The sequence below is a fragment of the Yersinia sp. Marseille-Q5920 genome, assembly GCF_946902935.1.
GTDB lineage: Bacteria > Pseudomonadota > Gammaproteobacteria > Enterobacterales > Enterobacteriaceae > Yersinia > Yersinia rochesterensis.
The window spans coordinates 1-174030 of sequence record NZ_CAMPQA010000010.1 but is presented as its reverse complement, the minus strand read 5'-3'; the positions used below and the strand labels follow the sequence as shown (position 1 = coordinate 174030).

Here is a 174030-nt window from a genome sequence, read left to right as displayed (position 1 = left end):
AAATAAAGGGTTACATCTGAGGTATCAGGCTAACAGCCTTAAGTCACGACGGGTTATATCTTATCTGACATTAGCGGAGAATATCTTGCGACACTCTCCGCTAATTTTAACGCGAACAGCACTGGATGCAGTTCTTAATCACCTCGCCAAAACCTACCGAAGTATGGTGTTGGTTTATTAGCGCTGAATTAGTGGGGATCCCTCAGCGCTTGGCGGGGTTTTTGCGATTGAGAACTGATCGGCCTAAACTTATTTCAGGCCAGCAGCATCACGCAACAACGCGGCTTTGTCAGTTTTTTCCCAAGGGAATTCTTCACGGCCAAAGTGACCATAAGCGGCAGTTTTGCGATAGATCGGGTGCAGTAGATCCAGCATTTGGATCAGGCCATAAGGGCGCAGTTCAAAGAACTCACGTACCAAAGTGACCAATTTATCTTCAGAGATCTTCCCGGTACCAAATGTTTCCACCATGATGGAAGTCGGCTCTGCCACACCGATAGCGTAAGAAACCTGAATCTCGCAACGGTCAGCCAAGCCAGCCGCGACGATATTTTTTGCCACATAACGAGCAGCATAAGCGGCAGAACGGTCAACTTTGGATGGGTCTTTACCCGAAAATGCACCGCCACCATGACGTGCCATACCGCCGTAGGTATCAACGATAATTTTACGGCCAGTCAGACCACAGTCACCCATTGGACCACCGATAACAAAACGGCCTGTTGGGTTAATATGATATTTAGTGGCAGCATTGAGCCACTCGGCCGGCAGAATCGGCTTGATGATTTCTTCCATCACCGCTTCTTGTAAATCCGTCAGGCTAATATCTTCTGAATGCTGAGTTGACAGAACAACCGCATCAATACCGATAATTTTTCCATCGTCATATTGGAAGGTAATCTGGCTTTTCGCATCCGGGCGCAACCATGGCAAAGTACCATCTTTACGCACTGCAGCCTGGCGCTCGACCAAACGGTGAGCATAAGTAATGGGTGCTGGCATCAAGACGCTGGTTTCGTTGGTGGCGTAGCCAAACATCAAACCTTGGTCACCCGCACCTTGCTCCAGTGGATCAGCACGGTCAACTCCCTGATTAATATCAGGAGATTGTTTACCGATTGCACTCAAGACAGCACAAGAATTAGCATCAAAACCCATCTCAGAATTGACATAACCGATTTCGCGCACAGTACGGCGGGTAATTTCTTCGATATCTACCCACGCGTTAGTGGTCACTTCCCCGCCAACTAATACCATACCCGTTTTGACATAGGTCTCGCAGGCAACACGTGCTTTTGGGTCTTGCTCCAGAATTGCGTCAAGTACAGCGTCTGAAATCTGGTCGGCAACTTTGTCAGGATGTCCTTCGGAAACTGATTCCGACGTAAATAGGTGTTTAGCCATTGTTTTTCTTTACCTTGAATACAAGTGAAATGTCACTGCATAGCATTGAAGTCAAGCAACTAGAGCCGCGGTTTGTATGGGCTTTTCGCTGTATTGCACTTTACAACGCCTCTTTAGGCAAAGCCTTTAGCAGTCTATCCCTTTAGAAGTCCGTCATAATTATAATGACACAGACATTCTAGCAATTAAAATGGATGGATGTATTAACATCTGGACGTCTATTTTAGGTCAGCTTTTGCTATTAACGCCAGCCCTTTTTGCATCAAGATATTTCTCACTTTGGTTGTTACTTGATTTATTTACCGCTTGATACAATTATGCCCGTCATACTTCAAGCTGCATGTGCGTTGGCTACACTCAATAACCCGAATCACTTACTACAGTAAGCTCGTCGGGATTATCTCGCTTGCCGCCTTCCTGCAACTCGAATTATTTAGGGCATGCAAGCCATTTTCATTTTGCATTTTTCTTCCGTTATAGGTATAAACTGCGCGCGCAGCTTATTCGATACGCAATGATGAAGATGGCAGAAGATGACATTAGCTCATTGTTAGATTCTTAGTGTTTCGCACTTAGTGAGAGGCGCTCAATCTTATGAGCGCATCATCGTGATGAGCACTAAAATGGCAGCGTCATTTTACTGTTACTTAATTTGTTTATTAATAAAGTCTTGTCCGTTCATTATGAGCGGCATGCGTGGAGGTGGTTGGATTAATGATCCATTGTCTACTGGTTGCTGCACATCAACAGCTGCGTCGTTCTGACGTTCAATCCCCCCTTGCAACCTCCCTTTCTTGTACACCATCAACCCGATGTTATACCCACATGGGTGCAACTCAGGATTCGCGGGCGGGTTAATTACCCCCTGAAGCACTGAATCCGGCTAGCTTGGCGACTTTGCGGCTAATCCGATTCACAAAATCTCAATACGTTATTTACAGTCAAACGTATTTTACATTTAAACGTGATTTACCCTGTTTGGGGTAATGAATAGCCGAGATAAACTGCTAGTGGATTGCGCTTTATAGCGCAATATTCTGCCAATTTGGCATTCACGCGGGTTGTCCTTGCTGGTTGTAGCTGCGATAGTAGCTGACTTTATCGTCAGTATCGCAATAGAGGCGAATTATGTCTGATGATAACTTGATTGGCCGTCCGTCAGCAGCGGGCGCACATGTTTCTTTACGCTCCATGCAGGAGGTTGCCATGAATGATCGTAATGCTAGCAAGATGCTGAGCACGTATAACGTCGCCTACTGGGGTGGCAACTATTTTGACGTCAATGAACTAGGCCATATCAGTGTTTGCCCTGATCCGGATGTTCGCGAGGCGCGTGTCGATTTGGCGGAATTGGTCAAAAAAATGCAGCTTGAGCAAGGGCAACGCCTGCCTGCGTTATTCTGTTTCCCCCAGATTTTACAGCATCGCCTGCGCTCAATTAATAGTGCGTTTAAACGCGCGCGTGAGTCGTTTGGCTATGAAGGCGATTACTTCCTGGTTTATCCGATTAAAGTTAACCAGCATCGTCGGGTCATTGAATCACTGGTTAATTCCGGTGAGCCGTTAGGGCTGGAAGCGGGTTCTAAAGCTGAAATGATGGCGGTTTTGGCGCATGCGGGTATGACTCGCTCGGTCATCGTTTGTAATGGCTATAAAGACCGTGAATATATCCGTCTGGCATTGATTGGCGAAAAACTGGGCCATAAAGTGTATCTGGTCATCGAAAAGATGTCAGAAATCAAAATGGTACTGGAAGAAGCCGAGCGTCTGAATGTCGTCCCGCGCTTAGGTGTCCGCGCGCGTTTGGCATCACAAGGCTCTGGCAAATGGCAGGCTAGTGGTGGCGAGAAATCCAAATTTGGCTTGTCTGCGACTCAGGTATTGCAGTTGGTTGATATGCTGCGTGAAGCCAATAGCTTGGAAAGCCTGCAATTATTGCATTTCCATTTAGGTTCTCAGTTATCCAACATCCGTGATATCGCCACCGGTGTACGTGAATCTGCCCGCTTCTATGTGGAGCTACACAAACTGGGTGTCAATATCCAGTGTTTCGATGTGGGCGGTGGTCTGGGTGTGGATTACGAAGGGACGCGCTCCCAATCTGATTGCTCAGTAAACTATGGCCTGAATGAATATGCCAACAACGTTATCTGGGGTATCGGTGATGCTTGTAATGAGCACGGCTTGCCGCACCCCACGGTGATTACGGAATCGGGCCGCGCAGTTACCGCGCACCATACCGTGCTGGTTTCCAATGTTATCGGCGTGGAACGTAATGAGTTCAATGAGCCACAACCACCGGAAGAAGATGCACCTCGTGCGCTGATCAGCCTGTGGGATACTTGGTTGGAAATGCAAGAGCCAGAAAACCGCCGTTCCCTGCGCGAATGGCTGCATGATAGCCAGATGGACTTGCACGATGTCCATTCCCAGTATGCCCATGGGATATTGGATCTGACCCAACGTGCATGGGCTGAAGAACTGTATTTGAGCATTTGTAATGAGATCCAAAAGCAGTTGGATCCGAGCAACCGTGCGCATCGGCCAATCATTGATGAGCTGCAAGAGCGTATGGCCGACAAGCTGTATGTGAATTTCTCGCTGTTCCAGTCAATGCCGGATGCATGGGGTATTGATCAGCTCTTCCCTGTTTTGCCATTGGAAGGGTTAGATAAGCCACCAGAGCGCCGTGCGGTGTTGCTGGATATCACTTGTGATTCTGATGGCACCATCGACCACTATATTGATGGCGACGGAGTGGCAGCCACCATGCCAATGCCGCCTTATGATGTTGAGAATCCGCCGTTGCTGGGCTTCTTTATGGTCGGTGCCTATCAGGAAATTCTGGGCAATATGCACAATCTGTTCGGCGATACCGCCGCCGTAGATGTGTTTGTCTTCCCTGATGGTACGGTTGAGTTTGAACAGACCGATGAAGGCGATACTGTCGCGGATATGCTGGAATATGTTCAATTGAACCCAGAAAAATTGCTAAAACAGTTCTCTGATCAAGTGAAAGAAACGGATCTGGATACCGAGCTACAAGCTCAGTTTATGGAAGAGTTTGAAGCTGGTCTGTACGGTTATACATATCTTGAAGATGAGTAATCATTAGTAACTGATTAATATCACTTAAGGGCAAACTCAGGTTTGCCCTTTTTGTTTGCGCGACGACTGGTGATTGTCTGATTATCAACCACACTAATATTGTGATTTCTGACGATAATCTGCGAGGTGCTTTCATGGGATGGGTCAGTGTTTGTAAGATAAACTACGTCAAACCGGACTTTCCTTTCTCAGCTCAGGTGAATGATAAAAGGATTGGCGTCTATGTCATTGATGGTGAGTATTTCGCAATGGAAGATGTTTGCCCTCACGCCAATGCATTGTTAAGCCAAGGTTTTATGGATGGCGAGACGGTCGAGTGCCCATTGCATGGCGCGCTGTTTGATATCCGAACCGGGCAATGCTTACGTGAACCAGGGGATCGGGATTTGAACACTTACCCGGTGCGGATCAATGGTGATCATCTTGAGGTTAATCTGGCGGTGGAATAAGTCATAACGCCCCTATTGTGGGGGGCGTTTGCATTGACAAGAGAGTGGCGGTAACTGTTATTTCTCGGCGGCGATGCGCTGGCGGATATGATCGGCGCGAGCCTGTGAGGACGGGTGATCATCAAACATGCTGCTACTGCGGCCGGCTTCCATGGTAGCCAGTTTTTCGAAGCTGGTGACCAAACCCTTGGGATCGATACCGCGCTTTTTCAGCAGGTCGAATGAGTAATCATCGGCCTCGCTTTCTTGTTTTTGTGAGAACTGGGCATTCACCAATTTCTGGCCAATATCGGCTAACTGAGACTGCGACAGTTGCCCGGCAATGCCACCGGCAGAGGCGGCGGCAGTGCGCAGGGCGGTGGTGCCATAGGCAACTTGCATCGCTTTACGCGTATGCCCCAACGCCACATGGCCCATCTCATGGCCGACGACCGCTTCCACTTCATTGTCGTTCATCATGTCCATCAAGCCGCTGTAAACACGAATACAGCCATTGGCCATCGCCCAAGCATTGACATCTTTTGTGACGTAAACCTTATAGTTAGCTGGTGTGCCATTGATATTATCACCCAATGCTGCTGAGATTTTTGCCAGGCGTTTGCCATAGGCGCTATCAGCAGAAGCTATCTGGGCTTTTTGATCCATTTCCACACAAGATTTTTCACTGAGGTTTTTGACATCAGCATCACTCAGGGTTGCAGCCTGGAAAGCCTGGGCACCGGATTGCATCAAACTATCGGTATTTATATTCTGGCAGCCGCTAAGTAATGCCGTCAGGCTCAGGGCAATCATTGAGGTACGCATTTTCATAACACTTTCTTCCTGTGGTTATGGGGCTTTTATTGTTACATTACATCAATTGCATTAATAGCTATTGTATCAGCGCAGCTTCTACTACTCTGGGCAGCACTGGTGAGATACCCAAGGTATGGCCTGATTGACAATGGATAGCGGAGATTAATGCGCTATTGGCGTCAGAGCTATAGCTTTATTCTGAAAATCAGCAGACTCAATTTGTCATTAGTATGGAAGTTATAGCCAATAGATTTCAAGATGCAGGAAGGCGGCAAACCAGAGACAAATTGGTTGTAAACCATTTTGAACAGCGCTTACGCTGGCCCGCAGGGTGAGCCTCTTGAGACTCATAATCCCGATGAGCTTACATAGGTAAGTGATTCGGGTGACCGAAAGCAGCCAACACATCTGCAACTTGAAAGATGAGGGTATTGCTCATTTGTTTTTAGTGATTGCCGTTTCAATGCTTAATCTGAGAAAATGGCAAACTTGAACGCTTTTTTTAATCCGACCTGGAGTAAAACATGTCCTCTCGTAAAGAGCTTGCCAACGCGATCCGCGCACTAAGCATGGACGCAGTGCAAAAAGCGAATTCCGGCCACCCCGGTGCCCCTATGGGTATGGCAGATATTGCCGAAGTTCTGTGGCGTGATTACCTGAACCATAATCCAACTAATCCACACTGGGCTGATCGCGACCGTTTCGTCTTGTCGAATGGTCACGGCTCCATGTTGATCTATAGCTTGTTGCACCTCACAGGCTATGATCTGCCGCTGGAAGAACTGAAAAACTTCCGCCAGTTGCACTCTAAAACGCCAGGTCACCCAGAATATGGCTACACCGCTGGCGTAGAAACTACTACTGGCCCATTGGGTCAGGGCATTGCCAACGCAGTTGGTTTTGCGATTGCAGAACGCACCCTGGGCGCGCAGTTTAACCGCCCGAACCATGAGATTGTTGATCACCACACCTACGCCTTTATGGGTGACGGTTGCATGATGGAAGGCATTTCTCACGAAGTTTGCTCTCTGGCGGGTACCATGAAGCTGGGCAAATTGACGGCTTTCTATGATGACAACGGCATCTCCATCGACGGTCATGTTGAAGGCTGGTTTACTGATGATACCGCCGCGCGTTTCGAAGCTTATGGTTGGCATGTCGTTCGTGGTGTTGATGGTCATAACGCTGATTCCATCAAAGCGGCCATCGAAGAAGCCCACAAAGTGACCGACAAACCATCATTGCTGATGTGCAAAACCATTATCGGTTTTGGTTCACCGAAGAAAGCCGGCACCCATGACTCACACGGCGCACCATTAGGTGTTGATGAAGTTGCCGCGACCCGTGAAGCATTGGGCTGGAAATACGCAGCATTCGAAATTCCACAGGATATCTATGCCGCGTGGGATGCTAAAAAAGCCGGTCAGGCCAAGGAAGCTGCTTGGAATGAGAAGTTTGCTGCATACGCTAAAGCGTATCCGGAACTGGCTGCTGAATTCAAACGCCGCATCAGTGGTGAGCTGCCAGCTAACTGGGCGACTGAATCCAAGAAATTCATCGAACAGCTGCAAGCTAACCCGGCAAATATTGCCAGCCGTAAAGCCTCACAAAACTCGCTGGAAGCTTTCGGTAAAGTGTTACCTGAATTCCTGGGCGGCTCTGCTGACCTGGCACCAAGTAACCTGACTATCTGGTCTGGCTCCAAATCTCTGAACGAAGATCTCGCGGGTAACTATATTCACTACGGTGTACGTGAGTTTGGTATGTCTGCCATCATGAACGGCATTGCTTTGCACGGCGGTTTCATCCCTTACGGCGCGACTTTCCTGATGTTTGTGGAATATGCCCGTAATGCAGTGCGCATGGCCGCGCTGATGAAAATTCGCAGCATCTTTGTTTACACCCATGACTCTATCGGCTTAGGTGAAGATGGCCCAACCCATCAGCCCGTTGAGCAGATGGCCAGCTTGCGTGTGACACCAAATATGAGCACTTGGCGCCCATGTGACCAGGTTGAATCTGCGGTGGCATGGCAGTATGCATTGGAACGTAAAGACGGCCCAAGCGCACTGATCTTCTCACGCCAAAACCTGGCACAACAGCCGCGTACTGCTGAGCAGTTAGCCAATATCTCTAAAGGCGCTTATGTGCTGAAAGATTGTGCTGGCTTTCCTGAACTGATCTTTATCGCGACCGGTTCTGAAGTTGAATTGGCGGTTGCTGCTGCTGATCAACTGACTGCCGCTGGCCGCAAAGTGCGTGTTGTGTCTATGCCATCGACTGATGCATTCGACAAACAAGATGCAGCTTACCGTGAATCTGTATTGCCATCTGCTGTTAGCGCGCGCGTTGCGGTTGAAGCCGGTATTGCTGATTACTGGTACAAATACGTCGGTCTGAATGGCGCAGTAGTGGGTATGCACACCTTTGGTGAGTCTGCTCCGGCTGAATTGCTGTTCAAAGAGTTCGGTTTCACCGTAGAAAACGTGGTGGCGAAAGCTCAGGCGTTGTTGAAGTAATTTTTTTTAAAACAGCATCACGTTATCAATGCTATAAATCACTGTAAAGGGTGATGAGAAGCTCGGTAATGCAGCTGTTAAAAGACCGCTTCGGCGGTCTTTTTTTTCGCCAATTGATGGATGAATTGTGCCCTTTATCAGGCAGATATTCCTTTTATGATTAGTTTGGTTTATTCTGGCTGAAGCGTTTCAGTCATAATTCACTTTCCATTTCAGCCAATTTCGCTGAGGAAAAAGCCGGAAGTATTCTGGCTGAATTGTGATAAGGCGATTAACATCTTAGGGTGCGCTGCAGTACGCTATGGGGTTGCATGATAATAACCAGAAACAGGGAGTAACATGACAATCCGTATAGCGATAAATGGCTTTGGCCGTATTGGCCGTAGCGTTTTACGCGCATTATATGAATCTGGTCGCCGGGCAGAGATTTCAGTCGTTGCAATTAATGAGCTGGCTAATGCAGAGGGGATGGCCCATCTGTTGAAGTATGACTCCAGCCATGGCCGGTTTGCCTGGGATGTTCGTCAGGAATGTGACAAATTATACGTCGGGGACGATACTATCCGGTTGATACATCAGCCAGAGATTGGGCAGTTACCCTGGGGTGAGTTAGGAATTGATGTAGTTCTGGATTGTAGCGGCGTTTATGGTAGCCGTGCAGATGGCGAGGCGCATTTAACCTCCGGTGCCAAAAAGGTGCTGTTTGCCCATCCCGGTGGACATGATTTGGATGCTACGGTGGTTTATGGTGTTAACCATCAAGATTTACGGGCAGATCACCGAATTGTTTCTAACGCGTCCTGTACCACGAACTGTATTATTCCTATTATTCAGTTGTTGGATATTGCTTATGGCATCGAATCCGGCACTGTCACCACCATTCATTCATCAATGAATGATCAGCCCGTTATTGATGCTTATCATCAAGATTTACGCCGTACCCGGGCAGCAAGTCAGTCAATTATCCCGGTAGATACCAAACTGGCAGCAGGGATTACCCGCATTTTTCCGAAGTTTTGTGACAGGTTTGAAGCTATCTCGGTGCGGGTGCCAACTATCAACGTAACGGCTATCGATTTAAGCGTCAGCGTAACAAGCCCGGTTGGTGTGACTGAGGTTAACCAGCTTTTGCAAAAGGCAGCAAGAGGCTCATTTCGTGGTATAGTTGACTATACGGAATTACCATTGGTGTCGACCGATTTTAACCATGATCCGCACAGTGCAATTGTCGATTGCACTCAAACGCGAGTCAGTGGGCAACACCTGATTAAGACGTTGGTATGGTGTGATAACGAATGGGGTTTCGCCAATAGAATGTTGGATACGACATTGGCGATGGCCAAAAGCGGTTTCTAGTATGGCATGTTAACGTGTTGTTTTTCCGTGATTTAATGCGGATATATCAACGGTAATGTGCAGCTTATGCAACTTTAAAGAGAATCAACAAGAGGATTCACCATGTCTGTAATTAAGATGACCGATCTGGATCTAGCTGGCAAACGCGTGCTGATCCGTGCGGACCTCAATGTTCCGGTAAAAGATGGCAAAGTGACTTCTGATGCGCGTATCCGTGCATCTCTGCCGACAATTGAAGCGGCACTGAAGCAAGGCGCTAAAGTAATGGTTACCTCTCACCTGGGTCGTCCGACCGAAGGCGAGTACAATGAAGAGTTCTCCTTGCTGCCAGTCGTTAACTACCTGAAAGACAAGTTGTCTGCTCCGGTACGTTTGGCGAAAGATTATCTGGACGGCGTTGAAATTGCAGCTGGCGAGTTGGTTGTTCTGGAAAACGTTCGCTTTAACAAAGGCGAGAAAAAAGACGACGAAACTCTGTCCAAAAAATATGCCGCACTGTGTGATGTGTATGTGATGGATGCTTTTGGTACCGCTCACCGTGCACAAGCTTCTACTCACGGTGTAGGTAAATTTGCACCTATCGCGTGTGCTGGCCCGCTGTTGTCAGCAGAGTTGGAAGCCTTGGGTAAAGCACTGGGTAACCCAGCGCGTCCAATGGTTGCTATCGTCGGCGGTTCAAAAGTTTCAACCAAACTGACCGTGCTGGGTGCGCTGTCTAAAATTGCCGACCAATTGATTGTTGGCGGCGGTATCGCGAATACCTTCGTGGCAGCTCAAGGTCACAATGTCGGTAAATCTCTGTACGAAGCAGATCTGATTCCAGAAGCTAAACGCCTGCTGGAAACCTGCGATATCCCAGTCCCTACTGATGTTCGTGTTGCCACTGAATTCTCTGAAACTGCGGCTGCAACACTGAAGCCAGCTGATCAGATCAAAGATGATGAGCAAATTCTGGATCTGGGCGACGTATCAGCAGAGCGTCTGGCGGAGATCTTGAAAAACGCCAAAACCATTCTGTGGAATGGCCCGGTTGGTGTGTTCGAATTCCCTAACTTCCGTAAAGGGACCGAAATCGTGGCTCGCGCCATCGCAGAGAGCGAAGCATTCTCAATCGCGGGCGGCGGTGACACTCTGGCAGCCATCGATCTGTTCGGTATTGCTGACCAAATCTCTTATATCTCCACTGGCGGCGGTGCTTTCCTTGAGTTCGTAGAAGGGAAAAAACTGCCAGCGGTTGTGATGTTGGAAGAGCGCGCTAAGCAGTAATTTAGATAACGGGGGGCGAGAGCCGCCCGTTTCGCTTTTAGCTAATGAAGCTTGCGGGCTTTGGGCTGGCGAAAACCGATTTACATTTAGGGCCTATCCTCCCGGATAGCTGCTATCTTCAGTCGACGAAACAGGACAACGTACATGTCTAAAATTTTTGATTTCGTAAAACCAGGTGTCATCACAGGTGATGACGTTCAGAAAGTGTTCGCAATAGCAAAAGAAAACAACTTTGCTCTGCCAGCAGTAAACTGTGTCGGCACCGACTCTATCAACGCAGTGCTGGAAACAGCAGCCAAAGTGCGTGCGCCGGTTATCGTTCAGTTCTCTAACGGTGGTGCAGCATTTATCGCAGGTAAAGGCGTGAAGACTGACGTGCCACAAGGTGCTGCAATCTTGGGCGCTATCTCTGGTGCGCACCATGTGCATCAGATGGCTGAACACTACGGTGTTCCGGTTATTCTGCATACCGACCATTGTGCTAAGAAGTTGTTGCCATGGTTAGACGGTTTGTTGGATGCAGGCGAGAAACACTTCGCGGCAACGGGCAAACCACTGTTCTCTTCTCACATGATTGACCTGTCTGAAGAGTCCCTGGAAGAAAACATCGAAATCTGTAGCAAGTACCTGACTCGTATGTCAAAACTGGGTATGACGCTGGAAATCGAACTGGGTTGCACCGGTGGTGAAGAAGATGGCGTGGACAACAGCCATATGGATGCATCTTCTCTGTACACTCAGCCAGAAGACGTTGATTACGCTTACGAAAAACTGAACGCAATCAGCCCACGTTTCACCATCGCAGCTTCTTTTGGTAACGTGCACGGTGTTTACAAACCAGGTAACGTGAAACTGACCCCAACTATTCTGCGTGATTCTCAGAATTATGTTTCTAAAAAACACAATCTGCCGCACAACAGCCTGGACTTCGTGTTCCACGGCGGTTCAGGTTCTACTGCAGCTGAAATTAAAGAAGCAGTAAGCTACGGCGTAGTGAAAATGAATATCGACACCGATACCCAATGGGCAACATGGGAAGGTATTCTGGATTACTACAAAAAGAATGAAGGCTATCTGCAAGGCCAACTGGGTAACCCAGAAGGTGCTGATAAACCTAACAAAAAATACTACGATCCGCGCGTATGGCTGCGCTCAGCGCAGGTTTCAATGATTGCCCGTCTGGAACTGGCATTCAAAGAACTGAACGCAATCGACGTATTATAATTCAGTCTCATTCTGACTGTTTTAAAAGGCCCTTAGGGCTGATACTGACCGTTTAAGGAGCGTTTGAACGATCCTCTGGCGGATATAAGAAGGACTCATAATTTTTTATGAGTCCTTTTTTACGGCACTTTCTCATGTAATTTAGAGCCAATGAATGTGCATTATCAAGATTTGGCGCGCATAAAGAACCAAGATATCAATTAAGACTCTTGGTTCTTTATATTAAATACAGATAATTAGTCGTTATTTATTGAGTTAGCAAACTTGCATAATCGCATTCTTATATAAAAAACAACCATTTTCGAGTATTTCATAATCATCATTACTATTTGTTAATGAATTAATGACTGAAGAATTATCCAACAATTGACCGGATACTCCCCCTTCGTAATTATTTGCAGCCATGCTGGTAGCAGAAGTAAACATTATTACACTGAATAAGAATAATTTTTTCATTATTTATACCTTGTTTTATTGTGTGCCATTTGGCGGTAAGTACATTATTATGAAATGAAAATTATTAAAATTTAAATAAATTTAACACATGCAATTAAATTGTTATTTAATGTTTATGCATTACTCTGTTAATATTATTTAGATTGTTCTTATAAAAATAGACTATGAAATACTGGTTTGAACTAGCCGCTTGAATGACGGAGTGTATAGCGAGTCATTGGACGAAATTGATAGATATTTTATTATTATTCCTTTTAGGAACTTTCAATTTCATCTCATAGCAGCCAATATCAATGTTATTTACTGATTCTAATATGAAGTTTGTCTTAACTGCTTCATCGTTGATGATTAGAGGAAGATGGGTATAATTTTTTATCTTTGGTTTTTCTTATCAATTCCTACTATTTCATTACCTAAATATTATATTTCATCTTTAAAAATGGCTTGATATTTATGAACGTTTTTTTGAATGTACCAATCTCAGTTAAAGGGTGAGTTTTTTATTTTTAGAGTAAGAGGGTGGGCAAAATATCTGCCAATTCTAACTGTGTTTTTCCCTTGCGATTGTTTAATCAATATTTGTAATGGTCTCAATATAAATCTCGCCATTAAATTCGTACTATTATAAGTAAACAGTTATTTCTATTATTTTAAACCTAGCGATTAGGTACTCGCTCGCTGCTTTTCACTCCATTACTATCAAAATTGGCAACATTCTCCATTGTTGGTTACCCTAAACAAGCTGTCTGCTATGTCAGCTAGCATTTTGAGGTGATTTTTTTGCGTAATCTCTCCCGCAGGGAGCTTTTTGTAGGATGGTTTAAATGGAAGAGTTAAACGTAGTTGATGGTATCAATGAAGCGAGCACTTGGTTGGTGAATAATCAGGAGCTACTGATTCAATACGCGGTCAATATTGTCGCGGCGTTACTGACCCTAATTATCGGTTCGATTATTGCCAAAGTGGTTTCCGGCATGCTCAGCCGGGTCATGAAGTTACGGGGTATTGATCTCACCGTAGCAGATTTTCTGGCGGCAATGGCGCGCTACAGTATTCTGGCTTTTACTATCGTCGCGGTGTTGGGCCGCCTTGGAGTACAAACAGCATCGGTGATTGCGGTTATTGGTGCTGCCGGTTTAGCGATCGGTTTGGCGCTGCAAGGCTCACTGTCCAACTTTGCCGCTGGCGTGTTACTGGTGGCCTTCCGACCATTTAAAGCGGGTGAATATGTCGATCTGGGTGGCATAGCCGGTACCGTGGTGCAGGTGCAGATTTTCTCAACCACATTGCGCACCGTCGACGACAAAATTATTGTTGTGCCAAATGGTAAAATTATCGCCAACAACATCATCAACACCAGCCGTGAACCCAATCGCCGTACTGATATGGTTATTGGCGTGGCCTATGATGCTGATATTGATGTGGTGAAGAAAGTGCTGGGTGACATCATTGCAGCCGACCCCCGCATTATGCATGACAAAGGGGTTACCGTGCGTTTGAATGAGATGGCGGCTTCGTCATTAAACTTTACCGTGCGCGTCTGGACCACCAACGGCGATGCCATGGAGGTTTATTGGGATCTGATGGAGAACTTCAAACGCGCGCTGGATGCCCACAAAATTGGCATTCCTTACCCGCAGATGGATGTGCATTTGCATCAGGTGGATAAAGCAGAATCTGCTCCAACAGCATAAAACCTGATAGCAATAAACTCAGTCAAAACGGGCTATTATTAGTCCGTTTTTCTTGCGTTTTTCTCACTCGCGAGTTTCTGCTTATACCCTAAATAATTCAAATTGCAGGAAAGCAGCTAACACACATGCAGCTTTAAGTATGACAGATATATTCATTATTAGTTTTACTTATAGTAGATAAGAAATATCAATTTCCTCTGATGATTCTCTCCCCGTAATATGCTGCTAATTCTTCAACAATTCTCTCAGTTTGTTTTGAGTATTATTTAAAGGTAACAGTATGTTAGCTGTCTATTTGCAAGGCTTTGCCCTGAGTGCGGCCATGATCCTTCCCCTTGGGCCACAAAATGCCTTTGTGATGAATCAGGGCATTAAGCGGCAGCACCATTTGATGAGTGCCGCGTTGTGCGCCCTCAGTGACATCATATTGATTTGTGCAGGTATTTTTGGTGGCAGTGCTCTGCTGAATAGTTCTCCATTGTTACTGGCTCTGGTGACTTGGGGTGGCGTGGCATTTCTGTTGTGGTATGGCTGGGGGGCATTAACGGCTGCATGGCGTGGCGATAGCTCGTCATCAACTGTTGCTGCAGGTGCGCAAGGGCGCTGGCGCATTCTGGTTACGCTATTGGCGGTAACCTGGCTTAACCCGCATGTTTATCTGGATACTTTTGTGGTGCTGGGAAGCTTAGGGGGCCAGTTATTACCGGATGTTCGGCCGTGGTTTGCTTTTGGTGCCGTAAGCGCCTCTGTAGCTTGGTTTTTTTCTCTGGCGTTGCTGGCTGCGTGGTTATCACCGTGGCTCAACCGTCCAACTTCACAGCGAGTCATCAATCTGCTGGTGGGGAGCGTGATGTGGTTTATTGCTTTTCAGTTAGCGCGGCAGGGATTAAGCCTGTGAATTTTTATCATTAATCCGAATCCCTAATTGAGTTAGATATGCTACGGTTGTCTTAGTTTTATTATGATTATCTTAGGAGGCTCCGTGAAGTTGAAGACATTGGCTTTGGCCGCAATGATGGGTTTAGGGACGTTACCTTTGGCGCTGCAAGTTCAGGCGGCCGAGCTACCAGAAGGGCCGCATGTTGTCACATCGGGCACCGCCAGTGTTGATGCGGCTCCGGATATTGCCACCATTACCATCGAAGTGAGTGTCTCTGCCAAAGATGCCGCCGATGCTAAGAAACAGGCAGATACCCGAGTCGCACAATATTTTGATTTCCTGCGTAAGAGTGGCATTGAGAAAAAAGATATCAATGCGGCTAATATCCGGACTCAAGCTGAATATGATTATCAGAAGACCGGTGAAGCGGTATTGAAAGGCTACCGTGCGGTACGCCAGGTTCAAGTGACACTGCGCCAGTTGGATAAGTTGAATGAGTTACTGGATGGCGCACTCAAGTCGGGTCTTAATGAAATTCACTCCGTCGAGCTGGGTGTTGCCAACCCGGACACTTATCGTGAACAGGTTCGTCAAAAAGCCATCGAGAATGCCATTAGTCAAGCTGGCGCTTTGGCTGACGGATTTAAGGTTAAATTAGGGCCGGTATACAGCATTCGTTACCGTGCTGCTAACTACCAGCCTATGCCGGTAGCGCGTATGTTCAAGAGTGCTGACGCCGCACCAGCCAATGGTGCAGCCCAAACTTATGAGCAACAAACCATCCATTTTGATGATCAAGTTGATGTCGTGTTTGAGCTGAAAACCAGCACCAACACGCCCGCAGCTGCCGCCAAATAAGCTAATCTTGCCGTAATACCTGATGCCCGTGAGATAACAGGGCATCAGTTACCTTTCTCATTGTCCGGCTTTCTGGTGCAAATCGATGCCAGTACAGCATCCGTCGTTGCAATAACCCCGGGGTTAGATCAATTAATTCACCGGATGCCAACTCTTTTTCGATTTGTAAATGCGGGATCATACAGCAGGTAGTACCTTGCCTTGCTAACTGTACAAAGGCTTCCGACGAGTTAACGATATGGCACGGCACACTGCCGGGTGACAAATCGAAATTCTGCTGTAAAAATGCCTGATGCATATCATCCAAATGGTCAAAGGCCACGGCGGGGGCTTTCAGCAATGCCGAGCGGGTCACGCCATTGGGAAAGTAGCGGTCGGCAAAGGGTTTTGACGCCACAAACAGATAATCCAGTGCGCCGAGCTGATCAACCAGACAGCTTGGCAGCGGTTGAGGCTGGATACTGACCGCGCCCACCACCTCGCCACGGCGTAACCGCTCTTGAGTGCGGGTTTCATCTTCGACTTGTAAATTCAGCCGGATAGGAGAGTCCGCCAACACCGGTTTTAGCGCCGGTAGCAGCCAGGTTGCCAGACTGTCGGCATTAACCGCCAATGACAGCAATAGCGGGGTATCGCCGCCGTTATCATTGCCGAGCCACTCTTCTTCCAGCAGTTCAACCTGATGCAGTAAGGCAAGCAATTTCTGCCCTTGTTCAGTTGGACGCGGGGGCACGGTGCGCACCAATAGCGGCTGACCGAACAGGTTTTCCAACTGCTTAATGCGTTGAGATACCGCCGATTGGGTGATGCAGAGTTTTTGTGCCGCGCGTTCAAAACCGCGTTCACGGATCACCGCGTCCAGCGCTTGTAGCGTACGGTAGTCTGGGCGTTTCATCGGAGTCATCTCTCCAAATATTTAAGTTAATACCGCACTATGCCACATTTTGTTCATTTTTCTATGTTGGAATACCGGATGGCTCGCCATAAATAAACCGACGTAACTGTGATCTAGCTAGAATTACCGCCTATATGAGCCGGCTTTATTGCGATGTTTTATCATATATATGCTCTATAATGACGTCAGGTTTTCTTTCACATCAAGGCGTGAACTTACCATGACTCAGGATGAACTTAAAAAAGCAGTGGGCTGGGCAGCATTAGATTATGTCAAACTCGGCACTATCGTTGGGGTCGGCACCGGCTCTACGGCGGCACATTTTATTGATGCCCTTGCCTCCATCAAAGGCCAGATTGAAGGAGCGGTTTCCAGCTCTGATGCCTCTACCGCCAAGCTGAAAAGCTATGGCATTCAGGTGTTTGATTGCAATGAAGTCGATGTGCTGGATATTTATGTTGATGGCGCTGATGAAATTAACAGCCAAATGCAGATGATTAAAGGCGGTGGCGCAGCACTGACCCGCGAGAAAATCATTGCGGCCATTTCCCGTAAATTCATCTGTATTGCAGATGCTTCCAAGCAGGTTGATGTTTTGGGTAAGTTTCCACTGCCGGTCGAAGTTATCCCGATGGCGCGTTCTTATGTCGCCCGCGAGCTGGTGAAATTGGGCGGGTTACCTGAATATCGCCAAAATGTTCTGACGGATAATGGCAATGTTATTTTGGATGTGCACAACCTGACTATATTGGATGCCATTGCGCTCGAAAATAAAATTAATGGCATTGCCGGTGTTGTCACCGTGGGGTTATTTGCCAACCGAGGTGCTGATGTGGCGCTGATTGGTACTGCCGATGGTGTTAAGACGGTCGTGCTCAAGTAGTTGAATGAATATTATTTAGGGTGAGGTTTTTGGCTTCACCCTGATAAATTGTGCCTTTAAATATCTTTTCTTAAAATCATTAAATTTGGTGATATATATCACATTTAATCATTTCATTTTCTTAACCTGCCATTAACTCACTCCCTGCCAGTTTTTTATTCCATAAATTAACATTTGCACTGCTTGTTATGCTGACGGGTGGGCAATCGTTTGTATTGCCGCCCGCGAAATATTTGTTATGTTGACGGGGTGCTGACCGGATTCATTCGATATCGTCAGCCACATCTGAAGTCTGAAAATAGGGTCGGGGACATGGCAAAAGTATCACTGGAGAAAGACAGAATTAAGTTTCTGTTAGTGGAAGGGGTGCACCAGAGCACGGTTGATAATCTGCGTGCAGCCGGTTATAGCAATATTGAATATCATAAAGGTGCCTTAGACACCGAATCACTGAAAGAATCTATTCGTGATGCTCACTTCGTTGGGATTCGATCGCGTACACATCTGTCCGAAGAAGTCTTTGCTGCAGCAGAAAAGTTGGTTGCAGTAGGTTGTTTCTGTATCGGTACTAATCAGGTTGATTTAAAAGCGGCGACTAAACGTGGTGTGCCGGTATTCAATGCGCCTTTCTCCAATACCCGTTCGGTCGCTGAAATGGTACTGGGCGAGTTACTGCTAATGTTCCGCGGTATTCCATCTGCTAACGCTAAAGCACACCGTGGCGAGTGGAATAAGCTGGCTGTCGGTTCCTATGAAGCCCGTGGCAAAAAACTGGGGATTATCGGCTATGGTCATATCGGGACTCAGCTCGGTATTCTGGCTGAAAGTGTCGGGATGAAAGTGTTCTTCTACGATATTGAAAATAAACTGTCGTTGGGAAATGCGCAGCAGGTTCGCCATCTGTCTGATTTGCTGAATATGAGTGATGTGATTAGTTTGCATGTGCCAGAAAATCACTCCACCAAAAATATGATTGGCCCTGAGCAGTTGGCTCTGATGAAACCGGGCGCGATGCTGATTAATGCTTCTCGTGGGACGGTAGTTGATATCCCGGCACTCTGTGATGCGCTGGCGAGCAATCATCTGGCAGGGGCGGCAATCGACGTTTTCCCTGAAGAGCCAGCAACCAATAAAGACCCGTTCAATTCACCATTGTGCGAGTTTGATAATGTGTTATTGACTCCGCATATTGGTGGTTCCACTCAGGAAGCACAGGAAAATATTGGTGATGAAGTGGCCGGTAAACTGGCGAAGTATTCCGATAACGGCTCAACGCTGTCTGCGGTTAACTTCCCAGAGGTTTCTCTGCCAGCCCATGGTGATAACACTCGCCGTCTGCTGCATATTCATGAGAACCGCCCTGGTATTCTGACCAGCATTAACAAAATTTTTGCTGAGCAGAATGTCAACATTGCGGCGCAGTATTTGCAAACCAGCGCTGATATCGGTTATGTCGTTATTGATGTTGAAACTGATGATGCAGAGAATGCAGAGAATGCATTGCAGGCTATGAAGGCGATTCCAGGGACTATCCGTTCGCGTTTGCTTTACTAGTCAATGTGGTACTGATATGACTAAACACCCGCTATGTATAATATCGGGTGTTTTTTTATGTTGAACGCCCTGGCTCACCAGCGCCATATTTTTGTCGGTGTCACAATCTCTGGCAACGGCACATCCCAATGTTCATTCGGCAAATGCTCGACTCGCTGGCAATCATGAGCCAGACCAATAGGATAGGGGCCACCCTGCTGCCAGTTTTGCAGTGTTCGGTCATAGAAGCCACCACCCATACCTAAACGCTGCCCGTGGCTATCAAATGCCACCAGCGGGGTTATCACCACGTCTAATTGGTTTAAGGGCAGCACATCGCGTACATCTAATTGGGGTTCCAAGATTTTCAAACGATTACGAATGAGCTGGCTATCAGGGTGATAGTGGAGAAACAGTAAATGACCGGGGCTGAAAGGATGAAGAACTGGGAGATAAACTTGTTTTTTCTGCTGCCACAATAGTTCGATAACTGGGGCGGTATCTAACTCGCCATCAAAAGACAGAAATAGGGCAATAGTATGGGCTTGTTGGATTTTGTCGTGGGAAGCGATTTGTTGAGCTGCGAGATTGGCGGATTGCTGCTGTTGTTCGGGAGTCAAAAGACGCCGACGTTCACGAATTTCACTGCGGATTTTTTTTCGCTCAATGGCATGCAGTTGATTTGAAAGCATATTATTGACTTAAAAAACATACGATTGAGGTAAATGAATAGAAAGTTGTCTGTATCAAAACGAGCGTGATAACCGAAATGCGTGTTACACGATAAGAAAGGGATCTCCGAGATGCCGCCGCAGGCTGTAACCCTTGAACCCATGGTTCAAGGTGAACGCAGCGTCGCAACCTTAAGGCTTCTCGGCGAACCGAGCATGCGCACCAGTTACGGAGTCGCTACATTCTGTTGGTATTAATTATCGGCTCAGGGGACGGGCCCGCTGGCAAACATCTCAGAGAAATTCTTTACTCACTGCTGAATCTATCATTCAACAGAGATTTATTCAAACTGTGCATCCTGACGTTCAGAGATGCGACCCTGTTCAAGCAATGCTTGTTCAATGGTCTGTTGTAACATCCGAATACGTTGCTCCATATTGGATGCATAGTCACGGGTTTTCAACCTTTCCTGAGCTAATTCGTGACATACGTTCAACGCCGCGATGAAAACTAACTGCTCAGTATTGGTGACTCTAGTGCGAACTTTCAGATCTTGCAACCGTTGGTTAAGATCTTCTGCTGCCATGTTCAACGCATCTTGTTGTTCTGGCGGGCAGTTCACTCTTAACGATCGACCAAAAATTTGAATATCTACCGGTTGTGCAGACATGCGACCTTCCTGACTAATTTCGCGCCAGCCCTGAAAACCAGAGGCAAAATGCTCGTAGCGGCAAAGCGGGCGTCACTATATATACCTCGATACCAAGATTCAACCCCTTTTGGGTGTTGCGTTTTCTGGTATAGCGACCTTTCTTGGTGGTAGCATAACACGAACTTATCCTGCCAACGATGACCAATACGCATGTCTATAGAGAATACATTACCGACTTACCAATCACTTGCCCTAGCATTGAACCAGCAAGCAGTGGCATTAACCCCTGCTGAAATGCATGGTCTGATCAGTGGCATGCTGTGCGGAGGCAGTAAAGACGATGGTTGGCGTGCACTGGTGCATGACTTGACCAACGAGGGCGTCGCCTTTTCGCAAGCCCTTGGTTTGCCGTTACAACAGTTACATCAAGCAACACAAGAAGCGCTGGAAAACGAAGGTTTTATGTTCCAGTTGTTGATTCCTGAAGGGGAAGAGATCACTGTTTTTGATCGTGCTGATGCATTATCCGGCTGGGTAAATCATTTTCTGCTAGGTCTTGGGATGCTGCAACCAAAGTTGGCGCAAGTGAAAGATGAAGTGGGTGAAGCCATTGATGATTTGCGTAATATTGCTCAGTTAGGATATGACGACGATGAAGATCAGGAAGAACTGGCCCAATCATTGGAAGAAGTCATCGAGTATGTCCGTGTCGCGGCTATCTTGTGTCATATTGAATTTACTCAAGAAAAACCGACGGCCCCGGAAGTACGCAAACCGACATTACACTAAGCTGGCCTGTGTCGTGTGTTGAATGATGGAAATCGGATATTTCAGGAGGGTGTAATGACTCAGCAAGAATACCAGAATCGCCGTCAGGCACTGTTGGCGAAGATGGCCCCGGGCAGTGCTGCCATTATTTTTGCCGCACCAGAGGCTACGCGCAGTGCAGATTCTGAATATCCTTATCGGCAGAATAGCGATTTTAGTTATCTGACCGGCTTTAATGAGCCGGAAGCGGTGCTGATTCTGGTGAAAAGCGATGAGACTCACAACCACAGCGTGCTGTTTAACCGAGTGCGCGATTTAACCGCTGAAATCTGGTTTGGCCGCCGTTTAGGGCAAGAGGCCGCGCCTGAGAAGTTGGGTATCGATCGCGCATTACCTTTTGATGAAATCGACGAGCAGCTCTATTTGCTGCTTAATCGCCTTGATGTGATTTATCACGCGCAGGGGCAATATGATTATGCGGATAAGATTGTGTTTGCCGCGCTGGAAAAATTGCGTAACGGTTTTCGTAAAAATTTGCGTGCACCCGCGACCTTAACTGACTGGCGGCCATGGTTGCATGAAATGCGCCTGTTTAAGTCAGAAGAAGAACTTGCTGTGATGCGCCGCGCCGGTGAAATTAGCGCATTGGCCCATACCCGCGCGATGGAAAGATGCCGTGCAGGGATGTTTGAGTACCAATTGGAAGGGGAGATTCTGCATGAATTTACTCGCCATGGTGCGCGTTATCCGGCGTATAACACAATTGTTGGTGGCGGTGAAAATGGCTGCATTTTGCATTACACCGAAAATGAGTGCGAACTGCGAGATGGCGATTTAGTGCTGATTGACGCCGGTTGTGAATATCAGGGCTATGCCGGTGATATCACCCGAACTTTCCCGGTAAACGGTAAATTTACCCCAGCCCAGCGGGAGATTTATGACATCGTGCTGGCCTCCATCAACAAATCTTTGGAATTGTACCGGCCAGGAACCAGTATCCGTGAGGTCACGGGGAAGGTGGTGCGGATTATGATTACCGGTTTGGTGAGTTTGGGCATCCTCAAAGGGGATGTCGAGCAACTGATTATTGAACAAGCGCACCGTCCCTTCTTTATGCACGGCTTGAGCCACTGGCTGGGGTTGGATGTGCATGATGTCGGCGATTACAGCAACAGTGACCGCGAGCGCCCTCTTGAGCCGGGTATGGTGCTGACCATCGAGCCGGGCTTGTATATCGCGCCAGATGCCGATGTTCCGCCACAATATCGCGGTATTGGTATTCGGATTGAAGATGACATTGTGATTACTGCGGATGGTAATGAAAATCTGACCGCCAGTGTGGTAAAAGATCCCGATGACATTGAAGCCCTGATGGCGGCAGCGAGATAACTGATGAGTGTGATAATTGTTGGTGGCGGTATGGCTGGCGCGACACTGGCGCTGGCTATTTCATCCCTCACTAAAGGGGCGGCACCGGTGGCGCTGATTGAAGCGCATCTTCCTGACAGCCGCCAACATCCAGGTTTTGATGCCAGAGCCATTGCATTGGCGCAGGGAACCTGTCAGCAATTGGATAGCATTGGCCTCTGGTCAGCATTGGCAGACTGTGCCACCGCCATTGAACATGTTCACGTCAGTGATAGTGGACATTCCGGCTTTGTGAATCTTCGGGCGCAAGATTATCGTGTTCCGGCTCTGGGTCAGGTCATTGAGCTGTTTGATGCCGGTAATCGGCTATTCGCCTTGTTACAGAAAGCGCCGGGTGTGACCTTACATTGCCCGGCAAAAGTGGTTGATGTGGTGCGCACGACAGAATCTGCCACGGTGACATTGGATAATGGCCAACAACTTAGCGCTAAATTATTGGTGGCGGCGGATGGCTCCCATTCCGCACTGGCTCAAGCTTGTAACATTCAGTGGCAGCAGCAGGATTACCAACAAATCGCGGTGATCGCCAATGTCACGACCTCCGAACTGCCCAATGGGCGTGCTTTTGAGCGCTTTACCCGCAATGGGCCATTGGCGCTACTGCCAATGTCTCAAGGGCGCAGTTCATTAGTTTGGTGCCATGCCAAACAAGATAGACAGCAGGTGGATAGCTGGGATGACATCCGTTTTCTGGCCGAGCTACAGCAGGCTTTCGGCTGGCGGCTAGGGAAAATGCTGCATGCCGGCAAGCGCCACAGTTACCCCCTGCAATTGCTCACCGCCTCGCGCCATGTCAGTCATCGGCTGGCATTAGTCGGCAATGCAGCTCAAACCTTGCATCCGATTGCCGGTCAGGGCTTTAATTTAGGGCTGCGCGATGTGATGTCACTGGCAGAAACTGTTGCACAAGCCGCCCTTGCAGGAAGAGATCCCGGCGATTATGCGGTACTCAGTCAATACCAACAGCGGCGGCAACATGATCAACAGGCAACCATCGGCGTCACCGATGGATTAATCCGCCTGTTTGCCAACCGCTATGGGCCGTTGGTGGTGGGGCGTAATCTGGCTTTGATGTCGATGGAACAGATACCTGCAATCCGTGATACTTTCGCCCGGCGGACATTGGGATGGGTTGAGCGCTAAAAATCCATAGGGTAAATAAAGTTCATATTTTCATAGGATATATCTCGGTATGCAATCATATGACGTAGTAATCGCCGGTGGTGGAATGGTCGGCTTGGCACTGGCCTGTGGTTTACAAGGCAGTGGCCTGCGCATTGCCGTTCTGGAACACCAACCCGCGCCTGAGCCGCTACCTGCGCCGGTGACCGGTGAGTTGGCGCTTCGGGTTTCGGCGATCAATGCGGCCAGTGAGCGATTACTGCAAAAAATTGGTGTGTGGGAAGACATCTTAGCGCTGCGCGCCAGCCCTTATAGCGGCATGGAAGTGTGGGACCAGGACAGTTTTGGGAAAATTGCTTTCCACGCCGATGAATATGGTTTTAGCCATCTCGGGCATATCATTGAAAACCAAGTGATTCAGCAGGCGCTATGGCAGCGAGCCAGCCAATTGGTTGATGTGACTTTGCTGGCGCCCGCCAGTATCAAACAGGTGGCTTGGGGCGAAAGTGAAGCATTTATCACTCTGACGGATGACCGGATGCTCAGCGCCCGGTTGGTGATTGGGGCTGATGGTGCGAACTCTTGGTTACGCCAACATGCTGATATCCCACTGACATTTTGGGATTATGCCCATCACGCGCTGGTGGCCACTATCCGCACTGAAGAAGCGCATCTGGCCACGGCACGGCAGGTATTTCACGGCGACGGCATTCTGGCATTCCTGCCATTTAGTGACCCGCACCTTAGCTCGATTGTCTGGTCATTACCCCCGGAACGCGCTGCCGAGTTAGCCACTCTGCCCGCGGAGCAGTTTAATCGCGAGCTGGGAATGGCATTTGATATGCGGCTGGGGCAATGTCAGCTTGAAAGTGAGCGCCAAACTTTCCCACTAATGGGGCGTTATGCACGCAGTTTCGCGGCACACCGGCTGGCTCTGGTTGGCGACGCCGCCCATACCGTGCATCCGTTGGCCGGGCAGGGCGTGAATCTGGGCTTTATGGATGCCGCCGAACTGGTGTCTGAACTCCGGCGCTTGCAGCGTCAGGGTAAAGATATCGGCCAGCATCTTTATCTGCGCCGCTATGAACGCCGCCGTAAGCACAGCGCCGCAATGATGCTTGCCAGCATGCAGGGTTTCCGCTCACTGTTTGCGGGTGATAACCCGGCTAAAAAACTGTTACGCGATATTGGTTTGACATTGGCGGATAATTTGCCGGGGGTAAAACCGCAGCTAGTGCGCCAGGCGATGGGGTTAAATGATTTGCCCGATTGGCTGGATGAATAAATAATCCTCTATCCCGCTAAATCCGCCTCAGTTGAAATAATCTAATTCCAACCTGCTTTTCGCATTAGTTTTTCTCACACGCAACCAAAACCTGATAAGTTGATTCTGACAGGGTTTTGGTTGTTTCGTTATATAACATCGCAATTTTTACGTTTTAATTGTTAATTATGTGCCTCCGTGCGCAGTTTTACAGTGGAAAACTCTGCACAATACCCCTGCCTTTTGTTGTTTTAATCTGTGCTATTGCCTATTTTACCTTATGGTTACCTGATGAATTCGGTGATAACGTTGGGCAAAAGGTATCGTTTGCGTAGACCCGTCATACTTCACGTTGCAGGTGTGTTGGCTGCTTTCGTTCACCCCAGTCACTTACTTGAGTAAGCTCCTGGGGATTCGCTTAATTGCCGCCTTCCTGCAACCCGAACTATCTAGGGTATAGGCCTGTTTATGGTGAGTTAGAGTCTCTAACACTCATTGCATGAAACTGTTTGAGGGAGAGTAGATGTCTAAGCAGACCCCGCTGTATGACCAACACGTGGCGTGCGGTGCGCGCATGGTAGATTTTCATGGTTGGATGATGCCATTGCATTATGGCTCTCAAATTGATGAGCATCATATCGTGCGCCAAGATGCCGGTATGTTTGATGTCTCGCACATGACAATTGTCGATCTGCACGGTGCCCAAACCCGTGAATTCTTGCGTTATCTGTTAGCCAATGATGTTGCCAAACTGACCCAACCGGGCAAAGCCCTGTACACCGCGATGCTGAATGCTTCCGGCGGTGTTATCGATGATTTAATTGTCTACTTCCTGCGCGAAGACTATTTCCGTTTAGTGGTGAACTCCTCCACCCGAGAGAAAGATCTGGAATGGATCATTCAGCACGCTGAGCCTTATCAGGTGGGCGTGACGGTGCGTGACGATTTAGCGCTGGTGGCGGTGCAAGGCCCGACAGCGCAACAGAAAGTGGCGACCTTACTGACTCCTGAGCAGCAACAAGCGATTACAGGAATGAAACCATTCTTTGGTATTCAAGCTGGTGATTTGTTTATCGCCACCACCGGTTATACCGGCGAAGCAGGCTATGAAATCGCGCTACCGAAAGAACAGGTGGTTGAATTTTGGCAACAATTGCTAGCCGCTGGCGTGAAGCCCGCCGGCCTTGGTGCGCGTGATACTTTGCGCCTGGAAGCGGGGATGAATCTCTATGGCCAGGAAATGGACGAAAGCATTTCGCCACTCGCCGCCAATATGGGGTGGACAGTGGCCTGGTTGCCAGAAGACCGCCAGTTTATTGGTCGCGAAGCCCTGGAAAAGCAGCGTGCGAACGGCACTGAGCAACTGGTCGGCTTGATCATGACTGAAAAAGGCGTATTGCGTAATGAGTTACCGGTGCATTTTTCTGATGCTTTAGGTAACCAGCATGTTGGTGTGATAACCAGCGGATCATTCTCGCCGACACTGGGCTTCAGTATTGCTCTGGCTCGTGTCCCTGCGGGGATAGGTGAAAGTGCGGTGGTGCAAATTCGTAACCGTGAAATGCCGGTGCGCGTCACAAAACCGGGTTTTGTGCGGGCGGGTAAGCCGGTCGTGCTGTAATTATTTAGAGTATTCCGCATTCTACGAGCCACACTTTTTGGCTCTACCTTTTTAAGGAGCAGCAATGAGCAATGTACCAGCAGATTTAAAATATGCGTCATCCCATGAGTGGGTTCGTGCCGATGGCGATGGTGTGTATAGCGTCGGGATCACTGAGCATGCGCAAGAGTTACTGGGCGACATGGTGTTTGTTGATTTGCCGGAAGTGGGCAGTGAAGTTTCTGCGGGCAGCGACTGCGCTGTTGCCGAGTCAGTTAAAGCCGCTTCTGACATTTATGCCCCAATCAGTGGTGAAATTATCGCCGTGAATACTGAGCTGGAAAGCTCCCCAGAATTGGTGAATAGCGCGCCTTATACTGATGGCTGGCTGTTCAGCATCAAAGCTTCTGATGAGGGTGAGTTGGCGAATTTGTTAGATGCCGAGGCTTATCTGGCGACCATTGAAGAATAAATGAAAAAAGCCTGAGGTGAGTGAAGTGCAATGAGCTAAGGGTTGACCACGTCTACGGGTGCTCCGGTGGCTTACGCCACTACGACCCGAACGACGTGCTTCCCCTTAGTTCGGCTTTGTGAGTATTTCTAAAACCTCTCCAAGGCGCGGTTAATTTCAAATATCTCCCGTCCCATGCCCTATTCAGGAATGTGTAGCAAATGACTCAGAATCTCAGCCAGCTTGAACATAACGATGCTTTTATTCAGCGCCATATCGGCTCCTCAGCTGAACAACAACAGCAAATGTTGGCCGCTGTTGGTGCCAGCTCGTTAAGCAGTTTGATCCAGCAGATTGTTCCGGCAGATATCCAATTGCCAAGCCCACCACCAGTGGGCGATGCCGCGACCGAACATCAGGCGCTGGCGGAACTTAAAGGGATTGCCAGCCAGAATCAGCGTTATAAATCCTATATTGGCATGGGCTACAGCCCGGTTCTGACCCCGCCAGTTATCTTGCGTAATATGCTGGAAAACCCCGGCTGGTACACCGCCTATACTCCTTATCAGCCAGAGGTTTCACAGGGCCGTCTTGAAGCATTGCTGAATTTCCAGCAATTGACTCAGGACTTGACCGGTCTGGATCTGGCTTCTGCTTCTTTGCTGGATGAAGCCACCGCAGCCGCAGAATCTATGGCGTTGGCAAAACGTGCCAGTAAGCTCAAAGACGCCAATCGTTTCTTCGTCGCCGATGATGTCCATCCACAAACCCTCGATGTAGTGCGAACTCGTGCTGAAACCTTTGGTTTCGAAGTGATTGTTGATCGCGCAGAAAAAGTGCTGGAGCTAGAGGGAGTATTCGGGGTGCTGCTGCAACAAGTCGGTACCACTGGCGAGCTGCATGACTACTCAGCACTGCTATCTGAGCTGAAAAAACGCAAAATCATTACCAGTGTGGCCGCTGATATTATGGCGTTAGTGCTGCTGACAGCACCGGGTAAACAGGGCGCTGACGTGGTATTTGGCTCTGCTCAGCGTTTTGGGGTGCCGATGGGTTACGGTGGCCCACATGCTGCTTTCTTTGCTTGTCGCGATGAATTTAAACGCTCAATGCCGGGCCGGATTATTGGGGTATCGCGTGATGCTGCCGGTAATACCGCGCTGCGTATGGCGATGCAAACTCGCGAGCAACATATCCGCCGCGAGAAAGCCAATTCCAATATCTGTACTTCTCAGGTTTTACTGGCCAATATCGCCAGTTTGTATGCGGTTTATCATGGTCCACAGGGCTTGCAGCGCATCGCTGGCCGTATTCACCGTATGACCGATATTCTGGCCGCGGGCTTGCAACAAGCGGGTCTGACCCTGCGTTTCCAGCATTGGTTTGATACATTAACGGTCGAAGTGAAAGACAAAGCCGCGATATTGGCCCGTGCATTGAGCTTCGGTATTAATCTGCGCACTGATATTCATGGTGCTGTGGGTATCACGTTGGATGAAACCACCTCTCGCGAAGATCTTCAAACCTTGTTCACTCTGTTAGTCGGTGATAATCATGGTTTGGATATTGATCAACTTGATGCCCAAGTCAGTCATAATAGCCAGTCAATTCAATCGACTATGTTGCGCCAAGACCCGATTCTGACGCATCCGGTGTTTAACCGCTACCATAGCGAAACTGAAATGATGCGTTATATGCATCGTTTAGAGCGCAAAGATTTGGCGCTGAATCAGGCGATGATCCCGCTGGGTTCTTGCACTATGAAGCTCAATGCCGCTGCGGAGATGATCCCGATCACTTGGCCGGAGTTTGCTGAATTGCACCCATTCTGTCCGCCGGAACAAGCTGCAGGTTATCAGCAAATGATTGGCCAGCTGTCACAATGGCTGGTGCAACTGACTGGTTATGATGCTGTTTGTATGCAGCCAAACTCGGGTGCGCAAGGTGAATATGCGGGGCTGCTGGCCATTCGCCGCTACCACGAAAGCCGCAATCAGGCGAGCCGCCATATCTGTTTAATCCCAAGCTCTGCCCACGGTACGAACCCAGCATCGGCACAAATGGCCGGGATGTCGGTGGTGGTGGTGGCCTGTGATAAGCAAGGTAATATCGATTTGCACGATTTGCGCCAAAAGGCGGGCGAAGCGGGCGATGAACTCTCTTGTATTATGGTGACTTACCCGTCGACTCACGGCGTGTATGAAGAAACCATCCGCGAAGTTTGCCAAATTGTGCATCAGTTTGGGGGCCAAGTTTATCTCGATGGCGCAAATATGAATGCGCAGGTGGGGATCACCACACCGGGCTATATTGGCGCGGATGTATCCCACTTAAACTTGCATAAAACTTTCTGTATTCCACACGGCGGTGGCGGCCCAGGTATGGGGCCAATTGGTGTTAAAGCACACTTAGCGCCGTTTGTTCCCGGCCATAGTGTGGTGCAAATTGACGGCATGACCACCCAACAAGGTGCGGTTTCGGCGGCACCCTTTGGCAGTGCATCAATTTTACCTATCAGTTGGATGTACATCCGCATGATGGGGGCCGATGGGCTGAAGCAAGCCAGTCAGGTGGCGATTCTGAATGCCAACTACATTGCAACTCGTCTGAAAGAAGCTTATCCGGTGCTGTATACCGGTCACGATGGCCGGGTGGCGCATGAATGTATTCTGGATATTCGCCCGCTGAAAGAAGCGACGGGAATCAGCGAGATGGATATCGCCAAGCGCTTGATTGACTTCGGTTTCCATGCGCCCACCATGTCCTTCCCGGTGGCGGGCACACTGATGGTGGAGCCGACAGAATCTGAAAGTAAAGTCGAGTTAGACCGCTTTATTGATGCCATGCTGGCTATCCGCGCGGAAATCGAGAAAGTTGCCCGCGGTGAATGGCCACTGGAAGACAACCCGTTAGTGAATGCGCCGCATACTCAGGGCGAGCTGGTAGGTGACTGGCAGCATCCTTACAGCCGAGAGCTGGCGGTGTTCCCGGTCGCGGGTGTGATGGAGAATAAATACTGGCCGACCGTAAAACGTCTGGATGATGTGTACGGCGACCGTAATTTGTTCTGCTCGTGTGTGCCGATTTCCGACTATGAATAATACGTGTTGTAAATGAAAAAGGGTCGCGCAAGCGGCCCTTTTGTTTTATTGGTATTTACCTGGCTAATGGCTACGCTTACTCTTCAAATTAAGAGAAATACATACGGCTGAATAAGGGGCAGGGAGATGCATAAAAAAGTCGCGTTAGTGACAGGGGGCAGCCGGGGGATTGGCCGTGCTACGGCATTGTTGCTGGCAAAGCATGGTTATCGGGTCGCAGTAAATTATATCAATGATGAACAAGCCGCTCGGCAAGTGGTTGCCGAAATTGCCGCCTCGGGTGGGCTGGCGGTGGCAATACAGGCAGATATTGCCGATGAATATCAAGTGGTTGCGCTATTTGAAAAGCTTGAAGCCCAGCTAGGGCCGATCACCGCGCTGGTCAATAATGCCGGTATTTTATTCCCGCAAACCACCATCGAGGGGTTAACTGCCGAGCGCATTAATCGAGTGTTGAGCACCAATGTGACGGGCTATTTTTTATGTAGCCGCGAAGCCGTCAAGCGCATGGCATTGCGCCATGGTGGCAATGGCGGCGCGATTGTTAATGTCTCTTCTGCCGCAGCCCGCTTGGGCGCACCGGGGGAGTATTTGGATTATGCCGCCTCCAAAGGGGCTATTGATACGCTGACGACCGGTTTATCATTGGAAGTGGCCGCAGAGGGCATCCGAGTTAATGGGGTTCGGCCGGGTTTAATCTATACCGATATACATGCTAGCGGCGGTGAGCCGGGCCGAGTTGACCGGGTGAAAAATTCACTGCCAATGAAACGCGGCGGACATCCACAAGAAGTGGCAGAAGCCATCGTCTGGCTGCTCTCAGAAAATGCCTCTTATGTCACTGGCAGTGTGTTGGATTTAGCTGGTGGGAAATAAGCGGGTATTTGGTTACTTCAACCAGCCTTTTTGCTGTGCTACCTGCAACTGTGGCAGCAAATACTGCCAAATTTCAGGATAGTATTCGGCAACTAATTGGTTGCGATCCAGCACTTGCTGCAACCGAATGCCATTTTCTATCCAACTTTGACCCTCAGTATGCAGATTAATCAGCATGGGTAAAATGCGATCCAGCACCGTCGCAAAGCGCGCCTCGGCAGTTTCTTCCGCTTCATACTCATCCCACAGCGCCATAAATTGTGCCCCTAATGCGGGGGGCAGTATGCCAAATAAGCGCTTGGCGGCAGCCACTTCTTGCTCATGAATAGCCGCTCTGGCCGCCAGATCATAAACGATGACATCACCGGCATCTATTTCGACAATATCGTGCAGCAGCGCCATTTTAATCACGCGATTAATATCAATATCTGAGCCAGCGTAAGGAGCCAAACTCATAGCCGCCACCGCGAAATGCCAACTGTGCTCGGCTGAGTTTTCCTGACGCAAACTGGCAATCACTTTGGTTCGGCGCTGGATATCTTTCAGCTTATCGATTTCCATCAGAAACTGAATGGTTTCGGTTAGTGGGCCGAAATCTAGTGTTGCTAATGACATAAATTACCCTTCGTTTTTGGCTGTTTTTGGCGCTGAGTAATAATTGCTGTTCCCAATAGATTTGTCACCTGAATACTTTGAACCACAGACATGACGGGTTACATGTATTGACAGAATATTTAAGCGTACACGTGTACACTGGAATTATTCTCAGTTAATCTGTTGGCAGTTTTTCTGTACCGATTTCGTACGGATTTCATACAGTCATTGTGATCAGCAGATGAGATAACGATTCATTTTCAGGATAATCAGTATTGAAGAATAAATCAGTTATACCCACGGCCCCAGCCGCTCCAGGGGTAGCAACAACACCGTCTTACCCATGGGCGGAAGAAATAGCCAATAGCATCAGCCATGGTATTGGCGTGGTGTTCGGGATTATCGGTTTGGTTTTGCTGTTAGTGCAGGCGCTAGATAATGGGGCCGATACCAAGGCGCTGACCAGCTATAGCCTGTATGGCGGCAGTATTATTTTGCTGTTTTTGGCCTCAACTTTGTATCACGCCATCCCACATCGCAGGGCAAAGCTCTGGCTACAAAAATTTGACCATTGCGCCATTTACATATTAATCGCCGGGACATATACACCGTTTCTATTGGTGGGGCTGGATTCTCCCCTGGCTCGCGGTTTGATGGCCGTGATATGGGGGCTGGCACTGGTGGGCGTCATTTTCAAATTGGCCTTTGCGCATCGGTTTGAAGTGTTGTCATTAGTGACTTACCTGACGATGGGTTGGCTGTCATTGATTGTGATTTATCAACTGGCGGTAAAGCTTGAGATTGGCGGGTTAGCATTATTGGCGATTGGCGGCTTGTTATACACATTGGGGGTGATTTTCTACGCCTCTAAGCGCATTCGCTTCGGCCATGCTATTTGGCACGGTTTTGTGCTGGGCGGCAGTGTTTGCCACTTTATGGCGATTTATTTGTACGTTTAATCGTTGATTTTTAGGAGGCTGGAGAAGCCAGCCTCCCAGTATTAAATATTATTTATCTTCAGCCAATGAATAGGGTAACTGCTGAATACTAAGCACGCTTTCTACATCATCACGTACACGCAGCACACTGTCGGCGGCCAAATCATTATTCAGCACCGCTTGAACCCACACCGTGCCATCATTGAGCGCTATGGCGGCCAATACGCTACCGGTACGCCGCCAGTTATCACCTAATTGCCATTCTAAATCTTCACCGGCTGTTGGCACGCGACTGGCGCTGCCCGCTAACCAGTAAAGTGCGCGTTTGTTGGCACCCCGGTATTTTGCTCTGGCGACCATTTCCTGCCCGGTATAACAGCCTTTACTGAAGCTAATGCCATTCAACGCCTGAATGTTTGTTGCTTGCGGAATAAATTGCGCACTGTTATCGGTATCAATGATAGGAAAGCCCGCTTCTATATCCAATGCCAGCCATTGTTTACTGTCATTAAGCTGTGCTTGGTCAGACAGCTTTTCGACTAACTGCTGCGCTTGCTCGGCATCCGTCACCAGCAAGAAACGCTCGGCGGGCAGTGAAAAATGCAACAGCGTGCTATTACCTTGCTGTACCACTGGGTGTTCAGCATCAGGCAATTCGGCGAAAATACTCGCCAGCGCGGTTTTTGCCTGTGCGCCCGCCACTCCTAATAAAGCGGCATCAGGTTGCGCGGCAATCACCACTTTGGAGAACACCGCATATTTCTTCAATTCTCTTAACTGGTTATCAAGCACACTGCGACGTTCGATAAAGGCCAGCCCTTCACCACGATAAAATAACCGCAGGTTGCTCCACATTTTCCCTTTAGCATCACAATGGGCGCACAGAACATGTTGGTCAGTGGGCAAAGCATCAATATCCGCCGTGACTTGCCCTTGCAGATACTTTACGCGGTCCGCACCAGTTAATGTCACCAGCGCCCAGTCATCAAGTGAAATCAATGTTAGTGGCAGTTCGGAAGAGGCGACCGGTGGTCGTGCAGTAAATGGAGTGTTATAAGCCATGGTTTACCTGAAAAGAAAGAGTACCTGCGGATAAATAACCTCTGCCCGCAAAATACAGTGAACCGATACCCCAATGGTAAAATAGCCGGGTTGCTTTGCAAGCAGTAATTCCACGGATTGAGGATTATTATTCAATATCTAAATTCGACGATATCTGAGGTACAATAACCACAGATTTTATGGCGGAGTGCTGAATATGATTAAAAAAACAGCAAAAAACCGCCATTTTCCTATCAGCATCCTTCATTGAGGAGTCAATCAGGACATGGAAATCGATAATAAAGCCCGCATTCACTGGGCATGCCGTCGGGGTATGCGTGAACTGGATATCTCTATCATGCCATTTTTCGAACATGAATATGATGGCTTGAGTGACAACGAAAAGCAGGTTTTTATTCGTTTACTTGAATGTGATGACCCAGACTTATTTAACTGGCTGATGAATCACGGGGAGCCGCAGGATAGCGAGCTGCGCCAAATGGTCAAACTGATTCAAATACGAAATAAAGCCCGTGGCCCAGTGGCGATGTGACCTGCGGGTATCCTGGCACACTCAACTCTTCTCCTTATTAGCGCATGGCGTTTTGGTGATACTTACATTGGTTGCGCCTTGGCCTCAGGGCTATACCGCACTGTGGTTAGTATTACTGACGCTGGTGGTGTTTGAGTGTATCCGCAGCCAGAAAAACATTAAGTCTTGTCAGGGCGAGATCAGGCTGAAACCCGGTAATGTGGTGCTCTGGAAAAGGCATGAATGGGTGGTCGTTAAACAGCCTTGGATCACTCGCTATGGCGTGTTATTGAGTTTACAACAGACAAGCAACCGCTCAACCCGTAAGCGTTTATGGTTGGCTGCTGACAGTATGCCAGAAGAGGAATGGCGGCAATTATGTCTGCTGTTGCGTCATTCGTTTGGCTCGGATGAGGGCATTAATTAGTGAAGCCCTTAATCTGGCTGGTGGAAGATGAGCCGAGTATCGCCGACACCTTAATTTATACCTTGGAAAGCGAAGGTTTTACCCTCCGGTGGTTTGACCGGGGGCAACCCGCTCTTGACGCCCTTGCTGATGGCCCGCCTGCGTTGGCGATAGTTGACGTGGGCTTACCTGATATCAATGGTTTTGATCTGTGCCGCCGCATATTGGCTCTGGTGCCGGAGCTACCTGTGGTGTTTTTAACCGCTCGTAGCGAAGAATTAGATCGGATTGTCGGTCTGGAAATCGGCGCTGATGACTATATTGCCAAACCTTTTTCACCGCGTGAGGTGAGCGCCAGAGTTCGCACCGTGTTGCGGCGGCTGCAAAAATCACAAACACGAACTGTCTCTGCCACACTGCATCAATTCGGCCCTTTCACTCTGGACGAAGCAGGGGTGCGAGTTACTTATCATCAGCAGGTTTTATGGCTCACCCGCTATGAATATCTGTTGCTGAAAACATTATTACTGGCCCCTGAGCGCGTATTTTCACGCCAGCAATTGATGGATATTGTCTGGGCGCAGGCGGAAGAGAGCCAAGACCGCACCGTTGATACTCACATTAAAACCCTGCGCTCAAAGCTGCGTATGACCTGTGATGAAGAATCACCGATCCGCACCCACCGTGGGCTGGGTTACAGCTTGATGTATCGAATATGAGCCATCACCCATGAAAATAGGGGTGCGTTTGTTGCTGGGCTATTTTCTGATAGTCGCCATTGCCGGTTACTTTGTCATTCGTATTTTCGTGCAGGAAGTAAAACCTGGCGTGCGGCGCGCCACCGAAGGGACATTGGTTGATACTGCCACTTTGCTGGCACAATTCGCCCGCCAAGATATGTTGCAAGATAAAGTCGCCGGTGGTCAGTTGGCGCAAGCTTTTGCTTCATTAAATCTGCGTCCAATCGGCGCGAATATTGAAGGTATCCGCAAGGATCGCAACGAATATCGGGTTTATTTAACCGATGCTGATGGGCGGGTGATTTTTGATTCATCCGGTAAAGCTGTCGGGCAAGACTATTCACGCTGGAATGATGTTTGGTTGACTCTGCGTGGCGACTATGGCGCACGCAGCACCCGCATCGACCCCACAGACGAACAAAGTTCGGTGATGTATGTGGCAGCACCAGTTATTGTTGATAATAAAATTATTGGCGTGCTCAGTGTAGGCAAACCCAATATCTCTATGGCCCCGGTTATCAAGCGCAGTGAGCGCAAAATCTTGCTGGCGGGCGGGGTGTTGCTGGGGATTGCGTTGCTGATTGGTTTGGGATTTGTCTGGTGGATTAACCGGGCGATTGGCAAGTTGGTGGATTATGCCGAACGGGTTTCTGAGGGGCAGCGCGTTGCACTACCCGCGATGGGCAGCAGTGAACTGAATGATTTGGCGCGAGCATTGGAAAGTATGCGGCTCAAATTGGATGGCAAAGCCTATATTGAGCAATATGTCCATACGCTGACTCATGAGTTGAAAAGCCCGTTGGCGGCGATTACTGGCGCGGCTGAATTATTACGGGAATCCCCACCGCCGGCCACGGCTCAGCGTTTTTTACTCAATATTGAACAACAAAGTGCGCGTATTCAGCAATTAGTGGACAAAATGCTGGTACAGGCTCGGCTGGAAAGTCGGGTTGATTTGCAACTCTCCCCAGTAGAAATAAGCCATATTATCAAACAAGCCATTAGCGCCAAAGAAGCTCAGGCAGCCAGCCGGGGAATTGCCTTGCGGCTCATCCGTGCCGATAGTGCAATGTTAACCGGCGATAGCTTGTTACTCAGTCAGGCGCTGACTAATCTTATTGATAATGCACTGGATTTTACTCCAGCGGGGGGCGAGGTGACAGTCAGTGGTGACCGGCAAAATGATAAATATCTGATGACAATTGAAGATACCGGCAGCGGTATCCCAGATTATGCGCAGGAGAAGATTTTTGACCGTTTTTATTCATTACCGCGGGCCAATAGCCCAAAAAGTACCGGACTGGGGCTGAATTTTGTGCGTGAAGTGGCAGCCATTCACCAGGGCAATATCTCCCTTGAAAACCGCCAGCCGCACGGGGTTTGTGCTCGTTTGACCCTGCCGCTAGATATCACTTAAACCGCTAACTTCACTTTCACTTCACATAGCCTCATTTTCCTTTCACTTCACTCACTTAAGCTGCTCTCCTGACCTTAAAAGGAGCGCAAGTCATGTTCAAATCTGTACTGTTTTGGAAAATAGCCGCGTTATTGGGACTCATTCTTTTGATGATGATTCCGAAAGAAATGCTTTTGAATGTTATTAATGAGCGCAGTGGCTATCGCCAAAGTGTGGTCGAAAAAGTCAGTGACAGCACCAGCCGCGCACAAAAGATCCTTGGCCCGCTGATTGTGGTGCCTTACAGCGAATGGATTGAAACTGAAGTTGACGGCAAGAAGCAGGGGCAGCGGGTGAGCCGTCATCGCTACTTATTGCCAGAGGTGATGACAGTCACCGGCGCACCGGATGTAGAAGTCCGCCAATTGGGTATTTACCAAGCTCAGGTCTATCAGGGGAAGCTCAATTTCCATGGGCAATTTGAATCATCCTCGCTAGATGATTTAGACCGTGAAGATATCACCATCGGCACACCGTCACTGGTGTTGGCGCTGAGTGATTCGCGGGGTATTCAGCAGATTTCGCCGTTAAGTCTGGGCGATACAAAAATTAATTTCGAACCGGGGTCTTTCTTGGGGCGCAAAGCGCAGGGGGTACATGCGCCGCTGACTATCGAGCAGGTTCGCCAGAGTAAATTTGATATTAACTTTACACTCACTCTCGCGGGCACGAATAGTCTGGCGGTGGTGCCTGTCGGGCGCAGCAGCGAACTGACTTTACAAAGCAATTGGCCGCATCCTAATTTTGTCGGTGAGTTTTTGCCCTTACAACGCAAGGTGGATGAAAAAGGTTTCCGCGCGCATTGGAGCAGTAACTGGCTGGCTAACAACATGAATATCAATTTTGCCGGTGACAATGTGCGCTTTGATTTTGACGAATTACCGGCTTTTACCACCAGCTTGATTGAGCCGGTCGATCACTATCAACTCACCGCGCGGGCCATTAAATATGCCATTCTGTTTATTGGCTTAACATTCTTTAGCTTCTTCCTGTTCGAGAGCCTGACGTCACTGCGAGTCCACCCGATCCAATATCTGCTGGTGGGTGCGGCATTGGTTTTGTTCTACTTAATGTTGCTGGCGTTCTCGGAACACTTTGGTTTTACGTGGGCTTATATTATCGCCAGTATGAGTTGTAGCTTATTGATTGCTATATATTTAAGTGCCGTATTAGGTGGGTGGCTACGCGGCGCATTATTTGCTGGAGGGTTATTGTTGCTGTACGGCGTATTGTTTGGTTTGCTGCAATCAGAAGACAATGCCCTGTTATTAGGCGCGGGTTTACTGTTTATTATTCTGGCCGCAGTAATGTTACTGACACGGCGGCTGGATTGGTACCAAGTGGCTTCCCCGCAACGTTTTGCTGGGCAGAAAGATTCTGCATCAACAGGCAGCGAACTGAACACCGAAGCGATATCGAGCTGCGCTACTACGGCTGGAGGCGGCTCTCAAGATTCCTTCCGATTATGGAAGTAACATAGCAGAAGTCAGCGCAGGGATAGCAAGCGGGCACAATAAGTGCCCGTTTGTCACATCCGTGCCACTACCATCAAAGCAAGGCGTCCATTTCGAGCAGGATTTGCTCACACCAATGTTCGATGCGCTCTTCACTTAAATCGTATTGATTGACCTCATCTAGCGCCAGGCCGACAAAGTGTTTGCCGTCAGTACTGAGCGGTTTCGGGCTGGTAAACTCAAAGCCTTCTGTTGGCCAAAAACCAATAAATTTCACCCCCAGCGGGGCAATATGGTCGTGCAGCATCCCAAGAGCATCGAGGAACCATTCGCTATAACCGAATTGATCGCCCATGCCATACATGGCGACAATCTTTCCCTTCAGATTCAGTTGGGTTAATTGTGGCCAGACGGCTTCCCAATCTTCCTGTAATTCGCCGAAATCCCAAGTAGGAATACCCAGAATGAGAATGGAGTATTCTTCCATCAGGCGCGGGCTGACATCTTTTAGGTTATGTAAATCAACCAAATCTTCGCCGAGGATGTCGCGGATTTTTTCTGCCACCATTTCGGTATAGCAGGTGCTGGAGCCGTAAAAGAGACCAATCTTCATGATGTATAGCCATAGCATTACTAATAAGGAATAGTATCGAGTGTATCAGATTTGTCCCGTCATCAGGCATAATGGCAGCCCATCCCATCAAAGAGAGGAACAGTCATGCAACAGCAAAATAACCCGCTGATTGAACAGTTTCTTGATGCCTTGTGGCTGGAGCGGAATTTGGCGGAGAATACATTGGCCTCATACCGTTTGGATTTACATGCATTGAGCGGATGGTTAGAGCATCACGGTAGTGATTTATTGCGCGCCGGTTCGCAGGACTTGCAGTCATTCCTTGCCGAGCGTATTGAGGGCGGTTATAAAGCCACCAGCTCAGCCCGCTTGCTCAGTGCGATGCGCCGGCTATTCCAATATTTATACCGCGAAAAATTGCGCGAAGATGACCCGACCGCATTGCTGTCATCACCCAAATTACCGCAGCGCTTACCTAAAGATTTGAGTGAGGCGCAGGTTGACGCGTTGCTCAACTCTCCCAATGTCGATATTCCGCTAGAGTTGCGTGATAAGGCTATGCTGGAGGTGCTCTATGCCACCGGTTTGCGGGTGTCGGAACTTGTTGGACTGACCATCAGCGATGTGAGTTTGCGCCAAGGGGTGGTGCGAGTTATTGGTAAAGGGAATAAAGAGCGGCTGGTGCCTTTGGGCGAAGAAGCAGTGTACTGGATTGAGAATTACATGGAGCACGGCCGCCCGTGGCTTATCAATGGTCAATCGTTGGATGTGCTATTCCCCAGTAACCGCAGCCAGCAAATGACGAGGCAGACTTTCTGGCATCGAATCAAACACTATGCGATCCTTGCCGGTATTGATAGTGAACGGCTTTCGCCCCACGTATTGCGGCATGCTTTTGCCACGCACCTGTTGAATCACGGTGCGGACTTGCGTGTGGTACAAATGTTACTGGGCCACAGTGATCTGTCGACGACCCAGATTTATACCCATGTAGCGACTGAGCGTTTGAAGTTGCTACATCAACAGCATCATCCGCGCGCATAGTTGTTTTTTATGAAAACCACAGCGTGTGGAATAAGGATAGGATTTATAAATGAAAAGAAGTTTATTGCTGCTGCCGATTGTTATCGCCGCCCTCACTGGTTTGGCTCATGCTGATGATGCCGCTATTCAACAAACACTGAAAAAATTGGATATCCAGAAAGCTGACATCCAACCATCGCTTATTCCAGGGTTGAGTTCAGTGATGACTGACAGCGGTGTGCTTTATATTTCCGCCGACGGCAAACATCTGCTGCAAGGGCCACTGTATGACGTGAGTGGTAACCAACCGGTGAATGTGACTAACCAGATGCTGCTGAAAAAATTGGAAGCATTGAGCAGCGAAATGATTGTGTATAAAGCGCCACAAGAGAAACACGTTGTCACGGTATTTACCGATATCACCTGCGGCTATTGTCATAAATTACACGAGCAGATGAGTGACTATAACGCGCTGGGGATTACCGTACGGTATTTGGCCTTCCCGCGTCAGGGTTTAAGCTCTCAGGCAGAAAAAGACATGCGTTCTATCTGGTGCATGGCTGATCGCAATAAAGCTTTTGATGATGCAATGAAAGGCACCGCGATATCACCAGCTACCTGTAAAACTGATATTTCCGAACACTATAAGCTCGGTGTTCAGTTTGGTATTCAGGGTACACCGGCCATTGTGCTACAAAATGGCACTATCGTTCCGGGATATCTGGAGCCGAAAGAAATGCTACAGATGCTGAATAAGCATCAGGCTTCCTCAAAAGTGGCGGGTTAATCACTCGTGACATTGAAAACTCAGCTTCGCCGTCGTGAGGCGGCTGATGATAGCCACTTGCCCACACAGTTACATCCGCTGTTGCGCCGTCTCTATGTCAGCCGTGGGGTAAAAAGTGCCGAGGAACTTGAACGTGGTGTAAAAGGCTTACTTGCATGGCAGCAACTCGACGGGATTGATGCCGGTGTTACTCTATTGCAGCAAGCATTGGCGGATCGACGGCGCATCGTGATTGTCGGTGATTTTGATGCTGATGGCGCGACCAGCACGGCGCTGGCAGTGCTGGCGTTGCGTAGCATGGGCGGCAGCAATATTGATTATCTGGTGCCCAATCGTTTTGAAGATGGCTACGGGCTTAGCCCTGAAGTCGTCGAGCAAGTTGCTGCCCGTGGTGCAGAACTGATTGTTACTGTTGATAACGGTATTTCCTCCCATGCTGGAGTGGACTTGGCTCATGCCATGGGTATCCAAGTGTTGGTGACCGACCACCATCTGCCGGGTGAAACCTTGCCAGCAGCTGAAGCTATCATTAACCCGAATTTGACCGGATGTGATTTTCTCTCCAAATCACTGGCCGGGGTGGGTGTGACTTTTTATCTGATGCTGGCGTTACGTGCTCGTCTCAGAGACAGTGGTTGGTTTGAGCAACGGGCTTTAGCGGTACCTAATTTAGCTGAGTTGCTGGATTTGGTGGCATTGGGGACTGTGGCTGATGTGGTGCCATTGGATGCCAATAACCGAATTTTGGTACATCAAGGGCTAAGCCGTATTCGCGCTGGAAAATGCCGCCCAGGGATTCGTGCATTATTGGAGGTTGCCAACCGTGATGCTCGCCAATTGGCGGCAAACGATCTGGGCTTCTCCCTTGGCCCACGGCTCAATGCTGCCGGGCGTTTGGATGATATGTCCATCGGAGTGGCGCTGTTACTTAGTGATGATATTGCTCAGGCCAGAGCACTGGCAATTGATCTTGATGCGCTAAACCAAACGCGCCGCGAGATAGAGCAAGGTATGCAAGTTGAAGCTTTGCAACTGTGTGACCAATTAGAGCGCACCAGCACAGAATTACCTTACGGTATCGCGATGTACCATCCAGAGTGGCATCAAGGGGTCGTCGGGATTCTAGCTTCACGTATTAAGGAGCGTTTCCACCGGCCAGTGATTGCTTTTGCTCCAGCAGGTGACGGTTTACTTAAAGGTTCGGGGCGCAGTGTGGCTGGCCTACATATGCGGGATGCTCTGGAACGACTGGACACCTTGAACCCAGGATTGATGTTGAAATTTGGCGGCCATGCCATGGCGGCGGGATTATCGTTGGAGCAGGATAAGTTCGATGAATTTCGTCAGCGCTTTGCAGATTTAGTCGGTGAATGGATGGATGCCTCACAGTTAGAGGGCGTTATCTGGTCAGACGGCGAACTGAAAGGCAACGAATTGTCGCTGGAAACCGCAGAGTTGCTGCGTGATGGTGGCCCATGGGGGCAATCCTTCCCGGAACCCACATTTGACGGGAAATTCCGCATCTTGCAACAACGGCTGGTGGGCGAACGTCATCTGAAGCTTATGATTGAACCCTTGAATGGTGGGCCTTTGCTGGATGCTATCGCCTTTAATATTGATACCACTTTATGGCCTGACAGCAGTGTGCGTGAAGTTAAGCTGGCTTATAAACTCGATATTAATGAGTATCGCGGCAATCGCAGTGTGCAATTACTGGTTCAGCACTTATGGCCTTATTAATTAGCTACGATATTGTTATATACCCAAAGTAGTTGGTGTTGCAGCAAGGCAGCAAGCGAATGACCCCCGATGAGCTGACATTAGTCAGTGATTCGGGTGAGAGAGAGCCGCTAACACAGCTGCAGCAGCAAATAGGAAAGGGATAGCTATAAATACAGTCAACTTGCTATAAACCGCCGTACAGATCCGTTAGAATTACTGGTTCTAATGACATTCCGTCATCTACGACCTAACGTAAGACTTTAAATTATGTTTGAAATAAACCCGGTAAAAAACCGAATTCAGGACTTGTCTGATCGGACGGCCGTTCTTAGGGGGTATCTTTGACTATGATGCCAAGAAAGAACGGCTGGAAGAAGTAAACGCCGAGCTGGAACAGCCCGACGTCTGGAATGAACCTGAGCGCGCTCAAGCGCTGGGTAAAGAGCGTTCAACGCTAGAAGAGATTGTCACCACCATTGATCAACTGGATCAGGGGATGGAAGACGTGTCTGGCTTGCTGGAGTTGGCTATCGAAGCTGACGACGAAGAGACATTTAATGAAGCGGTTGCCGAGTTAGATATCCTTGATGGAAAACTGGGCCAACTTGAATTCCGCCGCATGTTCTCCGGTGAATATGATAGCGCCAACTGTTATCTGGACCTGCAAGCTGGCTCCGGTGGTACAGAAGCTCAGGATTGGGCCAGCATGTTGCTGCGCATGTACCTGCGTTGGGCTGAAGCTAAAGGTTTCAAAACCGAAATTATTGAAGAATCTGATGGTGATGTTGCGGGCCTGAAATCTGCCACTATTAAGATCATTGGCGAATATGCGTTTGGTTGGTTGCGCACCGAAACTGGCGTACATCGCTTGGTTCGTAAAAGCCCATTTGACTCCGGCGGCCGTCGTCATACTTCCTTCAGTTCTGCTTTTGTCTATCCAGAAGTTGATGACGATATTGATATCGAAATCAACCCGGCGGATTTGCGTATTGACGTTTACCGCGCATCTGGTGCGGGTGGTCAGCACGTCAACAAAACAGAATCTGCGGTGCGTATTACCCATATTCCGACCAATATTGTGACTCAGTGCCAGAATGACCGTTCTCAGCATAAGAACAAAGATCAAGCCATGAAACAGCTGAAAGCGAAGCTGTATGAGTTTGAGATGCAAAAGAAAAATGCTGATAAACAGATGCTGGAAGATAATAAGTCCGATATTGGCTGGGGTAGTCAGATCCGTTCTTATGTACTGGATGATTCCCGAATCAAAGATTTGCGTACCGGCGTGGAAACACGCAACACGCAAGCGGTACTGGATGGTGATCTGGACAAATTCATTGAAGCAAGTTTGAAAGCTGGGCTATAACGCTGGGCTATAAGGAACTGAGATGTCAGAGCAAAAACCACAAGTCGCTGAGCAAGCGCAAGAACTCAATAGTGAGTTACAAGCTCGTCGGGAAAAACTGGCTGCACTGCGGGAGAAGGGAATTGCTTTCCCTAATGATTTCCGCCGTGAGCATCTCTCTGACCAGCTACATGCTGAGTACGGCAGCAAAGAGAATGAAGAATTAGAAGCGCTGAATATAGAAGTCACTGTTGCTGGCCGTATGATGACTCGCCGTATTATGGGGAAAGCATCATTTGTGACGCTGCAAGATGTCGGTGGCCGTATTCAACTGTACGTTTCCCGTGATGACCTGCCGGAAGGCGTGTATAACGAAGAATTCAAAAAGTGGGATCTGGGCGATATCCTGGGTGCGCGCGGTAAGTTGTTCAAAACTAAAACCGGTGAGTTGTCTATCCACTGTAGTGAATTGCGTTTGCTGACCAAAGCACTGCGCCCATTGCCGGATAAATTCCACGGCCTGGCTGATCAGGAAACGCGCTATCGCCAGCGCTATCTGGATCTGATCGCTAACGATGAGTCCCGCAATACATTCAAAGTTCGTTCGCAAGTGATGGCCGGTATTCGTAGCTTCATGGTGGAAAAAGGCTTCATGGAAGTCGAAACACCTATGATGCAAGTGATCCCTGGCGGTGCTTCAGCACGTCCGTTTGTGACTCATCACAATGCGCTGGATATCGATATGTATTTGCGTATCGCGCCAGAATTGTATCTGAAACGCCTGGTTGTCGGTGGTTTTGAACGTGTGTTCGAAATCAACCGTAACTTCCGTAATGAAGGTGTTTCACCGCGCCATAATCCAGAGTTCACTATGATGGAACTCTATATGGCTTACGCGGACTACAAAGACTTGATCGTGCTGACTGAAGAGTTATTCCGCACTCTGACTGAAAATGTGCTGGGCAGCAGTGTGGTGCAGTATGGCGAACAGACATTTGATTTTGGTAAGCCTTTCGCCAAATTGACCATGAAAGAAGCTATTTGCAAATACCGTCCTGAAACCAATGTGGCAGATTTGGACGATATGGACAAAGCTGTGGCAATTGCCGAGTCATTGGGTATTAAAGTTGAGAAAAGTTGGGGCCTGGGCCGTGTTCAATGCGAGATCTTTGAAGAGACCGCCGAGAGCCATCTGATTCAGCCAACTTTCATTACTGAATACCCAGCCGAGGTTTCTCCATTGGCTCGTCGCAATGACGATAATCCGTTTATCACTGACCGTTTCGAATTCTTCATCGGTGGCCGTGAGATTGGTAACGGCTTCTCTGAGCTGAATGATGCTGAAGATCAGGCTCAGCGTTTTGCTGATCAAGTCAGTGCTAAAGAAGCTGGTGATGACGAAGCGATGTTCTACGATGAAGACTATGTTACCGCGCTGGAACATGGTTTGCCGCCAACTGCGGGTCTGGGCATCGGTATCGACCGTATGGTCATGTTGTTTACCAACAGCCATACTATCCGTGATGTTATCTTATTCCCGGCGATGCGCCCGGTAAAATAAGTTTATCCGGTTAACAGTAAATCTTATTAGGGCGCTATGGCGCCCTTTTTACTGAGCAAAACATCCGTGGTTATACTTTGTTTAATCTAATCGCTTAAAATACCGACGCTTAGACTATATCTTCACTTGCCCATGCCAAATAACCGGTTATAATGCAAACCGCACACCGAAGCGGGTGTAGTTCAATGGTAGAACGAGAGCTTCCCAAGCTCTATACGAGGGTTCGATTCCCTTCACCCGCTCCAACTTAACGTCTCGCAGTATCTCCCGAAGTCCATAAAACCCAGTAAATCTGCACTTCTCAGGCTAATCTAGTTATTCCTATATACATGTTCGTCTATTGAAATCTACTTATAGCGGGGGGTATATATGGGGGTATCAAATTGTACCCACCTAAAAGGTACCCCCAGATGAAGCTAAACGCCCGGCAGGTTGAAACAGCCAAACCCAAAGACAAAGCCTATAAGCTCGCGGATGGGGGCGGTTTGTACTTATTAGTCAATACCAATGGCTCGCGTTATTGGCGTTTAAAGTACCGCTTTGCGGGGAAAGAGAAGTTGTTGGCCGTGGGGGTGTATCCAGACGTGTCGTTAGCGGTTGCCAGAGTAAAACGTGACGAGGCTAAGAAGATTGTCGCTGGTGGCGGTGATCCCAGCCAGAACAAACAACAGGAAAAACTAGCCCGACAAGGTGAAGCGACGAATACCTTTGAAGCTATCACCCGAGAGTGGTATCAGCGGCGTTATGATAGATGGTCTGAATCCTATCGTTTAGAAATGATGAGCACGTTTGAAAGAGACGTTTTTCCATATATCGGTTACCGGCCAATCAAAGAAATTAAACCACTTGAGCTAATGGCCGTGCTGTCCAAGTTAGAAAAACGGGGTGCCACTGAGAAAATGCGTAAGGTTCGGCAGCGATGTGGTGAGGTTTGGAAATACGCCATCATCACAGGCCGAGCCGAATATAATCCCGCCCCTGACCTTGCCAGTGCTTTTGCTCCCCATAAACGCGAACACTATCCACATCTTACGATTAATGAAATCCCTGAATTTCTTTCTAGCCTTGCCAGTTATAGCGGCAGCATGTTGGTTAAATTAGCTATGCGGTTGCTGATCCTCACAGGTACCCGCCCGGGTGAATTGCGGCAGGCCGAATGGGCAGAGTTTGATTTTGATAATGCCTTATGGGAGATCCCCGCGGTGCGAATGAAGATGCGTCGGCCACATATGGTGCCGCTTCCGGATCAAGCCATTACGATTCTAAAGCAGATTCAACCTATCAGCGGGCGCTATCAGTTTGTGTTCCCCGGCAGAATACAGCACAGCAAGCCTATCAGTGAGATGACACTCAATGTACTAATCCGACGTATCGGTTATGGCGGCAGGGCCACCGGCCACGGTTTTCGCCACACAATGAGCACTATTTTGCATGAGCAGGGTTTCAATACTGCCTGGATAGAAACACAACTGGCTCACGTCGATAAAAACAGTATTCGCGGCACCTATAATCACGCCCAATATTTGGATGGTCGCAGAGAAATGCTGCAATGGTATGCCGACTATATGGATAGTTTGGAAAATGGCGAGAATGTGATTCACGGCAGATTTGGGAAGCGGGCATAGGGGAGGGATATTGATTATCTGGCTGAAATAGTTATCCAAACTTTTGAAAGGTATCTCAGGCATCTCACGATGCCTTTTTGCATTTTGAGATTATTCAGCCTCGAGAGGCTCGCTGGTGGTTTGATGATAAGTTTGATGTAGCAGGTCTATTTGCTACCATAGGACGAGATTGAGTATTTCTTTTGCAGCGGGTTGATCAAGCACGACAACGGCGTAAATGAGCGCACGGCAATGATCAATGAGATCTTCCACTTCGCGGGGCGAGTTATCGTACATGGCGCACCTCCGGCCGGAGAGTGGTGGCCAGTGATGCTGGCAGGTGAAGAAAAGCGGTACGGCAAGGGGCTTTAGTCGTCGAATCCATGATGACAACCTCTCAGTTGATGGCTTTATCCCACCACCAAGAGCTCCTAATCCCTTTGGGTGGTGGACTGAACGGGGTTAGCAGACCGGTCAACAGAGAACCCGGCGCATCTTTCGATGCCCCCGTCCAGCCCACCATTGTTTTTCACAGGTGTACTGTACCCGCACATAGTAACCGCCTGCGCGGTTGTGCGCTCTGTTTTGTCTCAGGCTGCTAAACCCAGCAACGGATTTTGCCGCTGCGAGGGCACTATATCCGGCCATTCTCTACTGTTCAATTAACCAGTGGTAAATTAGGACAAACATTTTTGTAGATGCGAGAGGGGCCGCATTTGTGGGGGGAATTGATCATTGAGTTTTTGTTTCAGTAAAACAGCCACTTTATATTATGTACATTTGACTCATATTTTTCGACATACTCTCATCATATGTCGATTGTATCGACATGTATTCACAACATGTACATTTACTCAATGATTTTAGACACGTAATCACTATGTGTCGATTGCATCGACATGTTTTCATATCATGTACATTTATTTCATATTTTTCGACATGTGACTTTGAAATTCGCAGATTTAGGTTTATAGTATTTTAATGTCGATAAAAGGATGAGGAATGAACATGATATGGAACCCTACACAACCGTATAATGACCTGCCACGATTGCCGCCAAAACAAGAAATTGAGACTAAGCGTGTACTAAAAGCATGCGTTGAAGCGAGAACTGCACTTGAAGGATTAAAACGGGCGGGCGAGTTATTACCGAATCAGAACCTTCTCATTAATCTAATTCCTATTTTAGAAGCTAAAGATAGTTCTGAGATAGAAAATATTGTGACAACTACTGATAAGTTATTCCAGTATTCCAGTGAGGACAGTAATGCTGATCCTATGACAAAGGAAGCATTAAGATATAGGACTGCACTTTATGAAGGTTATCAAGAATTAAAAGATAGACCGCTATGTGTAAATACGGCATTAAAGGTTTGTAATACGATCAAAAACTCAAAAATGGAGATCAGGAAAATTCCAGGGACAGCATTAAAAAACCAAGCTACTGGTGAGACCATTTATACACCTCCAGTTGGAGATAGAAATATTATAGAATTACTTTCAGATTGGGAGAAATTTATCCATCAAGAGGATGATCTTGATCCTTTAGTTAAATTAGCAGTTACACATTATCAATTTGAAGCTATCCATCCGTTTTCTGATGGAAATGGTCGCACAGGGAGAGTCATTAATTTATTGTTTTTAATAGATAAAAATCTAATCACCTTACCTATTCTTTATTTGAGTCGATACATTATTAAAAATAAAAATAGTTATTACTCCTTATTATTGAAAGTAACAAAAGATGGTGATTGGGAATCATGGATTTTATTTATACTGTCTGCGATTGAGAATACATCAAAATGGACGTTAGAAAAAATAAATGCAATTCGTGAACTAATGGAACATACGTCATTACATATGAAAAATGAAATTAACGATATTTATAGCTATGAATTATTGCAGTGTATTTTCGAGCAACCCTACTGTAGAATACAAAATTTAGTGAGTAATGGGATCGCAAAAAGGCAGACAGCATCAAACTATTTAAAGAAGTTGTGTGAAATAAATATATTGCATGAAATTCACTCAGGAAAAGAAAAGCTCTTTGTTAATTATAATTTAATTAATTTAATGAGCGATGATGAGAATAAATTCTCTCGCTATTTTTGATTTTATGGATGCTATCCATGAATACCAATAGGATGGCATTAATATATCATTTATTCTAAATAACTTACTATAAATTGAGTAGTAGCTTATTGAGGCTGATTCTATATTTCATCTATATGCAAAAATTACATAAATTCAATACATTTATATAACGCAACATCCCCACTCCCCAACTCCAACCCCACACTATTCACCCCCTTCACCAATCTACAAGATCACCCCCACAACCCTTGCCCGCTCTGGCCTCAGCCTCTCTGAACACTCCCCCTTAGACTCTTCAGCAACTGTTCAGGTGTTCAGTTTTTAATACCTACCTTCCATGAGCTAATGAACACCTCTGAATACTGACTGAACAGTTATTAGTAAACTATTCAGTCGGTTTTTATCTTTGTATTTCAATTGATTAAATCTATTTCTGAACACTCTGAATAAGCCAGAGGTGAGAAATAATTAGTAGGGTGGCTCTTCCGGTTGCGGATGGTGGGGCAGTGCCAGGGCGGGGAGCCAGTCATTGGCGGTGTCGGATAAATCCATGTTGTAGCGGAAGCCTTTGTCTGTTCTGGCTTTTTTGTATTCTGCGCCAAATTCTTTCATTACTTTGGGAAAGTCTTTGCCGAATTTGGTTAACGATAATGAACGCTGATGGCCGTAAGCCTCCATATAAGCCAGATAAGCGTGATACAGATAAATGCGTGGGGCGCGAGGGAAAATTGCCAGCGTTCTCATATACATACCGACCGCCTCGCCCAGCTCGACAATATGGGCGCAGAAACCATAAAGCGGATCGGCATCCCGCTTAACCCCCATCGCCTCCCGTGAATCTCGCTGCTCAAGTAGCAACTTTCGCGCCTTGTCCTGATCGACGCATTCGGCCAGCAGGCAGCGATCACAGGAGTCGGTATTACAAGATAATCTTTTGTATTTACTACATTTTAAAATCCCGTGCCTGAGATGTGCCCCCAATTATGCCCCCAAATACTTTTGCTTGATGGCTGGGGTGCTGAATTGAAATGGGCTGTGCTGGTGGCTCATAAAAGGATAGTTACCCGCAATGCTTTAAGGGACATTTTTGGATGGGTCGTCTCTTGCCATGAAGGCTCATAGCCGGTGGCTAAAGCAAAGATCTAGCCACAACAAGTATTACCGATAAGTTGTAATGCATCGTGTTGCGATTTATTTGCCGAGTCTCTTACTGGCGAACTTGTAAGAAAGGCTTACAGGTTACATTTTGCTCAAGCTCGCCGGTAGGTATCTGAGGTAAGTTTTCTCTATCTCCCTCGGCGTTTATTCGCCCTTATTCAGGTACTAAATTCCTGAAAGTTCGTTAATTAGGGAGGGGTGCCGATCAATCATTATCAATAGCTTAAGTGAACTACCTGATGGAATTCTTCTATGTTGCTCCCATGCTTCAACCAATGAAGGACTCACTCCCACAAGGTTTGCAAAATCTTTTTGCTTATACCCTGTTTTCTTTCTAATTTCTTTCACATCGGGGATGGGAATTTCTGTAACTCTGCCCGCTTTTAATTCATCATGACTAATAGCTACAGCCTGCTTCGCGGATGTCATTAAATCATTGAAAAAATCACTCATGCCATACTCCCTTTGATTTGTATTATCACATCTTTGAATTGCTGTTTCTCACGACTCGTCAGCGTATCTTTTTGATTTTTTGGGTAGACAGTAAAAAGCCATATCCTGCCTTGCGGTTCCTGATAGTAATAAATAACGCGGACTCCACCACTTTTCCCTTTCTGGCCAATAGCAAATCTTACCTTTCGTACGCCGCCAGTCCCCACAATTAATGCACCCGAAGATGGGTTTAATAACAAAACTTGCTGAAATTCTCTGAACTCATCTTCGGTCAGTAAGATATCCCGTTGTTTGGAAAAAAACGGCGTTTCAATAAACTGCAAAAAATCCATTATGTTGTCATCCTTGACGTCGCCTGATCTTAGGCTGTGTTAATTTTAGTCTTACATGGTAAGGATTTCAATCTATTTATTACGTCATTGCAGAAAAGGCATCTCACGATGCCTTTTGGCATTTAGGGGTTATTCGGTCTCGAGAGGCTCGCTGGTGCCTTGATGATAAGTTTGATGTAGCAGGTCTATTTGCTGTTGTAGGACAAAGTTGAGTATTTCTTTCACTTCCTGCGATTCGAGTGTGATAACAGCGTGGATCAGTGCACGACAGTGATCGATAACTTCTTCTAATTCCGGAGGCGTATTATCGTACATGGCGCACCTCCGGCCGGAGAGTGGTGGCCAGTGATGTTGGCAGGTGAAGAAAAGCGGTACGGCAAGGGGCTTTAGTCGTCGAATCCATGATGACAACCTCTCAGTTGATGGCTTTAAAATCACCACCAAGAGACGCTAACCTCAAGAGGGTGGTGAGCTGAACGAGGTTAGCGTAACCGGTCAACAGAGAACCCGGCGCATCTTTCGATGCCCCCGTCCAGCCCACCATTGCTTTTTCACAGGTGTAACTGTACCCGCACATAGTAACCGCCTGTGCGGTCGTGCGCTCTATTGAATTCCGGGACGCTAATCCCGGCAGCGGAATTTGCCGCTGCGGGGCACTATATCCGGCCATTCCCTACTGTTCAATTAACCAGTGGTAAATTAGGACAAACATTTTTGTAGATGCGAGGGGGGCCGCATTTGTGGGTGTAATATGTATGTAATTCATCAATATTAATTATTATTTAGACTCAAATATTAGTTTTTAATAAGATTAAAATTAGCTAATAATCAGCTTGTTGTGTTGACCATACTTACATATAGCTCTACTATTTGACCATAACAGCGGATGTGATCACTTATAAAAGTGAGGAAACGATGGTCAAGGTTGACTGGTCGAGGAAAGCGGTTAAGCAATTACTTTCAATAGATGTCAGATATCGAAAATCCATCAGTGAAAAAGTGAATAAACTGGTAAATTTCCCTGCTGTTGATTTGGATATCAAAAAGTTACAGATGGGTACTGGCCAGTATCGGATGCGAGTGGGGAATTACAGGATTATTTTTCAGATTATAGAGGGAACCCCTGTGATATGTACGATCCAGGAAGTGAAACGCAGAACCACAACAACCTATTAGGCTAGCTCAGTAGATTTCCCCTCAAAGGCATGGCGTTATTTTCTCAACTAAGGTGAATAAGATGGCAAAACTACAATACATTCATGATGAAGCAGGAAAGCCTCAGTTTGTGGTCTTACCCATTGCCGAATACCAACAGCTTATCTCTAATGCAAAGTATGAGGATATTCCCTATATTGCTGATAACGATGATGATCAGACCATCCCGAATGAGGTTGTTCAAATCATGGTAAACGATGGTGTCAGTTTGCTGGCAGCATGGCGTATCTACCGTGGTTTTTCGCAATATGAAATAGCAGAACTGCTTGGCACCACGCAATCCGCTGTATCCCAATGGGAAGCTGTAGATTCTCGCCCGCAGAAGAAAACCAGAGAGAAATTAGCAGCAATTTATAAATGCCGGGCGGCACAGATGATTTTGTGAGACAGAAAGTAAAAACGCCTCTATATAATATTATTAATACCGGAAGTTAGCGGTTGGTATGTCTACTGGGTAAGTATCGATTTTCTGTTAGAAGAAATAGACAACAAAATAGAGTCAAATATTTAAAGTCGGTCGTCAAAACTGTTACCACTGTCATTGGCTAATTTTAGTTTTTTACATATCATTTAGGAAATGCTTCTTTGCAATCAGGGATATGATGAAAAACCGGATACTGATCATCACCAGCAGCTTTGATCGCACATGTGACTACATCATGGCACGATACAAAGACATTGCTTTCTTCCGTTTAAATACAGATAACTGTTCAAACTATAGAATTAGTTACGATTTATCAGGGTTTAGAATCAAAGATAGTTCTGGTGATGAACTAAATTCAGCTAACTGTAAATCAATTTACTACCGTAAACCTGCATCTGAAGATCTTACTGGTGTGATTGACGCCCAGTATCAAGCCTTTTCTCACAAAGAAAGCCATTCGCTTATTGAAGGCATCGTTGAGAGTTTTTCTGGCCGATGTTTATCTAAGCCATCGGTCATGCGCAGAGCTGACAATAAAATTCTTCAGGCTTATTTAGCACAACGTGTTGGTTTTATTATTCCTGATTTAGTCATTACTAATGATAATTTAGCAATTTCTGCTTTAGAAGAACACAAGGCAATTGTTAAACCTTTATCAATAGGATCAGTCTCTTATGATAATAAAAAGGAATATGTTCAGACTAACGAGTATAATCTTAATATCAATAACGATAGTTTGAAATACTCTCCAGCATATTTTCAAAAATATATTAGTAAAGATTATGAAGTTCGGGCGACATTTGTATGTGAACAGGTATTTTCAGTAAAAATTGAATCAGAAAACAAAATAGACTGGCGCAAGAAAAACAATAATGTGAGTTATGAAATTTTTGAACTTCCAGAGGATATATATAATAAATGCCTGAAATTCATGTCCGAAAATAATATTAATTTTGGTTGTTTTGACTTCATTATTAATCAAGGTACTTGGTATTTCCTTGAAATGAATGCAAACGGTCAATGGGCATGGCTTGAGTTTGAGACGGGTATGATTATTTCTAAAGCTATAGTGGACTACTTGAATGATGAGTAAATTTTTATTGATATTCAATTATCTACCATTTTTTCATATTTCCAACGATCAAAATTTTGGGACCTATAACGACCTTGATACTGCTCGTTATTCTCTGTTCTCGCTACCTTGGGGAAAATCTATTTTTTATCTTTTTACTCTGTATAAAAAGGATGATTCATATCATGTGGATTGCTACAAAAAACTTTCTTTTGATCAGGTCCAAAGCCGGGTAAAACCAAGTGAGATTGAGGAAAAAGTTGCTGTTTATAAGGAACATATAACCGGTATCTCTGACCAAGAAAGGGAGCGGCAAGAAGAATTTTTAAAAATCCGTATTACGGAGCTTACGGGGGCACTCTACTCACTACATAACAAAGTATCTTTCTACTCCACTATCGGTTTAGCACTACTTGGTTTTCTTGGGTATCTGTTAGGTGAAATTATCAATTCTAATGCTCCGATGGTAATGACATGGATTCTCTATACTTTATGGGGGGTTTCATCACTTTATGCATTAAATTTAGCATTATTTATTATTTCCTCTATTGCCATTAGTTCATTTTATCAATCTAGCTTTGGTGATCTAAAAAAAGATCCCAATAAAGCAGCATTGGCAATTTCTTTTTATAGGGATTGGTATGATATAAAAGATGCCGTCAGATATATCGCTAGTTTGGTAAAAAATATTGAAAAGTATCTTTATCGACTAATTTCCATATGTATTGTTACTTGGGTTTGTGTGTTTTTTATATCCAACTTCGGTTGGCATGAGTCTGAAAAATATTTCCATGCAGAAATTTATTATGATTTTGTCAATACAACAAAACTTAATTTTCAGCCGTTAGTATGACTAACATAATAGGGGTTAGATAGTATGAAGCCATACATTATGAATTATAGTGAAACGATCACTATGAAACAGTCTGTTGCGATCCAAAATACAAATATTTTGGATGTTACCACAAGAACATTCACTATTGAGACTGATGACCACGATGAAATTTTAGGGCTTGCAACAATAATTACTGAGCGGATTGAAAACTCAGATCGTGACGAAATAAGTGCATATTCTACTTTTCAAACAAATATAGTTGAAAATAGTGACAAAGATGAAATTTCCTGTGCTGGCACGATGGTCACTGCGGTAATTGAGAATTCTGATACTGATGAGTATTTGTTATTTTCAACAATGGAAACGAGAGAGTTAGAAGCGGCTGATTCGGACGAGATTTCTTATTTTATGTCTGATTCAACTATCATGACTAAAGTATTTGAAGCTACGGATAATGATGAATAATTCTGTTGTTATTCATTAGTGTATAGGCCCTTCCTAAGATAATTGTGGTCGGGCTAAATTGACTCCCCCACTCCCCAACTCCAACCCCCTACTATTCACCCCCTTCACCAACCTACAAAATCACCCCCATAACCCTTGCCCACTCTGGCCTCGCCCTCTCTGAATACTTCCCCATCAGACTCTTCAGCAACTGTTCAGGTGTTCAGTTTTTAATACCTGCCATCCACGAATTAATGAACACATATGAATACTGACTGAACAGTTATTAGTAAACTATTAAGTCAGTTTTTATCTTTGTATTTCAATTAATTAAATCTATTCCTGAACACTCTGAATAAGCCAGAGGTGAGAAATAATTAGTGGGGTGGCTCTTCCGGTTGCGGGTGGTGGGGCAGTGCCAGGGCGGGGAGCCAGTCATTGGCGGTGTCGGATAAATCCATGTTGTAGCGGAATCCTTTGTCTGTTCTGGCTTTTTTGTATTCTGCGCCGAACTCTTTCATCACTTTGGGAAAATCTTTGCCGAATTTGGTCAATGATAATGAACGCTGATGGCCGTAAGCCTCCATATAAGCCAGATAAGCGTGATACAGATAAATGCGTGGGGCGCGAGGGGAAATTGCCAGCGTTCCCATATACATACCGACCGCTTCGGCCAGCTCGACAATGTGGGCGCAGAAACCATAAAGCGGATCGGCATCCCGCTTAACCCCCATCGCCTCCCGTGAATCTCGCTGCTCAAGTAGCAACTTTCGCGCCTTGTCCTGATCGGCGAATTCGGCCAGCAGGCAGCGGATCACCACCGGCAGTTCTGCCGCGATTTTCTCGCCGATCAGCGGATCTTTATCCACCTCTTTTACTGGATGGTTGAACGCGAAAATCACCCGCCGTCGGGCAATACCGCCTTGCCGCTCAGTGAAACTCATCGGCTCGTTATTGGTCGCCAACACCACGGCGGTTATCAAAGTGCTGAATTGTTTCTCATATTTGCCGTCGATTTCCACTAAATCCCCGCCGGTGATGGCTTTTATACCCGCCCCCTCGCCGACATATTTCACCTGATCGGGCAGCGTAATCAGGCTTTTGCCGACAAACTGCGCGCGCCCTCTGGCCTGATCAAGCGCCGCCATATTGCCGGAGGCGGTGTTCTGACGGCCTGCCAGCAAGGTGGCGATGTGGGTATCCGCGATGAATGGGGTAAACAAGCAATGTATGCATTTGAAGGACAGCCCACATCACAGAAGAAAGGCTGCCCAAAAAGTGCTTTCCTTGCTTTATGTGAGGCTGGATTCATTAAAGGTATTAGTAAAGGGAATTATGGCGCCCCCAAAGAGAGTAAGAATGGTTATTATGCAATAGCGGCAGCGAAGGCACTGTTGGTAGATTCCTCACTTAGTAAGAAAGCTTTATGGAATATTGCGCGTGAAGGTATCGTAAAACCAGCAATTAATGAAAATAATCAAATTGAGGTTATTATAGCGCTATATAAACATGAGCCATGCTTGTTAACAAGTCCCTAAAAGATAGGGCTGAGAGATGAACGTTATATATTGCCATGTACATAAATTATATCGTTCGACATGTCTGTCGAGTATTTGAGATATGGGTGAGGTGAGTTTGAATCAGTTACTCTATCGATGGGTGAAAATTGATCAGCGACGGCAGTAATTAGAGCAGAAGTTAGGGGCTGTGATATTCCCCCGGATAATATTACTCAGGCAGTCAGGGAGCCGATGGAAGGAAAGGTTACATATTATGATCCTTACCGTGATTATAAAAAGTTTACTGTTCCACATATGGCCAAGCATTTTGGTTATTCTTACCAGAAAGAATTTCGGATCGCATTTAGGTCACGTTACCCCGTTTCTGCAAACTTGGAACCAGTTTATCTTTCAATTGATTACATGAAAGATTACGCCGATCTTATTCACCTCTAATATAAAACTTACATTCAAAGTAGCTTTCAAAAAACACAATTAATATATTGTATAGATTGTTCAACCCTGCTTAAGGGGGGCCCTTCTTATAAGGGTAAATAATTGGATTTAATCTAAGTAAAAAATGCCCAGAAAAATACCTTCGTTTTATCTTCCGATAAAGTGAATTCCCCCAAACCCAAGTGAACGCTTCTGGGGGTATAATTGGGGGTATTAAAAATATAGTGAAATTAATAATTGTTTAAATACAATTTGATAGGTTTGTTGTTATGTTCCCTTCACCGCTCCAACTTAACGTCTCGCAGTATCTCCCGAAGTCCATAAAACCCAGTCATAGCAAGGTCTAGGCCACTGTTGTTGTCTCTTGACGGCTATTGTTGCTCACGGGAATCCACATACAAACGTGTATAGTTATCTGTATAGAAATTCTCTACACTCCAAATTCTATACAGTGCTGGCCGCATAGAAAACTAGACCAACAGATAAGCAGATAAATAAAAATTAAGCAGATAACAGGTATCGGCAGATGCCTTTCAATGTGACTTATTCCAGCGGTAAACTCACCAGTGGTTTGACTTCGCGCAGGACGAATGTCGTTTGCATCTCTTTAATCCCCGAAAGTCGGCGGATGACCGACATCGCGAAAGTGGAAAAACTGTCGAGATCCTCGGCCACCACTTGCAGCAGAAAGTCCGCATCCCCTGCAACGGCATAGCAAGCAATCACCGGTTTTAGCGCCCCAACCTGCATTTCAAACAACTTCGCTTCTTCTTCATTGTGACTGTCAATTTTCACCCGAATAAAAGCCAAAATCCCCAACCCTATTTTCCGTCGATCAATATTGGCTTGATAACCGGTAATAATGCCGCTTTCTTCCAACTGCTTCACCCGCCGCCAACATGGGGAGGTCGCCATCCCCACTTTATCGGCCAACTCTTGGTTAGTCATCCGGCCCGTGTGCTGTAATTGTTTTAAAATTTTTATATCTGCCGGCGTTATTAATGATGTTGGCATTTTCTACCTGATTATTGTTTTGTATGGGTATGATTTACCCATATTAGCGGAATGAAGCTGATAAAAGAAAGCACTTACCTACGCCGGAGAGATAAGATCTTGGGTACAAATCATCAGGAAAAGGGTATGGCTGTGGCAGAACAAATGCGGATTGCAATTATTGTTAATCCTGAGCTTCCGGTTGGCTTGATTGCTAATACCACTAGTGCGGTGGGGATTGGTCTGGCGGCAAAATTTCCACAATTGGCGGGAGCAGTATTATCCGATTTGGGGGGGAAAGAAATTGATGTTAGCTCAAAATTGCCGGTACCTATTTTGCAAGCGAATGCTGTACAGATAAGAGAAGTTTTGCTGAAAGCTTTGGCGGCGACTCATGAGCGGGCGATTGTGCCTTTTCCTGCATTTGCGCGCTCGATGCACAGTTACCAGGATTATGAAAAGGCGTTTCCATTACATTCTTTGGCTGATGAACAGTTGGATGGTTTGGGATTAGTGGGGCCGGAAAAGTGGGTGCGCTCATTGACTAGCGCGTTAAAACTGTTGCGTTAAGCTTTTGTTTATTAATATGAAAAATAAGCGGGTTCAAGAATCGAACCCGCGGCTAATGACTGGCAGTATGTTTCTTCGTCGATTAACCAAGCTGACTTAACTGCAATGTATGACTGGCAACCCCGTTGATATACAACTCGCGGCGCTCGTGCTCCGGGAGAGTTATTGTCAGTTCATGCCAGGCGGGTTGATAACTTCCCGTGCGGCTGAAAGTCATATCAATGCGGTGATTATCCGTTGTCACCTGCCAGCTCAGCCATAATGCATGACCTTGCTGCCAGCGGTGGCTTTCACCATCATCTTCAAACAGCATCCCACTAGATTGGCCGCCCCCTTTCGTCGGGTACAGCACTAACTCGCGTTGGGTATCTTGCGCAGCATTCACAAAAGCAATACGTCGTGACAGCGGCAGCGCGGCACCGGCCCGCACTAACAGAGGTAGGCGCTCCAGTGGCGCTTCTAAAACAATAGTTTGCCCGCCGCTATACCACTGTCCAGTATAGAAACAATACCAACCGACATTATTATCTGGCAAATAGACCTGACGTTGGCGCTGGCCCGATTCCACCACACTGGCAACCAGTAAATCACGGCCCAACATAAAGTCGTCATTTTCCTTAAACGTGCTGCTATCATGCTCATGATCGAGGAAAGTTGGGCGCAACATCGGCTCATCATCATGAGTGGCTTGCCATTGTAATGTGTAAAAGTAAGGTAATAGCCGATAGCGCAGCGCCATTGCATCGCGAATCATTGGCGTGGCAGCGGGATACATCCACGGCTCATTGACAGTATTATCGTCATTCCATGAGTGTATGGTAAATCGCGGATGCATCACGCCGTTTTGTACCCAGCGAATAAATAATTCAGCTTCCGGTTTATCGCCCGAAAAACCGCCGACATCATGGCCGAGGTTATACAACCCAGATAGGCTCATGCCCAGCCCCATGCGGATGTTATAGCGCAGAGTTTGCCAACTGGTGCGGTTATCACCACTCCAGGTTTGGGCGTAGCGCTGCATCCCGGCACAGCCGGAGCGTGATATCAAATATGGGCGCATTTCTGGCGCGAATGCCTGTTGAGCTTCCATTGAGGCCCGCATCATCAGCAGAGGCATCACCGGCCTGATGTGTTTGATGGCGATGGATTCACCGAATCCATTACATTGCGCTTCGCCATCCCACACTTCGTATTCATTATTATCATTCCAGGTGGAGCCAATCCCCAGCTCTAGCAGTTGCTTAGTGACGTTTTCCTGCCACCAATCCACGGTTTTGGGGTTGGTAAAATCAAGGTGAGAACCTTCATCATCCCAAAATGAAGAGCGCTCCGGCAGCCCGGTTTCACCATCACGAATAAACAAACCGCGCTCTGCAACTTCCTGATATTTATGATGATCCTGCAATAAACACGGTTTGATATTGGCCGCCAGTTTGATACCAGCTTGCAGGAACGCCTGGCTCATCACCTTGGGCTGCGGCACTTTGTCGTTATTCCAGTTAAAGACATAGCGCTTATTATTGATGGAGGTGTAGCCGGATGAGAGCTGGAATGAGTCACAGGGAATATCATGCTGCTGACACAAAGTAATGAACTTTTGTAACTGCACCTGTGCATCGGGGGCATCGGTGTAGTGCATGGTGGAGCCGCTGTAGCCGAGGCTCCATTTCGGGCCAAATTGGGTTTTACCCGTCAGACGAACAAAGGCTTTAGTGACATCCAGCACTTTCGGGCCGAGGAACATATAGTAATCAAGGTCACCCGCTTCGGCCTGATAACGGCGATAAGCCAGATGATAATTATCAATCTCGTTACCTAAATCCAACCAACAACTGCTTAAATTGTCATAAAACAGGCCGAAACTCACATCATCGCGGCGAGTAATGGTGAACGGAATATGCTTGTAAAGTGGGTCAGTGCTGGCGGCGTTGTACCCCATGGCATCTAAATTACGCATTTCAAAACGGCGACCGGCCCGGTTAAGGTCACCGGCTTTCTCACCCAGCCCATAATATTGCTCATTAGGATAGCGACGCTGATAGTGAGCAATCGCCTCTCCTTGTGGGCTAAGTAAATAAGCGCTGGTTGGTCTATCTGCTGCTAGAGGTTGCCATTCGCCGTGTTGATTTTTATATTCCCACTCCAAATACAGCGGTTGATGAATAGTGACTCGCAAGCAGTCGGTGGTCACTATCAATTGTTGTTCATGGCGCTGCAACTGATAACCCGGCACGGAGAAACCCGCCAGACTCAGGCGATCACGCCCAGACCACGGAACATCTCCTTCTGGCGCGATGCTCCAGGTGCGGTTCAGTGCCAGCTCGCCATTGCGTTTAATCAACACGCGGCAGAGGTTTGGCTCTAATACATACAGACAAAATATATGACGGTCATCGACCAGTAGTTCCAGGTGGTCAGGATATTCATTGATTAATGACCAGTTTTTTAATGTTTTCATCTTAGTTTATCTCTTAAAGGTATCGCATCAGGCGGCCGGTTGGGTTTTATTACGGCGCTCAGCAAACAGGGAGACCAGGAACACGGCACCAATCAAATCGAAGAAGCCCATGGCGATAAATAGTGGGTTAAAGCCGATGGTGTCGGACACGGCACCGATTAATAAAGTAAACAGGAAGCTGGCTATCCAGGCCGAAGAACCCCGTAGCCCGTTGACAGTAGCAACCTGATTTTTATCAAAAGATTCAACTACTAATGCGCTGAGCATGCAGGAGATAACCTGATGACCAAAGCCGCCAATCGAGATTAATGCAATCGCCAGATAGGGGCTTTGGGTAATGGCAACAAAGGCCAGTGAGACCATCATGAAGGCGCCGGTGACTGAACTGGCCACCACCGAGTTAACGCGGCTGCAACCAAACCATTTTTGATAGAGTTTAGTTAAGTAGCCACTGGCAACACTCCCGATATCTGCCGCGAGGAAGGGCAGCCAGGCGAACATGGCGATTTGCTTCAAATCCATGCCGCGCTCGGTCGCCAAATACAGCGGAACCCAGAAACTAAACACGGCCCATGCCGGTTCTGCCAAGAATGCGGGGATAGCAATGCCGTAGAATTTTTTGTTTTTGCTGAGGATAGCTAAGGATTTCAGGAACGGCAGCCGTGGTAATACTGGCTCATTATCCTGATGAATCAGTTCAAACTCTTCTTTACTCAGATTGGGGTGGGTATCTGGTGAATGATAAAAACGCCACCATAACAGCACCCACACCATGGCTAAGGCACCGGAGAAGAGAAATGCACCTTGCCAGCCGAGGGCAACATGGGCCAATACAATAATCGGTGGCGCTAACATTGCGCCGATAGAGAAGCCGACGCCAGCCCAGCCCGCTGCAATCGGGCGCTCTTTTTTCGGGAACCAATCCGAAATAGCTTTGGCGTTTGCCGGTGTGGCGGCGGCTTCAGCACTGCCCATAAAGAAACGCAGTACGGCCAGTTGGAACCAAGTGCCCGCTCCGGCGTGCATCATACACACCACCGCCCAAACACTGGCGCAGATCAGGAACCCCATCTTCAAACCGATGACATCAATTAACCAGCCACAGAGCGGCTGAAATACGGTGTAAGCCAACTGGAATGATGCCACTATCCACGAATATTGTTCAGTGGTCATATTCAGACTGGTTTTTAACTCAGGGGCGAGGATACCCAGCGAGTTACGGGTAATATAGTTAACAGTGACCCCAAGTAGAAATAGCGCCAGCATCCACCAGCGTAATGATTTTATTTTCCGTCGCCCAACAACTTTTGCGGATTGATTAATCTCAACACTCATCCCTGCCTCCTGGTGCCAGTTGGTAGTAAAGTATTAGTCGGTAGCAAATTAACCGGACCAACTTATTATTTTGGTAAGATCCATTTTTGGTTATTAAGATTAAGCTGAGTTTTAATGTGATTCCTCTCACACTAAAATAGGCCAATAAAGTTTAAAGATTTGATATTAGTAGTGTTTTTATTTTTAATCAAAAATAACCGGACTGATAAGTTTTTAAAATTGGTTTACCAAATCTTGATTATTTTGGTTAAAACAAGGTAACTAGCTTAAATTGGCTTTAATACGCATTTTTTTGAAAGTATTTTCATAAGCTGAATAATATTTCAGCATTTGTATTGGGTAACGCCCTGAATAAGGGATTTACTGGTCATGAAAATTTTTTCATTTGCTAATTTGAGAGAGATCACAAAATGAATGGAAAGCTAAAAATACAAGAAATAGCTAATCAGACTGGCCTTTCAATTAGCACAGTATCCAGAGTGTTAGCCGGCAAAGCGAATACCAGTGCGAAAGCAAAACAGCGGGTTATGGCCTATGCGCAGTCGCAGGGAATTTTACAGAATTTATCTAGCGGGCGGTTAATGCTCAATAACATTATGGTATTTGCGCCACACCGGGCTTTTGATGTGCGCACTGATATCTTTTACTACAAAGTCATTCAGGGAATAACTGAAGCGGTCAGTCAACATGAGGTAATGATTCGCTACTGCGGGTTATCTGAAACTCACTGCGATATTTCCCTATTCCTGGAAAAAATGACCCATCCGCAGACGGAAGCGGCAATTATTATTGGCATCGATGACCCACGGGTTCATACCTTAGCGGCTGGTGTGCATAAGCCGTCGATATTAATAAATTGCCGCGACAAAGAAATGTCACTGGACAGTGTGTCTCCTGATCACCAATTGATCGGCGAATTTTCTGCCAACTATCTGATACAACAGGGGCATCGGCGTATTTTAACCTTGCAGTGTTTGCGGCGTAACACCATGGAGTTGCGGCTGGTGGGAATTAAAGAGGCATTCGCCAGCAATAATATGCATTTTGATGATAACCAGCATCTGGTGACCACTCATGGTTTTGGCGCAGAAGAAGCCGAGCAAGCAATCACCGCCTTTATGGCCAGCTGTGAGGATAAGAGCCAGCTGCCGACGGCTATCTTGGCGGGGGGCGATTATATGGCGGTTGGTGCTGTTAATGCGCTGAATAAATTGAATATAAACGTGCCAGAGAGTGTGTCGGTCATGAGTATGGATGGTTTTAATTTGGCTGAAATCCATGATGTTCCACTCACGGCGGTGCATGTCCCGCGCGATGAGCTGGGGGCGGAAGCTATCCAGCTATTACAACGGCGTATATTGCGGCCAGATGCTCCGTTCAGTAATACCCTGTTGCCTGGCAAATTAGTTGTTCGTTCCTCGGTGAAGCAGGTTAACCAGAAAAGAACCCTGCCAGTGGCCAGTAAATCTACGGATCGGTTATATGATTGGTGACGTACAAACAATATCAGAATAATTTTACGCAAATAGAGGCCGATCACCCACAAGTAAGCAGTTACCGCTATAGTTTACTGTTAGGTTTACCCACTTGATGGGGTTGAAAAAATTTAAAATAGACATAAATAGGTTTTATCTAAGTCTGCTGGGGATATACCTAATTGAACATTGAATGTAAGGATATAACCGCATGGAATTCAAAGACTATTATGCTGTTATGGGCCTCGAGCCCACGGCTTCCTTAAAAGAAATTAAAACAGCCTATCGCAGGCTGGCCCGTAAGTATCACCCGGATGTCAGTTCTGAAGCTGATGCTGAGAGTAAGTTTAAAGAAGTTGCCGAGGCTTACGAAGTATTAAAGGATACCGAGCGGCGAGCTGAGTATGACGAATTAAGATTGCACCGTAATGACCCTAGGTTTGGCCAACATCAGTTTGATCAACGACAGGCCGCGGGTGGTCAACAATGGCACAGTCGTGCCGGTGCCGGCGCTCACGATTACTCTGACTTTTTCGAATCCTTCTTTGGTCACCGCGCTTCTTCAGCTCAACACTCATCTCATCGGGCATCTCATGGAGTGCGTGGGCAGGATCTTGAGATGGAATTACCCCTCTTTTTAGAAGAAACGTTAGCTGAACAAACTCGCTCGATCTCTTACAAAATACCGACCATTGATGAATCGGGCTTCCCAGGTGCTGAAACCGCGAAGACATTGAAAGTAAAAATTCCTGCCGGTGTGGGTGATGGTGAGCGCATTCGCCTTAAAGGGCAGGGGGCACCGGGTATTGCAGGCGGGGCCAATGGTGATTTATTCCTAATTATTCGTATTGCACCACATCCGTTGTTTGATATTGATGGGCAGAATTTACAAATAGTCGTACCGCTAGCCCCATGGGAAGCGGCATTGGGGGCCAGTGTTGAGGTGCCGACCCTGACGGGGAAAATTGCCTTAACCATCCCGGCGGGTAGCCAAAGTGGTCAGCGGTTGCGCATTAAAGGCAAAGGTCTGGTCAGCAAAAAAGGAACTGGCGATCTGTACGCAATCCTCAAAGTGGTCATGCCACCGAAACCAGACGAGAAAACGCGGGCGCTTTGGCAACAACTGTCAGAGCAGGCGGCATTTAATCCTCGGACTGGGTGGGAGTAACAGATTATGGCTGAAATAGAAATTACCTACACCCTAACTGAATTATGCCAGTCAACGGGGATAATGCAGGATGAATTGGTCGAGGTCGTCGGGCTGGGTGTGATTGTGCCGTTAGAGCCGACAGACAGAGTTTGGATTTTTGATGCGGATGCATTGAACTGTCTTAAACGCGCCCGGCGCTTGCAAAATGAGTTGGATCTGGACTGGTCAGGTGTCGCCATGACCTTGACTCTGCTGGAGAAAATTGAACAGCTCAAGAAAGAAAACGACCAATTGCGCAGGCAACTTGACCGTTTTGTTCAAACATCTTAATACGGCTAACGCGGGTTGGTGCTCATAGCCCAACCCGATGCCGATTGTTTTATATCCGCGGCCACAATATTCAGCCCTGTTTCGCCGGGTTGGGGAGGGCAGAAAATGCCCCTTTTATCCTATTAAATAGGGCCTCTCCCAATAATTATGATTGCAGCCTTCACGATATTTTCTAACTTTAATGTTTTATTTCAAAAATAGGCCTCAATCCCCACCTAATTCTTGTCAGTCATAACCCTCTAAAGACTGCTGACGCCGCCATCGACCCGAAACTCCGTTCCGACCACGAAACTGGATTCATCCGAAGCCAGAAATACTGCTGCGTGCGCAATTTCAGCCGGTGTTCCCATTCGTTTAATCGGCACTAACTGGCGAATTTGATCTGTCAGTTTTTCTTCTTCACTCCCTGATAACCCTAGCTTTTGCAGGGCCGGAGTTTGTGTCGGCCCTGGGCTTAACCCATTAACCCGAATTCCTCTTGCAGCCCACTCGCCGGATAAGGTGCGCGCAAGAGAAAGCAACCCCGCCTTGCTGGCGGCATACACACTGCTTTGGGGCAAACCAATATGGACACTTGCTGAACCGCAAAGAATGACAGAAGCGGGGTTAGCCAGCAGTGGAAGCAATGATTGCAACAGGAAAAAAGGGCCTTTTAGATTGGTTGATATCACTCGTTCAAAGCTAGCTTCATCCCACTCTTCTATTAGATTGTGAGTCACATCACCAGCATTGATATAAACAACATCCAAACGTGGCCAGCTTTCAGCAAGTTTAGCCGCCAGTTTTGATTGGTCGGCGATATTGCGGGCATCACTTTTTAATAGCCAAACATGCTCTCCGAGTTCGGCATGTACCGCTTGCAATGCGGCTTCATTTCGGCCGGTAATCGCGACAGTTGCCCCCTCGGCCAAGAACTGGCGCGCCGTTTCTAACCCGATACCGCTAGTACCACCGGTAATCAATGCATACTTATCTTTCAAACGATTCATGATGAGCCTTCCTATTGGGAGCAATGGAAGACTATTTTTAATACAAAAGTATCTAAAGTATAGTAGGTACCAATTTGATACTAAGGATGAAACAGGAACGTAATGACAGCTTATCAGCCCCTCGCAGCTAAAAATAAATCGCTATCCGATGGAGTTCGCGCGGAAGAAAAGTGCCCAATGGTGCAATTCGTTGAGCTTATTGCCGGGAAGTGGGCAATTCCTATTCTCTATCGTTTGATCGTGACTGCTGGCCCGATTCGATTTGGCGAGCTACAGCGGGCGATTGCCCCTATTACCCAAAAAGAGCTGACCCGACAACTGCGGGCTTTCGAGCAACGTGGGTTGGTCCGCCGCACAATTTATGCCGAAGTGCCGCCACGTGTTGAATATGAGATTACCTCTTTAGGACAAACATTAAAGCCAACACTGGACTCTCTGGCGCAATGGATGAGGGATAACCATCGAGAACTTAATAACAACATGTAATTCGGAGGGTTAGAAATCAAGAATAGGCTTATTTTTTGGTAATCTATCTATTATCTATCGTGTAAAACAAGTTGGATGTACTACATTTAATAGGCTGCTCACTAATTGTGCAGCATCGAAAATAACAACAATAGTTTCAAGGAGAGAGTATGAGTAAGATAACAGGTTGTTGTTCAGAAGATAGCCATCCAAATAGCCGAAGAACCGTGCTAAAAGCTGCTTTGGGCATCACCGCTGCGGGTGTTATTGGCGGGATTGGGCTAGGGTTACCTCAGATATCATATGCAGCTTCCCTGACACGAGAAGAACGGGATAAATTAACACCCGACCAGATAGTGGAAGGATTGAAGCAAGGTAATAAAAGATTTGTTTCTGGGAAAATGCAGCAACACGATTATCTCGCACAAAAACGCAGTAGTGCAGAGGGGCAATTTCCTTCGGCCGTTATATTGAGCTGCATTGATTCTCGAGCGCCAGCTGAAATTGTTCTGGACACAGGAATTGGTGAAACATTCAATGCCAGGATTGCCGGTAACATTTCTAATGATGATTTATTAGGTAGCATGGAGTTTGCTTGTGCCGCCGCGGGGGCAAAGGTTATTTTGGTCATGGGGCATACTGCATGCGGTGCTGTCAAAGGTGCTATTGATAACGTAGAACTCGGCAACCTGACTGGCCTCCTCGATAAAATTAAGCCCGCGATTGCAACGACTCAATTTGATGGTGAGAAGAGTGGCAAAAACGAAAAATATGTAGATGCTGTTGCGAAGAATAATGTAAAACACACTATTGATGAGATTCGTAAAAATAGCGAAATAATTAATAAATTAGAGAAAGAAGGGAAAGTGAAAATAGTAGGCAGTATGTATAACTTAAATGGCGGTGAAGTCGAGTTCTTCATGTAATAAGTTGAGTTTCTCAATTCCCCTTGAGCGCATTCAAGGGGAATATCAAATATTTTTCAATTTAATATTTATATATCCTTTAATTTTTTTTGTTGACGTAACACCCTTGGTCATAATTAAAATTTGTGATTATATGTTTAAAGCAAGTCTTGCACGATAAAACAGAAGTTTCCATATGGTGATGGGCGTTTTTTAGTTAAACTCCGAGCTATATGAATTATATAAATCAATAAATAGACCTTACAGATAGAAGTAAAAATGACATATAATGTTATTATTATGTTTCAATAATGAATAGCTTTATTTGACATTATTAAACAACATTTATTCCTTGAGTTTTTTAATTATTATTGTATGTTAACTCAGTGGTTGCGTGTATTTTTCTAAATGAATAAAGTAATATATAGATATTTTAAATGGAAGCGTTCCCTTCATAGGGCTGAGTTATTTCATTGTTGGTGATATAGGTTTCAATTGTATTGTTATACAATCTTACTGTTTATTTCTTGCCTATGATTGGAATGTTTTTTGTGTGGGAAAACCATTTAAAACATCAAATATAATTAAAAAATATAATTTAATTGGATTTATTCATTAAGTAAGCACGATACTAATCACTAGTTCTCTTATCACATCTGTAGTGTGATTTATTATTATTAACTGAGTGAATATATTTGTAGGGGTCATATATGTACGTTGATACAGTCTCTGTTGTTTCTGGCAGTAAATTCATTGATATTAATGGTAAAGGGGTGATTGATTATGAAAAAGAGATATCACTGGATTGCTGTATGAATAAAATACATTTCCACTCTAAAAAATTAACCATTGATATTAATGAAAAACAAAAGAGATTGGTGATGTGTCTGTTTAATGATGTTAATAGAAAACAAGATATCATTAAAGTTGTTTGGTATGAGAATCATAAGAGCATTTCAGATAATAATTACCATCAATTAATACATAAATTCAGAGTGCATTTGAAGAATGCTGGCATACCTGATGGGATCGTAAAAACCATAAATAGATACGGACTCAGATTAGACTCTGGGATATTGAGCGCGATGGTATCAAATAATACAACTGATAGGTTTGTTGGTTATTGATAATAGTTGTCTATTTTAATATTAAACTAAAATTCGTATGAGAGGCTAGGGTGTTATCATTTTTTAACCTGATACTTATAACACCCTATAAAGTATTGCTTAATAGAAAAAATATCATATTAGAAATTATTCTCATATCGTACTTTTTTTATCAAGTTAGCGTTGGTTTTAATATGGTAATGGAGAGAAATAAAAGAAAAGTCCCATCATTATATGAGGGGGAATGGAGCAATAACTTTATAAGTAAAACTAAAATGGTAGAGGATATTAAAAACTCTATTATTTTTAAAAGAAAAGACAATGATAAAGAAATAACTCCAGAGATAGTGAATATTTTAAACTCACCAATTTATACTGGTACTCTAAAATTAGTGGGTGTATTGGAGCATACGGATGAGGCAAGCTCTATTGTAATTTTAGAATTTGATGGGAAACAAAATTTATACTTAGAGGGTGATAAAGTAGAGGCTGTTACTATTGTTAAAATATTAAAAGACCGGATTATAATCAATGAAAATGGAGAGCACTACACACTCGTGATTTTATAGATAAATCACCCTGATTTGTTGAGAAAGGTGTTTTCATGTACTACTACAATAAAATATTTATAGTCTATACTAATGTGGTTGGTTTTTTTTTAAGATTCAGTTCGTTTTATATTAATTTATTTAGATTGGTAATTTTAGCTTCTTATTTACCTGCGGTAGTATATTGTGCTAACTTTTCCGCATCATTCAGAGATGCTGATATAAAAGAGTTTATTAATACGGTGAGTAAGAACATTAATAAAACTATAATTATAGATCCCAAGGTTCAAGGGGTAGTCAGCGTTCGTAGCTTTGAGCAATTGGATAAAGATAAGTATTATCAATTCTTTTTAAATGTACTTGATGTTTATGGGTACACAGTTGTTGAAATGCCTAATAATATATTAAAGGTCATCCCTGCAAAACGTGCAAAAAACTCCGTTGTTCCGCTGCAAAAGAATGCAGAAGAAACCCAAGGTGATGAGCTTATTAACCGAGTATTTAAACTTAAATACATTTTAGCTAAGAACTTGGCTCCATTACTTCGCCAGTTAAATGATAATACTGAGTCAGGAAGTATCATTCACTATGACCCATCAAACGTAGTGCTTATTACAGGGCGTGCAGCAGTAGTAAATCGTTTATATAGTATTATTAGTACATTAGATCAACCTGGAGATGCAGAGATTGAACTCTATCAATTGAATCATGCTATCGCCGCCGATATTATTAAATTAGTCAATCAAGTTATAAATCCAGTAAATACAACTAAAAAAGATTTATTTAATGCTGGGAAAGTCATTGCAGATGAGAGAACTAACTCAGTCTTAATCAGTGGTGATAGTCATACCAGAAAAAGAGCCATTAAAATGATAAAGAGGCTTGACCATCAACAAGATAGTTATGGCACGACTAAAGTTATTTATATGAAGTATGCACAAGCATCGAAGTTATTGGATGTATTAAATGGTGTCAGCAGTGGCGTTCAAAGTGACAATGCCAAAAAAATAGCGGGGAAGAGCAACGCTAGAAATGTGTCTATAAAGGCATATGATCAAACAAATGCTTTAGTGATTACTGCTCATCCAAAAATAATGAAAGAATTAGATCAGGTTATTGAAAAGCTAGATGTCAGACGTGCTCAGGTATTGGTCGAAGCGATTATAGTTGAAACTCAAAATGGAGAAGGACTGAATCTGGGTATTCAATGGGCTAATAAGTTTCATGGAGGGGTCAATTTTATCCAAAATCCAGATAGTATAAGAGCAAATAGCAGTAGTGAAAATCCCCTTCCTATGGTGATATCAGGATTAACAGCTGGTTTTTACAAAGGAAATTGGGATGGTCTGTTCACTGCTCTAGCAACTAATTCAAATAATAATATTCTCGCAACCCCAAGTATTGTCACTCTGGATAATATGGAGGCAGAGTTCAATGTCGGTCAAGAAGTTCCGGTGCTTACCTCTACACAAACAACGGCCACAGATAAAGTATATAACTCGATTTCGAGACAATCTGTTGGTGTTATGTTGAAAGTCAAACCACAGATAAACCAAGGCGATTCAGTTTTGCTAGAAATTCGGCAAGAAGTATCAAGTGTTGCTGACAGATCTGATGCTAATGCCAATAATTTAGGTTCGGTTTTTAATAAGAGAGTGGTTAATAATGCAGTATTGGTTAAAAGCGGTGAAACAGTTGTCGTTGGGGGACTATTAGATAAAAAATTGAATAAAGTCATAAATAAAGTTCCTTTTTTAGGTGATATTCCTTTAATAGGCCGACTATTTCAGCAGAGGAAAGAAAAGATTGAGAAAAGTAATCTGATTCTCTTTATCAGGCCGACAATACTCAGAGAGACAAGTGACTATAGCAAAGCAACAGCAGATAAATATACTGAACATAATAATTTATATTCTATAGATATAAAAGAACCGCTGGAGGTATTATCAGAAAAAATAAAAAATGATGAATTTAATTCTCTTAAAAACGATATAGTAGAGTTTTATGAAATGATAGGGGTAAAAAAATGACCCTCATAAAATCTGAATTATTGCCATTAGCGTTTAGCTGGGCCAAGGATAATGGTGTTATTTTAGTACCGGTTAAACAAGGTTACCAAATTATTTGTCGTGACTCCGCTTCTCTTGAGTCAATACTTGAAGGTAACAGAGTTGGCAATCGCCCTATTGGGCTCCAAATTGTAACTGATGATGAGTTTGACACTCAACTTGCTGCTGTATATCAGAATAGTTCAGTACAATCACATAAAATAATGAACGCTATAAGTGATGAAATTGCTATTTATTCATTTAGTAGTGAACTTCCAATTAGTGAGGATTTACTCGATAGTAATAATGAAGCTCCAGTAATAAAACTAATAAATACAATATTGGTAGAAGCTATAAAAGAATTGGCATCAGATATACACATAGAATCTTTTAGTGAGAAAGTAATTATAAGATTTCGTGTTGATGGTGTGTTAAAAAATATATTAGAGCTACAACGTAGGGTTGCGTTACTATTGGTTTCGAGAATTAAGATTATGGCAAAGTTAGATATTGCAGAGAAACGTATCCCACAAGATGGCCGTATAGCACTCAGTTTAGCAGGGCGATCATTGGATGTTCGCGTTTCGGTATTACCAGTAAATCATGGTGAGCGAGTTGTCATGCGTCTATTAGATAAGAATAGCCTTAAACTAGATCTAGAATGTTTGGGAATGTCGAAAAAAAACAGCCATATCATGAAAAAATTGGTTGTTAAACCCCATGGTATTATATTAATTGTTGGGCCTACCGGCGCAGGTAAAAGCACTACGCTCTATGCTGCGTTAATGGGAATAGACGCATGCGAAAGAAATATCATGACAGTGGAGGACCCTATTGAATTTGACATAGATAGAATTTCTCAGACACAAGTTAATTCAAAGATTGATATGACTTTTTCACGTAGCTTAAGAGCCATTCTGCGCCAAGACCCTGATGTTATTTTGATCGGTGAAATACGAGATGTAGAAACCGCACAAATAGCAGTTCAAGCTTCTTTAACTGGGCATTTAGTTTTATCAACATTGCATGCTAACAGTGCGATTGGTGCTGTCACTAGACTCAAAGATATGGGGATTGAACCATTTATGTTATCTAGTTCTTTGTTGGCTATTTTATCTCAACGCTTAGTTCGACGATTATGTGCTGAATGCCGAGAACAGTGCCCCTACCTACAGGATACTCTGCAAATGTTGAATATTCATGATCAAATTCCTATAGAGGGATATGGATTTCGTGCGGCTGGCTGTAATAATTGTAATAAAACAGGTTATCGTGGCCGAATCGCTTTACACGAATTACTGATTATCGATAACAATTTACGTGAGGGTATTTATAAAGGGGGGAGCGAACTTGAATTAAGTAAAATAGCTAAGGGATATATACGCAGTATAGAGCAAGATGGTATTGAAAAGATAGTTGGAGGCCTCACAACAATAGAGGAAGTGATGAGGGTAAGTTTAGAAGATAAGTATGCCAAAGTTTAATTATTTAGCTATTAATAATAAAGGGGTGAAAATAAAAGGCAATATTGATGCTGAGAATATATTAGCGGCCAGACATGTTATTTATCAAAAAAAAATGGTTTTATTAAAAATTAAAATTAAGCATGAAAGTTTGTTTTTACGCTGGGCTAAGTGTTTTAAAAAAATAAATAACATGGATCTTATTTTAATTACCAGGCAGATGTCTATTTTAGTCAATGCTTCAATCCCATTAGATGAAGCACTAGAGATAATTGAAAAGCAAAGTACGAAAAACAATGTTAATAGTGTGATTAATGAGATACGGAAGAAAATCCTTGAAGGCCATTCGTTCTCCGATTCACTATCACAATTTCCAGTTATTTTTAATTCACTATACAGATCTATGATTGCTGCAGGTGAACTATCAGGTCATTTAGGTTTAGTACTATCTAAGCTTGCCGATCATATAGAACAGGCATATAAAGTGAAAAATAAAATAGCTCAAGCGCTAGTCTATCCTGCTATTTTAATTTTAATATCTATCGGCGTTATAATAACACTGTTATCTGTAGTAGTCCCTAATATAATTGAACAGTTTGTTTCTTATGATAAAGTATTACCATTGTCTACTAGAGTCCTAATAATGACGACTCATTGGCTTGAAGATAATATATTATTAATTACTATGCTTTTCATTATTGTTTTTTGGGGATGGTGTGGATTATCAAAAATAAAAATGATAAACATGTTCTTTGCATCTTTTTATTTGAAAACCCCGTTTTTAGGTAAGGCAATATTTATTTTAAATATATCTAGGTATTTAAGACTGATGACAATTTTGAGTTCTAATGGTGTTAATTTGATCAAGTCGATGGAAATTAGCAGTTCTGTGGTAACTAACTTATATATAAAGCAGGGGTTAGAAAATGCTGCAAAATTAGTTAGCGAAGGTGGGAGTTTGTCATCGTCTCTAGCTAATAGTAATGGATTCTCCCCTATGATTTTACATATGATTATATCTGGTGAGCGTAGCGGGACGTTAGATGTTATTTTGGAAAAAATAACAGATATTCAAGAGCAGGAATTAATTGATAATATAAATATATTTGTAATATTACTTGAGCCAGTAATAATGATTTTAATGGCCGGATTTATATTTTTTATTGTTTTGGCAATTTTTCAACCAATACTGGAAATGAATAGTTTGATTTTATAATTACTGTCTAAGGAGAACTATGAATAATATTAAATATAATGGCTTTACATTATTAGAAATGATGGTGATCGTTATTATTTTAGGCTTGCTTGCTAGTTTGACAGTACCCAGCCTAATGGAAAATAAAAATAGAGCTGACCAGCAAAAAGCATTAAGTGATATTGCGGCGATAGAGAATGCACTAGATATGTATAAGTTGGATAATGGTCATTATCCAACTGAGTCACAAGGGGTTATTTCATTAGTTATCAAACCAACAGACCTACCGATTCCACGTACTTACCCTAATAGTGGATATATTAGACGATTACCAAAAGATCCATGGGGTAACTCATATCAGATGAATAATCCCGGCCGATATGAAGATATTGATATATTCTCATCTGGACCAGATAGAGAAGTAGGGACTGAAGATGATATAGGAAATTGGTTAACATCATTAGTAAAAAATGACACGAACAACGATTTATGAATTATGGAATTTTTAGGGTTTAATAGGTGATGACTTGCGATATTATTCGGGTTTCACATTGCTAGAATCCATGCTCTCAATGGCGATTTTTTCTGTTGTTGGTATCGGAATCATGGCCATTATTAGTGAGCAATTACTATGGGTCAAAACACTTGAAAATAGGGTCTCGGCTTCTTGGGTTGCGGAGAATGCTTTAGCTGAAATTAAATTGAAAAGAATAGAGCAAACTGAAAGTTGGATAAAAGGAAGCGATTTTATTGTTAACAAATTATGGTATTGGCAATCAAGAGAAATAATAAATGAAACTATAGGTATTGTGACGGTTGAAGTCCGTAGCCAAGAAAATAGTAAAGTTCCTATATTTATCCTGGAAGGATATCGTGTTATTAATGAATAAACGTCCCACTCAAGGTTTTACATTATTAGAGGTTTTATTGGCTGTAATCATTTTCACTTTGATAAGTTTAACTGTTTACCAAGCTATGACTGTTGTTAGCAAAGGAAGTAGTGCAGTTAATAAAAAGTCAAAACAAGTTAATAAATTGCAGAGGGTAGTAAATACACTAGATCATCAACTTTCACATACAATGATATATGCTTATTCACACCATAATAAAAAACTTAATAATGGTATTAGGGTTGGTAAATTTTTATTGGGTAGTGATGACTTTGGCATTTACTTTTCGTGTGACATTGGCGTTAATACTGGCTTCACCTATCACATGGAATCACAAATTTTAGGGTATAGGTTAAGGAGTCATATTTTGGAAAAACTATCGTATCACTTAAATGAAGATCAACCGACAGTATCAAAAATTCTAGATGGTGTGACAGAATTTCGCATTAGAGTCTTTCATGAAAATAAATGGATAAATGAGTGGGACGAAATAGCCATTTTACCTGAAGGAATTGAGTTGATTATTGAGCTGGAAAATATAGGCACTATAAGAAAAGTTATTGTTTTATTAAATAATAATATATAACTAAGGATAATAGAGTGAAACAACGTGGTGTTGCTTTATTACTCGTTTTATCTGTCACTCTACTGATGAGTACAATGGTTTTTACTGCCTATTTTTATCTAAATGATACATTTTATTTTGTGACTAATAGTGAACGTAATAAATCTGAAAAAAAATTACTGCTGGGTTCTGAAGGTTTTTTTCTAAAAAATATAATTGAAAAAATGCCAACTAAATTACATTTTGAAGCTATCTCATCGCTATTATTAACATCGAAATCAGTTATAAAAATAAATAATAGAGATGTGCATTATAAACTAATTGATAGAACAAACTGTTTTAATGTAAACACTCTTCGCTACAATAATAGTTATATTAATAAGGATGACTATATCTATCATTGGTTAGTGTTAAAGTATCTTTTTCAACTAAATAATATTACTTCAACAGTGCTCAATGAGTTAATAATGGATTTCAACCATGCTAGTCAAGACAATTCAAAACAGAACAATATAAATAATGAACATAGCTATTCCATATTAGCTATAAGGAATGCTCTCTTAGTGGGTGACTCAATAGGCGATCTACTTAATATTAATGATGAGGATTTTTTGAAGATAATTCCATTTCTTTGCTATAGAAATGACACTAAATTATTAATCAATGTAAACATGCTTGACGTTAATCATATCCAGTTATTACAAGCAATATTTATGAATGAAATTAGTGAAAGCGATATTACCAAAGCGATATCATTTAAATATAATAATGAATTTGAAAATGTTGAGTCTTTCTTTGATTTGCTTGTAAATAATGCAACTATTAATATAGATAAGATTAATGAAATAAGAAATATTGACGGATTGAGTTTTTTGCATAATGAATATTATTTTTCATCTATCTTTAGGTTAGAAAGCAAAGGGGGGGGGAATCAGTTAATGAGTCTTTTTCATGTAAATGAGAAAGATATTATCGTATTACAACGGAGACTTAGTTTTAGTGAAGAATATCAAGAGAGTAGATTCCCCTCGAACAACACTAGTTATTAGATTAGGAAGTCATGCAAGTGATCCCATTTACTGGTATGCCAAGATAGAAGGGGCGGAAAATGGAAAATATGGAAAACTAGATCATCATACTGAATTGAAAAGTATTTCTCTATGGTTTAATAGTGATGTGAGAATATTAATACCCGCTAGTTTTGTGATTTTTAGGCGAGTTAGAATAAAAAATAAAGAAATATTAAATAATAAAAAATCCCTTGCATTCTCTATTGAACGTTCAATTATTAGTAATATAGATGATTTCCATATAGTGACACTAAAAGTGGATAGTGCTTTTTGTTACATAGCAGCTATTGAGCATGAGTTAATGAATGTTTGGCTAGGCTGGTTAAAGGATGCGGGCATATCTGCAACGGCTATGATACCGGATGTACTAACATTACCATTTAGTGATGAAGAGTGGTTTTCAATAAAGCTGGGTAATGAATGGTTAATAAGAAACGGTGATATGTCTGGTTTTTCAATCAAGGAAGATATATTTGAAGTTTTATACCGGTCAAAGTCATTATCTCTCCCTGAAAATTTACTTAGTCACCTTGATGTTCAAACTCTTAGCTCTCATTCAACACATTATTGCGAAGTGTTACGCATTATGGCTAATAATCTTGAACATAATAATGTTAATTTATTGAGTGGAAGATACTATCGGCATAGAAAAAAAATTGCTCATAATACACCTGTGTTAAGAACTGGTTACTTGTGCTTTTTATTATCTATCGTAATGTGTTTAAATTCTTGGCTTCATAATATTGATATATTACGGGATATTCATATGTTAAATGTAGTCTTGCAGGATTTTTATACTCAATACCCAGTAATAAAAAAATATGAAAACACAGAAAACATTAATGTTCATAAGGGAATATATAATATTCATATGATAGATCATGACTTTATTGGTTTTTTGCATATGTCGAGTGAAGTCTTTGGCAAGACTGATATCGCTATAAATAGCCTTGTTTTTGATAAAGAGAAAAATAAAATTAGCTTTAATGTAACTGCACCTAAGGGGCGAGAGATAAATTTGGCATTAAACGAAGTAGATGATGAAAATAAAAGGTTTAGTATATCTAAAGTTATTAATGATAATGGAACTAACGATATAACATTTGAATGTTGTTTATGAATTTTAAAAAAAATATTTTATATTTATTGTTGTTCAAACCGAGTTTTGTTTTTTTTATGGCATTTATTCTATTTTGTTTTGCTATGAAATCAATGTTGGAAAATGAAATTTATTTACAACAATATGATATATTAAATGATAATGTTATTAATCTATCATCTCTTGCTGAAAGGCTAAAGATGAAAAGAAATTCAAATACTGTATTTAGTAGCCATTCTAGTGGAGGTTTTAAGGATGGGTTAATAACATTGCTTAATGAAAACTCTATCGCATTCAAAATTACTGACTTACAAAAAGAGTCTATTTTAGTGAACATTGAAAGTGCTGATTCTTATCAATTTCTGAATGTATTTCTTATATTATCACAAGATGAAAGAATTGAAGTAAGTAACGTGAATATAACTATTGATAAAGATGGTGGTTATATTTCTGGCGATATTGTTTTGTTAAATAAACTATAGAAAGGTATAGAATACAATTATGACTGATATGCATTTTTTGCCCCGGCTTTCACTTTATATTTTTCTTGGATTATGTGTGGGAAGTTTTTTAAATGTTATTATTTATCGTCTTCCTATTATGCTTCTGAGTTGTGTTCCTGAAAATACTATAGACAAAAAAGATTCTGATATCTTTAAATGTGGATTTAATCTGTGTCTCCCTCGATCCTTTTGTTCACATTGTTATAGCCCTTTGCCGCTTAGATATAATATCCCCATATTAGGTTGGTTATTTTTGCAAGGAGTGACGAAATGTTGTAACCGAAGAATAAATCCTCGATACATTATCGTCGAACTGTTGACTACATTCCTAACACCTATTATTGGTTTTATTTTTCAAGATACTTATTTAGTCTTTTGTAGTTTGTTATTAGTTTGGGCTCTTATTGTTCTGACCTTTATTGATCTTAGTTACTATATTCTTCCTGACTGTATTACAATGCCATTACTCTGGTGTGGGCTTATTTTAAATATAAATGATACCTTTTCACCATTGTCATTTTCTGTTTTGGGTGCAGTAATAGGATATCTATTTTTATGGTCGCCTTATTGGATATTTAAGCTATTAAAAGATATTGATAGTATGGGACATGGTGATTTTAAGTTAATGGCAGCCTTGGGGGCTTGGTTTGGTATAACTGCTATACCCTTTCTAGTTTTAATTTCTTCTAGCCTGGGGATCATTGCCTATATATTTATTGATGTTTTTTCAAATGAGAAAAGAAAGTTTATTGCATTTGGACCTTATATTTCGTTATCTGGCATTGGGTATATTTTTTGGGGTGAGTATATTACGAGTTTACTATTTTAATAAATCGTTTAAGAATGCTTTCAAGTTCATGGCATTTTTTTTTGTCATCTGTTTTATGTGATTTTATTTCTTCATATCTGATCTTAGTTAGAGTTGCTATTTTAGTCCTAAACTCACGATTGTTTACCGCTTTATCTTTTTTTAGTGCCTTAATTGCTATATTGACTATTTCATTTTCATTGGGTAGGTTTTTTCTATCACATATTTCTTTTAGGAAGTGGATACCCGATGTCAGGGCCGTTACTTTTTCTATTACATCCCTATCAAATGAGTTTTTTTTATTATGTGATTCACATCCAAAAATAGTTGGTATGATTAATAAAATGACTTTGTATTTTTTTGTTTTCATATATGCCTTCTATAGAGTAAGTTTATTTTTATTACTACTTTATAAATTGTATCTTAAAGTCTATGCCTAAATAATTCACATTTTTTATTAATAATGGTTTTTTTTTGATAGATTGATAAAATCAAGTAACCGCTGTTTTTTTATGACTATTTGATTTTTATTGAAATTATTGTATTTGATTTTTTTATTTTCTTCAGTTAAGGACTAATGTTGTCATTTCTGTTACTTTCTTAAGTTATATTTAAAAGTGTGAGAAATGAAATGGATGAAATAATTCTTGGTGATATTGTTTTTACTCCGAGAAAGAGAATTATTAATAATAGAGGGTGTATTACCAAAATAAGAAACAAAGAGTCTGAAGTTTTGTCTTTGTTGTGTTCTCACTATCCGGAGGCTATTTCTCGTGAGGATATCGAGAAGAAAATATGGCTAGGAAGTTATGTTACTGACAATACATTAACTCAAACTATTAGTAACTTACGGAATGCTTTGGATGATAAAAAACATGAATTGGTTACTACAATTCCTAAAAAAGGATATAGTATTGGTATTAAACCTGATTTTACGGCCAATAATCTTGCGCCAAACTTATTAATTACTGAGGTTGATTCTGTCGATCACCTTAAAGATAAAAGTATCTATTCACCCTCGGAGTCTATTGGTTTTACTTGCAAAATTATTATTTTTATTACTTTTTGTTTTTTTTTATTGGTTTCATTCAATATGACATCTAACTATTATCAAGTGAAACTTATTGATGTGAAAAAACTGCCTATATTAGTGAATTTAGATGAAGTTCGCGATAAAGATTTTTTGTTTTCCTATAATAAAGAACCCTATGTATTTTTAAAAAAACAAAAAAATGGTGATTACACTATCTGCAAATGTCAGAGTATGGGGCTAGTATGCGAAAAAAAATAACGAAAATATTATATCTTGGAATTTTATTTAGTATTGGATTAGGATATGTATTTGGACGTTTTTACTCCTGCTTTCATCCCATGAAAGATATAGAAGGCTACTGGGCAGTCAATCATGATTTTAATAATCTAACAGAGAACTATCATGTTTGTTCAAGGGTTAGTATTATTGGAAGAGAGGTTAAATCATCTGCGGATGTATATGGTAGTGATGGTTATGTAAAAGCAAGAAGAAATATTGCTTTTAATGTGGTAGATGTTAAGGCTAATATTTTTATCGGTAAAATATTATCTCTAACAATTATAGAGGGTGAGAATCGTTATCTGGATGACCTTCTGAATACGCCCTATGCGGTAAGTCACCCTATCTTCTATCGACTGAACGAAGATATGATGTTGATAGAACAGTCCGAAGGGCATCCTGTTAATAATTTACGTTTACTGACTCGTAATGATATATAAATATATCTTTCTGTTTATTGAGATATATCTGTCCTACTTGATGGGAAATATTGTTATGCCAATCATCGTTAACTGTAATAAAAATATTCTCTCGCATTATATCGCCAGCCAAGGTGGAGCATGATGTCGAGCGTGGTGAGTTCGATGGCTGATATTTCTGCGGGTTCGCAGGCGATAGCTGAGGTTATCACCTTGATTGAATCAGTTGCTTTCCAAACCAATATTCTGGCTTTAAATGCTGCAATTGCAGCTGCTCATGCAGGTGAACACGGGCGGCGATTCTCCATTATTGCATGGGAAGTGGGGATGTTAGCGCACTGGTCATTCAGCACTGAATATTAAGCGCCTTATTGGGAACTCTTCAACTTACATTCCAGCAGGGGCCGGTTTGGTGGGTCGCTCTGGTGACAACTTACGCGCTTTTATTGACGTGGTTATAAAAGTGATGGATTTGATGATAGAAATATCTGCTGTATCACATGCACAAAGTAAAGGTATTGAGGATATAACTGCGCGGGTAGGGGCGATTAATGAAGTTACAAAACTAAATGCTGAATTAGTCGGCCAATCTACTCGCGCCTCTGAGGTTTTACAGCAACAAACTTTTCAACTCAATTAATCTGTGGCTCGCTTTTGTTTGCCAGCCACAGTACAACCTCCTCACCATATTAATAAGGCGGTCGCAGTTAGTTTTTAATGTGCCGTAATACTTTTTAACAACTCACCCCAGCCAGACGGATTTCCATAATATTCATTTGCAGGCAGGGGCGTTATTTTCCCTTGTTCGTCTTCCAGTACAAAAGTAGGGAAGCCGTGTCCATGTACTTTAGCCAGTAATGCTCGGCTTTCAGCAATATGCTGGCTGGATGTTGTTAAAGCGCTATTGTAGGCGTTTATAAATGAATCCTTATCTAGCCCAAGTTCCACAGCAAGTTCCGTTAACACAGGAGTATCTGCAATGCGGCGGCCTTCAACATAATGAGCGTGTTGGATGCGGTGCAGTAGTTCTGCACCCCGGCCTGCAAATGCCTCCGATGCCAGAATAGCGGCGATCGGCGGTGTGGAATCCATAATAACTGAAGTATCTTTCAGTAAATTATTAAAGTAATCATCACCAAAAATTTGCCCGGTTAGCTGTGAAATGCGTTGGTCATGGGGCATAACATAGCTACGCCATTGGCTATCTATTTGGCGACGATTAGCTCCTGACATCATTCCACCACCGTGCAATACCAGAGTGAGATTAGGAATATTTTGTGCAGCTTGTACCAGCGGCGCGGCACCATAACACCAGCCACATAATGGATCAAAAATGTAATGTAACTTTGTACCGACCATTGTGTTTTCCTAAAATTATATTTTCTGATGAGCTTATTCAGTGACAATTAATGTTAATGGCTTTTATTGCGGCCATTTCATTTCGTTTTTAAGCACCTTGGCGCTTAATTCCAAACTAGATTCATCTTTCAGTTCAGGGTAATGTTTTTTCATCGCTGCAATGAGTTCAGCTGAGTCTTTTGCTTTAGGAATTTCTGCATTTAACGTCGTTAAATAACGTTGAGTAAAGGTCACTGATTCTAATGTTTGTGGTGCGTTATCAAGATAATGCCCTGGAACTACGGTGACTGGTTTCAATGCTTTGATTTTATCTAGTGTTGTCAGCCAGTTTTGGCGTGACTCAGTTGTTTGAGTATCAGCGACCCATAAATGAATATTACCCGAGACGGCAACACCACCAACGACCGCTTTTAATGATGGGATCCAGACAAATGTTTTTTCTGGCGATGGCCCATCTAAGCCTTCAATATTAATTTCCTGTCCATCAACCGTAAAACTTTTGCCTTGCAGCTCTTGCGGGACAATGACACGGGTAGGGGCCTTTTCTTTCAAAATCGGGCCCCAATAGGCCATTTTCCCGTCTTTGGTGGCTTTAATTTCTTCAATGGTTTGCGGGGTTGCGATCACTTTAGCTTGTGGAAAAGCCTTGGTAATCACATCCAGGCCGAAATAGAAGTCAGGATCTGCCTGGCTGATATAAATAGTGGTCAGTTTCTTACCACTTTGCTGAATTTTCTTCACCAGAGCTTCGGCATCATTGCGCTGAAATTGAGTATCAATCAGCACCACTTCAGTTTTTCCGCTGATAATTTCAGACGATACCGGGAAGATGCTTTTTTCACCGGGGTTATAAACTTCCATTTTGAGCTGTTCAGCTGCATTAGCGGTTGATACAGCAGCGAAAGTTGTCAGGCCAGCAAAGGCCATTTGTAATAGAGTTTTATTTAACATGTTCATTTTCCTGAGAGTGACTGGGGTATGGGCTAGATAATAGATTGCTTATATCGATAGAAAAACCCGATAATAGGTAATTGTTTGTTGCTTAAATCGAGCTAATAATGGATAGGATTACCGCAGCAGAGGTGTTTGTCGCTATTGTTGAGCGGGGCAGTATGATTGCCGCTGCCGAGACTTTGGATATGTCGCGGGCCATGGTGACACGCTATTTGGCGCAGATGGAGCAATGGGCCGGAGCACGTTTATTGCACCGCACAACTCGAAAATTGAGTCTGACTCATGCTGGGGAGTCCACACTCCCGCGTTGCCGACATATGCTTGAATTTGCTAAAGATATGGATTTAGTTGAGGGGCAAGAAAATGATGAACTGCGCGGTTTGTTGCGTATCAGTTGCTCTCAATCGCTAGGACAAAGTGCAGTGGCGATCGCCGTTACTGAGTATTTACGCCGTCATCCTCAGGTCGCAGTGGATTTACAAATGAATAACCGAACTGTCAATTTGGTGGAGGAACGTATTGATTTGGCACTGCGTATTACCAATGATTTAGATCCCAATTTAATCGCTCGTCCGCTCTCCATTTGCCATTCAGTGGTTTGCGCTTCGCCGAGTTATTTATCTGCTAAAGGAACGCCGAAAATCCCATCTGACTTGGCAGTTCACAACTGCCTGACCTATTCCTATTTTGGTAAAAGTTTATGGCATTTTGATCAACAAGGAATTAAATCATCTGTTGCGGTCGGGGGGAATCTCAGTGCCAATGAATCGGTTTTTTTGCTCAGCGCAGCATTAGAAGGTGCCGGTATCACTTTGCAACCCTGCTACTCCGCCGCGCCTTATATTGCCCGTGGTGAGCTAATAAGATTATTGCCAGATTATCAACCACAGGCGATGGGAATTTATGGAATCTATACCTCACGTCGGCAAATGCCAGCGACATTAAGGTCGATGTTGGACTTTTTGGTGGAGTGGTTTGCCACTCACCCCCTGCCTAACTGAAACTACAGCGGTGTTAGCTGCGCGGTTACATTCTCAAACATATTTTTATTGTTGGCGATGTGTCTAAATCATTATTTATTTCATTTGGTTATCGCTAAAAATGATAAATTATTACTTATCAGGCTAGTTATAACTCTGTTCATTACTGGTCATCATTCCTCAACTCATGTTATTTCTATCTATGCCCGTCATGTTGAAGTTGATTGGGTATGGCAAGTTGAGAAATTAAACAATTATAAATAATAGGGTTATTGCTGCATTATTCGGCAATTGGCCGCTTTCTTTTGCCTTTTTTCTACTTACTGCTACATGTCGGTTAATTATTACTGGCAACAATTTGATCTGCCTGTTACCTACGACGGGGATATATTATCTGACTGGGAGCTTTGATTATGCCTGTTGCGCTCTTGGCATTAGCACTGAGTGCTTTTGCTATTGGTACCACTGAATTTGTCATTATGGGATTGTTGCCGCAGGTGGCGGGTGATTTGCACATCTCGATTCCAACTGCAGGTTGGTTAATCAGTGGCTATGCGCTAGGGGTGGCTATCGGGGCACCTATCATGGCGGTTTTGACGGCTAAGTTACCGCGTAAAAAGACATTATTGTTATTAATGGTTATCTTTATCATTGGTAACCTGATGTGTGCACTGGCATACAGTTATGATTTCCTGATGTTAGCCAGGGTCATTACCGCGCTGAGCCACGGGGCCTTTTTTGGTATTGGTGCTGTGGTGGCTTCTAATCTGGTGGCCCCCAATAGACGGGCGTCTGCGGTGGCGCTGATGTTTACCGGCCTGACACTGGCGAATGTGTTGGGCGTCCCCTTGGGAACCGCTTTGGGGCAAGCTTTCGGCTGGCGTTCGACATTTTGGGTCGTCTCGGTCATCGGCTTATTCTCACTGGCAACACTTTATAGCAAGCTGCCTTCTTCTCAGGAGGAAGCGCCGACCGAGTTACGCAAAGAGATTGCGGCGCTGCGCGGTGGCGGTATCTGGTTATCTTTGCTGATGACGGTCTTTTTTGCTGCGGCGATGTTCGCCCTCTTTACTTATATTGCGCCAATTCTAACTGAAGTGACTCAGGTTTCTGAGCACGGTATCAGTTGGACATTGTTGTTGATGGGGGTGGGTCTGACATTGGGCAATATTGTTGGTGGGCGGTTAGCTGATTGGCGATTATCGGTAAGCCTGACCATGACGTTCTTGCTCATCGCGATTTTTTCAGCCCTCTTTAGCTGGACAAGTAACTCATTCTTGGCGGCGGAAGTGACCTTATTCTTGTGGTCAGCTGCGGCATTCTCAGCCGTGCCAGCTTTGCAAATTAACGTCGTCACTTACGGCAAAAAAGCCCCTAATTTGGTATCAACCCTCAATATTGCGGCCTTTAATGTTGGTAATGCTTTAGGGGCGTGGGTTGGGGGTGTGGTGATCGCCAAAGGGCTGGGATTGACGGCCGTTCCGCTGGCCGCCGCCGGACTCGCAGTGATTGGTTTGCTGCTGTGTCTGTTTACTTTCTCTCGGGCGCGCGCCAGTAAGGTCACCGCCGCTTAATTAACCGCTTAATACTGTTGGGCAATCACCGCGGCCAGACGTTGTTGGAAGGTGATTGCCTGTTGTTTCAGATGCTCGATAAAGGTCTCCACCAGAGTTGATGATGGGCGATGCATTGGCTGTATCAAGCTGATAGTAAAGGGAATTTCAACACTGAATGGCCGTATGCAAACGCCGTCAGCGGCCCCTTTGCCGATATAATCCAGCGCGGTTAATGGGTTAACAATGGAGACCCCCACCCCCTCCCGCACCATGGCGCAAACTGATGCCGCGCTGTGAGTTTCCAAAACTAATCTTCGATTAATACCTTGTTCCATAAAGAGATTGTCCAACAATTGGCGATAACTGTCGGTGACTGACAGGCTGATAAAATTCTCGCCCTGGAAATCTTGCGGTGTGAGAACCCTTTTTTCCCGCAACGGGTGATCATTGGGTAATACACAAACTTCATTCACCGTCATCAGCGCATGACGCACCGTGCCTGCTGGGGTCTGCGTATTTTCTGTCAGGCCGAGGTCGTGCCGCTGGGCTGAAAGCCATTCTTCCAATAAAGGTGATTCTTGCGGAATAACACTGAGGCTAACTTCCGGATAGCGGTCAATAAAGGGTTTGCACACTGCCGGTAGCAGTGATTGAGAAAATACCGGCAGGCAAGCAATAGAAAGCTGTGCATGTTGGAATTGGCGGATTCCCTCGGCGGCTTGTTTAATACGATCAAGCCCATAATAAGAGCGCTGAACCTCTTCAAATAAGCGCAAACCTTGCACTGTGGGATACAACCGCCCGCGCACTCGATCAAACAGCTTTAACTGGACTAATTGCTCAAAACGAGCCAATTCACGGCTGACGGTCGGTTGTGATGTCTGGAGCAATAATGCGGCTTCAGTCAGATTACCGGTGGTCATAACAGCATGAAAAATTTCTATTTGTCGTAGAGAAATAGCGGGCATCACAGCGCTCCGGCGGTGGTGTAAAAATCATCTAATCCATATCATAAATGAATAGACTAAGGGTAAATAGATATTTTCCTCACCGCCACTCTGTCGTTAATAATAAGTCATCCGCGAAATCCTTATTTTCGCCCCCTATATTGACCATCCATTATTAGGACATACCTATGCCGCGCGCACTTAACGATATTTCTACGGCACTGACTGCCCAAAATCTGATTGCTTTACCAGAGCGTTTTGGTTGCCCGGTTTGGGCCTATGATGGTGAAATCATTACTCAAAAAATCAATCAATTGCGTCATTTTGATGTCATTCGTTTTGCTCAGAAAGCCTGTTCAAATATTCATATTTTGCGGTTGATGCGTGAGCAAGGGGTCAAAGTTGACTCGGTATCACTGGGCGAGATAGAACGCGCATTACAGGCTGGTTTCCAGCCGGGACAGGAACCTGCTGAGATTGTCTTTACTGCCGATTTGCTGGATCAGGCCACATTATTGCGAGTGACGGAATTAAACATCCCGGTGAATGCTGGCTCCATCGATATGCTTGATCAACTGGGGCAGCATGCGCCCGGCCACCCTGTCTGGCTGCGGGTCAATCCGGGGTTCGGCCATGGACACAGTCAGAAAACCAATACCGGCGGTGAAAACAGTAAACACGGTATTTGGCATGAAGATTTGCCGCAAGCCATTGAGAAAATTCAGCAATATGGTTTAACGCTGGTGGGCATCCATATGCATATTGGCTCCGGTGTTGATTATCAGCATTTGGAACAAGTTTGTGATGCTATGGTGCAGCAGGTTATCGCGCTTGGGCAAGATATCAGCGCTATTTCGGCTGGTGGCGGGTTATCTATTCCGTACCAATTTGGTGATGATGAGATTGATACCGAACATTATTATGGTTTATGGAATCGCGCTCGCGAGAAAATTGCCGCCCATTTGGGCCATGCTGTCAGTCTTGAAATTGAACCCGGCCGCTTCCTGGTGGCCGAGTCCGGTGTGCTAATCGCGCAAGTTCGGGCGGTGAAAAATATGGGCCGCCGACACTATGTTTTGGTGGATGCGGGCTTTAATGATTTGATGCGGCCGGCCATGTATGGCAGTTACCATCATATTTCGTTGCTACCTGCCGATGGGCGCTCACTAGCGGGCGAGCCACTGCTTGATACTGTGGTCGCTGGCCCGCTTTGCGAGTCTGGGGATGTGTTTACTCAAGAAGCCGGTGGTGGGTTAGAAACCCGTGCATTACCTACCGCCAAAATTGGCGACTATTTGGTATTCCATGATACCGGGGCTTATGGCGCATCAATGTCTTCTAACTACAATAGCCGCCCATTATTACCAGAAGTTTTGTTCGAGCAGGGGCAGCCGCGTTTAATTCGCCGCCGCCAAACCATCGAAGAACTTATTGCATTAGAGCTGATTTAATCATAGTGACCCAATGCCTCACTCATCTGCCAGTGGGGAGTTAATATTAGTTTGTGGGCTAGCGACTGAATGGCGGCGCACCAGTGTTGGGCTGAACATATTAGTGATTTCGGGCAGTGGCGTGTTATTGGCGAGCGCCAATGCTAATTCTGCCGCCTGAGTTGCCATCGCTACCACCGGATAGCGAATGGTGGTCAGGCGAGGGCGCAAATAACGCGAGATCAACACATCGTCAAAACCGATCAGTGAGATCTCTTGCGGCACCTCGATACTGTTATCACTGAGCACGGATAATGCTCCAGCCGCCATCGAATCATTGTAACAGGTGACCGCGGTGAAGTGTTTGCCGCGGCCAAGTAGCTCGGTCATGGCTTGCTCACCGCCGATTTCATCTGGCGTACTGTAGGAAATTAAGCGGTCGTCAACCGGCAGACCAAACTCTTCCAGTGCATCCAGATAACCTTGCAGCCGATCAATAGCATCTGAAATCTGATGATTGGAGCAAATAATCGCAATCCGTTTATGACCTTGTTGAATCAGATGGCGGGTTGCCAGCCAGGCACCGTAACGATCATCTAATGCGACACAGCGAGCTTCAAAACCGGGTAAAGTGCGGTTAATCAACACCATACCGGGAATTTGCTGCATTAATGATGTCAATTCCTCATCGGATAATTTTTTGGCATGGACGACCAGCGCGGCACAGCGATGGCGGATCAGTTGTTCGATAGCCTGGCGCTCTTTTTCCTCTTCATGGTAACCGTTTCCAATCAATAGAAAATTACCGGTGGCATAAGCCACTTGCTCGACGGCTTTGACCATTGAGCCAAAGAAGGGGTCGGATACATCAGAGACAATCATACCGACGGTTTCTGTTGATTGTTGCGCCAGCGCCCGAGCATTGGCATTCGGGTGATATTGCAACTGCTCCATAGCGTCACATACCGCTTTTCTTGATGTTTCACTGGCCTTGGGCGAATTATTGATAACACGAGATACCGTCGCGACGGAAACACCCGCCAGCTTGGCAACATCCTTAATAGTGGCCATTTTTCTTCCAGAAATTTTCAGGGTAATCGCTTACATCGCCCAGTTTTGCGGAAAACAGGGCGCTCCGCAAGGGGGGATGATCGCAACTTAGTGAGAAAAAAGCGCAGCATCGAAAATTAGGAACATTACCCCCGGATGGGCGACAAAAAAAGTCACATCGCCAGACAGCGAACAAAAAAAACATCAGTACCTGCTTAGTCCAAAACATTTAGGTTTAGTCAAAATTGTGCTTTGGGTTTACTGCTGGGTAAATGTTACTTTTATGATCTATTTAATTGTTTGAGATAGCTATGTCCATCACCCGTTACCCCCAGCTTGCCCACTGGGGCGCATACACCGCCGTCGTTGAGGATGGCAAATTAATTCGCTGCGAACCTTTTGCCGATGACTCCAATCCGTCACCCTTGCTGGATTCCATTGTCCCAATGGTCTATTCCGACAGACGTATCCGCAAACCCGCAGTACGTCGCTCGTGGTTACAGCACCGGGAAAAAAGTGACCGCACTTTGCGTGGACGGGAAGATTTTGTTGAGGTGGATTGGGATGTTGCACTGGATTTAGTCGCAGCAGAGAATCGCCGTGTGAGGGACAAATATGGCCCATCAGGGCTATTTACCGGTTCCTATGGCTGGTCTTCTGCTGGGCGTTTACATCACGCTCGCTCATTAGTTCGGCGTTTCTATTTCGGTGGCGGTGGGGGGGTTGATCAACTTGGTAACTACAGTTGGGGTTCGGCGCAGTTTTTCTTACCCTATGTGATAGGGACTTTTAGCCCACTGACCGGCAGAGTGACGTCTTGGCCGAGTGTGGTCGAGCACTGCGAGCTGTTTATCGCCTTTGGTGGATTAGCCTTGAAAAATGCTCAGGTATCCTCTGGCGGTTCAGCGGAGCACTCATTAAAACCCTGGCTGGAGAAATTGGCAAAAAAAGGGACGCCGGTGATTAACATCAGCCCGATGCGCGATGACTGCCCAGACTTTGTTAATGCGGAATGGATACCCATTCGCCCGAATACCGATGTGGCATTGATGCTGGCGCTGGCATATGAAATTCAGCGGGTTGGGGGAGAAGACCGTGCTTTTCTGGCTAGCCACTGTGTGGGCTATGAGCAATTAGCCGATTACATTCGTGGAGTGAGTGATGGAGTCGCGAAAACGCCAGACTGGGCCAGTGAAATCACCGGCATTCCGGCGGCAAGAATAAGTCAGTTAGCACAGCAACTTATTGGTGTGCGTAGCTTTATGACTTGCTCCTATTCAGTTCAGCGCGCACACCGTGGTGAACAACCTTACTGGATGGTAATCGCGTTATCCGCCATGTTAGGGCAAGTGGGCTTGCCTGGTGGCGGTTTCTCATTTGGTCACGGCTCAATGAATGGCGTGGGTAACCCCAGAATTGATACCCCAGGGCCAACTATGTCGGTGGGGAAAAATCCATCTGGGCTGGCGATCCCCGTGGCGCGGATTTGTGACATGTTGCTGCAACCGGGGCAACCTTATCAATTTCAGGGCGAAACTCATACCTACCCCGACATTCATCTGGTGCACTGGGCGGGTGGCAACCCTTTCCATCATCATCAGCAATTAAACCGGCTGGTGGAGGGCTGGCAAAAGCCGGATACCGTGATTGTGCAGGATATCTGGTGGACACCCGCGGCTAAAATGGCCGATATCGTGTTGCCGGTGACCAGTTCGCTGGAGCGCAATGATATTGGTGGCTCGTCTCTAGACCGCTATGTCTTGGCGATGCATCAGGCCATTGCCCCGCAGCATCAAGCCCGACACGATTTCGATATTTTTGCTGATTTGGCTGAGCGGCTCGGTTATCGCGACACCTTTACTGAGGGGCGCGATGAAATGACGTGGATCAAGCATATCTATCAAGAATGTGGTGCCGCGCAACAGCCTCATGGGGTGGAATGGCCTGATTTCGATACTTTCTGGCAACGGGGGCATGTGGATTTACCGGCTCCACAGAAAGAGTTTGTTTTCTTTGATGCTTTCCGATCTGATCCGCAGGTTAATCCACTGCAGACGCCGAGTGGTAAAATTGAGCTATTCAGTGAAAAAATCGCCAGTTATCAATATGATGATTTTGCTCCGCATGCACAATGGAAGCCCCCTATTGAATGGCTGGGCGCACCGCAGGCGGAACAATGGCCGCTGCATTTGATCTCTATCCAGCCGAGTGACCGCTTGCACAGCCAGCTTGATCCGGCCCCTTTGGCGCAGGGGAATAAAACTGCAGGGCGCGAAACTCTTTATATGCATCCGCAGGATGCGGCCAGCCGTGCAATAACTGAGGGCAGCCAGGTGAAAGTGAGTAACTTACGCGGTAATTGTCTGGCGGGGGTGCGCATTACTGATGGTGTGACTCGTGGCGTAGTGCTGATGGCTACAGGGGCATGGTTTGACCCCGGCTTTGGTAGTCAGCAACCTATTGGTAGCCAAAAACCTATTGATAGTCAACAACATCAGGTTGAGCAATCCGGTAACCCGAATGTCCTGACATTGGATATTGGGACTTCTCGTTTGACGCAAGGCCCGAATGCGATGAGTTGCCTGGTTGAGGTGGCGCTGTACTAATGCGCAGAATGTACCCTAATGAATTACAAAACTTTTCGGCTTACTCACAATGTTCACTCCTGGTTACACTTTGCACGTAAATGTTGTGATTGCTTGCTGGCTGAGGGTTCGCAGAAACAGATACAGTAGTGATCCCAGAGGTATTAATTGGTGAATAATCAACATACGCTGTGTGTTAAAGCCAGTTTTTTATTTGCACCGACCTACGCAGATGCGTAGGTTTTTTTTTATTTGTTCTTTCATCGCGTATTTCCAGCCTCCTCTTACAGATAAATCAGCCACTATTATAGTATTCTCTTCTTATCATATTCATCGAGTTATAGAGAAACAGATATGGCTTATCGCTTGTTACGTGCTCTTTTTCGTGGGTTGTTTCGCGTCACCATCGAGGGTATTACTGACCAGTTTTCACACCAAAAGCTGATTATTACCCCTAATCATGTCTCTTTCCTTGATGGTGCTTTGTTAGCGCTGTTTCTCCCAATAAAACCAGTATTTGCGGTCTATTCCAACATCACTGAAAGCTGGTATATGCGCTGGTTGCGGCCCTATGTGGATTTTGTCGCGCTTGATCCGACCAAGCCGATGGCCATCAAACACTTGGTCAGAATGGTCGAGCAGGGCAGACCGGTGGTGGTATTCCCTGAGGGCCGAATTACCGTGACCGGCTCATTGATGAAAATTTATGATGGCGCTGCATTTGTGGCCGCGAAATCAGGCGCTATGGTGGTTCCTATCCGTTTAGAAGGCCCGGAATTTACTCATTTTGGCCGATTGGGCGACGTGCTAAAAGTCCGTTGGTTCCCAAAAATCAGTATTCATGTGCTGCCCGCAACCCCCTTACCCATGCCGCAAGCTCTGCGTGCTCGTGACCGCCGAGTGTTGGCGGGTGAGCGTTTACACACCATTATGATGGCGGCGCGTATGGCTATTGTGCCGCGCGAAACGCTATTCGAAGCGCTGCTATCCGCACAAACGCGCTATGGGCGCTTTAAACCCTGCATCGAAGACATTTCCTTTAAAGAAGATAGCTATCAAACACTGCTAAAGAAAATCTTAGGTGTCAGCCGTATTCTGCAACGTTTTACCGCGCAGGGAGAGCATGTTGGGATGCTTTTGCCCAATGCCACAATCACGGCTGCGGCAATTTTCGGCGCGACTTTGCGGGGCCGTATCCCGGCGCTGCTCAACTACACTTCCGGCGCTAAAGGCCTAAAAAGCGCCATTACCGCAGCTTCATTGAAGACTATCGTCACTTCGCGCCAGTTTTTGGAAAAGGGCAAACTGACACATTTGCCCGAGCAGGTAACAGAGGCTAATTGGGTCTATCTGGAAGATTTAAAAGACACTGTGACTCTGGCTGATAAGCTATGGATTTTATTCCATTTATGTTGCCCTCGTCGGGCGATGGTGCCACAGCAGGCTGACGATAGCGCCTTGATTTTATTCACCTCCGGCTCAGAGGGTAATCCTAAAGGTGTGGTGCATTCGCATGCCAGTTTATTGGCAAACGTCGAGCAGATCCGCACCATCGCAGACTTCACACCGCGTGATCGTTTTATGTCGTCACTGCCGCTGTTCCATGCTTTTGGCCTGACGGTTGGTTTATTCACCCCGTTAATGACCGGCAGCCGTGTATTCCTCTACCCCAGCCCGCTGCATTATCGGGTAGTACCTGAACTGGTGTATGACCGCAACTGTACCGTGCTGTTTGGCACGTCCACATTCTTGGGCAATTATGCCCGCTTTGCCCATCCGTATGATTTTGCCCGCTTGCGTTATGTGGTGGCTGGCGCTGAAAAGTTAGCCGATAGCACCAAACAGATTTGGCAGGATAAATTTGGTATTCGTATTTTGGAAGGTTATGGCGTCACGGAATGTGCGCCAGTGGTGGCCATTAATGTGCCGATGGCGGCCAAAGTGAATACTGTGGGCCGTATTCTGCCCGCGATGGAATCCCGCGTGATTCCGGTCTCCGGTATTGAGCAGGGCGGGCGGTTACAATTGCGTGGCCCGAATATTATGCGCGGCTATCTGCGGGTAGAAAACCCAGGGGTGCTGGAGCAACCCACAGCCGAAAATGCTCAGGGTGAGCAGGAAGCCGGTTGGTATGACACCGGGGATATTGTGGCAATTGATGAACAAGGATTTTGTGCCATTCGTGGCCGGATGAAGCGCTTTGCTAAATTAGCCGGAGAAATGGTCTCACTGGAGAGTGTCGAGCAGCTTGCACTGCGAATTTCACCGGCTGAGCAACATGCGGTAGCCACGAAAACAGACAGCGCCAAAGGGGAAGCCTTGGTGCTGTTTACCACCGACAGTGAAATAACTCGCGAGAAACTACTCAAAGCAGCACGGGAAAACGGAGTTCCTGAACTGGCCGTCCCGCGTGATATTCGGCTGGTGAATGCCTTGCCCTTGCTGGGGAGCGGCAAACCTGACTTTGTGACGTTAACTAAAATGGCGGAAGATCCGGAGATGAGCGCATGAGTCAGCAAGCATTAGCAGATAAGCCACTGTTATCAAAAGGGATGGTCGCGGTTCTCTGCGCACAGTTTTTCTCGGCTTTTGGCGATAACGCACTGCTTTTCGCCACCTTGGCATTAATTAAGCAGCAGCTATACCCCGACTGGAGCCAGCCAATTTTACAAATGGCATTCGTCGCGACCTATATCATTCTAGCGCCGTTTGTCGGGCAATTTGCCGATAGCTTTGCCAAAGGGCGGGTGATGATGGTGGCGAACGGCTTGAAACTGGCCGGTGCGTTGGTTATCTGCTTTGGCTTTAATCCGTTTTTGGGATATAGCCTGGTGGGCGTGGGGGCTGCGGCTTATTCACCCGCTAAATATGGGATTTTGGGAGAAATTACCTCCGGAGAACAGTTGGTTAAAGCCAACGGCATGATGGAAGCTTCCACCATCGCCGCCATTTTACTCGGCTCGGTTGCCGGGGGCGTGCTGGCTGATTGGCATCTGGGGGCGGCATTGGGGGTGTGTGCGCTGGTTTATGCTATTGCGGTGGTCGCGAATATGTTTATCCCAAGGTTAGCTGCCGCTCGCTCCGGTAGCTCATGGCGGCCACGGGCAATGACCGGCAGTTTCTTTGCAGCTTGCCGGATTTTATGGCGCGATGGCGAAACACGCTTCTCACTGGCGGGAACCAGCTTGTTTTGGGGCGCGGGGGTCACATTGCGTTTTCTACTGGTGCTGTGGGTGCCTATTGCGCTAGGAATTACGGATAACACGACTCCGACACTGCTCAATGCCATGGTGGCGATTGGCATTGTTGTCGGGGCAGGGGCTGCGGCTCGTTTTATCACCTTAAAAACGGTGAAACGCTGCTTACCGGCCGGGGTATTGATTGGTGTGGCAGTGGCGATTTTTGCTCTACAACACAGTATGCCAATGGCTTATTTACTGTTGATTATCATCGGGATTTTAGGCGGATTCTTTGTGGTTCCGCTCAATGCTTTATTGCAGGAGCGCGGTAAAAATAGTGTCGGTGCGGGCAATGCTATTGCGGTACAAAATTTGGGTGAAAACACCGCGATGCTACTGATGCTGGGTTTGTTCTCGGTGGTGGTGAAACTAGGAGTGCCAGTGGTGGCAGTAGGCGTTGGCTTCGGCGTGATATTTGCACTGGCGATAGTGCTGCTCTGGGGCTGGCAGTGGCGGCAACAGCGGCGCAAAGCGGTGTAATAACTTAAACCTACTTATAACCCTGTAATAGAAGGATTTACCGCACCTAGGGGCACTTCGGTGGCTTACGCCACTACGACCCCAACGGCACGATTCTCCTTCATTTTACTTTGTCAGCAATCTGAAGGCCGCCTAAGCGGCCTTTTGGCGATTGAATCGAGCAGAAATTATGGTGCTGGAAAGGTAAAACGGGTGTGAATCTCTTCCAATGCATCCAATACTTCCTGACTCAACACCACATCTTGGCTATCAATATTACTTTTCAGTTGTTCCAGTGTGGTTGCGCCCAACAATGTGCTGGCAACAAAAGGTTGCTGGCGCACGAAAGCCAGTGCCATTTGCGCGGGATCCAGCCCATGATGTTTGGCTAGCGCCACATATTCAGCTATTGCTAACTGAGCTTGTGGCCCGGTATAGCGGGTGAATCGGCTGAATAAAGTATTACGCGCTCCAGCGGGTTGTGCGCCATTAAGATATTTACCACTGAGGGTACCAAACGCCAGGCTAGAATAAGCCAGCAGCTCCACCCCTTCGTGTTGGCTTATCTCGGCTAAACCCACTTCAAAGCTACGGTTAAGCAAACTGTAGGGATTTTGAATCGACACAATACGCGGTAAGTCATGCTTTTCTGCCAAATGCAGATAACGCATCACGCCCCAAGGTGTTTCATTCGAGACGCCAATGTAACGGATTTTACCGGCGCGCACCTGTTCGTTCAGGGCTTCCAGCGTCTCAAGCAAGGTGATGACAGCGGTTTGTTCACTGTAACGATAATTCAACTTACCAAAACAGTTGGTTTCACGTTGTGGCCAATGCAGTTGATATAAATCGATATAGTCGGTATTCAGGCGCTTAAGACTGGCATCTAGTGCCTCACGGATGTTTTTCCGATCCAGTGCCATATTAGGACGAATGGGTTTATCGCTCCCACGTGATGGCCCGGAGACTTTGCTGGCTAAAATGATTTTGTCTCGGCTACCGCGAGCTTTTATCCAGCTACCAATGTATTGCTCAGTTAACCCTTGGGTTTCTGGCTTTGGGGGGACCGGGTACATTTCTGCGGTATCAATCAAGTTAATACCGGCTGCAACGGCGTAATCCAGTTGAGCATGGGCATCGGCTTCACTGTTTTGTTCACCAAAAGTCATGGTGCCCAGACCCAGCAGGCTTACTTCTAATGAACTGTGGGGAATACGATGATATTGCATTGCCGACCTTCCTTTGTGTCTGAAGTTATCAGGCTAAGTCAAACCCGCCTTATCCGACTATAACTAAGCACTGCGGCAGGGGGAAGAGGACAAGGAGAAAGTGCAGAAAATAGTGGGAAACGGGGGCGACGAATCGCACCCCCGATATTTTTATTTCGTTGGCTTATTTTTCTTCCCGCGCATGAGATTAAGTGTTTCAACACCCATCGAGAAGAACATGGCGAAATAGATATAACCTTTCGGAATGTGAATCTGAAAACTTTCCAACATCAGGGTAAACCCGACCAGAATCAGGAAAGACAAGGCCAGCATTTTGACGGATGGGTGACGGTTAACAAACTCACCAATCGGCCGGGCGGCAAACATCATCACGCCCACGGCGATAACAACAGCAGCCATCATAATAAATAAATGGTCTGACAGCCCCACCGCGGTTATCACTGAGTCCAGGCTAAAGATGATATCCAACAGCATGATTTGCACGATAGCCGCAAAGAAAGAGCTGACATTGCTGCTGTGCTCTGTATCACTGCCCTCAATGGTTTCATGAATTTCTTTGCTAGCTTTCCAAATCAGGAATAAGCCCCCCAGCAGCAAAATGAGATCTCGCATGGAAATGCTATGGCCGGCCACTGTAAACAACGGCTCCGTCAGGCGGATCACCCAAGCAATAGAAGCAAGTAATGCCAAACGCATTAACATTGCTCCGGCCAAACCAATTCGGCGAGCTTTGTTTTGCTGCGCTTTAGGTAATTTTGCGACCACTAAAGAAAGGAAAATAATATTGTCTATACCGAGAACGATCTCGAGGATAGTCAGTGTGCCTAGCGCCAACCAAGCATTTGGATCGGCAATCCATTCAAACATTGTGCCTACACCTTACGGAAATTACGGAAACACAAAGATACAATTATATACCTTTCTTACATGAAGTTGCAGGGGGTTAGCTATGTTTACTCACCCGAATCACTGACTTGTCGTTGACCTTATATAAGTAAGCTCATCGGGATTAATGAGCCTCATCCTTGAGGCTCACCCTACGGCTAGCATAAATGCTGTTCAAATCGGTTCCCGACCGATTTGTTATTCACTTGCTGCCTACCTGCAACACCATGTTCTTTGGCTATTCTCGTTTATTCATTAAGCGGAATAATCAGATTCGTCTGTTAAAGCAAAAAGTGTCGGGCGAGCATCGGGCCGGTAAAGGTTTTTTTCAGGTAAAAACCACGAGGTAATGTCATGATAGGCTGCCCATGTTCGCCGATGGCTTCAGTCAATGCACGGCTGTTGGCCGCTTTCGGACGCAACTGCAATACTTCGCCATGACGAGCGGTGATGGTTTCCACTTTGCCCAAAACGATGAGATCCATTAACTCTTCCCAATCGCACCGCAGTAATTCTTCCTCTTCCTCATTAGGGCTCCACAATAAAGGCGCGCCCACACGGCGTTGCGCTAACGGAATTTGCCGCTCCCCTTCGACAGGCACCCACAACACGCGGGCGAGCTTGTGCCGCACGTGGCTGCTTTCCCAGGTGATACCGCTATTACCGGTCAGTGGGGCGACGCAGACGAAAGTGGTCTCCAGCGGCTTGCCTTGGGCATTGATAGGAATGGTTTTCAGCTCGATACCAATATCGGCAAAATCCTGTTCAGGTTTACTGCCCGCACTGGCCCCCAGATAGAATTCTAACAACATACCCACCCAGCCTTTGACGCGTTTTAAATCAGCTGGAATGTTCCAACCCGCTCTGATAGCCAATTCGCCGAGGGTAAAACCTGATAATGCCTCAGCACGTTGAAAAAGTTGATGTTCATCAGTGGGTGGTGCCGGGGGCAGTGAATAAACAGACATAGAGTGGAAACCTGCTAAAGTCGGTTAAAAAACAAGCTGAAATAAAAGTGACCGTAGATGTATTGTTATCCAGTCCAGCAGAAATGAATAATAGCATGATTTAACGGAAGTTTTCTTTCCATCCTTCCTGAAAATACTTTTATTTTGGCTATCTTGTACACCTGCTAACAGGAATAATGAACAGGATCTTACACCTATTTATCCACAGATTTATTGGATAACCCCAATAAATCATGATCACTGGTTCAATTTACAGCCTTGACGACAGGTTTATTTGCGAGTTTTGCTCTTTTTTGCACAACTTTGCCTCATTATCTGTGGATAAAAACTGCATTGATGGATCTTTAGCCAGCCTCAGATCTAAAGCGGATAAAGATCACATTTCTGGGGTATGTATACCTGTGGGAAACCTGTTATTTCATTGAAATTAATCACTTATTTTTTTGAATATTTTTAGCGTATAATTGCGTTAAAATGAGTTGTACCTGCTTTTCCCTAGAGTTCTGCACACCTATATCCACAGAAAAAGTGAATAAAATAGCGAGTGTAGACCCTGGGGTGTTTATAACTTTGCCAATATCTGTGAGTTATCCCAGAGTTATCAGGTTTCGCTGGCGGATAAGCAGTGGTTTACCGCCTGTTGCTAGTGTGAAACAATCAGAGCATCTTTGAGTTTTAAGCTTATCGAGGTAGTCCGGTGATCGATGATGATGGCTACCGCCCGAACGTGGGTATCGTAATTTGTAATCGGCAGGGAGAAGTGTTGTGGGCCAGACGTTACGGTCAGCACTCTTGGCAGTTTCCTCAAGGCGGGATAAATCCCGGTGAAACACCAGAGCAGGCAATGTATCGTGAACTTTTTGAAGAGGTAGGACTTAACAAAAAGGATGTCCGAATTCTGGCTTCAACCCGTAACTGGTTACGTTACAAATTACCAAAACGTTTGGTGCGTTGGGATACAAAGCCGGTGTGCATCGGCCAAAAACAGCGATGGTTTCTACTACAGTTAATGTGTAATGAAGCCGATATCAACATGCAGCGCAGCAGCACCCCGGAGTTTGATGGCTGGCGATGGGTCAGTTATTGGTATCCGGTGCGTCAGGTGGTGTCTTTTAAACGGGATGTTTATCGCCGCGTGATGAAAGAGTTTGCACCTACTGTAATGCCTGTGCAGGAGATTGCTCCGCCACGGGTACCGCCCGCTTATCGCCGTAAAAGAGGTTAAGTTAAGCCGATCATGCTCACGCGTTTGCGAGAAATAGTTGAGAAAGTGGCGATGGCAACCAGCCTAACGGATGCGTTAGAGCTGTTGGTCAATGAAACCTGTCTGGCGATGGACACGGAAGTTTGCTCGATTTATCTGGCAGACAATGACCGCCGTTGTTATTACCTAATGGCGACACGAGGTTTGAAAAAACCTCGTGGCCGCACTATTACGCTGGCCTTTGACGAGGGCATCGTCGGGCTAGTCGGGCGTCTGGCAGAACCCATTAACCTGGCTGATGCCCAGAGCCACCCTAGTTTTAAATATGTTCCCCAAGTCAAAGAGGATCGCTTCCGGGCATTCCTCGGGGTTCCTATTATTTATCGCCGTCAGTTGCTTGGCGTGCTGGTGGTTCAGCAACGTGAACATCGCCAATTTGATGAGAGCGAAGAGTCGTTCATGGTCACGCTGGCAACGCAACTGGCAGGGATCCTTTCTCAATCGCAGCTTAATGCCATTTTTGGTCAATATCGCCAAACGCGGATCCGCGCATTGGCTGCGGCTCCCGGTGTCGCGGTCGCTGAGGGGTGGCAGGATACTTCGCAGCCTTCCCTTGATTTGGTTTACGAAGCTTCGACACTTGATACCGCCCAAGAACGTGAACGCCTAACACAAGCACTGGAAGAGGCTGCGGCCGAATTCCGCCGTTTCAGTAAGCGCTTTGCTGCCAGCTCACAAAAAGAGAGCGCGGCGATTTTCGATCTCTATTCCCACTTGCTCAATGACGCCCGTCTAAAGCGCGAACTTTTTGCTCAAATTGACGCCGGATCGGTGGCGGAATGGGCTGTTAAGCAAGTGGTCGAGCAATTTGCTGCGCAGTTTGCCAGCTTGCAAGACACTTATATGCGCGAGCGTGCCAGTGATCTGCGGGCATTAGGTCAGCGCTTGCTATTCCATCTCGATGACAGCACCTCAGGGGCCAGCCAATGGCCTGAGCGTTTCATTCTGGTGGCTGATGAACTCACCGCGACACTCTTGGCCGAAGTTCCACAGGATCGCCTCGCCGGTGTCGTGGTGCGTGATGGTGCGGCTAACTCCCATGCTGCCATTTTGGTGCGCGCCATGGGGATCCCGACGGTAATGGGCGCGGATATTCAACCCGCGTTACTGAATCAGCGGTTACTCATTGTTGATGGTTATCGTGGCGAAGTGCTGGTTGATCCGGAGCCGGTGCTAGTCAAAGAGTATCAGCGGCTGGTCACAGAAGAGATTGAACTTAGTAAACTGGCTGAAGATGATGTTGAACAGCCTGCTGCTCTGAAAAGTGGTGAGCGGATTCAAGTGATGCTGAACGCAGGTCTTAGCCCGGAACATGAGCAACTACTGGGGGGACGAGTGGATGGCGTGGGCTTATATCGCACCGAAATTCCGTTTATGTTGCAAAGCGGCTTCCCCTCTGAGGAAGAGCAGGTAACGCAGTATCAGGGCATGTTGCAGCTTTACCCGAACAAGCCGGTAACACTCAGAACATTGGACATTGGTGCCGATAAACAGCTGCCTTATATGCCTATCAGTGAAGAGAATCCCTGTCTGGGCTGGCGCGGCATCCGTGTGACTCTCGATCAACCAGAGATTTTCCTGATCCAAGTCCGAGCAATGCTTAGAGCCAATGCTGGAACCGGCAATTTGGGTATTTTATTGCCGATGATCACCAGTTTGGAAGAAGTCGACGAAGCAAAACGCCTGATTGATCGTGCGGGTCGTGAAGTTCAAGAACTTCTGGGCCATGAATTACCTCAGCCAAAACTGGGCGTGATGGTTGAAGTGCCAGCCATGATATTTATGCTGCCGTATCTGAAATCGCGGGTCGATTTTATCTCGGTCGGCACCAACGACTTGACCCAATATTTGCTGGCGGTAGACCGCAATAATACCCGCGTGGCTTCACTGTATGACAGTTTACATCCCGCGATGCTACAGGTGCTTAGCCACATCTTGGCGCAGGCGACCCAATCTGGCCTGCAAGTGAGTTTGTGTGGTGAAATGGCCGGTGATCCGATGGGCGCTTTATTGCTGGTCGGGTTGGGTTATCGCAATCTCAGCATGAATGGCCGCAGTGTGGCGCGCATTAAATACCTGCTACGGAATATCGATTTAGTGGATGCGCAAGCTCTGGCCGAGCGAGTACTAAGTGCGCAAATGACCACCGATGTACGTCATTTAACCGCGGCATTCATGGAGCGCAAAGGGTTAGGGGGCCTGATTCGCGGTGGTAAATAACTTTGTGATGGTCAATAAGTTTGCGATGGTCAATAGAGTTGACCGGGTTTACAGAACTTTTCTGTTTGGTGCAGTCCAGACAACCGCTGCCCTATGCTATTATGCGCTACCTGTCGCCCTAACCGGGCAAGAACATTAATTTTCTCAAAACAAGAGATATTTCGTGGTGATAGATGAGCAATAGCTATCTGGCGTTTCCTAAATTTGATCCGGTCATTTTCTCCATTGGTCCGGTTTCCCTGCATTGGTATGGCCTGATGTATTTGGTGGGCTTTGTCTTCGCGATGTGGTTGGCGGTTCGTCGGGCTAACAAACCGGGTAGTGGCTGGACCAAAGAAGAAGTCGAAAATCTGCTTTACGCCGGTTTCCTCGGGGTGTTTGTTGGTGGCCGTGTCGGTTATGTTCTGTTCTATAACTTGCCGATGTTCCTCGATAATCCACTGTATCTGTTTAAGGTATGGGATGGCGGCATGTCATTCCACGGCGGTTTGATTGGTGTTATCTGTGTGATGCTGTGGTTTGCTCGCCGCACCAAGCGTCATTTCTTCCAGGTCGCTGATTTTATGGCTCCACTAATTCCATTTGGCTTAGGTGCTGGTCGTTTGGGTAATTTTATCAATGGCGAGCTGTGGGGCCGTGTCACGACAGATACCCCGTGGGCGATGCTGTTCCCCACTTCTCGGGGCGAAGATATTGCGATTGTTGCCGCGGATCCGGCTAAATGGCAGGCGATTTTCAATCAATACGGTGTATTGCCGCGCCACCCTTCGCAACTGTATGAAATGATATTGGAAGGGGTGGTGCTGTTTATTATCCTGAACCTATTTATCCGTAAGCCGCGCCCGATGGGCAGTGTTTCAGGCCTGTTCCTGATTGGTTATGGCGCGTTCCGTATTATTGTTGAATGTTTCCGCCAGCCAGATGCCCAGCTCGGCTTGTTCGACGGCGTGATCAGCATGGGGCAGATTCTCTCTGTGCCTATGATTCTGGCCGGTATCATTATGATGATTTGGGCGTATCGCCGTCCTGCGCAACAACTTTCGTGAGGTAACATGAAACAGTATCTGGATTTGATGAAAAAAGTGCTGGAAGAAGGCACTGCTAAAGCTGACCGCACCGGTACTGGGACGCTGTCGATTTTTGGGCATCAGATGCGTTTCAATTTACAAGATGGTTTCCCGTTGGTAACCACCAAGCGCTGCCATTTGCGTTCCATCATTCATGAGTTGTTATGGTTCCTCAACGGCGATACCAATATTGGTTATCTGAAGGAAAATAACGTCTCAATCTGGGATGAGTGGGCTGATGAAAACGGTGATCTTGGCCCGGTTTATGGTAAGCAATGGCGCGCTTGGGGCGCTGCTGATGGCCGCCAGATTGACCAACTGAGTAAGGTAGTGCAACAGCTTAAGCAAGACCCAAACTCCCGTCGTATTATCGTTTCTGCATGGAATGTGGGTGAGTTGGATCAAATGGCTTTGGCACCGTGCCATGCTTTCTTCCAGTTTTATGTGGCTGATGGCAAGCTGTCTTGCCAGCTATATCAACGCTCTTGCGATGTGTTCCTCGGCTTACCATTTAACATTGCCAGCTATGCATTATTGGTACATATGATGGCGCAGCAATGTGATTTGGAAGTCGGTGATTTTGTCTGGACGGGGGGCGATACGCACTTATACAGCAACCATATTGAGCAAACTAACCTGCAATTAAGCCGTGAACCGCGGGCGCTGCCAAAACTGATTATCAAACGTAAACCTGCTTCATTGTTTGACTATCGTTTTGAAGATTTTGAAATTGAAGGGTATGACCCTCACCCTGGTATCAAAGCCCCGATTGCTATCTAATCTTTTACCGGAGCCATTTGGCTCCGGTTTCGGTTTATACCCGTCATTTCAGCCCGCAATTATCCTCCTAATAGCCCTTCTCTTCACTTTATCTACTAAGCCTATCGGCAATCAAATTGCGAGCCATGCCGCACACTTTTCTGCATTTATGTCGCCGTGAATAAAATTTTGCGCAGCTCTTCCAGCCTTGATAAGCAGCTACTGGATCTCAAATTTTCACAACGTAAACTTACGCCATGAAAACCAATCTACGGCTCAATATACTTCATGCATAAAAATAATATTCTTAAAAAACAAAATGGTATCAGTCTTATTGAACTGCTGTTGGTCATTGCCTTAGCCGGTGTTATGGCTGTATGGGGGGCACAAAATTGGCACCATTATCGGCAACGGGAGAGGCTCGCGGACAGTGCTCGCCAGTTACTTGCCTTTCTAACTCATTTGCAGGCCAAAACGAATCGCAGTAACAACACGGCATTGTTATGGATACAGCAAGAAGATCAGGGGTGTTTAGGCAGTGGTGATAAGCCCGTGATGCCCTGTTCACCATTAGATAATTCAGTGTTTATTCCACCTTATCCCGATGTTTCTATTGCGATTCCTTTGAAGAAAAAAATGGGTTTCTTTGGTGTAAGAAATACAGCACAAGCAGGAAATATAATGCTCAATAATCCGGCTGGGCGTATTCGGCTAATTATCTCCAGCCGCGGGCGAATGAGGCTATGCAGCGATGAGCAATCAATAGCGGGTATTCATTTATGTTAGTAACGATAAAAAAACCAGAGGCCGCCGTATCAGGTTACTTTTTACATAAATGTATTACGGGGTTTACCCTGCCAGAAATGATGCTGGCGCTGAGTGTTGGTAGTTTGATTATTATGGCTGCTACCCAGACCTTCCCCCGTTTACACAAGCAAATAGCAACATTACAGCAGCACTATCACCTGGAGTTAGCACTGAGCCAGACTATGGCTGCACTGGAAAAAGACCTGAGGCGGGCTGGATTTTGTCACGGTGAGTGTCAGGGCAACGCGATTGCTACACAACATTATCCAGGGGAAGTGGCAAACTCTTGCTTGATTGTTGCTTATGACCTCAACCGCAATGGTCGGTGGGAAGGGGAGAAACATCAGGAATCTGAATACTTTGGTTACCGGCTACGCAATAAAGCATTAGAAGGTCAGCGCGGCGAGCTGAATTGTTCTGGCAGTGGTTGGGAAAAACTGTTTGATCCACACAACATCACCATAACGCATTTTTCTGTTACGCCATTACCGCAGCAAGCTCCGGGTCAGGTTTATAGCGTGCAACTGGCGGGGCAAAGTACCGGTAACCCAGCCATACATCGTCAACTGAGTTATACCATCCGTGGGAATAATTTATGAGCTGTGATCATCAACGGGGGACAAGTACCCTGGCTGCTGTTGCTACTCTTTTTTCTCTCGGTTTATTTTTGTTATCAGCTTTACACCGAAAATTGGATAATATTCAGCATATTACCGCCGAGGAACAACACCATTTACGGGCCTTTAATCAGGCAACATCATCATTGAATTGGGGGGCGGGGCAGAAGTGGTCATTCAGTATGCCGTGGCAAGCCGGTTCAACATGGCATTGCAATGAGCACCTGCAATATGGCTTAAAAGCCTGTCTTAAACCAGCCTCGCTGGCCGGTTTTTTTATCCTCAGAGGTGAGGGTCAATCTTCAGGAATACAGCCGCCGTTGATGCTTTATCAACGCGTCCAACTGCATTCTACTCATGGAGTTAGAGGAGAACATCGGTTGATTAAGGTTGCTCATGGTTGGTCAGATTTTTGCCCGGATAAGGATGCAAAATTTTGTCTTTAGTCAGATATCGTGGCAAGCCACAGTATACCAAAGAGGGAGGGAATTCTCATTTTCAACAGGGGTTTAGCCTACCAGAGGTCTTAATCGCGGCACTTTTTTTCTCTGTCTCGCTGCTGGGATTACTGCAATACCATCAGGCACTTTTGCAGGGTTTTTCCTCTTTATGGCAGCAACGTCAGGCGTGGTCTTTGCTTAATCAACATATTGAAAGCAGCAGTGGCGAATCAGCGAAAGCATTTCCTGCAGGAATGAAACCTAACTGGCGATATAACCAGTTTATAAATCGAATTGATGGTGAGTGTACGGAGTTTACATTCATCCTAAAAATGCACTCTACGCAGCAGGCAGAATTAAGTCGGTGGTTTTGCATTGTGAGTGAGGGCGGCTAACCGCGCAGCTATAAATATGATAATGAAGATAACCTATTGCACTCACTCATTATCAAGTTAGAGTATTAAACTTCAGGATTTATCCGCAAGTGGTGGTCAGTTGGTTTAATCATTTATGGATATTCTTCATAGAGTTTTAAGGGAGCCACCATGTTCACGGTTTATCATTCTAATCAATTGGATTTACTCAAAGCGCTAACGACTGCGCTGATAGAACGAGAACCGTTGGATAATCCTTTCCAGCAAGAAGTTGTGCTTGTTCAAAGCCCAGGTATGGCTCAATGGCTGCAAATGCAATTGGCTCAACAATTTAGTATTGCAGCCAATATTGAGTTTCCACTGCCCGCTACCTTTATCTGGGACATGTTTACCCGTGTGTTACCCGGCATCCCGAAAGAAAGCGCATTTAGCAAAGATGCAATGACATGGAAACTCATGTGGTTATTACCAGAATTACTGGAAAACCCGGTATTTTCTGCGATGAAACGCTATTTAAGTGACGATAGCGATAAACGTAAGATTCACCAACTGGCGGCACGAGTCGCCGACCTTTTTGACCAATATTTGGTGTATCGCCCAGAATGGCTGGAGAGTTGGGAACGAGGCCAACTGGTTGATAATTTGGACGATGCTCAGCAGTGGCAAGCTTTACTGTGGGTCGAATTAACTCGCTATACTCGCCAGTTAGAACAACCTGAATGGCATCGCGCCAATCTCTATCAGCGTTTTATCCGCACACTTATTGAATCAGACGTTTGCCCGGCAGGATTGCCCAAACGAGTATTTATTTGCGGCATATCTGCATTACCCCCAATCTATTTACAAGCTTTGCAAGCTCTGGGTAAACACATTGATATTCACTTGATGTTTACTAATCCATGCCGCTATTTTTGGGGAGATATTCAGGATTATACATTTTTAGCTAAATTACAAAGCCGCAAACGCAGGCATTACCGTGAATCGGCTGAAAGTGCGTCGATGGAAGTAAAACTCTTTCGCCACCCTGAACAGGCTGAGCAGCTATTTAATGATGATGGTGAGCAAAATCTTAGTAATCCGCTGTTAGCCTCATGGGGCCGGCTTGGTCGTGACCACATGTATTTATTATCTCAGGTTGATGAGATCCAAGAGGTTCATGCTTTTGTTGATATTGAGCCGGATAATCTCTTACATGGTATTCAGCATGACATGCTGGAGCTGGAAGACCACGCTATTATTGGCATCACTCCAGAAACCTTAGCTCATAGTCACCAAAAGCGTGTTTTGGAACTCACGGACCGCTCCCTTAGCTTGCATGTGTGCCACAGCCCGCAACGCGAAGTGGAAGTTTTACAAGATAACTTGCTGAAATTACTGGAGGACTCTCCAGAGCTGACTCCGCGCGACATTATTGTGATGGTCGCGGATATTGACAGCTACACTCCTTATATTCAGGCGACATTTGGTAATGCTACCGGGGAGCGTTATTTACCTTTCGCCATTTCAGACCGTAAGGCTAGCCAGGCTCATCCCGCACTTCAGGCTTTTATTACTCTGCTTGATTTACCCCAGAGTCGTTTTACTTCTGAGCAGGTATTAGCACTGCTGGAAGTGCCCGCTTTAGCCAATAAATTTGGTATTAGCGAAGATGGATTGCGCCGTTTGCGGCAATGGGTTGGCGAGTCTGGTATCCGTTGGGGATTAGATGATGACAATGTGCGCGAATTATCTCTGCCCGCCACCGGCCAACATACCTGGCATTTTGGCATAACCCGCATGCTACTTGGCTATGCTATGGATAGCGCCGCCGGTGATTGGCAAGGGGTTCTGCCCTATGATGAGTCCAGTGGTCTGGCTGCTGAACTTGCCGGACAATTAGCTGAAATGTTGATGCAATTGAGCCAGTGGCGGCAGCAATTAAGAGAGTCCCGTTCACTCAGTGAATGGCTGCCATTGTGTCGCCAATTATTAGATACTTTCTTTGAACCCGATAACGATACGGAAGCAGTGCTGGTACTGATTGAACAGCAATGGCAGAAGGTCATCAGCTATGGCATTGCTGCCCAATATCCGGATATCGTGCCACTGAGTCTGCTACGGGATGAACTGGCTTCGCGCCTGGATAATGAGCGCATTAGTCAGCGTTTTCTCGCAGGGCCTATCAATTTCTGTACGCTAATGCCTATGCGCTCCATCCCGTTTAAAGTGGTGTGTTTATTGGGAATGAATGATGGTGTTTATCCACGAACCTTACCGCCGTTGGGCTTTGACTTAATGGCTAAACAGGTTCGCCGTGGTGACCGCAGCCGCCGTGATGATGACCGCTACCTATTCCTGGAGGCATTACTCTCTGCCCAGCAACAGCTTTATATCAGTTATATCGGGCGCTCGATTCAAGACAACAGTAAACGCTATCCTTCGGTGCTGGTTAGTGAGTTGATTGAATACATTTCGCAAAGTTATCACTTACCTGGTGATGAAGAACTCAGTGCTGATGACAGTGCCAAACGGGTTATTGAACATTTGCTATGTTGGCATCCACGCATGCCGTTCTCAGCAGAAAACTTTATTAAAAACAGTGAGCTACAGAGTTACGCCGCTGAATGGCTGCCTTCTGCGGAATCCAAGGGACTGGCACACCCAGAATTTAATCAACCTTTACCACCCGAACCTTTGCCTGAAATCACTCTTGATGAATTAATCCGTTTCTATCGCCATCCTGTGAGGGCATTTTTCCAACGTCGGCTGGGGGTAAATTTCGTTATTGAAGAAACGGAGTTACCGGATGAAGAACCTTTTACCTTAGATAACCTCAACCGCTATCAGTTTAATACTCAACTACTGAATGCGCTGATAGAAGAAAGTGATATTAATACAGTATTCAGTCGTGCCCGTGCGGCGGGTAACCTTCCTTATGGTTCTTTCGGCGAGCTTTACTGGGAAAGTCAGCAAGAGGAAATGGTGCCATTAGCTGAACAAATTCGTGCTGAACGTAAAGAGAGCCACAGTATTGAGCTGAATATTGAGTTTGGAGATACCACGCTAACAGGATGGATTCATCAGATTCAGGAGGACGGCTTAATTCGTTGGCGGCCAGCGGCATTAACTGCGGTCGATGGGCTTTTGTTGTGGGTTGAGCATTTGGTGTATTGCGTCGCCGGCGGTGAGGGTGAAAGCCGAATGTATGGACGTAAAGGAACGGCATGGCGTTATGCCCCATTGGATTGTGACGAAGCACGGCAATATTTACAGCAGCTAATTAGTGGCTATCAGCAAGGTATGTGCGAACCTTTATTGTTGTTGAGTAAAAGTGGCTGGGCTTGGTTGAGTCAGTGTTTTGATAGCGAATCTGGTCAAATTTTGTGGGATGAAGAAACACAAACCAAAGCTCGAATGAAACTTTTACAGGTTTGGCAAGGTGACCAACGGATTGCCGGGGAAGGTGAGGATAACTATATACAAAGAGTATTCCGCCTGATGGATAATCAACATCTCGATATGATATTACACGAAACTGAACGTTATTTATTACCAATAGCCCGCCATAATAAGGCGTGATAGCTGCACATGACTAAACAAGATTTTCATACATATTGTATACAAGAAGCCGGATACACGTTTTAGCGGCAACTTTAAGGGGTTAGGGGAGAAACGGAATGCATAAACAGTTTGCCCGCATTATTGGCATATTTTTCTTATTAGGTTTGCTGGCCCCACTGAGTTGGGCTGACACTCCTGCATGGCAACCACTGGCAGAAGCTATTCATAAAAGTGAACACGACCTGCGCAAATATCAGGCAATAAAATTGCCTAATGGTATGACCGTGTTGTTGGTTTCTGATGAGCAAGCACCCAAATCCTTAGCTGCCTTGGCATTGCCTGTTGGATCTTTGGAAGACCCTAATAATCAATTGGGATTAGCTCATTATTTAGAACATATGTTATTGATGGGCTCTAAACGTTTCCCTGAACCCGGCAGTTTCTCTGAATTCTTGAAAAAGCATGGTGGTAGCCATAACGCTAGCACGGCTTCTTATCGAACCGCTTATTATCTTGAAATTGAAAATGATGCATTGGCCCCGGCGGTTGACCGTTTGGCTGATGCAATTGCTGAGCCGCTGTTAGACCCCATTAATGCCGACCGTGAACGTAATGCGGTAAATGCTGAATTGACGATGGCCCGCTCCCGCGATGGTATGCGTATGGCGCAAGTGAATGCGGAAACCTTAAACCCGGCTCACCCCAGTGCGCGTTTTTCCGGCGGAAATCTGGACACACTGAAAGATAAACCTGACGGGAAATTACATGATGAGCTACTGAGTTTCTATCACCATTATTACTCAGCTAACCTGATGGTGGGCGTGCTGTATAGCAATCAGTCCTTAGAAAAGTTGGCACAATTAGCCGCTGATACCTTTGGTCGAATCCCTAATCGGGACGCAAAAGTACCCGCGATTACAGTACCTGCGGTCACTCCGGATCAAACCGGCATTATTATTCATTATGTTCCAGCCCAACCTCGCAAGCAGCTAAAAGTAGAATTCCGCATTGAGAATAATAGTGCAGAATTCCGCAGTAAAACAGATACCTACATTAGTTATTTGATAGGAAATCGTAGCAAAGATACTTTGTCTGACTGGTTGCAAAAACAAGGATTGGCTGATGCCATCAATGCCGGGGCTGACCCGATGGTGGATAGAAATGGTGGTGTATTCTCTATTTCTGTATCACTTACCGATAAAGGTCTGGCAAACCGTGATGTCGTGGTGGCCGCTATTTTTGATTACATCAACATGCTACACAAAGACGGCATTAAAAAGAGCTATTTCGATGAAATTGCTCATGTATTGAATTTGGATTTCCGCTACCCCTCAATCACTCGGGATATGGATTACATCGAGTGGCTGGTAGATATGATGTTGCGGGTACCTGTTGCACATGTACTGGATGCACCTTATCTGGCTGATCACTATGATCCGAAAGCCATTACTGCGCGACTGGCTGAGATGACACCGGAAAATGCGCGTATTTGGTTTGTCAGCCCAGAAGAACCCCACAATAAAGTCGCCTATTTTGTTGATGCCCCTTATCAGGTCAATAAAATCAGCCCACAAGAGATGCAAGAATGGCAAAAGTTGGGGAAAGACATCACGCTGAGTTTACCAGCACTTAACCCCTATATTCCGGATGATTTCTCTTTAATCAAAGCTGATAAAAATATCACCCGACCACAGCAAGTGGCAGAACAACCGGGACTGCGGGTGTTCTATATGCCAAGTCAGTATTTTGCTGACGAACCGAAAGCCGATATCTCTGTTGCTTTCCGTAACCCACATGCTCTGGATACTGCTCGTCATCAGGTTCTTTTTGCTTTGACTGATTACCTGGCAGGACTATCACTTGATGAGCTGAGTTATCAGGCCTCAATCGGTGGGATTAGCTTCTCTACTACGCCGAATAATGGTTTGTATGTCAGTGCGAATGGCTTCACACAGCGGATGCCGCAGTTGCTGACTTCTTTGGTGGAGGGTTACTCCAGTTTCACTCCGACAAAAGATCAATTGGCACAGGCTAAGTCTTGGTATCGTGAACAACTGGAAGTTGCCGAGAAAGGCAAAGCTTATGAGTTGGCAATTCAGCCAGCCAAGTTACTGTCTAATGTTCCTTATTCAGAACGTAGCGAGCGGCGTAAGTTACTAGACACCATCAGTGTGCAAGATGTCATAACCTATCGCGATGATTTGCTCAAACAGTCTGCGGTAGAAGTATTGGCGGTGGGTAATATGACAGCCCAGCAGGTAACTTCCTTGGCCGAGTCATTGAAAAAACAACTCAATTTGACTGGGACAATCTGGTGGACTGGTGAGGATGTTATTGTTGATAAAGCTCAGCTTGCCAACATGGAACGGATTGGCAGTAGCTCAGATGCGGCGCTGGCTGCCGTCTATGTGCCGACCGGCTATACAGAAATTGAGGGCATGGCGCGCAGTGCTTTGCTGGGGCAGATTGTTCAACCGTGGTTCTATGACCAGCTTCGTACAGCAGAGCAACTCGGCTACGCGGTATTTGCCTTCCCAATGTCAGTTGGGCGTCAATGGGGCTTAGGTTTCTTACTGCAAAGTAATAGCAAACAACCTGATTATCTTTATCAGCGCTACCTTGCGTTCTATCCACAAGCTGAGAAGCGGTTGCGTGAAATGAAACCGGCTGATTTTGAACAATATAAACAGGCACTCATTAACCAATTACTGCAACGTCCACAAACGTTGGATGAAGAAGCCAGCCGTTACAATAATGATTTCAATCGCAATAATTTTGCGTTTGATAGCCGCGAGAAAATGATTACTCAGGTGAAGCTGCTGACGAACACTGCATTGGCAGATTTCTTCCAGCAAGCTGTTATTAAACCACAAGGTTTGGCGCTACTTTCTCAGGTTAAAGGCCAAGGGCAAACTGAGGGTGGGTATGCGGTGCTTAAAGGATGGACGACTTACCCAACAATTTCAGCCTTGCAAGCAACCTTGCCGCAGAAGGTATTGGCTCCATGACATCAATGACTCCCCAGCGGCTGGAGCCGCTAACGCTGCCCTTGTATGGCGAGAGGCTAATTGAAGCCTCCGCCGGTACCGGTAAGACTTTTACCATCGGGGTTCTTTATCTTAGATTGCTGCTTGGCTTAGGCGGGGAGGCGGCGTTTCGTCGCCCTCTCATGGTTGAGGAAATCCTGGTGGTGACCTTTACTGAGGCGGCAACTGAGGAACTGAGAGGGCGAATTCGTGACAATATTCATGAGTTGCGTATTGCCTGCGTACGGGGAGTCAGCGATGACCCGATGCATAAGGATTTACTGGCGGAAATCACTGATCTGAATAAAGCAGCCGCAGACCTTTTGGCGGCTGAGCGGCAGATGGATGAAGCGGCAATTTATACTATTCACGGTTTTTGTCAGCGTATGTTGGCTAACAATGCTTTTGAATCTGGCATCTTATTTGAGCAAACTTTGGTGCAGGATGAACTGCCATTACGCCGGCAAGCTTGCGCCGATTTCTGGCGGCGTCATTGTTATCCGCTGCCTCTGGCTATCGCCAGGGCGGTTAGTCAAGAGTGGAGCGGGCCAGAGGCCTTACTCAAGGATCTTTCTGCTTATTTACAGGGAGAAACGCCAAAATTTCGGCAAGCCCCTGGTGATGATGAAACGATACTCAGTCGACATCAGCAGATAGTGGAACAAATTGATGCAGTCAAAGCACAATGGCGCGCAGTGGCCCCGGAGTTAGAGGCGCTGATTAGCGGATCTGGTGTCGATAAACGCAGTTACAGTGCCCGATATTTACCTAACTGGTTGGAAAAGGTTGGTATCTGGGCGGAACAAGAAACCGGCGATTACCAGTTACCTAAAGAGTTAGAGAAATTTCGGCAGTCAGTATTATTTGAAAAAACCAAAAAAGGGGAAGCTCCTCAGCACGATATATTCAATGCTATAGACCGTATATTCGAGCAACCTCTGACACTCAGAGATCTGATTTTAGCCAGAGCGATCAGTGAAATACGAGCCTCTGTACAGCAAGAGAAACGGCAGCGGGCAGAATTAGGTTTTGATGACCTGCTCAGTAAATTGGATGCAGCATTGCAGCAACCGGGCGGAGAATTGTTGGCTCAATCTATTCGCATTCGTTATCCCGTCGCAATGATTGATGAGTTTCAAGATACTGACCCACAGCAATACCGTATTTTCCACACACTTTATGGTGGGCAAGGAGAGTGCGGCCTATTGTTGATTGGGGATCCTAAACAAGCTATTTATGCTTTCCGTGGTGCTGATATTTTCACTTATATTCGGGCTCGCTCGGAAGTAAGTGCACACTACACACTAGAGACTAACTGGCGCTCATCTTTCCCGATGGTGCAATCAGTCAATCGGCTTTTTAGTTTGGTCGACATTCCTTTTTTGTTTAAGCAAATTCCCTTTGTAAATGTGGCTCCCGCGCAAAAAAATAAACAGTTATCATTTGAAATAAAAGGGAAAAAACAGCCAGCGATGTCTTTCTGGTTGCAGCCGGGCGAGGGCGTTGGGGTTAGTGAGTACCAACAACTAATGGCGCGACAGTGTGCTGCCCAAATCCGTGACTGGCTCACCTCGGGCCAGCAGGGATTAGCTCAATTAGTGACGGCCACAAACTCAAGACCGGTTCAGGCGTCAGATATCACGATATTAGTGCGTAGCCGGGCAGAGGCGGCATTAGTGCGCGATGCTTTGAGTGCATTGGCTATCCCATCTGTTTATTTATCTAATCGTGACAGCGTATTTGATACTGCAGAGGCCAAAGATCTACTGTGGCTATTGCAGGCCGTTCTGGCTCCTGAACAGGAACGGGCATTACGCAGTGCCATGGCGACCGGTATGCTGGGGCTAGATGCACAAATGCTGGATGGATTGAACCACGATGAGCGGGCTTGGGATGCTTTGGTTGATGAATTCGATGGCTACCGCCAACATTGGCAGCGCCGTGGCGTGCTCCCGATGCTACGGGAGATTATGGCTCATCGCCATTTAGCTGAAAACTTGTTAGCAACTCAGGGCGGTGAACGGCGGCTGACAGATTTGCTGCATTTGGGAGAGTTATTACAAGAAGCCGCATCGCAGCTTGATAGTGAGCACGCACTAATCCGTTGGTTGGCACAACAAATAGCCCAGCCGAATCATCAGTCTGATAACCAACAATTACGTTTGGAAAGTGATCGTCATTTGGTGCGGGTGATAACTATCCATAAATCGAAAGGGCTGGAATACCCGCTGGTATGGTTACCTTTTGTGGGTAATTTCCGCCAACAGCAAGACGTTCTTTACCATGATCGTCACAGTTTTGAGGCCTTACTTGACCTGAACGCCGATGAAGAGAGTCAGGCTTTGGCAGAGGAAGAGCGGCTGGCAGAAGACTTACGGTTATTATATGTCGCACTCACCCGTGCGGTTTATCATTGCAGCATAGGTATTGCTCCGCTGATTAAAGGCGGGCGAAAAAAACAGGGTGAAAGTGACATGCATCTCAGCGCACTAGGCTATTTGGTGCAACAAGGCCATGCGGGAGATGCGCAGTATCTTGCTGACAAACTCGCCGAGTTAGCAACCCTAGCCGGTGGGGATATTTCTGTTTTGCAAGCTGGGCAACTGGACGAAACGCCTTGGCATCCACTGCGGAAAGAGTTACCAGCCCTTGCTGCCCGTCAGTTTAGCCGTCAAATACACGATTTTTGGCGAGTCACCAGCTATTCCGGTCTACAGCAGCATGGTTCGAGTAAAAGTGGGGTATCACCAGCACTGAATGTGCCATTACAGGAGTTATTACCACGGCTGGATACTGACGCCGTTGGTGAGCAAGCATCAACTAGCGAGAGCCAGTTAACCCCTCATACTTTCCCTCGCGGCGCGGCCCCTGGGACTTTCCTGCATGATTTACTCGAACCCTTGGATTTTAGCCAGCCTATTGAGCAAGACGGGTTGACGGAGCAACTTCAGCAACAAGGTTTTGGCGAGCAGTGGTCACCTATGCTGTATCAGTGGCTAAATGACATTGTACAAACTCCTCTGAATGAAACCGGCGTGACATTGGCGGGATTGACCCCACAGAGTAAGCAGGCCGAGTTGCAATTTTATTTGCCGATAGATGCGCTGTTGCAAGCCCGAGAGTTAGATATCTTAATCAAGCAGTATGATCCACTTTCCCGTCAATGCCCTGCGTTGGGTTTTCAGCAAGTCCGAGGGATGCTCAAAGGATTTATTGACCTGGTTTTCTGTTGGCAGGGGAAATATTACTTGTTGGATTATAAGTCTAACTGGTTGGGGGAAGACAGCAGCGCTTATACCAATGAGGCGATGGCCCAAGCAATGGCAGAGCATCGCTATGACTTGCAATATCAGCTTTATACCTTGGCATTACATCGCTATTTACGTCATCGGCTGGGTAATTATGACTATCAGCGCGACTTTGGTGGTGTCATTTATCTCTTCCTGCGCGGCATTGATAGCCAACATCCTGGAAATGGTATTTTTAGTTGCCGCCCTGAATGGGCGCTGATCGAAAAAATGGACTGTTTATTCAGTGGTCGTGAGGTAGAGCCGTACATTAGCGATAAAAGTGGAATTGTTATAACCGGTGAGGGCACATCAATATGATGACGTTACTGGAGCAGGCGGTTCGTGACCACTTACTACGTCCGCTGGATGTTCAGTTCTCACGAATGATAGCCGGTGATAATGACCCCATGATGCAATTGGCAGCGGCTGTTCTCAGTGCTGAAGCTGGTGCTGGGCATGTATGTATTCCACTCAATTATTTGCAGCCAGAAAAGCTATTTGGCGGGCGACAGCCAGCGCTAGCGCTAGCGCTGTGGCAGGTAATTGGTGCACCGGATCAATTACAGTGGATGCAAACACTCAATAACTCTCCAGCAGTAAGTGATGGCACACAGCCCACACCGTTAGTTTTGCAAAATGACCGTTTGTATCTACAACGGATGTGGCAATACGAAGGGGATGTGGTGCGTTTTATGGCCAGCGACAATACGGCGTCGCTTATCAAGGAAGACAGTGACGGCAATGAAGCCAGAGACGTCAATGAAACATTACTAAGAGAGACGCTCGATCGCCTATTTGGGCCGGCAGGCACTGAGGTCGACTGGCAAAAGTTGGCTGCTGCTGTTGCAGCTACCCGCCGTATCTCCGTCATTTCCGGTGGCCCAGGGACAGGTAAAACGACCACCGTTGCCAAATTATTGACTGCGCTGATACAACTTAGCCAAGGGCAACGACTGCGTATTCAACTTGCCGCACCCACCGGTAAAGCGGCTGCGCGCTTGACGGAATCACTGGGCAAAGCCATTCGCCAACTCTCACTGACTGACGATGAATGCAAGTTATTCCCCGACCAGGCATCCACATTGCACCGTTTGTTGGGCGCGCAACCTAATAGTCAGCGCCTACGTTATCACCGTGGTAACCCCCTAAACCTTGATGTGTTGGTGGTCGATGAAGCATCAATGGTGGATTTGCCTATGATGGCGCGGCTAATTGCAGCATTGCCAACCAAAGCCCAGGTGATTTTTCTCGGTGACCGTGATCAATTGGCTTCGGTAGAAGCAGGGGCCGTGCTGGGTGATATATGTCGCTTTGCTGAGTTGGGTTACAGTGGATCACGAGCAGAGCAGCTAACTCGCTTAACAGGATACATATTGGTGGGAAACATCCCGATTGGTGATGTGCAGACAGATACAGTCAATGTCCGTGATAGCTTGTGTTTGCTGCGTAAAAGCTACCGCTTCGATGAGAAATCGGGGATTGGACAGCTTGCTTTAGCAGTTAATGCCGGAAAGTATCGGGATGCATTATCTGTTCTAAATGGCACATATTCCGATATTGAAAATTTCTCTCTGGCAGATTCAGATGATTATCAGGTATTGCTGGAAGACTGTGTTGCGGGCTATCAGCACTATCTTGAACTGGCCGCCGCAGGTGCTCATGCGGTTGAGGTGCTGGCTGCATTTGGGCGCTATCAACTACTGTGTGCATTACGGTCTGGGCCATTTGGTGTCAGTGGCTTAAATGAGCGCATTGAGCAGCTACTGCACCGCAAGCGGTTAATTGAGCGAGCACCAGGGCCGTCGGGGCGTTGGTATGTTGGCAGGCCGGTGATGATAGGGCTGAATGACAGTGCACTGGGTTTATTCAACGGCGATATTGGCATTGCTTTGTATGATAGTGAGGGGGAGCTACGGGTACATTTCCAGTTGCCAGACGGCAATATAAAATCTGTGCAGCCGAGCCGTCTTCCCAGCCACGAAACCGCTTATGCTATGACGGTACATAAATCTCAAGGTTCGGAATTTGAACATACGGCATTGGTTTTACCCAATACGTTCATGCCAGTGTTAACTCGCGAATTGGTCTATACCGCCATTACCCGCGCCCGTCAGCGTTTGACATTGTATTGCAGTGATACGGTATTGAGCCATGCGATCCGGACACCTACGCTTCGTGTTAGCGGATTGGTAGAACGTCTGAATCAATTGACCTGAAAATATTGAAGGGGCGAACGCCCCTTCAGATTACAAATCTGCCAGCAGAATCTTTGAGCGACGTTGATAGTTATACAATTCTTGCTTCTGAATCGGTAACACATCAACTTCGGCGGGAGTAAAACCGCGCTCTTGGAACCAGTGAATACTGCGGGTAGTCAATACAAACAGCTTTTTAAGGCCCATTTGCCGCGCTTGATTAGCCACCCGTTTTAACAGCATTTCCCCTCGGGATGAACTGCGATAATCCGGATGTACCGCGACACAGGCCATTTCACCGATTTGTTCTTCGGGGAAAGGATAAAGCGCGGCGCAAGCAATGGTCAAATTATCCCGCTCGATAATGGTGAACTTGTCTATCTCCATTTCAAGCTGCTCACGTGAACGGCGCACCAAAATACCTTGTTGCTCCAGCGGGCGAATCAGCTCCAATATGCCGCCAATATCATTAATGGTTGCGCGACGAACTTGTTCCGCACTCTCCATCACAATCTGGGTACCGATACCATCACGGGAGAACAGTTCTTGCACCAGCGCCCCATCTTCCTGATAACTCAGTAAATGGCTGCGGCGTACCCCACTGCGGCAAGCTTTCACAGCCCCACGCAGAAAACGGACCGTCCCCGAGTTGTAATCACCCTCTTGCTCCAGATCTTCAATCCGTTTTTGCGCATCATTCGGGAACAGTTCTGAAATAATATTGCCTTCGTTATCTGTCACCCCTTGGGATGAGCAAAAACCAATCATTTTTTCAGCTTTCAGTTTGATAGCTAGCTGAGTCGCCACTTCTTCTGAGGTCAGATTAAAGCTCTCGCCGGTGACTGACACCGCAACTGGCCCCAGCAACACAATCGCGCCATTGTCTAATTGGCGATGAATTGCTTCTTCATCAATCCGGCGGATACGGCCACTGTGGCAATAATCTACACCATCATCTACACCCAAGGGCTGAGCAATAATAAAGTTGCCGCTGACCACATTGATATGCGCGCCTTGGAGCGGAGTATTATTCAAACTCATTGATAATCTTGCGGTGATATCTAATTGCAATAAACCCGCCGCCTGCTTGACCATTTCCAACGTCCGGGCATCAGTGACTCGGGTATGCTTGTGATAAATAGGTTCGTAGTGATGCTGTGCCAGATTGCTGTCGATTTGTGGACGAGCGCCATATACCACAACCAGCCTGATCCCAAGGCTATGCAATAAGCCTATATCGTTAACGATACTAGAAAAGTTTTCATGCTCAATCGCCTCGCCACCCAGCATGACAACAAATGTCTTGCCGCGGTGCGCATTGATATAGGGAACTGAGTGACGAAATCCCTGGACCAGTTCTGTACTACGTTCCTTCACGGCAGATCCTCTTTGAATTTTTATTCGGTATTTTTGTATTTTTATTCTTTTTTGACCAAGATGGCAAGCAAGAAATTGCTATTAAATGCATATGTATGGCGTATTTGTATTAATGAGTTGAATCACATAAAAATGTTTTTCTAATGACAGCATGGGATCGATTCGTTAAAGTTTTTCCTCGTGATTTTTTTTGTTCTATTTTTATTCATATTTTGGTCGTTACTTTGGAGTTACATGGCAGATTCAAATCATAATTCTGGGCGTCGCCGTCTACTACACGGGGCTGCTGCAGCATGGCTACTGAGTGTCAGCCGGGTTGGATTTGCTGCTTCTTCACATATTATTGCCGTCAGGATTTGGCCCTCTTCAACCTATACCCGGGTAACGCTGGAATCCAATACACCACTTAAGTATCGTCAATTTGCGTTGACGAATCCGGACCGGATTGTGGTTGATATTGAAGGCGTGCATCTCAATAGCGTACTAAAAGAGATTACCAAGCAAGTTCAGTCTGGTGACCCTTACCTCAAGCAGGCGCGGGTAGGGCAGTTTGATAAAAATACTGTTCGGCTGGTTTTGGAGTTGAAGCAAAGTATTAGCCCACAACTTTTTACTCTTAAACCTTTTGCTGAGTTTAGGAATCGTTTGGTGGTGGATCTTTATCCGCAAGAGGGGAAAACCTCGGCTGAAGATGATCCGTTGCTGGCACTATTAGAAGATTACAATAAAGGCAATGTGGAGCGCACTTTACCTGTAGAAGCACCCAAAGCAGGTAAAGCAGGGCGAGATAGGCCGATTGTTATCATGTTAGACCCAGGGCACGGCGGGGAAGATCCTGGGGCTATTGGCTATAATAAAACCCGTGAGAAAGATATTGTGTTGCAAATTGCCCGCAGATTGCAGGCTTTAATAAAGAAAGAATCGAATATGCGGGTATTTATGACTCGCAATGAAGATGTCTTTATTCCCTTGAAAGTGCGGGTGGCTAAAGCCCGTAAGCTCCGTGCGGATTTATTCATTTCAATCCATGCCGATGCTTTTACCAACCGGGCCGCTAAAGGTTCGTCGGTTTTTGCGTTATCGACCAAAGGGGCAACCAGTACCGCTGCGCGTTTTCTGGCGCAAACGCAGAATGAGTCAGACCAGATTGGTGGGGTTAGCAAGAGTGGTGATCGCTATCTTGACCATACCATGATTGATTTGCTGCAAACCGCAACTATCAATGACAGTCTGAAATTTGGTAAAGAAGTGCTGAATCGTATGGGGAAAATTAATAAACTCCACAAAAACCGTGTTGATCAAGCGGGTTTTGCCGTCTTGAAAGCGCCTGATATCCCATCAATTTTGGTGGAAACGGCGTTTATCAGCAATTTGGAAGAAGAGAGAAAGTTACGAACCAGCCATTTTCAGCAGCAAGTGGCTGAGTCCATCTTTGCCGGTATCAAAGCTTATTTTGCTAATGGTGGGGCGATGGCCCGACTTTAATGAATGGATGTTGCTATTAATTGAAATATACCCTAAATAATTCGAGTTGCAGGAAGTCGGCAACTGAGATACAAATCGGTCGGGAACCGATTTGAACAGCATTTATGCTGCCCGCAGGGTGTGCCTCAGGGTGTGCCTCAGGGGTGAGGCACATTCATCCCGATGAGTTGACGCGAGTCAATGATTCGGGTTAACGAAAGCAGTCAACGCACATGCGGCTTGAAGTATGACGGGTATAACGCCAGAAACAAAAAAACACCCTTGAGGGTGTCTTATAGTGATATGAAATGATTAAGAATTGGTTGCGGGGGCCGGATTTGAACCGACGACCTTCGGGTTATGAGCCCGACGAGCTACCAGGCTGCTCCACCCCGCGTCCGTCTTAATACTTTTCTATCTGACTTAATCATGTAATTGGTTGCGGGGGCCGGATTTGAACCGACGACCTTCGGGTTATGAGCCCGACGAGCTACCAGGCTGCTCCACCCCGCGTCCGTCATTACATTTTTACTGCTTTACTACTTAACAAGCATTCTACCTAATTCATCTTAACTTTCAAGACTATCGGACAATATTTGATACTGCTGGTAGCCAGTATCGGTTGGTTGCGGGGGCCGGATTTGAACCGACGACCTTCGGGTTATGAGCCCGACGAGCTACCAGGCTGCTCCACCCCGCGTCCGATTGAGCGCACTATACTCTGGATGAGATCTGTTGCAAGTAGTTTTGCCACTTAATTAGGGTAAATAGGTTTTTTCGATTAATTTATCAACTATCTGTTTCCTTTTTCCCCACAATGGTGTCAGGGGATTTTTTTCTGCATGCTGATTCCTTTATCTATAGGCGTTTGTTATCGTTCGCCGGTAGATAAAATCCGGTAGATAAAAGTAAGTAAGAGAAGAGAAGGCGTGAAATGACAAGTCGTTGGGGCAAATACCTACTGAGTGGAATAATGATTGCTGTTTTGGCTGGTTGCCAATCCCGGCCAACCGATCGTGGGCAGCAATATAAAGATGGGCGTCTGGAGCATCCACTAGAGTTGGTGAATGAACCACACGCAACAGGTAAGCCAGTCAACGCCAAAGATTTTTCTGATCAGGTGAAAGTGATTAACCAATCTTCACCGGGTCTGTATAACCGCAACAGCAGCACCTTTAATGCGGTTGAAAACTGGATGTTAGCTGGGGCAGATACCAGTAAGTTAAGTTTGTTCGGTCTGAATGCCTATCAGATGGAAGGGGTGGATAATTTCGGTAATGTACAATTTACCGGTTACTACACGCCGGTACTGCAAGCCCGCTATACACGACAAGGCGAATTCCGCCATCCACTTTATCGTATGCCTGCTAAAGGAAAGCGCCGTCTACCCGATCGCGCGGCGATATATTCAGGTGCATTGGATAACAACAATTTAATTATCGCGTACACCAATTCGTTGGTAGATAATTTTATGATGGAAGTGCAGGGGAGCGGTTATATTGACTATGGTGATGGGCGGCCACTGACTTTCTTCGGGTATGCGGGTAAAAATGGGCATGCTTACCGCAGTATCGGCAAAGTGCTGATTGACCGCGGTGAAGTCGCTAGAGCGGATATGTCGATGCAAGCTATCCGCCATTGGGCTGAAACTCACAGCGAAGCTGAGGTCAGAGAGTTATTAGAGCAGAATCCGTCCTTTGTCTTCTTCAAACCGGAAATGTATGCGCCGGTGAAAGGGGCCAGTGCGGTTCCATTGATTGCCAAAGCTTCGGTTGCCTCTGATCGTTCACTGATTCCACCGGGTACCACACTGTTAGCGGAAGTCCCCTTATTGGATAATCAAGGTAAATTCACTGGCCACTATCAGATGCGTTTGATGGTGGCGCTGGATGTGGGTGGCGCAATTAAAGGCCAGCATTTTGATATATATCAAGGGATTGGGCATGAAGCTGGTCAAGCCGCTGGTTTCTACAACCATTATGGACGTGTTTGGGTGTTAAAAAATGCGCAAAGTAATGGGCCGCTATTTACCGCTTATCAAGGGGAGAAAACGGCCTCTCTATCCGGTAATGGCTCTTCGCTGTTAGTGAAGAATCAGGGCCAATAAGCTAGCGGTGATGTAACCTATTCAACCCTTTCTCTGGCGGCCAATTGGCCGCTTTTGTATTCGTATTATTTTTCCAGGCTATAAAGGTAATAAGTTATGAAGGTAACAAGTCGATGAGCACCGCCTATTCAGAAGCTTACCAACAGCGATTTGGTGGTATTGCTCGCCTTTATGGGCAGCAGGTACTCACACTTTTTTCGCAGGCGCATATTTGTGTCATCGGTATTGGCGGCGTGGGTTCATGGGCGGCCGAAGCACTGGCGCGTACTGGGATTGGTGCGATTACATTAATTGATATGGATGATGTTTGCGTCACGAATACCAATCGCCAAATTCATGCTTTACGGAGCAATGTCGGACAGGCTAAAACAGAAGTCATGGCTGAACGTATTCTGGCTATCAATCCTGAATGCAAAGTGACGTGTGTTGATGATTTTATTACTGCGGATAATGTTGCGGAGCTTTTAGATAAAAACTTTAGCTATGTTATTGATGCCATTGATAGTGTGCGCCCCAAAGCCGCGCTGCTGTCTTATTGTCGTCGGTATAAAATCCCGGTGGTGACGACGGGTGGCGCTGGTGGACAGATAGACCCAACTCGCATTGAGGTAGTGGATTTGGCGAAAACAATTCAAGACCCTTTAGCCGCGAAGTTACGTGAAAGACTGAAAAGTGATTTTAACGTGGTGAAAAACAGCAAAGGTAAGCTGGGGATTGACTGTGTTTTCTCCAGCGAACCCTTAGTTTACCCGCAGAGTGATGGTTCGGTGTGTGCATCGCGCAGCACTGCCGAGGGGCCAAAAAAGATGGATTGCACATCAGGTTTCGGCTCGGCCACCATGGTCACCGCGACTTTTGGTTTTGTTGCGGTGTCCCATGCATTGAAGAAAATGATGGCGAAAGCTGCCCGTCAGGGGCAGTCACTATCATGACACGTATTTAGCTGCAATCGCCTGCACACCTTGCGCCAGTGCTTGTAAACCGCTGGCGCGAGAGGTACTTAATTGTTGCCGTAACCCCAATTGGTCAAACAGGGCCAGGGGATTTTCTGCCAATATTTGTAGCGGCGTTTTACCTTCCACAGCTGTCAGAATAACAGCCAGCAACCCACGAACAATGCGCCCCTCACTGTCACCGTAGAAATGTAAGCGCCCATCCGGCAAACACTCATGCCCCAGCCACACCCGGTTTTCACATCCAGTCAATTCCAACTCATTTTGCTTTAATGATTCTGGTAATGGCGGGAGCTGCTTCGCCAGCAAGATTAACTGGCGGTAGCGATCTTCCCACTGTTGATGAGCACTGAATGTCTCAAGCAGAGTAGAGGCCGTAATATCATGACCAAAGGGGTGTGGAGCAATCATTATTTTTTTCTCTTATTAGCGAAATTATCATCTACCAGTCGTTAATCTTGTAATAATTCCAGCGCCTTGGCGATAGCTGAACACAGCGTTTCAACATCGTTTTCGGTATTATAAGGCGCAAATGAAGCACGCAAACTACCACTTACTGCCAGCGCCGCCATTAACGGTTGTGCGCAATGTTGGCCAGCCCGCAGCGCGATCCCTTGTTCGGCCAATAACGTCACTAAATCACTGTGGTGAACACCATCAAAAGTGAATGCTAGCAAGCTTGATTGCTGACAACGAAAGCTACGGAAACCCGGTAATTGAGCCAGTTTATTCTCCGCTAAAGTCGCCAGTTTTTGGCTATAAATTTCGGCCTCGTCCAGATCAATCTGTTCCAGCCAACTCAATACCGCCGATAAACCAATCACCCCCGCAATATTAGGTGTACCGGCTTCAAAGCGGTAAGGCACTTCATGGGGTATAAAACCGCCGAATGAGGCATGAGTTAGCATTTTACCGCCACCTTGCCAGGCGGGCATTTCTTTCAGCAGTTCAGATTTGCCATACAACACGCCAATACCGGTGGGTCCATATAGCTTGTGAGCAGAAAAAGCATAAAAATCAATATCAAGCGCTTGAACATCTGCCGGGCTATGAACAATTCCTTGTGCACCATCGACCATCACGATGCAGTCATGTTGATGGGCGAATTCAATGGCTTCTGCTAATTGCGGGCTACCGCCTGTCACATTAGACATCTGGCCTAGCGCCAATATGCGGGTTTTATTGCTGAATAACTGAGGTAATAGTTGTAAGTCGGGCAGATGGTCGAGGCCGATGGGTAATTTAATGATTCTGGCACCCGTTTGTTCAGCAACCATAAGCCAGGGTATTAAATTGGCATGATGTTCTGCTTCGCTGACAATAATTTCATCCCCAGTCTGTAGGCGAGGGCGAGCATAACTTTGCGCTACCAGATTAATGGCTTCGGTTGTGCCGCGTGTCCAAACAATATTTTCTGCGTCCGGCGCATTAATAAAGTCAGCTACCTGCTGGCGGGTTTCTTCAAAACGAGCGGTCAATGACAATGCAGATTGATGTTGACTGCGGTGCACTGTCGCGGAATCTTGCTGATAAAACAACTGGGTAGCGTCAATCATGGCGCGCGGTTTCAGGGCCGTCGCTGCACTGTCCAGATAGATTATTTCATCGTTAATTGCCGGGAATTCCTGGCGAAAATCCGTTGGATTAAAAGACTTCATTCTGTTGTTTGTATCCTTTGGGTCACTTCGGAACTGTCTCATTTTAGCCACAACTAGCCGACTAATGGCCCTGATGGCTGGCAATATGACTCAAGAGGGTTATGCTAAATAGTAACGGACATAACCATTTGTCTGGTAATGGAAACGATTTTTTTAGCATTTTAATCTGCAAGGAGTCACCCATGAAAAAGACAGCTGCCGTAATTTCTGCACTTATGCTCACTTTTACCTTAGCAGCCTGTTCAAGCAACTATGTGATGCACACTAATGATGGTCGCACTATCGTTGCTGATGGTAAACCTAAAGTAGATGATGACACTGGGATGATAAGCTACACCGATGCCAATGGCACCGAACAGCAAATTAATCGCTCAGAAGTCAAAGAAATGGCTGAGGGCAAGTAGTTAAGCCGCCAAGTTATTTTCGACAGAAATCTGATATGTCCTGGAGTCCTCTGCAACAACTTAAATTTAAGCTTAACTCTACGCAATACAAAGTGGCGCTTACATTTAGGTTATTAACTTACATTTAGGTTCTTAAAAAGAAGTCAGTGCTGGGAATGGAGCAAAAAAAAAGCACCGCAAAAATTGCGGTGCTGCATAAAATCACTATGGACAGACAGGGTAAATGTACAGGAAGTGAAAAAAAACAGTAGCTTAGCTACTATGTCTGGTACACCAGACCATTTGCAAACACAACATCACAACCACAAAGCCAAAAGCAATTCAGTACCTGGATACTAAACCTACTTTTCGTTCCGGCTTGGGAAGTGCCGCCACTATAGGTATTTGCTGGCGCATCATCAACGGACAATTTATAATGTCTCGGATTACAAAAACTAATAAGTAAACAAAGGGTTTCATCTGAAGATGAGCCGTTATAAAAAAGTATCCAATTCATGTCAAAACGATTACCACCACTGAATGCCTTGCGGGTCTTTGATGCGGCCGCGCGTCACCTGAGTTTTACTAAAGCTGCTGATGAATTATTTGTCACGCAAGCGGCGGTTAGTCACCAGATAAAGTCACTGGAGGATTTCCTCGGGCTAAAACTGTTTCGTCGGCGTAACCGTTCTCTATTGCTGACCGAAGAAGGCCAGAGTTATTACCTCGACATCAAAGAGATTTTCACCTCCATCAATGAAGCCACTCGCAAATTGCAGGCACGCAGCGCCAAAGGTGCTCTGACTGTCAGTCTTCCCCCTAGTTTTGCTATTCAATGGTTGGTTCCCCGCCTTTCTGGATTCAATGCTGCTTATCCGGGTATTGATGTCAGGATCCAGGCAGTGGATCGGGAAGAGGATAAACTGGCTGATGATGTAGATGTGGCGATATTTTATGGTCGGGGAAATTGGACCGGTTTGCGCACTGAACGTCTGTATGCCGAATTCTTGCTTCCTGTTTGTGCGCCTAGCCTATTAATGGGCGATAATGGATTAAAAGTACCAGCAGATCTGGCTAATCATACCTTGTTGCATGATACTTCCCGCCGAGATTGGATGGCGTATACCCGTCAATTGGGTGTACCGCAGATTAATGTGCAGCAAGGCCCAATATTTAGTCACAGTGTAATGGTGGTTCAGGCCGCTGTTCATGGTCAAGGTATTGCGCTGGTGAATAATGTTATGGCGCAATCTGAGATTGAAGCCGGGCGGTTGGTGTGCCCGTTTAATGAAGTGCTGGTAAGTAAAAATGCTTTTTATCTGGTTTGTCATGACAGTCAGGCAGAACTGGGTAAAATAGCCGCCTTTCGTCAGTGGATACTGGCAAGAGCAGCTAGCGAACAGGAAAAGCTCCGTTTTCGCTACGACAACTAATTTTAATTATTACCAGGCGATATTAATTTAAGGTTAATGACGATGAATGGTCGTTTAATGCTGATATTTGCCGCTCTGAGCGGTTTTTTCTATGTTGCTTTCGGTGCCTTTGGGGCTCATGTATTGAGTGCCTCGTTGGGAGCGAATGAAATGGCTTGGATTCATACCGGGCTGGAGTATCAGGGGTTCCATACATTGGCTATCCTGGCACTCGCGGTTGCAATGCAACGGCAGATTAGTATTTGGTTTTACTGGAGTGGAGCCTTGTTAGCGCTCGGAACGCTACTCTTTAGTGGCAGTTTATACTGCCTGGCTCTATCACACCTGAAACTGTGGGTATATATCACGCCAGTGGGCGGAGTATGTTTTCTGGCGGGATGGATTTTGATGTTGATTGGCGCGCTGCGTCTAAGAAAAAGGGCAGAACGCCATGAATAATAAAATTGCTTTATATTGCCGCTCAGGTTTTGAGAAAGAGTGTGCGGCGGAAATTACCGCCAAAGCAGCACAGCTTGAAATCTTTGGTTTCGCGCGAGTAAAAGACAATAGCGGTTATGTGCTATTTGAATGCTATCAGTTAGAAGATGCAGATCGTCTGATTCGTGAAGTACCATTCCGCGAATTGATTTTCGCCCGTCAAATGATGGTCGTGGGCGAGTTATTGAAAGATTTACCGCCGGAAGATCGGGTATCGCCTATTGTTGGCATGTTGGTCGGTGTTGTCGAAAAAGCCGGTGAACTGCGAGTTGAAGTTGCTGACACTAATGAAAGCAAAGAGTTACTTAAGTTTTGCCGTAAGTTGACAGTGCCGCTGCGTAGCGCAATGCGTGAACAAAAAATTCTGTCTGTCCGTGAGAATGCACACCGGCCAGTGGTACATGTGTTCTTTATTGCATCGGGCTGTTGTTATGTCGGTTATTCTTACAGTAACAATAACTCCCCGTTCTATATGGGGATTCCGCGCCTTAAGTTCCCATCAGACGCACCAAGTCGCTCAACTTTAAAGCTGGAAGAAGCTTTCCATGTATTTATTCCACAAGATGAATGGGAAGAGCGATTGGCCAGTGGTATGCATGCTGTTGATTTAGGTGCTTGCCCCGGAGGTTGGACTTATCAGCTAGTGCAACGCAGCATGATGGTTCAGGCCATTGATAATGGCTTGATGGCACAAAGTTTGATGGATACCGGGCAGGTTACGCATCATCGTGTTGATGGTTTTAAATATGAACCAACGCGCAGCAATATTTACTGGTTAGTGTGCGATATGGTGGAGAAACCGGCTAAAGTCACCCAACTTATTATCAAATGGTTGGTGAATGGTTGGTGCCGTGAGGCGATTTTTAACCTGAAATTACCGATGAAAAAACGCTTTGAAGTTGTTTCGGAGAATCTGGAAATGATTGATGAGCAGCTAAAAGAAAATGGCATCAATGCCCATATTCAGGCCAAACAACTCTATCATGACCGTGAAGAAGTGACGGTACATGTGCGCCGTATCTGGTCTGGCGCGCCGGGCCGCCGTGATGAGCGTTTTTAAATTTTAGTGATAGACCTGTCTGTCTTACGCACAAGGGGCCAATTGGCCCCTTTGTTTTTATGCTGATATCATCGATTCAAACGTAATTGCTGCAAATTGCCGCTTAATGGCAAATCAGTTTTTAGTGTCGCAATTTGCTTACAAATAAAAGCCATCTCTTGGTGCTGTTGCAACTTTTTGTGCCATTTCTCCGGCACTGAATCTAGCTCTTGATAGAGTTCTTCCAGATTACTAATTTGCTGCAATAACAGCGCGGCAGTTTTTGCTCCAATGCCGGCGACACCCGGAATTTTACTACTGCTGATCCCAGCAAGTCCCCAGTAATCAGGCAATTGGTGCGGTAATACACCAAATTCTTGTTTTACGAACGGCATATCCAGCCAGCGTTTTTGAAAGTAATCACGAATTTGTACATTCGGTGCTAACAACTGGCAATAGCCTTTGTCGGTTGAAACAATAGTCACTTGATGCCCAGCCCCACCGATTTTTGTCGCCAATGTCGCAGCAAGATCATCAGCTTCATTGCCCGGAGAGCACCAGCAATCAACACCCAATGAATGGAATGCTTCACGGATTAGCGGCATTTCTTGTTGCAGATTGTCTGGCATCGGTGAGCGGCCCGCTTTGTAATCGGGCAAGAGTTGATGCCGCCAACTATCCGAGCGGTCATCTTCATCAAAAACGGCGACGGCGTGAGTTGGTTGGCTATGTGAAATCAGCTGTTGCAGTGCATGCTGACAAGCATTCACACAAGGTGAACCTTGCACCGCGTGAATGCGGCGAATCAGGTTAAGGGCGTCGACGATAAGAAGATGAATTTGCATGGACTGTCTTAAAACCTATCCCGTGAGGGCTATTTTATTGGCCATTCTTTACTATAAAGAGCGAACCTGCAGGGATTCAAATAACTTTCAGGTAGCGCCAGCCGGGGGATCCTGCTCGCACTACCGGTGAAAGTTACTGATTTTTTAACTACAGATTTCATAGCAAGGTGTGTAGTCACTGCCCGGTAGCTTCATCCGTTGCTGGATAATAAAGCCTTGCAGCAATTGATCCATTTGCTTCATCAGTAGCGGGTCACCGTGCAATTTGAATGGCCCATGAGCTTCAATTGCATGAATCCCGACCTCTTTGACGTTACCCGCCACAATACCGGAGAAAGCACGGCGTAATGCTGCCGCTAGCTTCTCTGGGGCTTGATTATGGGATAAGTCCAGATTCGCCATATTTTCATGGTTTGGCTCGAAAGGATGCTGTAAATCTGGCTCGATACGAATAGACCAGTTAAAGCTATAAGCATCCCCGGTATTACGGCGATTCTCTTTCACCAATGGCATTGCTTTCTTCATTTGACGCGCGACTTCATCGGGGTCATCAATAATTATTTGGTAGTATTTACGTGCTTCATCACCCAGCGTGTTCATGATGAACTCGTCCACGACCCTGAAATAATCCGCACTCTCTTTAGGCCCCGTCAGGATCAGGGGTAAAACCTGCTCCTTATTATGCGGGTTCATCAGAATACCTAATAAATAAAGCAATTCTTCTGCTGTCCCCACACCGCCAGGGAAAATAATAATGCCATGGGCGATACGGACGAAAGCTTCTAGCCGTTTTTCAATGTCTGGCATGATAATCAGCTCATTGACTAATGGGTTTGGCGGCTCAGCAGCAATGATTGACGGCTCGGTCATCCCGATAAAGCGGCCTTGTCTGTAGCGTTGTTGGGCATGGCCAACAGCGGCGCCTTTCATCGGTGCTTCCATCGCCCCTGGCCCACAGCCGGTGCAGATATTCAATTCACGCAAACCCAATTGGCTGCCAACTTTACGGGCATACAAGTATTCGGTTTCATTGATTGAATGGCCGCCCCAGCACACAATCATATTTGGATCTTCATCAAGATGTAGGGCACGGGCATTACGCAAAATTGAAAAGACCAGGTTGGTCAAATGGCTGGAGCTTTCCATATTGAGATGTTGGAAACGCCCAGCATTGACGATTTGACCATTCACAAACAAAATGTCACGCAACACCGCAAACAGGTTTGCTTGCAAAGAGCGGATAATTTTACCATCAACAAAAGCATGCTCTGGTGGGTTAACCAGTTCGAGTTTTACACCACGTTCGCGGCGAAGCACATTGATATCAAAGGTTTCATAGCGAGATAAAAGCTCTTTGCTGTTATCGGTCAGGCTGCCTGAATTGAGAACAGCTAATGAGCAATTGCGAAATAAACGGTACAGATCACTGCTGGCTGTACGCTTGAGCATATCCACTTCGAGCTGTGATAACAGATCCATTGAACCGAGTGGACTGACATGTGTAATCAAAGTTACTCCTTTACACCCTTGAGGGTGGTAGTGCCTGTGTATCAGAGTGTTGCTTTCTGTTTTCCGTGGAATATCAGAGGCCACTAAGTATTCATTACTGATTCTTATACTAAAAATAGCATGAGGAACCTATAAATAACCTTAACGTTGTCGCTCATTTTTTGCCAATACTAACGTACAACCAGTGATAAAGTTGCGCATCTGTACGCATTTATTGCCGTGCCAGGCGGCCAGTTGATGGCACAAAATCAGTATTGGAACGCCAGGGATTAATATCCAGCCCGCCGCGACGGGTATAGCGCGCATAAACTGATAATGTTTCTGGCTGACAAAAATGCATAATGTCATTGAAAATACGCTCGACGCACTGTTCGTGAAACTCATTATGATGGCGGAAAGAGACCAGATAGCGCAGTAGGGCTTCCCGGTTAATCTGTGGGCCGCTGTAGCTGATTTGGACTGAACCCCAATCTGGTTGGTGGGTTATCAAGCAGTTGGACTTAAGCAAGTGGCTGACCAGGTTTTCTTCCACGTGGTTTTTACCCGCTGCACCTTGCAGATAATCGGCACTGAACTCATAGCTATCAATGCGAATATCTTGCTCGTCCAGACATTCCCCCGTGAAATTGGCAATCGGTTGATGTGTTATTTCATCTAGCCGGTATAGCCTGACATTCACATCTCCTTGAGCACAGGCGGATAAATCCTGTTGCAAAGTTGTTCGTACATTTTCCCAGTCAGTAAACGTGGTTTGGTTAAAACTGTTGAGATAAAGTTTGAAACTCTTTGATTCAATGAGATTAACGCTATCAGCATTTAGGCTAATTTCACCCACAGCAACTTGTGGTAAGCCCTTACTGTTTAGCCACGACAGCTCATACAATGTCCAGATATCCGCGCCATGAAAGGGCAGATTATCAGGATATAAACCGAGGGGTTCGCGGTTCATACTGCGTGGTACGGCCTGCAATAAGGTTACGTCATAGTGGTCGCGATATGCAGTAGGTTTGCCTAACGTCAGTTCCGCCAGAGCTTCGTGGTCTTGATATGAAGACATGCTGTTCCCATGATGAGAGAAAGGTACAATAGCTGTAGTTTATCAATTAATGCCGCGTTTAACTGCATTTCTGAGTGAGAGCTATGCCCTCCAGGGTGCAGAGCAAGCCGCCGCGATACAGAGAATAATAATGGACCAGAACGTTTCAACGGCACTCAAGGGTTTTACCCAGCGCTATATTGATTTATGGCAGCAGCAAACTGGGCGGCCACCTGCCAGTGAGGAACTTTATGGGGTTCCTTCTCCGTGTAATATAGAAACTGAGGATAATCAGGTATTTTGGTTACCACAGCCTTTTGTCACGGGTGCTAATCTCGCTAATATTGAACGGGCACTGGAGATTCAACTTCATCCCGATATTCATGAGTTTTATACCCAGCAATATGCCGGAGATATGAAAGCAGATTTAGGTGACCACCGCTTTACCTTGCTGCAAGTTTGGAGTGAAGATGACTTTATCCGTTTACAGGAGAATCTCATTGGTCATTTGGTGACACAAAAAAGGCTAAAACTCTCACCGACACTGTTTTTGGCGACAACAGAATCGGAAATGACCATGGCCTCATTGTGTAATGTTACTGGCAATGTGGTGTTAGAGGAGTTTGGTAGCGGAAAACGGACATTGTTGGCATCGACTCTCACTCATTTTCTGGATGCATTACGACCAGTATTTCCTGAATAAATAAATGGTCATTGTTTTTTCCAATACAGCTCGTGTGAGAGATCTCGCACACGGGCTGTGAGACATCACTTCTATTCATTTTATGTGAAATTATTGTGTCGGGTTTATCTTCAATAAAATCATTTCGTTATAAACATTCATTTTTTTATATATAAAAGCATTTCCTCATTATTCTGACGATACCTTGTCTCTCTTTGTTGATTAAGCGATCCTTTACTCGCTGGATAGGATCTGGTCGAGAAGGACGGTATCGGGATGATGCCACTTCAGGATGAAGAACACAGGGACTGCTTAGGATGAGTGAAGGGATGTTTCAGGACGAAACAAAGGACACCTCCAGGATGGAGATTGAGAGCCAGTTCAGGATGATTGGTGGGTTAGGATAACTTCAGGATTAGCGCCGGGATGGTGTAGGACAACGCGACGGATTGCTGGTTAGGATAACCGCACGGAAAAGTTTTCAAGGATTGAGCAGGGAGCATCACTTTTAGCTGGATTGCTATGAAACGAATAGAGGGGTACTGGTAAAACAGTACCCCTTTTTTTATCTGTATTTTATTCAACCTATGCCTATCGTTTAGAGGGGATTTTGGCATCTTCTTCTTCAATGGTATGCTTGGCCGCCGTTGAACCAGCCCGGTGAATGGTTATTTTTTGGTTGAGAGCATAATCATGAATACAGAAAATCAGGTGCGCCAGAGCCTACAAAATATCGAGCTTGCCATGCGGGCAATTGACCTTTGGCAATCTGTTCCACCGTCAGTCGAGGCTTTTGAAAGTAATGAGCCTTTCAGCATTGATACCATGGATGCTGAGCAGTGGTTGCAATGGGTACTTATTCCTCGGATGTATGCATTGCTGGAATCGAAAGGGCCACTCCCTACTCGTTTTGCCATTACACCCTACTTTGAAGAGGCGCTGAGTGGTGAGGGCCGTCCAGATTGCACCTTACTGCTGGTTGAATTACAGCGCCTCGATGACCTGCTGAATAAAGAAAGTCACTAATGTTGGAAATACTTTATCAAGATGAACATATAGTTGCGGTCAATAAACCGGCTGGCTGGCTTGTCCACCGCAGTTGGTTGGATAGCAACGAAACTGTATTTGTAATGCAAACAGTACGCGACCAGATTGGCCAGCATGTTTATACCGTCCATCGACTGGATCGCCCGACATCAGGTGTGTTGCTGATGGCGCTGTCCAGTGATGTGGCCCGTGCCCTTTCATTACAATTTGAGCAGCATCAAATTCAGAAAACATATCATGCGGTTGTACGTGGATATGTACTGGAAGATGGCACGATTGATTACGAGATGACCGAAGAGTTAGACAAAATTGCGGATAAATTTGCCCGGCCAGATAAAGCCCCGCAGCCTTCGGTTACCCATTATCACGCACTGGCTCAAGTGGAAGTTCCCATTGCCATTGGGCGCTATGACACTGCGCGCTTTAGTTTAATGGAATTAAAGCCAGAAACAGGGCGTAAACACCAGCTACGGCGGCATATGGCGCACATTCGCCACCCTATCATCGGTGACAGCACCCATGGCGATTTACGCCAAAATCGTGGAATTGCTGAGCATTTTGATTGTTCACGGCTCATGCTTCATGCCAGCCATTTGCATCTGAATCACCCTGTCACCGGAGAGCCACTCAATTTGACCGCGCGTTGGGATGATTCCTGGCAACAGCTGATGTCACATTTTGGCTGGCGGGGTATTACCCCTCATCTTGAAAGGGTTGAGTTTCCAGCAACTGCAGGTCAGGATAGTGCGTAATTTTTCTCGTTAAAAGGAAATATTTTTTATGGCTCAGGTCGGGATTTTTGTCGGCACGGTCTACGGTAACGCGCTATTAGTTGCGGAAGAAGCTGAAAATATACTGAAAGAACAGGGGCATGAGGTCAAAGTGTTCGATGAGGGCACTTTAGAGGCCTGGCAGTATTATCGTCAACATTATGCGCTGGTGGTGACCTCGACAACCGGGCAGGGGGATTTCCCTGACAGTATTGCTTCGCTCTTTGCCGCTGTGCGCGATCAAGTTGGCTTCCAGCCAGAGTTGCGCTATGGCGTGATTGCGTTGGGTGACAGCAGCTATGATAGCTTCTGTGGTGCCGGGCGTGCATTTGATGAATTGCTGCAAGAGCAGGGTGCTACGAGAATTGGCGAAAGGCTGGAGATTGATGCCACCGAACACCCAGAGCCAGAGGTGGTTTCAGCTTCGTGGGTAGAGCAGTGGGGCCGCCTACTTCAATAACTATTTATTTCAATAACTATACCCGCCATACTTCAAGCTGCATGTGCGTTGGCCGCTTTTCCGCAACTCGAATTATTTAGGGTATATATCTCTATCCATGAAATTGCAGGTGAGGGCGATGTTTATTCACCTGCAACTCCAGTGACTTTAGCAATATTAAAAACCAGATTTAGCGGCCGTTGGTCAGTTTTTCCAGGTCAGCTTCAATTTCAGCAATCTTATTGGTCACTACACTCTCTAAATGACGCAAGTCATCTAGAATTTTACGTTTCAAATCAACTTCAACTTGATCGCGCTTGCACAGTTGATCAAGCTCATCAATGACATAGCGTAGATTTGGGTTGATTTCATTGATTTCTTTATAGCCATGACCAGCATTATCAGCAACCACAGTTTTGCGCTGGCGTGGGTATTTGAACTTCACACTCTTAGCAAAAAATTCACCTTTATCTTTGCGGAAGTAAATTTTCAGAATGTCGTTATTGGCCTCCTGACGCAGGCTATAGCGATCGACATCTTCTGGTTGTGTGATTCCTAAGCTTTTCAGATTGTCATACATAGCGCCACCTTTTTAGTTTTATCCCTTTCATATTTGGAATTGCTGGGGATTAGCTTGCGGTCTCCCTGTAAATGCCAATTACTTTAGGTCTATATTCCACAGATTATGATTATGACGGTAATTTTCGCCAAAAAATGTGATTAACTCACAAGGCAAAAAAATAGCGGGTAATTAGCCCGCTATCTTCAATCTTAGTCGATGGTGCGTAATAACTCATTAATGCCGACTTTTCCACGGGTTTTCGCATCGACTTTCTTCACGATGACCGCGCAGTACAGGCTGTAGCTACCGTCTTTTGATGGGAGATTACCTGAAACGACGACAGAGCCAGCGGGAACACGACCATAATGGATTTCGCCAGTTTCGCGGTCATAAATACGGGTGCTTTGACCAATGAAAACGCCCATGGAAATAACCGAGCCTTCTTCAACAATAACCCCTTCGACCACTTCTGAACGCGCGCCGACAAAGCAGTTGTCCTCGATAATGGTTGGGTTAGCTTGCAGTGGCTCCAATACGCCGCCAATGCCAACGCCGCCAGACAGATGAACATTCTTACCGATTTGTGCGCAAGAACCTACTGTTGCCCATGTGTCGACCATGGTGCCCTCATCAACAAAAGCACCGATATTAACGTAGGAAGGCATCAGTACAGTATTACGCGCAATGTATGCGCCTTTACGCACGGTTGCCGGAGGTACAACACGGAAACCTTCACGTTGGAAACGGGCTTCGTCATAGCCAGCAAACTTCATCGGGACTTTATCGTAGTAACGCGTTTCTGCGCCTTCCATGACCTGGTTGTCATTGATGCGGAAAGACAGCAGCACGGCTTTTTTTAGCCATTGGTGAGTAATCCACTGGCCATCAATCTTTTCTGCCACCCGCAGCGCGCCGGTATCCAGCAGATCAATCACGTGGTTAATCGCTTCGCGCGTTACGGTGTCAACATTTGCCGGGGTGATATCTGCACGGCGCTCGAAAGCGGTTTCAATAACGTTCTGTAGTTGCTGCATCCTGTTTTTTCCCATCGTAAGAAAAATTAATGACTAAAAAGATATTTGTATCACAGTTTATCGTTCGGATTGAGGGTATCTGTCAACCGCTGTGCTAATTCACGACGAGTTTCAATGCTTAAAGCACGGCGGTCTTTATCTGCTAACACAAATAAATCCTCTACCCGTTCGCCGATTGTGGTGATGCGCGCACTATGCAGTGATAATCCTAAATCAGCAAAAATGTCACCGACACGCGCTAATAACCCAGGTTGGTCGAGCGCAATGAGTTCCAGATATGTCCGGCGTTCATTGTGCGTTGGCAAGAAGTTGGTTTCAGTCGGTACGCTGAAATGCCGTAATTTGGGTGATAACCGCCTGACACGTGGATGTTGGTAGTTTTGTCGCGTCATTGCTTGCTGCAAAGCATGGATGATAATAGGGTGTCGGTCTTGTGCCAATGGACTGCCATCCGGCTCCAACACAATAAAAGTATCCATCGCCATGCCATCTCGATTAGTAAAAATCTGTGCGTCATGGACACTTAGGTTTCGGCGATCCAACTCACCGACAACAGCGGCAAACAATGACGGGCGATCAGGGCACCAAATAAAGATTTCAGTCCCACCCCGTGTGGCCTGACGGCTGACCAGCACCAGTGGTTTGGTTGAGTCATGCTCCAGTAAATGGCGGGCATGCCAGGCTAATTGATTGGGAGAATGGCGCAGGAAGTAATCTGCTCTACAGCGGCTCCAGATACGGTGCAGCGCTTCTTCATCAATATTATCCATGCGCAGCAATGCCAGCGCTTGTAGCCGATGATGGCGGACGCGCTCGCGTAAATCTGGGCTGTTTTGCATGCCGCGGCGCAGTTGCTTCTCTGTGGCGAAATAAAGTTCGCGCAACAAACTTTGTTTCCAGCTATTCCACAGGTTTTCATTGGTGGCACAAATATCGGCCACAGTCAGGCTGACTAAATAACGCAGGCGGGTTTCACTTTGCACTTCTGCTGAGAATTGCTGAATAACCGCCGGGTCTTGAATATCTCGGCGTTGAGCTGTAACTGACATTAATAGATGGCAACGGACTAGCCAGGCAACTAATTGGGCCTCGCGTGAGTTCAGCCCATGTTGCTCGGCAAATTCCAGCACATCGTGAGCGCCTAATATTGAATGGTCACCCCCTCGTCCTTTGGCGATATCGTGGAACAGTGCTGCAAGCAGCAGTAATTCAGGCTGAGGAAGGCGCGGATAAAGTTCGACACAAAGAGGGTGACGCGGGCGGGTTGTTTCATCGGCGAAGCTTTCGAGTTTAAGTAACACTCGGATAGTGTGCTCGTCGACGGTATAAGCATGAAACAGGTCAAACTGCATCTGCCCGACAATACTGCCCCATTGCGGCATATAGGCCCATAGTACGCTGTGGCGATGCATAGGTAACAATGCCCGAGAAACCGCCCCAGGGTGGCGTAAAATGGCCATAAACAGCCTGCGGGCTTCAGGGATATTGCATAATGGCTGTTTCAGGTGCCGGCGGGCGTGGCGTAAACGGCGCACGGTAGTGGAGTAAATGCCCTTGATGTCCTGATTGCGCACCATGAGATAGAACATGCGCATTATAGCTTCAGGTTTATCAACAAAGAGATTTTCATCACGCAGATCGATTAAATCGCCACGCAACTGAAACTCATCATCCAGTGGCCGTGGTTTCTCATTGGCATCCAGCGCTAAAATGGCTTCATCAAATAACTGCAACAGCATGTTATTCAGTTCGCTAACCCGGCGTGTCATGCGATAAAAATCTTTCATCATACGTTCGACCGGCTCATTACCTTCGCCCTGATATTGCAAAAGTTGAGCAACACTCAGTTGGCGATCAAATAACAGGCGGTTGTCGTAGCGGTTCAGTACCAAATGTAAAGCAAAGCGGATGCGCCATAAAAAACTTTGGCTTTCAATCAGTTCGTTGCGCTCGGCTTTGGTGAGAAAACCAAAATCAACCATTTCACTTAAAGATGTTGCGCCAAAATGGCGGCGGGCAACCCACTGTAAGGTATGAATATCCCTTAAGCCGCCGGGGCTACTTTTGATATCTGGCTCGAGATTATAACTGGTGCCGTGATAGCGTTTATGCCGCTCTTGTTGCTCAACCTGCTTGGCATGGAAAAATTGGGGGGAGGGCCAGAAATTTTCGCTGAAAATATGTTTTTGCATCTGTAGGAACAGCGCGACATCGCCACAAATTAGACGCGATTCAATCATATTGGTGGCAACAGTGAGGTCGGCTAAACCTTCCAGCAAACACTCTTCCAGAGTGCGCACACTATGACCGACTTCCAGCTTCAAATCCCATAACAACGTAATTAATTGGCCGACTCGCGGAGCTTGTTCGTCGTTCAGGCGTTGTTTGGTCAGAATCAGGACATCGATATCAGATAGTGGGTGCAATTCACCACGACCATAACCGCCGACGGCAACCAGCGCGGTTTCTGGCACATCATCAAAGCCATAGAATGTCCACAGTCGCCGCAACAAGCGGTCGATGTAATCACTGCGCGCAGCAATTAATGTCTCTGCACTGATTCCGCCATTGAATGCATCAGCCAACCAAGACTGGAAAGTCTCTAGCCGTTGCTTGAGTATCGGGCAATTCAGCTCGCTATCAAGATAGGTGGTCGGTGATGCGGGTTGCTCAGGAATAACCGGTGTGGGGATCAGCGATAGAGTATGCTCGGAGTGATTGTCAGACATATATTCCCCGTTGATAAAAAGACGCAACCCATAAAAAAGCCGGCGGATGCCGGCTTGTCATATTACTCGTGCGTTATGATGTTGGGGATGGTGTCATCCTTGCGCAACGTCATTATTTCGCAGCCGTTATCAGTTACCACAATAGTATGCTCATACTGCGCCGACAAGCTGCGATCTTTAGTTTTTACTGTCCAACCGTCTTTCATGGTGCGGATGCGGTAATCACCCGCATTCACCATAGGTTCAATAGTGAAAGCCATACCCGCTTGCAGGACAACGCCACCGTCATCAGCGTCGTAGTGCAGAACTTGTGGCTCTTCATGGAAACCTTCACCAATGCCGTGGCCACAATATTCACGGACGACAGAGAAGTTTTCTGCTTCTACAAACTTCTGAATTTCTTTACCCAAGGTGCGCAGACGGATACCCGGTTTGACCATTTTGATAGCCAGATACAGGCTTTCTTGGGTCACTCGGCACAAACGCTCACCAAGGATGGTTGGTTTGCCGACAATAAACATTTTTGACGTGTCGCCATGGAAGCCGTCTTTAATCACGGTCACGTCGATGTTCACGATATCGCCATCTTTCAGGACTTTGTCGTCACTTGGAATGCCGTGGCAGATAACTTCATTGACCGAAATACACACTGACTTCGGAAAACCGTGATAACCAAGACAAGCTGAAATCGCTTGCTGGTTGTTGGTAATATGGTCGTGACAAATACGATCAAGCTCGCCGGTGGTGACGCCTGGTTTTACGTGAGGCTCAATGATTTCCAGCACTTCAGCAGCCAAGCGGCCAGCAACGCGCATTTTTTGAATATCTTCAGGTGTTTTGATTGAGATTGCCATGCAAAAGTGTCCGTAGGGGCTGTAAGTATCAACCAGCCGCCGTGATATGAATAAGCAGGTAAGTATCATATACCCTAAAAAAGCTGTTGCTAATGGTACCAGCCCTGTAATTTGCTGCCAAACTTTCCTTTGTAGTGACGGCATTAAATACAACAAAAGTTGGTGTGTTGTGGCTGTTTATGGTATAAAGCGCGCCGGCGAATCGTACTATTTTCTTTGTTAAGAAATTATTCTTGGGTCTCTCTAGGGAGCCTGTGCATGTTCTGATAAGAAAGTACTGTTTAGTCGAGCAATACCAATCGCACTCATATGTGTAAATAACACACACGTGTCGACACATACGCCGGGGTGCCCTAAAGTTTTTGATTATTATCAATTTCTTATGGGGTCGGCGTTATGGGACACGTGGAGGCATAACCCCAACTGATACTATAGAGGTTTTAATCATGGCAACTGTTTCCATGCGCGACATGCTCCAGGCCGGTGTTCACTTCGGTCACCAGACCCGTTACTGGAACCCGAAAATGAAGCCTTTCATCTTCGGCGCACGTAACAAAGTTCACATCATCAACCTGGAAAAGACCGTACCATTGTTCAATGAAGCTCTGGCTGAATTGAAAAAGATCTCTTCCCGTAAAGGTAAGATCTTGTTCGTTGGTACTAAACGCGCAGCAAGCGAAGCGGTAAAAGAAGCTGCCAACAACTGCGACCAGTTCTTCGTGAACCATCGCTGGTTGGGCGGGATGCTGACTAACTGGAAAACTGTTCGTCAGTCCATCAAACGTTTGAAAGATTTGGAAATCCAGTCTCAAGACGGCACCTTTGACAAGCTGACCAAAAAAGAAGCGCTGATGCGTACTCGTGAACTGAACAAGCTGGAAAACAGCCTGGGCGGTATCAAAGACATGGGCGGTTTACCAGACGCACTGTTCGTTGTTGATGCTGATCACGAACACATCGCTATCAAAGAAGCTAACAACCTGGGTATCCCGGTATTCTCTATCGTTGATACTAACTCCGATCCAGATGGCGTTGACTTCATCATCCCAGGTAACGATGACGCAATCCGTGCAGTTAAACTGTACCTGAGCGCTGTTGCTACTGCCGTCACTGAAGGTCGTTCTCAAGATCTGGCCGTTCAAGCGGAAGAAAGCTTCGTAGAAGCTGAATAATAAGTCAGGCTCGTCGTGAGCCCTTATTAACCAGGTATTGAAATATGTTGGTTAGGGGGCCTTTTATAGGCCCCCTTTGCGTATCTAATGTGAGATCTTGTTTTCACAAGAGAACCGAGGAAATTGAAATGGTTGCTATTACCGCTGCTTTGGTAAAAGAACTGCGTGAGCGTACTGCTGCAGGCATGATGGAATGTAAAAAGGCGTTGGTTGAAGCTAACGGCGACATCGAGCTTGCCATCGACAATATGCGTAAATCTGGTCAGGCTAAAGCTGCCAAGAAAGCAGGCCGTATCGCTGCTGAAGGTATTATCCTGGCTAAAATTTCAGCCGACGGCAAATTCGGTGTGATTCTGGAACTGAACTGCGAAACTGACTTCGTTGCTAAAGATGCTGGCTTCAAAGCATTCGGCGAAGAAGTTATCAACGCAGCTTTGGCTGACAAAATCGCTGATATCGACGTTCTGAAAGCTAAGTACGAAGAGCAACGCGCTAACCTAGTGGCTAAAATCGGTGAGAACATCAACATTCGTCGTGTTGCTGTTCTGGAAGGCGATGTTCTGGGTACTTATCTGCACGGTGCACGTATCGGTGTTCTGGTTGCGGCAACTGGCGCTGATGAAGAGCTGGTTAAGCACATTGCTATGCACATCGCTGCAAGCAAGCCTGAATACGTTAAGCCAGAAGATGTTCCTGCTGAAGTTGTTGCTCGCGAGCACCAAATCCAGTTGGACATCGCTATCGAATCCGGTAAACCGCGTGAAATTGCTGAGAAGATGGTTGAAGGCCGTATGCGTAAGTTCACCGGCGAAGTTTCTCTGACTGGTCAGAACTTCGTTATGGACCCAAGCAAAACTGTTGGCGATCTGTTGAAAGAGCACAAAGCTGACGTTGTAAACTTCATCCGCTTCGAAGTGGGCGAAGGCATTGAGAAAGTTGAGACTGACTTTGCTGCTGAAGTTGCAGCAATGAGCAAACAGTCTTAATGCTAAAAATGGGGCCGCCACCAGGCGGTTCCATTTTATCCACTCGATACCCGTCATACTTCAAGCTACAGGTGCGTTGACTGCTTTTGTTCACCTCAGTCACTGACTTATGTCGGCTCCTGAGGATTCACTCAGTTGTCGTCTTCCTGTCACTCGAATTATTGAGGGTATAAGCTTAGGCTAGTCAGTTTTCAACGCCCAATATTGCCTTGAAATCCTGACGGTCAAGTCCCCAATATTATTACTGCTGCTTAGGACAGAACACCATGGCAACCAATGCAAAACCCGTATATCAGCGTATCCTGCTTAAGCTTAGTGGCGAAGCCCTGCAAGGCGCAGAAGGTTTTGGTATCGACGCAAGCGTTTTGGATCGCATGGCTCAAGAAGTTAAAGAGCTGGTCGAATTGGGCATTCAAGTCGGTGTGGTGATTGGCGGCGGTAACTTGTTCCGCGGTGCCGGTTTGGCACAAGCTGGGATGAACCGCGTAGTGGGCGACCACATGGGAATGCTGGCTACCGTAATGAACGGCCTGGCAATGCGAGATGCACTGCACCGTGCCTATGTGAACGCCCGCCTGATGTCTGCTATTCCACTTAATGGTGTGTGTGATAATTACAGCTGGGCCGAAGCAATCAGCCTGCTGCGCCACAACCGCGTAGTCATTTTTGCTGCGGGTACCGGCAACCCATTTTTCACTACAGACTCCGCAGCTTGTCTGCGTGGCATCGAGATTGAAGCTGATGTTGTGTTAAAAGCAACAAAAGTCGATGGGGTGTACTCCGCAGATCCGGTGAAAAATCCTGATGCAACACTGTACGAACAGTTAACCTATCAGGACGTTTTAGAGCGAGAGCTGAAAGTTATGGATCTGGCGGCCTTCACTTTGGCCCGTGACCACAACCTGCCAATTCGTGTCTTCAACATGAATAAGCCTGGCGCTCTGCGCCGTGTGGTGATGGGTGAGAACGAAGGGACATTGATCACTAAAGAAGTGATACCGACAGTTAAATAAGCGACTGCCCGTGTTATCGAGGGGCTGCTCCTACGCCAGCAACTGTTGGTTTGTATATTCACTGGCTATACTCAAGGTATGGCCTGCCAAGTAACCAGTTTTCAAGGGTTCACAACGTGATTAACGAAATTAGAAAAGATACCGAAGTGCGTATGGAAAAATGCTTAGAAGCATTCCAGAATCACATCAGTAAGATCCGCACCGGCCGCGCTTCTCCAAGTATTCTTGATGGCATCCAGGTTGAGTATTATGGCACTGCAACGCCATTGCGCCAGTTGGCTAACATCGTCGTTGAAGACTCCCGGACTTTGGCTTTGACTGTTTTTGACCGCAGCCTCAGTGCCGCAGTTGAAAAAGCGATCATGACCTCTGATTTAGGCCTAAACCCTTCTTCTGCGGGCACCGTTATCCGTGTTCCACTGCCAGCATTGACAGAAGAACGCCGTAAAGACTTAATCAAAGTTGTTCGTGCAGAAGCCGAGCAGGGCCGCGTTTCTATTCGTAACGTGCGCCGTGATGCTAATGATAAAGTAAAAGCTTTGTTGAAAGATAAAGAGATCAGCGAAGATGAAGATCGCCGCTCTCAGGAAGACATTCAAAAACTGACCGATGCCTTTATCAAGAAAGTTGATGCTGCGTTGGCTGCTAAAGAAACCGAGTTGATGGATTTCTAATCCTCACTCGCAATGACAAAGCGCCGCTTAGTTGGCGCTTTGTTTTAGCGGGTTCAATATTTTGTTAGATTGATGCCGCGCCTATCATAATACCCTAAATAATTTGAGTTGCAGGAAGGCGGCTATTGAGCTAATCCCCAAGAACTTACACCGGTAAGTGGCTGGGGTGAACAAAGCAGCCAACGTACATACAGCTTGAAGTATGACGGGTATAAACACAGTTATTCAGAGCACTCTCATGAAGCAACTGACTATTCTTGGTTCTACAGGTTCCATCGGCAACAGCACTCTGGGTGTTGTGCGCGCTAATCCCGAATTATTCAAAATCACCGCATTGGTTGCTGGTCGCAATGTTGATCAGATGGCCCAACAATGTCTCGAATTCGCTCCCCGTTATGCCGCTATGTCCGATGAAACTTCGGCTAAAGCATTGCGCCGGTTGTTGGCAGAAAACGGTTCAAGAACAGAAGTTTACTCCGGCGAAAAAGCCGCGTGTGAGGTGGCGGCTATAGGCGATGTTGATCAGGTGATGGCGGCGATTGTCGGCGTCGCAGGTTTACCGTCAACACTGGCGGCTATCCGCGCAGGCAAACAAGTATTACTGGCCAACAAAGAGTCACTAATTACTTGTGGCAAGCTCTTTATGGATGAAGTGAAGCACAGTCGTGCACAACTGCTACCCATCGACAGCGAACATAATGCTATTTTTCAGAGTTTACCTGAAAAAATTCAGTCTCAATTAGGCTATTCTTCACTGAGTGAGAATGGTGTTTCCCGCATCATCTTAACGGGCTCTGGTGGCCCACTGCGTGAAACGCCATTAGCACAGTTTGCAGATGTCACCCCGGACCAAGCTTGTGCCCATCCAAACTGGTCTATGGGGCGCAAGATTTCGGTCGACTCAGCGACAATGATGAACAAAGGGCTGGAGTATATCGAAGCGCGGTGGTTATTTAATGCTAGCGCAGAACAGGTGGAAGTTATTTTACATCCTCAATCTGTCATTCATTCAATGGTGCGCTACCATGATGGTAGCGTATTGGCACAGATGGGGACGCCAGATATGCGAACACCGATTGCACATGCGATGGCTTATCCAATGCGGGTGAGTTCAGGTGTGGCACCACTGGATTTCTGCAAGATACGCGAGCTGACTTTTGCGGAGCCAGATTATCAGCGTTATCCGTGCTTGAAATTGGCTATCGATGCATCAAATACAGGGCAAGCCGCCACTACCGCCCTGAATGCAGCCAACGAAGTTTCTGTCATGGCGTTCTTGGATTCGCAAATTCGTTTCACTGATATTGCAGTGATTAATCGTACTGTTGTGGAGCAGTTATCATTACCAGAGCCAGCCAGTGTGGATGAGGTGTTGGTGATTGACCGTAAAGCCCGCGATATGGCTGTTCAAGTAATAGCGAAATTGAATAATTAAAAGCCTCCTTGGCTAATGTGGGAATTTGTTAGGATAAGGCTGAGATGATATAGTCTGCACCGTCAATGGGTAGATAGACTGTTGATTAATGGCCCAATAGGTATTTAAACCGTCTATTTTGGCTGTCACTGAAGAAGCCGTGACTTGGTACACGGCTTTTTTTGTGCGCTTGCTGCCTAATGTTCGGGATGAACAATTGATTTATTGAGGAAATGAGTTCGCATTATGTCGTCTGTAAATGAAGATAGGGCTAACTTGTCCCCCCTAACCCCTCGCCATGTTGCTATCATTATGGATGGCAATGGGCGTTGGGCAAAAAAACAGGGTAAATTAAGGGTTTTCGGTCACAAAGCGGGAGTGAAATCAGTTCGCAGAGCGGTCAGTTTTGCTGCTACTCATCAGTTGGATGCGCTCACGCTTTATGCTTTTAGCAGTGAAAACTGGAACCGCCCTGCTCAAGAAGTCACCGCATTAATGGAACTTTTTGTTCATGCGCTGGACAGCGAAGTAAAAAGTCTGCATAAACATAAGGTTCGGTTATCGGTCATTGGTGATATCAGTCGCTTTAGTGAACGTTTGCAGAAACGGATCCGTCGCTCAGAAGAGTTAACGGCAAATAATGACGGTCTGAGACTTAACATTGCTGCCAACTATGGTGGCCGTTGGGATATTATTCAGGGAGTGCGTCACTTAGCTGAGCAGGTACAGCGAGGGGAATTGCAACCCACAGATATTTGTGAAGAATCGCTAAATTCGCATATCTGCCTGCATGAGCAATCTGAGGTAGATTTAGTGATCAGAACCGGTGGTGAACATCGCATCAGTAATTTCTTGTTGTGGCAAATCGCCTATGCTGAACTTTACTTTACTGATGTACTCTGGCCTGATTTTGATGAACATGTCTTTGAAGGTGCGCTGAATGCATTTGCACAACGCGAGCGTCGCTTCGGGGGAACTACACCTATCGATGCAACTGCATCCTAGGGGGAACTTTTGCTGAAGTATCGTCTCATAACTGCTTTAATCTTGATTCCGGTTGTCATTAGTGCACTGTTCCTGCTTCCGCCGGTTGGTTTTGCTATTGTCACTCTTGTTGTCAGCATGCTTGCCGCTTGGGAATGGGGGCAATTAGCCGGGTTTGCCAGTCGTTCTCAGCGTATTTGGCTAGCCATACTGTGTGGTTTTTTACTGGTCTCAATGTTGCTTAGCCTCCCGGCCTACCAACATTCAGCTCATCTTCCACAAGTGAGCGTGCCTCTCTGGCTTTCTATGGGCTGGTGGATCGCTGCATTGCTGTTGGTGCTTACTTACCCACGCTCTGCGGTATTTTGGCGCGATTCACGTCTGTTGCGTATAGTTTTCGGCATCCTGACCATTGTCCCATTCTTCTGGGGAATGGTCGCACTACGCCAGTATGGCTACGAGCTGGACCATAATATTGGTGCTTGGTGGCTGCTTTATGTGATGCTGCTGGTGTGGGGAGCTGATTCTGGCGCCTACATGTTCGGTAAATTGTTCGGTAAACATAAATTAGCGCCTAAAGTCTCACCGGGTAAAACGTGGGAAGGATTAATTGGCGGTTTACTGACATCAGCTCTGATATCATGGTTGTTTGGTCGATATGCTCCATTGGATATCATCCCCGAAAAACTGTTAATCTGTTCCGTGGTCGCTGCATTGGCCTCGGTACTCGGCGATTTGACCGAAAGTATGTTTAAACGTGAAGCGGGAATCAAAGACAGTGGTCATTTGATTCCTGGTCATGGTGGGATACTGGATCGTATCGATAGCCTGACCGCAGCTGTGCCGGTATTTGCCTGCTTAATGCTGTTAGTGTTTTAATCCGTCACTGACGGGGAGTTTAGGGAATATGATGAGCATACTCTGGAGCCTGGCCGCGTTTATTATCGCACTGGGGATCTTAATTACAGTGCATGAGTTTGGCCACTTTTGGGTGGCACGGCGCTGTGGTGTCCGTGTCGAACGCTTTTCGATTGGTTTTGGTAAAGCGTTATGGCGTAGAACTGATCGTCAGGGAACCGAGTATGTTATCGCCCTCATCCCATTGGGTGGCTACGTTAAAATGTTGGATGAGCGCGTAGAGGCTGTTGCTCCGGAGCTCCGCCATCAATCTTTTAACAATAAAACCATTTTACAACGTGCGGCAATCGTCAGCGCGGGCCCTATTGCTAACTTCCTTTTTGCTATCATTGCTTACTGGCTGGTGTTTATCATTGGCGTGCCAAGTGTGCGTCCGGTTGTGGGTGATATTTCGCCACAATCCATTGCTGCGCAAGCCAATATTTCTCCAGGAATGGAACTTAAGTCTGTAGATGGCATCGAAACGCCTGATTGGGATTCTGTTCGTTTGGCTTTAATCAGTAAAATTGGCGATAAGCAAGCACAAGTCGGTGTTGCTCCATTTGGCTCTGCTAACGTGGTGCAAAAGACCTTGGATTTGCGTCAGTGGCAATTTGAGCCAGATAAACAAGATCCCGTGGTTGCGTTAGGCATTATTCCGCGTGGCCCGCAGATTGAATCCGTCTTGGCAGAAGTCCAACCAGGGTCAGCGGCACAAAAGGCGGGTTTACAAGCAGGGGATAGGATAGTTAAAGTTAACGGCCAGTTGCTGGATCGTTGGCAATCATTTGTTTTACAAGTTCGAGATAACCCCGGTAAAGCGCTGGTGTTAGATATTGAAAGGGGTGGTACCCCCTTGTCTTTAACCTTGATACCAGATACAAAATCGGTTGGAGAAAACCGCAGTGAAGGTTTTGCGGGTGTAGTGCCGAAAGTTATACCGCTTCCGGATGAATATAAAACGATTCGCCAATATGGCCCGTTCACCGCACTCTACCAAGCTGGGGATAAAACCTGGCAGTTGATGCATTTGACGGTAAGCATGTTGGGTAAACTGATTACTGGTGATGTTAAGCTGAATAACTTGAGTGGCCCGATATCTATTGCACAAGGTGCTGGGGTTTCAGCTGAGTACGGGTTGGTGTATTACCTGATGTTTTTGGCACTTATCAGTGTCAACTTGGGCATTATCAATTTGTTCCCGTTACCGGTGTTAGATGGTGGACATCTGCTCTTCCTGGCGATAGAAAAGCTGAAGGGTGGGCCGGTTTCTGAGCGAGTACAGGACTTCAGTTATCGCATCGGCTCGATTTTGCTGGTGTTATTAATGGGGCTTGCACTTTTCAATGATTTCTCCCGTCTTTAACGGCAGGGGATAGGTTAGGAAGAACGCATAACAACGATGGCGATGAAAAAGTTGCTCATAGCGTCGCTGCTGTTTGGCAGCGCCACCGTATACGGTGCAGACGGGTTCGTAGTGAAAGATATTCATTTCGAAGGCCTGCAACGGGTCGCCGTCGGTGCGGCGTTACTTAATATGCCGGTTCGCGTAGGCGATACCGTCAGTGATGATGACATCGGTCAAACTATCCGTGCGTTGTTTGCTACAGGCAACTTCGAGGACGTTCGCGTCCTGCGCGATGGTGATACGCTGATTGTTCAAGTCAAAGAACGCCCAACGATTGCCAGCATCACTTTCTCCGGTAATAAAGCGGTGAAAGATGACATGCTTAAGCAGAATCTGGAGGCCTCTGGCGTCCGGGTTGGCGAAGCCCTGGACCGTACCACTATATCCAACATTGAAAAAGGACTCGAAGACTTCTACTACAGTGTGGGTAAATACAGTGCTTCAGTGAAGGCTGTTGTTACTCCATTGCCGCGTAATCGTGTTGATCTAAAATTGGTCTTTACCGAGGGTGTATCTGCAAAAATTCAGCAGATCAACATCGTAGGTAACCACAGTTTCACAACTGATGAACTTATCTCGCGCTTCCAATTGCGCGATGAAGTGCCATGGTGGAACGTGGTCGGTGATCGTAAATATCAGAAGCAGAAACTGGCTGGTGACCTTGAAATCTTACGCAGTTTCTATCTGGATCGTGGTTATGCCCGGTTTAACATTGATTCAACCCAAGTGAGTTTGACGCCAGATAAAAAAGGCATCTATATCACAATCAATATTACTGAAGGCGACCAATACAAGCTTAACAGCGTGGTGGTGAGCGGTAATCTTGCGGGCCATCAATCTGAAGCGGATAAGCTGACCAAGATTGAACCGGGTGAACTGTTTAACGGCAGTAAAGTGACGCGCATGGAAGAAGACATCAAGAAGATGTTGGGCCGCTATGGCTATGCTTATCCGCGTGTCGTGTCTCAGCCTGAAATTAACGATGCTGATAAAACAGTTAAATTGCATATCAATGTTGATGCGGGTAACCGTTTCTATGTCCGTAATGTCCGTTTCGAAGGCAATGACACCAGTAAAGACTCAGTGTTGCGCCGTGAAATGCGTCAAATGGAAGGTGCATGGCTGGGTAATGATCAGGTCGAAGCCGGTAAAGAACGTCTGAACCGTTTAGGCTATTTCGAGACTGTTGATGTTGAAACTCAACGCGTCCCAGGAACGGCTGATCAGGTCGATGTGACTTACAAAGTTAAGGAACGAAACACGGGCAGCCTGAACTTTGGTATCGGGTACGGTACTGAAAGTGGTGTGAGCTTCCAGGTTGGCGTGCAGCAAGATAACTGGTTGGGTACGGGTAACACTGTCGGTATTAACGGCACGAAAAACGACTACCAGACCTATGCTGAGTTTACCTTAACTGACCCATACTTCACCGTTGATGGTGTCAGTCTGGGTGGGCGTATCTTCTATAATGACTTTAAAGCAGATAACGCAGACCTGTCCGGTTATACCAACAGCAGTTACGGTGTTGACGGTACTTTAGGCTTCCCAATTAATGAGAATAACTCATTGCGTGTTGGCTTAGGTTACGTCCACAACGACCTGTCTGATATGGAACCGCAAGTTGCGATGTGGCGTTATCTAGAGTCAGTAGGCCAACGTCCTGACTATACTGGTCGTGCGGGCTTTACTACTGATGACTTTACGCTGAATCTGGGTTGGACATACAACAATCTTGACCGTGGCTTCTTCCCAACTTCGGGTGTGAAATCCTCGGTGAATACGAAAGTGACTGTACCTGGCTCAGATAATGAGTTCTACAAAGTGACTTTCGATACATCAGCATACCAGCCATTAGATGACGATCGCTCATGGGTGCTGTTGGGCCGTGGTCGCTTGGGTTACGGTGGCGGCATCGGTTCGAAAGAAATGCCATTCTACGAGAACTTCTATGCCGGTGGTGCCAGCTCTGTTCGTGGTTTCCGCTCTAATAACATTGGTCCAAAAGCGGCGTATTATGCCAATAATGGAACTACAGTTAATAACTCTACCGATGCGGTAGGGGGGAACGCCATGGCGGTGGCCAGTTTAGAACTGATTACACCGACACCGTTCATTAGTGAGAAATACTCGAACTCTGTACGCACTTCAGTCTTCATTGACTCAGGTACCGTATGGGATACCAATTGGGAAAATACCGCTCAAACACGAGCAGCAGGTATTCCTGATTACAGTAAAGCCAGTAATATTCGTGTCTCGGCCGGTGTGGCACTACAATGGATGTCACCATTGGGGCCTTTAGTGTTCTCATATGCTAAACCAGTTAAAGATTACGAAGGCGATAAGTCAGAGCAATTCCAGTTTAACATCGGTAAAACTTGGTAATTGCTTGGCGAAGTAATTGATTAGCTAAGTAGCACTGAATTTTAAAGACAGCACTGGTAGTTGAAATAACCTAAAGTAGCGTTGGCTCAGGTTGGCGCTATCTTAGGTATTATTCAGTATTAAGTGCACTTCAAGGTGTCTCTGACACAAACGGGTAATGGTAAGGAGTTTATAGTGAAAAAGTGGTTGTGTGCCGCAGGTCTTGGTTTAGCATTGGCAGCTTCTGCCAGCGTTCAAGCCGCAGACAAGATTGCTATTGTTAACGTTTCCAGCATTTTCCAACAATTACCTGCGCGTGAAACCGTAGCTAAACAGCTGGAGAATGAATTCAAAGGCCGTGCAACCGAACTGCAAGGAATGGAGCGCGATCTGCAGACTAAAATGCAGAAACTGCAGCGCGACGGTTCTACCATGAAAGCTAGTGATCGTACTAAGCTGGAAAACGACGTAATGAAACAGCGTGAAACTTTCTCTACTAAAGCCCAGGCTTTTGAGCAAGATAATCGCCGTCGTCAGATGGAAGAGCGTAACAAAATTCTGAGCCGTATTCAGGATGCTGTTAAATCTGTTGCTAGCAAAGGCGGTTATGACGTAGTGATTGATGCAAATGCTGTTGCATATGCAGATCCTTCTAAAGATATCACTGCTGACGTGCTGAAACAGGTTAAATAAAACATGCCTTCAATTCGACTGGCTGATTTAGCCCAGCAGTTGGATGCACAGGTGCACGGTGATGGCTCTCTGGTCATCACCGGCATCGCTTCTATGCATTCTGCCGAGCCTTCGCAAATCACATTCTTGTCAAACAGCCGTTATCAAGAACAACTCGCAACTTGCAATGCAGGTGCGGTGGTGTTGACTGAGGCTGACTTACCTTTCTGTAAATCTGCTGCCCTGGTGGTTAAAAATCCATATTTAACCTATGCACGCATGGCACAGATAATGGATACCACACCTCAACCTGCGCAAGATATTGCCCCAAGTGCGGTGATTTCTCCGCAGGCAACGTTGGGCGAGAACTTATCTATCGGTGCAAATGCAGTGATAGAGTCTGGTGTTGTGCTGGGCGATAACGTAGTTATCGGTGCTGGCTGTTTTATTGGTAAGAATACTCACATTGGTGCAGGTAGCCGTTTGTGGGCCAATGTCTCCGTTTATCATGAAGTTGTAATTGGGCAAAACTGTCTGATTCAATCCGGTACGGTCATTGGTGCAGATGGTTTTGGCTATGCAAATGATCGTGGCAACTGGATAAAAATACCGCAGCTTGGTTCTGTACATATTGGCGACCGTGTTGAGATTGGCGCTTGTACAACAATTGACCGTGGTGCGCTGGATAATACGATTATTGGTAATGGCGTCATCATTGATAACCAATGTCAGATTGCACATAACGTTGTGATTGGCGACAATACTGCGGTTGCGGGTGGTGTTATCATGGCAGGTAGTCTGAAAGTTGGACGCTATTGTATGATAGGCGGCGCAAGTGTGATCAATGGTCATATGGAGATTTGTGACAAAGTCACAATCACCGGAATGGGAATGGTGATGCGTCCAATCACTGAACCTGGGTTATACTCCTCCGGTATTCCGCTACAACCCAATAAAGTGTGGCGCAAAACAGCTGCTTTAGTGATGAATATTGATGGAATTAATAAACGCTTAAAAGCGATTGAGCGCAAAATCGATAAAGAATAATCACTTAAGCCCGAAACTCTGAGCAAATAATCAAACTTATTGGCAATTGATGCCAAAAGTAAGTGTAAAGAGTTCCTAATTTGCGGCCTGCCTAATGCCTCCCTTTTGGGGCAGTGCAGGCCGTGTTGTTGATAGCATCAGTTTTTAGACAGGAAGAGTATTTTGACTACTGACACTCATACTCTGCACATTGAAGAGATTCTGGATCTACTCCCGCACCGTTTTCCGTTTTTGCTGGTAGATCGCGTCCTTGATTTTGAGGAAGGGAAATTTCTGCGTGCAGTGAAGAACGTCTCTTTCAACGAGCCATTTTTCCAAGGCCATTTCCCAGGTAAGCCCATCTTCCCTGGTGTGCTGATATTAGAAGCTATGGCTCAGGCTACCGGGATTTTGGCGTTTAAGAGCCGCGGTAAACTTGAACCAGGTGAGCTTTATTATTTTGCTGGTATTGATGATGCTCGCTTTAAACGTCCAGTAGTGCCTGGCGATCAAATGATCATGGAAGTTGAGTTTGTTAAAGAGCGCCGTGGTCTGACTCGTTTTACTGGTGTTGCGAAAGTTGATGGTGAAATCGTTTGTACGGCAACAATGATGTGTGCTCGCAGCAAACCAGCAACAGCTGTAGTTGCAAAGTCTGAAGTTGCAAAGTCTGACGTTAAGGAGTCCTGATACGTGATTGACAAAACCGCCGTTATCCATCCAAGTTCTATCGTCGAAGAAGGTGCAGTTATTGGCGCCGGCGTTCGTATTGGCCCTTTTTGCTTTGTCGGATCCCAGGTGGAAATCGGCGCTGGCACGGAACTGAAATCCCATGTCGTCGTTAATGGAATAACAAAAATCGGCAGTGATAATCAGATTTATCAGTTTGCTTCGATTGGTGAAGCAAATCAGGATCTGAAATATGCTGGCGAGCCTACTCGCGTAGAAATCGGTGACCGTAATCGTATCCGTGAAAGTGTTTCTATCCACCGAGGCACCGTGCAAGGTGGTGGATTAACGAAAGTAGGCAGCGATAATTTACTGATGATTAATGCCCATATTGCCCATGACTGTATCATTGGCAATCGTTGTATTCTTGCGAATAATGCAACATTGGGTGGTCATGTAGAAATCGACGATTTTGCCATTATTGGCGGAATGACTGCCATTCATCAATTCTGCGTGATTGGTGCGCATGTGATGGTGGGCGGTTGTTCTGGTGTAGCTCAGGATGTGCCTCCTTTTGTCATTGCTCAAGGTAACCATGCGACACCATTCGGTATCAATATCGAAGGGTTAAAACGCCGTGGTTTCGACAAAGAATCACTCCATGCTATCCGCAATGCATACAAATTATTGTATCGCAGTGGCCGGACATTGGATGAAGTGAAACCTGAAATTGCTGAATTGGCGGAACAACATCCATCAGTTCAAGCATTCATTGATTTCTTTGCGCGTTCGACTCGCGGCATTATTCGCTGACTTATGCAAAATAGCCCATTATCTGTTGATCGACCGTCAAGTGGCGGGCGTCCTTTAACTATAGGTTTAGTCGCCGGTGAAACCTCCGGCGACATCTTAGGTGCAGGATTGATTCGTGCACTGAAAGCTCAGGTTCCTGATGCCCGCTTTGTTGGTGTGGCTGGGCCTCTGATGCAAGCTGAAGGATGCGAAGCCTGGTTTGAGATGGAAGAATTGGCAGTGATGGGCGTTGTTGAAGTGTTAGAGCGCCTGCCACGTCTACTGAAAATCCGAAAGGAGCTGACTCAACGCTTTAGCGAGCTATCGCCGGATGTTTTTGTCGGTATCGATGCTCCTGATTTCAATATTACCCTCGAGGGGCGCTTGAAGCAGCGTGGCATACGAACCGTTCATTATGTCAGCCCATCGGTGTGGGCCTGGCGGCAAAAACGTGTTTTCAAAATTGGCAAAGCGACCGATATGGTGCTCGCCTTCCTTCCTTTTGAAAAAGCGTTTTACGATCGTTTTAATGTTCCCTGCCGTTTTATCGGCCATACCATGGCGGACACTATGCCATTGGCTCCCGATAAACACGCGGCAAAAGCTGAGCTTGGCATTGCACCCAATACACCTTGTCTGGCTTTATTGCCGGGTAGTCGCCATTCTGAAGTAGAAATGCTCAGTGGTGATTTTCTGCGCACAGCAGCTATTCTGAAGCAACAATTGCCCAATCTGGAAGTGCTGGTTCCGCTGGTAAATAGCAAACGTCGTGAGCAATTCGAGCGAATTAAGGCCGAAGTTACACCGGATTTGTCAGTACATTTACTTGATGGCAATGCCCGTCTGGCGATGATTGCTGCTGATGCGACGTTATTGGCTTCCGGGACTGCTGCATTAGAATGCATGTTGGCCAAGTGCCCAATGGTCGTTGGTTATCGTATGAAACCTTTCACATTCTGGTTAGCCGAGCGGTTGGTTAAAACTCCTTATGTCTCATTGCCCAATTTGTTGGCTGGTGAAGAGCTAGTGACAGAGTTGCTGCAACAAGAGTGTCAACCGCAGAAACTAGCTGATGCGCTGCTGCCTTTATTGCAAGGTGGAGAGGCGGTTGAGGCCTTAAAAGAACGCTTCCTGATCTTACATCAGAGCATCCGCTGTGGTGCGGATGAGCAGGCGGCACAGGCTGTATTGGAGTTAGCAGGACGATGACTGATATCTTTATTTATCCACAAGCAAACCTGATTGCGGGTGTGGATGAAGTGGGCCGTGGCCCGTTAGTGGGTGCCGTTGTTACTGCTGCAGTTATTCTCGATCCGAAACGGCCCATTGTGGGTTTAGCCGACTCGAAAAAACTGAGTGAAAAGCGCCGTTTATCACTTTATGACGAAATTACAGACAAGGCCTTATCATGGAGCCTTGGTCGTGCTGAGCCAGAAGAAATTGATCATCTCAATATATTGCACGCGACTATGCTGGCAATGCAAAGGGCGGTAGCAGGGCTGCACATAGCCCCCGATTATGTCTTGATTGACGGTAATCGGTGTCCGAAGCTGGCTATGCCGTCATTGGCTGTAGTGAAAGGTGACAGTCGGGTCGCTGAGATAAGCGCCGCTTCAATTCTGGCCAAAGTAACCCGTGATCGCGAAATGACTGAGCTGGACCTTCAATTTCCCGGATATGGTTTCGCGCAACATAAAGGTTATCCAACCGCTGTCCATTTGGAAAAATTGGCAGCTTTGGGTGCAACTGAACATCATCGGCGCAGTTTTGGCCCGGTTAAGCGTGTGCTGGGTTTAGTGTAAACCGCGACTTGCATCTATAAAATAAAGCAACATCCATAATGTATGGGTATGATTCCTTGGCAATGAATTGCTTGGGATATGATTCAATCCACTAATTTCTGGTATCTGGATATGGCCGAACCTCGTTTTGTCCACCTGCGTGTTCACAGCGATTACTCCATGATCGATGGATTAGCCAAGATTGGACCCTTGGTGAAGAGAGCTGCTGCCCTAGGCATGCCCGCTCTGGCCATTACCGACTTTACCAACCTATGTGGCTTGGTAAAATTCTACGGTAGCGCTCATGGTGCTGGGGTTAAACCCATCATCGGCGCAGACTTCTACGTGCAAAGTGAAATTCTAGGTGATGAATTAGCTCACCTCACTGTTCTGGCACGTAATAATGAAGGTTATCAAAACCTTACCTTGCTTATCTCTGAAGCTTATCAACGCGGATATGGTGCCGCTGGCCCTATCATTGACCGTGATTGGCTGATTAAGCACAAAGAAGGCCTGATTCTGCTGTCTGGTGGCCGGATGGGGGATGTTGGCAAGTTCATTCTGCGGGGTAATCAGGCTCAGGTTGATTTGTGCCTTGAATTTTATCAAGAGCATTTCCCTGACAGCTACTATCTGGAGTTAATTCGGACTGGCCGCCCGGATGAAGAAAACTATCTGCATGCCGCTGTAGCATTAGCAACCGAGCGTGGCTTGCCGGTAGTCGCGACTAATGATGTGCGTTTTATCAATGAATCTGACTTTGACGCCCATGAGATCCGCGTGGCTATCCATGACGGCTTTACATTGGTTGACCCTAAGCGGCCTAAGAATTATAGCCCTCAGCAATTTATGCGCGATGAAGAGCAAATGTGTGAGCTTTTCGCGGATATTCCTGAGGCGCTGATTAACAGTGTTGAAATAGCCAAACGTTGTAATGTGACTATCCGGCTTGGTGAGTATTTCCTACCGCAATTCCCCACCGGCGATATGAGCACAGAAGACTTTCTGGTTGAAAAGTCTAAACAGGGTTTAGAGGAGCGGCTGGAATTCCTATTCCCAGATCCTGAAGTTAGGGTACAAAAACGCCCTGAATATGATGAACGTCTGGAAATTGAACTAAAAGTCATTAACCAGATGGGTTTTCCTGGTTACTTCTTGATTGTAATGGAGTTTATCCAGTGGTCAAAAGATAACGGCGTGCCGGTAGGGCCGGGGCGTGGTTCTGGTGCGGGTTCTTTGGTGGCTTATGCGCTGAAGATTACTGACCTTGATCCGCTGGAATTTGACCTGCTGTTCGAACGTTTTCTAAACCCCGAACGTGTATCAATGCCCGACTTCGACGTTGACTTCTGCATGGAAAAACGCGATCTGGTCATTGAGCATGTGGCTGAAATGTATGGCCGTGATGCTGTTTCTCAGATAATTACCTTTGGTACCATGGCAGCCAAAGCGGTCATTCGCGATGTGGGCCGAGTCTTGGGCCATCCTTATGGCTTCGTTGACCGAATCTCAAAGTTAGTCCCGCCTGATCCGGGCATGACGCTAGAGAAAGCATTCGCTGCGGAACCGCAACTGCCTGAAATCTATGAGGCAGATGAAGAGGTTAGAGCGCTAATTGATATGGCGCGCAAGTTGGAAGGGGTAACGCGTAACGCCGGTAAACATGCCGGTGGGGTAGTTATTGCACCAACAAAAATTACCGATTTTGCCCCGCTATACTGCGATGCAGAAGGCAATAACCCGGTTACGCAATTCGATAAGAATGATGTGGAATATGCCGGGTTGGTAAAGTTCGACTTCCTAGGTTTGCGAACACTTACTATCATTAACTGGGCATTGGAGATGATCAATGCCCGGCGTGCGAAAACCGGGTTAGAGCCGATTGATATTGCCTCTATTCCACTGGATGATAAAAAAAGCTTCGATATGCTGCAACGTTCTGAAACGACGGCGGTATTCCAGCTTGAATCCAGAGGCATGAAAGATCTTATCAAGCGCCTAAAACCTGACTGCTTCGAAGATATGATCGCGTTGGTGGCATTATTCCGCCCCGGCCCATTGCAATCAGGGATGGTTGATAACTTCATTGACCGTAAACACGGCCGTGAAGCAATATCCTATCCTGATATTGAATGGCAGCATGAATCACTAAAACCAGTTCTTGAGCCAACCTATGGCATCATTTTATATCAAGAACAGGTTATGCAGATTGCTCAGGTTCTGTCTGGTTATTCACTCGGCGGCGCGGATATGTTGCGGCGTGCGATGGGTAAGAAGAACCCAGAGGAGATGGCGAAACAGCGCTCTATATTTGAAGATGGTGCGAAAAGCCAGGGGGTCGAGGGTGAACTGGCGATTAAGATTTTTGACCTGGTAGAGAAATTTGCTGGTTACGGTTTTAACAAGTCACACTCCGCCGCCTATGCTTTGGTTTCTTACCAAACTTTGTGGTTGAAAGCCCATTATCCTGCGGAGTTTATGGCGGCGGTAATGACCGCCGATATGGACAACACCGATAAGGTGGTGGGCCTGGTCGATGAGTGCTGGCGCATGGGGCTGAAAATTCTGCCACCTGATATCAATAGCGGCCTGTATCATTTCCATGTCAATGATGAAAATGAAATTGTTTATGGTATCGGCGCAATTAAAGGTGTCGGCGAGGGGCCGATTGAGGCGATGCTGGAGGCCCGCAAAGAAGGCGGCTACTTCAAAGAGCTGTTTGATTTATGTGCCAGAGTTGATACTAAAAAACTTAATCGCCGGATTTTAGAAAAACTTATTATGTCCGGTGCCTTTGACCGTTTGGGGCCGCACCGCGCTGCATTAATGAGTTCGCTGGGTGAAGCATTAAAAGCCGCAGACCAACATGCTAAGGCAGAAGCCATTGGTCAGGTTGATATGTTTGGTGTATTAGCAGATGCTCCTGAGCAGGTTGAGCAATCTTATGCTAATGTGCCGCCGTGGCAGGAACAGATTGTTTTAGACGGTGAGCGGGAAACGTTGGGGCTGTACCTGACCGGCCACCCAATCACCCAATATCTTAAGGAAATAGAGCGTTATGCCGGCGGGCTGCGTTTGAAAGATATGCACCCGACGGATCGGGGCAAAATGACTATGGCTGCGGGGTTGGTTATCGCTTCTAGGGTTATGGTGACAAAACGCGGAAATCGTATTGGCATTTGTACATTGGACGACCGTTCTGGGCGTCTTGAAGTCATGCTATTCACCGATGCGTTGGAAAAATATCAGCATTTGTTGGAAAAAGACCGTATCCTGATAGCCACCGGACAGGTCAGCTTTGATGACTTTAGTGGTGGACTTAAAATGACCGCCCGTGAGTTAATGGACATCAGTGAAGCTCGTGAAAAATATGCCCGTGGGCTTGCTATATCGCTGACCGACAGGCAAATTGATGACCAGCTTTTGAACCGTCTCCGTCAGTCGTTGGAACCCCATCGAGCGGGGACGATCCCAGTGCATCTTTATTACCAACGGGAAGATGCTCGCGCCCGGCTGCGGTTTGGAGCCACATGGCGCGTGACGCCCACCGATCGCTTATTGATAGATTTGCGAACGTTGGTAGGTAATGAGCAGGTGGAACTGGAATTTGACTAAAATAGGAATGCTATGAGTCTGAATTTTCTTGATTTTGAACAGCCGATTGCAGAGCTGGAAGCGAAAATTGACTCGCTGACCGCAGTCAGCCGTCAAGACGAAAAATTAGATATTAATCTGGACGAAGAGGTTCAGCGTCTACGTGAGAAAAGTGTCGAGCTGACGCGGAAGATATTCTCGGATCTCGGTGCATGGCAAATTGCCCAATTGGCACGCCATCCTCGTCGTCCTTATACCCTGGATTATATCGCTAATATCTTTACCGATTTCGAAGAGCTGGCCGGTGATCGCGCCTATGCTGACGATAAAGCTATCGTTGGTGGGATTGCACGTCTGGACGGTCGCCCGGTGATGATCATTGGTCACCAAAAAGGCCGTGAAACCAAAGAGAAGATTCGTCGTAACTTTGGGATGCCAGCACCAGAAGGTTATCGTAAAGCATTGCGTCTGATGGAAATGGCTGAGCGTTTTAAACTGCCAATCATTACTTTCATTGATACACCAGGGGCATACCCTGGTGTCGGCGCAGAAGAACGCGGTCAATCTGAAGCCATTGCACGTAATTTACGCGAAATGTCACGCCTGAATGTGCCTATCGTTTGTACTGTCATTGGCGAAGGTGGTTCTGGCGGTGCGCTGGCAATCGGTGTGGGTGATAAAGTGAATATGCTGCAATACAGCACTTATTCTGTTATCTCCCCAGAAGGCTGTGCGTCTATTTTGTGGAAAAGTGCTGATAAAGCACCATTAGCCGCAGAAGCCATGGGCATTACCGCTCACCGTTTGAAAGAACTGAAGATGATCGACTCCGTCATTCCTGAGCCTTTAGGAGGAGCGCATCGTGATTACCTGGCGATTGCCGCTTCACTGAAAGCACAGCTTCTGGCTGATCTTAGTGATCTGGATGTTCTGAATGACGAAGAGTTATTAAATCGTCGTTATCAACGTCTGATGAATTACGGTTATTGCTGAGTCAATGGCATAAAAATGATATTTGAAAATCCGGTGCTGAGTTAGCGCCGGATTTTTTATATTTAATTATGATTAGATTTATTATAGGGCGGCCATTGAATGGTTGTATCAGTCACCGCTATATCAACTATTGTACTGGCATAGTCTGGGTTAGAGTTTTCCTGAGCATTAATAGTGATATTTTTCCCTAACACATAAGCTAACTGTGCTAATTTACAGATTTTCTCTTTCTCTATGTAGTGCCAAATATTACTGTAGCCAGATATAGTGTTGGTTTTAATTGAAATGTGACAGTTATCATTCTGAATGACGAAGGCCATTAACTTTCCCCGATAATATATATTCTGAAAAAGCAGGGTGGCATAATAATATCATTACGGTGGCGGCGATTAATTTAATCATAAAGTATCTTTATCAGTTTAAGTGACGAAATGGTTATTATTTTCAAATCATTAATTTAAGGTTAGTAATAGTAATATAGAAGCCAGTGCTTTCTTATTGTAAAAATATTTAATAGTGGGAAATTTTTCATTAAGACATGTTCTTTTAGCAAAACTTTCTCTTTTCATTATTAAGTGATTTATATTTTGGCTATCATTACATGCAGTTCCTGTCACCACTGGCAGTGGTAATTGTTGCCCGGCCTCATTCTGGGCCATAATAATGAACCCATTCGGCGTACCAACGGTTGGGTAAGGTATGGAGGAACTCTGATCATGATCAAATTGAGGCGAGTATGATGGGTTAGAATGCCAACGTGTAGCCCAAAAAACGTCTGAATTCATAGCGCCAGATTGGTAATACTGATTCAGTAAAGCAGCATTAATGGGGGCATACGCTATAATCCGGGTGTGAGCAAAACCACCATATGCCACCCATTCTTCCATGCCACCCCACTCTTCCAGAGCATCACGCAACATCGTGTACTGATAGGCGTTTTGAGGTGAGGCATCTCTGGCATGGCTAATGGACTCGTCGACATTATAGAAGTTATCAGCCGGGCGAATAGCATATAGATAAGTCTCAAAATTATCTATATATAAACCTTCATCGTCAATATCGAATTCAAAAATAGAATGATCGATTGCGTGCTCTAATAAAGAGGTGGTTGAAACAAATCCACTGGTATAACCCATAGGTGCCTCTCCTGTGAAATGCTCTAATAAATCATTGCTATGAAGTAAATGAAAATAGGGGATCATTCCCCCCGCCAAGGTGATTTCTTCTGGGGGCGGCTATCTACTCGATAAACAATATTCACTGGATTACTAGCAGAGGCCGATAAACTGGTGAAAACAAGGGTAATTAAAGATAGTTTTCTGATGAAATCTATACTCATTCTATTTGTATTTAACATGTTAACCTCGGTTTTTTATTTTTTAGTTTCATTTTAATTATATTGTTTTCAAAGTTAGAAAGTAGCACGTGTTACTGATATGGGGTTTATATAAAAACAATTATTCACATGTCATCAAATGTGTTTTTATGTCGAGTTGTATTTTTTTATATTTTAGTGAATGAATAATTATGAATATTTTGTTTTTAGTATTATTCTTGTACAAGAATAAAATGGACTAACCGATGGCACCAATGGGATAATATAGGAGATATATGTTAGCAATACGTCAGGTTCACCATATTGCAATCATTGGATCAGATTATCAGGCAAGCAAAAAATTCTACTGTGAAATACTGGGTTTTAGCCTCCTGAGTGAAGTTTATCGTGAAGCGCGGGACTCGTGGAAAGCTGATCTGGCGCTAAACGGCCAGTATACGATTGAGCTATTCTCTTTCCCCTCTCCGGCACCACGGCCTAGCCGCCCGGAAGCATGCGGTTTACGGCATTTGGCTTTTCAGGTCGATGATATTGAACTGGCGATGCAGGAACTTGACGCTGCTGGTGTGATTTGCGAAGCAGTTCGCATTGATCCCTATACACAATCACGTTTTACTTTCTTTAATGACCCAGATGGTTTACCTCTGGAGCTCTATGAATTGATAGCGGAATAAGATGAACGCCACTCCTGCGACACCCAATGTTTTACTCAACCCACTGTTCGCTCAATTGGGTGAACAACGCCATGTTCTGGTTGGGTTTAGTGGTGGCTTGGATTCTAGCGTGCTGCTGCATCTATTGGTTTGCCTGCGCGATCAGCTTATTCCTGATTTGATCATTCGCGCTATTCATATTCATCATGGTTTAAACCCACGGGCAGATAGTTGGGTAACGCATTGCCAACAACAGTGTCGGCAATGGAAAATTCCACTGAAAGTGGTGCGCGTTAATATTGATACGCGTCATGCGGGTATTGAGGCGGCGGCGCGAACCGCTCGTTATGAGGCTTTTACCTCACATTTAGCCGCCAATGAAGTACTGCTTACCGCCCAGCATTTAGATGACCAGTGTGAAACCTTCTTACTGGCACTCAAACGCGGCAGTGGCCCGGCGGGTTTATCTGCCATGGCGGCTAAAATGCCTTTTGCTCACAGCCAACTATGGCGGCCATTATTGGCATTTTCTCGTGAAATGTTAGAAAACTATGCTCGAACACAGCACTTACAATGGATTGAAGATGACAGTAATCAGGACGATCGTTTTGATCGCAATTTCCTGCGATTAAGAATCTTACCTTTGTTGACTCAGCGCTGGCCACATTTTGCTCAAGCGACGGCGCGCAGTGCCAGTTTATGTGCTGAACAAGAGCAACTATTGGATGAGTTGCTGGCTGATAATCTGCAACAACTGCAAAATGAAGAGGGAGCGCTGTCTGTCGAGGGGTTATTACTTGCCTCCGAGGCTAAACGCGCCGCGATATTGCGCCGTTGGTTGGCTGGACGTGGTGCTTCAATGCCATCACAAAGCCAACTGCAACGTTTGTGGTTGGAAGTGGCGATGGCCAGACAGGATGCCGAGCCTCAATTGACTCTTGGCATATATCAGGTTCGCCGTTTTAGGCAATATTTGTACCTGCTATCACCACTGGCAGAGATACGAACACCGCATCTGTCTTGGGCTAAGGTTCAGGTCGCACCTGACGAGGCGGTGGCTGTACCCGCGCCTTTGATTTTGCCCGCCAATCTTGGGGTGCTGAGTTTTACGCGCGAGGGCGGGCAAGCTATTAAGCCTCCCGCTCTTGGCGAAGAAATAAGCATTCGCTTTGGTTTACAAGGGGATATAAAAATTGTCGGGCGGCACCACTCTCGTCAAGGCAAGAAAATATGGCAGGAGTTAGGTATCCCGCCGTGGCAACGGGAACGTATTCCTCTGCTGTATTTTGGCGAACAATTAATTGCCGCTGCCGGTGTATTTGTCACTCAAGCGGGGCAAGTTAATGAAGGCGACCCGTGCTGGCATCTACATTGGGCCAAACCGGCATTAAATAATAAGAAGAAATAATATTGTTGATTCTTGAGGAGCAATGATGAAATTAGTCGTTAGTATAGTGGCACTTAGTTTATGTAGTTTTTCGGCATTGGCAAAAAATGATATAGAAGCCGGTCGTGTGAAGTCAGCCAGCTGTGTGGCCTGCCATGGTGCACAGGGCAAAGTTTCAGTGCCTATGTATCCTAATCTTGCAGGGCAAAATGCTATGTATTTAGAACAATCACTGGCAGCTTATAAGAAAGGGACGCGTACCGGTGGACAGGCGGAAGTGATGCGCGCCTATGTTGTTAATTTGTCTGATGAGGATTTTTCAGATTTGGCGGCTTATTATGCGAGTTTGAAACCTTAATTAGCCTGTCCTGAATGCAAAACGGGCCACTTTTCAGTGGCCCGTCGTTAAAGGTGCAGAATTATGATGCACTTACTACTACAGTCCCTATCTCGGGGTGACTGAAGCTGGCTATGTGGTCAAGACGTAACTCACGCATTGTCCCCTCTTGCTCGACAATCAGGTATTCGACCTTTTTTCTCAGCAGCAGGTCACTAGCTTTACCTTCTACAAGCTCACCGCCTCTCAACTTCAACGTCAGTATCAGGTGATGTTGGCAGGCGAGTTCCAGATTATCGTAGTCATCACAATTGATGGGTTGATACTCTTCACTCATCGACATAATCGCTCACCAATAAGTTAGCGGCGGCATAGGCCGCCTGTTCCCTAACGGAGGACGGGAGTGCGTCGTTAGCCGCAACTTCGTCCAATGCTTTCAATACACAGCGCAGGGCGTCTGGCACGTAGCCAAGGTCACCACTTCCAATTTCGGCATAAAAACGGCGTACTAATTCACAGTATTGCTGCACAGTAATCCTCCCGGAAAAGTTTAACCCGGTAGATTCTCAGCACAAATACCACGCTGTTAACCTACGAAGATAAACTCTGAACTTATAAGGACTATAGCACAGGAGTGTTGGAGATATCAGCGCCAGAACAAAGCTTTCTTTTTAGTATTGATACAATTAATAACTCACTTTATACCGGGCTGGCTGCTAGCAGACTTAATCAAGTACACTATAAGCCAGATAATTAAGAGGTCACCCATGGCACTAAAAGCAACCATCCATAAAGCTGCCGTTAACATCGCTGATATGGACCGTAATTTTTTTCAGGATATTAACCTGACCATCGCGCAACACCCATCTGAAACTGACCAGCGCATGATGTTGCGTTTATTGGCATGGATTTGTCATGCTGATGAGCGTTTGTTGTTTACCAAAGGCTTGAGTGCTGATGACGAACCTGAAATTTGGCGTCACAATGATCACAATGGCATTGAACTATGGGTTGAATTGGGGCTGCCAGAGGAAAAGCGGTTGCGTAAAGCTTGTAACCAGTCACAGCAAGTTGTGCTCTATGCTTACAGCGAAAGGGCCGCTAAAGTGTGGTGGCCACAGGTGCAGGAAAAGTTATCGGGGCATCGTAATCTTCGGGTGCGTTTCCTGGATGATGAAAAAATGGCAAAGTTGGCCGCGCTGTCTCAGCGCAATATGTCATTGCAAGCCACGCTGCAAGAGGGAACTATTTGGTTATCAGATGATAAGAATAATCTGGAAATTAGTTTTGATGAATGGCAAGGCGATGGGCAATAAGCGTGTTGATTATATCCAATAATGTCAGCTTACCCGACAGCGAGATTGAACTGACGGCTATTCGGGCCCAAGGTGCGGGTGGGCAGCATGTGAATAAAACCTCAACAGCCATCCATTTGCGCTTTGACATTAAGGCCTCAAGCCTGCCAGAGTATTATAAAGAAAGGCTATTATTGCTCAATAGCCATTTGATGACCGCTGAGGGGGTCATCATTATTAAAGCGCAAGAATACCGTAGCCAGGATATGAATCGCGAGGCTGCATTAGCGCGGTTGGTAGCATTAATCCGTCAGGCGATGGTGGTAGAAAAAACTCGCAGGGCGACGAAACCGACCAAAGGTTCAAAAATCAGGCGAGTTGAAAGTAAAGTCCGCAAAGGAGCGACAAAAGCGCTGCGCGGTAAAATACATCAGGATTGATGCTGATATCAGCCCCAATAGTGACTGATGCGGCTTCATCCTTTTATATCGGACACAGTATGGGAGAATGACTGTGAGTAAATTAACAATAACGCTATTTTTGGCAGTAGGTGCACTGTCATTATTAGGTTGTAATAATCGGCATCAGCCGGTTGAGCAGGTTTTACAACCCATGCAGCAAAGTTATCAGGGTGTTTTACCTTGTGCAGATTGCAGCGGCCTGGATACTTCTTTGTTCCTCGATAGTGATGGAACTTTTATTTTGAAAGAAGTTTATCTTGGTAGCAAAGATGGTGACCAAGCATTTGCAGAATATGGTCACTGGGCGCGTACGGCGGATAAATTAGTGTTAACCACCGGGCAGGGGGAAAAACGTTATTTCCGACCTGTTGGTAAAAACCTTGTAATGCTTGATCAACAAGGCCTGCCGATTGAATCTAAATTGAATTATCAGTTAGTACCCAGCGCTCAGCCTTTACCTAAAACGCCGATGCCGCTTAGCGGCATGTATAAATACTTTGCTGATGCGGCAGTATTTACCGATTGCGCAACGGGCAAAACTTTCCCAGTGGAAAATAATATCGCCTTGGAAAAGGGATATTTAAAAGCGCGTAAAAATGTGGGGGAACCAGTATTCCTGACCCTTAATGGCCATTTTGATATTCGGCCGTCAATGGAGGAAGGGCAATCAGATAAAACACTGATCCCGGCAGGCGATATTCAGTTCAATGCCAATAAGAGCTGCGACAGTCAGTAGAATCTGACTTTTGCTGCAATAAAAAAACCGCCAGCTGTTATTCACATTCTGGCGGCTTTCTATTTAGAGCTAATTAGCGTTTGATTTGGCTCAGCAAGAAATCAATGATTTCACTGGTTTTAATCATTTGCTTTTCACCAGCACGGCGATTTTTATATTCCACTTCTTCGCTGTCGAGATTGCGGTCACCAATAACGATATTGTGTGGCACGCCAATTAATTCCATATCAGCAAACATCACGCCAGGGCGCTCTTTACGATCGTCGAGAATAACGTCAATGCCATGAGAGCGCAGGGTCGTATATAACTCTTCTGCCAGTTCTTTGACGCGGAAAGATTTATGCATATTCATTGGCAAAATAGCCACCTGGAATGGTGCAATAGCATCCGGCCAAATAATACCGCGGTCATCATGATTCTGTTCAATGGCAGCAGCAACCACACGGGAAACCCCAATACCGTAACAGCCCATGGTCATCACTTGGTTGCGGCCATCTTCACCTTGAACTGTGGCTTTCATGGCTTCTGAGTATTTCGTCCCTAACTGGAAGATATGACCCACTTCAATGCCGCGTTTGATAAGCAAAGTGCCTTGACCATCTGGGCTAATATCGCCTTCAACCACATTGCGCAAGTCTGCAATGTGTGGCAGCGGCAAATCACGCTCCCAGTTAATGCCAAAGTAATGTTTGCCATCGATATTCGCGCCTGCGCCAAAATCACTCATCACAGCGACACTGCGATCAGCGACAACAGGCAATGGCAGATTGACCGGGCCTAATGAACCTGGGCCAGCACCAATAGCGGCGCGAATTTCTTCTTCTGTCGCGAAAGTCAGTGGCTTGGCAACTTGTGGCAATTTTTCAGCTTTAACCTCGTTCAGCTCGTGATCACCACGAACCAGCAGGGCAACCAGCTTATGGCCACTCTCTTCATGAGCATGAACTATTAAGGTTTTCACGGTTTTTTCAATCGGCAGTGTGAACTGCTCGACTAATTCAGCGATGGTTTTTGCATTCGGAGTATCAATGATACGCAGTTCTTCTGCCGCAGCTGCTCGTGGTTGAGCCGGTGCCAGCGCTTCAGCGAATTCAATGTTAGCAGCATAATCAGAACCGGTTGAGAACACGATATCGTCTTCACCACTGTCTGCCAGCACTTGGAACTCGTGGGATGCACTGCCACCGATGGAGCCAGTATCTGCCAGTACCGCACGGAAATTCAGATCCATACGGCTGAAAATTTTACTGTATGCGGCATACATTGCGTCATAAGTTTCCTGCAATGATTCCTGAGTGGTATGGAAAGAGTAAGCGTCTTTCATCAGGAACTCACGGGCGCGCATCACGCCAAAACGTGGGCGAACTTCATCACGGAACTTGGTTTGAATTTGGAAGAAATTCAGTGGCAACTGCTTGTAAGAGTTGATCTCGCCACGAATCAAGTCAGTAATGACTTCTTCATGAGTTGGGCCGAGTACAAAAGGGCGCTCGCCGCGGTCAACAAAACGTAACAGTTCAGGGCCATATTGTTCCCAACGACCACTCTCTTGCCATAAATCAGCCGGTTGCACGACAGGCATTGAAACTTCGATTGCACCGGCGTTATTCATTTCTTCACGCACGATGTTTTCGACTTTCTTCAACACCCGGACTCCGGTCGGCAACCAGGTATAAAGACCTGAGGCCAGTTTACGGATCATCCCGGCGCGGAGCATCAACTGGTGGCTGATCACTTCAGCATCAGCAGGTGTCTCCTTCAGAGTGGAGAGCAAATATTGGCTAGTACGCATGATGTTTTGGTTCCATTGGCACTGCAACAAATAGAGGCAGCCAAAAAAGTAAAAAGTAATTTAGTTTACCAGCGAGTGCGGGTTGTCAAAAGAGAGCTGGGTGAAATTTAGTATGGGTCGAGTGATAACACTTCCGTTTGGCCGGCAATAACCCGCCAGCGCACGTTAAATTCTAGTAGTAGAACCGCATATTCTCGGCTTTCATTATCACTTTTTCGGTAGGCTGGGCGCGGGTCTTGCGCTAAAACCTGAGTGATAAAACGCCGCAAATGTGGATAACGTTGTTGTTGCTGTATTAACTGTTGTTCGGCGGTAGGAGAAAAACTCACCGGCATGTCTGCATCGGGTGCTGTTTGAGCAAAACCCGCGCGCGCGTGGGGTTGGCTCTCCGCAAAAGGCAAATAAGGTTTGATATCAATCACTGGCGTGCCATCAACGAGATCCAGACTGCCTAGCGTCAAAATGACTTGTCCTCCTTGGCAATGCACCCCTTTCAACTCTATGAGGGACATGCCAATCGGGTTAGGCCGAAAGGTGGAGCGGGTGGCAAATACCCCCATTCGAGTATTACCACCTAGGCGCGGAGGGCGAACCGTAGGCCGCCAACCACCATCCATGGTTTGATGGAAAACGAACATCACCCATAAATGGCTAAAATCAGCCAAACCTCGCACAGCTTCCGCTTGGTTATAGGGAGCTAATAGGTGCAATTCGCCACCACCATCTTCAATCAGACCCGGTTGGCGCGGCACGGCAAACTTTTCTTTATAGGGTGAGCGGATGACGCCAATCTGATTAAAGGAGAAAACACTCATTTTGATGAAACATTCAGTGCAGAGCCTTGACACACGGCTTGTTGATAACAGCCGGGGACACCACTTTGTATTTCACATTGATGCAGTAAGACTGCATTGGCTTTCATATAGGATGCTCGAGTCTGCATTCTCTTACGAGCGGTTGCAATACTCGGTGGGGAGTCCTGAACGGTGGATTGGCAAGATTCACCGGACACTTCGCCTAAATCGCGAAAAGGCTTACCAACAAGCTCTTCTGCACTTTTATACAGTTTTACCGGAGCCGGACGAGGGGCAACGGTAGGGCTGGATTTGATAACCGGAGACGGTTGCTTAACCGGATTTTCTGTGGTGGATGGCTTTGATTGAAGCACGGAACACCCAGTTAGCGAGAGAGCTAACAGACACAGAGGTAACGCACGCATAGAAATTCCTCAGCCTTTTTATTTAAGAGGCGCTATTGAAGCAATCTATTATGCAAATAACAAGACGGGCTATAGCCCGTCTTGCAATATATTTAGCAAACAGTGAATTTAGGAAACCTATATTCAGCAAATTCAGTATTCAGCAAAATAGCTAACTGACTATTACCAGCCTTTAACTGCACCACCATTGAATGCTTTGTTTGCTGCGTCGTAAACTTCGTCAGATTGATAAGCTTGAACGAATTTCTTCACGTTTTCCGCATCTTTGTTGTCTTCACGGGCCACGATCAGGTTAACGTAAGGTGAGTCTTTATCTTCGACAAACAGGCCATCTTTAGCCGGTGTCAGGCCAATTTGGCTAGCATAAGTGGTGTTGATGATTGCCAATGCGATCTGTTGGTCATCCAAAGAACGTGGCAACTGAGGCGCTTCCAGTTCAATCAATTTCAGGTTTTTAGGGTTCTCAACCACATCCAGCACTGTTGGCAGCAGACCAACGCCGTCTTTCAGTTTAATCAGACCGACTTTTTGCAGCAGCAACAGTGAGCGGCCCAGGTTAGTCGGGTCATTTGGCAATGCTACCTGAGAGCCAGGTTGTAGTTCTTCCAATGATTTGATTTTTTTAGAGTAACCAGCAATCGGGTAAACGAATGAGTTACCAACAGAAACCAGTTTGTAGCCACGATCTTTGATTTGCTGATCCAGATAAGGTTTATGCTGGAAAGCATTCAGGTCAATATCGCCTTTGCTCAGTGCTTCATTCGGTAATACATAATCATTGAAGGTGACCAATTCAACATCCAGGCCATATTTTTCTTTTGCTACTTTTTGTGCAACTTCAGCAACTTGCTGTTCAGCACCCACAATTACACCGACTTTAATATGGTTTGGATCTTTTTCCGCTGGGCCGCAACCCACCAGTGCCAGAGTACCGATTAATGCACTAACTGCCGCAATAGATTTGAATTTTAAAGACATATCCTTTCCTCTATAAACACTTGTTAAGATGCGCCGCTGTGTGAGGCCGTCGCTATACCCTTCGTACTTTGGGCTACAGGGTTGTTCGCTACGTTCACTCACCTGAATCACTTACTTGAGTAAGCTCATCAGGATTCATTCGCTTGCTGCCTACCTGTAGATCCAAGTCCTTTGGGTAATATATGTATCAATAACTACTTGTGGGTAACGGCTTTTACGATCCGATCGCCACTTAACTGAATCAGATAAACCAAAATAACTAATAGCACCAACACTGTATTCATTACCGTGGCATTATAACCAATGTAACCATACTGATAGCCGATTTGACCTAAACCACCGGCACCGACTGCGCCCCCCATAGCGGAATAACCCACTAAGGTAATTAAAGTAATTGTGGCTGCATTTACCAAACCTGGTAGCGCTTCGGGTAACAACACTTTTTTGATGATTTGCATGGGTGTAGCACCCATAGCACGGGCTGCTTCAACCAATCCTGATGGAATTTCCAAAAGAGCATTTTCCACCATGCGAGCAATAAACGGAGCGGCACCTACCGTTAACGGGACTATTGCCGCCTGTAAACCAATAGAGGTGCCGACGATCATCCGAGTGAATGGAATCATCCATACCAATAAGATAATAAAAGGTATGGAGCGGAAGATATTCACTACCCCAGACAAGGTGCGATAAATCTTATTGTTCGCAATAATTTGCCCTGGGCGAGTGACATACAATAGAACCCCGACAGGCAGCCCCAACACAAAACCAAAGAAGCCAGAGACAAACGTCATCATTAGAGTTTCCCAGACGCCTCGGCCCATTAACCACATCATTGCCTCAGACATAACCCAGAACCTCTACTTTTACATGATGATCTTGCAAGAATTTGATAGCTGCGAGGCCATCATGATTGTCGCCATGCAGCTCAGCCAGCATGACACCAAATTTAACACCGCCGGCATAGTCCATTTGCGAGCTAAGGATACCAATATCAATATTAAAGCGACGAACAGCCTGTGAAATCAACGGCGCATCAACAGACTTACCGGTGAACTCCAGTTTAAGCAGCGGGACTCGGTCTGTGGTTGGCTCTTGGGTCATACGCAGTGCGTAATCTTCTGGAATATCCAAATGTAGGGTTGATTGAATAAATTGTTGCGCCAGTGGTGTTTTTGGATGAGAAAACACTTCACTGACACTGTCTTTCTCAATCAATTTGCCATCACTGATAACCGCAACTTGATCACAAATGCGTTTCACCACATCCATTTCATGGGTAATAAGCAAGATGGTCAGACCCAAACGGCGATTAATATCTTTTAGCAATTCCAGAATTGAACGGGTGGTTGCAGGATCCAGCGCACTGGTGGCTTCGTCACACAGCAGAACCTTAGGATTACTGGCCAAAGCGCGGGCGATAGCAACGCGTTGTTTTTGCCCACCGGACAGATTTGCAGGGTAAGCATCTTGTTTATCGGCAAGCCCGACTAAATCCAGCAGCTCAGTGACTCTCTTCTTTATATCTGCACGTGATGTGTTGTCCAGTTCAAGTGGCAACGCGATATTGCCATACACTGTGCGCGAGGAGAGCAAATTGAAATGCTGGAAAATCATGCCAATCTGACGACGAGCGCGAGTCAGTTGGCCTTCAGATAAAGTTGTCAGATCTTGCCCATCAACCAGTACTTGTCCGCTGGTGGGGCGTTCTAACATATTGGCGCATCGGATCAAGGTACTTTTACCGGCACCTGAGGCACCAATAACGCCATAAATTTGCCCAGCTGGGACGTGCAAACTCACGTCTGAAAGCGCGGTAATGGTGCGCGAACCCTGCTGGAATACTTTGCTGATATGAGAAAGTTTAATCATATTATTCTTATTTTATCGTCATTTCCGTGGCTAGATAAAAAGTAAACTTTGGCAGAACCCAAAGTATAGATTGGATGTTAAGGCGTCTAGACGGCTAAGTCAACTGGCAACACTGATTCTCTGCCATTCTCAATCGGTAAGAAAACATGCGATACTAACCAAGTTTACAGCCCTCAGGAGCAGATAAGTGACTCAGCCCGTCCCCGCAATATTTTTAGATCGTGATGGAACAATTAATGTTGATCATGGTTATGTCCACGAAATTGATAATTTTCAGTTTATCGATGGTGTTATTGATGCTTGCCGTGAATTGAAAGAAATGGGTTTTGCTCTGGTTTTGGTTACCAACCAATCAGGGATTGCGCGCGGTATTTTTACCGAAGAGCAATTTTTGAGCCTCACCGAGTGGATGGATTGGTCTCTTGCTGATCGTGGTGTTGATTTAGATGGTATCTATTTCTGCCCACATCATCCCGATGGCAGTGTAGCGGAGTTTCGCGAAACATGTGAATGCCGTAAGCCATTGCCAGGCATGTTACTGCAAGCACAAAGTGAATTGAACATCGATATGGCTTCTTCTTATATGGTTGGCGACAAAATTGAAGATATGCAGGCAGCACTAGCGGCAAATATCGGTACTAAAGTGTTAGTCCGCACCGGTAAGCCTGTGACTGCAGAAGGTGAAGCAGCGGCAGATTGGGTGCTAAATAGCCTGGCTGACCTGCCAAAAGCGATAAAAATGCGTCACAAATAGTCGTTTCGTTTAAATAGTCAGCAAACGGAAAAAACTTTAATATAAACCCTTGCCATTCTGAAGCAGCTCCCTATAATGCGCATCCATCGACACGGCGCTGTGAGCAACTTCACAGAGTGGCTGGGGAGAACAGAGGAAATTAACTGATTAAGTGGTTGACTCTGTAGCGGGAAAGCGTATTATCTGCCTCCCGCGTTACCGTAAGATTCGCCGAAAGGCAAACGGGTAACGAACGCTCTTTAACAATTTATCAGACAATCTGTGTGGGCACTCGCAAGACGATATCGAAGCCTGTTTCGGCAGGCAGAAGAAATATCAAAGTCTTGAAGAGTGACCAAAGCAGTACACATTTGAACTTCGGTTCGAATGCATATTTGCAGAAAGTAATCTTTGAGCATCGCTATGTTAACTCATAGCAAATCAAACA

At 46.0% G+C, this 174030-nt stretch carries 154 protein-coding genes, 4 tRNA genes, 1 other RNA gene and 5 pseudogenes; 114 read left to right on the top strand and 50 right to left on the bottom strand.

Annotation, left to right across the window (positions count from 1 at the left end; translation table 11 throughout):
• A pseudogene (locus OVO64_RS15265) lies at positions 1-181 on the top strand (IS4/IS5 family transposase); the annotation flags it as partial.
• Positions 182-249: 68 nt separating this feature from the next.
• Here OVO64_RS15265 and metK read toward each other — a convergent pair.
• Positions 250-1404, bottom strand: a complete 1155-nt coding sequence (gene metK, locus OVO64_RS15260; RefSeq protein ID WP_038631020.1) for a methionine adenosyltransferase — start codon at positions 1402-1404, stop codon at positions 250-252.
• Between the two features lie 1128 nt (positions 1405-2532).
• On the opposite strand from metK, the gene speA reads away from it, so the two are divergent.
• Both speA and OVO64_RS15250 read left to right on the top strand, forming a co-directional pair.
• Positions 2533-4512 carry a biosynthetic arginine decarboxylase gene (gene speA / locus OVO64_RS15255; protein ID WP_145509428.1) on the top strand — a complete coding sequence of 660 codons (1980 nt, stop codon included), beginning with the start codon at positions 2533-2535 and terminating at the stop codon, positions 4510-4512.
• A gap of 134 nt (positions 4513-4646) precedes the next feature.
• Entirely contained in the window at positions 4647-4961 is a 315-nt protein-coding gene (locus tag OVO64_RS15250; protein ID WP_038631023.1) for a non-heme iron oxygenase ferredoxin subunit, read from the top strand.
• Between the two features lie 57 nt (positions 4962-5018).
• Here the strand turns inward: OVO64_RS15250 and OVO64_RS15245 are convergent, their stop codons facing one another.
• Positions 5019-5771: a M48 family metallopeptidase gene (locus tag OVO64_RS15245; RefSeq protein WP_038631025.1), complete on the bottom strand. Its 753-nt coding sequence runs from the start codon at positions 5769-5771 to the stop codon at positions 5019-5021.
• A gap of 509 nt (positions 5772-6280) precedes the next feature.
• Between OVO64_RS15245 and tkt the strand changes: the two genes are divergently transcribed.
• From tkt to fbaA, 4 genes are all read left to right on the top strand, one after another.
• Positions 6281-8275 (top strand): transketolase, encoded by a 1995-nt coding sequence (gene tkt / locus OVO64_RS15240; RefSeq protein WP_038631027.1) that lies wholly within the window; start codon positions 6281-6283, stop codon positions 8273-8275.
• 339 nt (positions 8276-8614) lie between these two features.
• Positions 8615-9631, top strand: coding sequence for an erythrose-4-phosphate dehydrogenase (gene epd, locus OVO64_RS15235; protein WP_038631029.1), 1017 nt, complete (start codon positions 8615-8617; stop codon positions 9629-9631).
• 102 nt (positions 9632-9733) lie between these two features.
• Positions 9734-10897, top strand: coding sequence for a phosphoglycerate kinase (gene pgk, locus OVO64_RS15230; RefSeq protein ID WP_032815224.1), 1164 nt, complete (start codon positions 9734-9736; stop codon positions 10895-10897).
• A 144-nt stretch (positions 10898-11041) separates the two neighbouring features.
• The gene (fbaA, locus tag OVO64_RS15225; RefSeq protein ID WP_038631031.1) at positions 11042-12121 is read left to right on the top strand and encodes a class II fructose-bisphosphate aldolase; all 1080 of its coding nucleotides are present in this window, start codon (positions 11042-11044) and stop codon (positions 12119-12121) included.
• A 255-nt stretch (positions 12122-12376) separates the two neighbouring features.
• Here the strand turns inward: fbaA and OVO64_RS15220 are convergent, their stop codons facing one another.
• Positions 12377-12577 carry a hypothetical protein gene (locus OVO64_RS15220; RefSeq protein ID WP_038631033.1) on the bottom strand — a complete coding sequence of 67 codons (201 nt, stop codon included), beginning with the start codon at positions 12575-12577 and terminating at the stop codon, positions 12377-12379.
• An 824-nt stretch (positions 12578-13401) separates the two neighbouring features.
• Between OVO64_RS15220 and mscS the strand changes: the two genes are divergently transcribed.
• The 3 genes from mscS (at position 13402) to OVO64_RS15205 (ending at position 16009) form a co-directional block, all read left to right on the top strand.
• On the top strand, positions 13402-14271 hold the full coding sequence (mscS, locus tag OVO64_RS15215) for a small-conductance mechanosensitive channel MscS (protein ID WP_038631035.1): 870 nt from the start codon (positions 13402-13404) through the stop codon (positions 14269-14271).
• A gap of 280 nt (positions 14272-14551) precedes the next feature.
• Entirely contained in the window at positions 14552-15169 is a 618-nt protein-coding gene (gene argO / locus OVO64_RS15210; protein WP_038631037.1) for an arginine exporter ArgO, read from the top strand.
• An 84-nt stretch (positions 15170-15253) separates the two neighbouring features.
• A complete protein-coding gene (locus OVO64_RS15205) occupies positions 15254-16009 on the top strand; it encodes an oxidative stress defense protein (RefSeq protein WP_038631039.1) in 756 nt (251 codons plus the stop codon).
• A gap of 1 nt (position 16010) precedes the next feature.
• Here OVO64_RS15205 and OVO64_RS15200 read toward each other — a convergent pair whose 3' ends face one another.
• Positions 16011-16904: a LysR family transcriptional regulator ArgP gene (locus OVO64_RS15200; protein ID WP_038631041.1), complete on the bottom strand. Its 894-nt coding sequence runs from the start codon at positions 16902-16904 to the stop codon at positions 16011-16013.
• A gap of 220 nt (positions 16905-17124) precedes the next feature.
• Between OVO64_RS15200 and rpiA the strand changes: the two genes are divergently transcribed.
• Together rpiA and serA are read left to right on the top strand one after the other, a co-directional pair.
• A complete protein-coding gene (gene rpiA, locus OVO64_RS15195) occupies positions 17125-17787 on the top strand; it encodes a ribose-5-phosphate isomerase RpiA (RefSeq protein WP_267248874.1) in 663 nt (220 codons plus the stop codon).
• Positions 17788-18099: 312 nt separating this feature from the next.
• Positions 18100-19341: a phosphoglycerate dehydrogenase gene (gene serA / locus OVO64_RS15190; RefSeq protein ID WP_038631045.1), complete on the top strand. Its 1242-nt coding sequence runs from the start codon at positions 18100-18102 to the stop codon at positions 19339-19341.
• Between the two features lie 74 nt (positions 19342-19415).
• On the opposite strand, the gene OVO64_RS15185 is transcribed toward serA, so the two are convergent.
• The 3 genes from OVO64_RS15185 to zapA form a co-directional block, all read right to left on the bottom strand.
• Positions 19416-20012, bottom strand: a complete 597-nt coding sequence (locus OVO64_RS15185; protein WP_120011455.1) for a 5-formyltetrahydrofolate cyclo-ligase — start codon at positions 20010-20012, stop codon at positions 19416-19418.
• Positions 20013-20111: 99 nt separating this feature from the next.
• A non-coding RNA gene (gene ssrS / locus OVO64_RS15180) (6S RNA) lies at positions 20112-20295 on the bottom strand.
• Between the two features lie 37 nt (positions 20296-20332).
• Positions 20333-20662 (bottom strand): cell division protein ZapA, encoded by a 330-nt coding sequence (gene zapA, locus OVO64_RS15175; protein WP_004706812.1) that lies wholly within the window; start codon positions 20660-20662, stop codon positions 20333-20335.
• Positions 20663-20854: 192 nt separating this feature from the next.
• Between zapA and OVO64_RS15170 the strand changes: the two genes are divergently transcribed.
• From OVO64_RS15170 to OVO64_RS15135, 8 genes are all read left to right on the top strand, one after another.
• Positions 20855-21433: a YecA family protein gene (locus OVO64_RS15170; RefSeq protein ID WP_038631050.1), complete on the top strand. Its 579-nt coding sequence runs from the start codon at positions 20855-20857 to the stop codon at positions 21431-21433.
• A 54-nt stretch (positions 21434-21487) separates the two neighbouring features.
• Entirely contained in the window at positions 21488-22801 is a 1314-nt protein-coding gene (pepP, locus tag OVO64_RS15165; protein WP_038631052.1) for a Xaa-Pro aminopeptidase, read from the top strand.
• A gap of 3 nt (positions 22802-22804) precedes the next feature.
• Positions 22805-23983, top strand: a complete 1179-nt coding sequence (gene ubiH, locus OVO64_RS15160; RefSeq protein WP_038631054.1) for a 2-octaprenyl-6-methoxyphenyl hydroxylase — start codon at positions 22805-22807, stop codon at positions 23981-23983.
• 49 nt (positions 23984-24032) lie between these two features.
• The gene (ubiI, locus tag OVO64_RS15155) at positions 24033-25247 is read left to right on the top strand and encodes an FAD-dependent 2-octaprenylphenol hydroxylase (protein WP_038631056.1); all 1215 of its coding nucleotides are present in this window, start codon (positions 24033-24035) and stop codon (positions 25245-25247) included.
• 502 nt (positions 25248-25749) lie between these two features.
• Positions 25750-26847, top strand: a complete 1098-nt coding sequence (gene gcvT, locus OVO64_RS15150; RefSeq protein ID WP_038631058.1) for a glycine cleavage system aminomethyltransferase GcvT — start codon at positions 25750-25752, stop codon at positions 26845-26847.
• Positions 26848-26911: 64 nt separating this feature from the next.
• Complete coding sequence (gcvH, locus tag OVO64_RS15145; RefSeq protein ID WP_038631060.1) at positions 26912-27298, top strand: glycine cleavage system protein GcvH; 387 nt, start codon at positions 26912-26914, stop codon at positions 27296-27298.
• A gap of 200 nt (positions 27299-27498) precedes the next feature.
• Complete coding sequence (gene gcvP, locus OVO64_RS15140; RefSeq protein ID WP_004390973.1) at positions 27499-30378, top strand: aminomethyl-transferring glycine dehydrogenase; 2880 nt, start codon at positions 27499-27501, stop codon at positions 30376-30378.
• A 126-nt stretch (positions 30379-30504) separates the two neighbouring features.
• Entirely contained in the window at positions 30505-31254 is a 750-nt protein-coding gene (locus OVO64_RS15135) for an SDR family oxidoreductase (protein ID WP_050292113.1), read from the top strand.
• Between the two features lie 12 nt (positions 31255-31266).
• Here OVO64_RS15135 and OVO64_RS15130 read toward each other — a convergent pair whose 3' ends face one another.
• A complete protein-coding gene (locus OVO64_RS15130) occupies positions 31267-31869 on the bottom strand; it encodes an HD domain-containing protein (RefSeq protein ID WP_267248873.1) in 603 nt (200 codons plus the stop codon).
• A 254-nt stretch (positions 31870-32123) separates the two neighbouring features.
• On the opposite strand from OVO64_RS15130, the gene trhA reads away from it, so the two are divergent.
• On the top strand, positions 32124-32807 hold the full coding sequence (gene trhA, locus OVO64_RS15125) for a PAQR family membrane homeostasis protein TrhA (protein WP_038631068.1): 684 nt from the start codon (positions 32124-32126) through the stop codon (positions 32805-32807).
• A gap of 48 nt (positions 32808-32855) precedes the next feature.
• Here the strand turns inward: trhA and ygfZ are convergent, their stop codons facing one another.
• Entirely contained in the window at positions 32856-33848 is a 993-nt protein-coding gene (ygfZ, locus tag OVO64_RS15120; RefSeq protein WP_038631070.1) for a tRNA-modifying protein YgfZ, read from the bottom strand.
• Positions 33849-34113: 265 nt separating this feature from the next.
• Between ygfZ and sdhE the strand changes: the two genes are divergently transcribed.
• From sdhE to creD, 5 genes are all read left to right on the top strand, one after another.
• On the top strand, positions 34114-34380 hold the full coding sequence (gene sdhE, locus OVO64_RS15115; RefSeq protein ID WP_038631072.1) for an FAD assembly factor SdhE: 267 nt from the start codon (positions 34114-34116) through the stop codon (positions 34378-34380).
• A complete protein-coding gene (locus OVO64_RS15110) occupies positions 34361-34786 on the top strand; it encodes a protein YgfX (protein WP_038631074.1) in 426 nt (141 codons plus the stop codon). The genes sdhE and OVO64_RS15110 overlap by 20 nt, the downstream gene beginning before the upstream one ends.
• Positions 34786-35484, top strand: coding sequence for a two-component system response regulator CreB (creB, locus tag OVO64_RS15105; RefSeq protein ID WP_038631076.1), 699 nt, complete (start codon positions 34786-34788; stop codon positions 35482-35484). Before OVO64_RS15110 ends, creB begins: the two co-directional genes overlap by 1 nt.
• A 10-nt stretch (positions 35485-35494) precedes the next feature.
• Entirely contained in the window at positions 35495-36922 is a 1428-nt protein-coding gene (gene creC / locus OVO64_RS15100) for a two-component system sensor histidine kinase CreC (RefSeq protein WP_050292112.1), read from the top strand.
• Between the two features lie 92 nt (positions 36923-37014).
• Positions 37015-38436, top strand: a complete 1422-nt coding sequence (gene creD, locus OVO64_RS15095; protein ID WP_120011451.1) for a cell envelope integrity protein CreD — start codon at positions 37015-37017, stop codon at positions 38434-38436.
• Positions 38437-38509: 73 nt separating this feature from the next.
• On the opposite strand, the gene fldB is transcribed toward creD, so the two are convergent.
• The gene (fldB, locus tag OVO64_RS15090; RefSeq protein ID WP_038631082.1) at positions 38510-39028 is read right to left on the bottom strand and encodes a flavodoxin FldB; all 519 of its coding nucleotides are present in this window, start codon (positions 39026-39028) and stop codon (positions 38510-38512) included.
• A gap of 105 nt (positions 39029-39133) precedes the next feature.
• Here fldB and xerD point away from each other — a divergent pair, with 105 nt between their 5' ends.
• The 7 genes from xerD to OVO64_RS15055 all read left to right on the top strand — a co-directional run bounded on the left by xerD (position 39134) and on the right by OVO64_RS15055 (position 47052).
• Complete coding sequence (xerD, locus tag OVO64_RS15085) at positions 39134-40033, top strand: site-specific tyrosine recombinase XerD (protein ID WP_019078983.1); 900 nt, start codon at positions 39134-39136, stop codon at positions 40031-40033.
• 49 nt (positions 40034-40082) lie between these two features.
• Complete coding sequence (gene dsbC / locus OVO64_RS15080; RefSeq protein ID WP_145510004.1) at positions 40083-40799, top strand: bifunctional protein-disulfide isomerase/oxidoreductase DsbC; 717 nt, start codon at positions 40083-40085, stop codon at positions 40797-40799.
• Between the two features lie 6 nt (positions 40800-40805).
• Positions 40806-42539, top strand: coding sequence for a single-stranded-DNA-specific exonuclease RecJ (gene recJ / locus OVO64_RS15075; RefSeq protein ID WP_038631087.1), 1734 nt, complete (start codon positions 40806-40808; stop codon positions 42537-42539).
• Positions 42540-42788: 249 nt separating this feature from the next.
• A protein-coding gene (prfB, locus tag OVO64_RS15070; RefSeq protein WP_120011449.1) for a peptide chain release factor 2 occupies positions 42789-43887 on the top strand; the annotation gives its coding sequence in 2 pieces (ribosomal slippage) (positions 42789-42863 and positions 42865-43887; 1098 coding nt in all).
• Positions 43888-43909: 22 nt separating this feature from the next.
• Positions 43910-45427 (top strand): lysine--tRNA ligase, encoded by a 1518-nt coding sequence (gene lysS, locus OVO64_RS15065; RefSeq protein WP_038631089.1) that lies wholly within the window; start codon positions 43910-43912, stop codon positions 45425-45427.
• A gap of 171 nt (positions 45428-45598) precedes the next feature.
• Positions 45599-45672: transfer RNA gene (locus OVO64_RS15060), tRNA-Gly, on the top strand.
• A gap of 165 nt (positions 45673-45837) precedes the next feature.
• Positions 45838-47052 carry a tyrosine-type recombinase/integrase gene (locus tag OVO64_RS15055; protein WP_145599033.1) on the top strand — a complete coding sequence of 405 codons (1215 nt, stop codon included), beginning with the start codon at positions 45838-45840 and terminating at the stop codon, positions 47050-47052.
• Positions 47053-47142: 90 nt separating this feature from the next.
• On the opposite strand, the pseudogene OVO64_RS15050 reads toward OVO64_RS15055, so the two are convergent.
• Positions 47143-47328: pseudogene (locus OVO64_RS15050) on the bottom strand (hypothetical protein).
• Positions 47329-48039: 711 nt separating this feature from the next.
• Between OVO64_RS15050 and fic the strand changes: the two are divergent.
• Positions 48040-49143: a protein adenylyltransferase Fic gene (gene fic, locus OVO64_RS15040; RefSeq protein WP_267248877.1), complete on the top strand. Its 1104-nt coding sequence runs from the start codon at positions 48040-48042 to the stop codon at positions 49141-49143.
• 450 nt (positions 49144-49593) lie between these two features.
• Here fic and OVO64_RS15035 read toward each other — a convergent pair.
• From OVO64_RS15035 to OVO64_RS15020, 4 genes and pseudogenes are all read right to left on the bottom strand, one after another.
• Positions 49594-50028, bottom strand: a pseudogene (locus OVO64_RS15035) (winged helix-turn-helix domain-containing protein); the annotation flags it as partial.
• A 420-nt stretch (positions 50029-50448) separates the two neighbouring features.
• On the bottom strand, positions 50449-50736 hold the full coding sequence (gene nadS, locus OVO64_RS15030; RefSeq protein WP_050093157.1) for a NadS family protein: 288 nt from the start codon (positions 50734-50736) through the stop codon (positions 50449-50451).
• Positions 50733-51068, bottom strand: coding sequence for a type II toxin-antitoxin system RelE/ParE family toxin (locus OVO64_RS15025; protein WP_050298748.1), 336 nt, complete (start codon positions 51066-51068; stop codon positions 50733-50735). The genes nadS and OVO64_RS15025 overlap by 4 nt, the downstream gene beginning before the upstream one ends.
• A 129-nt stretch (positions 51069-51197) precedes the next feature.
• Complete coding sequence (locus OVO64_RS15020) at positions 51198-51383, bottom strand: hypothetical protein (protein WP_267248872.1); 186 nt, start codon at positions 51381-51383, stop codon at positions 51198-51200.
• A gap of 600 nt (positions 51384-51983) precedes the next feature.
• On the opposite strand from OVO64_RS15020, the gene OVO64_RS15015 reads away from it, so the two are divergent.
• The 5 genes from OVO64_RS15015 (at position 51984) to OVO64_RS14995 (ending at position 55079) form a co-directional block, all read left to right on the top strand.
• On the top strand, positions 51984-52244 hold the full coding sequence (locus tag OVO64_RS15015; protein ID WP_050870883.1) for a type II toxin-antitoxin system RelE family toxin: 261 nt from the start codon (positions 51984-51986) through the stop codon (positions 52242-52244).
• Between the two features lie 61 nt (positions 52245-52305).
• Positions 52306-52668: a helix-turn-helix domain-containing protein gene (locus OVO64_RS15010; protein WP_050298254.1), complete on the top strand. Its 363-nt coding sequence runs from the start codon at positions 52306-52308 to the stop codon at positions 52666-52668.
• 214 nt (positions 52669-52882) lie between these two features.
• Entirely contained in the window at positions 52883-53800 is a 918-nt protein-coding gene (locus tag OVO64_RS15005; protein ID WP_072088414.1) for an MvdC/MvdD family ATP grasp protein, read from the top strand.
• The gene (locus OVO64_RS15000; protein ID WP_219651610.1) at positions 53790-54632 is read left to right on the top strand and encodes a hypothetical protein; all 843 of its coding nucleotides are present in this window, start codon (positions 53790-53792) and stop codon (positions 54630-54632) included. The genes OVO64_RS15005 and OVO64_RS15000 overlap by 11 nt, the downstream gene beginning before the upstream one ends.
• A gap of 24 nt (positions 54633-54656) precedes the next feature.
• Entirely contained in the window at positions 54657-55079 is a 423-nt protein-coding gene (locus OVO64_RS14995; RefSeq protein WP_265525519.1) for a hypothetical protein, read from the top strand.
• 356 nt (positions 55080-55435) lie between these two features.
• Here OVO64_RS14995 and OVO64_RS14990 read toward each other — a convergent pair.
• A pseudogene (locus tag OVO64_RS14990) lies at positions 55436-56257 on the bottom strand (primase-like DNA-binding domain-containing protein); the annotation flags it as partial.
• On the opposite strand from OVO64_RS14990, the gene OVO64_RS14985 reads away from it, so the two are divergent.
• The gene (locus OVO64_RS14985; protein WP_416371394.1) at positions 56258-56596 is read left to right on the top strand and encodes a DUF6979 family protein; all 339 of its coding nucleotides are present in this window, start codon (positions 56258-56260) and stop codon (positions 56594-56596) included.
• A 960-nt stretch (positions 56597-57556) separates the two neighbouring features.
• Here OVO64_RS14985 and OVO64_RS14980 read toward each other — a convergent pair.
• Positions 57557-58027 (bottom strand): Lrp/AsnC family transcriptional regulator, encoded by a 471-nt coding sequence (locus OVO64_RS14980; RefSeq protein WP_145509973.1) that lies wholly within the window; start codon positions 58025-58027, stop codon positions 57557-57559.
• Between the two features lie 126 nt (positions 58028-58153).
• Here OVO64_RS14980 and OVO64_RS14975 point away from each other — a divergent pair, with 126 nt between their 5' ends.
• Positions 58154-58576 (top strand): DUF2000 domain-containing protein, encoded by a 423-nt coding sequence (locus tag OVO64_RS14975; RefSeq protein ID WP_186377455.1) that lies wholly within the window; start codon positions 58154-58156, stop codon positions 58574-58576.
• A gap of 82 nt (positions 58577-58658) precedes the next feature.
• On the opposite strand, the gene OVO64_RS14970 is transcribed toward OVO64_RS14975, so the two are convergent.
• Both OVO64_RS14970 and OVO64_RS14965 read right to left on the bottom strand, forming a co-directional pair.
• Positions 58659-61034 carry a TIM-barrel domain-containing protein gene (locus OVO64_RS14970; protein ID WP_145509972.1) on the bottom strand — a complete coding sequence of 792 codons (2376 nt, stop codon included), beginning with the start codon at positions 61032-61034 and terminating at the stop codon, positions 58659-58661.
• Between the two features lie 27 nt (positions 61035-61061).
• A complete protein-coding gene (locus OVO64_RS14965) occupies positions 61062-62369 on the bottom strand; it encodes an MFS transporter (protein ID WP_145509971.1) in 1308 nt (435 codons plus the stop codon).
• A 410-nt stretch (positions 62370-62779) separates the two neighbouring features.
• Between OVO64_RS14965 and OVO64_RS14960 the strand changes: the two genes are divergently transcribed.
• The 3 genes from OVO64_RS14960 to cbpM all read left to right on the top strand — a co-directional run bounded on the left by OVO64_RS14960 (position 62780) and on the right by cbpM (position 65324).
• A complete protein-coding gene (locus tag OVO64_RS14960) occupies positions 62780-63862 on the top strand; it encodes a LacI family DNA-binding transcriptional regulator (RefSeq protein ID WP_050292099.1) in 1083 nt (360 codons plus the stop codon).
• A 193-nt stretch (positions 63863-64055) separates the two neighbouring features.
• Positions 64056-65012: a curved DNA-binding protein gene (gene cbpA / locus OVO64_RS14955; protein ID WP_038631124.1), complete on the top strand. Its 957-nt coding sequence runs from the start codon at positions 64056-64058 to the stop codon at positions 65010-65012.
• Between the two features lie 6 nt (positions 65013-65018).
• On the top strand, positions 65019-65324 hold the full coding sequence (gene cbpM, locus OVO64_RS14950) for a chaperone modulator CbpM (protein ID WP_038631126.1): 306 nt from the start codon (positions 65019-65021) through the stop codon (positions 65322-65324).
• Positions 65325-65563: 239 nt separating this feature from the next.
• Here cbpM and OVO64_RS14945 read toward each other — a convergent pair whose 3' ends face one another.
• On the bottom strand, positions 65564-66313 hold the full coding sequence (locus OVO64_RS14945) for an SDR family oxidoreductase (protein ID WP_038631128.1): 750 nt from the start codon (positions 66311-66313) through the stop codon (positions 65564-65566).
• Between the two features lie 102 nt (positions 66314-66415).
• Between OVO64_RS14945 and OVO64_RS14940 the strand changes: the two genes are divergently transcribed.
• The 14 genes from OVO64_RS14940 (at position 66416) to OVO64_RS14875 (ending at position 78999) form a co-directional block, all read left to right on the top strand.
• Positions 66416-66799, top strand: a complete 384-nt coding sequence (locus OVO64_RS14940) for a winged helix-turn-helix transcriptional regulator (RefSeq protein WP_145510107.1) — start codon at positions 66416-66418, stop codon at positions 66797-66799.
• A 149-nt stretch (positions 66800-66948) separates the two neighbouring features.
• Entirely contained in the window at positions 66949-67704 is a 756-nt protein-coding gene (locus OVO64_RS14935; RefSeq protein WP_038631132.1) for a carbonic anhydrase, read from the top strand.
• Between the two features lie 689 nt (positions 67705-68393).
• Complete coding sequence (locus tag OVO64_RS14930; protein ID WP_038631135.1) at positions 68394-68810, top strand: winged helix-turn-helix domain-containing protein; 417 nt, start codon at positions 68394-68396, stop codon at positions 68808-68810.
• A 179-nt stretch (positions 68811-68989) separates the two neighbouring features.
• Complete coding sequence (locus tag OVO64_RS14925; RefSeq protein ID WP_267248871.1) at positions 68990-69358, top strand: type II secretion system protein N; 369 nt, start codon at positions 68990-68992, stop codon at positions 69356-69358.
• A 35-nt stretch (positions 69359-69393) separates the two neighbouring features.
• Positions 69394-71367, top strand: a complete 1974-nt coding sequence (gspD, locus tag OVO64_RS14920; RefSeq protein ID WP_267248870.1) for a type II secretion system secretin GspD — start codon at positions 69394-69396, stop codon at positions 71365-71367.
• Entirely contained in the window at positions 71364-72869 is a 1506-nt protein-coding gene (gene gspE / locus OVO64_RS14915) for a type II secretion system ATPase GspE (protein ID WP_267248869.1), read from the top strand. The genes gspD and gspE overlap by 4 nt, the downstream gene beginning before the upstream one ends.
• Positions 72856-74064 carry a type II secretion system F family protein gene (locus OVO64_RS14910; protein ID WP_267248868.1) on the top strand — a complete coding sequence of 403 codons (1209 nt, stop codon included), beginning with the start codon at positions 72856-72858 and terminating at the stop codon, positions 74062-74064. Before gspE ends, OVO64_RS14910 begins: the two co-directional genes overlap by 14 nt.
• A 19-nt stretch (positions 74065-74083) precedes the next feature.
• Entirely contained in the window at positions 74084-74536 is a 453-nt protein-coding gene (gene gspG, locus OVO64_RS14905) for a type II secretion system major pseudopilin GspG (RefSeq protein ID WP_038631143.1), read from the top strand.
• A gap of 34 nt (positions 74537-74570) precedes the next feature.
• Positions 74571-74933 (top strand): type II secretion system minor pseudopilin GspI, encoded by a 363-nt coding sequence (gene gspI / locus OVO64_RS14900; protein ID WP_080723380.1) that lies wholly within the window; start codon positions 74571-74573, stop codon positions 74931-74933.
• Positions 74926-75519, top strand: coding sequence for a type II secretion system minor pseudopilin GspJ (gspJ, locus tag OVO64_RS14895; RefSeq protein ID WP_038631145.1), 594 nt, complete (start codon positions 74926-74928; stop codon positions 75517-75519). Before gspI ends, gspJ begins: the two co-directional genes overlap by 8 nt.
• 14 nt (positions 75520-75533) lie before the next feature.
• Positions 75534-76547 (top strand): type II secretion system protein GspK, encoded by a 1014-nt coding sequence (locus tag OVO64_RS14890; protein WP_267248867.1) that lies wholly within the window; start codon positions 75534-75536, stop codon positions 76545-76547.
• Positions 76498-77688: a type II secretion system protein GspL gene (gspL, locus tag OVO64_RS14885; protein WP_050292089.1), complete on the top strand. Its 1191-nt coding sequence runs from the start codon at positions 76498-76500 to the stop codon at positions 77686-77688. The genes OVO64_RS14890 and gspL overlap by 50 nt, the downstream gene beginning before the upstream one ends.
• The gene (locus OVO64_RS14880) at positions 77685-78149 is read left to right on the top strand and encodes a hypothetical protein (protein WP_144242875.1); all 465 of its coding nucleotides are present in this window, start codon (positions 77685-77687) and stop codon (positions 78147-78149) included. Before gspL ends, OVO64_RS14880 begins: the two co-directional genes overlap by 4 nt.
• 19 nt (positions 78150-78168) lie before the next feature.
• Entirely contained in the window at positions 78169-78999 is an 831-nt protein-coding gene (locus OVO64_RS14875; protein WP_267248866.1) for a prepilin peptidase, read from the top strand.
• Here OVO64_RS14875 and gspS read toward each other — a convergent pair.
• The gene (gene gspS / locus OVO64_RS14870; protein ID WP_038631152.1) at positions 78980-79348 is read right to left on the bottom strand and encodes a type II secretion system pilot lipoprotein GspS; all 369 of its coding nucleotides are present in this window, start codon (positions 79346-79348) and stop codon (positions 78980-78982) included. The two genes, OVO64_RS14875 and gspS, sit on opposite strands and share 20 nt — an antisense overlap.
• Before the next feature lie 261 nt (positions 79349-79609).
• On the opposite strand from gspS, the gene OVO64_RS14865 reads away from it, so the two are divergent.
• The 3 genes and pseudogenes from OVO64_RS14865 to OVO64_RS20540 all read left to right on the top strand — a co-directional run.
• Positions 79610-80269, top strand: a complete 660-nt coding sequence (locus tag OVO64_RS14865; RefSeq protein WP_042562466.1) for a winged helix-turn-helix domain-containing protein — start codon at positions 79610-79612, stop codon at positions 80267-80269.
• The gene (locus OVO64_RS14860; RefSeq protein ID WP_038631154.1) at positions 80254-80730 is read left to right on the top strand and encodes a hypothetical protein; all 477 of its coding nucleotides are present in this window, start codon (positions 80254-80256) and stop codon (positions 80728-80730) included. The genes OVO64_RS14865 and OVO64_RS14860 overlap by 16 nt, the downstream gene beginning before the upstream one ends.
• Positions 80731-80833: 103 nt before the next feature.
• Positions 80834-81427 (top strand): annotated as a pseudogene (locus OVO64_RS20540) (methyl-accepting chemotaxis protein); the annotation flags it as partial.
• Here the strand turns inward: OVO64_RS20540 and OVO64_RS14845 are convergent.
• Together OVO64_RS14845 and OVO64_RS14840 are read right to left on the bottom strand one after the other, a co-directional pair.
• Positions 81424-82068 (bottom strand): DsbA family protein, encoded by a 645-nt coding sequence (locus OVO64_RS14845; protein ID WP_145509619.1) that lies wholly within the window; start codon positions 82066-82068, stop codon positions 81424-81426. The pseudogene OVO64_RS20540 and the gene OVO64_RS14845 sit on opposite strands and share 4 nt — an antisense overlap.
• 63 nt (positions 82069-82131) lie before the next feature.
• On the bottom strand, positions 82132-83019 hold the full coding sequence (locus tag OVO64_RS14840; RefSeq protein WP_050292083.1) for an MBL fold metallo-hydrolase: 888 nt from the start codon (positions 83017-83019) through the stop codon (positions 82132-82134).
• Between the two features lie 107 nt (positions 83020-83126).
• On the opposite strand from OVO64_RS14840, the gene OVO64_RS14835 reads away from it, so the two are divergent.
• Entirely contained in the window at positions 83127-84023 is an 897-nt protein-coding gene (locus OVO64_RS14835) for a LysR family transcriptional regulator (protein WP_145509620.1), read from the top strand.
• 392 nt (positions 84024-84415) lie between these two features.
• Positions 84416-85576 (top strand): MFS transporter, encoded by a 1161-nt coding sequence (locus tag OVO64_RS14830; protein ID WP_050292081.1) that lies wholly within the window; start codon positions 84416-84418, stop codon positions 85574-85576.
• An 8-nt stretch (positions 85577-85584) separates the two neighbouring features.
• Here the strand turns inward: OVO64_RS14830 and OVO64_RS14825 are convergent, their stop codons facing one another.
• A complete protein-coding gene (locus OVO64_RS14825; RefSeq protein WP_038631163.1) occupies positions 85585-86526 on the bottom strand; it encodes a LysR family transcriptional regulator in 942 nt (313 codons plus the stop codon).
• A gap of 167 nt (positions 86527-86693) precedes the next feature.
• On the opposite strand from OVO64_RS14825, the gene lysA reads away from it, so the two are divergent.
• Positions 86694-87956, top strand: coding sequence for a diaminopimelate decarboxylase (gene lysA, locus OVO64_RS14820; RefSeq protein WP_050292078.1), 1263 nt, complete (start codon positions 86694-86696; stop codon positions 87954-87956).
• An 18-nt stretch (positions 87957-87974) separates the two neighbouring features.
• Here lysA and galR read toward each other — a convergent pair whose 3' ends face one another.
• Positions 87975-89006 (bottom strand): HTH-type transcriptional regulator GalR, encoded by a 1032-nt coding sequence (gene galR / locus OVO64_RS14815; RefSeq protein ID WP_038631166.1) that lies wholly within the window; start codon positions 89004-89006, stop codon positions 87975-87977.
• A 290-nt stretch (positions 89007-89296) separates the two neighbouring features.
• Here galR and OVO64_RS14810 point away from each other — a divergent pair, with 290 nt between their 5' ends.
• From OVO64_RS14810 to lplT, 3 genes are all read left to right on the top strand, one after another.
• Positions 89297-91591, top strand: a complete 2295-nt coding sequence (locus OVO64_RS14810) for a molybdopterin guanine dinucleotide-containing S/N-oxide reductase (RefSeq protein WP_145509621.1) — start codon at positions 89297-89299, stop codon at positions 91589-91591.
• Positions 91592-91924: 333 nt separating this feature from the next.
• The gene (aas, locus tag OVO64_RS14805) at positions 91925-94081 is read left to right on the top strand and encodes a bifunctional acyl-ACP--phospholipid O-acyltransferase/long-chain-fatty-acid--ACP ligase (RefSeq protein ID WP_038631170.1); all 2157 of its coding nucleotides are present in this window, start codon (positions 91925-91927) and stop codon (positions 94079-94081) included.
• The gene (lplT, locus tag OVO64_RS14800; RefSeq protein WP_038631173.1) at positions 94078-95289 is read left to right on the top strand and encodes a lysophospholipid transporter LplT; all 1212 of its coding nucleotides are present in this window, start codon (positions 94078-94080) and stop codon (positions 95287-95289) included. Before aas ends, lplT begins: the two co-directional genes overlap by 4 nt.
• A 167-nt stretch (positions 95290-95456) precedes the next feature.
• Here lplT and OVO64_RS14795 read toward each other — a convergent pair whose 3' ends face one another.
• The 3 genes from OVO64_RS14795 to mutH form a co-directional block, all read right to left on the bottom strand.
• Positions 95457-96497 carry an NADP(H)-dependent aldo-keto reductase gene (locus tag OVO64_RS14795; RefSeq protein ID WP_267248865.1) on the bottom strand — a complete coding sequence of 347 codons (1041 nt, stop codon included), beginning with the start codon at positions 96495-96497 and terminating at the stop codon, positions 95457-95459.
• Positions 96498-96647: 150 nt separating this feature from the next.
• Complete coding sequence (locus OVO64_RS14790) at positions 96648-97364, bottom strand: TerC family protein (RefSeq protein ID WP_038631178.1); 717 nt, start codon at positions 97362-97364, stop codon at positions 96648-96650.
• A 299-nt stretch (positions 97365-97663) separates the two neighbouring features.
• A complete protein-coding gene (gene mutH / locus OVO64_RS14785; protein ID WP_038631180.1) occupies positions 97664-98350 on the bottom strand; it encodes a DNA mismatch repair endonuclease MutH in 687 nt (228 codons plus the stop codon).
• A 697-nt stretch (positions 98351-99047) separates the two neighbouring features.
• Here mutH and rppH point away from each other — a divergent pair.
• The 12 genes from rppH (at position 99048) to recD (ending at position 117970) form a co-directional block, all read left to right on the top strand.
• Positions 99048-99575, top strand: a complete 528-nt coding sequence (gene rppH, locus OVO64_RS14780) for an RNA pyrophosphohydrolase (RefSeq protein WP_005272897.1) — start codon at positions 99048-99050, stop codon at positions 99573-99575.
• 12 nt (positions 99576-99587) lie between these two features.
• The gene (gene ptsP, locus OVO64_RS14775) at positions 99588-101834 is read left to right on the top strand and encodes a phosphoenolpyruvate--protein phosphotransferase (RefSeq protein ID WP_267248864.1); all 2247 of its coding nucleotides are present in this window, start codon (positions 99588-99590) and stop codon (positions 101832-101834) included.
• 173 nt (positions 101835-102007) lie between these two features.
• A complete protein-coding gene (gene lgt, locus OVO64_RS14770; RefSeq protein ID WP_004391739.1) occupies positions 102008-102880 on the top strand; it encodes a prolipoprotein diacylglyceryl transferase in 873 nt (290 codons plus the stop codon).
• 6 nt (positions 102881-102886) lie between these two features.
• A complete protein-coding gene (gene thyA / locus OVO64_RS14765; RefSeq protein WP_046694622.1) occupies positions 102887-103681 on the top strand; it encodes a thymidylate synthase in 795 nt (264 codons plus the stop codon).
• Positions 103682-103948: 267 nt separating this feature from the next.
• A complete protein-coding gene (locus OVO64_RS14760) occupies positions 103949-104446 on the top strand; it encodes a prepilin peptidase-dependent protein (protein ID WP_267248863.1) in 498 nt (165 codons plus the stop codon).
• The gene (locus OVO64_RS14755) at positions 104440-105066 is read left to right on the top strand and encodes a prepilin peptidase-dependent protein (RefSeq protein ID WP_267248862.1); all 627 of its coding nucleotides are present in this window, start codon (positions 104440-104442) and stop codon (positions 105064-105066) included. Before OVO64_RS14760 ends, OVO64_RS14755 begins: the two co-directional genes overlap by 7 nt.
• Positions 105063-105530: a YgdB family protein gene (locus OVO64_RS14750; protein ID WP_267248861.1), complete on the top strand. Its 468-nt coding sequence runs from the start codon at positions 105063-105065 to the stop codon at positions 105528-105530. Before OVO64_RS14755 ends, OVO64_RS14750 begins: the two co-directional genes overlap by 4 nt.
• Entirely contained in the window at positions 105521-105919 is a 399-nt protein-coding gene (locus tag OVO64_RS14745; RefSeq protein WP_416371392.1) for a prepilin-type N-terminal cleavage/methylation domain-containing protein, read from the top strand. The genes OVO64_RS14750 and OVO64_RS14745 overlap by 10 nt, the downstream gene beginning before the upstream one ends.
• A 150-nt stretch (positions 105920-106069) precedes the next feature.
• Positions 106070-109456, top strand: a complete 3387-nt coding sequence (gene recC, locus OVO64_RS14740) for an exodeoxyribonuclease V subunit gamma (protein ID WP_267248860.1) — start codon at positions 106070-106072, stop codon at positions 109454-109456.
• A gap of 98 nt (positions 109457-109554) precedes the next feature.
• Complete coding sequence (gene ptrA, locus OVO64_RS14735; RefSeq protein ID WP_267248859.1) at positions 109555-112446, top strand: pitrilysin; 2892 nt, start codon at positions 109555-109557, stop codon at positions 112444-112446.
• Positions 112443-116072, top strand: coding sequence for an exodeoxyribonuclease V subunit beta (gene recB / locus OVO64_RS14730; protein ID WP_267248875.1), 3630 nt, complete (start codon positions 112443-112445; stop codon positions 116070-116072). Before ptrA ends, recB begins: the two co-directional genes overlap by 4 nt.
• Positions 116072-117970, top strand: a complete 1899-nt coding sequence (gene recD / locus OVO64_RS14725) for an exodeoxyribonuclease V subunit alpha (protein WP_416371393.1) — start codon at positions 116072-116074, stop codon at positions 117968-117970. Before recB ends, recD begins: the two co-directional genes overlap by 1 nt.
• 30 nt (positions 117971-118000) lie before the next feature.
• Here recD and argA read toward each other — a convergent pair whose 3' ends face one another.
• The gene (argA, locus tag OVO64_RS14720; RefSeq protein WP_038631207.1) at positions 118001-119326 is read right to left on the bottom strand and encodes an amino-acid N-acetyltransferase; all 1326 of its coding nucleotides are present in this window, start codon (positions 119324-119326) and stop codon (positions 118001-118003) included.
• Positions 119327-119560: 234 nt separating this feature from the next.
• Here argA and amiC point away from each other — a divergent pair, with 234 nt between their 5' ends.
• Entirely contained in the window at positions 119561-120811 is a 1251-nt protein-coding gene (gene amiC, locus OVO64_RS14715) for an N-acetylmuramoyl-L-alanine amidase AmiC (protein ID WP_038631209.1), read from the top strand.
• A gap of 299 nt (positions 120812-121110) precedes the next feature.
• Here amiC and OVO64_RS14710 read toward each other — a convergent pair.
• From OVO64_RS14710 to OVO64_RS14700, 3 genes are all read right to left on the bottom strand, one after another.
• A tRNA-Met gene (locus tag OVO64_RS14710) sits at positions 121111-121187 on the bottom strand.
• A 39-nt stretch (positions 121188-121226) separates the two neighbouring features.
• Positions 121227-121303, bottom strand: a tRNA-Met gene (locus tag OVO64_RS14705).
• 110 nt (positions 121304-121413) lie between these two features.
• Positions 121414-121490 (bottom strand) — tRNA-Met (locus OVO64_RS14700).
• 234 nt (positions 121491-121724) lie between these two features.
• On the opposite strand from OVO64_RS14700, the gene mltA reads away from it, so the two are divergent.
• Together mltA and tcdA are read left to right on the top strand one after the other, a co-directional pair.
• On the top strand, positions 121725-122897 hold the full coding sequence (gene mltA / locus OVO64_RS14695; protein ID WP_038631211.1) for a murein transglycosylase A: 1173 nt from the start codon (positions 121725-121727) through the stop codon (positions 122895-122897).
• 113 nt (positions 122898-123010) lie between these two features.
• The gene (tcdA, locus tag OVO64_RS14690; RefSeq protein ID WP_038631213.1) at positions 123011-123829 is read left to right on the top strand and encodes a tRNA cyclic N6-threonylcarbamoyladenosine(37) synthase TcdA; all 819 of its coding nucleotides are present in this window, start codon (positions 123011-123013) and stop codon (positions 123827-123829) included.
• Here tcdA and csdE read toward each other — a convergent pair.
• Together csdE and csdA are read right to left on the bottom strand one after the other, a co-directional pair.
• The gene (csdE, locus tag OVO64_RS14685) at positions 123824-124261 is read right to left on the bottom strand and encodes a cysteine desulfurase sulfur acceptor subunit CsdE (protein WP_172667619.1); all 438 of its coding nucleotides are present in this window, start codon (positions 124259-124261) and stop codon (positions 123824-123826) included. The two genes, tcdA and csdE, sit on opposite strands and share 6 nt — an antisense overlap.
• Positions 124262-124302: 41 nt before the next feature.
• Positions 124303-125508 (bottom strand): cysteine desulfurase CsdA, encoded by a 1206-nt coding sequence (gene csdA / locus OVO64_RS14680; protein ID WP_038631216.1) that lies wholly within the window; start codon positions 125506-125508, stop codon positions 124303-124305.
• 182 nt (positions 125509-125690) lie between these two features.
• Here csdA and OVO64_RS14675 point away from each other — a divergent pair, with 182 nt between their 5' ends.
• The 4 genes from OVO64_RS14675 to rlmM all read left to right on the top strand — a co-directional run bounded on the left by OVO64_RS14675 (position 125691) and on the right by rlmM (position 128861).
• On the top strand, positions 125691-125912 hold the full coding sequence (locus OVO64_RS14675) for a YgdI/YgdR family lipoprotein (RefSeq protein WP_032820367.1): 222 nt from the start codon (positions 125691-125693) through the stop codon (positions 125910-125912).
• A gap of 494 nt (positions 125913-126406) precedes the next feature.
• Complete coding sequence (locus OVO64_RS14670) at positions 126407-127324, top strand: transcriptional regulator GcvA (RefSeq protein ID WP_038631218.1); 918 nt, start codon at positions 126407-126409, stop codon at positions 127322-127324.
• A gap of 42 nt (positions 127325-127366) precedes the next feature.
• On the top strand, positions 127367-127762 hold the full coding sequence (locus OVO64_RS14665; protein ID WP_072076318.1) for a DUF423 domain-containing protein: 396 nt from the start codon (positions 127367-127369) through the stop codon (positions 127760-127762).
• On the top strand, positions 127755-128861 hold the full coding sequence (gene rlmM, locus OVO64_RS14660) for a 23S rRNA (cytidine(2498)-2'-O)-methyltransferase RlmM (protein ID WP_038631220.1): 1107 nt from the start codon (positions 127755-127757) through the stop codon (positions 128859-128861). The genes OVO64_RS14665 and rlmM overlap by 8 nt, the downstream gene beginning before the upstream one ends.
• A 68-nt stretch (positions 128862-128929) precedes the next feature.
• Here rlmM and xni read toward each other — a convergent pair whose 3' ends face one another.
• The 3 genes from xni to queF all read right to left on the bottom strand — a co-directional run bounded on the left by xni (position 128930) and on the right by queF (position 132251).
• Positions 128930-129685, bottom strand: coding sequence for a flap endonuclease Xni (gene xni / locus OVO64_RS14655; protein ID WP_267248857.1), 756 nt, complete (start codon positions 129683-129685; stop codon positions 128930-128932).
• A 144-nt stretch (positions 129686-129829) separates the two neighbouring features.
• Positions 129830-131194 carry a nucleotide 5'-monophosphate nucleosidase PpnN gene (gene ppnN / locus OVO64_RS14650; protein WP_038631224.1) on the bottom strand — a complete coding sequence of 455 codons (1365 nt, stop codon included), beginning with the start codon at positions 131192-131194 and terminating at the stop codon, positions 129830-129832.
• A 211-nt stretch (positions 131195-131405) separates the two neighbouring features.
• Complete coding sequence (queF, locus tag OVO64_RS14645; RefSeq protein WP_038631227.1) at positions 131406-132251, bottom strand: NADPH-dependent 7-cyano-7-deazaguanine reductase QueF; 846 nt, start codon at positions 132249-132251, stop codon at positions 131406-131408.
• Between the two features lie 130 nt (positions 132252-132381).
• Here queF and syd point away from each other — a divergent pair, with 130 nt between their 5' ends.
• From syd to OVO64_RS14625, 4 genes are all read left to right on the top strand, one after another.
• Entirely contained in the window at positions 132382-132933 is a 552-nt protein-coding gene (gene syd / locus OVO64_RS14640; RefSeq protein ID WP_038631229.1) for a SecY-interacting protein, read from the top strand.
• Between the two features lie 672 nt (positions 132934-133605).
• Entirely contained in the window at positions 133606-133938 is a 333-nt protein-coding gene (locus tag OVO64_RS14635; RefSeq protein ID WP_038631231.1) for a YqcC family protein, read from the top strand.
• The gene (truC, locus tag OVO64_RS14630) at positions 133938-134711 is read left to right on the top strand and encodes a tRNA pseudouridine(65) synthase TruC (protein ID WP_038631233.1); all 774 of its coding nucleotides are present in this window, start codon (positions 133938-133940) and stop codon (positions 134709-134711) included. The genes OVO64_RS14635 and truC overlap by 1 nt, the downstream gene beginning before the upstream one ends.
• Before the next feature lie 28 nt (positions 134712-134739).
• Positions 134740-135189 (top strand): flavodoxin, encoded by a 450-nt coding sequence (locus tag OVO64_RS14625; protein WP_038631235.1) that lies wholly within the window; start codon positions 134740-134742, stop codon positions 135187-135189.
• 169 nt (positions 135190-135358) lie between these two features.
• Here OVO64_RS14625 and OVO64_RS14620 read toward each other — a convergent pair whose 3' ends face one another.
• The 4 genes from OVO64_RS14620 to map all read right to left on the bottom strand — a co-directional run bounded on the left by OVO64_RS14620 (position 135359) and on the right by map (position 140347).
• A complete protein-coding gene (locus OVO64_RS14620; RefSeq protein ID WP_004391709.1) occupies positions 135359-135748 on the bottom strand; it encodes a DUF3461 family protein in 390 nt (129 codons plus the stop codon).
• Between the two features lie 191 nt (positions 135749-135939).
• Positions 135940-136764, bottom strand: coding sequence for a 2,3,4,5-tetrahydropyridine-2,6-dicarboxylate N-succinyltransferase (gene dapD / locus OVO64_RS14615; protein ID WP_038631238.1), 825 nt, complete (start codon positions 136762-136764; stop codon positions 135940-135942).
• A 50-nt stretch (positions 136765-136814) separates the two neighbouring features.
• A complete protein-coding gene (glnD, locus tag OVO64_RS14610; RefSeq protein WP_038631241.1) occupies positions 136815-139493 on the bottom strand; it encodes a bifunctional uridylyltransferase/uridylyl-removing protein GlnD in 2679 nt (892 codons plus the stop codon).
• Between the two features lie 62 nt (positions 139494-139555).
• On the bottom strand, positions 139556-140347 hold the full coding sequence (map, locus tag OVO64_RS14605; protein WP_038631243.1) for a type I methionyl aminopeptidase: 792 nt from the start codon (positions 140345-140347) through the stop codon (positions 139556-139558).
• A gap of 446 nt (positions 140348-140793) precedes the next feature.
• Between map and rpsB the strand changes: the two genes are divergently transcribed.
• The 17 genes from rpsB (at position 140794) to accA (ending at position 160783) form a co-directional block, all read left to right on the top strand.
• Entirely contained in the window at positions 140794-141519 is a 726-nt protein-coding gene (rpsB, locus tag OVO64_RS14600; RefSeq protein WP_004391704.1) for a 30S ribosomal protein S2, read from the top strand.
• Between the two features lie 128 nt (positions 141520-141647).
• Entirely contained in the window at positions 141648-142505 is an 858-nt protein-coding gene (tsf, locus tag OVO64_RS14595; protein WP_038631245.1) for a translation elongation factor Ts, read from the top strand.
• A 266-nt stretch (positions 142506-142771) separates the two neighbouring features.
• Entirely contained in the window at positions 142772-143518 is a 747-nt protein-coding gene (gene pyrH, locus OVO64_RS14590; RefSeq protein ID WP_038631247.1) for a UMP kinase, read from the top strand.
• 116 nt (positions 143519-143634) lie between these two features.
• Positions 143635-144192, top strand: coding sequence for a ribosome recycling factor (gene frr, locus OVO64_RS14585; RefSeq protein WP_004391701.1), 558 nt, complete (start codon positions 143635-143637; stop codon positions 144190-144192).
• A gap of 238 nt (positions 144193-144430) precedes the next feature.
• On the top strand, positions 144431-145627 hold the full coding sequence (gene ispC / locus OVO64_RS14580; protein ID WP_038631250.1) for a 1-deoxy-D-xylulose-5-phosphate reductoisomerase: 1197 nt from the start codon (positions 144431-144433) through the stop codon (positions 145625-145627).
• A gap of 225 nt (positions 145628-145852) precedes the next feature.
• Positions 145853-146611, top strand: coding sequence for a (2E,6E)-farnesyl-diphosphate-specific ditrans,polycis-undecaprenyl-diphosphate synthase (gene ispU / locus OVO64_RS14575; protein WP_038631252.1), 759 nt, complete (start codon positions 145853-145855; stop codon positions 146609-146611).
• 9 nt (positions 146612-146620) lie between these two features.
• Complete coding sequence (gene cdsA / locus OVO64_RS14570) at positions 146621-147469, top strand: phosphatidate cytidylyltransferase (protein ID WP_038631254.1); 849 nt, start codon at positions 146621-146623, stop codon at positions 147467-147469.
• A gap of 28 nt (positions 147470-147497) precedes the next feature.
• A complete protein-coding gene (gene rseP / locus OVO64_RS14565; RefSeq protein ID WP_038631257.1) occupies positions 147498-148853 on the top strand; it encodes a sigma E protease regulator RseP in 1356 nt (451 codons plus the stop codon).
• A gap of 36 nt (positions 148854-148889) precedes the next feature.
• Positions 148890-151277, top strand: a complete 2388-nt coding sequence (gene bamA / locus OVO64_RS14560; protein ID WP_145585911.1) for an outer membrane protein assembly factor BamA — start codon at positions 148890-148892, stop codon at positions 151275-151277.
• A 174-nt stretch (positions 151278-151451) separates the two neighbouring features.
• Entirely contained in the window at positions 151452-151949 is a 498-nt protein-coding gene (gene skp, locus OVO64_RS14555; protein ID WP_011816966.1) for a molecular chaperone Skp, read from the top strand.
• Between the two features lie 3 nt (positions 151950-151952).
• Positions 151953-152975: a UDP-3-O-(3-hydroxymyristoyl)glucosamine N-acyltransferase gene (gene lpxD, locus OVO64_RS14550; protein ID WP_038631262.1), complete on the top strand. Its 1023-nt coding sequence runs from the start codon at positions 151953-151955 to the stop codon at positions 152973-152975.
• Positions 152976-153137: 162 nt separating this feature from the next.
• On the top strand, positions 153138-153644 hold the full coding sequence (gene fabZ, locus OVO64_RS14545) for a 3-hydroxyacyl-ACP dehydratase FabZ (RefSeq protein WP_038631264.1): 507 nt from the start codon (positions 153138-153140) through the stop codon (positions 153642-153644).
• A gap of 3 nt (positions 153645-153647) precedes the next feature.
• Positions 153648-154436 (top strand): acyl-ACP--UDP-N-acetylglucosamine O-acyltransferase, encoded by a 789-nt coding sequence (gene lpxA, locus OVO64_RS14540; protein ID WP_004391689.1) that lies wholly within the window; start codon positions 153648-153650, stop codon positions 154434-154436.
• 3 nt (positions 154437-154439) lie between these two features.
• A complete protein-coding gene (lpxB, locus tag OVO64_RS14535) occupies positions 154440-155624 on the top strand; it encodes a lipid-A-disaccharide synthase (RefSeq protein WP_038631266.1) in 1185 nt (394 codons plus the stop codon).
• A complete protein-coding gene (rnhB, locus tag OVO64_RS14530) occupies positions 155621-156217 on the top strand; it encodes a ribonuclease HII (RefSeq protein WP_038631268.1) in 597 nt (198 codons plus the stop codon). The genes lpxB and rnhB overlap by 4 nt, the downstream gene beginning before the upstream one ends.
• Before the next feature lie 111 nt (positions 156218-156328).
• Entirely contained in the window at positions 156329-159811 is a 3483-nt protein-coding gene (dnaE, locus tag OVO64_RS14525) for a DNA polymerase III subunit alpha (protein ID WP_038639355.1), read from the top strand.
• Between the two features lie 12 nt (positions 159812-159823).
• Positions 159824-160783, top strand: coding sequence for an acetyl-CoA carboxylase carboxyl transferase subunit alpha (gene accA / locus OVO64_RS14520; protein WP_004391685.1), 960 nt, complete (start codon positions 159824-159826; stop codon positions 160781-160783).
• A gap of 452 nt (positions 160784-161235) precedes the next feature.
• On the opposite strand, the gene OVO64_RS14515 is transcribed toward accA, so the two are convergent.
• A complete protein-coding gene (locus tag OVO64_RS14515) occupies positions 161236-161985 on the bottom strand; it encodes a hypothetical protein (protein WP_144242876.1) in 750 nt (249 codons plus the stop codon).
• A 409-nt stretch (positions 161986-162394) separates the two neighbouring features.
• On the opposite strand from OVO64_RS14515, the gene OVO64_RS14510 reads away from it, so the two are divergent.
• The 3 genes from OVO64_RS14510 to OVO64_RS14500 are packed head-to-tail and all read left to right on the top strand — an operon-like array spanning position 162395 to position 164517.
• Positions 162395-162793 carry a VOC family protein gene (locus tag OVO64_RS14510; protein ID WP_038631274.1) on the top strand — a complete coding sequence of 133 codons (399 nt, stop codon included), beginning with the start codon at positions 162395-162397 and terminating at the stop codon, positions 162791-162793.
• 1 nt (position 162794) lies between these two features.
• On the top strand, positions 162795-164180 hold the full coding sequence (gene tilS, locus OVO64_RS14505; RefSeq protein WP_038631276.1) for a tRNA lysidine(34) synthetase TilS: 1386 nt from the start codon (positions 162795-162797) through the stop codon (positions 164178-164180).
• A 22-nt stretch (positions 164181-164202) separates the two neighbouring features.
• Positions 164203-164517, top strand: a complete 315-nt coding sequence (locus OVO64_RS14500) for a c-type cytochrome (RefSeq protein ID WP_038631278.1) — start codon at positions 164203-164205, stop codon at positions 164515-164517.
• Positions 164518-164578: 61 nt separating this feature from the next.
• Here OVO64_RS14500 and rof read toward each other — a convergent pair whose 3' ends face one another.
• Positions 164579-164839: a Rho-binding antiterminator gene (gene rof, locus OVO64_RS14495; protein WP_038631280.1), complete on the bottom strand. Its 261-nt coding sequence runs from the start codon at positions 164837-164839 to the stop codon at positions 164579-164581.
• Positions 164826-165026: a YaeP family protein gene (locus OVO64_RS14490; protein ID WP_002212152.1), complete on the bottom strand. Its 201-nt coding sequence runs from the start codon at positions 165024-165026 to the stop codon at positions 164826-164828. Before OVO64_RS14490 ends, rof begins: the two co-directional genes overlap by 14 nt.
• Before the next feature lie 237 nt (positions 165027-165263).
• On the opposite strand from OVO64_RS14490, the gene OVO64_RS14485 reads away from it, so the two are divergent.
• The 3 genes from OVO64_RS14485 (at position 165264) to nlpE (ending at position 166988) form a co-directional block, all read left to right on the top strand.
• On the top strand, positions 165264-165812 hold the full coding sequence (locus OVO64_RS14485) for a YaeQ family protein (RefSeq protein WP_038631283.1): 549 nt from the start codon (positions 165264-165266) through the stop codon (positions 165810-165812).
• 2 nt (positions 165813-165814) lie between these two features.
• Entirely contained in the window at positions 165815-166231 is a 417-nt protein-coding gene (gene arfB, locus OVO64_RS14480) for an alternative ribosome rescue aminoacyl-tRNA hydrolase ArfB (RefSeq protein WP_038631286.1), read from the top strand.
• 73 nt (positions 166232-166304) lie between these two features.
• Positions 166305-166988 (top strand): envelope stress response activation lipoprotein NlpE, encoded by a 684-nt coding sequence (gene nlpE, locus OVO64_RS14475; protein WP_038639358.1) that lies wholly within the window; start codon positions 166305-166307, stop codon positions 166986-166988.
• Positions 166989-167061: 73 nt separating this feature from the next.
• Here the strand turns inward: nlpE and proS are convergent, their stop codons facing one another.
• The 6 genes from proS to metN all read right to left on the bottom strand — a co-directional run bounded on the left by proS (position 167062) and on the right by metN (position 172849).
• Entirely contained in the window at positions 167062-168780 is a 1719-nt protein-coding gene (proS, locus tag OVO64_RS14470; RefSeq protein WP_145509481.1) for a proline--tRNA ligase, read from the bottom strand.
• Between the two features lie 107 nt (positions 168781-168887).
• Positions 168888-169595: a tRNA (N6-threonylcarbamoyladenosine(37)-N6)-methyltransferase TrmO gene (gene tsaA / locus OVO64_RS14465; RefSeq protein WP_038631291.1), complete on the bottom strand. Its 708-nt coding sequence runs from the start codon at positions 169593-169595 to the stop codon at positions 168888-168890.
• On the bottom strand, positions 169592-169999 hold the full coding sequence (gene rcsF / locus OVO64_RS14460) for an Rcs stress response system protein RcsF (protein ID WP_120011423.1): 408 nt from the start codon (positions 169997-169999) through the stop codon (positions 169592-169594). Before rcsF ends, tsaA begins: the two co-directional genes overlap by 4 nt.
• A 162-nt stretch (positions 170000-170161) precedes the next feature.
• Positions 170162-170977 carry a MetQ/NlpA family lipoprotein gene (locus OVO64_RS14455; RefSeq protein WP_038631295.1) on the bottom strand — a complete coding sequence of 272 codons (816 nt, stop codon included), beginning with the start codon at positions 170975-170977 and terminating at the stop codon, positions 170162-170164.
• A gap of 194 nt (positions 170978-171171) precedes the next feature.
• Positions 171172-171825 (bottom strand): methionine ABC transporter permease MetI, encoded by a 654-nt coding sequence (locus OVO64_RS14450; protein ID WP_032813821.1) that lies wholly within the window; start codon positions 171823-171825, stop codon positions 171172-171174.
• The gene (gene metN, locus OVO64_RS14445; RefSeq protein WP_050292055.1) at positions 171818-172849 is read right to left on the bottom strand and encodes a methionine ABC transporter ATP-binding protein MetN; all 1032 of its coding nucleotides are present in this window, start codon (positions 172847-172849) and stop codon (positions 171818-171820) included. Before metN ends, OVO64_RS14450 begins: the two co-directional genes overlap by 8 nt.
• A gap of 187 nt (positions 172850-173036) precedes the next feature.
• Between metN and gmhB the strand changes: the two genes are divergently transcribed.
• Positions 173037-173603, top strand: a complete 567-nt coding sequence (gene gmhB, locus OVO64_RS14440; protein ID WP_038631301.1) for a D-glycero-beta-D-manno-heptose 1,7-bisphosphate 7-phosphatase — start codon at positions 173037-173039, stop codon at positions 173601-173603.
• Positions 173604-174030 lie beyond the last annotated feature (427 nt).

Excerpts from the sequence above, each read along its gene's own strand:
- pepP (WP_038631052.1), top strand. The coding sequence starts at position 21,488 with ATGACTCAGCAAGAATACCAGAATCGCCGTCAGGCACTGTTGGCGAAG.
- OVO64_RS15170 (WP_038631050.1), top strand. The coding sequence starts at position 20,855 with ATGTCTATAGAGAATACATTACCGACTTACCAATCACTTGCCCTAGCA.
- tsaA (WP_038631291.1), bottom strand. The coding sequence starts at position 169,595 with ATGAGTGTTTTCTCCTTTAATCAGATTGGCGTCATCCGCTCACCCTAT.
- OVO64_RS14450 (WP_032813821.1), bottom strand. The coding sequence starts at position 171,825 with ATGTCTGAGGCAATGATGTGGTTAATGGGCCGAGGCGTCTGGGAAACT.
- OVO64_RS14515 (WP_144242876.1), bottom strand. The coding sequence starts at position 161,985 with ATGATCCCCTATTTTCATTTACTTCATAGCAATGATTTATTAGAGCAT.
- lysS (WP_038631089.1), top strand. The coding sequence starts at position 43,910 with ATGTCAGAGCAAAAACCACAAGTCGCTGAGCAAGCGCAAGAACTCAAT.
- OVO64_RS14930 (WP_038631135.1), top strand. The coding sequence starts at position 68,394 with ATGTACGTTGATACAGTCTCTGTTGTTTCTGGCAGTAAATTCATTGAT.
- aas (WP_038631170.1), top strand. The coding sequence starts at position 91,925 with ATGGCTTATCGCTTGTTACGTGCTCTTTTTCGTGGGTTGTTTCGCGTC.
- OVO64_RS15245 (WP_038631025.1), bottom strand. The coding sequence starts at position 5,771 with ATGAAAATGCGTACCTCAATGATTGCCCTGAGCCTGACGGCATTACTT.
- metN (WP_050292055.1), bottom strand. The coding sequence starts at position 172,849 with ATGATTAAACTTTCTCATATCAGCAAAGTATTCCAGCAGGGTTCGCGC.
- OVO64_RS14945 (WP_038631128.1), bottom strand. The coding sequence starts at position 66,313 with ATGAATCGTTTGAAAGATAAGTATGCATTGATTACCGGTGGTACTAGC.
- OVO64_RS15055 (WP_145599033.1), top strand. The coding sequence starts at position 45,838 with ATGAAGCTAAACGCCCGGCAGGTTGAAACAGCCAAACCCAAAGACAAA.
- dapD (WP_038631238.1), bottom strand. The coding sequence starts at position 136,764 with ATGCAGCAACTACAGAACGTTATTGAAACCGCTTTCGAGCGCCGTGCA.
- cbpM (WP_038631126.1), top strand. The coding sequence starts at position 65,019 with ATGGCTGAAATAGAAATTACCTACACCCTAACTGAATTATGCCAGTCA.
- syd (WP_038631229.1), top strand. The coding sequence starts at position 132,382 with ATGGACCAGAACGTTTCAACGGCACTCAAGGGTTTTACCCAGCGCTAT.
- OVO64_RS14940 (WP_145510107.1), top strand. The coding sequence starts at position 66,416 with ATGACAGCTTATCAGCCCCTCGCAGCTAAAAATAAATCGCTATCCGAT.
- gspG (WP_038631143.1), top strand. The coding sequence starts at position 74,084 with ATGAATAATATTAAATATAATGGCTTTACATTATTAGAAATGATGGTG.
- OVO64_RS14485 (WP_038631283.1), top strand. The coding sequence starts at position 165,264 with ATGGCACTAAAAGCAACCATCCATAAAGCTGCCGTTAACATCGCTGAT.
- OVO64_RS14620 (WP_004391709.1), bottom strand. The coding sequence starts at position 135,748 with ATGTATGACAATCTGAAAAGCTTAGGAATCACACAACCAGAAGATGTC.
- OVO64_RS14790 (WP_038631178.1), bottom strand. The coding sequence starts at position 97,364 with ATGTTTGAATGGATTGCCGATCCAAATGCTTGGTTGGCGCTAGGCACA.
- OVO64_RS14500 (WP_038631278.1), top strand. The coding sequence starts at position 164,203 with ATGATGAAATTAGTCGTTAGTATAGTGGCACTTAGTTTATGTAGTTTT.
- truC (WP_038631233.1), top strand. The coding sequence starts at position 133,938 with ATGTTGGAAATACTTTATCAAGATGAACATATAGTTGCGGTCAATAAA.
- OVO64_RS15135 (WP_050292113.1), top strand. The coding sequence starts at position 30,505 with ATGCATAAAAAAGTCGCGTTAGTGACAGGGGGCAGCCGGGGGATTGGC.
- ubiH (WP_038631054.1), top strand. The coding sequence starts at position 22,805 with ATGAGTGTGATAATTGTTGGTGGCGGTATGGCTGGCGCGACACTGGCG.
- OVO64_RS14865 (WP_042562466.1), top strand. The coding sequence starts at position 79,610 with ATGGATGAAATAATTCTTGGTGATATTGTTTTTACTCCGAGAAAGAGA.
- OVO64_RS14750 (WP_267248861.1), top strand. The coding sequence starts at position 105,063 with ATGAGCTGTGATCATCAACGGGGGACAAGTACCCTGGCTGCTGTTGCT.
- csdE (WP_172667619.1), bottom strand. The coding sequence starts at position 124,261 with ATGATTGCTCCACACCCCTTTGGTCATGATATTACGGCCTCTACTCTG.
- gspD (WP_267248870.1), top strand. The coding sequence starts at position 69,394 with ATGTACTACTACAATAAAATATTTATAGTCTATACTAATGTGGTTGGT.
- OVO64_RS14810 (WP_145509621.1), top strand. The coding sequence starts at position 89,297 with ATGTCCATCACCCGTTACCCCCAGCTTGCCCACTGGGGCGCATACACC.
- glnD (WP_038631241.1), bottom strand. The coding sequence starts at position 139,493 with ATGTCTGACAATCACTCCGAGCATACTCTATCGCTGATCCCCACACCG.
- OVO64_RS14840 (WP_050292083.1), bottom strand. The coding sequence starts at position 83,019 with ATGTTAAATAAAACTCTATTACAAATGGCCTTTGCTGGCCTGACAACT.
- fldB (WP_038631082.1), bottom strand. The coding sequence starts at position 39,028 with ATGAAGATTGGTCTCTTTTACGGCTCCAGCACCTGCTATACCGAAATG.
- OVO64_RS14760 (WP_267248863.1), top strand. The coding sequence starts at position 103,949 with ATGCATAAAAATAATATTCTTAAAAAACAAAATGGTATCAGTCTTATT.
- ptsP (WP_267248864.1), top strand. The coding sequence starts at position 99,588 with ATGCTCACGCGTTTGCGAGAAATAGTTGAGAAAGTGGCGATGGCAACC.
- accA (WP_004391685.1), top strand. The coding sequence starts at position 159,824 with ATGAGTCTGAATTTTCTTGATTTTGAACAGCCGATTGCAGAGCTGGAA.
- fbaA (WP_038631031.1), top strand. The coding sequence starts at position 11,042 with ATGTCTAAAATTTTTGATTTCGTAAAACCAGGTGTCATCACAGGTGAT.
- tkt (WP_038631027.1), top strand. The coding sequence starts at position 6,281 with ATGTCCTCTCGTAAAGAGCTTGCCAACGCGATCCGCGCACTAAGCATG.
- gspE (WP_267248869.1), top strand. The coding sequence starts at position 71,364 with ATGACCCTCATAAAATCTGAATTATTGCCATTAGCGTTTAGCTGGGCC.
- rpiA (WP_267248874.1), top strand. The coding sequence starts at position 17,125 with ATGACTCAGGATGAACTTAAAAAAGCAGTGGGCTGGGCAGCATTAGAT.
- OVO64_RS15185 (WP_120011455.1), bottom strand. The coding sequence starts at position 20,012 with ATGCTTTCAAATCAACTGCATGCCATTGAGCGAAAAAAAATCCGCAGT.
- xerD (WP_019078983.1), top strand. The coding sequence starts at position 39,134 with ATGCAACAGCAAAATAACCCGCTGATTGAACAGTTTCTTGATGCCTTG.
- recC (WP_267248860.1), top strand. The coding sequence starts at position 106,070 with ATGTTCACGGTTTATCATTCTAATCAATTGGATTTACTCAAAGCGCTA.
- OVO64_RS14675 (WP_032820367.1), top strand. The coding sequence starts at position 125,691 with ATGAAAAAGACAGCTGCCGTAATTTCTGCACTTATGCTCACTTTTACC.
- gcvH (WP_038631060.1), top strand. The coding sequence starts at position 26,912 with ATGAGCAATGTACCAGCAGATTTAAAATATGCGTCATCCCATGAGTGG.
- OVO64_RS14825 (WP_038631163.1), bottom strand. The coding sequence starts at position 86,526 with ATGCCCGCTATTTCTCTACGACAAATAGAAATTTTTCATGCTGTTATG.
- dnaE (WP_038639355.1), top strand. The coding sequence starts at position 156,329 with ATGGCCGAACCTCGTTTTGTCCACCTGCGTGTTCACAGCGATTACTCC.
- csdA (WP_038631216.1), bottom strand. The coding sequence starts at position 125,508 with ATGAAGTCTTTTAATCCAACGGATTTTCGCCAGGAATTCCCGGCAATT.
- nadS (WP_050093157.1), bottom strand. The coding sequence starts at position 50,736 with ATGAGTGATTTTTTCAATGATTTAATGACATCCGCGAAGCAGGCTGTA.
- OVO64_RS14975 (WP_186377455.1), top strand. The coding sequence starts at position 58,154 with ATGGCTGTGGCAGAACAAATGCGGATTGCAATTATTGTTAATCCTGAG.
- rcsF (WP_120011423.1), bottom strand. The coding sequence starts at position 169,999 with ATGCGTGCGTTACCTCTGTGTCTGTTAGCTCTCTCGCTAACTGGGTGT.
- OVO64_RS14845 (WP_145509619.1), bottom strand. The coding sequence starts at position 82,068 with ATGGTCGGTACAAAGTTACATTACATTTTTGATCCATTATGTGGCTGG.
- rpsB (WP_004391704.1), top strand. The coding sequence starts at position 140,794 with ATGGCAACTGTTTCCATGCGCGACATGCTCCAGGCCGGTGTTCACTTC.
- ispU (WP_038631252.1), top strand. The coding sequence starts at position 145,853 with ATGTCGTCTGTAAATGAAGATAGGGCTAACTTGTCCCCCCTAACCCCT.
- rseP (WP_038631257.1), top strand. The coding sequence starts at position 147,498 with ATGATGAGCATACTCTGGAGCCTGGCCGCGTTTATTATCGCACTGGGG.
- OVO64_RS15250 (WP_038631023.1), top strand. The coding sequence starts at position 4,647 with ATGGGATGGGTCAGTGTTTGTAAGATAAACTACGTCAAACCGGACTTT.
- speA (WP_145509428.1), top strand. The coding sequence starts at position 2,533 with ATGTCTGATGATAACTTGATTGGCCGTCCGTCAGCAGCGGGCGCACAT.
- gspJ (WP_038631145.1), top strand. The coding sequence starts at position 74,926 with ATGAATAAACGTCCCACTCAAGGTTTTACATTATTAGAGGTTTTATTG.
- lplT (WP_038631173.1), top strand. The coding sequence starts at position 94,078 with ATGAGTCAGCAAGCATTAGCAGATAAGCCACTGTTATCAAAAGGGATG.
- OVO64_RS15130 (WP_267248873.1), bottom strand. The coding sequence starts at position 31,869 with ATGTCATTAGCAACACTAGATTTCGGCCCACTAACCGAAACCATTCAG.
- OVO64_RS14860 (WP_038631154.1), top strand. The coding sequence starts at position 80,254 with ATGCGAAAAAAAATAACGAAAATATTATATCTTGGAATTTTATTTAGT.
- map (WP_038631243.1), bottom strand. The coding sequence starts at position 140,347 with ATGGCAATCTCAATCAAAACACCTGAAGATATTCAAAAAATGCGCGTT.
- serA (WP_038631045.1), top strand. The coding sequence starts at position 18,100 with ATGGCAAAAGTATCACTGGAGAAAGACAGAATTAAGTTTCTGTTAGTG.
- zapA (WP_004706812.1), bottom strand. The coding sequence starts at position 20,662 with ATGTCTGCACAACCGGTAGATATTCAAATTTTTGGTCGATCGTTAAGA.
- OVO64_RS15025 (WP_050298748.1), bottom strand. The coding sequence starts at position 51,068 with ATGGATTTTTTGCAGTTTATTGAAACGCCGTTTTTTTCCAAACAACGG.
- OVO64_RS14935 (WP_038631132.1), top strand. The coding sequence starts at position 66,949 with ATGAGTAAGATAACAGGTTGTTGTTCAGAAGATAGCCATCCAAATAGC.
- tsf (WP_038631245.1), top strand. The coding sequence starts at position 141,648 with ATGGTTGCTATTACCGCTGCTTTGGTAAAAGAACTGCGTGAGCGTACT.
- galR (WP_038631166.1), bottom strand. The coding sequence starts at position 89,006 with ATGGCCACTATTAAGGATGTTGCCAAGCTGGCGGGTGTTTCCGTCGCG.
- bamA (WP_145585911.1), top strand. The coding sequence starts at position 148,890 with ATGGCGATGAAAAAGTTGCTCATAGCGTCGCTGCTGTTTGGCAGCGCC.
- OVO64_RS15020 (WP_267248872.1), bottom strand. The coding sequence starts at position 51,383 with ATGTACGATAATACGCCTCCGGAATTAGAAGAAGTTATCGATCACTGT.
- dsbC (WP_145510004.1), top strand. The coding sequence starts at position 40,083 with ATGAAAAGAAGTTTATTGCTGCTGCCGATTGTTATCGCCGCCCTCACT.
- OVO64_RS14830 (WP_050292081.1), top strand. The coding sequence starts at position 84,416 with ATGCCTGTTGCGCTCTTGGCATTAGCACTGAGTGCTTTTGCTATTGGT.
- lgt (WP_004391739.1), top strand. The coding sequence starts at position 102,008 with ATGAGCAATAGCTATCTGGCGTTTCCTAAATTTGATCCGGTCATTTTC.
- OVO64_RS15005 (WP_072088414.1), top strand. The coding sequence starts at position 52,883 with ATGATGAAAAACCGGATACTGATCATCACCAGCAGCTTTGATCGCACA.
- OVO64_RS14670 (WP_038631218.1), top strand. The coding sequence starts at position 126,407 with ATGTCAAAACGATTACCACCACTGAATGCCTTGCGGGTCTTTGATGCG.
- creD (WP_120011451.1), top strand. The coding sequence starts at position 37,015 with ATGTTCAAATCTGTACTGTTTTGGAAAATAGCCGCGTTATTGGGACTC.
- recD (WP_416371393.1), top strand. The coding sequence starts at position 116,072 with ATGACGTTACTGGAGCAGGCGGTTCGTGACCACTTACTACGTCCGCTG.
- argO (WP_038631037.1), top strand. The coding sequence starts at position 14,552 with ATGTTAGCTGTCTATTTGCAAGGCTTTGCCCTGAGTGCGGCCATGATC.
- ptrA (WP_267248859.1), top strand. The coding sequence starts at position 109,555 with ATGCATAAACAGTTTGCCCGCATTATTGGCATATTTTTCTTATTAGGT.
- gcvT (WP_038631058.1), top strand. The coding sequence starts at position 25,750 with ATGTCTAAGCAGACCCCGCTGTATGACCAACACGTGGCGTGCGGTGCG.
- ispC (WP_038631250.1), top strand. The coding sequence starts at position 144,431 with ATGAAGCAACTGACTATTCTTGGTTCTACAGGTTCCATCGGCAACAGC.
- mltA (WP_038631211.1), top strand. The coding sequence starts at position 121,725 with ATGACAAGTCGTTGGGGCAAATACCTACTGAGTGGAATAATGATTGCT.
- OVO64_RS14835 (WP_145509620.1), top strand. The coding sequence starts at position 83,127 with ATGGATAGGATTACCGCAGCAGAGGTGTTTGTCGCTATTGTTGAGCGG.
- OVO64_RS14995 (WP_265525519.1), top strand. The coding sequence starts at position 54,657 with ATGAAGCCATACATTATGAATTATAGTGAAACGATCACTATGAAACAG.
- ygfZ (WP_038631070.1), bottom strand. The coding sequence starts at position 33,848 with ATGGCTTATAACACTCCATTTACTGCACGACCACCGGTCGCCTCTTCC.
- OVO64_RS14625 (WP_038631235.1), top strand. The coding sequence starts at position 134,740 with ATGGCTCAGGTCGGGATTTTTGTCGGCACGGTCTACGGTAACGCGCTA.
- rnhB (WP_038631268.1), top strand. The coding sequence starts at position 155,621 with ATGACTGATATCTTTATTTATCCACAAGCAAACCTGATTGCGGGTGTG.
- mscS (WP_038631035.1), top strand. The coding sequence starts at position 13,402 with ATGGAAGAGTTAAACGTAGTTGATGGTATCAATGAAGCGAGCACTTGG.
- lysA (WP_050292078.1), top strand. The coding sequence starts at position 86,694 with ATGCCGCGCGCACTTAACGATATTTCTACGGCACTGACTGCCCAAAAT.
- OVO64_RS14965 (WP_145509971.1), bottom strand. The coding sequence starts at position 62,369 with ATGAGTGTTGAGATTAATCAATCCGCAAAAGTTGTTGGGCGACGGAAA.
- mutH (WP_038631180.1), bottom strand. The coding sequence starts at position 98,350 with ATGTCTGTTTATTCACTGCCCCCGGCACCACCCACTGATGAACATCAA.
- OVO64_RS15200 (WP_038631041.1), bottom strand. The coding sequence starts at position 16,904 with ATGAAACGCCCAGACTACCGTACGCTACAAGCGCTGGACGCGGTGATC.
- metK (WP_038631020.1), bottom strand. The coding sequence starts at position 1,404 with ATGGCTAAACACCTATTTACGTCGGAATCAGTTTCCGAAGGACATCCT.
- OVO64_RS14795 (WP_267248865.1), bottom strand. The coding sequence starts at position 96,497 with ATGCAATATCATCGTATTCCCCACAGTTCATTAGAAGTAAGCCTGCTG.
- OVO64_RS14970 (WP_145509972.1), bottom strand. The coding sequence starts at position 61,034 with ATGAAAACATTAAAAAACTGGTCATTAATCAATGAATATCCTGACCAC.
- OVO64_RS14925 (WP_267248871.1), top strand. The coding sequence starts at position 68,990 with ATGGAGAGAAATAAAAGAAAAGTCCCATCATTATATGAGGGGGAATGG.
- OVO64_RS15220 (WP_038631033.1), bottom strand. The coding sequence starts at position 12,577 with ATGAAAAAATTATTCTTATTCAGTGTAATAATGTTTACTTCTGCTACC.
- rlmM (WP_038631220.1), top strand. The coding sequence starts at position 127,755 with ATGAATAATAAAATTGCTTTATATTGCCGCTCAGGTTTTGAGAAAGAG.
- OVO64_RS14755 (WP_267248862.1), top strand. The coding sequence starts at position 104,440 with ATGTTAGTAACGATAAAAAAACCAGAGGCCGCCGTATCAGGTTACTTT.
- lpxB (WP_038631266.1), top strand. The coding sequence starts at position 154,440 with ATGCAAAATAGCCCATTATCTGTTGATCGACCGTCAAGTGGCGGGCGT.
- recB (WP_267248875.1), top strand. The coding sequence starts at position 112,443 with ATGACATCAATGACTCCCCAGCGGCTGGAGCCGCTAACGCTGCCCTTG.
- xni (WP_267248857.1), bottom strand. The coding sequence starts at position 129,685 with ATGCAAATTCATCTTCTTATCGTCGACGCCCTTAACCTGATTCGCCGC.
- epd (WP_038631029.1), top strand. The coding sequence starts at position 8,615 with ATGACAATCCGTATAGCGATAAATGGCTTTGGCCGTATTGGCCGTAGC.
- OVO64_RS14635 (WP_038631231.1), top strand. The coding sequence starts at position 133,606 with ATGAATACAGAAAATCAGGTGCGCCAGAGCCTACAAAATATCGAGCTT.
- tilS (WP_038631276.1), top strand. The coding sequence starts at position 162,795 with ATGAACGCCACTCCTGCGACACCCAATGTTTTACTCAACCCACTGTTC.
- gcvP (WP_004390973.1), top strand. The coding sequence starts at position 27,499 with ATGACTCAGAATCTCAGCCAGCTTGAACATAACGATGCTTTTATTCAG.
- proS (WP_145509481.1), bottom strand. The coding sequence starts at position 168,780 with ATGCGTACTAGCCAATATTTGCTCTCCACTCTGAAGGAGACACCTGCT.
- OVO64_RS14910 (WP_267248868.1), top strand. The coding sequence starts at position 72,856 with ATGCCAAAGTTTAATTATTTAGCTATTAATAATAAAGGGGTGAAAATA.
- queF (WP_038631227.1), bottom strand. The coding sequence starts at position 132,251 with ATGTCTTCATATCAAGACCACGAAGCTCTGGCGGAACTGACGTTAGGC.
- OVO64_RS15015 (WP_050870883.1), top strand. The coding sequence starts at position 51,984 with ATGGTCAAGGTTGACTGGTCGAGGAAAGCGGTTAAGCAATTACTTTCA.
- OVO64_RS14875 (WP_267248866.1), top strand. The coding sequence starts at position 78,169 with ATGACTGATATGCATTTTTTGCCCCGGCTTTCACTTTATATTTTTCTT.
- OVO64_RS14880 (WP_144242875.1), top strand. The coding sequence starts at position 77,685 with ATGAATTTTAAAAAAAATATTTTATATTTATTGTTGTTCAAACCGAGT.
- fic (WP_267248877.1), top strand. The coding sequence starts at position 48,040 with ATGATATGGAACCCTACACAACCGTATAATGACCTGCCACGATTGCCG.
- OVO64_RS14665 (WP_072076318.1), top strand. The coding sequence starts at position 127,367 with ATGAATGGTCGTTTAATGCTGATATTTGCCGCTCTGAGCGGTTTTTTC.
- ubiI (WP_038631056.1), top strand. The coding sequence starts at position 24,033 with ATGCAATCATATGACGTAGTAATCGCCGGTGGTGGAATGGTCGGCTTG.
- gspS (WP_038631152.1), bottom strand. The coding sequence starts at position 79,348 with ATGAAAACAAAAAAATACAAAGTCATTTTATTAATCATACCAACTATT.
- OVO64_RS14960 (WP_050292099.1), top strand. The coding sequence starts at position 62,780 with ATGAATGGAAAGCTAAAAATACAAGAAATAGCTAATCAGACTGGCCTT.
- tcdA (WP_038631213.1), top strand. The coding sequence starts at position 123,011 with ATGAGCACCGCCTATTCAGAAGCTTACCAACAGCGATTTGGTGGTATT.
- creC (WP_050292112.1), top strand. The coding sequence starts at position 35,495 with ATGAAAATAGGGGTGCGTTTGTTGCTGGGCTATTTTCTGATAGTCGCC.
- pgk (WP_032815224.1), top strand. The coding sequence starts at position 9,734 with ATGTCTGTAATTAAGATGACCGATCTGGATCTAGCTGGCAAACGCGTG.
- OVO64_RS14455 (WP_038631295.1), bottom strand. The coding sequence starts at position 170,977 with ATGTCTTTAAAATTCAAATCTATTGCGGCAGTTAGTGCATTAATCGGT.
- OVO64_RS15010 (WP_050298254.1), top strand. The coding sequence starts at position 52,306 with ATGGCAAAACTACAATACATTCATGATGAAGCAGGAAAGCCTCAGTTT.
- cbpA (WP_038631124.1), top strand. The coding sequence starts at position 64,056 with ATGGAATTCAAAGACTATTATGCTGTTATGGGCCTCGAGCCCACGGCT.
- OVO64_RS14980 (WP_145509973.1), bottom strand. The coding sequence starts at position 58,027 with ATGCCAACATCATTAATAACGCCGGCAGATATAAAAATTTTAAAACAA.
- OVO64_RS14510 (WP_038631274.1), top strand. The coding sequence starts at position 162,395 with ATGTTAGCAATACGTCAGGTTCACCATATTGCAATCATTGGATCAGAT.
- lpxD (WP_038631262.1), top strand. The coding sequence starts at position 151,953 with ATGCCTTCAATTCGACTGGCTGATTTAGCCCAGCAGTTGGATGCACAG.
- thyA (WP_046694622.1), top strand. The coding sequence starts at position 102,887 with ATGAAACAGTATCTGGATTTGATGAAAAAAGTGCTGGAAGAAGGCACT.
- sdhE (WP_038631072.1), top strand. The coding sequence starts at position 34,114 with ATGGAAATCGATAATAAAGCCCGCATTCACTGGGCATGCCGTCGGGGT.
- pyrH (WP_038631247.1), top strand. The coding sequence starts at position 142,772 with ATGGCAACCAATGCAAAACCCGTATATCAGCGTATCCTGCTTAAGCTT.
- OVO64_RS15000 (WP_219651610.1), top strand. The coding sequence starts at position 53,790 with ATGATGAGTAAATTTTTATTGATATTCAATTATCTACCATTTTTTCAT.
- rof (WP_038631280.1), bottom strand. The coding sequence starts at position 164,839 with ATGTCGATGAGTGAAGAGTATCAACCCATCAATTGTGATGACTACGAT.
- amiC (WP_038631209.1), top strand. The coding sequence starts at position 119,561 with ATGGCAGATTCAAATCATAATTCTGGGCGTCGCCGTCTACTACACGGG.